Source organism: Nocardia callitridis (assembly GCF_039543305.1).
In the GTDB taxonomy this organism is placed as follows: domain Bacteria; phylum Actinomycetota; class Actinomycetes; order Mycobacteriales; family Mycobacteriaceae; genus Nocardia; species Nocardia callitridis.
The window spans coordinates 1-228,674 of sequence record NZ_BAABJM010000004.1; the positions used below are offsets into that span (position 1 = coordinate 1).

A 228,674-nucleotide genomic window follows, 5' to 3' on the forward strand; every position below is an offset into this window, starting at 1 on the left:
CGGTGGTTATAGCGGTGGGGAAACGCCCGGTCCCATTCCGAACCCGGAAGCTAAGCCTGCCAGCGCCGATGGTACTGCACTCGACAGGGTGTGGGAGAGTAGGACACCGCCGGAACAATTTTCACGATAGGGGACCCAGATTCTGGGTCCCCTATCGTCGTTTCTGCGTCTTTTCGGTACCGAAGCGATCGGGTGAATGCCCAGGTCCTCGTGCGGTTGCGCCTCTCGCAGCACAGGGGAACCGTGGATGTTGATCGCCATGGTTGAATTTGTGAGCCGACCACCTCGTGTGGCAGCACTCCTGCGAACTCAGAAAGGGATCACCCGTGTCGGAACAGAACGACGACGACCGGAAGTCCTTCCGGCGCGGCGATGGATCCGATCGCCCTTCGCGCACCAGCGGCGATTCCGGGACGGGGTCGGACCGAAGCGACAGTGGCCAAGCTCCACGCCGTGGATTTCGGCGCAGCGCTGGCCCCCGGGACAGCCCTGCCACTCGTGGTGGGAGCGGCCGCGGCGCGGACTCGAGCGATCGTGGCTTTTCTGGACGTGAATCGAACGGACGCAGCGACACCAGTCGTGACGGCGGACGCCCAGGTTTCGATCGTGGCAGCGCGGCGGACGGCCGCGCCGGTGCCGAGGATCGCCGAGGTGGGGCTGATCGCGGCCAACGCGGCGGATTCGAACGCCGTTCGGATAATGGTTCGCGCGGCGGCTTCCGGCGTGACGGTGAGTCCGATCGACGTGGTGGTTCCGGAGGACGCGATGGCGCTGATAGTCGCGCAAGCGCCGGTTTCCGGCGTGGCGGCGATGCGGGTGAGCGCGGTGGGTTCGACCGCCGCCCCTCGAACGATCGCGGTGAGCGAGGTTCTCGCGGCAATTCGGATCGTGAGCAGCCGGGTCGGCGCAATGACGGCCCGCAGGATCGGCGACGCGGTGGCGAAGGCGCGCGCAGTGGCGGGTCGGCCGACCGTAGGCCCCCGCGCCCCGAAGAGCCAGATCTGCCCGACGACGTACAGGCCACCGATCTCGAGATGGTGGTCCGGCGTGATCTGCTGAGCCTGGACAAGGGAAACGCGGAGACCGTCGCCAGGCATCTGGCGATGGCCGCCCGCTTGATCGACGACGATCCCGGTCTGGCCTTGGCACACGCGCGTGCGGCACGACAGCGTGCCGGACGGGTCGCCGTCGTGCGCGAGACCGCGGGCGTGACGGCCTACCACGCGGGTGAATGGGCCGAAGCCTTGTCCGAGTTGCGCACCGCGCGCCGCATGTCGGGTGGTGCGGGACTGCTCGCCGTGATGGCCGACTGCGAGCGTGGTCTCGGCAGGCCGGAACGGGCGATCGAACTGGGCCGCAGCGACGAAGCACGCGCGTTGCGGGGCGACGAGGCGACCGAACTACGCATCGTGGTGGCCGGCGCCCGAATGGACCTCGGCGAGTACGACCAGGCGGTCGTGACCTTGCAGACCTCGGATCTGGACCCGGCACGTACCGGTCCCTCCTCCGCCCGCCTCTTCTACGTGTACGCCGACGCCCTGGTGGCCGCCGGTCGCACAGACGAGGGCCTCACCTGGTTCCTCAATGCGGCATCGGCAGACTTGGACGGCGACACCGACGCCGAGGACCGCGCAGCGGAGCTGACGGGCGAGAACGACGAGCAATAGCGGCGCAGCGGTACAACCTGCGCGATCTGCGCGGCAAGGCCGCCGCAGCATGCGCAGGCTGGCCGCGCGGAGATCCGTGTTACGTGCATGGATTTGGCTGACCCCACCAGTGTGCGTACGGCAGCCGCGCAGATCAGGAACACCGTCGCACGGCTCGACCTTTTGATTGCCGTCGCCGGCGTGATGGCGAAGGCGCACGAGACGTCGGACCCGGCTGGGAGGATCAGCTCGCCGTCAACCATTTCGGACATTTCACCTTGGCTTGTGAGCTCTACCCGGTTTTGGCCGCGGCCGGTGGCGCGCGGGTCGTCGTCGATTCTTCGGCGGGACATCTGCTGAGCGGTTTCCGTTGGCAGAATCCGCGTTTTCGGACCGGGTACGACAAGTGGCTCGCCTACGGCCAGTCGAAGACCGCCAACGTGCTGTTTGCCAAGCAGTTCGACACGCTGGGGGCCGGCGACGGTGTCCGCGCGTTCGCATTGCATCCTGGCAAGGTCAGCACGGGATTGCGGCGGGAACTGTCGCGTGCCGGACAAGTCGAGCGCGGGTGGGTGGACGAGCACGGGAATGTGATCGGGGCGGATTTCAAGTCCGCGTCCCAAGGGGCAGCCACCGGATTGTGGGCCGCGACGTCCGCGCTCCTCGATGATCGTGGTGGTCGCTATCTCGAGAACTGTGACGTCGCCGAGGTCTGCTCGTCCGGTGCTGTCGATGACGATGGGGTCAGCGAGGAAGCCATCGATCCTGCTGCGGCCGCTCGATTGTGGGAGCTCTCGGTTGCGGCGACAGGATCGGGAATGTTCGGCTCGGGGGCGGGTGCCAGGAAGACGGTTTCTCGATGACGGCGGTGTGTTCACTGGCCCGCGTTGTTGTCTGTGGGCTCGCGTAAGGTTTGGGGTCCTCGGGCGTGCCGGGGGATGTGGGGGTGGCCCATGACGGCCGAAAAGGGGTACGAGAGTGAGTGCTGTGGGACGACTGCGAGATCGGTACGAGGCGTTGCTACTGGATCTGGATGGCACGCTGTACCGGGGAGACGCCGTAATCGACGGTGCGCCCGCTGCTTTGGGTGTGGCGTCCGCGCAGCGACTGCTGTATGTGACAAATAACGCCAGCCGCCGACCCGAGGTGGTGGTCGAACAGCTGACCGGGCTCGGATTCGTGGCGACGCCCGACGACGTGGTGACGAGCGCGCAGGCCGCGGCGCGGTTGTTGGCCGAGCGACTCGGACCCGGTGCGCAGGTGCTCGTCGTCGGCGCCGACGACCTGGCGGCGGAGATCGAAGCTGTGGGGCTGCGGACGGTCCGTCGTTTCGAGGGTGCGGTGCCTTCGGCTGTGGTGCAAGGACATTCGACGAACACCGGCTGGGCCGATCTCGCGGAGGCCACCTACGCGATCCGAGCGGGGGCGCTGTGGGTGGCCGCGAATACCGACAGGACCTTGCCGAACGAGCGTGGGCTCGCACCCGGCAACGGCGCCATGGTGGCCGCTGTGCGCGCCGCCTCGGATCAGGAGCCGCTGGTCGCGGGTAAGCCGTACGCTCCGCTGCTCGAAGACGCGCTGCGCCGGGTGGGTACGCGCAGCGCCCTGGTGGTGGGTGATCGCCTCGACACCGATATCGAGGGCGCCGATCGGGTCGGCCTCGACTCACTTCTGGTGCTGAGTGGTGTGAGCACCCTCGACAATCTGCGCGACGCGCCCCCCGAGCAGGTTCCGACCTATATCTCCGATTCGCTGTCGGCGCTGAATCATCCGCCGGTCGAGGACGAACCGGACGAATCGGCTGACCTGGCCGAGCGGCTGCGTCGCCATCCTGGCCGGGCGGTCCCGGTGCGTGGCACGGGGGTGGCGGCGACGGCCACCGAAATCCGATAGCGTTGACGCCACGATGAGTACTCCAACGCCGCGTCCGAACCACCCGCGCCCCGGTGTCCCACTGCCGGGGCAGCACCTGGCCGATCGCCCGGAGCCCGCCGACCCGGCGGTCATCCGTGCCGATGTCGACGATCTGCTCGCCGAACTCGGGGTGCGTACCGGTGTGGTCGGGGCGGGCACCGACACGACGGGAGCGCAGGACGCCGACTCCGGCACCGACCTCTCGCGGCGCGCGCACATCTTGGAGCAGGCCCACGACGTCCTGGTGCGGGCGTTGGCCACGGTGGACAAGATCTGAGGTGGCCAGGCGGGCTCGAGTGGATGCCGAACTGGTTCGTCGTGGATTGGCGCGTTCGCGCGAACACGCGGTGGAGCTGATCGGGGCGGGAAGGGTGCTGATCGCGGGCACGGTGGCGGTGAAACCGGCGACCGCGGTCGAGACCGGGACGCCGCTGCTGGTGCGTGAGCGTCCCGATGAGGTGTCGTGGGCTTCGCGCGGTGCGCACAAACTGCTTGGCGCGCTGGCGGCCTTCGAACCGGACGGGTTGACCGTCGAGGGTAAACGCTGTCTGGACGCGGGCGCCTCGACCGGCGGTTTCACCGATGTGCTGCTGTCGAAGCGGGCGCGGTCGGTGCTCGCTGTGGACGTCGGCTACGGCCAGCTGGTTTGGCGGCTGCGTAGCGACGATCGGGTCACGGTGTTCGACAGGACCAACGTGCGCAACCTCACCGAGGAATCTCTCGGCGGCACAGTCGAACTCGTGGTCGGCGACTTGTCCTTCATCTCCCTCGCACTGGTATTGCCCGCGCTGGCGGCCTGCGCGAGCGCGGGCGCCGACCTGGTGCCGATGGTGAAACCACAGTTCGAGGTGGGTAAACAACGCGTGGGTTCGGGCGGTGTGGTGCGCGACCCCGAGTTGCGCGCGGAGACGGTGCGGGAGGTCGCCGCCGCGGCGGCCCGTTTGGGTCTGCGCACCCTCGGTGTGGTGGCCAGCCCGCTACCGGGTCCCTCAGGCAATGTCGAATACTTCTTGTGGCTGCGCAAACTCGGTGCGTCCGACGAATGGCAGCCCACGAGCGATGACGAAGAACGGGTCGCCGCGCTGGTTACCCGAGCGGTCGAGGAGGGTCCACAGTGAGCACTGCGACCGAGTCCGGTGTGCGTGAGATTCTGCTGGTGTCGCATCCGGGGCGCGCGGAGATCATCGAGACCGCCCACCGGATGGCGAAGATCTTCGCCGACTCGGGGATCTGCCTGCGCGTGCTCGCCGACGAAGCCGACAGCACACGCTTCGAGCCGAGGCCGGGTGATTTCCCGGTGCGGGTGGTCGAGCACGGCCCCGACGCGGCCGTCGGCTGCGAGATGGTGTTGGTGCTCGGTGGTGACGGCACGTTCCTGCGCGCGGCCGAGCTGGCACGGCCCGCGGCGGTGCCGGTGTTGGGAATCAACCTGGGCCGCGTCGGTTTTCTCACCGAGGCCGAGGCCGAGAACCTGGATGAGGCGCTGGCGCAGGTGGTGCGCCGCGATTACCGGATCGAGAGTCGGATGACGATCGATGTGGCGGTCCGGGTGGACGAGCAGGTGGTGGCCAGCGGCTGGGCACTCAACGAGGCGAGTGTCGAGAACGCCTCGCGGGTGGGTGTGCTGGAGTTGGTGCTCGAGGTCGACGGGCGGCCGGTGTCGTCGTTCGGGTGTGACGGCATCCTGCTGGCCACCCCGACCGGCTCGACGGCGTACGCGTTCTCCGCGGGTGGGCCGGTGGTGTGGCCGGAACTCGAGGCACTGCTGGTGATTCCGAGCAACGCGCACGCGCTGTTCGCAAGGCCGTTGGTGACGAGTCCGCAGTCGAGGATCGCGGTCGAGTCCGTCGCCACGGGACACGATGCGATAGTTTTCCTTGATGGCAGGCGCACCCTCGCACTGCCGCGCGGGGGTCGGTTGGAGGCGGTGCACGGTGTGGAGCCGGTGCGCTGGGTGCGGTTGGATTCCGCGCCGTTCGCCGACCGGATGGTGCGCAAGTTCCAATTGCCCGTGACAGGCTGGCGTGGCCGACGGCGAACGGAGAGCACACGTGCTGACAGAGATCAGGATTGACGGACTCGGCGTCATTTCCACCGCGACCGCACAGTTCCACGAGGGCCTGACGGTTTTGACCGGTGAGACCGGCGCAGGCAAGACGATGGTTGTCACGAGTCTGCACCTGCTCAGCGGCGCGCGCGCCGACGCGGGCCGGGTTCGGCTCGGGGCCGCGCGCGCGGTAGTGGAAGGCCGGTTCACGGTCGAGGATGTGAACGAGGCGGCGGGCGCGCAGGTGGATCGGGTGCTGGAATCCGCTGCGGCCGAACGCGATGACGACGGCAGCATCATCGCGATTCGCACGGTGGGCAGCGACGGTCGCTCCAGGGCGCATCTGGGCGGACGCGGTGTACCCGCCTCGGTGCTCGCGGATTTCACGGCGTCGTTGTTGACGGTGCACGGCCAGAACGATCAGTTACGGTTGCAGCGCCCCGACCAGCAGCTCTCCGCACTCGATCAGTTCGCCCTCGAGACGGTCGGCCCACTGCTGCGCACCTACCAGCAGCGGCGGCGCACCTGGCTGGACGCGCGCGCACAGTTGATCGAACGTACCGAGCGCAGCAGGGAATTGGCGTTGGAGGCCGACCGGCTCACGCACGCGTTGGCGGAGATCGACGGTGTCGCGCCGGAGGCGGGGGAGGACACGCGCATCGTCGAAAACGTGCGCAGGCTCAGCGATCTGGATTCACTCCGTGGTGCGGCACAGACCGCGCACGACGCGTTGGCGGGGCCCGCCGACGCACCCGAAGACAATTCCGGCGCACTGGATTTGCTGGGCGCGGCCCGTGCGCGCATCGACACGGCCGAGGATCCCGCGCTGAGCGCGCTCGGCCCCCGGCTCGTCGACGCGATCGCGGTGGTGGTCGATCTGACCACCGAATTGAGCGCCTATCTGTCGGACCTACCGTCGGATCCCGGTGCGTTGGATTCGTTGCTGACCAGGCAGGCGGAGCTGAAGACGTTGACGCGCAAGTACGCCCCCGATATCGACGGCGTGCTGGCCTGGGCGCAGGATGCGCGCACCAAGCTCGGGTCGCTCGATGTGTCGGAGGAGGCGTTGGCGGCGTTGCGCGCCGAGGTGGACGCCGCGGCCGATCGGGTGCGCACGGCGGCGCGGAAGTTGACGGCGGCCAGGACGAAGGCGGCGGGCAAGCTGGCGACGGCGGTGAGCGCCGAGTTGGGTGGGCTCGCCATGGGCAAGGCGAAGCTGGAGGTCGCGGTCGGGCCGTTGCTCGCGGGCGGACAGGATTCGGCGCCACTGGAGGTCGAGGGAAAGTCGTTGCACGCGAGCGCATCCGGTGTGGACGAGGTGGAGTTCCGCCTGTCGGCACATTCGGGCGCGCAGTCGTTGCCGCTGAGTAAGAGCGCGTCCGGCGGTGAGTTGTCGCGGGTAATGCTGGCGCTGGAGGTGGTGCTCGCGAGTTCCGACCATGGCGCGACGATGGTGTTCGATGAGGTGGATGCCGGGGTGGGCGGCCGCGCCGCGGTCGAGATCGGGCGCAGGTTGGCGCGTTTGGCGCGGACCCATCAGGTGATCGTGGTGACGCACTTGCCGCAGGTCGCGGCATTCGCCGACACCCACCTGGTGGTCGACAAGGCCGATGATGGCGCGGGCAAGGTGAACAGTGGCGTGCACGCGTTGACCAACGAGGAGCGGGTGATCGAATTGGCGCGCATGCTGGCCGGACTCGACGACACCGAGACCGGCCGTGCGCACGCGGAGGAACTGTTGGCGACCGCGAGGTCGGACAAGGCCGACACCGCGGTGGCCTGATTCAGGAGCGAACGGCCTTCCGCACACCCTTGATGAACGGACTGATCAGGCCTTTCAGTACGGCTTCCATCACCTTGTCCGGCACGGGCAGCTTCGGCTCGGACTCCATGGTGTAGGAGACGAGGGTGCCGTTGTCGGCATCGGTGAAGGTCACGACGCCGACGTGCCGTTTCACCGGCGCACCCTTGACGACCTTGTATTCCATTCGTTCGCCGGGAACGAGTTTCGTGATCTCCTCGGTGATCCCCACCGGGCCGAGTCCGACGAGGTGCTGTGCGCCGACGCCCTCGCGTTCCGTCGTTCCCGGCCTGGTCAGCTTGATCTGGATCGGCAGGTAGGGGCCGACGCTCTCGCGCTCGGCGAAGTACCGGTAGACGACATCGCGCGGTGCGGCGATGACGGCTTCGACGGTGGTGCTTGGCATGGTGTCTCCTGTTCGCGGTATCCGTTACCGCAGCATACGGGCACGGGGATCGAAGGAGGTTGCGCGAGGGACGCGGCCGACGTCCACCGAATGATCAGTGCGGACCGGGCTTGACCAGTTGCAGGAACTTCGGCGGCTGTTGCGGGATCAGCTGCAACATCGGGATGGCCTTGTTCTGCGGGTTGCCAGCGAAATCGAAAGACAGGATGCCGGTGGCGCCGTGGAAAGCTTGCTTTTCTTGTAGCTGGCCCAGGACCGCGCGGATGTCTTCGGCCTGCACGGACTCGATGCCGGACCCCGACGCCTTATGGATCGCTTCCGTCGCCGTCAACACCGCGTCGTAGGAAACGATCGCGGAGTCGTCCTCTAATCCGTCCTTGGACAGTTGCTGGTAGCACACCTTTACCGGGCAGGAATTATCGAACTGGTCGATGGCGGTCTGGCTGAACTCACCATCCTCGTTACCGAGCCATGCGTCCGGGTGTGTCAGACCGGTGTAGACGACCGAGATCCCGGAGTCTCTCGCGTGTGCGATGAGATTGTCGTCGGGTTTCGCGAACAACGCCATGTCTACGCCGGTGAGGATGGTCATCTGCGGGCGGCCTTCGCATGGATTGTTGGACAACTCTCTGATGAAATCGATGGCGTCCCTTCCCCGTCCGGCGAAGAATACCGCGTCGGGTTTGGGGCCACAGACGTTCGGTCGCATGTAGCTGAAGGTATTGGCTACGCGACCGTTCATGGAGTTGTATTCCCGAGTGGTCACCGGGAAATTCGGGACTTCTTTGAGGGAATCTAGGAAGGCGTCGGCAAGGGTCGATGTGTAGTGGTCTGCCGGTTTGGTGTCGCGCACCAGTACGGCCCGCTGCATTTTCGAGGTGACATAGGTCGCCGCCGCGCGGCCGTCTTCGAAATTGGTCGGCGAGATCCGGAGGAATCCGTCCGAGCCGCCGACGTCGTCGGCTGTCAATATCGAGGCGATGATCGGCATCTGTATTTCTTGGAGCCGTTGAATCGCCTGCTCCGCGCCGTCGACGCTGAGGCCGATACCGGTCACAGCGACGATATGTTCTTTGTCTCTGAGCTGATCGATCTGGTCGACTGTCGTACTCCACTGCCGCAGAGCGCTTCCCGCGTTGGCGAGCAGCAGCCGCATGTGCGGTTTGCTCGTGCTGGCGTTGTGCGACAGCTGAGCGAGATGGGCGCCCTCGAGATGATGACGAATCCACGACGACGTGATGTCGTCGGTACCATCGCCACGCAGGGTCATCGGAATCATCAAGACCACGCTCACGTAGTCTCCGTCGGCGGCGACGGCGGCGTTCTCGTCGCGAATGGCGTGCTCGATTTCGGTGAGGTCCGGTGAGAACGGCGGCGCGCTTCCGTCGGTCACTCCGGTGCATTCCTTTGGTGAGCCGTGCCAGGAGACGCCCTGGCCGCAACTCATGGCGGTATGGACCAAGATGACCACGCCTACCGAGACGAGTATGACCACCACGACCGCCCCCGCAGCCCACGCGAACGGTCGCCATTTCGGTGGCGGGGGCACGATTGCGTCGCTCATTGGTACCTTTCCGCGCGGTCGTAGAGCAGTTGCGAGCCGCGTCCGTGGCCGTGGGCCACGCGCTGGAGTTCGTTCTTGATGATTCGTACGAGCGTCCGACCGGGGTCCCCGACGGAGTTGTTGGAGATCCACAGCGACGCGACGAGCCAGGCCAACGCGTCGTCCTCGTCCGCGCTACTGCGCTGCACCAGCGCGTGGACCTGATCGATCGGGTCCTCGTCCACGGCGAGTCTGCTCGGCGCCGACGTGATCAGGTCCAGGTCGGTCAACCACGCTTCCGCGGCGGGCAAGTCGAACCTGCCAGGTATGGCGAATGCCCGCCCGAGATATTCGAGCGCGGAGTCGAGGTTCCCCATCGCCACATCGTGGTATCGCGCGGCGGTCTCCTGGCCGTCGTTCTGATACGCGGCCCGACACAGGGCGTGCGTCATGGTCCAGTTTCGTGGGTCGCTGTCGGGGCGATCAGCCAACTCCTGCAAGAGGATATGGCGCAGCCATGGGTTGAGTTCCAGGTCAGGTGATACCGCGCCGCGCCGTTGTCTGACCCACAAATGGTGGCGCAGCCGCTCGAGCAGTTCCTCGCCGTTGGATGGCACCGCGTCGAGCAGGTCTTGCTGATAGAACAGGTCGACATTGCTCGCGGCGCTTGCCGTCACCAAGTCTCTGCGGTCGGCCGCCAACTCGAAATCCTGCATTACTTGTTCGAGCCAGTGTTCGTGCATGGACGTCGGCGTGAGTGTCGGCTCCGACGGCTGCGTTGCTTGTTGCGGGAACGGAAGGTCGAAGATCCTGCGGGCGACGCTGAGTCGTTGGTCGTCGGTGTCGATGTCCCTGAGTGCCGAGAGCGCCTGGAGGGTCGTGGCGGTGCCACCGGGGTGACCGCCGGTGAGCCCGCGGACGAATGCCGTGATCGCCGGGTTCGCGTGTCTGAAGCGGTGCACGGTGAGATCGGTGATGTCCTGTGCGGCAAGCTGGCTCAGATCAAGGAGATACCAGGGGCTCCACGGGCATTCTGGTTCCGTGCCGCGGGGCCAGTCCGTGTCGACGTCTGTGGGCTTGCGGGGTGCGGGCCAGGAGTGACCGTTGGTCAGATGTCCGCGTGGTCGGCGGTAGTCGTCATCGCTCGACCGGTGTCCGCCGGGGCGATGCCAGCTGTCGCTGAGGTGCGGCATCCAGGTCCTGCTGGTCGCGATCACGACCATCGGATCCCAGTCGTCCCTGGCTGTGCGCCGGGCCGCTTGTAACGCGATGAGGAATTTCTGGCCGGACACCGTGTGCACATTATCGAGCAGCACAACACAATTCAGGGTGCGTCGGGTGCGGTTGAACCCGGAATACGCGCGGCGCAGGTCGTTGAGGAACGCATCCATGAACAACTTGTTGACCGCGGCGAGATCGGCGTCGTTGTTGCTGTCCCACTTGGCGAGGTCTGCCAACATGTCCGGCCCGGTGCCAGGAATGCCGTCCATCCTCGGCAGGCGTTGTAACAGCCTGCGCCGATCGAACCAGCCGAGTCCGCGCAGGAGGCCGTCGGCGGCGGGCGCCAGCCACGCGGGCAGTCCCGGCACGATCGAGCCGGTCCAACGCACCAGTTGCACAATGGCTTCACGGTTCTGTTCGACGGGTTGATCGTCGGCCATGATCTCGCCCAGTTCGCGCAGAGCTCGTCTGCGGTTGGTGGGTGCGCCCTCCAGTGTGCTGCCGACGACCAGCAGGCACAACCACAGCTGTGGAAACGCGATCCTGCCGAATTGGTACCAGCGTTTACTCAGGCCGAACGCCAGTCCACCGAGTACTCCCTTCGGGTCCGAATCGTGATCGTCGAAATCGAAGTAGACGTGCGGAATCCGTTCGCAGCGGTCGGCGGCATTGCGTAAGAGAGCCGTTTTCCCCGAGCCGCGCGGACCGAGCGCGACGATCACGGGTAGTTTCCGGCTACGGCCTTCGCTGCGGGCCAGCAACTGTTCCAGCAGTCGACCGGTAATCGATTGCAAACCATACAGTTTCGGCTTGTCTTCGGGCATCGTCCCCTCGATCCCTGTTGTGTCACGCGGCGGAAGTTTACGTCGTGTCGGTACCTTCGCCGTCGGATCGCGCAGTGTTACACATGAATTCGCACGTTTCACATTTGCGCGGCATCGCGTGTGACATGAAGTCGGTTGTGCCCCATTGCGAGTCGGCTCAAACGTGATTTCCCGTATTCGGGAAGAATATGCGTCGGCGCCTGTAAGGCGGCCAGGATTGTCATCCGAACCGCTCGGGTGCCGAAAAATCCGAACCCGTTGAGGAAGTGGACGGTTCGCATCGCATGACGTGCGACCCGGTGGGGCTCGAAGGGCTCGATTCGCGGCATCCTCGCGGCTCTTCGTCGATGTGGCGGTTCATGGGGTTCGGTGGGTCGGTGTCGCGCACGGCAGTACGTGCGCCGATGTGGTAAGGGTTCGGCGCGCCTCCACCCATGGTTGAGGGTTTGCGGCAATCATCGAGCACATGAAAATGCTGGCGTTGTTGTCGAAGAACACCGAAACACTGCCTGGTCTGACCGGTATCGCTCGGGTCGATCGCAACACCCGGCGTTTGCTGAAGCGTGTCGGCCCCGGTGATGTCGCCGTCCTCGACGAGATGGATCTGGATCGTCACACCGCGGACCGCCTGATCGAGGCGGGCGTGGTCGCGGTGATCAACACCTCGCCGTCGATCTCCGGGCGCTATCCCAATCTCGGTCCCGATGTGTTGGTGGCGAATGGGATCCTGCTGCTGGACACGGTGAGCTCGGATGCCTTCAGCAAGATCAAGGACGGCGTCAAGGTGCGGATCGCCGAGGGCATCGTCTACGCGGACAAGTCGGTGAAAAAAGAGCAGGAAGTGCTGGTCGAGGGCATCGAGTTGTCCGAGTCCGCCGTCGCCGACCGGATGATCGAGGCGCGCAACGGCCTCGCCGACCATCTGGAGGCGTTCGCGGGCAACACGATCGAGTACATCCGATCGGAGAGTTCGTTGCTCATCGACGGCATCGGCGTCCCGGAACTCGATCTGACGATGAAGCAGCGCCACGTCGTGGTGGTGGCGGACGGCCCCGACCATGCCGACGATTTGAAGCGGATCAAGGCGTTCGTCAAGGAGTACGCGCCGGTGATGATCGGCGTCGGTCGCGGTGCCGAGACCCTGCGCAAGCAGGGCTATCGGCCGGATCTGATCGTCGGCGATCCCGACGAACTCACCACCAAGACGCTGACCTGTGGTGCCGAGGTGATCCTGCCCGCCGACCTCGACGGTCAGGCCAAGGGGTTGGATCGTATCCAGGACCTCGGCATCGGTGCCACCACCTTCCCGTCGTCGGGATCGCCCGCCGATCTGGCGTTGTTGCTCGCTCATCATCACGGCGCCGCGCTGGTCGTCACCGCGGGTGCCGCCGCCTCGCTCGACGACTTCTTCGATCGCAGCCGCAGGGAGAGCAACCCCGCGACCTTCCTGACCCGGCTCACGCTCGGCACCAAGCTGATGGACGCCAAAGCCATCGCGACGCTGTATCGCCAGCGCATCTCCGCGGTAGTGGTCGCGTTGATCGTGCTCGCGGCGTTGGTCGCGGTGATCGTGGTGCTGCTGGCTTCGAATCAGGGCGGGGAGGTGCTCGACCTCGTGGTGGACTACTGGGACCGATTCGTGCTCTGGACGCACGGCATGGTCGGCCGATGATCTCGCTTCGTCAGCACGCGGTCAGCATCGTCGCGATTTTCCTCGCTCTCGCGATCGGTGTCGTGCTCGGTTCGCAGACGCTGGCCGCCGACCTGCTGTCCGGCCTGCGTACCGACAAATCCGAGCTGAATCAGCGCCTCGACGCGGCGAACGAGCACAATCGCCACCTGACCGAGCAACTCGACAGCGCCGACGGTTTCCTCGCGGGCGCGGCGGATCGCGTGCTCGCGGGCAACCTGGCCGACCGTTCGGTCGCGGTGTTCACCACACCGGACGCGAAGGCCGAGGACGTCGAGGGGGTGCGTAAGAACCTCGGTGCCGCCGGGGCGGAGATCACGGCGACGATCGCGCTCACCGACGCCTTCCTCGACGCCTCCGAAGGCGATCGGATGCGCACCACCCTCACCAATGTGATTCCCGCGGGCGCCCAGTTACGTACCGGCGGTGTCGATCAGGGCAGCATGGCCGGCGACCTGCTCGGCCTGGTGTTGTTGGCCGACCCCGCGTCGAACCAGCCGCGCAGCACACCGCAGGAACTCGGCCTCGCGCTGGAGACCTTGCGTGGTGGCGGCTTCCTCGCCTACGGCGATACCCCCGACCATCCCGCACAGCTGGCCGTGCTGGTCACCGGTGACGGTGTGGATTCCGCCGAGGACAGTCGCGGGGCCAACGCCGCGCGTTTCGCCGGGGCCCTGCGTGGCCGAGGGGCGGGTCTTGTTCTGGCGGGCCGTTCCGGTGCGGCGGAGGCGTCGGGGCCGATCGCCGCCGTGCGTTCGGACCCCGCCATGGCCGCCGCGGTGACCACGGTGGACAACCTCGACCGTGAAATCGGCCGGGTCACCACGGTTCTCGCGCTGCGTGAGCAACTCGACGGTGGGACGGGACGGTACGGAACCGGCGCCGACTCGACCTCGCTCACCCTCGCCGCACGCACGGGGTAGATCTGTCCGAGCGCCAGGATCGGCAAGAACCGACAGGCGCGAGGTCGGCCACCAGCAGCAACCCGACCGTCGGCGTGACAGGCGCGCTCAGGCGGGCGTCGAGCGATCAGCGGGCAAACGCGCGTGGCGTGTGAACGAACCCTCGTCCACGTGTTACCGTGAAGACCCGTGGGTCAAACACGGATTCAGGCGCGAACGGCCACGAAGCACATCTTCGTCAGCGGTGGTGTCGCCTCCTCATTGGGTAAGGGTTTAACCGCCTCCAGCCTCGGTCAGCTGCTGACGGCGCGCGGGTTGCGCGTCACGATGCAGAAACTAGACCCCTATTTGAACGTCGATCCCGGCACGATGAACCCTTTCCAACATGGTGAGGTTTTCGTGACCGACGACGGCGCGGAGACCGACCTCGATGTCGGCCATTACGAGCGTTTCCTGGATCGAGAGCTCACCAGGGACGCGAATGTGACTACCGGGCAGATCTATTCGACCGTCATCGCGAAGGAACGTCGCGGCGAATACCTCGGTGACACCGTGCAGGTGATCCCGCATATCACCGATGAGATCAAGTCAAGGGTGCTCGCGATGAGCGCACCGGACGCGCAGGGGCAGACACCCGACGTGGTGATCACCGAGATCGGTGGCACCGTGGGCGATATCGAGTCGCAGCCGTTTCTCGAGGCGGCGCGCCAGATCCGCCACGATATCGGTCGCGACAATGTGTTCTTCCTGCACGTGTCGCTGGTGCCGTACCTGGCGCCGTCGGGGGAACTCAAGACCAAGCCGACACAGCACTCGGTCGCCGCGCTGCGCAATATCGGTATCCAACCCGACGCGTTGATCCTGCGCTGTGACCGCGAGGTGCCGCAGGGACTCAAGAGCAAGATCGCGCTGATGTGTGACGTCGAGGTCGACGCCTGCATCTCGACGCCGGACGCGCCCTCGATCTACGACATCCCGAAGGTGCTGCATCGCGAGGGCCTCGACGCCTACGTGGTGCGCAAGCTCGGTCTGCCGTTCCGGGACGTGGACTGGACCGTGTGGGGCGATCTGCTCGACCGGGTGCACAAGCCGCGCGAGACCGTGGAGGTCGCGCTGGTCGGTAAGTACGTCGACCTGCCCGACGCGTACCTGTCGGTGACCGAGGCGTTGCGTGCGGGCGGGTTCGCCGCGCGCGCCAGGGCGAGTATCCGGTGGGTGCCCTCGGACGAATGCGAGACCCCCGAGGGCGCGCAGCACGCGCTGCGTGACGTGGACGCGGTGCTGATTCCCGGCGGGTTCGGTATCCGTGGCATCGAGGGCAAGGTCGGCGCCATTCGTTACGCGCGGACCAGGGGCATCCCCTTGTTGGGGTTGTGTCTGGGTTTGCAGTGCGTGGTGATCGAGGCGGCCAGGTCGGTCGGCCTCGACGACGCGAATTCGGCGGAGTTCGAGCCGGACACCACCTATCCGGTGATCTCGACGATGGCCGATCAGGAGCAGGCGGTCGCGGGCGAAGCCGATCTGGGCGGCACCATGCGCCTCGGCGCCTATCCCGCCGTGTTGACGAAGGGTTCGGTGGTCGCGCGCGCCTATGGCACCGACGAGGTCTCCGAGCGGCACCGGCATCGGTACGAGGTGAACAACACCTACCGCGACAAGATCGCCGAGAGCGGCCTGTTGTTCAGCGGCACCTCACCGGACGGGCATCTGGTGGAGTTCGTGGAACTGCCCGCGCAGACCCACCCGTTCTTCGTCGCCACCCAGGCGCACCCGGAGCTCAAGAGTCGCCCGACTCGTCCGCACCCCTTGTTCACGGCATTGATCGCCGCGGCACTGAAGTACAAGGCGGCCGAACGACTTCCGGTGGACATTCCGGAAGAGGACTTCGTCGCGGCGGAACAGGGATAAGGGATCACGGCGATGAGCGAGGGAACGAACGCGCCGGGCAGCCACGACTTCGAGACGCTGAGCAGCGAAACGCTCTACAGCGGGGCGATTCTCGCCTTGCGCCGCGACCAGGTGCGGATGCCGGGCGGGCAGACCGCCGAGCGTGAGGTGATCGAGCATCACGGTGCCGTCGCGGTGGCCGCGATCGACGAGGACGATTCGGTGGTGTTGATCAACCAGTATCGCCATCCGATCGGTGCGCGGCTGCTCGAGTTGCCCGCCGGTTTGCTCGATCTACCGGGTGAGGACCCGCTGGCCGCGGCGAAGCGGGAGCTCGCCGAGGAGACCGGGTTGGCCGCGCGGGAATGGTCGGTGCTGGTGGATGTGGTGCTCTCACCGGGGTTCACCGACGAGGCGCTGCGGGTGTATCTGGCCCGAGGCCTGTACGAAACCGATCGTCCCGAACCGGAATTGGAAGAGGCCGACATCCAGGTGCTGCGGATGCCGGTGCGCGAGGCTGTGCGCGCCGCCCTCGCGGGCGAGATCGTCAATGCGACCGCGGTCGCCGGTGTGCTCGCCCTGGCCGCCGCGCGTGCCGGTGACGTGACGCCGCGTGCCGAGGACGCACCGTGGGCGGGCAGGCCGGAGGCCTTCGTGCGGCGCAAAGCCGCGCAGCGGTCGCAGGACTGACGGGATCCTCGGTCGTGCTCGCCCGTACGACGGACGCCTACCTCGACCACCTCGCGGTCGAGCGTGGCGCCACCGCCAACACTCTCGGGGCTTACCGGCGTGATCTGAGCCGGTATCTGGAATTCCTGAGTGGGCGTGCGATCACGTCGCTGGATCGCGTGACCGAGCACGATGTCGCGGAGTTCACCGTCGCGCTGCGCGCGGGTGGCGCGTTGTGCGCCGACGGTGTCGCGCATCCGCCGTTGGCCGCGAGTTCGGTCGCGCGCGCACTGATCGCGGTGCGCGGGCTGCATCGTTTCGCCGCTGCCGAGGGGATGACCACCGAGGACGTCGCGCACGCGGTGAAACCGCCGACCGCGGGTCGGCGGTTGCCGAAAGCCCTGCCCTACGACCAGGTGCTGTTGTTGCTCGACGCGGCGGGTGGCGCGCCGGTCGGCGAGGGCGCCGCGGCTGCGGGCACCCTCGGCGAGGGCGCCGCGGCTTCGGGCAGCCTCGGCGGGGGCGCCGCGGCTGCGGGCAGCGATGGTGGGCCGCGTGGTTTGCGTGATCGCGCACTGCTGGAACTGTTGTATTCCACCGGTGCCCGAATCTCCGAGGTGATCGCGCTCGATCTCGACGATCTGAGTGCGGCGTCGGAGGAACGCGCGGTGGTGTTGCACGGCAAGGGTGGCAAACAGCGCATGGTCCCGATCGGACGTCCCGCGCTCGCGGCGGTGGACGCCTACCTGGTGCGCGGTCGACCGGTCTTGACCGCGCGCGGAAAGGGCGATGCCGCAGCGTTGTTCGTGAACGTGCGTGGCGGCCGCCTCTCGCGCCAGAGCGCGTGGCAGGTGTTGCGTACCGCGGCCGAGCGCGCGGGTATCCGGGCGACGGTGTCGCCACATACGTTGCGGCACTCGTTCGCCACGCATCTGCTCGACGGTGGCGCCGATGTCCGGGTGGTGCAGGAACTCCTCGGCCACGCGTCGGTGACGACCACGCAGATCTACACCTTGGTCACGGTCAACACCCTGCGCGAAGTATGGGCAACGGCACATCCTCGGGCGCGCTGAGGCATTCGGTGACACGGGGTATCCGGCCCTGCGGATGCTGTGGCGCGCGGGCAGCGAGTATCGTCCGTTCGAGGTACTTCCCGCCGTCGGCGGGATCGTTCGAGGGGAGTGCGAGGTGGCGCCGTGATCGAGTCGGACGACCGGTTCGGTCGATGCCGGGTACCGTTTTTCTGGTCGCGACCCGGCGTGTGGCCGCGAACACGCCGTACGATGCGCGGCATCGGAGTGCCGCCACGCGGTAGCGTCTAGCGAGAGCTGGACCGTAGGAAAGCGAGGTCGAGCCTGATCGGTCTCGCTACGCTCGGCGAGGCAACGGGCAGGAACGTGAAGGAGTAGCGGATCGTGACGACAGCCGGAGCGGCGGAGCCGCCGATGGGTGCTGGGGCGCAACCGCTTACGGATCCGCAATCGGGACCGTACTCGGAGGGCGCGGCAGCAGCGCTGTGGGGTAGCGGTGCCGAACCCGTCCCCGACGGTGGGGAGGAACTCGGCCCCACCGGTCGTCCCTTGCGTCTTGTCCCTGATCCGCCCCCGCTCGGTGAGCACGGCAACGCGCTGATCGTCGCCATGTGCAACCAGAAGGGTGGCGTCGGAAAGACCACCTCCACCATCAATCTCGGTGCGGCACTCGCCGAATACGGGCGCAAGGTGCTGCTGGTCGACCTCGATCCGCAGGGTGCGCTTTCGGCGGGACTCGGTGTGGGCCACCATGAGCTGGACTTCACCGTGCACAACCTGTTGATCGGGTCGAAGGTGTCGATCGATGACGTGCTGACGCCGACCAGGGTCGAGAACATGGACCTGCTGCCGAGCAATATCGATCTCTCGGCCGCGGAGATCCAGCTGGTCAACGAGGTGGGTCGAGAGCAATCCCTCGGCAGGGCACTGGAACCGGTGCGCGGCAACTACGACTACATCCTGATCGACTGCCAGCCGTCGCTCGGCCTGCTGACGGTGAACGCGTTGGCCTGCTCCGATGGGGTGATCATTCCGATGGAATGCGAGTATTTCTCGCTGCGCGGTTTGGCGTTGCTCAACGACACCGTGGAGAAGGTCAGGGACCGGCTGAATCCGCGCTTGAGCCTGCACGGAATAGTGGTCACCATGTTCGACGCGCGACTGTTGCACTCGCGCCAGGTGATGGCGCGCCTGGTGGAGGTGTTCGGCGACCTGGTGTACGACACGGCGATCTCGCGCACCGTCCGTTTTCCGGACGCCAGCGTCGCGGGTGAGCCGATCACCACGTGGTCGCCGAAATCAGGTGGGGCCGAAGCGTATCGAGCGATGGCACGGGAAGTCATTCACCGGTCGGGCCGGTGATCGGCGCCGCCGACCCCGCGCCACCGACAAGCTCCGAACCGTTCGTCGATTCCGCGGTAGCCGAATTGTCGGAAGCCACGCAGATCGAAGCGGCTACGGAGCACACAGAAGACCCGGAGGACCAGAAAACCGCTGGTATTCCGGCCGTCGATGCCACGCAACCGGAGCCGAAGACCGGATTCCATCTGCGGCTGAGCAACTTCCAGGGCCCGTTCGACCTGTTGCTGACATTGATCAGCTCGCGCAAGCTCGACGTCACCGAGGTGGCGTTGCACCAGGTGACCGACGAGTTCATCGCCTACACCAAGGCGATGACCGCCGATCTCGCGAAGCAGAACACGTTGCGCGCGGACAAGATTCTGGATCAGACCACCGAATTCCTTGTCGTCGCCGCGACGTTGCTCGATCTGAAGGCGGCGCGGTTGCTGCCCGCGGGGGAGATGTCCGACGCGGAGGACCTCGAGCTGTTGGAGGCTCGTGACCTGCTGTTCGCCCGACTCTTGCAGTATCGCGCGTTCAAACAGGTCGCGGCGCTGTTCGCGGAACTGGAGGCGGTCGCGCTGCGTCGGTATCCGCGTGCGGTCGGGTTGGAGGAGCGGTTCGCCGAACTGCTGCCCGAGGTCACCTTGGGGGTCAGCCCGGAGCAGTTCGCCGATATCGCCGCGGCCGCTTTCCGTCCACGACCCGCGCCGACGGTGGGCCTGGACCACCTGCACGCGCATGCCATCTCCGTCGCCGAGCAGGCGGTGCTGGTGTTGGAACGGTTGAAGTTGCGCGGTGTCGGCCAGTGGACCAGCTTCACGGAACTGGTCGACGACTGCGAGGTGCCGATCCAGATCGTCGCGCGCTTCCTCGCACTGCTCGAGCTCTATCGCGGCAAGACGATCGAGTTCGAGCAGCCGGATCCGTTGGGGCCGCTCGCGGTGAGTTGGGTCGGCGACGGGGAGCACGCGGGCGCGGCCACGCAGCCGGTGACGATCGAGGAGGATTACGGGTGAGCCAGGCAGCGACACCGGACGAAGTGGGCGAACACACACCCGATCCGCTCGATGATCCTCGTCTCGACGACGACGAATTCCGGTCCGCGTTGGAGGCGCTGCTGCTGGTGGTCGACGCTCCCGCACCGGTGGAACAGCTGGCCAACGCCCTGGAGGACACCGAGCAGCGAGTGCAGGCCGCGCTGCACGCGATGTCGGCCGAGCTCTCGGCGCGTGGCAGCGGCATCGACCTGCGTTTCGTCGGAGACGGGTGGCGCTTCTATACTCGAACCGAGTACGCGCCGTATGTGGAACGGATGCTGCTCGACGGCTCCCGCTCGAAACTGACGCGGGCGGCCTTGGAAACATTGGCGGTGGTGGCATACCGTCAGCCGGTGACCCGGACCAGGGTCGGCGCGGTACGCGGCGTGAATGTCGACGGTGTCATGCGAACCCTGCTCGCCAGGGGGCTGATCGCCGAGGCAGGCGCCGATCAGGAAACCAACGGCACGCTGTATCGCACGACCGAACTGTTCCTGGAACGGATCGGGTTGGCGTCGTTGAATGATCTACCGCCGCTGGCGCCGTTGCTTCCCGGTGTCGATCTGATCGATGAGATCAACGACAGCCTGGATACCGACCCGCGCTATATCAAGTCGAGAAAACCGACCGAGGCCGATTTGGACCTCGGTACCGAGAACTGACAGGACAACATGAATACGCCCGCTCGCCGAGATGGCACACCGGATCGTAGAAAACGAAATACCGAGCCAGAACGTCAAGGCCGGTCCGATCGCAGTACTCCGCGCGAAGGCGCGCCCACCCGTGGTCGCGGGTCGAGTGCGCGCGGCGCGCAACGAGGTGCGAGCACCCGGGGGGGTGGCTACCGCGGCGCCGATGCGCAGCGCGGTGATTCTCCTCGTGGTGGTTACCGGGGCTCGGACGCGCCCCGTGGCGATTCTGCCCGCGGTGGTTACCGAGGCGCTGAGGCCCGACGCGGCCAGGCCCCTCGTGGCGATTACCGCGATGCCGATGCGCAGCGCGGTGATTCTCCTCGTGGTGGTTACCGGGGTTCCGACGCGCCGCGTGGCGAGTCCACCCGCGGGGCCGGCTATGGTGGCTCGGCTCGCGACAACACCGCACGACGCGGAACCGATCAGCGCCGAACTGCACAGGGCGAGAACAATTCTCGTGGCGCAACCGGCTACGGTGGGCCGCAGCGGCGACCCGCGGGTGCCGGAGCGGGAAAGCCGACCGGCAAGAAGAACAAGCCGAAGCGTCAGTCACCGCAGCCGACGATCCTGAGCAATGCCAAACCCGCGCGGCACCAGAACGTCGATCTCACCGAGGCCGACGGTCCGCGCAGGCTGCCTGCGGGTGAGGGCGAACGATTGCAGAAGGTGCTGGCCAAGGCCGGTGTCGCCTCGCGCCGCGCGGCGGAGGAGATGATCGCGCAGGGCCGAGTCGAGGTCGACGGCGCGATCGTGGTCGAGCAGGGCTTGCGGATCAATCCTGACCTCGCGGTCGTGCGGGTCGACGGCACCCGCGTCATGGTGCGCGACGAGTTGGTGCATGTCGCGATGAACAAGCCGAGGGGCTGGCAGTCGACCATGTCCGACGACCTCGGTCGGCCGTGCATCGGCGATATCGTCGCCGAACGGGTGGCCGCGGGCCAGCGACTGTTCCACGTCGGGCGCTTGGACGCCGACACCGAAGGTCTGCTGCTGCTCACCAACGACGGCGACCTCGCGCATCGCCTGATGCACCCGTCGTTCGAGGTGTCGAAGACCTACCTGGCGACGGTGACCGGTGAGGTCAACCGGTCGGTCGGCAAGCGGCTGAAAGAGGGCGTCGAGCTCGACGACGGCCCGGCCAGGGTCGACCGCTTTCAGGTGCTCGAACTGGGGGAGGGACGTTCCCTGGTGAAGTTGGTGTTGCACGAGGGACGCAAGCACATCGTGCGCAGGTTGCTCGACGCGGTCGGGTTTCCGGTGACGCGGCTCGTGCGCACGAATCTGGGTCCCGTTGTCCTCGGTGACCAGCGGCCGGGCACCCTGCGGGTGCTCGGGCGCGACGAAATCGGCAAACTCTACGAGGCGGTGTCATTGTGAGTGCACTTCGAGGTGGGGTCATGAACGGTGTGGAGACCGGCATGAACGAGCACGACCCCGAGTCGACGTCGGAGGCCACCCCGCTGGTCGTCGCGATGGACGGACCCTCGGGGACCGGCAAGTCCAGCGTCTCGCGGCGCCTGGCGACCCGGCTCGGCGCTCGGTACCTCGATACCGGCGCGATGTACCGGGTGGCGACGCTGTCGGTGTTGCGTGCCGGGGTGGACCTGTCGGATGCCGAGGCGATCGCCGCCGCCGTCGCCGACCTCCCGTTGTCGATCGGCACCGATCCGAGCCATGAGGTGATCGCGCTCGACGGTGCCGATGTCTCCGAGGAGATCCGTGGCGACGCGGTGACGAAGGCGGTGTCCGCGGTGTCGGCCGTCGCCGAGGTGCGGACACTGCTGGTGGCCACGCAGCGCACGATCGCCGCGCGCGCGGGTCGGATCGTGGTCGAGGGTCGCGATATCGGCACGGTGGTCCTCACGGATGCCGACGCCAAGATCTATCTGACCGCGTCCGCCGAGGCGCGTGCTTTCCGCCGTAACCAGCAGAACATCGATGAGGGGCGTGGCGACGACTACGCGGCGGTCCTGGCCGATGTGCAGCGCCGCGACACCCTCGATTCCACTCGTGCGGTGTCGCCGTTGCGTTCGGCCGAGGACGCGATCCTGGTCGACACCAGCGATCTCACCAAGGATCAGGTCATCGACGAGCTGTACCGCATTGTGGGACAGCAGGTTTCGGTGCGTCGTGGGGGAGGTGCTCGATGAGTCATCCGATCAACGAGGATGTGCTTGCCGGAGACGGCATCTGGACCGACGAGTCCGACTGGGACCTCGCCGAGCTCGACGGTGGGTTCGGCGAGGACACCTCGGTGGCGATGCCGACGCTCGCCGTCGTCGGTCGACCGAACGTGGGCAAATCGACCCTGGTGAACCGAATCCTCGGCCGTCGCGAGGCGGTCGTGGAGGACATCCCGGGTGTCACCCGTGACCGCGTCTCCTACGAGGCGAACTGGGCTGGTCGGCGTTTTCTGGTGCAGGACACCGGCGGATGGGAGCCCGACGCCAAGGGCTTGCAGCAGTCGATCGCTCGGCAGGCCGAAGAAGCGATGCGGACCGCCGACGCGATTCTGTTGGTGGTCGACGGTGTGGTCGGCGCCCAGGCCAGCGACGAGGCGGCGGTGCGGCGGCTGCGTCGCTCCAAGATTCCGGTGATTCTCGTCGCCAACAAGGTCGATGACGAACGCGTCGAATCCGAAGCCGCCGCGCTGTGGTCGCTCGGCCTCGGCGAACCACGCATGGTCAGTGCCGCGCACGGTCGTGGCACCGGCGATCTGCTCGATGATGTGCTCGCGGCGTTGCCCGAGACGCCGCGCGAGGGTGTCGCCGGGACGGGTCCGCGCAGGGTGTCGTTGGTCGGCAAGCCGAATGTGGGCAAGTCCAGCCTGCTCAACAAGTTGTCGGGCAATGAGCGCTCGGTGGTGCACGACGTCGCCGGTACCACGGTCGACCCGGTGGATTCGCTGGTCGAATTGGGCGGCAAGATCTGGAAGTTCGTGGATACCGCCGGTTTGCGGCGCAAGGTGTCCAATGCCAGTGGCACCGAGTTCTACGCGTCGTTGCGCACCAAGTCCGCATTGGAGGCCTCGGAGGTCGCGATCATGCTGATCGACGCCTCGCAGCCGATCACCGAGCAGGACCTGCGGGTGATCAGCATGGTGGCCGATTCCGGTCGCGCGCTGGTCTTGGCGTTCAACAAGTGGGATCTGGTCGACGAGGACCGTCGCCTGCAACTCGAGCGCGAGATCGATCGCGACTTGATCCGGGTGCCGTGGGCGGGCCGGGTGAACGTCTCCGCGCACACCGGTCGCGCCGTCGCGAAGTTGGTGCCCGCCATGGAGACCGCGCTCGAATCGTGGGACAAGCGCATTTCGACCGGGCGGCTCAACACCTGGTTGAAGGACGTGGTCGCCGCGACCCCGCCGCCGATGCGCGGCGGCCGGTTGCCCCGAGTGCTGTTCGCTACCCAGGCCACGACCCGACCGCCGACCTTCGTGCTGTTCACCTCGGGCTTCCTGGAGGCTGGTTATCGGCGTTTCCTGGAGCGGCGATTGCGGGAGGAGTTCGGCTTCGACGGCTCGCCGGTGCGCATTTCGGTGCGGGTGCGCGAGAAGCGCGAACGCAAGCGGTAGTCACCGATCGTGACATGACACTGCCCTTGGCTCGGGTCCGAGCCAAGGGCAGTGTCATGTCTCACGGTTGCGGTTGTAGCTGCTCCGGTTCTTCTTCGGGTCGATCGGGCGAAGCGGCTGCGGTCGTCACGGTTTCGGGGGTGAGGTCCCTGGCGATCAAGGAGTCGCCCGCGGTCTCGGCGGCAACCGCGTCGGGAAGCGCGGTTGCCGAGGTCGAGTCGGTCGCGGTTCGGCGTGGCACCAACAGCCAGACCGCCGCTGCCACCAGTGCGCCGATCGCCGCGAGGGTGTAGGAGTTACCGAGGAGGAATTGCTCAGGCGTCCAGGCGAATTCACGGTAGTTCGCCTGTGGCACCCACCAGATCAGACCCTGGGGTATCAGCGGTAGGTCCGATTCCCACGTACCGGTCGCGCTGATCTGCATGGGCCAGGCGAACATGAACAGGTAGATCACCAGCGGTACCGCGATGCGCACGCCGAGCGGGCGTTCGCGCAGCGCCTGGAACACCCACAGCACGGCCGGAATCACCCACACCCAGTAGTGCGTCCAGGAAATCGGCGAGACCAGCAGCATTACCGCGGCGGCGAGCAAGGCGCCGAGGAGTTGATCGCCGCGCAGGTAGGCCACGCGCGCCGCCGCCATGCCCGCGATCGCGAGGACGCCCGAGGCGAGGAAGGCGAGGGTGTTGTCGTCCCAGCTCGACCATTGCAGTCGCCCGAAAACCCCGTTGATCGACTGGTTCTGCACGAAGGCGAAGCCGATGCGGTTCTGCGAGCTCATGGTCGTTGTCCAGAACTGCCAGGCCTGCGCGGGGCGGTACCACAGGCCGATCGCCACCGTGGCGCCGAACGCGCCGCACGCGACGGCCGCGGCCTTGAACTGGCGAGTGATCAGGAGGTAGACGACGAAAACCGCCGGGGTGAGCTTGATTCCGGTGGCGATGCCGATCAGGATGCCGCGATACCAGCGTCCCTTGGGCAGGGCCAGGTCGATCAGCACCATCGCCATCAGGATCACGCTCAATTGCCCGAACCGAAAGGTCTGTTGGACGGGTTCCAGCCAGAGCGCGGCGGCCGCGACGGCGATGGTGAGCGCGAGTGTGGTGGCGGTGCGTTTTCGGTGCTGGAGCACGGCGGTGCTCCAGACGCTGAGCCACAGTGCGGCGAGGGTGAGTACCACGACGCCGGTGCCGATGTAGTCGATCGGTATGCGCGCCAGTTCGGCGCAGATCCAGGCGGCGAAAACGGGGTAGAGGAACGGCAAACCCATGGGGCTGCGTCCGTCGTAAAGGAGGGTGGGGTGCAAGGCCGCGGCGACGCCGCCCCACATATAGACCTGAAGGTCGATCTGATGCCAGAACACCGCCCAATTCGGGCGCAGGAAGGTCAGCCAAGTACCGACAGAAAGACAAGCGAACAGGATGGCAGAGCTGATAGCCGTGAACTTGTGCGGTGTAGGGGCTTTCGTACCCGCAACGGCAACGCGCTGCTCTCCTGTCCGCAGGATGACAGCCATTGAAATTGTGTTTCCTTCATCAGGTAAGACATGTCGCAAACACGCCGACAACTAGATAACCACGCTAACTAGTCGGACCCTATCACTCACCTTCGCGCATATCTCACCATGATCTCGCCGGGTAGATCGTGAGATCGCACGAGGAACGCGCCGCGGCCGAACTGTCCTGCGAGTCGACCGGCGCACACGCGCGATCGACCGGCTCGGCCGTGGCGTTCGACTACTTCGCCAGCGCGGCGACCGTGGCCGCGGCGCCGTGCTCGTAGAGCGAATCCAGCGCTGCCACGTAGGCTTCCACGAATCGCGGCTCGTCGAGGAGATCGCCGAACACGGCGCGATCGGTGAGGAAAGCGGTGCGGTCGGTGCGCTGGCTTTTGGCCAGTGGCGTGAGGCGGTCGCGGAGGCGGTCCACGATATCGATCGGGTTTCCCTGTTCATCGATACCCTCGGCATAGCGCGCCCAGCTGGCGACAATCGCTGCCGCACAGGTGATCTCACCTCCGTCGGCGAGTTGGCTGCGGACTACGGGAAGCAGCCATTTGGGAATGCGGTCGGAGGATTCGGCGCACAGGCGGGCGAGGGTGTCGCCGACGGCGGGATTACTGAAACGCTCGATGAGTGTCTGTTTATAGGCGTCGAGATCGACACCTGGCACCGGAAGTAAAGTCGGTGTCGCCTCGATATTCATGTATCGCAACAACATTCGGCGGAAGTCCGGATTCTGCGCCGCCTCGTGCACCGGACGATAACCACTCAGATAACCGAAGTAGGCCAATGCCTGATGGCTGGCATTGAGCAGGCGCAGCTTCATCAGTTCATACGGTGCGACGTCCTCGACCAGCTGCACGCCCACCTCGTCGAAGTCCGGTCTGCCCAGGCTGAAGGAGTCTTCCAGCACCCACTGGGCGAACGGCTCGGCGATCACCGGCCATTCGTCGAGGACGCCGTACCTGCGCGCGACTTCGTCGGTGGCCGTTGGCGGCGTCGCCGGGGTGATCCGGTCCACCATGGAATTCGGGAACCGCACTTCGGTTCGCACCCATTCGCCGAGTTCTGGATCGCGCAGCCGCGCGAACGCCGAGAAGGTGTCGCGGGCGACATGACCGTTGCCTTCGATGTTGTCGCACGACATCACCGTGAACGGGGGGATGCCACGGCCCCTTCGGCGTACCAGCGCCTCGATGACGAGCCCGAAGATGGTGGCGGGCACCGCGTCCGGTGCGAGATCGGCACGCACAGCCGGATCCTCGGCGTCGAATTCACCGGTGTGCGCGGAGAAGTTGTAGCCACCCTCGGTGACGGTGAGCGAGACGATGCGGGTGGTGGGGTCGGCGAGCTTCTCCAGCACAGCTTCGGGATCGTCGGGGGCATAGAGGTACTTGACGATCGAGCCGATCACGGTGGTGTTCCAGCTGCCGTCGGCCGCGACCGAGGACAGGGTGTAGAGCCCGTCCTGTGCGTCGAGTACGTCGCGCATGCGGCGATCGCCGGGCAGGACGCCGACGCCACAAATGCCCCATTCGCGTGCCTTGCCGTTGCGTAACAGCTGGTCGATGTACATGGCCTGGTGTGCGCGATGGAAACCGCCGACACCGAAATGCACGATGCCGGTCGAGATTTCGGAGCGGTCGTAGTCGGGTGCCGCGAGCGCGGGGCCGAGTTCGCGCAGCGTCGCCTCGCGCAGTGGCACATTCACGGTTCCGGTCATATCCACCCCTCGAGTGTTGTGTAGATCACAATCTCGATGGTAGCCTCCTTTGAGCAACGGGTCACCTGATGAGCAGATGATCACCGCAATGTGTTGTGCCGCCGATCCGCGCACAGTGCATGGATTGTGCAGCGGATCGATGAGAAACGGTTCGATGAGGAGCGCGTGTGGTGACCGAACCAGCCCGGCACGCCACCCCGGACGACGTCCGACTCGCCTTGCGTGCCGCGCAGCTCTACCACCTGGAGGGCGCGACGCAAGCCGAGATCGCCGGGAAACTCGGCGTTTCCCGCCCTACGGCGGGCAGGCTGATCGCGCGGGCGCGGGCGCAGGGCCTGGTGCGGATCGAGATCAGTGTTCCCGAGGAGCTGCGCTCGGCGGTGCATACCGACATCGAGGGTGAGCTGGAGTCGGTCTTCGGCATCACCGAGGCGGTGGTGCTCGGCGACGTGCCCGACGGCTCGCCCTACGGCATGGTGCCGCTGGCGCGGTCCGCGGTCGGCGCGCTCACCCGCAGGTTGCGCGCCGACGACACGCTCGGATTCACCTGGGGCCCCGAAACCAGTGCCGTCGCACGCGAATTGCGTACCAGGGCAGCACGCTGCGCACGGGTGGTGCAACTGGACGGCTCGATGACCTCCGGTGACTACGAAACCGGTGTCGATTACACCCTCGGTCGGTGCGCCAGACAGTTGCAGGCCACGCCGGTGCGACTGCATGCCCCGCTCTACGCCGATTCCGCGACTGTTACCGCGCTGGTGCAGGATTCGGTGCTCGGTCGAGCGATCGCGCTCGGTCGCGACGCGGACGTCATGATGTTCGGCGTCGGCACGGTATCCAAGGCCACCACGCTGTTCGAGGGAAGTTATCTGGACACCGCGATCCTGGACGAGCTGCGCGGCCTCGGCGCGGTCGGCGAGATCGGTGGCCGGTTCTTTCGCGCCGACGGCACCGATGTGCCGGGATCGCTTGCCGCACGGACGGTCTCGGTGGAGTTGGATGCGATCCGCGCCTGCGCGGCCTCGGTGCTGATCTCCGGCGGCCGGGAGAAACACGAAGCCGTGCTCGCGGTGCTGCGCGGTGGTTTGGCCAAGATCCTCGTCACCGATATCGACTGCGCCCGGTGGTTGTTGGAACAGAAAGAGGGTGCTGCCCTGTGAAGCCGCTGAAGTCCATCCCTGGCTCGCGCGGGAGGTTTGTGAAACCGATCCTCGCGCTGGCCGTCTCGGCAGTGCTCGGGCTCTCCGGCTGCGCGGGCGCCGGATCGTTCGGTGCCGGAGGCAAGACCGTGACCATCGCGATGGTCTCGAATTCGCAGATGCAGGACGCGATCGCGCTCTCGGGTGCGTTCGAACGCGAAAACCCCGGCACCAAACTGAAATTCGTGTCGCTGTCGGAGAACGAGGCCCGCGCCAAGATCACCGCGTCGGTCGCCACCGGCGGCGGCGAGTTCGACGTGGTGATGATCAGCAATTACGAGACGCCACAGTGGGCGCACAACGGGTGGCTGGTGAACCTCTCGGACTACGCACGGCGGACGCCGGGGTACGACGAGGCCGATTTCATTCCCACGCTGCGGGAATCGCTGTCCTATCAGGGCGATATGTACGCGGTGCCGTTCTACGGGGAGTCGTCGTTCCTGATGTACCGCAAGGACCTGTTCGAGCAGGCAGGTCTGCGCCTACCCGAGGAACCCACCTGGTCCCAGGTCGCCGACGCGGCGGCGAAACTCGATGATCCGGTCTCCGGGCGCTCGGGGATCTGCCTGCGTGGGAAGCCGGGCTGGGGTGAATCGCTCGCCCCGCTGAACACCGTGATCAACACCTTCGGCGGCCGCTGGTTCGATGAGGACTGGCACGCGCAGCTGACCAGCCCCGAGGTGGAGCGCGCCGTACAGTTCTATGTGGACCTGGTGCGCGCGCACGGCGAACCCGGCGCGGCGACAAGCGGTTTCGGGGAATGTGCGACGCAGCTTTCGCAGGGGAACACCGCGATGTGGTACGACGCGACGTCGGCGGTCTCGGTGCTGGAAGACCCGGAATCGAGCAAGGTGGTCGGCAAGATCGGGTACGCGCTCGCACCGATCGAGCAGAAGCCGAATTCCGGCTGGCTCTACACCTGGTCGCTCGGCATCCCCAAGGCCAGTCACAAGCAGGACCAGGCTTGGCAGTTCATCTCCTGGATGACCGGCAAGCCCTATCTGCGGATGGTGGGTGAACAACTCGGCTGGCCGCGCGTGCCACCGGGCAGCCGCCTTTCGACCTACCAGATCCCGGAATACCGGGCGGCGTCGAAGGCATACGGTCCATTGACGCTGTCCTCGATCGAGGGGGTCGACCCCGCGCACTCCACCACGAAACCGGTGCCCTACACCGGGGTTCAGTTCCTGACGATCCCGGAATTCCAGGATCTCGGCACCAGGGTGAGTCAGCAGATCAGCGCCGCCGTCGCGGGCCAGATCAGTGTGCGCGACGCGCTCGAACAGTCGCAGCAGTACGCCGAGGTCGTCGGCCGGTCGTATCGGGAGAGCCAGTAATCATGTCCGAAACACTCACCGCCGTAGCGGATTCCGAACCTGATACGCCGACCCCGAGCACGTCGGGCCGCGATCGGATCTCGCGCGCCGAAGGCTGGCGTCGCCGAGGTCCGCTGCTACCCGCATTGATCTTCCTGCTCGTCGTCACCCAGGTGCCGTTTCTGTTCACGCTGTACTACTCCACCCAGTCGTGGAACCTGGTGCGGCCGGGATCACGCCACTTCACCGGGCTACAGAATTACGCGGATGTATTCGGCGACAGCCAGTTTCGGCAAGTCGCGCTCAACACCGTGATCATGATCGTCGGCACGGTGCTGATCTCGGTGGTGCTCGGCCTGCTGCTCGCACTGCTGCTCGACCGTGCCTTCTTCGGGCGCGGCGTCGTGCGCACCCTGCTGATCACACCGTTCCTGGTAACCCCGGTGGCGGCGGCGCTGATCTGGAAGACCACCATGCTCGATCCGGTGTTCGGACTGGTGAACTTCGTGCTGAGCCCGTTCGGTGTGGGCCAGATCGACTGGGTGAGCAAGTTTCCGCTGCCCGCGGTCATGGCGGATCTGGTGTGGCAGTGGACGCCGTTCATGATGCTGTTGATCCTCGCGGGCTTGCAGTCGATGCCGCGCGACATCGTGGAAGCCGCGCGCGTCGACGGGGCGAGTTCGTTCTCGATCTTCCGCGAGCTGACGCTGCCGCATCTGCGTCGATTCATCGAACTCGGCGCGGTACTCGGCGCGATCTACCTGGTCAACACCTTCGACGCGGTGTACATGATGACCTCGGGTGGACCGGGGATCGCCAGCGCCAACCTGCCGTTCTACATCTACCAGCGCGCATTCCTCGGCTTCGATATCGGCCAGGCCGCCGCCATGGGCGTGGTGACCGTCGTCGCCACCACCATTGTGGCGACGCTGGCACTGCGGTTGCTGTTCAAGTCCTTCACCGGGAAAGAGGAGGCCGCGTGATGAGCGCTCCCGCACGCGAGAAAACCGTGACGGCGCAGGGCATTCCGATGCGTAAACGGCGCAGCGGCGCCGGGTGGCTGTGGAGTGTGCTGGCCTGGGTGATCGGCATCGGCTTCTTTTTCCCGGTGCTGTGGATGGTGATCACCGCCTTCAAACAGGAGGGTGACGCCTACACCGATCCGCCGAAACTGTTCTTCACCCCCACCCTGGACCAGTTCGCCGCCGTGCTCGACAGTGGGATCGGCACCAGCCTGCTGAACTCCACGTTCGCTACCGGAATGTCGACGATTCTGGTGCTGCTCTTGGGCATTCCCGCGGCCTTCGCGCTGTCGTTGCGCCCGGTGCGCCGCACGCAGGACGCGCTGTTCTTCTTCATCGGCACCAAGATGCTCCCGGTGGTCGCGGCGATCGTCCCGCTGTATGTGATCGTCGGTGACATCGGCCTGCTGGACAATATCTGGGCGTTGGTCGTGCTTTACACCGCGATGAACCTGCCGATCGCGGTATGGATGATGCGATCGTTCTTCCTCGAGGTCCCGGGTGAGCTGCTCGAGGCCGCGAGCATGGACGGTGCGAGCATGTGGACGGCGGTACGCGAGGTGATCCTGCCGCTGGTCTCGCCCGGCATCGCCGCGACCGCGCTGATCTGCGTCATCTTCTCCTGGAACGAATTCTTCTTCGCCGTCAATCTGACCGCCGTGCAGGCGCAGACGATGCCGGTGTTCCTGGTCGGCTTCATCACCGGCGAGGGGTTGTACTGGGCGCGGCTGTCGGCCGCGGCCGTGCTCGCCGCGCTGCCCGTTGTCCTTGCCGGTTGGCTCGCACAGAACAAGCTGGTGCGCGGCCTGTCCTTCGGCGCCATCAAGTAAGGAAATCGACATGGCCACCATTCGTTACGATTCGGCGTCCTGCGTGTACCCCGGTGCGCAGACCCTCGCCGTCGACTCACTCGACCTGGACATCGCCGACGGCGAATTCGTCGTGCTCGTCGGGCCTTCCGGTTCGGGGAAGTCGACCGCGCTGCGGATGCTCGCGGGGCTGGAGGAGATCGACGGCGGCACGATCCGCATCGACGATCAAGACATGCTCGGTGTCTCCTCCAAGGACCGCGACATCGCGATGGTCTTCCAGAACTACGCGCTGTATCCGAACAAGACCGTCGGCGAGAACATGGGTTTCGCGCTGAAGATGATGAAAGTGCCGGTGGCCGAGCGTAAACGCCGCGTCGCCGAGGCCGCCGAACTGCTCGGCCTCACCCCCTACCTCGATCGTAAACCCGCGAAACTGTCCGGCGGACAACGACAACGGGTGGCCATGGGCCGCGCGATCGTGCGCGAGCCGAGGGTGTTCTGCATGGATGAGCCGCTGAGCAACCTCGACGCCAAACTGCGCGTGCAGACCCGCACCCAGATCGCCGCGCTGCAACGGCGGCTCGGCACCACCACCGTCTATGTCACCCACGACCAGGTGGAGGCCATGACCATGGGCGACCGGGTCGCCGTGCTGCGTGACGGTAAATTGCAGCAGTTCAGCACCCCCGCCGAACTCTACGACCGGCCGGTGAACGCCTTCGTCGCCGGTTTCATCGGCTCACCGTCGATGAATCTGTGCACCGCGGTGCTGAACTCCGAAGGAGCCGAGATCGCCGGTGCGACAATACCGCTGGCCCGCACCGCCCTGGACGCGCTCGCGACGGCCGGTGTGCGCGAGGTGACCGTGGGTATCCGCCCCGAACAGCTCGAACTGAACAGGGAGGGAGCGGGTTTCGACGCCACGGTGGAACTCGTCGAAGAACTCGGCAACGAGGCCTACGTCTACGCGCGGCTGCCGGGTTCTCCGGTCACCGGGCTCGACGGCGAGCCGGTCACCTTCGTCGTCCGCTCGGCCACCCGCGCCCCCGCGAAGCTCGCGGAGGCGGTGTCGCTGCGGGTGCAAGACGGTGCGGCGGTGCACCTGTTCCATCCGGAGACCGGCGAGCGGATCAAGGACTGAGCGGGTTATTCCTTCGGCCATATCGTCACGTCGAGATCCACGTAGTAGTCGCTGTCGGATTCGCGGTCGACGATCGAGACCGTGGCGACGATCGAGCTACCGGTGACACAAAACGTCGAGCCCGGGGTAGCCGAGCGAGTCGGTGTACCGAGTTGTCTGCTCGCACGCCTCTTTGGTGACAGGGCCATCGGGTCGTGCGAGCGACAGCTCGCCCTGCGCGAGAAGACCCAGCGATTGGCTGTAGTACAGGCCGGGATTTGCTGTACTGGCCCCTTTTACGGGACGAGCGCACACCGGGTCTTTCGATAGGTTGGGCCGCCGAGTCGACGACTGCTCGATCCGCCGTCATCGGACTTTCGGTTCAGGTTTTGGTCGAACGGCTGATGGCGCTCAGGGAGTGCTGAGTCGTAGGGGAACGCCGAGTGCGTCAGCGAGGGCCTCGAGCAAGGCGTCCGGTCTGTCGAGCGGAATGATGTGGCCGCAGTCGGGGATGACGTGCTCGGTGAGATTGTTTGTGATGGGCCGTAATTGGCAGGCGAGAGACTCGCCGACCGGGTGCGCGCCGATGGCCGTGGTGGGCGTGGTGAGGCGGTGGGTGCTGACCGCGGCATCGATCTGGTGCGCGGTTGTCGGCATCGCACGGTAGTGGGAGAAGGCGCCGCGCAACGACTCTCGGCCGCTGTAGGCGTCGAGGAAGGCGGAGCGTTCGTTCGGTGGTACGCCGTGTCCTCGGGTGCCCGCGGTGAGAAACCAGTCGATGTATTCGGCTTCGTGTCCGATGAGCACGGTTTCGGCGAGATCGGGGACGGCGTGGAAGCCGAACCACCACGGTGGGCCGCCCGCGTGGAATGCCTCGGCGCCGGGCAGTGTGCCGAGCGTGGCTTCCATGAGCACCAGGCGGCGCACGCGTTCCGGGTGGTGCAGTGCCAGCAGAAACGCCGCGGGAACGCCCGCATCGATCGCGATCACGTCGGCGTTCGGTTCGCCGAGTGCGTCGAGGACGCCCGCCGCGTCGAGCGCCAGATTCGCGCTGTCGTAGCCGTCGGCGGCGCGGGTGGCGGCGCCGAGCCCGCGCAGGTCCGGCGCGAGCACCCGAAAGTGGTGGGCGAGTGGGCCGATCACCGTGTTCCAGACCTGCCAGGTGTGCGGAAATCCGTGCAGCAGCAGGATCGCGGGTCCCGCGCCCGCCGTCGCCACCGTGGTCTCGATTCCGTTGGTTCGGACGCGCCGGAGTGCGAGGGGAGTGGGTGCGGTGGGCATGGTTCCTCCGATGCGGTAACAATTGGTGACCAGATGACGGTAGGAAATCCACGGGATGCTGCCAAGAAGGCACTTTCGAGAAAGGTGGTGAGGTCGAGGTGACCACCCCCCGCGCCGAGCCGGCACGCGGCGACCTGTTCGACCCCGCGTGTCCGACCCGACGATTACTCGACCGGATCGGCACGAAATGGGTGTCGATGGTCGTCAAGGTGTTGGCCGAGGCAGCGCCGCAGGAGGTGCGCTTCGCCGAGCTACGGCGGCGGATACCCGGCGTCTCACAGAAGATGCTGTCGGTGACGCTGCACGGCCTGGTCGCGGACGGATTGGTCGCCCGAAGAGTGGAACCCACCGTGCCTCCGCGCGTGCACTACGGATTGACCGAACTCGGCGTCTCGCTGGAGGTTCCGCTAGCCGCGCTGCGAGAGTGGGCCGAGGTCCACATGCCGCGGATCGACCGCTGAGTCAGTGGCGCCCGGTCGGGTCGGCGGAGCCGCGAGTCTCGTCCGCCACCTCGTCGACACGGTTGCGCGAGTCGGTGCCGCGCGATCAGGTCTTGCGCAGGATGTGCAAGACGAGGACGAGTCCGATGAACAACAAGGCACTGGCCACACAGGTGATAACGATCGAGTGCGACAACACCGCGACACCGATGGCGAACGCGAGCCACGCGAGCAGCGCGAGCGCCGCGGTGCCCGGTTCGAAACCGGTGATTCGGGTCGGCTGGTGGTCGGGCATGTCGAACCTATCGGTGAGTGATCAATGGACTTGCCGGACGGCGGGGCCCGGCAGGGGCGGCGGCTGATCAGTGACCACCTGCCGCCCCGACTCGGTCAGGAATTCTTGGCCGACTCGTCGTTGCCAGCCGAGCGCAGCGCGTCCTTGGTCTTGTCGACCGCGTCGCCGACCGCGCCCTTGATCTTCTCGACCGCATCCGACGCGGCGGCGCCTGCCTGGTCGGTCTTGCCTTCCGTGCGCAGGTCGTCGTCGCCGGTCGCCTTGCCCGCCGCCTCCTTGGCCTTACCGCTGAAATCGTCGATCTTGTTACTGATCTTGTCGCCCGTGGACATCAATACCTCCCGTACTGTTTGCGACGCGTCCTGGTTCGGACGCGCACTGTGGGAAAGACACGGCGGGATCAAGAAATCGCACGCTCGAATCGATGCGATAACGATCACGCCACAATGGGCGGCCGTCGCCGTGAGCTTTCTCGATTCGGGGTGTCATGCGGTGAGTGGTGGAGGAGGTGCATAAGTAATGACCGGAGCGGCCACGACCGAATTACCCGGTTCCGTGCCGGACGACGACACCTTGGTCGGCCGCGCGCGCGACGGCGACATGCGTGCGTACGAGCAGTTGGTGGTCCGATATCAGGGCCAAATGTTTCGCCTGTCGGTCAAGATGCTCGCCGACCGCGCCGACGCCGAGGATGTGGTGCAGGACGTCTTCCTCAATGCCTGGCGCAGGCTGGCCCAACTCAATGACGACAGCGCGTTCGTCGGCTGGTTGTATCGCATGACGACCAACCGCTGTCTGAACGTCATCCGTGCGCGACGGCCGCGCACCGACGTCGACCCCGACACCACCGAATCTCAACGCACGGAAACAAGACCCGACCATGCCGTGCAGGTCAGTTCGCAGTTGCAGGCGCTCAACGACGCACTGCAACTACTCACGCCGGAGCAGCGAGCCTGCTGGCTGCTGCGTGAGGTGCACGGGCTGTCCTACGAGGAGATCGGCGACATAGTCGAGGCGAAAACAACGGCGGTGCGCGGCAGAATCGCGCGAGCGCGAGCCCATTTGTCCGAGGTGATGAAACCATGGCGGTGAACGGCACGACAGACACCGAACAGGATTACCGGTTGCCGTGCGGCCGGGAGATCGAACAGGTCTGGGACCGCCTCGACGCGGTCGAAGCCGGTCTCGGCGACGAGCACGAGAACACCTGCCCGCATTGCGCCGCGGCTCGCGACAGCCTGCGCGCGTTACGCGCGGCCACCGAGGAACTCATCGATGAACCCGAACCGACACCGCCGGATCTGGTCGGCAGGATCATGTCGGCGGTTCGCGCCGAATCACGGCGCGGTCGCAGTGTCGAGCTGCCGACCGACCAGCCCGGCACGGTCGATATCAGCGAACAGGCGGTCGCCGCGGTCGTGCGCTACGCCGCCGACACCGTGGCCGGTGTGCGGGCGCGGCGCTGCCGCGTGCATCCCGTCGGGAGCGATGACGACGGTTGCGCGCTGGTCGATGTCGAGCTCGCGCTGGCGATACGGTTCGGGACCACGGTGCTCGACGACATCTTGCCCGTGGTGCGTGAGCGAGTGCGTGCCGCGCTCGGTGCCAGGATCGGCCTGGTGCTGGTGCGTCTGGATCTGTTGATCGCCGATACCTATTCGGAGGAACCCCAGGAATGACGACCGCCGGTTCGATGTCCGAGATCGTGATCGGCCCCGCGGTGGTCGCCGCGGTGGCCGCACGCGCCGCGGCGACAACCCCGGGCGTACAGCGGCTGGAACCCGGTGTGCGCGGGCTGGTCTCGACCCTGATGCGGGCGGGCAAGCAGCGGGTCACCAATTCCGAGAGTGCGTCTTCGGACGGTGTGCGCGTGCGCAGCACACTGGCGGGTGTGTTGAGTGTGCAAGTAGACGTGGTCATTTCGGGTGAGCGCCGAGCCGCCGAGATCGGGGCGGCGGTGCAACGCGAGGTCGTTCGCGCGGTGCGGGAACAGACCGGCGAGGTCGTCGACGAGGTGTCGGTGTCGATCCTCGACATCGAGCCGGAGTCGCGATGAGTGCCGACGGTGTGGCGCTGCAGGCGCTCATCGAGGCGATCGAGGGCATCGATGGGGTGCGCCTCGCGGTGCCGCTCGGTGCCAAGGCTCCGGACTGGTGGCCATGGGACGCACGGGGTTTCGCCGTGGACCTGGCCCCGGAATCGGTAGAGGTACGGGTGGTGGCGCAAACGCTGCCGCTCGCGCCATTGCTGGAGAAGACCACCGCCCAATTACGGGCGGCGCTGCTGGACACGCGCTGGGCGGATGCCGTATTGCGTGTGGTGGTAGCCGATTTGGACGCCGTGGCCTTCGACCGAAAACACGGTTGTTAGCCACGTCACAGGGAACTGACCGTGACGACAGCCGCGGTTGGCGTGTCGAACCTGTGAAAGCTCGATATCCGCTGTACCCCAAGGGAATCAGGAGTGGTGATGACAGAATCAGCTACGACCGACAAGACGACCGTCGATAAGAAGCCGACCACGGAGAACAACGGCTCGGCCAACCAGCCGGCCAAGGTCAACAGCGCGCTGGTCAGCGAGCAGGGCACCACCAAGATCGCCGACATCGTTGTGCAGAAGGTGGCGGGTATCGCCGCGCGCGAGGTACGCGGCGTGCATGATCTCGGCGGGGGTGCGGCCCGCGCCTTCGGTGCGATCCGGGAACGCATCCCCGGCGCTTCGGCCAGCATCGGCCAGGGCGTCTCGGTCGAGGTCGGCGAGACTCAGGCCGCGGTCGACGTGGAGATCGTCGTCGAATACGGCGTGGCGATCGCCGAGGTGGCCAGGGCCGTGCGGCGCAATGTGATCACCGCGATCGAGCGGATGACCGCGCTGGAGGTGGTCGAGGTGAACATCAACGTCAACGACGTCTTCATTCCCGGCGACGACGACACCGAAGAGGACACGACGCCGAGCAGCCGGGTCCGGTAGTGAGCGCCACAGCGATCAGCCTGGTGGCGGGTCTCGCGCTCGGATTCGCCGCCGCGTTCGGTGGGTTCGGCGCGTTCACCATCGTGCTGCTCTTCGGCGCGGTCGGCCTCCTGGTCGGCCGGTGGCTCGACGGCGAACTCGACGTGGTCGGACTCGTGCGTTCGGCGCAGCGCAAGGGCAGACGATGACAGCGGTCGCGGCTGATCCCGGTGATCTCACCAGGCTCGGCGCCGCCGATGCCGAGGGCGCCGGCGCGGCCGGTCCCGGCAGCACCACCGTGGCGCCGAAGGCGGTGCGGCGGATCGCGGCGCAGGTGGTGCGCGAGGTGGCGGGTGTCGACCGGGACGTGCGGGTGCAGGCGCACGTCTCGGGTCAGCGCGCGGTGCTGGAGGTGCGGTTGCCGATCGAATATCCGAAACCGGTCGACCGAGTCACCGAGGCGTGTCGTGCTCATCTTGCCGACCGGCTGGCCGCGTTGACCGGCATGACCGTGGCACGGATCGACATCGAGGTGTCCGCGTTGACCACCGTCGGGCCGACGCGCGTCGTCGAGAGCAGGGTCCGATGATCCGCCGTCCGCGGCGGGTGGTGTTGGCGACCCTCGTCGCGGTGGTGCTGCTCGCGCTGAGCGTCGCGGTCGCGGTGTCGCTGATCCAGCGGCTCGTCGGCGCTGGTCAGTTCCTGTCCTACGACACCGTCGCTGGCTGGTTGCATGGTGCGACCTGGAATCAGACCGTCGTACTCGTGGTGGGCGCGATCGCGGCGGCGGTGGGGCTGGTGCTCTTGCTGGTGGCACTGTGGCCGGGCAAGCCGGTGGTGTTGGCGCTCGCACCGGAGGGTGAGGTGTCCGCTGGGGTGAGCCGTCAGGGTCTGCGCACCGCGTTGCGCAGCACCGCGCACCAGGTCGACGGGATCGAGTCGGCGCGAATTCGCTTGCGCCGCAAGTCGATCAAGGTGTTCGCGCGCTCCGACCGGACCGATTACGACGGCTTGGCCGACGTCGTGTGCGACACGCTCACCCAGCGGGTCCAGCAGATCGGCCCGCCCTCGATACGGCGGGTCCGCGCGAAGCTGAGCGGGCCGAAGACAGGAGAGCTGCGATGAGCAGGGCTGATCGTCCCGCCGGACTGAACCGCACACTGATCGGCCTGTTGGGAGTGGCGCTGCTCGTCGCGGGCGGTCTCGCTATCGCCGCGCATTACGGCCGGTTGTGGTGGGTCGATGAGCACTCGACGCTGGTGCCGGGCACCGAGGCGCCGCCGACCTGGGTGTTGTGGGCGGTCGTCGCGGGCGCGGTGGTGCTGGGGCTTTTGTGCCTGCGATGGCTGCTCGCCCAATTGTTCCGCATGCCGAAATCCGCGCGCTGGCGCAGCGAGGGCAGTGCGTGGCCGGGCTCGACGGTGTTGGAATCCTCGACCACCGCGGAGCCGGTGGCCGCCGATGTCGAGGGTTACGAGGGTGTGCGCTCGGCGTCGGCCTGGGTCTCGGGGCGACGGACGCAACCGCGGTTGCATCTGTTGGTGACCGCGGAGCCTGCCGTCGATGTCTCCGCCTTACGCGAGCGGATCATGAGTCACGCGGTCGCCCGATTGCGGGAGGCGCTCGAGGTCGAGACCGTTGCGGTGACCATGGAGTTGCGGTTCACCGAGGACAAGAAGGTCGCCCGAGTGAATTGAGCTCGACGGCCGCCAGCCGGCCGCGCCCGTGCCTTGATTCAACTCACCGGAGCTGGGTAGCCAGTCGTTGTCCAGCCCCGGCGGGAGAAAGGCACGAGCGATGAGCGAATCTGCCACGAGCACCCTCGACCCCGAACGACAACCCGTATGTCGCGCGGCGCGCACGCATTGGCGGCCGGTCCCATGACGGTGATCTCGGCGAACTTCGGCGCATCCACCGTCGCGACCGCGGCGACGGTCGGGGTTCGCCTGCCCGCCGTCGTCCCGCAACTGGCCATGGTGCGCGCGCTCACCGACACGGTGTGCCTGGTCGCGGATTTTCCGTTGGACGCCGCGGCCGACATTCGCTTGGCGGTCAACGAGATTGCCACGGTATTGATCCGTGAGGCGGTGGCAGGGGCGACATTGGAGTGCGAGTTCACCTACAGCGACGACCGAATGACAGTGCGTGCCAGCACGATCACCGAGACCGAGGTCGAATTCAGCAGGCATTCGCTGGGCTGGGAACTGGTCAGAATGCTGGCATCTTCGGCCAGATCCTCGACCGGTCCTTTTGAAACGTGGGCACATGGGTACCCAACTGTTATCGAATTCAGTTGGGAACGAGGAACATCCGCATGACACGTGAGTTCACGACCGACCGGAACGACACCATCGACTACACCGCACACGCGCGTACCGACCAGCAGGACAAGGCCGGTCGAGGCAGGCACACCGAGGGGTATGAGAACCTCGAGCCCGTCTTCGCCGAGCTCGCCGCGCTGGATCCGGGCGATCCGCGTCGCCCCCGGCTGCGTGCCGAGATCCTGCGCGAGTGCCTGCCGCTGGCCGAACACATCGCGCGCAGGTTCGCCGGTCGTGGGGAATCGTTCGACGACCTGCACCAGGTCGCCAGGGTCGGCCTGGTACTCGCGGTGGACCGGTACGAGGTGGCGCGGGGTAGCGCGTTCGTCGCGTTCGCGGTCCCCACGGTGATGGGTGAGGTGCGCAGGTACTTCCGCGACAGCACGTGGTCGCTACGGGTTCCACGGCGGCTCAAGGAGATTCAGCAACTGATCGGCCCCGCCACCGAACGGCTCTCGCACCGCACCGGTCGGATGCCGACCGCGAGGGAGATCGCCGAGGAACTCGGGCTGGAGGTCGGCGCGGTGACCCAGGCGCTGGTCGCGGCCAATGCCTACCGGACCAAATCGATCGATGCCGTCACGCGCGAGGACGATTCCTCCTTCGCCCCGATCGCCGAGACCGTCGGCGCGGATGAGCCCTGTTACGGCTTGGTCGAGCAGGCGATCACCGTTCGCCCGTTGCTTGCCGAGTTGCCGAAGCGGGACCGTCAGGTGCTGATCATGCGGTATTTCGAGACCAAGACGCAGACGCAGATCGCCGACCGCCTCGGCGTCTCGCAGATGCAGGTGTCGCGCATTCTGTCCAGGACGCTGCGCGATTTGCGTGCGCGCGCCGACGGGACGCGCCGCGCCGCTTCTCGCGCCGCCTGACCGGGCTTTTCCTCGATCCTCGGCCCGAGTCGGCGTCGCGGTCGCGGCCAACGGGGCGCTGCTTCGCGCTGCGAAGAACGGCGCTCCGAACAACACCGCGTTGATTGCGGCGAAACAGCCCGGCGCGCTGATGATTACGGCAATTGCGTGAATTGTCGGATTGTTGTCGCGGCTAGGGGAGGGGTGTAAATTCGTTCTTCGGCCTCGTCGCGCTCGCTGACCTCGGCTGGTTCACGTCGGTTTTCGTCGATCGTCTTCGTTGTCTGCCACGCGAGACGATCTTTTTCGCGTTGGTGTGCTGTAGACCACCGAAAAAGGATTTGGCACGCGGGCCGCGGCCAGTTGTATAGTTGGCGAAAGCAACTAGTTGTAGGTGTTAACTAAGTGTGCTGGGGCTCGGACCGCGATCGGCTGAGCCGTTTGTCGGACAAATCGAGGGTGAGATCATGACCGCTGCTGCCCGTGACCGAAGCGTCACCGCGGCTGACCTGACCGACGCCGACCGGATCGGCGTCGAATTGGTTCGGTTCATGCGGACGCTGAACCGGGCGAAGTCCCAGCTGACCAAATCGGGGCCGGACGGGATCGAACGGCTCGCCTACGCGGTGCTGTTCACCCTCGTCCACGAGGGCCCCCTGCGCACGGGCAAGGTGGCCGAGCTCTTGCACGCCGAGATCTCCACGATCAGTAGGCAGAGCAGATCGTTGGTCGCGCACGGGCTCATCGAGCGTCGCTCCGACCCCGTCGACGGTCGGGCGAGCTTGCTCGCACCCACCGAGGAGGGGGTGCGAGTCTTCGAAGAGAACCGCGCACAACGCAACAAGTGGCTGGCCGAAGTATTGGTCGACTGGCCGACGGCCGACCGGGAAACCCTGGCCGACCTGCTCGACCGACTCAACACAGGTATCGAAATCCACGTCAGCTAGCCGAATAAGAAACAGGGCTCATCACAATGACGAATTCCACCACCCAGGCACCGGCGTCGCCGCCGGGTTCGGGCGCCGATGCGGGCTCGCAGCAGCTGTCGCATCGGCAGATCCTGACCATCCTGTCGGGCTTGTTGCTCGGGATGTTCCTGGCCGCTCTCGACCAGAACATCGTGAGCGTGGCGATCGTGAAGATCGCCAACGACCTGGACGGCTTCAGTGAGCAAGCGTGGGCCACGACGGCCTACCTGATCACGGCCACCATCACCACGCCGCTGTACGGCAAGCTCGCCGACATCTACGGGCGTAAGCCGTTCTACCTGCTCGCGATCGGCCTGTTCGTGATCGGCTCGGTGGCATGTACCTTCGCCACCTCGATGTACGAACTCGCCGGGTTCCGCGCCTTCCAGGGCCTGGGCGCCGGTGGCCTGATGTCGTTGGCGATGACCATCATCGGTGACATCGTCCCGGCCAGGGAGCGTGTGCGCTACCAGGGTTACTTCATGATGGTCTTCGGCATCGCGACGGTGCTCGGGCCGGTGCTCGGTGGCTTCTTCTCCGACCTGAACTCGCTGCTCGGGATCGACGGCTGGCGCTGGGTGTTCCTCGTCAACGTGCCGATCGGGGTGCTCGCGCTCGGTGTGGTCGCCAAGGTGCTCAACACGCCACATCAGCGCCAAGAACACAAGGTCGACTGGTTCGGCGCGCTGGCGCTCGCGGTCGCGGTCGTACCACTGCTGATCGTCGCCGAGCAGGGCAGGGAGTGGGGTTGGGGTTCCACCAACGCGTTGATCTGTTACGGGATCGCCGTGGTTGGCACCGCGGTGTTCATCCTCATCGAACATCTGATGAAGGACGCGGCGCTGATTCCGCTGCGGCTGTTCAAGAGTTCGACGTTCAGCATCACCATCGCGGGCGGTTTCATCGTCGGTGTCGCGATGTTCGGCGCGATCTCGATGGTGCCGCAGTACTTCCAGGTCGTGCGCGGTTACACGCCGACCAAGGCGGGTCTGCTGATGCTGCCGCTGGTGCTCGGCATCATGGTCGGCTCGCAGATCGCCGGTCAGATCACCAAGGCCACCGGGCGCTACAAGGTGCTGCCGGTCGCGGGCACCGCCATCATCACGATCGGCGCGCTGATGTACGCGCAGGTGCACTACGACAGCCCGCTGTGGCAGCCGCTGGCCTACGCGCTGATCATCGGCCTCGGCCTCGGTAGCTGCATGCAGACGCTGATCATCGCGGCGCAGAACGCGGGCCCGCGCAAGGACATGGGTGTGTCCACCGCGTCGGCGACGTTCTTCCGGCAGATGGGTGGCACCCTCGGTGTCGCGGTGTTCCTGACGATTCTGTTCAACCTGCTGCCGAACAAGATCCTCGACGCGTTCGGCGGCGTGCTGCCTGCCGGGTTCGACGCGGGTCAACTCGGTAATCTGCAGAGCAACACCAGCGGCATCGCCGCGATGCCGGACGCGATTCGGATACCGATCCTGGTCGGGTTCACCGACTCGATGCACGGCGTCTTCTACGCCGCCGCCGGGGTCTCGTTGCTTGCCTGCATTGTCCTGATGTTCATGAAAGAGATTCCGTTGCAAGATGATCCGACCGCGGCGCAGAGCCCGGTCAAGCAGCCGACGGATGTCGATCAGCTCGCCACCGCGCAAGCCTCGTCCTGGGACGAACGCCAGGTGTGGGAGGGCGCCGAGGCGGCACTGTCGGAGCGTGCACCCGAACCCGAACCCGAACCCGTTCTCGTTGGTGCCGGACGGCATGCCTCGGCCGACACCAACGGCTACCACGGCGCCTACCAGGTCGGCGCGGCCTCGCACGAGAAGGTGCTCGCCTCCGCCGGACTGACCGGTCCCGAGACGACGCACGAACTCGGTGGTTCGCTGCACGGCCGGGTACATCGCGAAGACGGGCGGCCCGTGTCGGGAGCCGCGCTCACCCTGATCGACCAGCGCGGTCACCAGGTCGGGCGGGCCACCGGTGGCGACGACGGCGACTACGCCATCACCGCACCCGATGCCGGGGGATATGTCCTGATCGTCTCCGCGAACGGGCACCAGCCCGCCGCGGTGAACGTGACGGTCGGCAACCGCCCGCAGGAACTCGATGTCAGCTTGCTCGGCTCCGGCGAGTTGTCCGGTGTGGTGCGCAGCGCCGTGCGCGGCGAAGCGCTGCCCGGCGCGACCATCACGCTCACCGATCTGCGCGGAGAGGTGGTCGGGGCGGCCATCTCCGGCGGTGACGGCGCCTACGTGTGCAACGGTGTCGTCTCCGGCACCTACACGCTGGTCGCGGTCGCCGATCACATGCGCCCGAGCGCGGTCACCCTGACCGTGCCGGACACCGGACTGCTGCGCCACGACATCGAGCTGTCGTCGATGGCGGTGCTCGCCGGTTCCGCATGGGCCGAGGGTGACCGCGCGGTATCGGATGTGCAGATCTCGGTGCTCGACGCGGCCGGTGAACTGACCGCGACCGCGCGCACCGACGAGGAAGGCCACTACGTGGTGACCGATCTGCCCGAAGGCCAGTACACGGTGGTCGCGCGCGGTTACCCGCCCACGACCAGCCAGGTCGTCGTGTCCGGTGGCGAGGTCAGCCATGATGTGCGACTGGGCTACGGCCCGGATGATCGCTCATGACCGGCCTGACCGCCCGGATTCGGACCGCCGAGGGCTGGCCGGTACCCAACGCCGTACTCACCGTGGCCGACCTGACCGGACACCAGGTCGCCAGGGTGAACGCTGACGAGACCGGGGCGGTGGCCACCGAGCCGCTGCCCTCGGGGGTGCTCACCGCGGTGCTCACCGCCACCGGTTTCCAGCCGGTCGCCAGGACCGTGCAGGTCTCGGCCGCCGGTTCGGCGCGGCTCGGTGAGATCACCCTCGCGGCCTCGGCCGATGTGATCGCGTTGCCGCCCGCGGGACCGTGGACGATCGACCCGGTGCACTCGACGGTGATGGCCACCGCGCGCCATCTCGGAATCGCGAGCATCAAGGCGCGTTTCGGCGAGGTGAGTGGACAACTGCTGGTCGCCGAGCCGTTCGAACAGACCACGGGGCACGCCGAGATCAAGGCCGGCGGGATCGATACCGGCAACTCCATGCGCGACGAGCACCTGCGTTCCCCGGAGTTCTTGGATGTCGACATCTATCCGGTGATCGGGTTCTCCGCCAGCGGAGTTCGGCGCACCGGCTCGGATACCTGGGTGATGCCCGGCGAGCTCACCCTGCACGGCCAAAGTCGTGAGGTCGAACTCGATGTCACCTATGGCGGTTACGGTCCCGACCCGTGGGGTGGGGTGCGTGCCGCGTTCCATGCCGAGACCTTGTTGCACCGCAACGATTTCGCGATCGATTACAACGCGATCGTGCGTGCGGGCGTCGCCGCGATCGGCACCACGGTCAAGCTCGACCTCGACATCGAGGTCGTGCAGGGCGCACAGTTGCCGTCGATGTAACGAACACAGCGACAACACCGGCCGCGCACCAGCGCCGTCCGCACCGTGCGGGCGACGTTGGTGCGCGGCCGGTTTCGTCTGTGGCAGCGTGCGGGCGGTGCGAGGGTGATCAAACGCCTGCATCGGCGCATCGTGGTCGCGATCTACGCTGATTCCACCGGCGACGGCACGGTGACACACGCCGCCGACCCCATAGGGAAGCTCCCTACGACCCGGCCTTGGTGCCTTTCTTGCCGGAGCGCTCCTCGGCACCGTCCTGGCATGGTTGCCCCAGCACGCGCGCGGGTGGTCGGGAGATGTCACCGGGTAGTCGGCGGACCCGGGTTCTCCTCGGTAGTGCGCGGTGCTGAACGTTTTTCGGTCCGTGCGCCCAGGGCGCCGAACGGGTGTTCGGCGCGTCTCCCGTGACATCCCGTCGACCAGCAAGTGACATGCGGCTGACCCGGACGAGGTGCGCGGGGCCCGCAGGCTCTCGAATGTGTCGATCGGACACCGGTTGTGCTGGCAGACGCGAACAAGCACACCCGGCGACAATGCCCCGGGAAGGATGGTGACGAGCGGCTGCGGCGGGGCTACCCGGCTAGCGCTGCTGCGACGGACTCGGGGGTCCACTGCTCTTGCGCGCCGGGTCGGGTAGCGAGGTATTCGGCGATCGACGCGGTGGTCCAGCCGTGGGATTCGTAGAGGCCCGCGGCGAGGTGGCGCAGATAGCGTGCCGAAGGGGTGACGCCGGGCAGAGCGTCATAGGCCGACGCGGCGGTGCAGGTGAGTATCGGATGCCCCTCGAATTCCCCAGCACGGACCAGCGTTTCGTATCGCCCAGGACCGAGCTGTTGGCGGCCCTCGGTGGCCACGGTGGTGAGATCGAGGTCGGCGCCGGGGTCGCGATACATCTCCTGCGCCACGATGTCGGAGAACTGGCCGACGGTCAGCAGATACGCGCGGGCGGGTGTTTCGCCTGGCCCGTCCGGATCGTAGAAGGCGCGCCCGCCTGTCCACAGCACGGATTCGGTGGCGAAGAACAGCACGCCGGGCAGCATGATCGGCATCCAGCGGCGGGGAGGGGAGGGATCGCGGCAGCCGATCATCGCGCGCGACGAGCCCTCGGGTGTTCCGCCAGCCAGATACGAGCGCAGTCGGCTCCCGTGCATGTTGGAGCCGTAGGCGGCGTACCAGACCGCGTCGAAAGTCGTTGTCACCGCTTCATTGTCGTGCGTCGGCTCCGGTCGGTGCGCCTTCTCGGTTGCGTCATCCGGCGACGGCGACCGGTGCTTGTCGCGCCGCCCCCGTCGAAGCGCCTGGTGCGACCATGTTTTCGACGCGGTCGCGTTCGGATCTGGCGCCGCCGGGTGGTGAGGTGTGCGGCTCGTTGGCCCGGCGACGCCAGATAACGAACGGTGCGCCGAGAACGCTTGGGCTCGAACGCACCACAGGGAATTCGGCGCGCGAGCCTCGGCGGTTTGGTCTCAGTTGTGACGATGTCGCAATAGGTCTCGTGGCGGAGTCCGCTCGGTCGCCACAACGGCGGTGCGCGGCACGGGAGGGACCCGGTGTAGCGCACCGCCGTCGGGCTGGTTCCGCTGCGGCCGTGGCGTTCTCACCTCGACCGGAGGGGCGATCAGCTCGCGGCGCCGACCAGCTCGTTCGCACCGCGCAGCAGTGCGTCTGCGGTGCCAGGCGTCCAGTCGAGGGCGACGTCGAGCTTGTCGAGGGTCTCGGGCTGTGGGAGCGGAGTGCGCGAGCGCTCGATCTCGCTCACGGCTTTCGCCGAAGGCCCGCCCTTGCCGCTGATTTCGGCCTGGGTGAGCTTCAGTTCGCGGCGGCGCTCGCGCACGGCGGCGCCGAGCGCGTCCAGATCGCGGGTGTTCGTGTCAGCAGCGCCGTTCTCGGCGGTGGCTGGTGGTGACGTGCGCTCGGCCGCGGTGGCTGGCGGGGCCTTGGTGGTGGCTGCCTTCGTGGCGTCCGCCTGCTCGGCGCCCTTCTTCTCGGTGATCGCCGTTTCGGTGACTGTCTCGTTCGCGATCGTGTGCGGCTGGAACCCTCCGCTGGTCAGCCTTGACCGCTTGCGCCTACCCATCTTCGCCACGCGTTCTCCCATGCTCGGTCGACTATTTCCCGGCGCGACGGTGCCTCTGGCGCTGCGCCGTCGCGTCGATGAACGGTGACCATCTTGGCCGTAGCGGCGGGGTTTAGGTGGGTGCGACGCGCCGGAAGCGGCACACGGTCGACCGGTTCGGCGTCGGAGTGTGTGCCCGCTCTCGTGCGTACGGACATGCCGGGAGATTCGGCAGATCGGCCGCCCTCGACGTGGTTGATCTCGAAATCCCATGACGCATCACAAGATTCGAGGCTGCTCGGGGCGTTCTTCGCTACGGAACGGTTTGGGCACGGAAGATATCGAAAGATGTCATTCCGTGACCAAAATAGGCCGCTTGTTGGTTGATTTGCCCGAATATCGACCGGATTTTCGTCTGTACCGATGCACGTGCACCGAAACTTGCAGATGAATGTGATTCGGCTGGGCTATTGCCAGAAGGTATGACAGTCTCGTTTCCCGAGGCCGTGGTTCTGGAGAATTACCTCGGACACCGGTCGGCACGACAGCGGGGACCTCGGCGAAAGCTGAGGTCCCCGGTGCATTTTCGGCGATGGGTTCAGTGCGCCAAGAGTTCACGCATCGGCTTGTCCAGCTCGCGTTCGTAGAAGTCGATGAACCCGTCGGGGTCGGGGCCCGCGTTCTGCATGACGAGATGATCGAAGCCCGCATCGGCGTAAGGCCGCGCGGCGGCGAGGTAACGGGCGGGGTCGGGTCCGCAGGCGAACTGTTCGAGAATGTCCTCGCGTCGCACGGTGCCGGTCGCCGCCGCGAAATTGACCGGGTTCGGTAGTTCGCTCATCACCTTCCAGCCCGTCACCGCCCAACGGGAGGTGTCGAGTGCGGCGTCGGCGGCGGTCTGTTCGTCGGGTGCCCACGCCATGGCGACCTCCGCGTATCGGGGGCCGTCGCCGCCCGCCGTGCGGTATCCGGAGACGATCCGCTCGTTGGGTTCGGTGGCGAACAGGCCGTCGCCCAGTTCGGCGGCGAGGGCGGCCGCTTTCGCGCCGCCGGCGGCGACGGCGATTCGGGGCAGTGTCTCGGGCAGGTCGAACACGCGCGCGTCCGACAGCGACAGGTATTTGCCTTCGTAGGACTGATATCCGCCGCGCCAGAGCTGTCGAATGATTTCCAGTGCCTCGCCCAACATCGCCTGCCTGGTGCTCGCGGGTGGGACTTCCTGGGCAACCACGTGTTCGTTGAGCCGTTCGCCGGAGCCGACCCCGAGGGTGAAGCGTCCGTCGCAGACCAGGGCAAGCGTCGCGGCCGCCTGCGCGATGATCGCCGGGTGGTAGCGAATGGTCGGACAGGTGACACCGGTGGCCAACTCGATCCGCTCGGTCCGTGCCGCGATGGCGCCGAGCACGGTCCAGGCGAAGGGTGAGTGCCCTTGATTGTCGAGCCATGGGTGGTAGTGGTCGCTGATCTCCACGAAGTCGAACCCGGCGGCCTCCGCGCGGACGGCTTGACGAATGAGTTCCTTCGGTCCGAATGCTTCCGCCGCGAGCTTGTAACCGATCGGCATCGCTACCTCCTGCGTTGGTGGGTGAGCGTGCGTGCGCGCCGATGTCTCGATGCGCGAGCGCTCACCCCCGCGGTTCCACCGATGGGCGCGGGTAAACCGCCGCGGCGCGCCCGTGGCAGAGCTCAGGCGTAGCGGGAGTGGACCAGGCGCAGGCGGTGGGCCTGCGGGCCTTTCGTGCCGACGATGATCTCGAACTCCACGCGCTGCCCGCGCGGCAGGTGTCGTATTCCGCTGGCGAGGACGTCGGCGCAGCCGAGGTACAGGTCGGGGCCTCCGTCGTCCGGGGCGATGAACCCGAATCCGTGTTCGCGGTTGAACCACTTCGTTCGGCCCAGTTGCGGCATGATTTACCTCCGATCGACCCGGCGGATGTCGTACACCGGTGTCGAAGCGGAAGTTCGCGTTGTCGTCGGATTCGGATTGTTCGCGACTGGATATTGTGCGCTGAGCGGCCGGATTACCGCGAAAGAAATGGCAGGGGCGCACGGTTGGCCCAACCGGAATCCGCTGCGTCCCGGAGCCGGCCGCGCGGCGAGCGGGTCGCGCCGCCGCTGCTCTGGTTCGGTGGGTGTGTGCGGTGACGGCGGCGACGCGTCTCACCAGGACGGCAGATGTGGGCGCAGATCGTCCTCCGGTTGTATCTCGAACGACCGCAACGCCATCGCGAGCATCGAGTAGGTGCCGACGGTGAAGACGAGGTCCATCAACTGACGCTCGTTCAATTCCGCCGCGAGCAGCGCCCACGTTCGGTCGCCGACGCGGCCGTCGGCGAGCAGTTCGTCCACCGCCACCAACAGCGCCCGGTCGGCCGAATCCCATTCCGCCGCCTGCGGTCCCACGGTGACGCGGGCGATCTGGGCCTGCGTCAGTCCGGCATCCGCCGCGAGCAGTGCATGCTGGGCCCACTCGTAGGCGCAGCGCCGCACGAAAGCCACACGCAGCACCAGCAATTCGCGCTGCCGTGCCGACAACGCGGATTCGTAGAGCAGATGCCCGTTGAACGTGAGCATCGCCTTGGCCAGCGCGGGATATCGGGCGAGGGTGCCGAGGAGGTGCGCGCCGCCGGGGCGGGTGATTTCCGGCGGTCGGTCGCCACGCACCGAGGACTGGAACTCGGCGATGAACGTCGTCAACTCCGTGGACCATTCGTCCCGTGGCGAGGGCGGGATGCGGGCCGGGTCGGTCATGTGTTGCGCCCGCCGTTCACCCCGATGATCTGTCCGGTGATGTAGCCCGCCTCGTGTCGAACGAGGAAAGAGCATGTGGCCGCGACGTCTTCGGGCTGACCGATCCTGCCGACCGGTGTGCGCGCCTCCTGCTGCGCGACGTCGACGAAACCACGGTCCACGGTGTCGCGCAGCATCGGGGTGTCGATGAAGCCGGGCGGAATCGTATTGACGGTGATCCCGTGCTTGCCGAACTCCAGGGCCAGCGTCTTGGTGAGGCCGACGAGGCCGGATTTCGACGACACGTAGGCGGCCATTCCCGCCGAGCCGCTGTGCACGCTGGAGGAGGAGATATTGATGATCCGACCCCAGCCGCCCTCGACCATGCCCGGCAGCACCGCCTGACAACAATGGAACGCGCCCGTCAGATTCACCGCGAGTACCCGGTTCCAGGTGTCGGCCGTGAGTGCGAGGAACGGACCGTCTACGGACATGCCCGCGTTGTTGACCAGGATCGTCGGTCGACCCCATCGGGTGGCGGTTGCACCGACGGCGCCCTCGACGCCGCCTCGGTCGGTCACGTCCACGGCGATTCCGATCGCGGTGCCACCATTGCGCTCGATCTTCGCGGCGGTGGCGGTGGCTGCCGCACCGTCGCGATCGAAGATCGCCACCCGCGCACCGTCGGCGGCCAACCGTCTGCTGATGGCCGCGCCGATTCCGGAAGCGCCACCGGTGACAATCGCTGCGGGCGCGCTCATTTGATCGGCTCGTCACCGACGAGTGTGCTGCGGTGCATCCTGCGTGGCTGCCGCCGATCGAACGGGCACGCGCGGTGGACCAGGCCACGGTTGTCCCAGATGACCAGATCGCCCACCGACCAGTCGTGCCGAAGTACCCGGTCGGGTGCGGTGGCCCGCTGTTCGAGATCGGCGAGCAACGCCTTGCCTTCGGCCGGGTCCATGCCGACGATGCGCGCGGTGGTGGCACCGAAAACCAAAGAACGCCTACCGCTTTCGTGCTCCCACACGAGCGGATGTTCGCGCACGGCGCGTGTCGCCCACTCGGCGATCTGTTCCGGTGTCGGGTCAGGGTAGGTCAGGCGTTGGATCGCCTCGAAGGTGTGCACCACACGCAATTCGGCGAAGCGCCGCTTCTCCGCGTCGGACAGGGTGTCGTAGGCGGCGTAGGTGCTGGCGAATTCGGTTTCCCCGCCTTCGGTGCTCACGACGTGCGCGCTCATCAGCGACGCCTTGGCCGGGATCTCGTCCATCGCGCCGTCGATATGCCAGTAGTCGTTGCTGGCGAAGTACTCCGCGTTGGGGTTGTTCGGGTCGAAGCTGATCTCCATCACGTTCGGGTTCGCGTATTTCGGGAACTGCACCAGCTCGCCGAGTCGCGCGCCGAACGCGGCTTGGGTCTCGTCGTCGAGGTGCAGCGCGCGAAACAGCAGGACGCCGTAGCGCTCGAGCGCGTCCAACAGGGCCGTGGGGAGTTCGTCGTCGTGTAAGAGCCGATCGACGTCGACGTCGAGCACCTCGACGCCGACGTTCTCGCTCAGCTCGGCGGTGGTGATGGTGGGCATCGCTGGCTCCTGACTTCTCTCGTTCTCGCAAATCGTTGGTCTATCGGTGCCGCGCCGATGTCGCGGACGGGACGTGCGCTCGTGGTGGTTCGGCGCTCATGCCGGATCGGTGTCGGCGGTGGGGGCGTAGCCGAGCACGCCTTTCGTCTCGAGGTATTCGTCGAAACCGTCGGCGCCCCACTCGCGTCCGTTGCCGCTCTTCTTGTAGCCGCCGAAGGGACTGCCGAAGTCGAAGCCGTCGTTGATCGCTACCGAACCCGCCCGGATCCGCCGTGCGACCGCGCGCGCCTTGGTGAGGTCCGCGCCTGCGACGAAGGCGGCGAGACCGTACTCGGTGTCGTTGGCGATCTCGATCGCGTGATCGAGATCCTCGTAGCCGAGGATCGTGAGGACGGGTCCGAAGATCTCTTCGCGGGCGATCGCCATATCGTTGGTGACGTTCGCGAATACCGTCGGTTTGACGTAGTACCCCTTGTCGAGGCCATCCGGGCGGCCGGTGCCGCCCGCCGCGACCGTGGCGCCCGCCTCGATTCCCCGCTGGATGAGCGTTTGGATGTGCTCGAACTGGGCGTGGGAAACCACGGGGCCGATACTGAATTCGCCGGTCGGATCGCCGACGGTGACGTCGGCGGCGGCCCGCGCGGCGATCGCCGTCGCCTCGTCCATCCGCGCGTGTGGCACCAGCATGCGCGCGGGCGCGCTACAGGTCTGGCCGGAGTTGGTCATCATGCTCAGGACGCCTTTGGCGACATTGTCCGCGAAATCCGCGTCGTCGAGCAGGATGTTCGGTCCCTTGCCGCCGAGTTCCTGGGCGACGCGCTTCACGGTCGGCGCGGCATGGCGGGCGACCTCGATTCCGGCCCTGGTCGACCCGGTGAACGAGATCATATCGATGTCGGGATGCGCCGACAGCGGCGCGCCGACGCCGGGACCGTCGCCATGGACGAGATTGAATACTCCGGCCGGAGTGCCTGCGGCATCAAGGATTTCGGCGAAGATCTGCCCACTGAAGGGCGACTTCTCCGAGGGTTTGAGCACCGTCGTGCACCCGGTGGCGAGCGCGGGGAAGACCTTCACGGCGATCTGGTTGAGCGGCCAATTCCACGGGGTGATCAGTCCACACACGCCGATCGGCTCGCGCAGGATCAACGAGGCACCGCGCGGTTGTTCGAACGCGAAATGTTCGAGCACCTCGATCGCTGTCGCCAGGTGGCCGGCACCGAGGTCGGTCTGGAACCCGCTCGCCAGCGCGTGCGGTGCGCCCATCTCCTCGGTCAGCGCGCCAGCCAAATCATCGGCGCGCCTGTGGTATTGGTCCTGAATCGCGCGTAAGAGATCGAGCCGATCGGCGCGGGTCGAGCTCGACCAGCTGGCGAAGGCCGTGCGCGCGGCGGCGACAGCGGCGTCGACGTCGGCGCTGGACCCGGCCGCCACCGTGCCGGCGAGCTCCTCGGTCGCGGGGTTCACCACGTCGAAGGTCTCCGACTTCGCGGGGTCCACCCACCCGCCGCCGATGTAGAACTTCCGGTATTCCCGCATCAGGCACCAGCTTTCGTGTGTTGTGCTCGTCGAGTGGTCACTGCATGCCCTCCGCGTACCAGGTGCGGAACTCGTCGTAGCTCGGCATCTCCTCGGAATTGGCCTTCGGGTCGACCGCGACGTGGATGACGCCCGGCTTGCCGCTGCCGTAGGCGCGTTTGATGGCGGGCGCGATGTCCTCGTCGCGGTCGACGAATTCGCCGTAGCAGCCGAATCCCTCGGCGACCTTGTCCAAGCGGGTGTTCTTGCTCCAATGCACGCCGGTTTCCAGCGAATCGTGACCGTAGGTGCGCTTGTATACACCGACTTCCAGCCCCCAGGCGTAGTCGACGGCCACGACGACCACCAGTGGAAGATTCAACCGCGCGGCGGTCTCGAGTTCGGCGATGTGGAATTGCAGCGAGGAATCGCCGGTGATCAACATGAGCGGCCGTTTTCCGCCGTCGGCGACCCCGGCGCCCACCGCGTAGGGCAGGCCCGTGCCGAGGTGGCCGAAATTCTGATTCCAGATCACGTCGTGCGGCTTGGCCTGGGAATATGTCCAGCCGAAAATGGTGGTCGCGCCGCCGTCGCGCACCATGATGCCGTCCGCGGGAAACGCCTTGGTGGCCTCGACGATCAGCCGCGCGGGATGCACGGGTGACAGGCCCGAAGGCGCCTGTTCGGCCAGGCGAGCCAGTTGGGCGGCGTCCTGGTCGATCCAGGTGTCGAGCTGGGCAGGGCGGGCGCGTGGGGTGTCGCGCAAGGCGTCCACCAGTTGCGGCACCACGACGCGCAGATCGCCGACCAGCGGAACGTCGATCGGCCGGTTGACCCCGATGGCCGCCGGATCTTGTTCTACCAGAAGCCATTTCCTGTTCGACGCGTTTTCGATCCAGTGCCTGCCGCGTCCGTAGTGCACCGGCTCGCCGAGTTCGGTGCCGATCGCCAGGCACAGATCCGAGCCGACCACCGCTTCGATCGCCGCCGCCGAGAAGCCGTAGGGGAAGGTGCGATCCTCCAGGCCCGCGATATACGAGGTGCCGCCGGAGGTTTGGATGACAGGACACGCCATCGCCTCGGCCAGTGCGCGCACCGATTCGCCCGCGCGCGCGGTGTGCACGCCGTGCCCGACCAGCAGGATCGGGTGCTCGGCCGCGCGGATCAGTGCCGCAGCTTCCTCGATCTTGTCTTGTCCCGCGCTCTGGCCGACCAGGCGGTACGCGGCCGGCGCCAAGGCGGCCGGCACCTCGAGCTCTTCCTGGATCACCTGCGACGGATATTCGATATACACCGGGCCAGGAGTCCCGCTGAGCGCCTTGCGTATTCCCTCACGAATGATCTCGTCGGTCTGATCGGCGTATTCGATACTCGCGCTGTACTTCACCGACGGCTCGACCAGCCCGGACTGCTGCACGAACTGAATCCGGCCGCGCCGCACCCGCTGTTCGGTGATCCGCGCGCGCTGTCCGCCCAGGAAGATCACCGGCGAGTTCTCCACCTTGGCGCACATGATGGCGCCGACGAGATTGGCGATGCCAGGCCCGAGCGTGCCGATGGCGACGGCGGGCTTGCCGGTCATCCTGGACACCGCCTCGGCCATGAATCCGGCGGATTCCTCGTGATGCGGTGCGACCACGGTCCAGCCACGTTCCTCGGCGAGATGGAACAGGTGCACGAAATTCGGATCGGGAATGCCGAACAAGGTGTTGATGCCTTCGGCCTCGAACAGGTCGAGAATGCGTTCGTAGACTTTGACGGTGGTGGTTTCAACGGACACTGTTGCCCTCCAAGGCTTTCGCGAAACTCTTGCGGATGTGGTCGTGGTGGCCCGAGGGGACGACCGGAAGCGTCCATGCCTCGGTGGGGTCCCGGATGGCCTCGAGCTGCGCGCCGACGTCCTCGATCGACCAGGACGGTTGATAGCGACCTCGGGTCTCCGCGACGTAGGCGCGTGCCACCCTGCCCGCGATCGACACGAGCATTTCGCCGGTGAGCGAACAGGATTCGTGCGCGAGCCAGCCGACGACGGGTGCGGCCAACTCCGGCTGCATCGGCGGATACGCCGAGATATCGATGCCCTCGGCCATCCTGGTGACGGCGCTGGGCACGATGACATTGCAGCGCACGTCGCTGGCCGCACCCTCGAGTGCCACCACATTGGCCAGCCCGATCACGCCCGCCTTCGCCGCCGCGTAATTGGCCACTCGGTGGTTGCCGTAGAGCCCGCCGATCGAGGAGGTGAGCACGATCCTGCCGTATCCGGCCGCGCACATCGGCCCGAAAGCGGGTCGCACGACGTGGAACGCGCCACGCAGATGCACGTCGAGCACGGCATCGAAATCCGCGTAGGTCATCTCGGTCAACGGTGCGGAGCGGACGGTGCCCGCGTTGTGGATCAGGATGTCGAGGCGGCCGAAATGCGCCATGGCCGATTCGACGATCGCTGTGCCGCCTTCCGGGGTGGCCACCGAGTCCGTGCAGGCGATGGCCGTGCCACCGGCCGCAGTGATCTCCCGCACCACCTGCTCGGCCACCGCGGGCTCGGCGGCGTCGCCGCGGATGCTCGTGCCGGGGTCGTTCACCACGATCCTCGCGCCTCGCTGGGCCAGCAGCAGGGCGTAGGCGCGGCCCAATCCCCTTCCGGCGCCGGTAATCACGGCGACGCGATCGTCGAATCTGAGTGGGGGCAACGAATACTCCTCTCGCCGGTGTGATTCGGTGTTCAGGCGCGCAGCGAGAGGCCAGCGAGCTCGCCGGTCGCACGCCAGGCCCGCAGCAGGTCCTCCAGCACGTAGAAGCCGCCCCAGAACGGGTCACCGAGGAAGGAGCGGCCGTTCGGCTCGCCCTCGCTGTTGTAGTAGCCGGGGGTGCACTCGGTGACGAAGGTGCTGTTGTCGACGGTGTTCGCGCGGATGGTGCGCACCCACTCGTCCTCGGCCTGCGCGGTGGGTTCGACCACCGTGGCCCCGCGCGCGTGTGCCTGCGTGATGATGTAGGCGATGTGGTCGGCCTGCTGTTCGAACATCAGGGTGGTCGCCGCGGTCACGCCGCCCTGGATGAACCCGGTGAAGTAGATGTTCGGGAAGCCGTGCGCGGTGATGCCGTGCAGGGTGCGAAAACCCTTGCCCCAGTGCTCGTAGAGCGAGCGGCCGTCGCGGCCGGTGAACGGCGCGATGTCGTACTGCCGGTCCAGCGAGGTGGTGATCTCGAAACCACTGGCCAGGATGATGCAGTCGACCTCGTACTCGGTGCCGCCCGCGACCACACCGTGCTCGCTGATGCGTTCCACGCCTTTGGATTCCGAGACGTCGACCAGGGTGACATTGGGGCGATTGAACGTCGGCAGGTAGTCGTCGTTGAAGACCGGTCGCTTACACAGGTTGCGGTAGTACGGCTTGAGCTTCTCCGCGGTCGCCTGGTCCTCGACGGTCGCTTCGACGCGGCGGCGCAGCCGTTCCATCGCCCGGTAGTCCTCGATCTCCTTGAGTTCGAGGAACTTCGCCGGATCGGCCAGTGCGGCCCAGCCGTCGGTGCGGTCGAGTTTCGCGGCCAGATTGCGAGCGACCTCGGTCCAGCCGTCGCAGATCAGATCGGGTTCGCCGGGGGAGTAGAAGGCGTAGGCCGCGTTGTGGAAATTGCGCTGGCGTGCCGAACGCCAGCCGGGTTCCAGAGTTTTCACCCATTCCGGATCGGTGGGGTGGTTGTCGCGTTCGAAGATGTAGGACGGGGTGCGTTGGAAGACGGTGAGATGTTCGGCTCCCCGTGCCAGATGCGGAATCGCCTGCACACCACTGGATCCCGTGCCGATGACGGCGATTCGCTTGTCGGCGATCTTGTCCAGGCCGCCGTGCAGGTTGCCGCCGGTGTACGCATAGTCCCAGCGCGCGGTATGGAAGATCTGCCCGTCGAAGTCCGTGATTCCCGGAATGCCGGGAAGTTTCGGCCGGTTGTAGGGGCCCTGGCACATCACCACGAAGCGGGCACGAATGTCGTCGCCGCGATTGGTGCCGACGCGCCAGCGCTGGATCTGCTCGTCCCATTCCAGCGACCGGATGAGGGTGTGGAACAACGCGCTGTCGTAGAGGCCGAAATGTCGGCCGATGCGCTGGGCGTGTTCGTAGCATTCGTCGCCGTGGGAGAATTTCTCCTTCGGCATGTAACCGGTCTCCTCCAGTAGCGGAAGATAACAGTAGGAATCCGAGTCGATCTGAATGCCGGGGTAGCGATTCCAATACCAGACCCCGCCGAAATCGCCGCCCAATTCGATGATCCGGAAATCGGTGATCCCGGCCTGCCGCAGTCGATGCGCGGTGATCAGACCGGCGAAACCACCGCCGAGGACCGCGACATCGATATCGGTGGTGAGCGCCTCGCGCGGTGTGACGGGTAGGTGCGGGTCTTCCTCGTAGAAGTCCGCGAATTCGTTCTCGGCCGCCAGATATTGTTGCTGGCCTTCGGGTCGAAGTCGCTTGTCGCGCTCGGTCAGATACTTCTGCCGGAGGGCGGCGATGTCGACCTCGGGGGTCTGCGTGGATTCGCAGTGCTGCATTCGAATTCCTCGTTCCTGGCGTCAGGTCAGATCGCGCGGCTCGCCGGTGCCCATGTACGAGGCGAGATTGTGATGCAGGTTCACGATGGTGCGCTCGCGGTACGGATTGGGTTTGGGGCCGGGGAAACCGCGCGATTTCATGCCCTGCTGCACCGCGGCCATATTGTCGAAATCCTGGGGGAGCACTGTTCGCCAGCCCTCGTCACCCACCGGGGTGTAGATCCACTCCGTGTCGGGTTCCTCGCCGGGCGGGAACAGTTCGAAGACCGCCGCCTCGAAAATGCATTGATCGGGGTCGTAGCCGTAGGGTCGGAATCGGTAGCAGAGCATGTTGTTGAGTGCGTGGCCGATCTGGAAATTGGGGAATATCTGCCAGGACGTGCCGCTCGCGGCGACGGTTTCGGGGTCGACGGTCGGCCAGATCACGCCGCGCTCGGCGTCCTCACGTCGACAGGTGTCGAGCCAATACCGCAGCACCTGTCCCGGCGGGGTGCTCTCGGGCAATTCGTCGGCAAGCCGGTTGGCGACCGCGACCATCGACTCGGTGGTGTTGGTATTGGCGTTCTCCCAGGTGAAGTTCTGCAACTGCGCGGTCGACAGGCGCGCGTCCGCACCGCTGCCGATGCGCAGCTTGCCCTGGTTCTCCTCCATTCCCTTGGGCGCGTCATAGCCGATATTGCTGTGCTTGCCTTGGGCGCGACCCCAGCCGAGGAAATCACCGAAATTCATGAATTCCGGGTGGGTGTAGGGCACGTGGTAGGTCTCCATGAACGCCTCGAAGGCGACCTTCCAGTTGCAGTCGAAGGTCAACCATCGCCGCCACCGGTAGCGCATGTTCTCCAGGTGGAACGGGTCGAGCAGGGAGGCGGCCGGTTCGAGATACTCGCGCAGGGACTCGGCGTCGGGGTCCATCGTCAGCCATACCCAGCCGCCCCAGGTGTCGATGCGTGCCTGGCGCAGGCCGTCGTTGCTCTCGGTCAGCCCGCAGGTCCAGTCGCCGCGTTCGGGCACGAAGGTGTTGCAGCCCTGCAAGTCGTAGCGCCAGCCGTGGAAGCCGCAGACGAATTGCTTGCGCCTGCCGCGGGCATCGTGCGCGCCCGGTGGCGTGTCGACCAGTCGACGACCACGGTGTGCGCAGACATTGTGATACGCGCGCAGGGTGTCGGGCGCGGTGCGCACGACGATGAAGGAGTCGTCGAGGATGTCGTAGGTGAGGAAGTCGCCGACGCGCGGGAGCTCCTCGACGCGGCACACCTGCTGCCATACCTTGGCCCACAACCGATCGCCCTCGGCGCGGGCGTATTCCGCGGAGATGTAGGCGGCGACGTCGATCGTCTTCGGGGTGGACAGGTCTGTGGTGGTGTTGTTTTCGACCGTGTGGGTCATGGCGTTCTCCTGGTGGGACTGCGGTGTCACTGGGTGATGGCCGCGCGGAACGACTCGTCCTCGAGGAACAGGGAGGTGTTGTCGGCGCCGAGGTGGGTCCATTTGAGGTTCAGGCCGCCGTCGACGAGCAGGGTTTGTCCGGTGACGTAGCTCGACAGTTCCGAGAGCAGGAACAGGATCGCCCCCGCCTGCTCGTGCGGGCGGCCGCGCCGACCCATCGGAATGGCCCTGCGGTCGCGCTCGGCGTCCTCGCCGACATAGGTTCCCGAGGACGGTGTTTCGGTGACGCCGGGTGCGACGGCATTGACCCGAACCCCGTCGAGGGCGAGCTCGACAGCCATCGTGCGGGTCGCCGCCACCAAGGCGGCCTTGGCGGTGCCGTAGCCGATGTGGAAGGGCGCGGTGTTCAGGCCGCTGATCGAGGACACCGAAACGATCGAGCCCGGTCGCGCTTGCGCGACCAATTCGGCGGCGACGGCCTGGCTGAAGAAGAACATCGTCTCGAGGTTCTGGGTGAACAGCGCCTGCCAGTCCGAGCGGGTGACACGGGTCGAGGGCATCCAGGTTTCGGGTGCGGCGCCGCCCGCGACATTCACCAGCCCGTACAGTTCGCCTTCCAGTTCCTCAGCGCGTGCGAGGGTGGTCGCGATGCCCGCGTCGGTGGCGGCGTCGGCGGCGCAGGGAAACACGGGAAGGCCCTGTGCGGCAAGGGGTTCTACATGTCGGGCGAGATTCTCCGTGGATCGACTCACCGCGAGGACGGTCGCCCCGGCGCGTGCGAGGGTGCGCGTCACCGCCGTGCCGATTCCGCCGCCGCCCGCACCGGACACGATGACGATGCGACCGTTCAGGCCGAAGAATTCGTTGGCGGGCGCGTCTGGATGCCCGTCGTCGGTCGTTTCGGAGCTCATTGCGCAAGACCTTCCGTGTATCGCAGCGCGAGCACGCTGCCCTCGGCGTCGGCGGAGAGATAGACGGTGCCGTCCGGTCCCGCGGCGATGCCCGCGAACGGGCCCATCGGACCGGAGAACGGGGGAGTCCCGCGCAGCGGTTTGGGGTTCACCCCTGGTGGGGCGCCGACGGGGAGATCGGTGGCCACTGTGCGGCGCGTGCCGGTCTCGAGGTCGACACTGAGCAATGCCGTGAGGCCGACGTCGACGATGAGTAATTGCGTGCCGCGCACCAGGATTCCGTGTGGTGTCCGGAGCCCGTCCACCACGGTGGTGACCCCGGCGTCGCCGATCGAGACGACCCGTCCTGCCCCGGACTCGGCGACGAACGCGGTGCCGTCCCGGCCGAGGGCGACCCCGCGCGGAGCGTCGAGTCCGGCGGCGAGGACCTCGGCCCCGCCGGACCGAATGGACAGAACTCTCCCGGTGCCGAGTTCGGCGACGATCGTGCGGTGCGCGTTCGCGGCCACGCCGTAGAGCTGGTCGAAACCTTCGGCGAGGAGTTCGGTGTGTGGTTCGGGACCCGTGCGGTAGTGGCAGACTTGGCCGCTCGAGGTGGTGCACAGGAACTCGTCGGGGCCGACGGCCGTCACACCACGCACATATCCGGGGGTGCCGGTGCTGAAAAGTGAGGCGAGCGTGTGGAGTTCGCCGCCGCGCAGGCCGTAGAAGAAGGTGCCGTCGGCGACATAGAGATCGCCCGCGTGGTCGACGGTCAAGTCCAGCGGCCACATCAGGCCGCCCGCCAGGACGGTCCGGGTTCGGCCGGCATCGAGGATCTCGGTGATCTCGCCGGAGAAGTTCGAGACGAAGAGCCGGTTGCCGACGAACGTGCAATTATCCAGTCCTGGAGCGAGTTTCGCCAAGACGCTGCGCTCACCGTTGCGCGGGTCGATCCGTAATACCTCGCCGGTCCGCACCTGGGTGGACACGATCCGGCCCTGCGGATCGAACTTGACCGAGTCGGGTGTGCCGAGGTCGCCGACGACCCGTTCGGGTACACCACCGTCGGGATCGATGCGCCAGATGTCGTTGGTGCCCATCACCGGGTAATAGAGCAGGCCGTCGGGGCCGACCTCCATGGCATTGGGCATCGGCAGGTTGTCGTGCAGCACGCGCGGCGCACCCCCGTCGAGCGGTAACTCCATGAGCCGGCCGCCGATCCGGCATTCGTTGACGAACAACCGGCCGTTGTGCACGGTGATCCCGTTGGCGCCTGGCAGGTCGTCGCGCAGCACCCTGGTGCTGCCGTCGCTGGCGCGCACGCTGACCCGCGCGTCCATGTATTCGGTGGCGATCAGGTTGCCGTCGGCATCGAACGCCAGGTCGTCGGGGGCGATGATGTCGCCGCCCTTGGCGCTGACGGTTTCCAGTGCGCCGGTGCCGATGTCGAGCGCGCTGATCTGGCTGCCCGCTACCTGGGCTACGTAGACGCGGTCGTCGGGTCCGGTGCGCAGCCCATTCGCGCCGAACAGTCGGCTCGGCGGGGTGAGTCGTCGTACCTCCCACCCGTCGGCAAGGCCGATCGGTGCTGTGCCGGAATAGCGAGCCCCTTGCGTCACCGTGAACCTTCCGTCGCGACGGGAATCGTGGATGTGATGCGCTGCGGGGCCGAGCATTCGGGCGGTCACACGCAGGCTGTCGTGGCATCCTTGAAGCGAATTCTAATTCTTGTTCCGCTGATAATTCAAGGATTGCTATCCTTGTGAGGATTGCCGTATGGTGCGCGGGCGCGGCTCGGATGACGAAGTCGGATGGGGGAGTGCCTGGCAACGTGGGAGTTCGCTGAAGGAAGTTGTCGGTGCCATGAAAAGCGTTGTGGGCGAAAGAGTTCAGCAGTATTCGTCCGAGGTCGACAACTGTGTGCCGTAGCCGTAGGTCGCGCTGAGCTGTCGAGGAATACACGGCACAGGGGCTGCGGGTCGCGGTGTCGGATACCGAACTGGCACACGTGGCCCAGCGCTCATCGCTATGAGAGCGCGAATCCTGGGTGAGCGTGTGTGTAGGAGACGTCGACCGGGGTGTACGTCGCGCAGTGTCCGCTGGTGCGCCGTCGACGCTGTGCGAAGCCCGTTCGGCTCTCGGGTTCGAGGGCCGGTTGGCTCGAGCGAGTTGCCAATGGCACGAGCGCGTGCACGGGTATTTCGACCACCGACGGACGAGTCGATCCGGGACGGCATCGGCGCGGTTGCCGCTAGCGATAGTGATCGTCGACCACCGAGAGCAGCGGCTGCCGCCTACTGTTCGAAGCTCCACGGTAGGGCGCGGTGGTAGTTTTCCTCGGCCAACTGTCGTCGTCGGTCGCACTTGCGGTGTGCCGAGGGAAAGGAATCTTTATGCCCGGCTTCTCCCGAGCCTTGTGCGCCGCGGTGGCCGCGGTGGTGGCGGCGAGCGGTATCGCGTTCGCGGTCCCGGACGCGACCGCGAAGTCCGGGACCCAACCCGGTTCCCTCGTTTCGGCGGCGCCGTTGGCCGACGGGCTGCGGTTGCCGGGAGCCGATGACGCCGAGCGCGTGACCTATTGGTCGGTGGGGTCCGACGGCGCACCCGCGTTGGCCAGCGGCGCCTATTTCCTGCCCGAGGGGGCGCCGCCGCCCGGCGGTTGGCCGGTCATCGCGTGGGCACACGGCACCTCGGGACTCGCCGATCATTGCGCGCCGTCACTGGTGGGTCCCGCGCTCCCCGAGCGAGACAACCCGTACCTGACAGCGTGGCTCGCGCACGGATACGCCGTCGTCGCCAGCGACTATGTCGGGCTCGGTACCCCGGGTCCGCATCCCTACCTCGATGTCGAAGTGGAGGCGCACAGCATCGTCGACATGGTGCGCGCCAGCCGTGCCGCCGCACCGGCGATATCGAACCGCTGGGCCGTAGTCGGGCAATCCCAGGGCGGCGGCGCGGCGATCGCGACGGCGCGCTACGCCACCGAATTCGGCCGTCCCGACCTCGATTACCGCGGCGCGGTCGGGACCGGGGTGCCCGCGTATCTGGAGAATGTTCTCCTGCCGCTCGGGCCGGGTGTTCCTCCCGCCGCACTCCCCGCTGGCCTGACGTCGTATGTGTTCTACATTCTCGCCGGTCTGCGCGGCGCACACCCCGAACTCGACATCGACTCCTACCTCACCCCGCTCGGGCGAACCCTGGTCGACGACGCCGAGAATCAGTGCACCGACCAAGCGCATCGAACCGCCGAAGGTGTTGTGCTGGGAGATGTCTTCAGCAGGCCGCTCGGCGCGATACCGCACGCCCACGACGTGTTGGCCGACTACATGGGATTGGCCGAAAACGGGTACGACCGACCGTTGTTCATCGGTCAGGGGCTCACCGACATCGATGTCCCCGCGCCGGGAGCACTCGGCCTTGCCGCGGCGATGACGGCGAACGGTCAACCGGTGACGCTTCGGGTCTACAACGCCGATCACAGCGCGACGTTCACTGCCTCGCAGCAGGACGCGATCCCCTTCGTGGACGGCCTCTTCCAGGGCGTGTGACGAACTGCGCTGGCGGTGCGCGGCGGGAGGTCAACGGTGCGTTCGGCGGAAAAGGTTGCCCGCGTAGGCGGATGGGTGAGGTAGTTCGAACATCCGAGGATGCGGTGCCTCGCGGTCGGCGCAGCAGTGGGCGGGGTGGAGGTCACCGGCGTCCGGTGGGTTCGGTCTTTGCTGCCGCTGCCGCGAAGAAGCTGGGAGCCCGCCGACGTGGACGAAGCGTCGGCGCGTCGAAGTGTCCTGCGGCAGGTGCGGTTCGCCGTGGCGGGTGCCTCGCAGCACGCCGGCGAGTCGGGTCGAACGGCCGCCGGATTCGCGTGCTAGATCCGTGAACTCTGGCTGGACCGAATCGCATGCCGGGCCGTGGCGGACGAGGCATCGACGACGCCGTCGTCGAAGCGATCCAAAACCAGTGCCTGGGTGGCGGTCAGGTGCGCGCGGGCCAGGTCCTGTGCCTGGTCGGCGCGACCGGCGGCAATCTCCGCGATGAGCTTGCGGTGGGTGCGCACCGCCGCCTTCGCCTCCTTTTCGGAGGGGTATTCACCGCGCTTGGTGAGGCGTTCGGCCCACGCCTGCTCCTGGGACGACCACAGTGCGACAAGGCTGCTCACGACGTAGCGCAGGGTGACGTTCGGGGTGAACGACACCACGAGATCGTGGAATTGCCGTGCGGTTCGGGTGAAGGCGACGCCGTCGCCGACGAGTTCTTCGGAGGCCTCGACGCAGGCTTCCAGTGCGGGGACGACCACTTCGGCGCGGTCGGTACGCTTGGCGCATTCGGCCGCGCACGTCGGCTCGAGCAGCTGTAGCCCGGCCGCCAGGTCGCCGAGGGTGACGCGTGCGCCTTGCAGGGCGAGGCCGAGGTGATAGGCCGCCGACAACTCGTCGGGCCGGTGCACCTCGGCGCCGCCGACATTGCCGCGGCGGACGGTCACGAGTCCTTCGGTCTCCAGGATGCGCAGTGACTCCCGGATCGAGGGGTAGCTGACGCCGAACTCGTTCACCAGCTGATCCTGGGTGGGCAAGCGATAGTCGTCGTCGCTGTCCAGGATGCGGGTACGCAGTTCGGCGGCAACGGTTTCCGCGATGCGGCGCTGCGGAATCCTGCCCCGCCCCGCCGTCGTCACGCCGGGCGCTTTTCGTCCATTCTCGAAATTCTAGCCGAACCTACAAGGCTCACTATGTTTGCCAGGATAGTCGGTAGATCAAGCATTGCTATCCTTACAAGGATTGACGTACCTTCGAGTCATGGACTTCACGATGGGTGAGGCCGCCACGGACCTGCGACACGAGTTGCGCGCACTGGTGCGCGCGCACGTCCCCGCGGACTTTCTCGGCGCGTTCACCGACGACGAGGCCGATCTCGCGACCACCCAACGGTTTTCCCGGCTGCTCGCCGAACGAGGACTGCTGTGCCTGGCCTGGCCCGAGGAATTCGGCGGCCGCGACGCCTCGGTGTGGGAGCAGACCGTGGTGCGCGAGGAAATGTGGGCCCACCACGAACCCAGGGGTGCGCAGTACATGGGCGTGAACTGGGTGGGGCCGACCATTATGCGGCATGGGACCGAACAACAACGCGCACAACATCTTCCGCCGATCGCGCGCGGCGAAGTGATCTGGTGCCAGGGGTTCAGCGAACCCGACTCCGGCTCCGACCTCGCGTCGCTGCGCACGGCGGCCACCCGCGACGGCACGGGCTGGCGGATCAACGGCCAGAAGATCTGGACCTCCTACGCCACGATGGCGCAGTGGTGCTTCCTGCTCGCACGCACCGCGAAAGGCGAACGCAAGCAACAGGGTCTGACGATTTTCCTGGTGCCGATGTCCGATCCCGCCATCGAGGTCCGGCCTATTCGCAGCATGCTCGGGCCGCACCACCTCAACGAGGTCTTCTTCGACGACCTGCGGGTGAGCGAAGCCGATGTGCTCGGGACCGTGGACGAAGGATGGCAGGTGGTGCGGGAGGTCTTGGCGTTCGAGCGGGTCGGGATCGCCAGGTACGCGCGCTGCGAATATCTGTTGCAGGCCGCACCCTCGGTGCTCGGCGCACGGTGGGACCTCGTTCCCGCCGACCTGCGCGGACGCTGGGCACGCATGCTCACGCACTGCCGCAGGGCGCGGCTGCTCGCCTACCGGGTGCTGGCATTGCAGGACTCCGGCACCGTGCGACCGGGCGATGTCGCCGCCTACCGGATCGCGGTGACCACCTTGGACCAGGACAGCGCCGAAGTGCTGAGCGAACTCGCCGCCTGTGCGGCATACCCGGAAACCACGGTGGTGCAACGCTTTCGCGCCGAAGTGGACGATCACTGGCGTTATGCGCGAGCGGCCACCGTCGCCTCGGGAAGTATCGAAATGCAGCGCATCCTGCTGGCGCGCGAATTGCTGGCCGCGTCATGAATATCGAACTGAGCGCGGAAGCCACCGAATACGGTCGTCAGGCTCGCCGAGCGTTCGAGGCGGCGGGTGGCGCCGCACTGCTCGAAAGCGCCGAGCGCGAACCGGATCGGCGCGCGGAGCTGCTCGCGCCGGTGTTCGGCGCGCTCGCGGCATGGGATCTGCGGCCCCGAAAGGACCCCGACGAGCTGGAGGCCGCGGCGGCGCTGTGTCGCGCGGCGGGGTATTGGGGGGTGCCCTACCCGGTGGCCGAACGACTTTCGCGGCCAACGGATTCGGAGTTCGACGGGTTGGTGATCGTCGACGACACCACGCCGAGTGCGGCGGTCGCCGGGCTCGACCTGCGGTGGGCGGCGATGACGTTGGACGGTCGCCGCAGCAGCGCCGAGCGGGCCGAGCCCTCCCTCGCGCCGCGGCTGGGCGCCTTCGTCACCCCGCTGAAGCTGCGCCCGATCGATGCCGGCGATGTCACCGATATCGCTCTGGCACTGGTCCTTCCGTGCTGGACGCTACTCGGCATGCTCGATCGCGCGATCGCGTTGGCCACGGCGCACGTGTCGGTGCGCGAACAATTCGGTCAGCCGCTGGCCCGCTTGCAAGGCGTGCAATTCCAGCTCACCGACGCCGAGGTCGAGCGCGGCGGAGTGGATGTGTTGGCGAGTTACGCGCTGTGGAGCGTGCAGACCGAGCGGGCCGAGGCGATCGATGACGCATTGGCGCTGCGGCTCGCGGCGGTGGAGGCCGCCGAAGTGGTGTTCCGGGTGGCCCATCAACTGCACGGCGCGCTCGGATTCTGCGACGAGTCGCCGCTGTCGTGGCTGTCGCGCTACAGCCTCCCGTTGCGTCGGTTGCCGTTCGGGATATCCGGTAGCAGAGCCGAATTGACCAAACGTGTGGGTCGACACGGCTTGACCGGCTTGTTCGGGCCGGTCGGAGAGTCGGTGACGCCGTGAAATACGACCTGCTCGGGCAGCCGCGTGCCGGGGGCGACGGGTCCGTGTACCCCGTGTACCCCGTGGCGCTCGATCGCGTTGAATCTGATCGTGTTGCCGCGTTGTCGACTCACGCGCTGACGCAGCTATCGAGTCGGCGGGCTGCGGACCGCGCGGCGCGGGCAGCGGTCCTCCGGTCGGCGCGAGGGATGGCGGCGGGGCGAACGGACCTCACCCACATGTTCTGTCCCACGGAGGTGGTGTCGTGAAGTACGACCTACCGAAAGAATTGCGCGTCGAAGGTGACGGTCCGGTGCGCATCGTGGTGTTCGACCGCGCCGAGGAACGCAATGCCGTCAACGCGTCGCTGCACCGGGCGCTCGCGCAGGTGTGGCGCCAGTTGGCCGCCGACCGCACGGCACGCGCCGTGGTCCTCACCGGCGCGGGTCGGGCATTCTGCGCCGGTGGCGATCTGGACTGGATCACCAGCTTTCTGGACGATCCGGTCGCGCGCGAGGAGAGCTTGCGCGAGGGCGCGGAGATCATCGACGAGGTGTTGCGGTTCCCGTTGCCGGTGATCGCCGCGGTGAACGGGCCCGCAGTGGGACTCGGCGCCAGCGTCGCGGTACTGTCCGACATCGTCTTGATCTCGGACACCGCCTATTTGGCCGACCCGCACGTCTCGGTCGGTCTCGTCGCGGGCGATGGTGGCGCCGCGTTCTGGCCGCTGCTCACCCCCATCCTGCGCTCCCGCGAATACCTCTACACCGGCGATCGGATCGACGCCGCCACCGCGGTCGAGATCGGCTTGGCCTCGCGCACCATCGAACCCGATGAGCTGTTGCCCGAGGCAATCCGCTTGGCGCACCGGCTCGCCGAACAACCGCAAGCGGCGATCCGCGGCACCAAGAGCGTCCTCGCCATGCACCTCGCCCAAGCGCTCGGTGCCGCGGTGCGCGCGGGGTTCGCCGCGGAAGCGGTCACGATGCGGTCGGAGGAACACCGTGAACGGCTACTTGCCCTACGTTCGAAGGAGACTCGAATTCGATGAGTTCGCCGACTGTTTCGCGGTGTCCTGGATGTCGGTCCTGGTCGGTGCCGCCAGTTCATCGAGTGGGCGCGGCATGCACGCCGGGCCGTAAGGAGGCGCGAGAGTCGTTGTCTCGGAGCTATTTTCCGATGGTTGCGCTGGGTGCGGCAGGTTCGGCGCAACCGTCGGTGACAAGGTATGCGACGGCCACGGCGCACTCGGGGGTATCAGTATTGTGCTCATCGAGTCCAGTGGTGCGGTGGGATCCGTCGTACTCGGACGACTCACCGCGCACAATCTGCCCAGCGTGCCGTGCAGACCGGCACCGGCAACATCAGGGCGGCGGCCTGACTCGACGGGTGCGGTGGGCGCGGTGACGCTGGGAGAGCTGTCGGCGCGTTCCGCGTCGCCGCAGGATGGTTCGGACGATTTCCGTGTCACGGTGCGCGAGTGGTGTCGTGCCGAGATCCCGCCGGATTGGCGGCGAGCACAGACCGGCGTGGAAGACGCGGAGTTCGTTCGCTTTCAACGGGATTGGTTCCAACGCCTGCGGCGCGCGGGGTTCGCGGTGCCGCATTGGCCGAAGGAATGGGGTGGTGGGCTTTCGGTGGCCGAGCAGGTGGTGCTGTATCAGGAGTTGGCCGCGCACGATGCCCCTCGGCTGGTGCTGGCTTTCGTCGGGATTCACCATGCGGCGGCGACGCTGCTCGCGGCGGGCACCGTCGAGCAGCGCGAGCGGCATCTACCCGCGATACTCGACGGCGAAATCTGGTGTCAGGGGTTCTCCGAACCGGAGGCGGGGTCCGACCTCGCCGCGCTGCGCACGACCGCACGCAGGGCGGGCGACGGCTACGTCGTCAACGGGCAGAAGGTCTGGGCCAGTGGCGCTCGGTACGCGGACTGGTGTCTGTTGCTGGCCCGCACCGACCCGAATGCGCCGAAACGGCACGGTATTTCGTATTTCCTTCTCGACATGCGTGCGCCCGGCGTCGAGGTCAGGCCGATCAAGCAGGCGACGGGGGAGTCACACTTCTGTGAGATCTTCCTCGATGACGTGGTGATCCCGGTCCACCAGCGGGTCGGACCGGAGAACGAAGGGTGGCGTATCGCGGGACAGACCCTCGGTGCCGAGCGCGGCATGACCATGCTGGAACTCTCGGAACGGCTGGGTCACGCGGGATTTCGGTGGTTGCTCGAATTGTGCGCTCGCCCCACGGCCGACGGCGCTCGTCCGCTCGACGACCCGGTGGTGTCCGACCGGCTGGCGACGCTGGAGATCGAACTCACCGGATTGCGCATGCTGTGTGCCGATTTCGTCGCCGCCGAGCGACCCGGCGCGGCCGACGCGTCGATCGTCAAGCTCTACTACAGCGAATTATTGCAGCGCATCACCGATTTCGGCACCGAGGTCGCGGGCCTCGCGGCGCACACAGAGCTGAGTAAACCCTTGTCGAGCGGGTGGGAATCGGGCGCGTGGATGCTGGATTTCCTCGGCTCGTGGGAGTGGACGATCCCCGGCGGCAGCAGCGAGATTCAGCGCACCCTCATCGGCGAGCGGGGTCTCGGACTGCCGCGCGAACCCAGGCAGGCGTGATGGCGGGCGGTTTCGACGAATTTCACCCGCAGTTGCGTGCGGTGGCGCGATCGATGCTGGCGGCGTCGGCGGGGAGCGAGGTGGATCCGCGGTCGATCGTAGATTCGGGATGGCTCGGACTGGAGGCCCCGGAGTCGCTCGGCGGTGCGGGGGCTACTTTCGCGGAGACCGCCGTGGTCTTGCGCGAGGTGGGTCGTGCGGCGGCCGACACGCGGTATCCATCGATCGCCGTGTCGGCGTTGGGTGCGTTGGGCGTGCTCGAACCGAGTACCGAGCGCGACAGGTTGCTGCGTGACACCGTATCGGGGGAAACAACGACCTGCCTGGTGGTGGACGGTGAAGCCATGGCGGACAGCGGGTTTCGAGTCAAGTCGGACACAACCGGGCTGGTCGTCGACGGCGCGGCGGACTTCGTGGCCGACGCCGTCTGCGCGGATCGACTGCTCGTCGTAGCGGTCGACGCCGACGGCTCCCCGGTCATCGCTGAATTCGACCGAGACACACCAGGACTCGTGGTAGCTCCCACCACCGTCTTGGACTCCACCCGCCGTTTCGGCCGGGTAGTCGCCGATAGTGCGCGCCCGCGCTCGGTGTCGCGTTTTCACGGAGATCCGTGGCGCCGCGTACGCACACTGCACGACCGCGCCGCCGTCGCCGTCGCCTGCGACAGCCTCGGCCTGAGCGAGGCAATGCTGGAAGCCACCGTCACCTACGCGCGAACCCGACAGCAATTCGGCCGCCCGATCGGCTCGTTTCAGGCAGTCAAACACGCCTGCGCCGACATGCTCGTACGGGTGCGGGTCGCGGAGAAGTTGGTGGCCGCGGCAGTGCGCGAGCTGGCCGAGGAGCAGCGGCCGTACGCCGACGTCACCGTCGCCATGGCCAAGTCGTACGCCTGCGCGAGCGCGGTAGAGGTGGTCGGCAAAGCCATGCAGCTACACGGCGGCATCGGCTACACCTGGGACGCCGACCTGCACGTATACCTCAAGCGCGCCACCCTCAACCGAGCCCTGTTCGGGACGCCACGCGGGTACCGCGCCCGATTGGCGGCGCGGTACCGGTAGTCGCTCGCGGGTTCGCCCCCGCTCCGTCTTCGGTGGCACCACCACATTCCTTGACCGCGAGTCGAAAAGTGCAGGGGCACAGGGGAAAGGGATGGCATCGCATCGGCAAGGCGGCCGTGGGTGGACGCGTGGCGGCCCCCTCGGATGCCGGTGGGCTTGCCCGGTACGCCCCCATCCGAGTGGCGGGTCGTGCGGGGACGAACACTCACCCCCACGCCCCGAATTCCGCAGCGGGCGTCGAACCCGGCAGTTGCTGCCAACCACGCTGGTTGGGTCGGTGACGCGGGTGGCGAGCGAATCCGAACGCCTACACCGGCAGCGGTTCGGTAGCGTAGCCGTGCGCGGCCGCTACCTTCTCCGACAGCAGGCGCCCGTCGTGCGTGCTGAGGCCCTCGGCAAGACCAGGATCGGCGGTCACCGCGCTCTGCCAGCCGTTTTCGGCGAGGGCCAGGACATACGGCATGGTCGCGTTCGTCAGCGCGAAGGTGGAAGTTCGGGGTACCGCCCCCGGCATGTTGGCGACACAGTAGAAGACCGAGTCGTGCACTCGATAGATCGGGTCGGCATGTGTGGTGGGTTTCGAGTCCGCGAAGCAACCACCCTGGTCGATGGCGATGTCGACCAACACCGAGCCCGGTTTCATCCGCTGGACCAGATGATTGGGCACCAGCGTGGGCGCCTTGGCGCCAGGAACGAGCACGGCGCCGACCACCAGATCCGCGTCGAGCACTGCCTGTTCGAGTTCGTAGCCGTTCGATACGACGGTCTTGACCTGGCCCCGGTACTGCGCGTCCACCTCGCGCAGCCGTGCTACGGCGAGGTCGAGAACGGTGACATCGGCCCGCATGCCGTGCGCCACCGCGATGGCGTTCTTCCCCGAGACACCGGCGCCGATGACGACGACCTTCGCGGGGCGAACTCCGGGCACCCCGCCCATCAGCACGCCTCTGCCGCCCACCGAGCGCATAAGGTGGTAGGCACCCGCCTGGGCGGCCAGTCGCCCGGCGACCTCACTCATCGGCGCGAGCAGCGGCAACGAACCGTCCTCGCCGACCACCGTTTCGTAGGCGATCGCCGTGGTTCCCGATGCCAACAGGGCGTCGGTGCACTCTTTCGACGCAGCCAGGTGTAGGTAGGTGAACAGCATTTGCCCGCGGCGCAGGCGTGCGTACTCCTGCGCGATCGGCTCCTTCACCTTCAGCAGCAGCTCTGCCGAATCCCAGACCGCGTCCGCGGATGAGACCGTCTGTGCGCCTGCTGCTTCGAAGTCCTCGTCGGCGAACGACGAGCCGACCCCCGCGCCGGACTCGATGACGACGCTGTGGCCACGAGCGACGAGTTCGTGCACACCCGGCGGCGTGAGCGCGACGCGGTACTCGTGGTTTTTGATCTCGCGTGGTATCCCGATCTTCATCTGTAGCGGTGCTCCTTATTTGTAGGAAACTCTGCGCCGAGCTCAGTCGAGGGCTTTTCCCTTGGTCTCCGGCATGGTGAAGTAGACGCACGCGCCGATCGCGGCGGCCACAGCGCAATAGACCCAGATGAACCCACTGAACTCATGGGAGTTCAACCAGGTCAAGATATAAGGCGCCGTGCCGCCGAACAGTGTGACCGAAAGCGCGTACGGAACTCCGATTCCGCTGGCGCGCACGGCTGCCGGGAACTGCTCGGACATAATGGTGGCGGCGTTCGCGCAGTAGCCGAGCAAAAGGACTGCGCCGATACACTCGATCAGCAGGAAATTGAAGAACTCGCCGTTCAAGAAATGAAAAGCGGGCCAGGAGTAGAGGACGAACCCCACGGCGAACGTCAGCATTGTGGGCTTGCGGCCGAACCTGTCGGAAAGCAGCCCCGCGATCGGCAGGAGCGCGATGAACACCGCGATCGTGATCACGTTCGCGCGCAGCGCCTCGCTGAGCGGCATGTCTGTGGTGACATTGATATAGACCGGCAAGTAGGTCAACCAGATGTAGTACAGCAGGGTGCCGCCGATATTGATCGCGAATACCCGCATTGCCGCGCGGGGGTGTTCGCGGAACATGCTGAGTACGGGGTGGCGCCGCGCGGAACGATCCACCTTGTCGGCAGTCTGTATGGCGCTCTCGAAGGACTCGGACTCTTGGGCAGCCGAGCGCACCCACAGGGCCGCGAACCCGCACAGTGCGGCGACGATGAATGCCAGTCGCCACCCCCATGCGGACACCGCCGCTTCAGGCAGGAGTGATGTGACGGTCGCGCCCATTCCGGCGGCCAACAGCAGCCCCGCGCCGACCGAAACCTGTTGCCACGAACCCGCGAAGGCACGCCGCCTCGGCGCGGCCGATTCGACGAGGTACGCCGCGGAGGACCCGAATTCGCCGCCCGCCGCCAAACCCTGGAGTAGCCGGCAGCACACCAGGACAATGGGTGCGAGTACACCGATGTTCTCGTACGTCGGAGTCAATCCGATGACCAACGAGGATGTCGCCATCAGAACGATGGTGAGGACGAGCCCCCTCTTGCGTCCGTGCCGGTCGGCATAGGCGCCGAACAAGATCGCACCGACCGGCCGCATCACGAAGCCCACCGCGAAAACCGCGAGCGAGAAGAGCAGCGCCGGACCGGATTCGCCGGGTGGGAAGAACAGCGGGGAGAATACCACGGCGAAGGTGGTGTATATGGCCCAGTCCAGCCAGTCCACGGCATTTCCTACGGCGCCGGCGAAGATCGCACGTTTCCCGCGCGACGTCATTTTGGTTTCTGCCGGAATTTCGTGGTGTGTTGTCTTGCTGTCCATGGGCGTGCGGCCGTTCTCGAGAGTGCGGTGATATTCCGTGCCTGGTCGAAATCGCGGATGAATACTATTGGTAGGTGGCGGCGTAATCGCTCTCGAAATCCCGTGCGAGCAGCCGTTTCCGGATCGTTTCGGACAGCGCGACATCCGCGATCGTGAGTGCCATCGCGAGCCCGCCGTCCCGAATGAACTTGTCTCCCTGCGCGCCCGCGGCTGCGGCAGCGAAGGCCGAGGTGTGATTTCCTGCCTCCGGCGGCAGGTCGAAGGAGAGCATCGGATGGAGTGCGGGGATGAATTGCGAGACGTTCCCCATGTCGGTCGACCCGAAGAGCTTGTCCGGATAGTCGGGGAAGGTTCGGCCGTGCGCTTCCGCGTTGTCGCGAAACAGCGTCGCGAGGTCGTTGTCATGGACGAACTCGCGGTACAGCGAGGGCAGCGTGTCGAATTCGACGACGGTGCCGGTGGCAAGGGCACCTGCCTCGAAGCACGGTCGTATCCGGTCCCACACGTCGTTGACCTCGGACAACGTGTTGCATCGGATCATGCATTCGACGACGGCGTCCTCGGCGATGACGTTGACGGCCGAACCGGCTTCTTTCACGACATGATGGACGAGGATCCCATCACGCAACTGCTGGCGCAGCAAGCCGATGGCGGTCTGTGCGAGGACGGTCGCATCGGCGGCGTTGCGGGCGCTCCACGGTCGCGACGCATGACCACCGCGTCCGGTGTAGGTGATTTGCCACGACCGGGCGGCCCGAAAGAACGGAGTTACCACGTCTTTCAGCGAGGGATGCACCATGATGGCGGCGTGAGCGCCGTCGAAGACTCCGCTGTTGAGCAGGATCTCTTTGCCCGTTCCGCTTTCCTCGGCGGGCGTGCCGAACACTTTCAGCGTGATGCCCAGCTCGTCGACGAAGGGGGCGAGCGCGAGCGCGGCGCCGACGGCTGATGCGGCGATGGCATTGTGTCCACAGCCGTGCCCGATATCCGGCAGCGCGTCCATCTCCGCGCAGATCCCGAGAACCAGCGCGCCGGTCCCCGCGGTGGCGACGAAAGCCGTCGGTAACCCAGCTACGGCGGGCGTCACCTGAAAATTCGCGTTCGTGCGGAGCGCCTCGATGATCGCGGCCGATGTCGCGTGCTCCTCGAATGCCAGCTCCGGATTGGCGTTGATGGTGTGTGACAGCGCGGTCACCAATTCGAGCCGCGTCGCGAATTCTTGTTCGATCTTCTTCTTCGTCTCGGTCATCGCCAGACCTCTTTCAGCAGCCGAAGTATGTTGCCGCCCAAGACCGCGGCTATCTCGCTGTCGCTGTACCCGTGCGTGACCAGCCAGCTCGTGATGTTGCGAAAGTTCTCAGCCGGGTTCTCCAAGCCGTCTACGTGGGAAACCCGCTGGTATTCGAGATCCCCGGGATCGAGCATCGCGGAAAGACTCAAGTTGCCGCTGATGGCGTGGTGGAAGCCCACGTGATCACCGAACAGCGAATCCGGACCGAACGCGACGTGCTCGATGCCCATCAGATCCACCGCGTAGGTGAAGTGGTCCATCACCGAATCGATCGTGTGTGTTCGATGTTCGTGCGACACCGTCGTATGGGGTGCGGCCTCGAGGCCGAGCACCCCACCGCGCTCGGCGCAGGCTTTCAGTGCCGCGTCGGTTTTCATGCGGGGGATCGGCCACACACCGCGCGCGCCCGCATGCGTGATGGCTACCGGTTTCTCGGATACTCGAATGGCGTCGAGGGTCGTCTGATCGCTCGCGTGCGACACGTCGATCAGAATCCCGAGCGCGTTCATGCGCTGCACGGCTCGGTGTCCGAACATTGTCAGACCGCCGTCACCGGGCTCCGCCTGTCCACTGCCGAGCGAGTTCGAATCGGCGTAGACGAGCCCCATTTGCCGAACGCCGAAGCCGTAGAGCACATCGATGCGGTCGAGTTCGTTCTCGATGGCCCCGGAGGATTCGGTGCCCATGACGAACGCGACCTGACCGCGGCTCTTCGCGTCGAGGATGTCCTGCACGCCGCGGGCCAGTACGGGACCGTCCTGGTGCGCGAGATCCGCCAGGCGCATGCCCAACGCGGTGACCAGGTCGTCCCACTTCCACCCCGACCGGCTGGTGCCGCCGAGGATCCCGAACCAGTTGTCGAAGACGGCGGTCATTCCTGATCGCCGCAGTTCGGTGTACGCCGTCGAGAGTTGTTGGTCGCGAAGGTAGTCCGGCACATCCGACATGTCCGAGGGCAACAGTTGCGGGTGATCGTGGAAGCTGATGATCACGTTGTTCTCCAGCAGGCGCTGTACGCGTGCGGAGCGGGTTTCGTCCAGCGCGGGCTCGTAGGCGCTTCGGCGGAACCCGGGGTCGGCCAGGTCCACGGTGGTGTAGTCGACTCCGCGCCGCAGGTAGGGGAACGACTCGTAGTCCGAGGGGTTTGCGGGTGGGTAGGGCATGAACTCGTGTCTCTTTCATTCATTCGGCGTGCGGTCTTGCGGCGTTGGGCCGTCGTCGCGTCGTTGTGGTCATGGAGACGCCGTGGTCATGGATGTGGTTGTCGCCGAACCGTTCCGTCGGAATCGACGTGCACGCAGGGGTCGAGTTGCCGCGACGACCGCTCGAAGGCCGCGAGGATCGACGCGGACGCCGCGGGACTGGGCATGATCGGCTGACTGTCGGCATCGAGTTCGATCGGCGCTACTCGAAGCGTCGGTCCGTGCTGCTTGTCGAGCGTGACGCGAAAGACCGCGCTCTCGAACCACGGGCCTTCCAGCAACGCGGGCTGGTAGGGAGCGGCCGGGTGCGCATCGTTCTGCGCGACCATCGATTCGGTGTCCCAGCCATCGCTCCAGTCGAAGACGAAGTTTCCCGTCGAGTAGAGGATCAGCCCGTTGTCGTAGAATTCCGCCGGGTGCAGGCAGTGCGGGTGATGGCCGATGATGAGGTCCGCGCCCGCGTCGATCAGCCGCCGCGCCAGCGGTTGTTGATACTGCGCCAACGGTCCCTGCGCGCTCGGTAGGTAGCAGAACGGAACACCCCAGTGCAGCGCGATGGCAACGAATGTGTTGTCCGCCTTTGCTTTTCGGACAATCTGCTCGGCGGCGCCGACGTCCGACTCGTGCGCGGTGGAGTGGACGAACGGTGGCGTGCCGGGCGTCTCGTCCAGGAAACCGCTGTCGAACTCGAAACTTTGGCGCACGCGAATCGCGGCGATGCCCGCGCGGTCGGTGGTGGCGTTGTATCCGAGGGGTAGCGCCGAGCAGAAGCTGAGGAACGCCAGTGTGTCGTCCCCGACCACGACGGTGCGCGGCCGGGACGCCTCGGCGATGGATTCGCCGAATCCCGCGTGCGCGACTCCGGCCGCGTCCAGGGCGGCGACGGTGTCGCGCATTCCGACGGCGCCGTAGTCCATCGCGTGATTGGTCGCGAGGGACATCAGATCGAAGCCCATCGCCGCCAATTCCGCCGCACCCGACCGGGGTGTTCGGATGGCAACGAGCTTTTCGGCGCGTTGACCGGATTCGGTCAACGCGGCCTCGAGGTTGCCGATGGTCAGATCGCCGCCGCGCAGCAGGGGGAACGCCGAGCTTCCCGGGCGGCCGTCCGCGTTCGGCGCGTTGCGCGGTCGTCCCGATACGACAACGTCTCCCACGATTGTCAGGTCCATACGGCCGACTCCCAACTGTTCCACATTGCGATACGATATGCCGCACTGTAGTACGAATGCGAGCCACGACACAAGAGGTATGGCACGGTTGTGCCGCAGAGTGGAACGCGGGAGTCTTTCGGTGGTACGCTGCTGGGCCTCGTAGCCGACAGAAAAATGACGGGCCAGTGACCGGATCAGTCAAACCACCAAGCAGCAGCATCCGTTCGATGAACAGCGTGCTGAGTACCCTGCGCATTCTCGAAGAAGTCGCGGTGCGGCAGCCGATCGGTGTATCGGAATTGGCGCGCGCGACTCAGATTCCGAAGAGCACTGTCCAGCGCTGCCTGGTGACGTTGCAGGAGGCCGGGTGGCTGCGGGTCGTCGACGCCGAACACGCGCGCTGGGGTGTGACGATGAAGGCGCTGGCCATCGGTCTGCGCGGCGCGGGGGAACACGATCTGCGCCAACTCGCGGCTCCGGTGATCCAGCGCCTCGCCGCGCAGACCGACGAGACTGTGCATCTCGGTTTGCGGGACGGCACGGACTCGGTCATCGTCGCGCGTGCGGATTCCACACAGATCGTTCGGGTATTCCTCGAAATCGGTACGCGCCTACCGCTCGCGGTGACATCGATCGGCGTCGCCATCTTGGCGCACCTCGACCCGCGCGAGGTGGACGAACTCTTGCGTGCCGATGTCGAGAACCTGGAGCTCGACAAGCTCGGTGGCGGCGCCCCGCCGAGCGATGCCGAGTTGCGCGCGGAGATCGCTGCGGCGGCCGAACGGAGGTACTCGATGAATATGTCCTCGTGGTTCCGTCCGCATGTCACCTCGATCGGTGCGGCGATACTGGATGGCGCGCGGCGCCCGGTCGCGGGGCTGGCGCTTTCGATACCGCAGATGCGCTTCGACCCGTCCACGGAATCCGCGCTGGCGCGGATGGCGATCGATGCCGCCGACGAGATCACCCGGCTGATTCGTTCCTCCTGAACCTGTTTCGCGACTTCAGGACGGATGCTCGGGTGGGTGCGGCCATGGTCGGCTCAGTAGGTCGGTGAGCAGCCCCGCGGTCGCGCCTGGAGATTCGACAGGGAAATGATGGCTGCCCAAGTCGATCGGGGTGATGCGCATGCGATCCCCGTATCGGTCGATCGCTTCCTGTGTCAGCATCGCGCGCACGGCGAACACGGTGACGGGTTGGGTGACCTCCCGCAATGCCGCCTCCATATCCCAGTGGACGAGCGCTTCGAGCGACAGCACGCCACCTGGTTGGCGGACGGTCACCATCTTGTCGAAATACCCGTCCTGCAAGGCCGGGTCGGTGTCGGGTGGCGAGCCTGCCGCCACCATGGCGCGCACCGCCGCGGGGAAATCCTCGTGAAACGGTGCTATCACCGCGGCGGCGGCGACGTCATCGAGCGCGGGGAAGAGGAATAGGTAGTGCAGCGCATCGAGGGCGACCACCCGTGACACGGTGTCCGGGTGCAGGCGGGCGAGCTCGACGGCGACCGCGCCGCCCATGGAATGTCCCACCGCGACGACATCGTGCGCCGACTCGGACGTCAGCGCCGCGGCCACATCCATGGCGAATTCCCTTATCGTCCACTCGGTTCGTGGTGACCGTGATTCGCCGTGTTCTGCCAGATCAACGGCGATAACGCGGTAGTCCGGCGACAGCAGGTCGGTCACCGCGTCGAAGTAGGTGCGGTCGCAGGCCCAGCCGTGGATCAGGACCAGGGTGGTCGCGCCGTTCGGTGGGCCGCTGACCGTGTACCGGATTGCGGTGCCGTCCGCGCGTTGAACCTCGCGAAAAGTATTGCTCGGCCGAGTAATTGCCATGGGTCTCCGTGCTAGAACTGACGTGCCGCAATGTGGTACGCCGTATTGACTGATAGCATGAATGTAAAGCCGTAGCGGATTCTGTGTCAATGTCGCGAGTCGATCGGCGCCCCCGTGTCGCTGAACGAAAGGAATGCATGTCGTGAATCGTGCGCTCACCGGAAGCAACGGATCAGCGATAGCGCGACGAGTTGCTGCGGCGCGGACCCTGCTTTTCGTGCCTGGGTCTCGACCCGATCGGTTCGACAAGGCGGTCGCTTCGGGTGCCGACGCGGTGATTCTCGACCTGGAAGACGCAGTCGCCACCGCGGACAAAGTGACGGCGCGGCATGCGGTTGCCGACTGGCTGGGCGACGGCAACGCCGCGGTAGTGCGCGTGAATGCCCCTGATTCGGCGTATTGGGCCGAGGACGTCGAGGCGATCTGCGGCGCCGACGCCGTGATCATGGTGCCCAAGGCCGAGGATGTCGACCAGGTAAGGGCGCTCGCCGCGGAGGTTGCGGTGATCGCGCTGATCGAGACTTCGCGGGGCGTTCTCGGCGCCGAGCGTGTGTGCGCCGTCCCCGGTGTCATCCGTGCGGCACTCGGGCACATCGATCTTGCCGCGGAACTCGGCGTCGACCCCGACGACCGGACGGCGTTCGCCATGGCTCGGTCCACGCTCGTACTCGCATCCGCCGCGGCCGGGCTGGCGCCGCCCCTCGATGGGGTGACGACGGATTTGAGTGCCGAGGATGTGCTGAGTTCGGATGTGCGGCACGCGAAGTCGTTGGGCTTCGGTGGAAAGCTGTGTATTCACCCATCGCAGGTGGCTGTCGCCGCCGCGACCCTGCGCCCGAGCGCCGTGGAGGTCGCGTGGGCGGAATCCGTTGTCGCCGCGCTCCCTTCGGGGGGTGGTGCGGCGCAGGTGAACGGTCGGATGGTCGATCCACCCGTGTTGGCGCGTGCGCGGCGGATTCTCGCCGTGGGCTAGCTGTCGGTCCTGTGTGGCGGGCAATGGTCTGGATTTGGTAGCAGCGGGGATGAGCCAGGTATTCGGACGGGGTGCGGCTTTGTTGACAAGCGCGCCGCGTATGGCAAAAATGGCCGTACATTTACTCGGTCGGACGTCGGCCCGGGTCTCCTAGCGGAAGTTGTGTCCATGAGTTCGAGATTGAGCGAAGAGGAAACCTATCTCGTCGAGACGGTTCGTGAGTTCATCGACCGCGAGGTCAAGCCGACGGTTCGAGAAGTCGAGCACGCGAACCAGTACCCCGAGAAGTGGATCGAGCAGATGAAGCAGATCGGGATATACGGTCTGGCGATTCCCGAAGCGTATGGGGGCTCGCCGGTCACGATGCCCTGTTATGTCCACGTCACCGAGGAACTCGCGCGCGGGTGGATGAGCCTCGCGGGCGCGATGGGCGGCCACACCGTTGTCGCGAAGCTGATCAGCACATTCGGTACCGAGGCGCAGAAGCGGCGGTATCTACCGAAAATGGCCACGGGGGAGATTCGGGCGACCATGGCGCTGACCGAGCCCGGTGGCGGATCCGATCTGCAGGCCATCAGCACGATCGCCAGGCCCGACGGCGACGACCTCGTCATCAATGGGTCGAAAACCTGGATCAGCAACGCGAGAAGGTCGGAGGTGATCGCCTTGCTGTGCAAGACCGATCCGTCCGCGTCGCCTCGGCACAGGGGGATCTCGATCGTGCTCGTCGAACACGGACCGGGACTGACCGTGTCGCGCGACCTCCCCAAGCTCGGCTACAAGGGCGTCGAGACCTGCGAGCTGTCCTTCGACGACTACCGCACGTGCGCCGACGCGATTCTCGGAGGAGTACCGGGCGTGGGCTTTTCGCAGATGATGACGGGCCTCGAGACCGGGCGTATTCAAGTCGCCTGCCGCGCACTGGGTGTCGCGGCCGCGGCGCTGGAAGACTCGCTGGCGTACGCGCAGCAGCGCGAGAGTTTCGGGAAGCCGATCTGGAAGCATCAGTCGATCGGCAATCACCTCGCCGACATGGCGACCAAACTCACCGCGGCGCGGCAGCTGACCCTGCACGCGGCCGAGCGGTTCGAAAGCGGAGCGCGGTGCGATATGGAAGCGGGAATGGCGAAGCTGTACGCGTCCGAAGTCGCGATGGAGATCGCCCTCGACGCGGTGCGGATTCACGGCGGCTACGGCTACTCCACCGAATACGACGTCGAACGTTATTTCCGGGACGCGCCATTGATGATCGTGGGTGAGGGCACCAATGAGATTCAGCGAAATGTCATCGCGGGCCAGTTGGTGGCACGGGGGCGGCTCTGACGGTGCGCGGCCGCGGACGTGGCGGACCCGAGCATCGTGCGAAGGGTAAAGTCGGCTGGCCATGACTGAGACCGAACCCGCGCCCGAGCCGGTGTACCGCAAGGTCGCGAATGCCCTGCGCAAGCAGATCGCGAGCGGTACCTACCGGGACGGCGCTCGGTTGCCGACCGAGGCGGAGTTGGCCGCACAATACGGGGCGAGCCGCCAGACCATTCGTCGGGCATTCCACGATCTCGTCGCCGAGGGAATCGTGCACCGCGTCCCCGGTCGCGGCACCTTCGCCGCCGAGCAGCGAGGCGGGCGCTATCTGCGTCACCTCGGCTCGATCGAAGACCTGATGAACCTGTCCTCGGATACCAGCATGGACATCGTCACCCCGCTGCGGCGGCAGGCGAATATCGAGGCGGCCAGCAGGCTCCGCCTCGAGACGGATCTGGTGTACTCCGTCGCCTTTCGGCGGCTCCATCATGATGTTCCGTTCGTGTACACCACGGTGTACCTGCCGGAACGGATCGCCAGGCACGTACTCGAGGCGCCCGAGTTGGCGGCGGGTGCCTCGAGCACGTACACGCTGATCGGGCTGTTGGAGCCGCACCTCGACGCGCCGATCGCCCGCGCCGATCAATCCATCACGGTCGCACCCGCCACCTCGGCCGTAGCGACCGCTCTCGGCTGTGCGCCGGGGCACGGGATGCTCAGGGTCGACCGGCTGTACTCCGACAAGCAAGACCAACTGTGCGAGCTCGCGATGAGTTATTTCTTGCCGGAGCAGTACACGTATCGAATTACCCTGGAGCGCTGAAGTTCTCGGTCTCGACCGGTTTCGGTGACGCGCGCGGTGACACCGGCCGCGCTGAGGTGCGCCACGGGCGTCACGGCGAGATCCCGGTGCACGACCTCACCCGCCCAACGCTCGAGGAAGGTCTGCGCGACCTGGCGCGAGACCGATGCCGCGTTGAGCGAGGAAGACCCGAGGTGCGGCAAAGTCCGACATTCTGTGGTCTGCGCCAGCGTCGTCGGGTTGCGCACCGCTCGATCGCGTATGGCCGTGCGCTTATCTGTACGGCCAATTATCTTCCTCTGTCTGCCATCGCCGTGGTAGGGAAACGGAGAATTCCGAGCGCTCCTGTAGTGGTACCTGCCTGAGCTCACCATCTTTCGGGACAATCTGCCAGGTTTCGCTTAGGCGCAGTCCCCTCTGTGACGCTTCGGGTTGCTGACTGTGCGACCACCGTGACAGTATGGCCGTACATTTCAGGGAAGGTGGACGACAGATGGGTCCGCAGAGTCGGCTGCCGCTGGCAGACATCACCGTGGTCAGCATCGAGCAGGCGGTCGCGGCTCCGTTCGCGACTCGTCAGCTCGCGGATCTCGGTGCCCGAGTGATCAAGATCGAGCGGCCAGCGGGGGGTGACTTCGCGCGCCGGTACGACGAGACGGTGCGGGGGGAGTCGAGCTACTTCGTCTGGCTGAACCGTTCGAAAGAATCGCTGACCCTCGACCTCAAGTCCGAGCAGGGTCAAGCGATCCTCGAGAAGCTACTGGCCACCGCGGACGTGTTCGTCCAGAACCTCGCACCGGGCGCGGCCGCGCGCATGGGCCTCGACGCGGTCTCTCTGCAGCAGCGCTATCGCGACATCATCCCCTGCGACGTTTCCGGGTACGGGAATACCGGGCCGTGGTCCGAGCGCAAAGCCTACGACATGCTGATCCAGGGCGAGTCCGGGCTCATGTCGCTGACCGGGCCGCACGACAGTCCCTCCCGGGTCGGCGTTTCGATCGTCGACATCGCGGCGGGCATGTACGCCTACAGCGGCGTACTCACCGCGCTCTACACCAGGGCGACCACCGGCGTGGCGCGTGCCGTCGAGGTCGCGTTGTTCGAGGCGATAGGCGAGTGGCTCGGATCGCCCGCCTACTTCACGGAATACGGTGGGCGGCAACCGAAGCGCGCGGGCGCCGAACACGCGACGATCGCGCCGTACGGGCCGTTTCCCACCGCCGACGGCGCGGTGTTGCTTTCGGTACAGAACGAACGGGAATGGCTCGCCTTCTGCGGCGATGTGCTCGGCGATCCGGCGCTGGCTTCCGATGATCGTTTCGCCACGAACTCCGCGCGGGTCGCGCACCGCGCGGAATGCAATGCCGTGATCGCCGAGCGGACGAGTGGGCTCAGCACCGAGGTGGTGCTCGGTTTGCTGGACAAGGCGGCAATCGCCAGCGGCAGACTGGGTGAGGTGCGCGACTTCCTCGAGCACCCCTCGCTACGCGGACGCCACCGTTGGCGATCGGTGCAGACTCCGGGCGGGCCGATTCGCGCACTCCTGCCCCCCGCGAACCTGAGCGGCATCGAACCACGGTTCGACCCGGTCCCACGATTGGGTGCACACACCGTCTCGATCCTCTCGGAAGTCGGGCTGGGCGACGAGGAGATCTCGGCGCTGAGATCCGATGCGGTGATCTGACGGTTCGGCCGAGAATGCCGCTGACCGAGGCGACATCGACGCTCGCGGCCCTTCTCACGCATACGCGCCGACCACTTCGCGACAACTCGGCCAGCTCAGGCTTGCGTGGTGCGTTGCGCGCAATACTGCGGGTACAAGCTCGGTAAGGATTAGTCAGCGCGCGGTCCAACCGCCGTCCACCACGATGGTTTGGCCGGTGACGTAGCTGCCCGTGTCGGCGGCGAGCCAGAGGACCGCGCCGACGATGTCGTGGGCGGAGCCTTCTTTCGGCAGTGGGGTGTTGCGGCGGAGGTAGCGGGCGCCGCGTTCGCTGTCGTAGAGGTCGTCGGTGATTTCGCTGCGGAAGAAGCCGGGGGCGACGGTGTTTACGCGGATGGAGTGGCGTGCCCATTGGACCGCGAGTTCGGCGGTGAGGCCGGAAAGGCCCGCTTTGCTTGCCGCATAGGAGGCTTGGGGGATTCCGGGTACCCCGACCCGGCCGCTGATCGAGGAGATATTGACGATCGCGCCGCCGCCCGTGTCGCGCATGTGCGGGAAGACCGCGCGGGCGAGTTGGAAGGGGGCCAGCAGGTTGAGGTCGAGGGTGCGCCGGATCGCGTCGAGTGGTTCGGATTCGGCCTGCTGCTCGGTGAACCTGTTGCCCGCGGCATTGACGAGAATGGTTGGGGAACCGAGCGTTTCGACTACGGGTGGGACGATCGACGACTCGATATGTTCGAGGTCGGACAGATCGCAGGTGACGGCGAGTCCGTCGATCTCGTGTGCCAGTGCGGCCAGCCGATCGGCGCGTCTGGCCACGACCGCCACCCGTGCGCCGAAACCTGCCAACGTGCGCGCTATCTCGGCGCCGAGTCCGGACGACGCACCGGTCACGATCGCCACTGCGTCGTGCAGATCGAACAGGTGGGCTGCGGCGTGAGGTGTCATGGGGCCTCCTTCGGATCGACCTGGGAATCAGCGGCTTTCGTGCGCGGCGGCCCGCCTCGTGTGTCATATCGGCCCCAGCCGTACGGCCCGTGTACGCGGTTGTGCTCGATGCCGTAGCTCACCACGCATACGTTCGGTATGTCGAAACCTACCGGCCAGCCGGAGTTCGCGGCGCTCGGTGAGGTGCGGCGCTCGCCCGCACGGATATCCGCATGCCGATCCTCGACGGTCCCGTCGCGAGGGCGCGAGTTCGCGCAACGACCATGCGCGGGCCGAGGGACGCTGTGTGGCGGGTGCGAGCTGCCTCGTTCCGACGACCTCTCCTGGAGCGCTCGGTGTCGGAGATGCGCTGGCCTTCGGCGTATCGCCGCGCGCACGGAATCTCGTGGTGGCGTCGTCATCTCTGCCCGTGGCGTCACGGTGTTCGTCTCGGACGCGCGACACGGTGACCTTCGGTGAGCGCGAGCAAGTCTGTGCGGACCACCTTGCCCATGGCGTTCAGGGGGAGATGGTCGAGTCGTGCCCAGAGCTCCGGAACCTTGTACGGTGCCAATTCGCGCGCGCACACGTCGGCGAGGGCGGCGAAATCTACGGTGGTGTCGGTTGTTTCGACGACGGCGGCAACGCGTTGGCCGAGTCGGTCGTCCGGAACCGGGAACACCGCCACGCGGGTGAGCGCCGGCCGGGTGGCGAGGACGCGTTCCACCTCGAGGGGGTACACGTTGGCGCCGCCGCGGATGATCACCAGCTTCTTGCGGTCGATGACCGTGAGCCAGCCGTCGCGATCGACGGTGCCGATGTCGCCGGTGCGCAGCGGGCCGGGGCCGACGGGTACCACGCGGCCCCCGTCCCAGTGGCCCAGCATCGGCCGCCATCCTCCGGAACCTGCACCGGCAAGCCTTAATTCGCCGACTTCGCCGGGCGGAAGGCGGCGGTCGTTGTCGTCGTAGGCGGCGACGTCGTAGTGCGCGAGTAGTCGTCCGCTGGTCCCGGCACGGCATGCGCTGCCCGGCGGGTCGATGGAGACGACAGCGGGTGCCTCGGTGAGGCCGTAGGTGACGCGGGGGACCAGTCCGTGTGTGTCGGCGAACATCTGCCGCAGTGTTTCCGAGGTGTCGGCGCCGCCGCTCCACACTTCGCGCAGCGAAGGCAAGGTCAGGTCGGGGCGGCGGGCGAGGTCGTAGAGCTGGGCGGGGGCGCCGTTCCACACCGTCACCTGGTGGTCGCGGATCCACTGGGCGACGCCTTCCACGTCACGGCGATCCATCAGCACCGCGCACCCGCCGGTCTGCGCGGTGAGCAGGGTGGAAAGCACGATCAGATTGAGGATGGTCAGCGGGAAGCTGTCGCCCTTGCGCAGATCCGCGCCCCATCCCCGCTGCGCGGCCAGTGCCGCGCCGGGCATGAGCAGATTGCGTTGACTGTGCACGACCGCCTTTGGTTGGCCGGACGTGCCGCTGGTGAAGGCGATCGCGGCGGGGGCGTCGATGTCGTGGGTGACCGAAGGCGCCTGGTCGGCATCGGCCACGAGTTCGGTCCATCGATCGAGGTCGATGCGGTGCGGTGTGCGTACGGTGCAGCGGGTTCCGGCGAGCACGACCGTGGGCGCGCAGAGGTCGGTGAGTCGTTGCTGTTCGCCCTCGGTCATGGCTTCGCCGATTCCGGCCCACAGGGCGCCGATGCGTTGGGTGCCGTGGAAGGCGGCGACGATGTCCAGGTCGTTGGGCAGGCAGGCGGCTACGCGATCACCGGGGCGTACGCCGAGCCCCCACAGTGCGCCCGCGGCGTGGTCGGCTCGGTCGTCGAGTTCGGCGTAAGACCATGTGCCCGAGGCCGCCTCGATGGCTGGCGCGTCGGGGTGTGTGGCGAGTGTGCGGCGCAGCATGTCGGCGACGGGCCGGGGGACGGTGATCGGCGAGGCCGGGGCGTTTTTCGCGGACGGAACGAAGTCCGGTGTGCCCCGGTTGTTCTCGTGATCACCGTCGTTGCCGCTACTTCTGTGCACCTCCCCTTGATACCACCCTTCGCTCTATCCTTGTAAGGATTCATCAGATAGGCTTTGTGCTGTCGCCTCGGAGCTGACGAGGTGGCGTGTGCTACCCGGCGCGGCGACTGGTCGGCCATGGCGGCAGGTGTTCGTCTGCCGATGTCGCGCGATCTCGCCGGGGTTGGAGAGGGAGGAATGGCCGAGCGATGAAGACGCATTCCGGGTCCGGCCCGTTGTCCGGCGTTCGCGTGGTCGATCTGACGGCCATGGTGATGGGTCCCTACTGCACCCAGATCATGGCCGACATGGGGGCCGACGTGATCAAGGTCGAACCGCCGCGGGGCGACAACACCCGATATATCTCGGCGGGGCCTCGGCCGGGAATGGCGGGCGTTTTCGTCAATGTGAATCGCGGAAAGCGCAGCGCCGTCATCGATTTGCGCAGCGAGGCGGGACAGGAGGCGTTGCGCGGACTGATCGTCGGCGCCGATGTGTTCATTCATTCGATGCGTGGCAAGGCGATCGCCGATCTCGGATTCGACTACGCGCGGGTGGCACAGGTGAATCCTTCGATCGTCTACACCAACTGTTACGGCTACGGACGTGGCGGCCGCGAGGCCGATCGCACCGCCTACGACGACACCATCCAGGCCGAATGTGGGCTGGTCGCCGCGCAGGAACTACTGACCGGCGAACCGGGGTATGTCGGCACCATCATGGCCGACAAGGTCGCGGGACTCACCGCGCTCTACGCCACCACGATGGCGCTGTATCACCGGGAACGAACCGGCGAAGGGCAGGAGATCGAGGTGCCGATGTTCGAGACCATGGCCTCGTTCATGCTGGTCGAGCACGCGAACGGCGCGATGTTCAGCCCCGCGCTCGGGTCGGCGGCGTACCAGCGCGCGGTCGCGCCGAATCGAAAGCCCTATCGCACCAAGGATGGTCATCTCGCCGCGCTGGTCTACAACGACAAACAATGGTCGGCCTTCGTCGCGGCCGTGCGCCCGCCGTGGAACAGCGAACGCTATGACACCCTCGAACAACGCGCCCGCGACATCGATACCGTCTACGCCCTGCTCGGCACGACTTTTCGGGAACGCACCACGGCCGAATGGCTGGAGCTGCTCGAATCACTCGATATTCCGGTGGCACCCGTGCGCACCATGGACGAACTGTTCGACAACCCGCACCTCGAGGATGTCGGTTTCTTCGAGACCGTGGAGTCGGTGGACGGGCCTGTGCGCTTTCCCGGCACGCCGACGACGTTCTCGCGCACGCCGGGACGTGTGGCGGGTCCCGCGCCTGAGCTGGGCGCGCACACCGCCGAGGTCCTGGCTGAGATCCACACGCGGGCAACTGATTCGGAACCCGCATGAGTTCAGCGACGAAACCTCGTTACCTCGAGGCGGACCGGCTCGATCTCACGGAATTCCTGCGCGCGGGCGACCGCATCGTGGTCGGCCAGGCGTGCGGCGAGCCGACCACCTTGCTGGCGGCGCTGCTCGCGCACGGCCGAGACATCGGCGACCTCGGGCTGTTCGTCGCTACCAGCTTCTCCGATCTGCTGACTCCTGCTGCGGTCGAAGGCATTTCGGTGTCGAGCATGGGTGCGATCGGCACATTGCGCACGCTGGCCGCCGAACATCTGTTGGGTGTGATCCCATGTCACGTAGGGCGGGTCGGTCCGTTGATCGAGTCGGGCGTGATCGGCTGCGACGTCGCTTTCGTTCAGGTGAGCCCGCCGGATGTGCACGGCGACCACAGCTTCGGGCTGATCAGTGATTATGTGCGCGCCGCTGTCGCGAAGGCGCGGGTTGTGGTGGCGGAGGTGAACGAGCGGGTGCCGTTCACCTACGGTGAGCGGTTGGCGGCCTCGGAAATCGACTACGCGGTGCGGGTCTCGCGTCCGCCTGTCGCCGTGGCCCCCGCGCGGATCGGGCCGACCGACGCGGCCATCGCCGATCACGCGGCGGCCTATGTCGAGGACGGTTCGGTGCTGCAGGTCGGGGTGGGCGCGGTGCCCGAGGCGATACTGCGTCGTCTGCGTGACCGCACTGATCTGGGTGTGCATTCCGGGATGGTGGGTGACGGCCTCGTGGACCTGATCGAGGCGGGTGTGGTGACCAACGCGCGCAAGGCGATCGATCGGGGCGTGTCGGTGACGGGTGCGCTGATCGGCACCGAACGCCTGTACGCCTTCGCCGACCGAGAACCGCGAATCCGCATGTGCCCCACCGGTTACACCCACGATGCCAGCGTGCTGGCCCAGCTCGACAAGTTGGTGACCGTGAATTCGGCGGTGCAGGTGGATCTCACCGGGCAGGTGAATGCCGAGCAGAGCGGCACCGCGTACTTCGGTGGCACCGGCGGGCAGGTGGATTTCGTGCGCGCGGGTGCGCGCTCGCCTGGTGGGCATTCCGTCATCGCCCTGCCCGCGACCGCGAAGGGTGGCACGGTCAGCCGGATCACGGCTGCGCTCTCGGGCCCGGTCACCACCGCACGCAGCGACGTGGACGTGATCGTCACCGAATTCGGTGCGGTCGAACTGGCCGGTCGCACGCTCGCCGAACGGGCCGAGCGGCTGATCGGCATCGCACACCCGGACTTTCGCGAAGACCTCGCCGCGACCGCATACGACATCCGACGCAGGGGGTATTGATGGCAGACGCTGACCGGTCGCGTGAGTCCGTGTCCCCGAGCGGAGCGGAGGATTCGAGTAACGCCGTGGGATCAACCGAGGCTGCGCGCACCGATGGGCCCGTGTACTCGGCCGCTGCCGAGTACACGTCCGGGACCGCGCCGTCGAGCGGCGCTGCGGATTCGAATGCGGCAGTGGTTTCGAGTCGGTCTTCGGCCGCTGACGATGCGGTGGGTCCCACCGAGACCGCGCTCGCGAGGGACGCCGTGCGTCCGAGGGACGCTGTGGCGCCCAGCCGAACTCGCGGCTGCTCCGGTACGGCGCTCTCGGACCGGGCCGGATCGTCGGCCGATATCGCTGCGCCCTCCGACGCCGCAGCCGCGAACGCGGCCGTTCTCTTCGAGGCGCGCGCCGATGGCATCGCTGTCATCACCTTGAACCGTCCCGCCACCCGTAACTGCCTGGACCGGGACATCCGCGCGGGGTTGTTCGCCGCGTGGGAGCGTTTCGAACACGACCCTGCGCTGCGGGTCGCGGTGCTCACCGGCGCGGGGGACAAGGCGTTCTGTGCGGGCGGTGATCTGAAGGAGATGGTGGACACCGGGATGCGGGTGCCGCCGAGGGCGATGTTTCCCGTCCCGCACGACACCGTCGAGTTGTCGAAGCCGACGATTGCCGCAGTGAACGGGGTCGCCTATGCGGGCGGGTGGATGATCGCCCAGGCGTGCGATCTGTGTGTGGCCGCGACGAACGCACGGTTCGCGGTGACCGAGGTGAAGGTGGGTCGCGCCGCGCCGTGGGCGGCACCGCTGATCCATATGATTCCGCAGCGGATCATGATGGAAATCCTGCTCACCGGCAAGCCGATCACCGCGCGGCGAGCCTACGAAATCGGCATGGTGAATCGGCTCGCGGAGCCGGAAGCATTGCTGGACACCGCCTTCGAGCTTGCCGCCGAAATCTTGGACGGTGCGCCGCTTTCGGTGCGGGCGGCGCGGGAGACGGTGCTGCTCTCGACCGAGATGGGCCGCTCGGCGGCGCTGCGGTCCGCGCGCGCGGCCGCCGAACACTGCTACAACAGCGCGGACGCCCAGGAGGGACCGGCGGCATTCGCCGAAAAGCGTCGTCCCCGCTGGCAGGGCTGCTGATCGAGTAGCCGCCGGTAGCTCAGCCCAACGCCTTGCCGATCTCGTCGATGACCTCGCTCGCCTGGTCGACACCGGCTCGATAGGTGGGCTCCCACGCCGTGCGGGACAGGAGGTCGGTGCCGTAGGCGGCACGCGCGGGACCGTTCGGGCCGATCGTCACCACCTGTGCGGCGCCGACCGCGGCGATTTCGCGGTGCAGGGGTTCACGCGGGACCGCGTGGGCCAGCGGTTCGATGACTATCAAGCGTTCGAAGCCGACGGCGAGGTCGGCATTGGTGGGGGAGGACATGCCGCCGTCCATGTACCGGCGTCCGTTGACGACGACCGGCGCAAACACCGTCGGCACAGCGCAACTGGCGGCAACGGCCGCGAGCAGCGGGGCGTCCGACGCGTCGTCCCAGGTCACCAGCTCACCGGATTCGATGTCGAGCCCGGTGATCCACAGCCGTTGCGGCCATACCGAGGTGCGGACATACCAGCGGATCTGCTCGAGATGTTCGGCGCCGCCGTCGGCGAGGGCGGCCGCGAGTGTGCCGATGCGCCTGCGTGCCTCGAGCGGATCGAGCTCGGGATCCGCACGCAGCCTGCCCATTTCGGCCATGGCGCGCAGATCGCGTTGTGCGAGGTCGGGGGCGGCGTGCTCGCCCGAAGGTCCGGTGGCGAATGCGTCGAGGTCGGCGCCGGAGCGGATGATCGTGCCCGCGATCGAACCGGCGGAGGTGCCGATGATCAGGTCCGCGCTGTCGAGGTCGACGCCCGCCCGGCGTAATCCGGCGGCCAGACCCACCAGCCAGGCCGTGCCGACCACCCCGCCGCCCCCGAGTACTACCGCCGAACCACTCGAAGCCACGTTGCCGCCCTTTCGTTGCCGCGCGCTGCCGTGTTCGACACTACGACACCGACCCGCGGCAGCGGAATACCCGCGTTCGACGGCCACGGGCAACGAGTGTCGTCGTCAGTCCTGCGCAGGGGCAACGGTATTCGCGTAGGCGGTGCTCTCGGCCAGTTCCGCCGCCGCGCGCATCAACTCCGGCACGATCGCCCCGAAGGACTGGAGTTTGATGTCCGCGCCCGCGCGTTGGAAGCCGCGTTCCAGCACGATCGCCAGCTTCCATTTCGCCAGGATCAGGTAGTAGTCCAGATCGTCCACCTGCCGCCCGGACACCTCGGCGTAGTGCTCGACGAGTCGCTGCCGCGTGGGCATGCCGCGCAGGTCGACGTAGCTGGCGGTCGCGGCCTCGGGGGCATCCATGTCCTCGGGCCAGCCCTGGACCATCCACGCCAGGTCCAGCTTCGGATCGCCGACGGTGCCCATCTCCCAGTCGACGATCGCCGCCAACCGCGCCGGTGTGCCGTGTTCGAACATCACGTTCGCGAACTGGTAGTCACCGTGCATCAGGCCCGGCACGAAATCCAGCGGACGGTGCGTGCGCAACCAGTGCGTCGCCACCGCCATGCCGTCCAGGTCACGGCCGCGATGGCGTTCGAAAAAGCGGGTCCAGCGTGTTACCTGACGTTCGTGGAAGCCGTCGGGGCGGCCGAGGTCGTGTAGCCCGCGCTCGCGCCAATCCACCTTCGACAGCAACGCGATGCCCTCGGCCAGCTGGTAAGCCAGCCCGTCGCGTCCGGCGCCGTCGGTGTCGAAGGGGTCGGGCCAGCCTGTGCGTCCCATCGGGGACCAGCCGTCGATGTAACCCATCAGGTAGAAGGTGCGCCCGAGTACCGCGTGATCGGTGCACACCGCGTGTGCGGGCGTGTGCGGGACGTCGGTGCCGTCCAATGCCGCGGTGATCCGCCATTCGCGCAGGATGCCGTCGTCGCGTTCGGCGGGTGCGTCCGCCGGTGGGATCCGGATGACGCTGCGGTGTTCACCCCTGGTGAGCAGGTAGATCTCGTTCTGCGTTCCGCCGGAGAGGAATTCGGCCGTCAGCGGTTCACCGGCACCGGGTAGGCGCTCGGTGTCCATCCACGCCGACAGTCGCGCGGTGTCGATCATAGGTTGCCCATTTCGTGTTCGAGGTAGTCGGCGTACTTGGCCTCGGCGGCGGCGAGCTTCTTCGGCACCCATTCGGTGGGCCACTCGTCGTCGCTGGCCCGGTGCCCGCGCAGCACCTGCTTGGCGACGGTGGTCTTGTGCACCTCGGTGGGTCCGTCGGCCAGTCCCATCACGCCCGCGCCGTGGATCATGGTGAACAACGGCAGCTCGTTCGTCGTGCCGAGGGCGCCGTGTATCTGCATGGCTCGCCAGGCGATGTCGTGCAGGACCGTCGGCATCACGACCTTCACCGCCGCGATGTCCTTGCGGACCTTCTTGTAGTCGTTGTAGGCGTCGATCTCCCATGCCGTGTAGAGCACCATGAGTCGGAACTGGAGCAACTGGGCGTAGGAGTCGGCGATGTAGCCCTGCACGAACTGCTTGTCCGAGAGCAACGATCCGGCGGTAGTTCGGCTCAGCGCGCGTTCGCACATCATGTCCAGCGCCTTGTTCGCCAGACCGATGGTGCGCATGGCGTGGTGGATCCGTCCGCCGCCGAGCCGGGTCTGCGCGATGGCGAAGGCCTGACCCTCGCCGCCCAGTAGCGCCGAATCGGGCACGCGCACCTGGTCGTAGTGGATGAGCGCATGCATCCCGTCATTGAGCGGCTCGCCGAACAGCCCGACATTGCGTTCGATGTGGACTCCGGGGGTGTCGGTGGGGATGAGGAACATCGACATCCCCTGGTACGGGCTGACATCCGGGTTCGTCACGACCATGACGATCAGGAATGCCGCCGTTCTGGCGTTGGAGGAGAAGAACTTTCGGCCGGTGATGATCCAGGCGTCGCCGTCGCGCACCGCGGCGGTGCTGAACTGCGTCGGGTCCGCGCCGGCGTGCGGTTCGGTCATGGAGTAGCTGGAAAACAGTTCACCGTTCAGCAGCGGGCGGAGATAGCGCTCCTTCTGCTCGGGAGTGCCGTAGTGCGCGATGATCTCGGCGTTGCCGGTATCGGGAGCCTGGCAGCCGAAGACGATCGGCGCCCACGAACTGCGGCCCAGAATCTCGTTCAGCAGCGCCAGTTTCAGCTGCCCATACCCTTGGCCACCCAGGTCGGGTCCGAGATGGGTGGCCCACAGTCCGTGCTCTCGGACCTGTCGCTTGAGCGGGTCGATGACCTTGCGTCGTGTCTCGTTCAGCGGCACGAATTGTCGATGCGGCCAGATCAGATCGAGTGGCTCGACCTCCTCGCGTACGAACGCATCCGCCCAGTCGAGCTTCGCCTTGAACTCGGGGTCGGTCGTGAAATCCCACGCCATGGCGCCCCTTCCCTCATACTAGAAATATGTTTCTTAAAAACAAGAATAGCATTCTCCAAAGGCTGAACGAGGTTTCTGGCGGTGGTGGGCGATGAAGGCCGCCGACCAGTTCCACCTCGGCATCGTGGCCGACGACCTGGAAGCGACGAAGGCGTCGCTGGCGGCCGTACTCGGCTACGAATGGGGCGCGGAGGTCGGCGGTCCCGTCGCGGTCACGCTGCCGACCGGCGACACGACGCTCGACATCCGCTGCGTGTACTCGCTGACCGTCCCTCGGCTCGAGATCGTGCGCAGCATCCCCGACACGATGTGGTCTCCGGCCACTTCGCCCGGTTTCGGCATCCATCACGTGGGCTTCTGGTCCGACGACGTGGCCGCCGACATCGCGCACCTGTCGGCGGAGTCCTACGTCGTCGAGGTCGTCCGCACGATCTCCGGTCGTCCGTTCTTCGCCTTCCTGGTGGGGGAGCGCGGGTTCCGCATCGAAGTGGTCGACCGCGCCGCGCGGGAAGGCTTGCGTCGATGCTGGACGGCACCGGAAAGTCGTGAGCAGCAGGAGATCCACGGATGATCGAGGTGCGAGCATGACAACGACGGAGGTCGTGACCGATGTCGGTCCGGGAATGGCGCTGCCGGGTACTGCTCGGACAGGTCGACACCGTGGTGCTGTTCGGCGGCGACAACGGGGTGGATCTGCGTGCCGACCGCGGCGTGTGTGCGGGCACGCGCGCCGGACGCCGAGGCGACACGCGGGTGGATGACCGCAGGAACGATCTCGTGCGCGAGACCGACGTCGCCGCACGAATCGCCAAGCGCGCGTTGGCGAAACGGGAGACCGACTACATCGGCGAGGTGCGAGCGCTGCTGGACGCGGCGCTGACGGTAATGCGCGAGCGCGCCACCACCGCCAAGCCGCGCGTCGCGGATATCGTGGCCGTCGCCGGACTGTCCAACGACGCGTTCTACCGGCATTTCCGCTCCAAGGACGCGCTGGTGGCCGCGCTGCTCGAAGACGGAACACAACGCCTGACGAGTTACGTGACCCACCGGATGGGCAAGGCGGACACCCCGCGCGCCAAGGTACGTCGCTGGGTGGAGAGCATCCTGTCGCAGGCTGCCGAAGACACCGCGGCGACCACAAGGGCTGTGCTGTGGAACGGCAGCAGCCTGGCCGAGGAGCTGAGTCGCGATACCGAGTCGGTCGATCGCCGCCTGGCCGCGCTCCTGCTCGCACCGTTGCGCGAATTGGGCAGCCCGCGACCGGAATCCGATGCTCAGCTGCTGGCCCACATGCTCGTGGGTGTGCTCAGGGATCACCTCTGGCGCGGCGTCGCGCCCACGGATGCCGATGTCGAACGGATCACCGAATTCTGCGTGAATGCGGTGCGATGACGACGTTTCCGCTGTCGGTGGGCCCAGTCGGTATGCCGCCGGTGACCACGACGACTCACGAATTGCCCATCGAGTGGTGGCCTCCGCGCGGAGGCGGTGGACCGAAAACAGCTCAGATTCGTGCGGGCATGCTGTCCCAACCCCGGACGGCCGAGGACGAGGAGAAGACGGCATCGTCGAGGTCGACCTCCCAATCCGGGAAACGGATCAGTATCTCCTCCAATGCGATTCGGCCTTCGACGCGTGCCAGCGCGTTGCCGAGGCAGTAGTGCGCACCGACTCCGAACGTCAGATGTTGGCGGCGTGCTCGGCCGATGTCGAAGGTCTCGGCCTCGGGGCCGAACCGCTCGGCGTCGCGGTTGGCCGCGCCGATCAAGGTCAGAATCGCGCTGCCCTTGGGAACCGTGTGCCCGTAGTACTCGACATCGCGGGTGACATACCGTGCGGCCTGGAGCGCTGGCGGTTCGTAGCGCAGAATCTCTTCGATCGCCGCGGGAATCAGGGCGTGGTCCTCGACCAGTCGGCGGCGTTGCTCCGGGTGCTCGGACAGCAGTTTGCCGGACCAACCGATGAGGCGAGTCGTCGTCTCGGCGCCGGCGACGGCCACGACGTTCATGAACATCAGTAGCTCTTCTCGGCGCAGCCGTCGACGTTCGCCGGTCTCGTCCTCGAACTCGGTCTCGAGGAGTTCCGTGGTGAGGTCCTCGGCGGGATGGTCGGCGCGCCAATCGATGAACTCGGCGAATATCTGACCGTCGGTCAAGGCACCGTCGGGGTTGTCGGTCATCCGCTGGCCGCGTTCGGTGCGGACGAACCGGTCGCCGTCTTGTTGGACTCGGTGCTGAAAGTGCTCCGGGATACCGAAGAGCATACTGACCACCCGTAGCGGCATGATCGCACCGAGTTGCTTGACGAAGTCGAAGCGTGTCGACCCGACGAGGGGGTCCAGGCACCGCACGGTGAACTCGCGAACCTTGGGTTCGAGCCCGTTGATCATGCGTGGTGTGAAGGCTCGAGACAGCAGATTGCGGTGGATGTCGTGGATCGGGGGATCCTCGAAAATCAGGACGCCCGGCGGAATCTCCATGCCGGACTTCAAGATCTCGAGCACCACCCCCTTCGCGGAGCTGAAGGTTTCGTGATCGATCAGCGCGCGATTGACGTCGTCGAATCGGCTGAGCGCGTAGAAGTCGTGCGGCTCGTTGTAGTACAGCGGTGCGTCGTCGCGCAGGCGCTGGAACATCGGGTAGGGATCGGCGTTGAGCTCGACGTCCCACGGATCGTAGTAGATGTCGCTGACTTCGCCGACTGGCATGACGGGTTCCTCTCGGTGCTCGACCCACACGGTCGGGTGGTGTTCGCGCGCCACTACCTGCCGTGTTTCACCTGGTCGAACGGCACATCTCGATCCTCGGCCGCCTCGCGGGGCATGCCGAGCACCCGCTCGCTGATGATATTGCGCGCCATCTCGGTGCTGCCGCCCGCGAGGCTCCAGCCTTGGCGCATGAGGTAGTCCTGACCCGCCTGGCCCGATCCGGTGACCTTGTCGGGTTCGCCGGTGGCGGCGGACGCTCCGGCGATGCGCACGGCCGTATCCGCCTGTAGCCAGGAATTCTGGGCGCTGGACAGGCGGACGATCGACCCGGCCGCTGGTGGCAGGCTGCCCGCGGTGATGGCTCGGGTGATCAGTGTGGTGAGTTGATCGTGGACCAGGTTGAGTGCGCTGGCTTCGCCGATGTCCTCGCGGACGCGCGGGTCGTCGATCTGGCCGGTGCGCCGGGCCAGCTCGAGCAGTCCGGTGGTGACGTCGCGACCGCGGTGGGACTGGATTCCGCTGGCATACGGTGACGCGCCGCTCACCGCGCTGCGTTCGTGGAACAGTTGGCGGGTCGCGGTCTTCCAGCCGTCATTGACCTCGCCGACCACGGAGTCCGCGGGCAGTACCACGTCGTCGAAGAATTCCTGGCAGAACTCCGTTGAGCCGTCTACCTGGGTAATCCGTTGCAGGGTAAGCCCTTCGGACTGCACGGGCACCAGGAACATGGTCAGGCCCGAGTGCTTCGGCACGGTCCAGTCGGTGCGGGCAAGACAAAGACCGTAGTCGGCCGCGTACGCGCCGGAACTCCAGATCTTGGCGCCGTTGAGAATCCAGTTGTCGCCCTTGCGGTCGGCACGCGTGGTCAGTCCGGCCAGATCCGAACCGCCTCTCGGTTCGGAGAGGAATTGCGCGAGCAGTTCGTCGCCGCGCAGCACCGCCGAAATATGGGTGCGCTTCTGTTCCTCGCTGCCCATGTCCAGAATCGTGGCCGCGCAGATCGTGAGCGTGGGGATATTGAAGGCCAGCGGCATCTCGTAGTCGTGCGATTCCGTGCTGAAGGCGTCCTGATGCGCGAGGGTCAGGCCGAGCCCACCGTATTCCTTCGGAAAGCAGATCCCCGCGAATCCGCCGTCGTAGAGCAGGCGCTGTAATTCCCGTGCGCGCGACCAGGATTTACCCTTCTCGCTGAAGTGGATCGGTGGCGCGGGCGGCAGGTTGTCGGCCAACCAGCGGCGCGCGCGGTCGCGGAAACTCTCGACGGATTCGATGTCCTCGGCTGCGGTAGTCATGCGACCTTCTTATCCAGCAGATCGGTCAGGCGGCGCCGGTGTTCTTCCGGCGTTCCATAGAGTGCGCGCCCGAGTGTGACGCGGCGCAGATAGAGGTGCAGATCGTGTTCCCAGGTGACGCCGATGCCACCGTTCAGTTGGACGCATTCCTGCACGATTCCCGGGGCGGTGGCCCCCACATAGGATTTCGCGACGCTCACCGCTTCGGCATGGGCCCTCGAGCTGTCCGTTTCCCGCGCCGAGTTGTCGACGGGGAACGAATCGGCCGCCGCCCACGCGGTCGCGCGGCACGCCTCCACCCAGGTCTTGTTGTCCGCCATCCGATGCTTGAGCGCCTGGTAGGAGGCGAGTTGTCGGCCGAAGGTGTAGCGGTCGAACATCCACTGCACGGTCGTCGCGAACGCGTGCTCGGCCGCGCCCGCCATCTCCGCGGCGGTCAACGCGGCGGCGACGCGCAATTGGGCCGCGCTCGCGGCGGCGGCCTCGGCGGGATCGCGCTGGATCACCGAGTCGGGACCGACGGCCACGTTGGAGAACGTGACCTGCGCGGCGCGCCGGACCAGATCCAGCGTCCACGTCGGCGTCACTGTGACGCCAGCCGCCTCGGCGGAAATGAGGACCTGCACCTGGCCGTCGGGGCCTGCGGCGTCCACCACGAAAACGTCGGCCTGATCGCCGGATTCGACGCGATCCTTGATACCGGACACGCGGAAGCCGTCGTCGTCCGGTTCGGCGACGGTCGCCTTGGCCGCGGCGTCGAGCCCACGACCAGGCTCGTAGTGTGCCCAGGCAACGATGGCTTCGCCGGTGAGGATGCCGCCGAGCAGGTCAGCGAACTTGTCCTGGGCGCGCACCAAACCGGTGATCGCGGCGCTACCGGTGATAAGCGGTCCCGGCGCGACGGCGCGGCCGAACTCCATGGCGACCAGCGCGAGATCGACCATGGGCGCACCCGACACCGAACCGCCGCCGAGCCGTTCGGGTATCAGCGGCGCGGTCCAGCCGAGTTCGGTGCCGCCGCGCCACCAGTGGCGATCGAATCCGGCATCCGATTCGGCGAGTCCGCGCAGGGAGTCGAGCGGAACGGACTTCTCCAGGAATTCGCGCGTGGTGCTGTGAAAGAGCCGCTGGTCGGCGGTGAGATCGAAGTTCACTATGAGACCGGTCCTCGAGGAACGCACGAAGGGGACGTCGGCTTCGAAGTGAAGTCGAACCCGACGTGCTGAACAATGCTGGAACCGGCTCCCGCGCAGCGGCTTTCGCGACTGCCGGGCGGCCGGATTCCGGTGTGTGCTGTGCGAACGGTCAGCTGGCGCGCGCCGCGTACCGCTCGGCCCATTCCTTGCGTGGGCGAATGGTCAGGTCGACATCCTTGGCCTGTTCCCGCAGCGCGGCGACGTTGGCCTGCTCGCGGGGGATGTGCGCGAACGGGTCCCAATTCAGGAACCGGCTCGCGTTCTGCCAGGTGATCTTGTGGATGTCGGCGTCGTCGGCACCGGCGGCCTGCAACTCGCCGAGGACGAACTCGGGTGCGTCGGGGAACAGCGAATCCGAGTGCGGGTAGTCGCATTCCCAGGCGATGATGTCGATGCCGATCTCGTGGCGCAGCAGCAACGAGGTCTTGTCGGTCACGTAGCAGGCCATCACGTGCTCACGGAACACATCGCTGGGCAGCTTGCCGCCGAAGTCGCGCCGCAGCCACTTCTGGTTGGTGTAGTGGCGATCCGAGCGATCGAGGTAGAACGGGATCCAGCCGAACCCGCCCTCGGACAGGGCGACCTTGAGTCCGGGGTGGTTACGCATCGCGGGACCCCACAGCAGATCCTGCACCGCGATCTGGGACACCGTGGGCGCCAGGCACATCAGGTTGTCGATCGGTGCGTTCGGTGCCAGTCGCAGCGAGCCGAAACCCTGGCCGATGTGCAGGTTCATCACCAGTCCGGTGTCGGCCAGCGCCGCCCACACGGGTGTCCAGTAGTCACCGTCGTGGTAGGACGGCAGACCGTCGATGTGCGGCAGTTCGGGCATGGTGACACCGCGGAAGCCCTTGGCGGCGACGCGGTTGATCTCCGCGACGGCGAGGTCGGTATCCCACAGCGGCAGAATGGCATTCGGGATGAATCGGCCGGGATAGGTGGCGCACCACTCATCGACGTGCCAGTTGTTGTACGCCTCGATCATCGCGACGGTGATCTCGTCTTTGAACTGACTCAGGTGTCCCGCGCTGAAACCCGCGAACGTGGGGAAGCACATCGAGGCGAGCACACCGTTGGCGTTCATGTCCGCGACGCGGTCGTGGATGTCGTAGACGCCGGGACGCATCTCCGCGTACTGCGCGGGGTTCTTGTCCCATTCCTCCTTGGGCCAGCCCACCACCGCGTTGAGGCCGGTGACGCCGACCGGCTTGCCCCGGTAGACCCACTGGTCGACGCCCTTGTCGTTGGTGATCAGTTGCGGGACGTACTCGGCGTACTTCGTCGGCGTGTGCCGGTCGAACATGTCGGCCGGTTCGACCACGTGGTCGTCGATGCTGACCAGGATCAAGTCGTTGAAGTTCATGACATTCCTCGGTGTGGTGGGGGCGATCCCTCAACTGTATGAGATTTAAAATCTCTTTTGTGGAGAATAATACTCTCGCAACCTGTCGTCGCGATACCGCAATCGCGTGTCCGACGAATGGTGCTGTCGCCGAGTTGGTTTCGGCTCAGACTCGGAGCAGGCGGGCGAGGTTGCCACCCATGATCTTCTGCTGATCCGCCAGCGTCATGTCCTCGAGTTCGTGGATGTAGCGGGTCGGCTCCGCGAGGCCCTCCGGATGCGGGTAGTCCGATCCGAACAGCACGTTGTCCACGCCGATCAGATCCGCGATGGCGGGCAGATCCTCTTCCCAGAACGGGCTGATGTGCATGCTGCGGCGCAGTGCCTCGATCGGATCCTGATGACCGAAGCCCTCGGGCGCCTTCTTCGCGACGTCCACGAGCGTTTCCATCAGCGGTTCGAGCCATACCGCACCGTTCTCGATGACGGCGATCTTCAGTTCCGGATGCCGGAACAGGGCGCCGTGGCAAACCCACGAGGCCACCGCGTCCTGGATCGGGCGCCAGGTATTGCTCATGCGGAAGGTGTTCGTGGTGAACGGCAGCATCTCCAGGTTGCTGCCCTCCCAGTCGGCGTTGTATCGCGCGTAGCCGCTGTCGGAGGAATGCATCGTGACCAGCACATCGTGCTCGACGACGCGCTTCCAGAACGGGTCGAACTCCGGCAGCGCGAACGATCGAGGCCCGCGCAGTCCCGGCACCGGCGCCGGCCGCACCAGGATCGCCTTGGCGCCGTTTTCGACCACCCAGTCGAGTTCCGCGATCGCCTTCTCGACGATCGGCAGGCTGATTACCGGGACGGTGTAGATGCGGTCGCTGTGGTTGAACGACCAAGTGTCCAAAAGCCATTCGTTCAACGAGTGGACGACCGCGTGGATCAGCTCGGGATCGTCGCGCATGCGCTCCTCGAGCAGGCTGGCCAGGGTCGGGAACATCAGCGTCCGGTCCAATTGGAGCTCGTCCATGAGCTTCAGTCGGGGTTCGGGCTCGCGGAAGGCGGGGATCGACTGCATCGGCTTGCCGAAGATCTCGCGCTTGCTCTTGCCCTCGGGGTTGCCGTTCTTGAAGTAGTCCTCCATGGCGCCGGGGCGGGCCACCACCTCGAAGGTGGGGTTGGGGATGTACTCGCTGATCTGGCCACGGATCGCGATCTTGGTGCGACCGTCGACCTGCACGTATTTGATCGCGCTGCGGTAGCGCTCGGGGAGGAACTTGGTCAGCGCCTCCTCGGGTTCGTACAGGTGGTTGTCGGCATCGAACAGCTGATACGGCAACTCGTTAGCGCTCATAAGAGTGTCCTTTCTGATTTTGGAGAATTATATTCTCAATATACGTGGCGCGGTGGCGATGTCTTCGATGTTGCGGTGATCTTGTGTGCGACTCCGGGTTTCAGCGACGCACGAAGTCGAGGATCGCGGGCGCGACCATCGGCCAGACATCGAAGGGATGTCCGTCGCCGCGCGCGCCCGCCTCGAAGCCGCGCTCCCACGCGTCCTCCGGCCACGGCGGTTCGATCAGCGTGGAGTTCTCGATCAGGCAGCTCATCTCGAGGGAGATCCGCTTGGGATGGTCGATATCGTCCTTGCCCCCGCGCACGAGCAGGGTGGGGGCGACGAGACCGGCGAACATGTCGTCGGTGATGCCGGGAATCGTCTGGCCCGGCTTCGGCACGTAGGCGTCGAGCCAGCGCAGCATCACCCGGATGAACTCGTCGCGGCCGACAGCGAGCAGGCGATCCTTGTTCCGCGGATTCTGCTCGATCCGCTCCTGCCATTCCGGCAGTTCGAGCAACCCCTCGATGCCCTTCATTCGGACGGCGGTCAGGTTCGGAATGATGTAATGCGAAGCGAGAGCGAGTAACCCGTAGTTACCACCGACGATGTTCCAGAGCACCAGCTCGGTCGCCGTCTCGGGGTAGCGGATCTGGGTCAGCACCGTATCCCGCGCGCCGCCCGAGCCGCCCGCCAAGATCACCGGCCCGGTGTCGAGCGCGGTGAGCAGTCCGTGCAGGGTGTCGGCGCGCATGTGCGACTCGCTCTGGCCGGTGAACTGCACCTCGCTTCTGCCGCAGTTGGGTCGATCCCACAGCAGCACCCGATGCCCGCCTGCGACAAGGGCCGCGGCCAAGGGGCGCACGCCGGGGATATCGGTGCTGTAGCGGCCACCGGGGGTTACCACGATCAATGGTCCGGCGTCGCCGAGTATTTCGTAGTAGACGTCGCCACCATTGATCTCTTGGAATGGCATCGGGTGAACTCCTGTGTTCGATCGTCACCGACAAGGCGTCGAGTGTTCGGAAACCGCGAGATGGCGCCGGTCAGAACACCTTCACCTGGCCGGGCAGCACCGGGACCGTGTCCGGCAGGCCGTAGGTTTTGATGCCGTTGCCGAACATGATGGCCTCCCTCGCGGATTCGGGCAGGTGCTTCACCAGCCAGCGCGGATCATCGAAGGTCCAGTGCGGGTAGTCGGAGGAGAACAGCAGGATCTTGTCGGCCTCCATCCACTCCAGCGCGCGGGTCAGCTCGGTCTTGTCCTCCGGGTAGTCCAGCGGCTGCGTGGTGAATTTGATGTGGTCTTTGACGTATTCCGACGGCTTGCGCTTGATCTCCAGCCACGGCTTGCGGGCGGCGTAGATCGCGTCCATCCGCCACATGAGCGGCAGGATCCAGCTGAACGCGTGCTCCACCAAGACGATTCGTAACGTGGGGAAACGGTCGAAGACACCGTCGAAGATCATGCTCATCACCTGATTGGCCGCGAGCAGCGAATAGGTGACCATGAAGTCGTGGTTGTAGCTGGGGTAGCCCACCGGCGGCATCGGAAGTGTTTCGTAGTTTCCCCTGCTCAGGTGGCAGGCGACCGGCAGGTTGTGGCGCACCGCCGCCGCCCAGACCTTGTCGTACATCGGATCGCCCCAGGCGGGACGCGGCTCCGCCCTGATCAGGATCTGCGCCATGTACGGGTGTCCCGCCCATTTCTCGATCTCCCTGACCGCGCCGTCGGGGTCCTCGGCGGCGGCGGAAATCGAACCGCGCCAGCGTTCGTGCCAGTTGTTGTGGCCGTCGAGCCAGTCCTGCGCCAACCAGGTGTTGGTCGCCGACGCCGCCGCCTGCGTGATCTCGGGTAGCCGCGCCATCCGCAGGCCGGGTTCGAGGATCGCGATATCCGATCCGGCGCCGATGATGAGCTGGCGGAACGCCAAATCCGGGTCGCTACCGGCGAATTCGCCGTCGGTGGGGAACGAGTCGATGCGCATGGCGTAGGAGTGCGCGTAGTCGGGGGCGTCGTAGACGATGGTGTCGCCGACGTGGTGGGACAGGAAGTACTTGCTGCGGTGCGGTTCCGGAATGAGATCGGTGAGCCGTCCCTGCCGTGGCATGGGGTGCACGTCGGAGTCGACGACGCGGACCGCGACCCGCTCGGTACTCGGGACGCGGTGTTCGACCTCGGTCTGTGCCTGAGTCATGGGTGCCTCCAGGGTTCTGGCGGGGGCCACCACCGCCGATGCGGTGGGACGATTCCCGTCGGACGTGCGCGCTCGCGGCGGATGGGTCGCATTCGGATGGCCTCGTAACCCGAATGGGCACACACGCTTTCGCCCGCCGGGCCAACCCGCGGTCGGTGATCGACCGCAAGCGCATGGCAAGGCGCCGCCTGCGCACACTGGAACCAAATCTTTGTTCCGCAATGAACTGTACGTCGCGGCGATGACCGCGCGCAAGGGGGCGACGTGCGGTGGATCGCGCTTGGGCGACCCGGTTTTCGAGTCAGGATCCGTGCGATGACCAGTTCGGATACTGCTGTGGAGCTGCCTGCGCTCGGCGAAGAACGGCCGAGCTCATACTGCCGCGCCGCGCAGCAAAGTGGCGCGCGCGTGCGTGAGCGCCGCCTGCTTACCGACGCGGGCGACCAGGCTCGGCGGCATCCAGATCAGGTCACGTACACAGGCCGACAACCGGCTGATCGGGACGCCGTCGACTCGGATATCGCCGGTGCGCTGACCATCCTCGACCAGTGTACGAACCTGGCGCGCACGCTCTCTCAGCACGGTGAACAGGTCCGAGTCCGGTGGTGAAGTGCGAAACCACGCGCGCTGGATTTCGAATTCCTCGTTGAACCGATCGAGCGCGCTGAGATTGATCCAGGTCAACGCGTCCAGCTTCGTGATCGGTGTCGAATCGGTGGCGAGTACGGCGCGGTAGGCGCGCGAGAGTTCGGCGTAGAAGGTGCCCATGATCGAATCCAGCAGCGCCTTCTTCGACGGCACGGCCCGATACACGCTGCCTGCGCCCAGTTGCGCCGCCGAGGCGATGTCGCGCATGGTCGTCGCCTCGTAGCCGCGCCGCGCGAATTCGGCGCGGGCCACCGACTTCACCAGCGTCGATTTCGCCGAGTCGCCGCGCTGTTCGTCACCGTCCTGCTGCGACCAGGTGTCGATGGTCTTGCGTGCCGCGCGCATGGCGGCCGACTCGTCGAGTGCGGTGTCCCCGGGTGGCTCGCTCGCGAGGCCCTCGAACAACAAGCGGCACAACACCGGTGCCACGCGTTCGGCCGAGGTCTCGCGGTGTAGCACCGAAAGGCCGCAGTGCAGCATGGTCTCGCACAGCTGTTCCGACAGGTCAGCGAGCTCGACTTCGGCGCAGAACCAGCCGACCTCGCGCGCGGCGATCAGGAGGGCGAGCATCGCGTCATCGATGAGTCGGGGTCGTTGCTTGGCCAGGCGCACCAGATGTGCACTCGCACCGGCGTGTGGCTCGTAGATCGACAGTTGCAGTGCCGCGCGGTGTGCGAGCGCGCAGGTCGCGATCCGGGTGGCGAACTCCGTGATTCGTTCGGCGGCCACGTCTTTCGAGGTGATCTCGAGGGGGACGGGTGCGAGCTCGGCGATCTCGGCCAGGTCGCGGTGGTAGCTCTCCAGCAGTTCGACCGCGATCGACTCCTTGGAATCGAAGTGGTGATACAGGCTGCCGGGCAGGATCCCGCTGGCGTCGGCGACATCCTTGAGCAATGCCGCCGCGTAGCCGGAGGACTCGAACAGCTCGGCGGCCGCACGCAGGATCTGTTCGCGACGCTTGCTGTCGGTGCGCGCCGTATCGGTGTCCGTGCTCGCCGTATCGGCACTCGTGTGCGGGTGTTCGGTCCTCGGCATCGCCTCGCGCATAGTCAGAGCATAACGGCGCGAACCAAAATTCCGTTCCGCGTGTCGGGGGTCGTTGTGCCCGGTGACCTCGAAGAACGCGATTTGCCGTGGGGTGAGCGCGATTTCGCGGCCTTGCGGTGACGTTGACCACAGCCGATAATCCATGCTAAGCATGTGCACAGCGTCTTGTGCTGTGCGAGTGCACAGCATGTGGCTGGTGGCTGGCATTCGCCTCGGCTGCCTGCGGTTCGCTGGATTCCCAGCCTCATCCAGTTGTCCCACCAGTTCACGCGGGCGTCGAAATGTTCGGTAGTGAGGAGCCTGCTGTGAGCACGATCGACCACGTTGATTTCTTCACCGACCCGTCGGTGGTCGCCAATCCGTGTCCCTACTACGCATCGCTGCGCGCGGGTGGACCCGTGCAGCGCGAACCGCACCACAATGTGATGGTGGTGACCGGATACGAGGAGGCCTCGGAGTTCTACCGCGCCAACGACAACTTCTCCAACTGTGTCACCGTCACCGGTCCGTTCCCGCCGCTGCCGTTCGAGCCGGTCGGCGATATCGGCGCGCTGATCGACGAGTACCGCGAGCATTTCCCGATGTTCGAGCACCTGGTCACCTTCGACGCGCCGAAGCACACCGCGCACCGGCACCTGTTGAAATCGTTGTTCACCCCGAGGCGACTGCGCGAAAACGAGGAATTCGTCTGGCGGCTGGCCGACCGGCAGATCGACGAATTCCTCGCACAGGGCAAGTGCGAGTTCATGACCGAGTACGCGCAGCCGTTCGCGGTGCTGGTCATCGCCGACCTGCTCGGCGTCCCGGAAGCGGACCGCGATGCCTTCCGCGTGCACCTCGGCGCGCAACGGCCCGGCGCGACCGACACCGAGCAGGCACTCACCGGCAACCCGCTGGAATTCCTGGAGCAGAAGTTCAGTGCCTACCTGGAGCAACGGCGTCGGGAGCCGGGCGATGACGTACTGAGCGCACTGGCGGGTGCGAAATTCCCCGATGGTTCGACACCGGAGATCATGGATCTGGTCCGGCTCGCCTGCTTCTTGTTCGCCGCGGGACAGGACACCACCGCGCGCCTGCTCACCTCGGGAATGCGCATTCTCGCCGAAAACCAGGAACTGCAAAAGCAATTGCGGGCGGACGAGACCAGGATTCCCGATTTCGTCGAGGAGACCTTGCGTTTGGAAGGACCCGTGAAGAGCGACTTCCGGCTCACTCGCCAGGCCACGACGCTCGGCGGCGTCGACATTCCGGCGGGAACCATGTTGATGGTGTTGCCCGGCGCGGCGAATCGCGACCCCTCGCGATTCGAGAATCCGGACGAGTTCGATATCGACCGACCGAATGTGCGCGAGCACGTCTCGTTCGCGCGCGGCATCCACACCTGCCCGGGCGGGCCGTTGGCGCGGATGGAGTCGCGAGCGAGCCTCCAGCGAATCCTGGCGCGGATGGCGAACATTCGGATCTCGGAGACCGAGCACGGACCCGCCGACAACCGTGACTTCGAATACGAGCCGACCTATATCCTGCGTGGCCTCAAACGCCTGCACCTGGAATACGAGCCGGTGGAGTAACAGCGGTGGACACGAAGTCGAGCGTCGGCAAGGAGTGCGGATGAAGGTATCGATCGATCCGACCAAATGCGAGGGCCACGCGGTCTGCGCCGGGCTGGTGGCCTCGATCTTCGAGGTGGGCGACGACGATCTCGCCGTGGTCGACAATGCCGCGCTGGACGCCGCCGACGATGCGGTGCGCGTGCGGGTGCGTTCGGCAGCCTCCGCCTGCCCGACGATGGCGATCGAGGTCGCGGAATAAGCGCCGAGCGGGACGGGGCGCAGGTGCGCCCCCGTCCGTGGACGCAGGCCGAGTTGTCGCGTCTGATGGACGTGCGACCGTGCGGGCAAGGTCGCTACCTCGCGCCAGCACACGGCAGCTCCGAGCGCAATGTGGTCGAGGCGGGGCAGTTGCTCGCGGACGCCGTGGTGGCCGCGGCGAAGGAGGTGCCAACCCAGCGCGTGGTGTCGGCGTCGATGATCTTTTCCCGGGTCGTCGCGCACGACGCGCCGCTGCTGGTGCAGCTCGAGGTGCTGCGGACCGGACGCACCTTCAGCACCGTGCAGGCGCACATCCACCAGCGCGGGGTGCTGTGTTGCGCCGGGGTTGTGCTGTTGGACGCGGGCGCACCGGATCTGATCAGTGCCACGGCACCCATGCCAGCGGTGGATCCCCCCGATCGGCTGCGGTCGCTGGCGATACCGGGAGCGGTCGTCGCGGGCAGGGACATGCGCGTCGTCGATGACGCGGGAAACCTGGACGCGGATACGGTCGGTCCGCCGGAGATCAACGTGTGGACGCGTTTCCAGGACGCGCCCGATGCCGACTACCTGCATGCGGCCCTGCTCACGCACTCCGTCGCGCATTGGACGGTGGACGCCGCGCTGCGCCCGCACGCGGGGTTCGGCGTCGGGATGGCCCATTCGCGGATCTCGACCGGAATCACGATGGTCACCGTGACGTTCCACGAAGAGGCCGATGTGACCGACTGGCTGCTCTACGCCACCCGCGCCACCTACGCGGGGCGCGGACATGCTCAGAGCGAAGGACAGGTCTTCACGATCGACGGCCGCATGGTCGCCTCCTACGGCGTGCACGCGATGGTGCGCGAATTCCGCGCACCCGATGCGGCGGGCCGGATCGCGGGCGACACCTTGCTCTGACCGAAGGAAGGAACGCCATGCCGGAATCCGGCTACACACAACGCCCCGACTATCGGGTGGATGTCCACCGCGTCCGCAACCTGATCCGCGTCACCCACGGCGACCGCACCCTCGCGGAGACCACCGCCGGGCTCGTGGTGGCCGAACAGGACCACGGGATCGTGTTCTACCTGCCCGCCGCCGATGTGCGCCTCGACCTGCTGAAGCCGGACGAGACGACCTCGCGTTGCCCGTTCAAAGGCACCGCCAAGTACTGGCGTCTGCCCGACGAGGACGGCCCGGTGGCGTGGACCTATCCCGAGCCGTACCAGGAGGTCGCGGTGCTGCGCGACCACATCGCCTTCTATCAGGACCGGATTTCGGTGGAAGTAGGAGTCGCGGTGCCAGCGGTGAGCGGTCGGTAAGTAGCACACCTCGCCGACCCGCCCGGCGCCTATCGCGCAGGGCGAGAGAGTAATACACGCACGACGGTGTGTATGCGGCCGACTCGCGATTGGGCAGGACCGACGCAGCCCGGTAGCTGGGTGTACGCCGCGGTGGACCGATGGTCGGGCACGACTGACGGGCCTTGGGTCGGCGAGTTGTGCGGTCGTGGGTGACCGGGTGGTTCGATCACCCACGGATACCGAACCTGCTACCGGCGCCAGCCCGAGCAGTCATCCGTGGCGGGCTGGTCGACACTGCGGCTGACGCTGTGCGCGTGGCAGGCGTCGTCACGGTCCGCTCTTGGACGAGGCGCCCGATCAGCGGTGGTGTGCTCCCCGGAATCGGGTTATCACTCCTGGTGTGTCTCGGAGTTCTCTGTGCCAGCGAGGAATTCACGCAACAACGCGGTCACAGCCTCGGGTTGTTCGACCGTACTGGAGTGGCCGCAGTCGGGGATTCGGTGCAGGTGCGCGCCGGGGATAGTGGCGGCGAGGTGGTCCGAGCGTGCGGGGGGCGTGGCTATGTCGTCGGTGCCGACGATGACCTGCGTCGGTACCGTGATCGAGGCGATCTCGTCGTCGACCGAGAGGCGGTCGGCGACGCCGAGGACGGCTTTGCGGGTGGCGGCGCGGTCGAGGCGGCGTAGCCGAGTGGCCCATTCGTCGAGCAGGGGAGCGTTGGCCGGGTCGTCGAGGAAGCGCGGGCCGAACATGTGCGGGCGGACCTTGCCGAGGATCGGGGTGGGGCCGATGATCCGCATGGCCAGGGCGAGGCGCTTGTATTCGCTGATCTTGTCGGCCTCCTCGGCGCCGGAACTGGTGTCCAGCAACGTCAGTGAACGCAGCAGCTCGCCGTGGCGTGCGGCGATCCGTTGACCGACGAAGCCGCCCATCGACAGTCCCACCCAGTGCACCGGGGGCAGGTCGAGCGCGCGCAGCACCGCGATCGCGTCGGCGGTGAGGGTGTCCATGTCGTAGCCCCGTGCGGCGGGCGGGGTGTCGCCCTGGCCGCGCCAGTCGATCGTGACGCAGCGATACCGTGCGCGCAAAGTCGCGATCTGCTCGCGAAACATCCAGCCGCCGAACAACAGTCCGTGGCCGAACACGACGGTCTCGGCGTCCGCGCGGTCCGGAGGTGCACCGGTGTCGGTGTAGGCGATGTCGGCATCGTCGACCTTGATGATCGGCATCGTTACGCTCCCGGGATTTTCACATTGCGCATGGTGACCAGTGCTGTGGCACACAGGATTTCGTCGTCGTTCTCGCTCTCGATGGAGAATACCTCGGCGGCGGCGATGGTGATCAGCGCCCCTGGCTTGATCACCCGGCCTCGGGCGACCACCTTCGAGCCCTTGGCCGGGGCGAGGATCTTCACCGTGTAGTCGATGGTCATATTGACCCAGCCGGGTTGCAGCAGCGTTCCCGCCGCCGAACCGGCCGCGAAGTCGGCCAACGAGCCGAGCACGCCCCCCTGGAAGTACCCGTCGTGTTGGGTGAGTTCCTGTCGATGCGGTTGCACGATCTCCGCCGCGCCCGGCGCCAGGGCGCCGAAGCCGAACCCGAGATGTTGTGCGGCGGGCATGCTGAGCACGGCGGCGGTGACCGCTTGCTCGAAATGCGGGTTCGACGCTTGCCAGGTCGGCATCGGTGCTGCTCCTCTATCGCTGGCGTGCTGGTTGGTCGACAGGCGTAGGTTCGGACCCTGATCCGGTGGTCGAATAACGGTCTCTGGCGTCGGCACGCATGATCTTGCCGCTGCTGGTCTTGTGCAGGGTACCGGCCGGTGCGAGCACCACCTCCGCAATCGACAAACCGTGCTCGCGCAGCACCGCCGCCTTGATCGCGCCGGTGATCTCCGTGCGATCGATATCGACGGCGTCGCGGCGAGTCTCTTGGACGAGGACTACCCGATCGGCCTCCCGTCCCGGCACCGTGAATGCCGCGCCGCCTCCGGCTCGGAGGTCGGAATGCGCTGCGGCGGCGGTGTATTCGATATCGTGCGGGTAGTAGTTGCGCCCACGCACGATCAGCACATCCTTCAACCGGCTCACCACATACAGTTCGTCGTCGACGAGCAGGCCCAGATCGCCGGTGCGCAGATAGGTGCGGTCGGGCTCGTCGGCGCAGCGGGCCAGGAAGGTTCGCTCGGTGGCCTCGGGATTGTCCCAGTAGCCTTGCGCCACATGATCGCCGGAGACCCAGATCTCACCGACACGGTCCGCGTCGCAGGGTAGTCGGGTGTAGGGATCAACGAGGCGCAGCGACTGACCGGGAAGCACGCGTCCCGAGCCGAGGAGGGTATTCGTCCCTGCCTCGGTGTGGACGTAGCGCCGCAGACGCAGCGCGTCGGCGTCCGCGTCGACGGTGCGAGGGCCTCGGCCCGGCCAGGAACCCGTTACCAGCAGGGTGGCCTCGGCCAAGCCGTAGCACGGGTACCAGGAATTATTGCTGAATCCGTGTGGTGCGAAGGTTTCGGTGAAGCGAGCGAGTGTCGCGGCACGGATCGGCTCGGCACCGTTGAACGCCACCCGCCAGCTGCTCAGCTCGAGATCGGGCATCGTGCCAGCCGCCGCACGTGCCACGCAGGCGTCGAAGGCGAAGTTCGGGCCGCCACTGGTATGCGCGCGGTAGCGGGAGATCGACGTCAACCAGAGCAGGGGTCGGCGAATGAAGGTGCTCGGCGCCAGCAAGATGCTCGGCGCGCCGACATACAACGGCTGCAACACATTCCCGATCAATCCTTGGTCATGGAACAGCGGTGCCCAGCCGACCACGGTCGAGTCCCGGTCGTGGCCGAAGCCGAGGCGGATCATTTCCTGATTGGCGACCAGGTTGCGGTGGGTGACCCGCACGCCTTTGGGAGTCGACGTGGAGCCGGAGGTGTATTGCAGGAACGCGAGAGTGTCGAGCGCGGTCGGCTCCGGCTCGAAAGCGTCTGGTATGGCGGGAATCTCATCGACGGCAAGCCAGCGCCGCACCGGGTGAATCTCCGAAAGCGCCGGGACCAGTGCCGCGCGCATCGAGGAGGTGGTCAGTACCGCCGAAGGACGGCAGTCGACGACAATCGCACGGGTGGCCTCCTGAACTCGGTCGCGGCGTGGCGGATTCACCGGAACCGGGATGACGCGTGCGTAGAGGCATCCGAAGAACGCGACGAGGAACTCCTGGCCGTGCCCGAACACCAGCAGTGCGCGGTCGCCGGACGCACACGCCTCATTCAGCTGTTCCGCTGTCGCGAGTGCTTGATCGTACAGGGCGCGATAGGTCAATATCGTTGTCTCGTCGCCGTTCTCGTCCAGGAACCGGTAGGCGATGCGTTCCGGTTCCTCGATCGCGCGGCGTCGGAGTACGTCCGGCAGTGCGACTGTCATCGCACACCGCGCAGACGCACAGGCAGCGCACGCAGTCCTCGGACGAGAACGGTGTGGTCCTGCCACTCCAGCCGCTCGTCGCACAACACGAGATCGGCCGAGCGGTGATACAGGTATTCGAAGGCCACGCGCGCCTGGAGTTCGGCGAGCATGCCGCCGAGGCACCCGTGCATACCGTGGCCGAAGGCCAGATGGTCGCCGGTGTTCCTGGTGAGATCGAACTCGTCGGGACGAGCGAAGGCGGCGGGGTCGCGATTGGCCGCACCCAGGCACAGCAGCACCTGATCGCCCGCCTCGATCCGATGGCCGTCGACAGCTATCGCGCGGGTGGCGACTCGTTTGGTGAGCTGTAATGGGCTGTCGTAGCGCAGGGATTCGGTGACGGCGGCGGGGACGAGTTCGGGTTCGTCGCGCAGGAGCGCGGCTTGCTCCTCGTTGCGCAGCAAGGCGAGCACACCATTGCCGATGAGTGCCTTGGTCGTCTCATTGCCCGCGACGAAACACATCACGCAGACGAAGATCAGTTCCTCGTCGGTGAGGCGATCGCCACCGACGGTGCGTGCGGCCGATAATCGGCTGATCAGGTCCGTGCCAGGTGCGCTGCGGCGTTGCGCGAGCACGGCGGCCAAGGCGTCGACGAATGCGTCCACCACCTCGCGCACGCGCGCGAAATCACCGGCCCGCATCAGGCCGGGCTCCAGGAGGAACCGGATGTCGTGGGTCCACGGCCCGACCTTGTCGTGCAGGTCGGCGGGCAGGCCCATCCATTCGCACAACACTGCCACCGGTAGCGGCGCGGCCAGGTCGCCGATCACGTCCAGTTCGCCGGTGCGCCACGCCGGTTCCAGTAATGCGCGCGTCGCGCGCTCGACGATCGGTCGCAATTCGGCGACGGCGCTCGCGGTGAACACCCGGTTGACCAGACCGCGCAACCGCGCATGATCGGGATTGTCGGTGAACACCAACGATTTTCGGCCCAGTGCCGAGATCCTGGTTACGTCGTGGCCGCCGGTGCGTTCGGCGTGCGCGTCGACCAATCGGGGGATCAGCCCCGCGCTGAAGGAGCGGTCGCGCAGCACGGCGCGCACGTCGGCATGCCGGGTGAGTACCCAGGTGCCGAGCGTCTTGTGCACCGGTTCGGCGGTGCGCAAGCGTTGGTAGAGCGGATAGGGGTCGCGACGGAAGTCCGCGCTGAACGGATTGAACCGAACACGTGGCTCGGCACTGGTTTTCGTCGTCATCGGGGGCGCGAGTTCCCGTCGGTGAAATAGCCGCCGTAGGGGCGCAGAACCAGGCGCAGTAGGCCGATCTTGCCCATACGGAAACCGAGCGCCGACAGCTTGAGGTAGCGCTCGTAGCGTGCCACCACCTCCGCGCCCACCAGTGCGGCTGCCTCGCCGCGGTTCTCGCGCAGCCGTGTGGCCCATTGCTGGCAGGTCCACGCGTAGTCCAGGCGCCCGTTCTCCAGTGTGGTGATCTCGAAGAGGCCCTCCGCCGCGGCGGTGATCTGGGTGAGTGTGGGCAGGTCGGCGTCCGGGAAGATCTCTTGCTGCATGAATGTGCTCGCCTGTGCCGCGGACATATTCGCGTAGACGATGGTCTGCAACGACAGTGCGCCGTCATCGTGCAACCAGTCGCGGCAGCGGGTGAAGAACTCCCGATACACCGCGACCTTGGTGTTCGGGTCGTCATCGGGACGAGCGAAATGCTCGAAGGCGCCGATCGAGATGATGCCGTCGAACTTGCTGTCGGGTCGGTAGTTGGTCCAGCTCTCGGTACGCACCTCGACACCGGGATATGCTTGGGCACCGATGTATTCGGCCTGCTGCCCGCTGAGCGTGAGCCCCACCGAGTGGCGCACGGACCGGTTCGACAGTTCGTGCAGGATCGCGCCCCACCCGCATCCGATGTCCAACACCGTCGAGGCGTCGTTCGCGCCGATCGCGTCCAGGTGGAATCGCAGCTTGTGCTGTTGAGCGACTGCCAAGGTGTCCTCGGCGGTCTCGCGTCGCGCACACGAGTAGGTGAGCGAGGGGTCGAGCCACAGCCGGTAGAAATCGTTGCCCGCGTCGTAGTGGTGCCGGATCGCGGCCGCCGCAGCGGTGTCGCGCGCTGAGTTGTCGGTATGGGGCGTTGGGCGGGCGATGGATGCGGTGTCGGTGGCGAGCCCTGTCACGGAAGCGGCCGCTACGTCGGCGGGAGCAGGTGCTGCGCTGGCCGTTGGCACAGTGTTCGCGCGGATCACAGCGTCGACGGTTTCGTTCACGACTCGGCGACGCTGGGGGTGAGATGCGCGTGGAGGTAGTCCGCGACCGCATCGAGATTCGGGTTGTCGAACAGGTCCTCCGGCGCGAGGTCGACGCCGTAGCGTTCCTCGACCTCCATCAACAAGGCGACCGCGACCGCGGAATCCACGCCGAGCCGGTCGAAATCGGCGGCGGGGTCGATCGTGCTCGCCGCAACCTCCAACAGCGTGCCCAGGTACTGCTGGCACCAGGCGACGATGGCTTCTCTGCTCGTATCCACGGGAATTCCTTTACGTTGCGGGACGGGTGGAGCCGGGAGTGATGCGTTTGGCGGCGATGCGCGTGCGCGAGGGCACCTTCAGGTCCCAGGCGAGGCCCAGTACGGCCAACGATTTGATCAGCCAGAAACCGGGGTCGAGTCGATACCAGTCCAGGCCGAACGACGGCGAGTCCGGGAAGGCGTGATGGTTGTTGTGCCAGGACTCGCCCAGGGTCGCCAGCGCGAAAACCCCACCGTTATGGCTGTTTTCGCGCGATTCGTACGGTCGGGTGCCGAACATGTGCAGGAAGGAATTGATCGCCCACACGATGTGCTCCAGTACGAAGATGCGGACCAGACCACCCCAGAGCAGTCCGCTCACCGCTGCGGTCCAGCTCATCGTCAGCACGCCGCCGAGTACGGCGGGAAGGGCGAGCCCGAGCAAGACCCAGTAGTAGTACAGGCGGGAAATACGTACCAGCGCACGGTCTTTGATCAGATCGGGGGCATAGTGCACGACGTTCGGGTACTCATGGCGGCGCATCCAGAGGAAATGTGAGTGCGCGAGCCCACGCAGCCTGCCGCGCCACCCCTGGCCGGACAGATTCGGCGAATGGGGGTCGCCCTCGCGGTCGCTGTACTCGTGATGGCGCCGATGCAACGCCACCCAGGACACGACGGGCCCTTGCCCCGCCATCGAACCCGTCACGGCGAGCACCCACGTCACCCACGGCCGTGCCTTGAACGTGCGATGGGTGAACAGCCGGTGATAACCCACGGTCACCCCGAGCCCCGTGATCAACCACATCCCGAACAGCAACGCGAAATCGGTGACCCCGAATGGCCGCACCGCGAGAAACGCGACCGCGGCGACCGTCCCGAGGATCGGCAGAATATCGAACAGCAGAAAGTGCCGACGTTGCAGCCGATGGATATACGGACTGTCGATCGTCTTCCTGCGCGCGCCGGGCCCATGCCCTGTCTGTCCGCTCGCCGTCGACGACACTTCGCCTTCGGTCATCTCCTACACCCTCATCAGCGTCAGCCCCCGAACCAGCAGGTCCACCCGAACCTAACGCCGGAGCGGGGCGCACCTGCTCGGCTCGGCACCGGTACCGATCGGCAGATCGGAATCAGCTATCGCCGGGCGCTGGTTGCGCGGCCCACGCTCGCGGTGGGCCAGCGACCGTGCAGGCAACCGGAACCGTCGCGACCGCACCGGCACGGCGGGCAGCTACGGGTGTCGCGCGCTTCTGAGCGCGTCACCGCGGCAGAGCAGCTGTGGCGAAAGCGGTTTCGGACGAATGTGGGTGGCGTGCGTCGTCAGCCTGTGGCGTGTCGCAGCATGAACACGGTGGCCGCGATCGCCAGAAGCAGGTACAGCCCAGGAAAGGCGATGTTGTAGTACACGCTCGCACGAAGGTGCGCGATCACGGCCCCGATGAAGAATAGGACCAGGCCGATGGCGGCGGCGACGCCCAGCCAGGCAAACGCTGTCAGCCCGACGACGAGACCGATGGCACCGGCCAGTTTCACCGTGGCGAGGTACGGCACTGCCCACGCGGGAACGTGCACCTGCGCGGAGTTCGTCACCACGAACTCCGCCCTGGTGTAGTCGACGACGGCGATGGACGCGTTCGCCACGACGCACGCGATCGTGGCGATCAGCAGCGCGCTCACGCGTCGAACCCGCCGGTTACCCCGGCGCCGCGAACGGTTTCCCGTCGTGCGTCGATGTGCGTGTGGACCGTGGCTGTGTGTGGTCGGCCTGATCGGAACCGGAACGTCTGTACGCTCATGGTCAGTGCCTCCTTCGGTGTCGGGTGACGTGCGAGATCTGGTCGTTCAACCATCTCGACGCCCAGCACCCAGGAAAGGTGACACCGGTGGCTTTTTCCCTCGACTCGACGTTCGACTCGGAACGTCGGCATCTGACGGCCGTGGCCTTTCGTCTGCTCGGCTCATTGCACGACGCCGAGGACGCCGTGCAGGACACCTGGATCAAGGCCGCCACCGCCGATGCCGGCGACGTTCGCAACCCCGCCGCCTGGCTGACCACCATCCTCACCCGCGTGTGCCTGGATCGCCTGCGAACCCGCCAGCGCAGAGGTGAGCACCCGTTGCGGGCGGATCCGACCGTCACCGAGGCGATCGCCGCCGACGAACACTACATAGGCCGCGAACGTGTCTCCCGTGCGCTGATGGTGGTCCTCGACCAACTCACCCCGCCGCAACGCGTCGCCTACATCCTGCACGACCTGTTCGACTTTCCGTTCCGGCAGGTCGCGGATGCTCTCGGCATCAGCTCGGATGCCGCGAAGCAGCATGCCAGCCGAGCCCGGCGAAGAATCGAAACGTCCCGCCCGGATACCACGCCCAACTCCGCGAGGGATGACGCTCTCGTTGAGGCGTTTCTCGCAGCCGCCGCCGGTGGCGACCTCAACCGCATGCTTTCGCTGATGGCCCCCGACTGCGTGCGCCACGCCGACCCCGCGCTCCTTCCGGACGGCGCACAACGCGTCGTCGCGGGCGCCGCCTCGGTCGCCGAGGAGACACGTCTGTTCGCTGGTCGAATTCGTTCCAGCACAGCGATTGTCATCGACGGTCGCCCAGCACACGGCATAGCACCGGGCGGCCACCTACTGGCCATCATCGATATCACCGCGAAGCACGGCTTGATTACCCGAATCGATATCACCCGTCCCACGGCGCGCCCGGTGCTTACGATGGCGCCGACAACTACCTGCCCCGCATGAACTAGTCGATACTCCAGCCGTGCTACGAGGGCGGACGACGCTGCGATCGGCACGCGAAATGTGACGCGGAAGGCCCGTCCACTCTCGTGTCCTGCTGTGCCACCGACGAATTAGTCGCCATCGTGCGCTGGAGCGGGTGTCCGGTGCCGAGGATCGGCCGCGGCGTCCGGTGCGGCTATTCCAGCGACGAGCGATGGTGACGCCGAGAATTCCTGACCCAGCGGCCGATATCGCTGCCACCACCCGCCCCCTGCGGCGCCCGTGGTGAGCAGCTCCCCGCAGGGCGCGTCCAGCGTCATCAACAGTGCGGGGTGTGCGGTCGCGCGACGTGAATCAGACCGAGCGTGCGAGCAACAGGGTGACAACGAATCTAGCTCCACCGGTGGGGGATTCGGTGACGGTGATGGTGCCGCCGTGCTGTTCGACCACGTCGCGGACGATGGCGAGGCCGAGGCCCGCGCCGCCTTCGTCGCGGCTGCGGGCGTCGTCGAGGCGGACGAAGCGTTGGAAGATGTGGTCGCGGTCGGATTCCGGGACGCCGGGGCCGTCGTCGGTGACGGTCAGTACGGCGGTGTCGTCGATTCGGTTCAGGTCGACTCGCACCGTACTGGTGGCGTGCCGTTGGGCGTTGTCGACCAGGTTGCACAGGACGCGGGAGAGCTGAGGTCGGCTGCCGGACACTGTGATCGGTGTGCCGGGTAGGGCGGTCTCGGCGGGGAAGCGGTCGTGGGCTCTGCGGGACAGTTCGGTGCGGATCAGCGCGTCGAGGTCGATGCTGTCGGCGCGGGGCCGTTCGCCCGCGTCGAGTCTGGCCAGCAGCAGCAGGTCAGCGGCGAGGTTTTCCAGGCGCACCGTGTCTTCGATGACGCCGTCCAGCTCCAACAGATGCGGATGCGCCTGCGCGACCTCGAGTTGGGTGCGCAGGCTGGCGATCGGGCTGCGTAGTTCGTGCGCGGCGTCGCCGATGAAGCGGCGTTGGCGTTCGGCTGAGGCTTCCAGTGCGGCGAGGGTGTCGTTGGTGGTGACGGCGAGGCGGGCGATCTCGTCGCGCGAATTCGGTTCGGGCACACGGCGAGACAGGTCGCCGCCCATGATCTCCACGAGTTCGGTGCGGATGGATTCGACCGGGCGCAGGGCGCGGCGGGTCACCAACCACGTCACGGCGGCCACGATTGCCAGCAGTGGGCCGAGGCCAAGCAGCATGACGCGGCGGACGTCGGCGACGGCGCTGTCGGCCGCTTCGAGTGAGGCGCCCGCGTAGAGGGTGACGGGTTGTCCGTTCGCGGTGGCGGCGAGGGTCGCGACGCGGTAATCGTTCGCGGTGTCGTCGTCGATGGTGAGATGCGCTTGCGTGAAGGTGATTTCGGCAGCATCCGAAGTCGGCGCCTGGGCTGATGCGGCCTGGGGTTCGGTGTTGTTTTCGGTCAGGCCGTGGTGGTCCTTGTTCTCGGTGGCGCCGTCGCCCTTCTCGTGGGCCTCGTGGTCGCTCTTGTGCTCGGATTCGCCAAAGGTTCCGGTCGAGTGTTTGTCCGAGTCGGGGCTGGCATGCTCGTCGTCAGCGTCGTCAGCGTCGTCAGCGTCGTCAGCGTCGTCAGCGTCGTCAGCGTCGTCAGCGTCGTCAGCGTCGTCAGCGTCGTCGTCTGAGTCGTCGTCGTTCGCGTGATCGCGGGTCGTGCTCGTCGCGTAAGGGTCGACGTCGAGCAGGGGAGTGCGCAGGTGCAGTCCGTCGTCGGTGGCCAGAACCCGACGATCCGCCGAAACCACCTGCACCGGTTGATCTTCGGGATCCGGAAGCCGTAAGCCCGCGAGTCCCGTGCCCGCCGACAACTGGGTGGCGACATTGCGCGCAGTCGTCTCCGCCTGCATGTCCGCGCTCTCCACCAGATTGTGGCGTAGCGCCGCCAGGACGATGAGGCCCGCGGCGGTCATCGCCACCGCCACCACGACGGTGGCACCCGCAGTGGTGCGTGCGCGAACCGAACTCCACCACGCCCCACGACGATTCGCGCGCTCAGGCACGCTCGACCACCAGACGATATCCCGCCCCGCGCACGGTGGCGATGGACCGGCAACCGAACGGGGTGTCGATCTTGCGGCGCAGGGTACTGATGTAAACCTCGACGATGTTCGGGTCGCCGTCATAGGCGAAGTCCCACACGTGCTCGATGATGTCGGATTTGGACACCACCTCACCGGCGCGGACCGCGAGATATTCGAGCACCGCGAATTCCTTCGCCGTGAGTGACACCTCGTTTCCGCCGCGGCGGCAGGTGTGGGTGTTCGGGTCGAGGACGAGATCGCCGACCTTGAATTCCTTTGCGCCGCCGCGGGTCCTGCGCCGCAGCAGGGCACGGATGCGGGCGAGTAGCACCACATAGGAGAAGGGTTTGGTGAGATAGTCGTCGGCGCCGGTGTCCAACCCCTCTGCCTCGTCGTACTCGCCGTCCTTGGCGGTGAGCATCAGCACGGGCGTCTCCTGCCCCGCGGCGCGCAGTTCGGCGCACACCTTGTAACCGTTCATCCCCGGCAGCATGAGGTCGAGAATCACCAGGTCGTAATCGGTGGTGGTGGCCATGTGTAGCCCGTCGATACCGTCGTGCGCGAGGTCGACGGCGAAACCCTCGGCCGACAGACCATTCGACAAAGCGTTGGCGAGACGCTTCTCATCCTCCACGATCAGCAGGCGCATGCACACAGGGTGGCAGACCGAACCTGAAATCGGCTTCAGGCGGCTTCAGTTTCGGTTCAGCCGAGACCTGCCACAGTGCTCACCACAGTCGAGAAAGTCACTCTCCCCGGAGGTTTCATCATGAGCATCATTCGCCGCGCGTTCACCGGTTTGCGTTGGATCCTGGTCGGCGCCGTGGTCGCCGCCGTCGTCGTCGGCACGAGCGCCGCGACGGCGTTCATCGCCGCCGACCCGTCCGGGTACCAGGGCCACACCGTCGCCTTCGAACGGCCGACCCCGGAGTGGTCGCTGACCGCCGCGCCCGGTGTCGATCGCCAGCAAGCGATCGACGAGGCACTGCGCGCCGTACCGGGCGCCACCGTGGTCGAGGCGGAACTGGACACCGACAATGGCGTGCCGGTGTGGGACATCGAGCTGCGCACACCCGAGGGCATCGAATCCGAGGTCCATGTCGATGCCGGCACCGGCAAGATCATCGACACCCACCGCTGATCGGGTTGTTGCCGGGTGTGGCGCTTCCCGCGGATCGAGTCGGGCTGGACGGATTCGGTGTGCGGGAAGCGCCACACCCGGTTCGGTGGTGTCGACCTGCCGTCGTGTGTCGACAGCATGCGCGGCCGGCGCGGCGTCGTCACGGGATGCCATGCGGCGCAGGAGTTGTGATGTCGAACCGGCGGCGAGTCGAGTGCGGAAGGTTGACGTGCTGTCGGGTGGGCAGCTGAGCGAGTCGTCAGCGAATCAGCTTCGATCGCTCGGCGAGCGACACGCACGGCCCGAGAGCGTGCGCGGAGACATCCGAGGGGGACTCGGCCGGGTGTTGTGGCAGCGACCGTCGAACACGACGGAAGCCGCCCGGTCCGGGGACGCGGGAGGCTTCCGCCGCCGGCTCGATCCGGTCAGCCCAGTTCGGCGAGTTGCCCGACGGCCGGAGCCACGCCGTCGATCCATGCGGCAGGCGAGCCGGTGGGCGGGATGACGATGACCTGTTGCACACCGATTTTCGCGTAATCGGCCATCTGCTTGACGAATTCGTCGCGGTTGTCCAGTTCGGGGCCTAAACCGTGCGAGGTGATCGTCGTGCGGATCGCGCTGAAGTCGCGCCCGAGGTCGTCGCAATGGCGCCGCAGCACGTCGAGCTTGTGGGCGACCTCGTCGGGTGTGGTGTCGAACAGGTTGCACGCATTGCCGTACTGGGCCACCAGGCGCAGCGTCTTGCGCTCGCCGCCACCGCCGATCAGGATCTCGGGACGGTGAATCGGCTGTGGGTTGCACAGCGTCTCGGCAAGTTGGTAGTGCGTGCCTTCGAAGGGACCGTTGTTGTTCGGGTCCCACATCTGCAACGCGATGCGCAGCGCTTCTTCCAGTCGCTCGAACCGCTCTTTGGTCGACGGGTACGGCACGCCGAGTCCTGCGTGTTCGCGATCGAACCACGCCGCGCCGATGCCGAGTGCGGCCCTACCCTGCGACAGCACGTCGAGCGTGGTGACGATCTTCGCGAGCAGTCCTGGGTGGCGGTAGGTGACGCCGGTGACCAGCAGGCCGAGCTTGATGTTCGAGGTGTGCGCGGCGAGGAAGCCGAGCGTGGTGTAGCCCTCGAGCATGTTCGCTTCGGCGGGCAACCCCGTCGGTTCGATCTGGAAGTAGTGGTCCATGAACGACAGCCAGGTGGCGCCCGCGGCTTCGGCCGAGGCGCCGACCCTGGCGAGTTCGCCGGCGATGGCGGTGGTGCCGCCGTCGATGTCGAAGATCGGTACGTGAATTCCGAGTTCCATCGCGTGCTCTCCTTGTGGTGTGAACGAGCTGTGCTCACGCTATGACTTGGAGTGCGCTCCAAGTCAAGGCGTCGAGTCGACCTGGCGCCCGCGGAGGTAGTTGCCCGCCAGGTTCACGTCGGGATCCGAACTTTCACCGATCGTCCCCGGAGAATTCCCGGGGTGTACCTGGTCGTCGAGGCTCGGCGAGACGACAATGCTGGTGGATGTTGCCCGACACCCGCCGGGTGCGGCCGAGGCGAGTCGTCGGTCCCGATGTTGACATGGAGCGCGCTCCAGGTCGTAGCGTCGGACATCGCTAATGCTTGTCGGCCACAGTTCGCGAAACGAGCACCGACGTGCGTGAGAACAGGAGACCCGCATGATCCCCACCAGGAACCTCGGCGAGCTGACCGTCGGCGCGCAGGGACTCGGCTGCATGGGTATGAGCCAGGCCTATGGCGTGCGCGACAACGACGACGAATCCATCGCCACCATTCACCGCGCGCTCGACCTGGGTGTGACGCTGCTCGATACCTCCGACGTGTATGGACCGGAGACCAACGAGCGGCTGGTCGGCCGCGCTATCGCGGGTCGAAGGGACGAGGTGGTGCTCGCCACCAAGTTCGGCATCGTCTGGGGCGAGGGCGGTTCGATGGGGGCGCGCGGCGACGCCGACTATGTAGCGGCCAGCTGCGACCGGTCGTTGGAGCGCCTGGGCGTCGACCACATTGATCTCTACTACCAGCACCGGGTCGACCCGGACGTTCCGGTGGAGGAGACGTGGGGTGCGTTGTCGGAGTTGGTCACCGCGGGCAAGGTCCGCTACCTCGGCATCTCCGAGGCGTCGGCCGAGACCATTCGCCGCGCGCACGCCGTGCATCCGGTGACGGCGTTGCAGAGCGAGTGGTCGTTGTGGACCAGGGAGATCGAGGCCGAGATCGTGCCGACCTGCCGTGAGTTGAATATCGGCATCGTGCCGTTCTCCCCGCTCGGCCGCGGCTTCCTCACCGGCGCGATCACCTCTACCGCCGAGTTGCCCGCCGACGACATGCGCCGCGGCTTGCCGCGGTTCGACGGCGACAACTTCGACAAGAATCTGGCGATCGTTGCCGCGCTGCGTGCGCTGGCCGCCGAGAAAGGCATCACCGCAGGGCAATTGGCGCTCGCCTGGGTGCACAGCCGCGGCGACGACGTGGTTCCGATTCCCGGCACCAAGCGCAGGACCTACCTCGAGGAGAACGCGGCCGCGGCGCAGATCGTGCTCTCCGAGGACGATCTCGCCCGTATCGACGCCGCCGCACCGGCCTCGGCTTTCGCCGGAGCGCGCTACCCGGAGCGCTTGGCGCGGGCGGTGAATCGCTGAACCGCTCAGGGTCGCGCACGGCCGGCAGGTTTACGCCGAGGGGTGGGGGTCGGCCACCGACGAGGTACTGACGATCGGCGACGACTCGTGGGCATAAATGCTGGGGGTGGGCGCCGCACCATTTCGGCGTGAGCAACACGTGCTCCGGCTGCTGCGCCGTCCGTGGAGGCGCCCGCGGCGGCACTGGCGCGGATTCCCGGAACCCTGTTACCGGTCGGTGCATTCACTCGAGTGGCCGCCGCGCCATCTCGGCTTGGGCGCGCACCGTGCCTTCGGCCGGGGCGTCGCCTGCCGAGATGGTCGCGGTGGTACGTGGTGGATGAAGGTCGCCGAATACCTTTTCCCGCAGCGATTTCAGGCGTCGACGCGACGTCGACCGGCATCCGGCGGCGGCGCGGGCCGAGTGACTTCGAGCGGGCTGCCCTCGGCGATCGCGCCGCGCGCACGCCTCCGGTACCGGCTGCTTCAGCGCTATGGACAACCGTTGTGCCGAGCTTGTCCACGGTGTGTTCCGCGCGCCCGTTGCCGGCTCGGCGCCGGGCGCGTTCGAATCAGCGGCGTGCGGCGGTATCGCGTTCGGGCAGGTGCACGAGGATCAGCCCGACCCCGGCGATCAGGAAGTTCTGGAGGGCCGCCGATGACGCGTCGACATCGTCGTTCGCCCACATGCGGAACCATTCACCGCCGACGGTCAGGAATCCGCCCGCGAACAACAGCACGGCCATCGTCCATCCCAGGCTCGAAAGTCCTACGGCCACGGCGGCACCCGCGGTGGCGTCGCGACCCCGTCGCAGTAGCACCCTTCCCCATTGCAGCGCGCCGGCGAGTAGTGCGAAGGCGATGAGGAATTCCCAGATCACGATGAGGATGTAGGCGACAAGCGCGACGTTGCCGTTGGTGATCGCGCGCCAGTCCGTTCCGCCCTTGTGGATGGTCGATTTCATCGACAGCACGGCGGCGACGGCATTGCGGTTGGTGTCGGTGTCGGTGCAGTTGGTGATCGCGACGAACAGGTAGTAGAACCCGGTGATCGTGGCCAGCGCCGCGACCGCGGCATTTCTACTGCCCGCGACATCGAGAAATCTTGTGCCGTTCACCTTCATGTCACTACCTCCACGATGTGCGCGTTCGTCCGACGCCCCGGTGCCTGTCGGGCACGCCCGCTTCGAGATGGTGCCGCCAATACCACCTTCCCGCAAGACCATTCGATGCTCCCGCTGGTGGGAGCGCGTGGTCGTGTTCGCGCGCACCGGTGCGACCGCGCGTGGCTGGCGTGAACGACCGTTTTGCTGAGAGGATGCCCTCATGTCTCCCGAGTGTTGTTCGTGCACGGTCGAATACCCGGTCGAGACCACCGAACCGGCTGGTAGGCACGGCCATCGAGGCTGGGTGCCGCTGTGGCTACGCGACTTTGCGACCGACCGGAAATAGAGAGATTGGAAGTCGATACATGCAGGTCACTTACCAGATGTTCTTCACTGGGCGCGCCAAGGAACTCACCGATGCCGAGTTCTACCGCAGGGAGCTGGCGCTGGCCGAACTGGCCGAGCCGCTGGGGTTCGCGGGGATCTGGTGTGTAGAGCACCATTTCGACGGCGACTATTCGATGTGTCCGGACAATTTCGCTGTGCTCAGCTATCTCGCGGCCAAGACCGAGCGGGTCACGCTGACCACCGGCGGCGCCATTCTGCCGTGGAACGATCCGCTGCGTATCGCGGAGAAGGTCACGCTGCTCGATCATCTATCCGGCGGGCGTGCCCGACTAGGTGTCGGTCGTGGGCTCTCGCAGAAGGAGTACGACGTCTTCGGGATTCCGATGTCGCAGGCGCGCGGGCGTTTCGACGAATCATTGAAGATGATCCTGGAAGGTCTGGAGACCGGCACCGTGCAGGGGGACGGCCCGTTCTACCCGCAGGCACCCGCGCCGATTCGGCCCGCGCCGCTGGCCTCGTTCCGTGACCGCGTCATCAGCATCGCGATGTCGGGGGACTCGCGGGTCGCGGCCGCGCAGGTCGGCGCCGCGATCGCCTCGTTCTCGCAGTTCCCGATCGAACAGCACGCCGCCGACTTCGCCGAGTACCGCGAGCTCTACCGCGCCAACCACGGCGTCGACGCGCCGCGTGTGGTCCTTTCGGACTCGGTGTACTGCTCCGAAGACCCCGAAGAGTCGCGTCGGACCTCGAAAGAGGCGATCGACGTTCACTTCGCGCTCACCATGAGTCACTACGGCTTGGACAAGTCCGGCCATTTCGACGACATCAGCGGCTACCAGTCCTACGCCGCCATGGCCGACGCGATGATCGCGGCGGGCAAAGAGGCGGCGGCCGAGGGGTATTGGGCCGCGCAGCTCACCGGGACCCCCGAGCAGATCGTTGCGCGGATCGTCGAACGCTACGAGGCGTTCGGCGACTACGACCAGAACTGTGGATTCTCCTGCGGCGGCATGGATCACGACAAGGCGGAGGCGAGTATGCGCCTGTTCTCCCGCGCGGTGCTGCCGCGATTGCGCAAGCTCGGCATCGTCACCTCGGACTGAGCGGGCCCACCGCCGACGGCACCGCTCCCGCGTAATTCAGCGCGGTCGAGCGGTGTCGTTGTTCATTTCGCGGAGGTGGTTTCGTCAGCGGGTGGTGTATCCGCCGTTGGCGAAGATCGTCTGACCGGTGACCCAGCCGCCGTCGGTGACCAGGAAATCGACCAGGGGCGCGATGTCTTCGATGCGGGTGAGCCGTCCGCCGAGGCCCTGCGATTTGTGGAACTCGACTCGCTCGGGGGTTTCCTGCGGGTAGAAGAACGGCGTATCCATCGGGCCGGGCGCGATGGAGTTGACCGTGATCAAGCGTTCGCCGAATTCCTTGGCCGCCGCGCGGGTGAAGTGTTCGACCGGGCTCTTGGACCCCGCGTAGGTGGAGTAACCGTCGGTGAAAGCCGCGAGTAGCGCGGTCACGATGGTGACGACGCGTCCCCCGTCTTCGAGCCGTTTACCCGCTTCTTGGAGGAAGAAGTACGCGGCCTTGGCATTGATCGCGAACATCGAGTCGTAGTCGGCTTCGGTAGTTTCGGTGATCGGCTTGCGCAGCACCTTGCCCACGGTGTTGACGGCGATGTCCACGGAACCGAATGCCGCGACGGCCGCATCGAACAGCTCGACGATGTTCGCGGGCACGGTCAGATCGGCCTGGAACTTGGCCGCTTTCGACCCCGCGGCCTCGACCGCGGCCACGGTCTTGTCCGCGTCGGGTTCGCTGGCGTCGCTGTTGTAGTGCACCAGCACGTTGGCGCCGCGTGCGGCCAGGTGTGTGCTGATCAGTCCGCCGAGGTTCTTCGCGCCCGCCGCTACCACCGCGGACTTGCCTGCCAGCTCTTGCGTCATGGTCGAGCCCCTTTCGTCAATCGGGAACGAAATCTTGCGTCCTCGACGGTAGGGCGATCAACTACAAATGAAAAACAGAACTTTGCGGTCTACCAACAAATATTGGTTGTTACTGGGGTTGCGCCGTGGCGCCCGTCGTCATGAGATCGCGGATCGGTGAGTGGGTGTGCGGCAGCCACACTGCCTGCACCGGGGTCAACGGCGGATCTTCCAGATCGATCACCACGACCTCGCCGCCGAGTGCGGGCCCTGCGGGCGCGGTCACGAAGGCCACGGCGGTGGGGTAGTCGAGTGCGGCCGTCACCGGTGCCGTTCCCTGAACGCGATTGATGACCAGCGTCGGCTCGAATCCGGCGCGACGGCAAGTGCTGGAGATGAAATCGGTGTAGAACGACGACCCCGGCGGCGCCCACACCACGATCTGCTCGTCGCGCAATCGCTGCACCGCGAGCCGATCTACCGCCGCCAGCGGATGTGAGCGCGCGACCGCGATACGCAGCGGGTGGTAGGCGATCACCGCCGCGGCCAGATTGCTCGACACCGCGATGCCACGGCGCAACGCCACGTCGACCGTGCCGTCGAGAATCGAGGGCTCCAGTTGGTGCGGGAACATCTGGGCGGCCGTCACCGACACCTCGGTCGCGGCGCGGATCGGCGCCAATAATCCGTGCACCTCTTCGGTCGTGATCGCGGGCGTGTGCGCGACCACGAACGGGCGATGCGCCGCCGCCGCGGCATCGCGAACCTGTTGGCCCAGTACGTGTCCCGCGGCGAGTAAGGCGCTCGCGCGTTCGTAGAGCGCGCGACCCGCCGCCGTCATCCTGACCTGTCGCCCGGTGCGGTCGAACAGCGTCACGCCCAGCTGGGATTCCAGTCGCGCGACCGAGCTGCTGAGCGCCTGCTGGCTCAGATGTAATCGTTCGGCTGCCCTACTGAACCCGGAAAGTTCCGCGACACAGACGAATTGCTGGAGCCGCCGGAGATCCGGCGGCTCGTCCTGTCGCGGGAACGGTGGGGGCACTACCTGGACTTTACCGGCGGTCACAACCGTTGCTTGTGGAAAGCTCCGCTTCTGCTGTTTCCCCTCGGCCGACCGGGCACATATCTTCGATGGGCGATGTGGTGGGGGTCGCGCAATGAGCCGCCCGGCCTCACCACATCGCGGTGGGTTCGGTCGTCCGCGTTCCTCGATCGCGTCGATGTGCTGTCGCGGTCGGTATTGGATACGGTCAACCAGGACACTGACCGTCACGCGAATACAGGGACCGCTCAATGATATTCAAGACCCGTCCGGCGGAACCGTCGCATGCTCCCGCTCCCGCGAGCGAAGACCGAGTCATGCTGGGGGCCGTGCTGGACGGTCTGCTCGCGCTGCTGATCGGTCTCGGCCTCACCCAACGAGTCTTCCCCGATGCTGACGGCGCGCTCGCAGTCTTCGCTGGTTTGGTCGGGTGTGCGCTGCCGTTGTCGTTCCTCAACCACGTTGTCGGCGCCGTGCTGTTCCGCACGACTGCCGCGAAGTTCTTGCTCGGCATGCGCGTCGTGCGGTGGCGGGACGGCAAACGGCCTCGGTTCGGGCAAGCCATGCGGCGTTGGTTGCTCGGTTTCGTGCTCGTCGTGTTCCAGCCCATGCTGGAGGGGACACTGCCGGAGGCGTGCGGCTTGCGCACGGTGCTGCGTCGGGACTTGGCGCGCGGTATCACCGTCTGACTTCGTGCTGCCGTGGCGTCGATCGGCGGATTACTCGTACCTGTCGTAGGTCGAGTGACTAGCGTGGCTTCGAGCCGACCGACCTGGCAGCGAGGAGCAGCCGAATGAGCCAGCCTGTACTCACCGAGTTCGCCGACGGGATCGCGGTGATCACGATCAACCGTCCCGAGGCACGCAATGCCATCGACCGTGCGACCGCCGAGGGCATCGCCGAGGCGGTCGACGAGCTGGAGTCCCGCTCGGACCTCTCGATCGGCATTCTCACCGGTGCGGGCGGAACCTTCTGTGCGGGAATGGATCTGAAGGCGTTCGTGCGCGGCGAGGCGCCGATGGTCGCGGGTAGGGGCTTCGGTGGGCTCACCGAGCGTCCGCCGACGAAACCGTTGGTCGCCGCGGTCGAGGGGTGGGCGCTGGCTGGCGGGTTCGAACTCGCGTTGAGCGCGGATCTGATCGTTGCCTCGCGGGCGGCGAAGTTCGGTATCCCCGAGGTCAAGCGCGGGTTGGTCGCGGCGGGCGGTGGTTTGCTCCGGCTGCCGAAGACGTTGCCGTATCAGGTCGCGATGCAGATCGCGCTCACCGGTGACCCGCTGACCGCCGAGCAAGCGCACGGATACGGGCTGGTCAACGCCCTCACCGAGGAGGGCGGCGCGCTGGCGGGGGCGCGGGAACTCGCCGCGCGGATCGCGGTGAACGCGCCGCTGGCGGTGCGGGCGACCAAGCAGATCGTCGCCGGTGCGATCGATTGGACCGCGGCCGAAGGGTTCGCCGCGCAAACCGACTACGTTCGCGAGGTCATGACTTCGCAGGACGCGCAGGAAGGTTCGCGCGCCTTCGCCGAGAAGCGCCCGCCGCGGTGGCAGGGGCGCTGACGATGCCTACCGCCCGCCCCGCGACGATGTACGAGGGGCGGGCGCGGGGTGCGCTACATGATGTGTACCGGCGCGGACGCGGAGAACACCACCGGGAACGACGCCATCGCGCGGTGGAACGGACCCGGCCGCCACAGCAGCGTGTCGGTGGGGACGGCCAGCTGAATATCGGGCAGCACATCGAAGAGTTGGTCGATGGCGTACTGCACGGTCAGATAGGCGACGTCCTTGGCGGGACAGGTGTGCGGGCCCGCACTCCACGCCAGATGTGACCGGTTGCCGATGCTGCTGTCCTGATTGCCGCGAATCTCGGGGTCGTTGTTGCAGGCGGCGAGGCTAACCACCACCGGCTGATCAGCGGGCAGCCAGACACCGTCGACCGAGATCGGTTGCCGCGGATAGGTTGTGCAGAAGTTCGCCATCGGCGGGTCGTTGAACAACACCTCGTCGATCGCGTTGGCGGTCGAGAGGTTCCTGCCCATCACGTCGCCGAATTTGAACCGGTCGTCGGTGATCATCAGCAGCAGCGCGTTGGTGATCAGATTGCGCTGCGCCTCGAATCCCGCGCCGTAGAAGCTCATCAGCTGGGCGAAGACCTCGATGTCATCGAGGCCGCCGTGGTGCTGGGCCAGCCGCGAGGTGACATCGTTACCCGGCTGTTCACGCTTGAGCGTGATCAGCTCCATCAGCGCCGATTTCAGCATTTGCATGCCGAGCGCGGGGTTGACCGAGTCGAATCGCGCCGCCATCCCGTCGGCGACCCGTCGGCCGATCTCGTCCGGGCAGCCGACCATCTGGTTGAGCACCTCGAGCACGAGCGGAAACGCGTACTGCGCCACCAGGTCCGCCGACCCGTTACGGCAGAAAGCGTTGATCAGCGGAAGCGCGACCCGCTCGACAGTCGAGTTCACCGAATGCAGATCGATGCCGTCGATGCCGGAGACCGAGGCGTCGCGGTAGCGGGCGTGCGTGGCACCGTCGCTGTTGCGTGCGGCCGGTAGCCAGCCCATCATCGGGCGCACCGGGCAGTCCTCGGGCACGGACTTCTGCCATGTCCTCGGGTCGGCGGGAAAGTGTGTGGGGTCGTTGAGGATTCGCACCGCGACGGCATGGCCGACCACGAGCGTGGCCGGGACGCCTGGCGCCAGTTCCACCGGAACCAGCGAGCCGAACTGCGCACGCATCGCGTGGTAGGCCCGGTGCGGGTCGGCGACGAATTCCGGGGTGTACAGCGCGAACCGCTGGCCGTCGGTGTCGGCGGGCGTCGCGTGCTGAACGGGACACCCACCGGTGGTGGTGGTCAGGATGTCCGGTGTGGTGATCGGGGACTGTGGGGTGGCCAAAAGACGTGACTCCAGACGAGAGAACAGGACTCGACAAAACCGAACCGGCGACCGTGGACCCGTGTTTCGAGCGGGGTCACGAACGTAGGTCGGCGACGTGTCGGGTCGTTGCGGGTTCGCTACGACAGCTTTTCATGACCTGCCCGGCGCCCGACGACCCGCCCACGCTAGCAACATAACGACGTGGAGGGGTCCGCACCGCCGAAATCGGTGGCGGCCGTGTGGATCGTGACGGCCGAGGCGATCGCGGGTCGCACCCCGCGAGGGCGGCCCGGCGCGCACGGGTGGCGGGTCGGTCGGGTCCGGTCGGTGCGACGGGGTCGCGGAAATAACCCGCCGACCACAGGTCGGTGCGTCTTGACCGGATTCGATAGGCATGATCGATGCATGGATATTACTGCGTGACACGGGGTTCCGCGAGTGCGTCGCGCTTTTCACCCGTGGTGAGCGCGCGTGGCGCAGAGCCGGGGGCGGACAACCCCCGCCGCGGGCAGCACGGACCGCGTGCGAGTGGTCGACCAGACCTGTCCCGGCTCAGGGCGTTCGTGCTTCGGTGAGCGCGAGAAGCACACACCGCAACACTTGACCCGGTGTGAGTGCGTCGGATAGACGCAGACCACCGACGACGGTGTCGGTCGCTCGGCAGGCGCGGAAGAACGCCGTGGTCGCGGTACCGATGGCGGCGAGGTCACCGGTGTCGAATTCGGCGGTCGCCGTGTCGGCGGCGGCTCGAAACTCGGGGGGCAGCGGGTCGTAGAGCCAACACACCGGGGTGCTTCCCGCGGCGGCGAACAGCTCGGGCAGCCGCTCGGCGTCGGTGGCCGCGACTCGGGCCACCAGGGTGAGTTTGCCGGGTGGGGTGTCGGCACCGAACGCACGGCACAGGGTCTCGACCTCGGCCGCGGTGGTCGCCGGGTCGAGCAGTACGCCGACGGGCCGGTCGGTGGATGTCGCGCGGCGCAGATGTTGCGGCGTCAGCGGCGCGTAGTCGAACCAGAGTTGGTCGGCGCGCGCATCGGGAGGCGGTATCGTCGCTCGGTGCGTGGCCGACGGTACGGTCCGCGACCACCACAGCGCGGGGATCGAGGTGTGCAGTTCCCGTGCGGTCGGTGCGAGTGTGGCGGCGAGCGGCATGAGCCCGGCTACCTCACGAAGCAAATCGGGTGGCACCGGAAGCCCTGGAAGCTGCGCGGTGCGACGAAGGAGTTCGGCGCTGGTCGCGATCAGTGTTGGTGCTCGGTGGGCGCCGGTGGATTCGGTGTGCGGACCGCCGCGCGACCCTGCGTCCACTATCCCTCGGTCTACGAAAAGCTCTGGTGTGTCGTGTGTTTCAATAATGGCGTGGCTCGGTGTGGCGGGGCTGTGTTGTCGGCGGGTGGTCACCGGATCGTCGTGGCGCGCACGGTCGCCGGCCGCGATCTCGCGCGCGAACCGGTTCTCGGAAGACAGTGCTGGGTCGGCTGTTTCGGCGGCTCGGTGGGTGAGTACCGGAACGGTCGCGCGGCCGAGGGCGTGGGTCACGACTGCCGAGGCGGCATACAGCAGTGCCGGCGCGCCGCCGTGGTCGGTGCGCTGGCCGAGGTGCAGGACGAAAGCGTCTCCGTGGGTGGCGTCGGCCAATTCGGTTCGCAGCGAAGAGGGGCCGCGTGAATCGGGTGCCGCGCCGGGCCTCGACGACGGCGCGGGCATGGTCGACCCATCGTGTGACGGCGTGCGGACCCCTGCCGCGGCGTATTCCTCGGAAGACCCGGCCTCCCCTTCCGGCTCGTCGTCCCAACGATCGGCATCGGTCGCCCGCGAGTGATCCGGCGCGATGAGGCCGGGATTGAACGACTCACGGATATAGCACAGTGGCTGCTCGCCACGCACGATCACGTAAGCCTTTGCCGCGCAGAGCCGTCCGTCCGGCCAACGGGTGTGGCCGACCCGCACGACGTGACGGCTTTGTCGCACGCCGTGCGAGAGCAAGCTGTAGCCGATCGGCACCCGCACATCCTCGACCCCGGTTCCCACCGCGGGTTCGGGGACGGTGACGACGTAATTGACCGAGGCGGTCACGAGATCGGAGTCCAGCAGACACGAACGACGCACGATCACCCGATCGTCGTCGCCGACCCGCAGCAGCTCGCGAATCGCCTCGGGGAGTCGTCGTGCCGCGAGTTCATCCTGGCGCAGTACTCGCACCTGGAGTTCGGTGTCGAGGATCGCTTCCAGGATCGGCATGGTGAAACCATCGCTGGCCAGCAATATCCTGGTCCGCGGACGCGTGAAACGCCCGGTCTCTTCGAGATGTTCTCCCCGGACCGCTGCGTCGGACGATGAATCGCCCGGCGCAGCGGCGGGCCGCATGCTTGTCAACGGCCATCACTCCGTGTGCGTGCTGTCCGGAACTACCGCGCGGGAGTCTCGGCGTCTTTCGGCGCCAAGACCGGCCGCGCCACCGCCGCGACCTCCTGCTCGGTGCGCGCTCGCCTGGTGAGCCCGAGCACCGGCTCGGTGGCCACCCGCAAGCCCTCGATCTCGATGTCGGCCAGCGGATCACGCCAGTGGTCCCACACCACCGACATGTCGAGGTGGCCCATGTACTCCAGGTTCGCCGACTCCGAATGCAGGTTCTCGACCTCCGAGACGAGCGCGCCGGTATCGGTGCGTTGCTGCTGGCCCTCCGATTCGTTGACGTCGGTGAGCCCGGCCATGATCCTGGTGAACGAGGCCTCGGGTGTATCGCCCGCGTGCTCGGCGGTGAGGTCCTTCGCGTGCGCGAAGTACTCGTCGGACCCGATGTACTGCTCGTACATCCGCGAGACCAGGACCAGGAAGCGGGTGTAGGCGCGGCGCGCGGTGTCCTGATAGAAGGCCAGAGCCTCCTCTTCCGGCATCTCGCCACGCAGTGTCGTCGCGATCGCCGCAGCCGCGACCAGCCCGCCGTAGGTGGCCAGGTGAACACCGGTGGACAGCAACGGATCGAGGAATGCCGCGGAGTCGCCGACCAGCGCGTAGCCGGGGCCGCAGAACCGGTCGGACACGTACGAGTAATCCTGCTCGGCCTTGACCTCGGCGACCTGGGTCGCACCAGCCAGCATCTCGCTCAACGGCTTGCTGTCGCCGAGGGTTTCGAGGTAGTAGCTCTGGAGTTCGCCGGTGCGCAGCTTCTCGGCGGCCTTCCGTGCCGACACCACGTAGCCGACGCTGTTCCTGCCGCCGGCCAGGGGAATATTCCAGAACCAGCCACCCTCCTCGGTGGAGGTCACGTTGATCGCGCCCTCCGGGCTGTCCGGATGCAGTTGTGCGCCTTCCCAATACGACCACACCGCGACATTGCGGAAGGCGGGGTGCTGGCGCCGCATACCGAAATGGCGTTTGGCCAGCAGCCCGTCGCGCCCGCTCGCGTCGACGAGGAAGTCGAACTCGGTGGTGCGGACCGTGTCGTCGCCGAGCAGGGTCCATTCCACCGAGGTGGGCCGTTCGCCGTCGAAGATGATCTCGCGCACCGTGGCCTGCTCGATCACCTCCGCGCCCTGTTCGGTGGCATTGCGCAACAGGATCTCGTCGAACTCCGCACGGTCGACCTGCCACGACCACGCCTCGGCGTCGACAAGTTGCGACCAGTCCAGCCGCCATGTGTCGTTCTGCCACTGGAAGTAGCCGCCCCGCTTGATCTGGAATCCGTGCGCGGCGACGGCGTCGTAGGCGCCCGACAGGCGCAGGGTCGAGAGCACCGAGGCCAATAACGACTCGCCGATGTGATAACGCGGGAACTTGTCCCGCTCCAAGAGGGTGACCCGCACCCCCGATCGTGCGAGCAAGGCTGCGACGGTCGACCCACCCGGGCCGCCACCGATGACTAGGACGTGCGGATTGTTCCCCATAACGAACTCCCTGGAACTGCCGACAACCGAGAACTTGTGCGCCGCGGCGGCGGATGAGGTCGGGCCCCACAACGATGGAGAGCCGAGACCGAATGTGTCGCCACTGATTAGCTCTTGCACTGACGCACGCCCAGAAGTGTAGCGATCGCGTTTCAAATATTAAGGGGAACAGCACATTTGATATGTCTTGGAATTTTGCCACGATATAGCGGGGACGTCGAAGAGAGCGCACGTCGCATCGTGGTCGACGTGGCATGCCAGGTTCGCGCACCCCGGTGGGTGTCGCGGAATCTGGAAACCGGTGGGGCAGTGCCTAGTTCACCGCGAGGTGCAGTGGCGCGGACAAGGTAGTGGTGTGCTGCGGTGGTCGGATCGGCGCGCTGTCGCGGCTCGTGCCCCTGTCCGTTCAGGGTAAGGCGACGCCCGGTCCGCGCATCACGAAATGCGCGGACCCGGTGTGGCCGTACGGATTCGGCTCGCTCGGCAGACGCCGTCAGGCCGGGGCGGCCTCGGTGAGCTCGACCATCGTCGCCGCGGCCTGTTTGGCGGCCTCCACCGTGCCGCGCCCGAGGCCGCACGCGGTGGCGACACCGTAGGAGGTGCGGTGGGCGGCGCGCTCGAACAGTGTCAGCGCGCGGGCACTGTCGTCGGCCGACTCCGGTGAGACGACACCGGCGATCAGCTGCCAGTCGGGGTCGAGCTTGCCCAGCGGCGTGTAGAACTCGGGGCGCAGCGGCGCCGACTCGGGACCGTAGGCGCAGGGGATGTGAACCGGAGGTAGCGGGACTTTCGACTGCCGTAGTAGTCGGGCCGCGCGATCGAGCAGATTCACCGCGGGGGCCAAAGTGCTTGGCGTCAAAAGGCTTTCGTGCGCCAGGTCGCCGTAGCACAGATGCACGACGGTCTCGGCGCCGGTCTCGTGCATCCTGGTGAGTAGCCCGGCGAACTGCTGTGCGACCAGCGGGCCGAGCGCCCACCGTGACCGCAGCTGGGTCGCCTTGACCATGGCCAACAGCGCGAAGGGTGACTCGAGTTGCCACACCACCAGATCGCCGTAACGCCGCTGGATCTCGGTGACCTCCGTGATCGCCGCCTCGACGAACACCGGCAGATGACGCAGCGCGCGCACGACGAGATTCGCGTGCGCGAACGCTCTGCCGACGGGTAAGCCGCCGGACACCGCGCGCCCGGCGAAGACGAACATCGAGACGTCGAGCGGATTGGGCAGGCCGACCTGGAGTTTCGTGTCCGCCAACTCCGGGTGTTCGGCGCGCAGCTTCGTGAAGTTCTCGACTACTCGGCCGATGCGCTCGACCCTGTTCATCGAAACGTGCTGCGGCCGCAACGTTTGTCCCCGCCGGACTCGGTTGTCGGGAAAATCGCCGTAACCGGTGTAGTCGCCCGGCTTGTGCGCCTCGAAGACGTCGGCGTGCTGCGCGCGTTCGCGCAGATACACGACGAGCCAATCGGGATCGAGGTCGCACGGTATGGCGGTGATCGGTTTTCCCGCACTGTTTTCGACGAACCAGCGCATCACGGCGAGGTCGCCTCCGCTGATGATTTCCCCTGGCAGGCTGCCGACATAATGAGCGTGTCTGGTCATGGTGGCTCTTCTTCCCCTGGATCGGACAGAAAGTCAGTCCAAGTGTCCCAGCTGAGCCACGTCCGCGTGCCCGGTTCACTCCCCTTTTGCTCATTTGCGCCATTAGTCACATGTCATGAAACGCATTGCGCGCCAGCGATGCTCATGCGTGTGCCTGCGGTTCATGTCCCTGCGCGGTCGTGCGACCTCATTCGTAGTGGTAACGACATGCGATGATCGTTGCGCTGTCGTCCTCGACCGCGTACACGATCCGGTGTGCGCTGGTGATCCGGCGGGACCAATACCCGGAGAGGTTCCGGCTCAACGGTTCCGGCTTGCCGATACCCGCGTAGCCATTGCGGCGGATGTCCTCGATGAGTGTGTCGATTCGCTTCACGGGCTGGCTGTCATGGCCCTGCCACCACAGGTAGTCGTTCCAGGCCGAGGGTGTGAAAGTGACCTTCACTCCGCATGCTCCGGGCCGGACGGTTCCTCGGCCGGTATGAGTTCGTGCGGCGTCGCGTCGCCTCCGCGATGCTCAGCGATCGACTTCGCCAGATGTCGTGCGTTCGCTGGGCTACCGAGCAGGTAGTTGGTCTCCTTCAATGCTTGGTATTCGCTCAACGCGATCACGACAGCGGGTGCGTGACCCGCACGGGTGATGACAACCTCCTCGAGGTCCTCGGTCGCGCTGTCCAGTACGGACGCTAGGTTTGCGCGTGCTTCGCTGATGCTCATCGGTCGCATGGTTCGCTGTACGTGATTACGTACAATTATCGCGTGCGCTGGGCGCTATTCATCACCTCGGACGTGACGACGAGTTCGATGCCGCTGCCTCGGCGGACGGTGTTGTAGATCGGGCATGTTTCGGTGAAGCGGGTGGTGAGGGATTCGGCGGTCGGTTGGTCGACGCCGGTGAGGTGGACGTAAACGGTGGTGTAGTCGTAGCGGGTGACGTCGGTGCTGCCTCGACGGTGTTCGGCGCGGACGTCGATGTCGGTGAGGGGGAGATCCTCGGCGGCGGCGTTGGACTGGATGTTGGCCATGGCGCACGAGGTGAGCGCGGCGAGCAACAGTTCACCGGCCTGGATGGATTCGCCGGGGCCGAAACGCGAGTCCGTCACCAGATGATTGGTGCGCGCGCTGAGGAGGAATCGCCCGGGGACGTGCGCGAGGGTGTGTCCGGATACTCGCGCTTCGCCCGGTTCCGGCGCGGCGTCGGTGTCGGTCGGCGCACTCGGCGGGGTGTCGTTCATGCTCGGACCGCCGAATCGCGGCGCACCCGGTGGCGCCATTCGCCGGGCTGTACACGCGCGAGGCCGAGATTCTCGCGCAGGGTTTTGCCCGCGTATTCGGTGCGGAACAGGCCGCGCTTCTGCAACTCGGGGACCACCTGTCTGGCGAAATCCTCGAATCCGCCCGGCTGGTACGGCGCCTGCAGCATGAAGCCGTCGCACGCTTCCGAGGTGAACCATCGCTCCAGTCCGTCGGCGATCTCGGTCGGTGTGCCGATGAATCCGCCCTCGACCCTGCCGCCGTAGCGTTTGCCGAGTTCGCGCAGGGTGAGCCCTTCGCGCTCGGTCATCTCCCGCACCTCGTGATAGTGCCCTTCTACGCCGGGCACCTCGACATCGGGCAGGCGCCCGTCGAGCGGGAAGGTCGACAGGTCGACGTCCAAATGATAAGCGAGAGTGGACAATCCGCCCAGGGGTGGGACGAGGTCGAAGAGCTTCTCGTACTTCTGCCGCGCGATCTCGGACGTCGCGCCGACCACCGGCGCGATCGAGGGGAGAATCTTCACCGATTCCGGGTCGCGCCCGTGCGCGGCGGCGCGCTCCTTGATCTCGCGGTAGAAGTCCTGCGCCGACTCCAGGGAGGCGTGGCTACAGAAAATCACATCCGACCAGCGCGCGGCGAAGTCCTTGCCCTTGGCCGACGCACCCGCCTGGATTACCACCGGGTACCCCTGCGGCGGGCGCGGAACATTCAACGGCCCACGCACGGTGAAGAACTCGCCCTTGTGGTCGATCGGATGCACCAGGTCGGGGTCGGCGAACAACGGGGTCTCGGTGTCGAGCACCAGTGCGCCGTCTTCCCAACTGTCCCACAGCTTTCCGGTTACCTCCAGGAACTCGTCGGCGCGTTCGTAGCGTAGCTCGCGCGGAAACTGCTCGTCGCGGTTGAAGTTTCGCGCCTCCGCCTCCTGGAAGGAGGTGACCACATTCCACGCGGCCCGCCCGTCGGTGAGGTGATCGAGGCTGGCGAACGACCTGGCGACGGTGAACGGTTGCGCGTAGGTGGTCGACACCGTCGCGGCCAGGCCCAGATGCGAGGTCACCGCCCCCATGGACGACAGCACGTGTAGCGGGTCCAGGCGCATCGAGCCGAGCGCGCCGTTGCGCAGCTGGGAGTCGAGGCTGCCACCGAAACGGTCGGGCACCGAGAGGATGTCGGCGAAGAAGGCGAGGTCGAACCGCGCGTCCTCCAAGGTTCTCGCGATGTTCTGGTAGTACTTCGCCGACAGCCAGCCGGGTACGGAATCGGGGTAACGCCAACCGCCGGGACGGCCGGGGCCAGCGGTCACGAACGCGGCGAGATGCAGGTGGGGGGAGGGCATGTCGAAGTCCTAGCGGGCGAGAGCTTGGGTGAGGGTGGACTTGATCGCGTCGAAGCGTTCGTCACGCAGCCAGCCGGTGACCTCGACGCGCTCGGGGTAGACGCCGAGCGCGTGGAAGTTGTCGGCGAGGTCCTGGGTGCCCGCGATGGCGGCGTCGTCGACGACGGTGAAATCGCCCGCACCCGAATACGACAGCCGTCGCGATTTCACCAGGTCCAGGTACACCTGTTCCTCGAGGTCGCTGTCGCCGAAGCCGCCGAGATCGGCGAACGCGGAGACCGCCGTATCGGGATTGCCGTCGATCCAGCGTTGGGCGTCGCGCACAGCGCGTACGAGGGTGGCGGCCTTGTCGGGGTTGTCGAAGGCCAGTCGCTCGCTGGCGACGAAGAAGGCGTAGTCGTAGGTTTTCACCTCGGGCAGTGCGAGCGCGTCGTGCTTGCGTTTGGCCAGCTCGATGGTGGGTTGCCAGTTGATCCAGGCGTCGACCTTGCCTTGTGCGAATGCCGCCTCCGCGTCGGCGGCGGGCAGGTTGACGTACTCGATGTCGTCGAGGCCGAGCCCGTAGGTCTCGAGATACTTCACCAGGCTGTAGGTGCCGGTGGTGCCCCGCTGATCGGCGACCTTGCGTCCGCGCAGGTCAGCCCCGGTTTTGATGGTCGATCCGCGCGGCACGAGAATATCGACCTCGTTGCGCGGTAGCGGGTAGGCCACCAGCGGGACGATCGGCACCTCACCACCGATGGCGTAGATGACCGCGGTCGCGGTGGCGAAGGAGAAGTCGATGCTGCCGGATTTGATCGCCTCCATCACCGGAAGCGACGCCGTGAATCCGGTCTGCCATTGCACCGGCAACCCCAACTGTCCCGGCAGGTCGAAGCCGCCGAGATTATTGCGCAGGATGGTGCCGGGCTCGGCCTTGCCGTCGCCGATCAGGGCGTAGCGGACCTGGTCGAGCGGGCCGTCGGGGTCGTCGCCGCAACCGGCGAGTGCGAAGGCCGAGAGCCCGAGCGCGCCGACCCCCGCTGCTTGCAGGAAGCCGCGGCGGCCGAGCGTTGTGCGGACCGGTCTGACACGGGAAGTCATGTCGGGGAGAGCCTTTCGGAATGAATCAGGGGGTGGTGAGCGCGGAGTCGGCGTCGAGCAGCCCGTCGAGCAGCTCCTCTTTCCACGCGGCGAGTTGGGCATCACCGCGATGGCGCGGGCGCGTCTGCGGGATGCGCAGGTCGCGGGTGATTCCGGCCTGCGTGAGCAGCAGGACCCGGTCGGACAGCACGAGTGCTTCCTCGATGTCGTGGGTGACCAGCAGCACCGTGCGCGGCCGCTCGGCGAGCACGCGTTCGAGCAACTGCTGCATGGTGACGCGGGTGATCGCGTCCAGCGCGCCGAAGGGTTCGTCGAGCAGCAGGATGTCAGGCTGATGCAGCAGCGCCCGTGCCAGCGCTACCCGCTGCCGTTGCCCGCCGGAAAGCTCGGCGGGCCAGTCCCTTTCGCGTTCGGACAAGCCGACCGCGTGCAGCAGCTCGCGGGCGCGTTGACCCCGGCCCCTGGTGCCGAGCGTGACGTTGTCCAGTACCGATCGCCATGGCAGCAGCCGATCTTCTTGGAACATCATGCGCGAGACCACGTTCTGCGACGTGGCGTGCTCGGCGGCGTCCAGCGGGCGCACCGAACCGGTGCTCGGCGTCTCCAGCCCGGCCAGAATGCGCAGCAGGGTGGACTTCCCGACGCCGCTGGGGCCGAGGAAGGTGACGAATTCGCCCGGCGCGATGCGCAGCGCGAGATCGCGCAGCACCACCTTGTCGCGGTAGCGGTGACCGAGGTCGAGTAGCTCGAGTCCGACGGGTGCGGTCATCGACGGGTTTCCTTGCGGTAGTGCGGGTTCCAGCGCAGTACTCGTGCCTCGAGCACGCGGGTGAGCTGGTCGGCGAGCAGACCGGCTACCGCGTAGAGCAGGATGGCCAGCACGATTCGGTCGTTGCGCAGCATGTCGCGCCCGTTCTGTGCGAGGTAGCCGATGCCCTCGCTGGTGGCGATGGTCTCGGCGACGACGAGGGTCAGCCAGGCGACGCCGAGCGCGTAGCGAATACCGGTGAGGATCATCGGCATCGCGCCGGGCACGATGATGTCGCGAATGCGCGCGCCCCGTCCGAGACCGTAGGACTCGCCCAGCTGCACCAGCTTGGGGTCGACGGTGCGGATGCCCGCGACGGTATTGAGGTAGACCGGGAAGATCACCCCCAGTGTGACGAGCACGACCTTGGGTACCTCGCCGATGCCGAGCATCGCGATCAGCAGCGGCACGAGCGCCAGATGGGGCAGCGCACGCAGCATCTGGAGGGTGCGGTCGATCAACCCTTCGGCGATTCTGGAGAGTCCGACGACGAAGCCGAGTATCAGCCCGATTGTCGCGCCGAGGGTGAAGCCGAGCACGATGCGCCGCAAGCTGGTCAGCAGATGATGTTGTAGCTCACCGGCTTTCCACAGCTGTTCGGCTGTGGCGAGCACCTTGCTCGGTGGCGGAAGGATCGTGGCCGAGATGGCGCCGGTCGAGGCCGCCCATTGCCAGGCGAGGATCAAGAGTACCGGGACCACCCAGGGCAACAGCGCCGACGCGGGGAAGGTGCGCCGTGCCTTCGGCGCGCGGTCGATCGGTCCCGGTGTGCTGGCGGGCCGCGTGGCGACCTGGACTTCAGGCATGGCGCGAAGCCGGGTATCTGGCGGGGATGCTCATGACTCTCTCCTTGTGTGAACGCCCCGGAGCCTAAGAGCTTCTGTACACGAGAGTCTTCATCTGTATACACATGGATTCAAACTCTTTACTCCGGCGGGTGTTGTTTGGTAATGGTGATGCCCGGCATGCCCTGTGCCGAAGAGAGGACAGCCGTGGAACGAGAGTCATCCGCGTACAAGCAACTGCGCGAACGCATTACGAGCGGCGTCTATCTGCCGGGCACCATGCTGGTCCCCGCCGCGATCGGTGCGGAGCTCGGCTTGTCGCGCACTCCCGTCCGCGAGGCGATGCAGCGCCTGGACTACGAGGGGTTGGTGGTGCAGGCGCCGCGCGGCTATCGGGTGCGCGAACGCACCGCGGAGGAAGTATTGGAGATCTGTGAGGCGCGGATCGCCCTGGAATCCGCGATCGCCTACTCGGCGGCGAGCAGGCACACCGAGCTCGACCTCGCCCGGCTCACCCGACTGTTCGAGCAGGCCGTCGAATCCCCGGATCCGGGAACCAGTTTGGCACTGCACAACGAATGGCACGGCGCACTGCGCAGCGCGGCACACAACCAGACCATCACCGAGCTGATGGACCGGCTCGACGCCCAGCTGCGGGTCTACGACGCGAAAGAGGCACGGGCGGAGTCGAATCTGCAACAGATCGAGACCGAACACCGCGACATCCTGACGGCGGTGCGCGCGGGCGACGCCGAACAGGCCCGCCTGCTGATGATCGCCCACCAGTCGCGCACCCGCGATCTTCGGATCGCGGCCATGGCGCGGCGCTAGCGAACGACGAAAGCCCGGACACTGTCCGGGCTTTCGGGGCGGTGTGGGCGGTGATGCGCAGCGTCAGCCTGCGGGTACGAAACAGCGGTCGTTCGGCCGTTCCTCCACCGTTGCGGCGGGGAGGCTCACCATGGCGCAGGCCACGGTCGGGTAGGACGCGGGGGTGTCGGAGCCCTCGGGGTAGTCGGCGCAGTAGTTGATGACCAGGTGGTCGCCGTCGGTGACCTCGCCGGTGAGGGTGAAGTTCGCAGGGGCTACAACGCGCTCCGACGTCGGACTCTGTTCGTTGCCGTCGATGATCAGCGTGCACTGCACGGTGCCGCCCGGCTGGTCGGTGCTGATCTCGCTCGCCGTCGCGGTGACGGTCGTGCCTGCGAGGGTGATGGTCGACGTACTCGGCGGAATAATCGCCGCTGTAGCCAAACCAGGTGCGGCGAGAACGGCGGCGGTCGACGACGCGACGATTAATCCTCGTATTCCTTTGCGTGCGATCATGTCGCACAATTTACCGAATTCTCCGAATGTGTATACACGGGTAATTGGGGACTTGACAGTTCGCGCGAAGGCGTACCCGACTGGTCGTGCCATGCCCCTATTATTGGGGAGTTGCCGAGCGTCGTTCGCCATGCCATTATGCACCAGAATAGCAGCTACGCTGCGTATTTCGGAGATGAACCCCGGGTTGGCAAGCCGGTGCTCGTTCTCGAGTGCGCGGTTGTCCGAATTCTTGTACACGATGACCTGCGCCTGTTTTCATTCGCCGTTCCGGGTCTATTTCTGTACCGCGTCCTCGGCAGCGGCACGAGCGCGAGGCAGCGCCTCGGGCACCGGAAGTCTTCCCGCGTACATTTCCCCGAAGATCGGGTCGATGGCGCGCAGGGCGGAGTTCAGGCCGGGGGCGGTGCCGGAGGAGATTTTCGGGCCGTGCAGGACATCGAAGAAAGGGGTGACATCGATGCCATGGTCTGACCAGTAGTCCCGGTACTCGGCTTGCTGGCCGACGTTCGCGGAGATGGTGGCGCCGTTCGCGACGAGGTCGTGGGTGCCCTCGGCGCTGCCCAACCAGCGCAGCACGCGCCGCGTGGCCTCCGGGTGCTCGGTGTCGGTGTTGCCCGCGACGCCGATCGCGCTATTGGTACTCACGCGTCCCGCCGGACCCTCGGGCAACATGGCGACGCCCCAGCCGAACTCGGCCTGCTCGGCGATCTGCGCGAGATTGAAGGTTCCGGATTGGAACATGGCCAACTTGCCTTGCAAGAAAGCGTTTTTCGCGAAGTCGGAGTCGGTATTGGTATCGGCGGGCGAAGGGGCGAGGCCGTCGCGGATCAGTCCGACCAGATATTCGAAGGCCGAGATCGCCTCCGTACTGTCGAAGACGAAGTCCCCCTGGCCGTCGCGAAACCGCGCACCCGCCGAACCGAGATACGGCAATTCGACGGATTGGAAGTCGTGCCCCGCGTTGTAGGCCGACGGCGCGACAGCGGCGAGGCGCCGCAGCAGCGGGGTGAGGCTGTCGTCGGCGCCGGGCCCCCAGCGCAACGAATTCAACGACGCGGGGTCGATTCCCGCGGCGGCCAGTAGGTCGCGGTTGTAGTACACGGCGGTGCCGCCGTCGACGAATTGCGGTACCGCCCAGAGTTTCCCCGCGCGAGTGTACTGCGCGACCGAGGCCGGATCCCACGCTCGGCGCGGCCCGAGCGACTCGTCGATCTCCAGCAACCGTCCCGCGTCGGCGTACTCGGCATAGGAGCTACTCCAGAACAGATCGTCGGCGGTGCCACCGGCGAGATCCAGGCGCAGTTTCTGCTCGTAAGACGACCACGGCACCACCGTGATCCGTACTCGCACATCTGGATTAGCGCGCTCGAACTCGTCCAAGGACGCGCGATAACGCGGCACGAAACTCTCGTCCCATACCCGCAGGCCGACCACTGTGCGCCCCGACGCCGTCGAGTCCGGGTCGCGTCCCGACCACAGCGCCGCCGCGACCAACACCACCGCGGCGACGACGATCGCCAACACCACCCGCGTGGACTGCCTCATCTGATTCCCGTCCACGCGATCGAGCGCAGCACCTGCCGTTGGAATACCACGAACAGCACAACCAGCGGCGCGATGGCCACGGTCGTCGCCGCCATCACCAGCGTCCACTGCGCGTTGTACTGGGTCTGGAAGTTCGCGGTCGCCACCGTGAGCACCTGCCAGCGCTGGCCGCTGCTGGCCACCAACGGCCACATGAAGGTGTTCCACTGCGAGACAACGGTGATCAGCGTGAGCGTCGCCAGAATCGGTCGGCTCATCGGCACCATCACGTGTACCAGGATGTCCAGGGTGTTCGCGCCGTCGAGTCGTGCCGCGCCGATCAGCTCGCCGGGGATCGCGCGAAAGTACTGACGCAGCAGGAAGATCGCGTACGGCGAGCCGAACATGAACGGCAGCACCAATGCCCAGAAGGTATTGAGCCAGCCGAGTTTCGCGAACATCAGATACAGCGGGATGAGCGTGACCATCGGCGGCACCATCATGGTGGCCAGGTACACCCAGAACAAGGTGTCGCGACCGGGAAACTGGGTGCGCGCGAACGCGTACGCCGCGAGGATCGAGGTGAGCAGCTGACCGCCGGTGATGAAGGCCGTCATCAGTGCCGTCACCAGCACCGCACGTCCGAGACCGTGCTCGAAGGCGGTGTGGAAGTTCTCCATGGTCACCGGATGCGGTGGCGTGAGCGCGGATTCGCGCGCGAACTGCTGGGGCGTCTTCAGTGCGGTGAGTGCGCTGAGCACCAGCGGCGCCACCGTCAGCAACGCGCCGAGCAGCACCAGTGCGTAGACCGCCGCGCCGCGCACGTGCTCAGATCTCATAGGTGGTCCGATCCCGGAAGTAGCGGTGTTGCACCGCGGTGATCGTGAGGAGCACCAGGAACACCACGATCGCCATTACCGCCGCCCGGCCTGGCCGTGCGGCGGTGAATGCCTCGCTGAAGATCCGCATGGCCACCACGTCGGTCGTCGCGTCCGGCCCGCCCTTGGTGAGCGTGTACACGGTGTCGAAGGTCTGAAACGTGGTGAGTACGCCGGTCACCAGAACGAAGAACGTGGTGGGCCGCAGCAGGGGAAGCACAAGCAAACGGACCCGCAGCCACCCGGTCGCGCCGTCGAGCGCGCCCGCGTCCAGGATGTCGCGGGGGATGGCGCGTAACCCGGCAACGAAAAACAGTGCCACATAGCCGAAGTTCGCCCACACGCCCACCGCGGCCACCGAGGGCAACGCCAGGGCCGGATTCGACAACCACTCGACCCGATGTCCGAGTAGCGCGTTCAACGCGCCGTCGGTGGGCGCGAAGATCCACTGCCACACCACACCCACCGCGACCGGCGCGCACATCCATGGCAGTGCGTACACCATCCGTAGCCCCGTGCCACCACCTCGACGCACCAACGCCGCCGCGACCAGGAATCCGAGCACGGTCTGCGCGGGAACCACGATGGCCGTCAATGCCAGCGTCACCAGCAGGCTGTGGCCGAACTCCGCGTCGCCGAGCACCGAACGCCAATTACGCAGGCCAACGAATTCCATGGGGCCCAACAGATTCCAACTGTGCAGGCTCAGCCACGCCACGACGACGATCGGGACGAGCAGAAACGCGCCGACCCCGATCATGCTCGGCAGCAACAGCAGACCGCTCGTCATGGTCCGTCGCGTCCTGCGATGGTCGCGCATCCGCTGATTCACGAGCAGCGACGCTACCGCCCGCGCGCGTCGTCAGTCGCGCGGACCGCCCGCCACGTAGATCACCTGACCGGAGACGAACCCCGCGCCCTCGCTCACCAGAAAGGAAGCGGTGTGCGCGATGTCCTCGGGACGCCCGACTCGTTGCACGGGAATCTGTGCGGCATTGGCCTTCTGGAAGTCGTCGAACGGCATGCCGACCCGCTCGGCGGTGGCCGCGGTCATGTCGGTGACGATGAATCCTGGTGCGATCGCATTGGCGGTCACGCCGAACTTGCCGAGCTCGAATGCGAGGGTCTTGGTGAATCCCTGCATGCCTGCCTTCGCCGCGGCGTAGTTGGCCTGGCCGCGATTGCCGAGCGCGGAGGTGCTCGACATGTTGACGATGCGGCCGAATTTCTGTTCGACCATGTACTTCTGGACCGCGCGGGTGAGCAGGAACGCGCCGCGCAGGTGCACGCCGAGCACCGAATCCCAGTCCTCGACGCTCATCTTGAACAGCAGGTTGTCGCGCAGGATGCCGGCGTTGTTGACCACGATGGTCGGGGCGCCGAGTTCGGCTTCCAGTTGGGTCACCGCGGCGGCGACCGATTCCTCGTTCGCCACGTCCGCGCCGAGCGCGACCGCGTTACCGCCCGCGTCGGTGATCGCGCTGACGGTGTCGGCGCAGCTGGCGGCGTCCAGGTCCAGCACGCCGACGGCCAACCCGTCGCTCGCCAATCGTTTCGCCACCGCGGCGCCGATTCCGCGTGCGGCACCGGAAACTACTGCAACTCGCTCGGCCATGAGCACATCCCTTCGTCGGTCGGACGTCGAACAAGTCTTACCGCACGGTGCGGCGGGGCGCCCCGCGCCGGTCCGATTTCGCCGCATTATCGACCAAGCGCTTGCTACGCTGGCGAGGATGATCTCCACGGTGGTCTGGGGCACCGGCAATGTGGGCCGGGCCGCCATCCGGGCCGTCGAGGCCCATCCCGCGCTAGCCCTCAGCGGGGTGCTCGTGCACGATCCAAAAAAGGTCGGAAGGGACGCGGGGGAGCTGAGTGGTCTCGATCGTGTGCTGGGAATCGCGGCCAGCGACGATATCGCCGCGACACTGGCCGCCGGCCCGCGCGCGGTGGTGTACGCGGCCTCCGGCGATATCCGCCCGGACGAGGCGCTGGCCGACATCGTCCTGGCGATCCGCGCGGGCGCGATCGTCGTCAGTCCCGCGCTGTATGCCCTCTACGACCCGCGCAGCGCACCCGCCGAGGTGCGTGACCCGGTGCTCGCGGCGATAGCGGACGGTGGCGGGTCGCTGTTCGTCTCGGGCGTCGATCCCGGCTGGGGTAACGATGTACTTCCGCTGCTGATGAGTGGGCTCGGCGGGACGATCGAGTCGATCAGATGCCAGGAGATCTTCGACTACTCCACCTATGACCAACCCGATTCGGTCCGCTATCTGGTCGGCATGGGTCAGCCGCTGGATTATCAGCCGCCGATGCTCGCGGCGGGCGTGCCGACCATGGTGTGGGGCGGGCAGATTCGGCTGATGGCGCGCGCGCTCGGTGTGCGGATCGACGAGATTCGCGAGACCTGTGATCGGCGGCGATTGGACAACACCGTCGCTACCGCGTCGATGGGGGAGTTCGTCGAGGGCACCCAGGGTGCGGTGCGGTTCGAGGTGCACGGCGTGGTCGACGGCGAGTCGCTGCTGGTGATCGAACACGTCACCCGTATCCATCCGAGCTGCGCGCCGGACTGGCCGACACCACCGAACGGCGACGGCGCGCATCGGGTGATCATCGAGGGCAGTCCACGCGTCGAGGTCACCGTCGAGGCCACCGACGAAGGCGGCAATCGGGCCGCGGGTGGGAACGCCACCGCGGTAGGACGACTCGTCTCGGCCATCGACTGGCTCGCCGCGGCCGAGCCCGGACTCTACGACGCGGTGGACGTCCCGCTGCGCCCCGCGTTCGGCAAGCTGGGAAGGAGACCACGATGATCATCGATGTGCCGGAGGGCAAAGACCCGATCGGCTATGTGTGGGGCGAGATGGTGCCGGGAATCGGTGTCGCCGCCGGGAAGTTCTCGATGTCGGTGTACGCGCACTCGACGCTGGGGCTGCGCGAATTCGAGGCGGCCAGGCTGCGTATCGCGCAGATCAACGGCTGCCTGTTCTGCCAGGACTGGCGCACCGACCGCGAGGGAGTCGAGGTCGAACCGGAATTCGCCGATGCGGTGACCGCGTGGCGCACCACGGACGCCTTCGACGAACGCACCAGGCTCGCCGCCGAATACGCCGAGCGTTACGCCATCGACCATCACCACCTCGATGACGAGTTCTGGACCCGCATGCTCGCCGCGTATACCCAGGCCGAGGTGGTGGAACTGAGCATGAGCATCGGTTCCTGGCTGGCCTTCGGACGACTCAATCGCGTCCTCGGTCTCGACACGGCGTGTGTTCTGCCGGGACACGCGACCGGCAGCCATTCGTGAATCACGGTCGGTAGCAGGCGATCTCCCTGCCGCTACCGACCGATCCGCACTACCGCGATGATGTGCGAGGCCGCTCCCAGTTCGTCAGCCAGCGCAGTGCCCACTCGGCGGGCCCGTAGCGGTGCGTACGCGTCCACCAGACGCTGGCCAGCAACTGTCCGACGAAGATCACGAACGTGAGCACCAGCAGTCCTGGGGGCGATACCTTGCCCGCGAGGCTGAATCCGACACTGGTGAACAGCACCAGCCCGATCAGTGCTTGGAGTAGGTAGTTCGTCAACGCGATACGGCCCGCTGGTGCGAGTGCGCTTCGTAGCCAGGCGAATCGGGTGCTGTGCATAGCACGCAGCAGGGTCGCCGCATAGGCGGCGGTGAGCAGTGGGGCAGTGGCCACGCTGATGAGGGCGGCGGTGCCGTTACCGTCGCCGCCGAGTAGTGCGAACGTCACCGCGCCGAGTAGACCGATCGGGAACCCGATTACCTGGAGGCGCCGCAGAATTGGTTCGGCGCCGGTGAGATTCGCCAGGAGCTGGCGTCGTCCGGCCACCATGCCGAGCAGGAACATCGCCAGTGCCGTCGGGCCCTGCATGGTCAGCGCCTGCAGGACCAGTAGTGAGAGGCCGTCGAGGTGTTGGCCGACGATGTCGCCGAAGGAACCGAGCATGGCTTGGTTCTGCGCGAGGGAATTCGCCAGCGCCTCCGCGTGATCGGGCAGCAGGGTCGTCGGGTCGAACATGAGCACGCTGAGGATCATCAGGCCCAGTACCACGGCGTAGAGGATGCCCGCGACGCGCAGCGCGACTCGGTCACGGACGCGGAACATCGCCAACAGTGCCAGACAGGCCACGGCGTAGGTGGTGAGCACATCACCGCCGTAGAGCAGCACGATCTGTCCGGCGCCGAGCAGGAACAACCCGAGTATGCGCCGCAGCATTCGCGGCACGAACTCGGCACCGGCGCGCTGGGCCGCATCCATCTGCAAGGTGAAGCTGTAGCCGAAGAGGAACGAGAACAGTAGGTAGAACTTCATCGAGAACAGGACCGACACCACGAAGCGCGCCGCCTCGTCGAGCCAGGATCCGTAGGCGGGATCGTTGATCAGATTGCTGGGAAAAGCCGAGGCCATGAACGTGATGTTCACGGCGAAGATGCCCAGGAGCGCGAATCCGCGCAGCGCGTCGACGTCGTGGACGCGGGCGGTTCTTCCAGCCCGAACAGTAGGTGCGGTATCGGTCACGACTAAAACTATAAGCCATATACTTTCTCACGTATAGTTTTAGATTCGTACCGCCTACGCCCGCACCGGTCGACGACAGCGAGAATCGAGCCATGCAGAGCGACGAGATCCCCGCCCCGTTGCGCAGACTGTGGCGACTGCCCGACCCGCCCGTCCGGGTGGGGCGACCGTCGAACCTCGACGTCGATACCGTTATCGCTGCCGCCGTCCGGCTGGCCGACGAGTACGGACTCGACGCGGTGACCCTGCCTCGGGTAGCCAAGGAGATCGGCGTCACCGCCATGTCGCTCTACCGTTACGTCGGCTCGAAAAGTGAACTGCTGCAACTGATGCTGGATGCCGCCACCACGCCGCGCGCGCCAGAGTCGGAGCCGGACGGTGCCTGGCGCACCGGGTTGCGAGACTGCGCGCTGGCCCTCTGGGAGCTCTATCGCTCGCGTCCATGGCTGCCTCGGGTGCCGATCGAGACCGCACCCTCGGGTCCGCATCAGCTCGCGTGGCTCGAACGAGTGCTGGCGACGCTGTCCTCCAGCGGACTGGGCTGGGGCGAGAAGATGATCGCGGTCATGTTGGTCGGGGCGCACGTCCGTCAATCGGTCCTGCTGACCCAGGACCTCACGACCGGAAGGCAGCCGGACGAGCAGCAGTCCGAAAGCGAATACCGCTACGCCCTCGCGATGCGCGAACTCGTTGACCCGCAACAGTTTCCGGAAGTATCGGCGATGTTCGCCTCCGACGTGTTCGCCGAATCCGCCGTTCCCACCGAAACCACCGAGCGTGCCGATTTCGAGGCGGGGCTCGAACTCGTCCTCGACGGTATCGCGGCACGGATCGCCGCGAACAAGTCGCGAGATTCCTGACCGACCGCACCCCGGGTCGAGCGACGCCGAGTCGCACGAAGGTCACCGCGTTCGCGCGGCGTGGCGGGATTCCGCCTGCCCCGAGCTGTTTTCGATCCCGACAAAACCAGCCCTTGACAGTTTGTGAGCGCTGCCACAGAATTGGCCGAACCAATTTGGTTAAACCAATCTGAGGAGGCGAGAGCGTGGCCGACCCACTGGAGAGTCTGGTTGTGCGACTCATCGAGCTGAGTGCACACACCGAGGGCGGCGCGCGCCGACTGCCCCCCGAGCGGCAACTGGTCGAGAAGCTCGAGATCAGCAGGGGAGCGCTGCGCGAACAGCTCGCCATGCTCGAGTACCTGGGCGTGCTGCGTCGTCGCCAGGGGCACGGCACCTATCTCGACGTGCCCGACGCCTCGCTGTTTCGCACGTCGTTCACGCTCATGCACCGACTCGGCTACCTCAGCACCGCGCAATTCGTCCAGGCCAGGGAGATGGTCGAAGAAGCGATCGCCGCACAGGCCGCGCTGGAGATCACCGACGACGACCTCATCGAACTGCGTGCGATCGTGGACAAGATGGTCGCGCGCACGGCCGCCGGTGACCAGGAAGGCGCGTTGAACGCCGACCTGGAGTTCCACAACTACCTGTACGAGACCGTCGACAATCCGGTGTTCAACATGATGAACGAAGGGCTGGGCACCGTACTGCGGGAAAGCATTCGCGCCCGGCGCTGCCTCGCGGTCGACATCGAGCACACCGACGCCGATGGCGCGATCAACACCGACACGGTGCACTTCGGCATCGTCGACGCGCTGGCCACGCGCGACCCCGAACTGGCACGCGCGGCCATGCACAAGCACTTCATCGACTTCTCCGCGCTCAGCCTGCAGGCGCGCACCGAGACAGGAACACAGTCATGAGCACGCTGGCCTTCGTCGGGCTCGGCGCGATCGGCCTGCCCATGGCCTCGGTCCTCGCCGCGTCCGGCCACACCGTCATCGGTGTCGATCCGATGCCCGCTGCGCGCGAGCGGGCCGCCGATGCCGGAATCACCGCCGTGGACAGTATCCGCGCCGTCGCGGCGACGGCGGATGGCGCCGAGGTGGCCACCGTGCTGGTCATGGTGGCCACCGGCGATCAGCTCGACACCCTGGTCACCGAGGCGGGCGCCGCCGTGCGCGGACAGACCTGGATCGTGATGTCGACCGTCGGCCCGGAATCGGTGACGGCGGCGGCGCGACGACTGACCGCCGCCGGTGCGACCGTGCTCGACGCGCCCGTGACCGGCGGTGTCGCACGCGCGAAGACCGGCGATCTCGTGCTCTTCGCCGCCGGGTCCGCCGCCGACCTCGCACACAACGATGCGCTCCTGCGCACCCTCGGCACCCCTCGGACAGTCGGGGACACCGTCGGTGCGGGGCAGTCGATCAAGGTCATCAACCAACACCTGTGCTCGGTGCACATCGTCGCCGCGGCCGAGGCCCTCGACCTGGCGCGCCGCCTCGGTCTGGACCCCGAGGGTGTGCTCGACCTGGTTCAAGACGGTGCCGCGGGTTCGTGGATGCTGTCCGATCGCGGTCCGCGCATGCTGCTCGGCACCGACGCCCCGGTGACGAGCGCTATCAGCATCTTCGTGAAGGACAGCGGCCTGGTCGCCGAGGTCGCGGCCGAGGCGGCGGCGTCGGTTCCGTTGCTGGACGTCGCGCGCGGGAAATACCTCGACGCGGTCGAGCGGGGCCTGGCCGCCCGCGACGACAGCCGCGTCATCGAAACCTACCGGTAGGCCGTTCCGTGCCGCCGCTGTCTCCGTAAGAAACGACGAATCATGTCTGCTCACAAACTCATCCAGCCCGACGACGCGGTCGAACGCGACGCGGAAGCGACGCGGGACAACCCCGCCGCCGTGTCGCTGGCCTCCATGATCGGCTCGGCCGTCGAGGCCTACGACTTCTTCATCTACGGCACCGCCGCCGCCGCGTATTTCGGCAGTGTCTTCTTCCACGCGGACGAGCCGATCGTCGGTGTCCTCGCCTCCTTCGCCACCTTGGCCGTCGGCTTCCTGATGCGACCGGTCGGCGGATACCTCGCCGGTCATTTCGGTGACCGAGTGGGCCGCAAGGCGGTGCTGTTCTGGTCGTTGCTGATCATGGGGGTCGGGACGGTGACGATCGGCGTCCTGCCCACCTACGGTCAGGTCGGCATCATCGCGCCGATTCTGCTGATCCTGTTGCGCATGGTGCAGGGTGTCGGATTCGGTGCCGAATGGGGCGGTGCGGTCTTGATGGCCGTCGAACACGCACCCCAGCGGCGTCGAGGATTGTTCGGTGCGATACCGCAGATCGGCATCCCGCTCGGACTGCTCCTGGCCAACGGCACCTTCCTGGTGTCGAACGCGCTCTTCGACGGCGACTGGGTATGGCGAGCGCCCTTTCTCGCCTCGGCGGTGATGGTGGCCATCGGCATCTACATTCGACTGGGCATCCAGGAATCGCCAGCCTTCGAGGCCGTCAAGTCCAACAATGCGATCGTCGAACGTCCTGCGCTGCAGGTGATTCGCACCGACTGGCGAGTGATCCTGAAGATCATCGGGTTGCGCCTGGCCGAAACCGGCGGCTACTACATCGCCACCAGCTTCGTGCTGTCGTATATCGGGCTCGCGGCGTTGTCGTCCGAAACCGACGTACTCATCGGCACCCTGGTCGGTTCGGCACTCGGTGTCGCGAGCCTGCCCCTGTTCGGGGCGCTCAGCGATCGGATCGGACGGAAACCGGTGTTCCTGATCGGGTCGGTGTTCACCATCGTATTCGGGTTCCCGATGTTCCTGCTGATCAACACCGGTGCGGTGATCATGGTGGTCGTCGCGGTGGCGCTGGCGCTCGTCCTGAGCCACGACCCGATCTTCGCGGTCGAATCCAGTTGGTTCTCCGAGCAATTCCCGGCCAATGTGCGCTCGTCGGGCATCTCGCTCGGCTACAACGGCGCCTCCGTCGTCGTCGGCCTCATTCCCTTCCTCGCCACCCTGATCTACGGCGCGTTCGGATGGGGCGGTCCCGCACTGCTTTTCGTCGTCCTCGGCGTGATCTCCACCGCCTGCGCGTTCTTCACGCCGGAGACCGCGCCGGTCGTCCTCGCACGCAACACTTCCGACTGACCTCGACCGCTAGGAAATTCATCATGACAACCCGCACCGTGTCCGACAACGGGCCTCGTCTCGATCCGGTCGACCCGGTTCGTGTACGGCGGTTGCGCGAAGCCGCGCTACGCATTCGACACAACGCACTCACCCAGGCCGAGGTTCAAGGCCAGGGGTATATCGGTCAGGCCCTCGACCTCGCCGACGTGCTCGCCGTGCTTTATCTCGATCAAATGAAACTGCGTGCGGCAGAACCGGAATGGGAGGAGCGGGATCGGTGCCTGCTGTCCGTCGGTCACTACGCGATCGCGCTGTACGCGGTGCTTGCGGAAGCGGGTTTCCTGCCGCTGGAGGAACTCGACACCTACGCCACCGACGAATCCCGGCTGCCGATGTCGGGAATGGCGGGCTACACCCCCGGCATGGAGATTTCCGGCGGTTCGCTCGGACACGGACTCGGGATCGCCGTCGGCAAGGCATTGGGGTTGCGGCGCAAGGACAATCCCGCGCACGTCTACACCATTCTTTCCGACGGCGAACTCGACGAGGGGTCCACCTGGGAGGCGGTGCAGGCCTGCGTGCACCTGGAACTCGACAATGTGATCGCCGTGGTCGACATGAACAACCAGCAGGCCGACGGTCCCGCGCAGTCGGTGCTCGGCACCGAACCGGTGCACGAGAAGTTCGCGGTCAACGGGTGGTACGTGCGTCGCGTGGACGGCCACGACATTCCCGCGTTGATCGAGGCGTTGGCGGATCTGAAATCTCATCGCGGCCACCCCAAGGCGCTGATCTGCGACACCGTCCTCGGCAAAGGTGTCCCGATGCTGGAGACCCGCGAAAAACTGCACTTCATGGCCGTCGCCCCCGAGGAATGGGCGCTGACCCACCGGCAACTCGATGAAGGGTTTCAGGCATGAGCGCCACCACGAACACCCGCAAGCGGCTCACCTCCGACGCGATGATCGCCTCGATCGCCGACTCCGACCGGGTGGCCCGCGCGCCGTTCGGGCACGCGCTGCTCGCCGCGGCGCGGCGTGATCCACGGATCGTCGGCCTGTCGGCGGATCTCGCGAAATACACCGATATGCACATCTTTCGGGACGCGATGCCGGACCGCTTCTATCAGATGGGCATGGCCGAGCAGGTGATGATGGGCGCCGCAGCCGGACTCGCCGAAGAAGGCTTCGTGCCGTTCGCCTCGACGTATTCCGTCTTCGCCACGCGCCGCGCCTACGACTTCCTCTGCCTCGACATCGCCGAACGCATGCTCAATGTCAATATCGTGGCCGCGCTTCCCGGACTCACCACGGGATACGGTCCAAGCCATCAGGCCACCGAAGACATCGCGATCCTGCGCGGCATGCCCAACCTCACCATCGTCGACCCCTGCGATTCGGTGGACATCGAACAGGCTGTGCCACAACTCGTGGCCAGCGCGGGGCCTACCTACTTGCGGGTGCTGCGTGGTGCGGTGCCGACCATCCTCGACGAATACGACTACCGCTTCGAGCTCGGCAAAGCGGCCGCGCTGCGCACGGGTCGGGATGTGCTGCTGATCTCGTCCGGGCTGATGACAGGACGCGCACTGGAGGCGGCCGAGGCGCTGGCCGCCGACCGCGTCGATGTCGGTGTGCTGCATGTCCCGACGATCAAACCGCTGGACGAAGCGGCGATCCTCGCCGCGGTCGCCGAGGACCGGCTGATCCTGACATTGGAGAACCACTCCGTTGTCGGCGGGCTGTTCGAGTCGGTCGCCGCGCTGCTGGTGCGTTCGGGGGTGGGTCGCAGGGTGACGCCGGTCGGCTTGCCCGATGAATTCCTCATCGCGGGAGCACTTCCCACGCTCTATGACCGCTACGGTGTTTCGACGACCAAGATCATCGAGCGGGTGCGCGCGTTGCTGTGATCGCCGCGACGTCTGGTCGGGGCATGCGGGATCGACGGGACGCTAGGGTGCGGTGGTGATTTCCGGCAGCACTACGGCAAGCCAGGTGGCAGTGGGAGAAGGTGGCGGTGCGATGAGTGGGATCGGTATCGATGTCGAGCGTGCTCGGTACTGGATCGAGCGGTGGGATCGGCAGCAGGAGCACTACATGCCCGATCGGGAGCAGCGCTTCGAGGTGATCGGTGATGTGCTGATCGAGGTGCTCGAGCGTGCCGATCCGCTGATCGTCGATCTCGGTGTCGGCCCAGGAACGCTGTCGGACCGATTGTTGTCCCGGTTGCCCGAGGCCACCGTGGTCGGGGTCGACGCGGACCCGCTGCTGCTCGCGCTGGCACAGGCCGACCTGGGTTCCCCGCGCTTCCGCACGGTGCATACCGATCTGCGCGAGCGTGATTGGCTCGACCGGCTCGAACTCGACCGTAAGCCCGATGCTTTCGTGAGTACGACGGCCTTGCACTGGATGAACCGTGACCCGCTGCGTGCGCTGTTCACGGCGTGCGCGGGCGCGCTCGCGCCGGGTGGGGTCTTCGTGGACGGCGACCACCTCTACGAGGGCGACGCGGCACCTCGACTCGACGCGCTCGGCCGGGCCATGACCAGTCGGCGCGGACAACGCGCGGGCACCGCTGACGCCGAGGACTGGCGCCAGTGGTGGGAGGCGGTGGAGAACGCGCCCGAACTCGCCGAACTGGTGCGGCTACGCGGCGGCGGCTTCGACCACACCGTCGATGATCGCCCCACGGCCGAGGACTACCTCACCTTCGCGCGCGGCGCGGGTTTCGCCGAAGCCGGTTTCGTCTGGCAATACGGTGACGACCGGCTGATGGTCGCGATCCGATAGGTCCGTCGACCAGACATGACGAAACCCCTCGGGCGAACGGCTGCTCGAGGGGTTTTCGTCGCTTGCGGGGAGTCATTGTGCGGTAGCGATACCCGCCACACGGGCTCAGCGGCTAGTAGCGACCGAACGCCAGCGCCACATTGTGGCCACCGAATCCGAACGAGTTGTTGATCGCATACTCGATCTGCTGACGGCGCGCCTCGCCGTGCACGATATCCAGGTCGATGTCGGGATCTTGATTGTCCAGGTTCAGCGTGGGCGGAACGATCCCGTCGCGGATGCTGAGCACGGTGAGGATCGACTCCAACGCGCCGACCGCGCCGATCGAGTGGCCGAGTGCGGATTTCGGCGCGTACACCGATGCGTGGTTGCCGACGGCCTTGGCGATCGCGTTCGCCTCGGCGGAGTCGCCGATCGGGGTCGCGGTCGCGTGCGCGTTGATATGCGTGATGTCCTGCTTGGTCAGCCCGCCGGTTTGCAGCGAACGTGTCATCGCGCGGGCCGCGCCATCGCCCGTGGGATCGGGGGCGACGAGATGGTAGCCGTCGGAGGTGATGCCCGCGCCGAGCAACCGGGCGTGAATGGTGGCACCACGAGCCTTGGCGTGCTCTTCGGTCTCGATGACCATCAGGGCACCCGCTTCACCGAAGACGAATCCGTCGCGGTCTTTGTCGAACGGCCGCGACGCCGCCTTCGGATCGTCGTTGCGGGTGCTCATCGCGCGCATCATCGTGAACGCCGCGATCGGCACCGCCTCGATGTAGCCCTCGACGCCACCGGTGACGACCATGTCGGCGTCACCCATCGCGATCATTCGCCATGCGTTGGCGATCGCCTCCGAACCCGACGAGCATGCCGAGACCGGAGTGACCACTCCCGCCTTGGCTTGCAATTCGAGACCGACAACGGCCGAAGGGCCGTTGGGCATCATCATCTGGACGGCAAGCGGCGAGATCTTGCGATACCCACCGTTTTTCAACTTGTTGTCGGAGTCGGTGAGCGCGTCACCGCCACCCTGGCCGGTACCGATGGCCACGCCGAGGCGTTCCTTGTCGACCTCGGGACTTCCGGCATTGCGCCAGACTTCCCGGCCGAGCACGGTGGCCAGGCGCTCGACGTAAGCCATTCGTCGAATCTCGACTCGGCTCAACAGCGAATCGGGCTTGACCTTGAGATGCCCGCCGATACGGACGGGAAGTTCGTAGTCCGTCACGAACGGGTCGTCGAGCACGTCGATCCCGCTCTCGCCGTTGAGCAGGCCCTTCCACGTCGCGTCGACGTCACCCGCGATCGACGTGGTCGCCGCCAGACTTGTCACTACGACGTCGGGAAACCGACCGTCGGCAGCAAACACATTCCCCACTTGGCCTCACTCCTACTCGGCATCGCTCCGGAACTGGTCAAATGCGTAGACCGTCACCCGCACGCCGGAGGCGTCCGCGCGGGCGGATGGTCGATCCGCCCGAATGTCGTGACTCGGGTGGATGCTGTGACTCGGACCAGTGCGTTCCAGATCCAGTGCGTTCCAGATCTTGTTCGGAGCAAAGCATACCGGCGCGTAACAAAGCCACGATGTCAGCCGCTACGAACCTGCGGACCGCTCTTTGTCAGAACCCTCCAGTTGTGCTCGTGCGCTGCGCCGATAGGCGCGCCGACCGGTCTCGGCGGTCAATTCTTGTGTGCGACGGCGAACAGGCGTCGGAACGGAAACCAGGTGCTGGTGTCCTGATTCGGGGGATAGGCGGCGCGCAGCCGGGGTGCGAGTTCACCGCGGAAGCGCTGCCAGTCGGTGTCGTCGAGGACCGCGCGAATCGGTCGCAGCGCGGTACCGCTCACCCATTCCAGGACCGGGTCGGGGCCGGACAGGCGTTGCAGGTAGGTGGTTTCCCACACGTCGACGGTGACGTCGCCGGTGGCGAGGATCGTGGCGTAGTCGGCGGGGTCGGGGACGGCGTCGCCGCCGCGCAATTCGACGTCGTCGAGGCGGTCGCGCCAGCGTGGTTCGGCGGCGAGCGCGCGGAGCTCGCGGTGCGAGGGCGCCTCGAAGTTGCCCGGCACCTGCATCGCGAACCATGCGCCGTGCGGTAGCGCGTCGAGCCAGATGCGCAGCAGGTCGCTGTGCTCGGGGACCCACTGTAGGACGGCGTTGGACACCACGACGTCGGTGTCGGGTTCGGGCACCCATTCGCGCACATCGAGCACGCGTGCGTCGATACCGCGACCTCGGGCGGCCTCGACCATCTCGGGTGCGGAGTCGACGGCGTCGAGGTGCGCGTGCGGCCATCGCTCGGCGAGTGTCTCGGTGAGATTGCCCGGCCCGCATCCGAGGTCGACGACCCTGCGTGGTGTGTCGGTGTCTATGCGGGCGATCAGGTCGAAGAAGGGACGGGCGCGGTGATCGGTGAAGGCGAGGTACTTCTTCGGATCCCACATGTGGTCGCACTCCTCACCGTACGGGCGTAATCGGTACGAATGTACTGTATTCCTGGCGATGCGGTAAAAATGTTGTGCGGCAAGCTATTTGGAGCGTCTCCGCCGGTTCCGGCGGGAGCGCGGTACTCGTATAGTATTTGCCTCGACTGTCCGCCTTGTCGGACGCCTCGACAGCTGTTCCCGGTGTGAAGGTGAGGAAACCCGCATGTCCGTGCTCGACAAGTTTCGACTCGACGGTCGCGTCGCCATCGTCACCGGTGCCTCCTCCGGCCTCGGTGTCGCCTTCGCGGCAGCCTTGGCCGAGGCTGGAGCCGATGTGGTGCTGGCAGCGCGCAGGATCGACCGTTTACAGGAGACCGCCGAACTGGTGCGCGGCGCGGGGAGGCGTGCGCTCACGGTCGCGACCGATATCGCCGAACCCGAGCAGTGCGCGGCGCTCGTCGATGCCGCCGTCGCGGAATTCGGGCGGGTCGACATCCTCGTCAACAACGCGGGCGTCGGCACCGCGGTCCCGGCGACCAGGGAGACTCCCGAACAGTTCCGTTCGGTCATCGACATCAATCTCAACGGCTCCTACTGGGCCGCTCAGGCGTGCGGCCGGGTGATGGGCTCGGGCAGCAGCATCATCAATATCGCCAGCGTCCTCGGGCTCACCACGGCGGGGTTGCCGCAGGCGGCCTACGCCGCGAGCAAGGCGGGCATCGTCGGGCTGACGCGCGACCTGGCGCAGCAGTGGGGTTCGCGCAAGGGAATTCGCGTGAACGCCATCGCGCCGGGATTCTTTCGCTCGGAGATGACCGACCAATACGATCCCGCCTACCTCGAGAGCCTCGCTCCGCGCATCGTCGCGGGCCGGATGGGTGATCCCGAAGAGCTCGCCGCCGCCGTGGTGTGGCTGGCTTCCCCTGCTGCCGGGTATGTCACCGGGCAAACCATCGCGGTGGATGGCGGGTTCACCATTACGTGATGTCGGCTGGCTGCTCGAGTGGTTGCCGATAGCGAAAAGCGTACCGACGATTCATGATTCACGACTCATAGCGATATGGCATCGTTGAGGGATGCTGATCGGATACGGGGTGTGGATTTCGCGGCTGGTACTCGGTGCGGTCTTCGGTCTTTCGGCGGTGGGTAAGCTGACGGATCTGCCCGCGACACGGAAGTCGGTGGCGGACTTCGGCGTTCCGATCCGCTGGGGACCGTCGATGGCGATCGGATTGCCGGTCGTCGAAGCGGTGGTCGCGGTGGCGGTCCTGTTTCCGTGGACGGCGGCGTTTGCCGCGTTACTCGCGGTGTTTCTGCTCGCGGTGTTCACCGCGGCGATCGCCCGGCTGCTGGCGCGCGGGAAGCGGCCCAGCTGTTCGTGTTTCGGGTCGGTGAGCGAGAAGCCGATCGGCGTGCGGACCGTCGTGCGCAATGCCATGCTCGCGGCGTTGGCCCTGGTGGTGGGCGTCGGCGCGGTGGTTCACCCCGAGGTACCCGGCGTACTCGCGACCGACGCGGTGGGTGGATTGCTCGCGCTCGCGGTGCTGAGCACCGTCGTGGTGTGGTTGTTCGGTCAGGTGCACGCATTGCGTCGACGGGTGGACGCGCACGCCGTGTCGGCACTCGGCGCCGAGGGATTGCCGGTGGGCGCGGTCGCGCCCGAGGTCGAGTTGTTCGATACCCGGGATGTGCGCACAACGCTGGAATCGCTACTGGTGCAGGGGCGTCAGGTGTTGCTGGTGTTCGTGCATCCCGGGTGTGAGTTGTGTGCGGCGCTGGCTCGTGAGCTGCCCGCCTGGCGTGCACGCACCGTCGACGTGCTGACGATCGTTGTCGTGGGCAACGGTGATGCGGCTGAACAGGATCGGTGGGGTCGTGAGCAAGGGATCGGTGAGATGCCCGCGCTGGTGCAACGCGGGAACGAGGCGGCGTTGCGGTATCGCGTGCGCGGCACGCCGTCGGGGGTTCTGATAGCCGCCGACGGACACGTCCTCGCGCCGGTGGCACGCGGAGCAATGGCGGTTCGGGATCTGATTCTCTTGGCCAAGAAGGGTGTTCGGCAGTAAACCGACGCGCGACGCGCCATGGTGTCGGACAACGTCTCTCGAGTTTCGGCGCGTCTGGGTTCTCCGGGTCGGTTTTTTGCCTGTCAAACGGACCGACTATTCAAAGCGATTGTCGCATAATGATTTTCGCTCGGAAGGGCTAGCGGGCGAACCGACGGGGCCGTTATGATCGAGGCGCTCGGTTTCGTTTCCACCAATCAGTGTCGCTAGACCTCACTCGATCAAGGGGATTCATCATGGCTGACTTCGCTTTCACCGACTACAGCGGCAAAGAGTTCGTCATCAGACTCACCAATGAGCAACGGATCGAAGAAGCTCGTCGAATCCTCTCCGGGGAAGAGCAGATGTCCATCCATGTGATGGGTCGGATCAAGAAGAAGCGTGTGGAGTACAACCCGCAGTGGAGTTTCCATCTCGACCCCGACACGATCACCTTCTTCACCATGGCGATTGAGGTCTGCGACTCGAGCATTCAGTACACCGAGGATTATCTGGACGAGGCGTGCGGCGCGTTTCTGCCCGGTTGCTTCTGGTGTCCCTGGTCCTCGAAGCTGACCAGGGAACTAGTCGCCGCGACCAGCTAGGACGGTGAGGCCGAAGCCGGTGTATCACGGATAGTGTTGTGACACATCGGTTTCGGTCGAGCATCGGCTCAGGCGATAAGCGCGTGCATACTGGCATACCCCAGCAGTGCCGCACCGAGCCCGGCGACTACGCTGACGCCGATATACGTGCCCGCATAGAAGTACGCTCGCTGCTCGGCCAGCCGCAGGGCCTCGTAGCTGAAGGTGCTGTAGGTGGTGAGTGCGCCGCAGAAGCCGGTGCCCACCAGTGCCGACACCGGGTGGGCGACCGCCGCGCCGGTCAAGCCGCCGAGAATCAAGCAGCCGATCAGATTCACACAGAAGGTGCCCCACGGGAAGAGGCTGTCGTGACGGGCCTGTACCGCGCGGTCGGTGAGGTAGCGGGCCGGTGCGCCGACGGCGGCGCCGACGAAAACGAGAACGACGGTCACGACCTACCTCGATATCGAATGACGCGGACCTCGTCGATGACGACGGTGCCATCGGCGATGACGTCATCGAGGCGGGGCAGGAAGTTCTGGATGCGCTCCTCGATGTCGACGATGGTCACGACCACCGGCAGATCCTCGGTCAGATCGAGCAGGCGGTTGGTATGAATGACCGAATGATCGCCGAAGCCCTCGCAGCCGCGCACCACCGTCGCACCCGCCAACCCCGATTCTCGTGCGCGGCGCACGATTTCGTGGTGCACGGGTTTGTGGTGCCAGAGATCGTCTTCGCCGACGAAGATCTGTATTCGGACCGCCGATTCCGTGGTTCTCATCGCTGTACCCTCCTGATCTTTTTGCGCAGGAACGTGATTCGCGCGCAGGTGACGCCGAGGAAGACGGCGACCAGCGCGCCGAGCAGGGTGGCGAACAGATACACCAGGCCGGTGATCGCGGCGCCGGGTCGGAGCAGATCGTGGATCTCGACGGTGTAGGTGGAAAACGTGGTGAACCCACCGAGCAGGCCGGTGCCGAGGAAAGGGCGGATGAGGCGATGTGCCGACCAGACCTCGGTGACCAGGACCATGAGGATGCCGATCGCGAAGCAGCCGCTGAGGTTGGTGCAGAAGGTCGCCCACGGGAAGTGGCCGGGTGCGGTGGGCATGGCCTGGGTGATTCCGTAGCGGCCCAGTGCGCCGAGGCCACCGCCGAGTGCCACGACCGCCAGTACCGCGCGATGTTCGCGGAACAATTCGCGGCGTTGGTCGGGGATGCGCAGGTCCACATCGGGATCGGTGGGGTCGGTGGCGGAGAGTTCGGTCAACGGACGTGCTCCTACTCGAACGGCGAATAGCTGGTCAAGTAGGGACTGTTGGCGAACTCGGTCGCGGTTGTCCGAAAACGGAATGGCGAGCCCCACCGCCATGTGCACTCAGCCTAGTCGCACGCCGCGGCGCTCGCGACCGGTGGTGGTACTCGTCGTGAGCGCCGCGGGGGCGATTGCCGCGCGGGGCGGGAAAGTGGTGTCAGTACGCGGAGTCGACGTTGTCCATCGAGCCGTAGCGGTTGGCGGCGTAGTTGCAGGCCGCGGTGATGTTGGCGACCGGGTCCCAGATGTCGAAGGGGGTGCCGTCGACGTGGTAGGCCTCGAAGGTCGGGTCGATCACCTGGAGCAGGCCCTTGGAGGGGATGCCGGCGGCGGCGTTGGAGTCGCTGAGGTTGATGGCGCCGGGGTTGCCGCCGGACTCGCGCATGATGTTGCGGTGGATGCCCTCGTAGCTGCCGGGAATGTTGCGCGCGTGCATGACGTCGAGGGCTTCGTGGATCCAGCCGTCGAGGTTGTTCTCGTAGGCGGGCGCCGGCGCGGGCGGGAACGGCAGCGACGACAGCGGCGGCAGGCCGGGGATGTCGGGCAGGGGCGGCAGACCCGGGATGGTCGGGGCGTCGATCGCGGCGGGCTGATCGGCCGCGGCGACCCCGGTGGAGCCGACGATGATGGCGCTCGCGGCGGCAAGTGCGAAGGGGATGCCACGACGCAGCGAAGGACGGCGGCTGGGAAGACGGTGTGCGGGCATGCGAAATTCGATTCCTTGATCGTGCGTGGCGGCCAGGACGGGGCAGCACGGATTCACGGCGGGCGACCCCGAGGGGACTCGCCGCGAACGGCGATGTGCTGTTTTCCGGTGCGGTTGTGGGGTGCCGAGGGGTCTGGATGCCCCTGGCGCACGACGTTGTCTCGGGCTACCGGCGTGGCGTGGCGGGTAGCTGTCGCGCTGGCGGGTGAACAGGTCCGCCGCGGTCAGTTCCGAATATGCGTGGACTGTTTCTCGGGTTTTCCGAACTTCTGGTCTGTTCTTGGACCGATCGCAGTTTGATCACGGAAGATGAACTGCGGGTTAATCAAGTCTGAACGAAGAGTGCGTCCGATCTTGAAAACACCAGGTGGAATCGATGGATGACGGTCGTATGCGGGGGTTCTGCCGCTAAACCTTATGTGATGCAGCGCACATAATTTCTGCGGTGCGCGACTACCACGTGAGATCCGAAGGAACGCGTGACCGAGGGTCGCGCAAGGTGGCAGTGTCGAGGGCGAAGGGCGTCGAGGGCGAAGGGCGTCGAGGGCGAAGAGCCCAGCGCCACGCACCAGACAGCGGAGAGCGGAGGAATAGACGTGTCGAATCGCCGGGACGCTCGCGGCGACGACCCCTTCGGCGGTCGCCGTCCGACCAGTCACGAACGGGCGGCGGGGCGGCCATGGAACGCGTCGTACGCCGACGGTCCCGCGCCATGGGATACCGGTGCCCCGCAGCCCGCAGTGGTGCGGCTCGTGGCCGACGGGGTGTTCTCCGGGACGGTCCTCGACGCCGGCTGCGGCACGGGCGAGAACGCTCTGTGCGTGGCGGCACTCGGAATCCCGGTGCTCGGCGTCGACGTGGCCGAGACGGCATTGGCGATGGCGCGGGCGAAATCCGAGCAACGCGCGCTCGCGGCCGAGTTCGCCTGGGCCGACGCGCTACGGCTCGACCGCCTCGATCGCACGTTCGACACGGTGCTCGACTGCGGCTTGTTCCACACCTTCGACCGCACCGAACGCGCCGAGTATTTGACGAGCCTGGCGGCCGTCAGCGCTGCGCGGACAATGCTCTACCTGCTGTGCCTCAGTGACCAAGGTTCGGCGACCGGCCCGCATCCGGTGGCACGGGAAGAACTGTCGGCCGCCTTCGACCTCGCCGAAGGGTGGCGTGTCGTCGGGATCGAGCCCGACCGGATTCGCACCAGATTTCACGACGAGAACGGCGCACCGGCTTGGCTGGCTACCGTCGAGCGGGCGACGTGATCGGCTGCGTGCCGAGGATTTTCGTTCGTGTCGGCCGATGCGCCGCCGAGACCAGTAGCGGTCCGCACATCCGGGGGCGGTAAACGGGCGGCACGCATCCGCGCTTCGTGTTCGGAATCGAGTGGGCCCACCCCTCAGCACGGCACAGCGGAGAACGGGAGTCGCGCGCGATTGCTGCTGCGCCGGGGTCGCGCGACGGATCAGCTGACCCAGGGGGTGCGGGAGCAAGTGCGGGAAGCGTTGTGCGCCGGTGCTATTGCTTGCGGGCGGCCTTTCGGTCGTGTGCGGCAACGGCGCGGACATACGCGCGGTGCAGCAGTTCGCCCACCGCGTACTCGGTCGCTGGTCCTGGATTGACCACGGCCACCCAACCCGCCGAGGCGTAGGTGGGGTGTGCGATGACGGTGTCGTCGCGCACCGGCTGTGGCGTCGGGTTCGACTCGCGCGGGCCGTATCCCAGGCACGCACGGAATTCCTCGGTACCGACGGCGACGTTCAGTCGGAACGCGTCGGGCCGGTCCAGTCGGCAGTCGGTGTCGCCGGGATAGTCCTTGGTCACGATCGTCGCGAACGGTTGCGTCGCCTCGGGCATCGATCCGTTGGGCGCGTAATAGAAGAAGGTGTCTCCCCAGGCTATCTCCGGTGTGCCGTCACCCTCGGTCGGTTGGACGGCCAGCGTGGCTTCGCGGCTCGCTACCAGGGCGAGGATGTCATCAATGCGCATGTGTTCAAGCGTGTCATTGAAGTGCTTGTGGCGACTTCGGTGGCCGAATGGTCGAATAAGGGCGTGGAAAGTCGCCACTCGGGCTCGCAGCGGGCCGAACCCTCCATGCGCACCGCGCAGGTCGCCGGTCGGGTCGGGTATTCGGTGCAGCAGGTGCGCAATCTCGCGCGCGACGGCGTGCTGCCACCGGTGCGGCGTACCGATTCGGGCTATCGCCGCTACGGCGAGGTCCATGTGCGCGCGGCGTTGGCCTACCGCGCGCTCGCTACGGCCGTGGGGCCCGTCGACGCGAAATCCTTCGTGCGCGCGATGCACGAGCAACCGGTGCCACGGGTGCTCGCGCTCTTCGATCACGCACATGCCGCGCTGGACCGCGAACGCGATGACCTGCGCCGCACGCTGGCCGCCGTCACGACGATCTCGGCCGAACCGATCGCGCCGGCGCAGGCCCGCGATTCGATGAGCGTCGCCGAACTCGCGACCGCGCTCGGTGTGCGGACTTCCACGTTGCGGCACTGGGATACGGAAGGTCTCGTAGTTCCCGATCGGGTTGCCGCCCAGGGGATTCGACGCTATTGGCCGACCGATGTGCGGGACGCGCGCATCGTGCACCAACTGCGCGCCGCCGGTTACCGCATCGACGCACTGCGCACGCTGATGCCGCAGGTGCGCGCGGCCGGTCGTCTCGACCAACTCGCCGCCGCACTCGCCACCCGCGACACAGCCCTGACGGTGCGTTCGCGCGCACTCCTCGAGGCCGCCGCCGAATTCGTCGCCCTCCTCGCGCTCGTCGAGGACGACGATCGCGACGGCGAAAGCCCGGTCAATGCAGCAGCTTCAACCCGATGACACAGCCGACGATGCCCAGCAACAACAGGATCTTGGGCAGTGAACTCGACTCCGCTCCGGTCACCATGGCGTAGACGACCGTCAGTACCGCACCGATGCCGACCCACACCGCGTACGACGTGCCGACCGGCAGCGTGCGCATGGCGTAGGCCAGCCCGGCCATGCTCGCGAGCAGTGCGATCGCGAAGGTCACCGACGGCCACAAGCGAGTGAATTGTTCGGACTTGCCCAATGCGGTCGCCCACACGGCCTCGAGCACACCGGAGAAAACGAGCACGATCCACGACATGATCACACCTCCCAGAAGCGCCGTCTTGTCGCACACCGGGTACGGCACCGCTCGTCCGGGAGATCCCGATCAGGACCTCAGTGCCCGAGTATGGCACCGCCCGGCGGGTCGCGCATCCGTGCTCGATGGTGGGATCGGTCTCCAGATCGACTGGTCCGGAATTGGGTGTGCACCCGTTGTCGCGAGTAGTGCGCGAGTGTGCTCGCGGTACTTCGGTATCGGTTGTCGAAAGTGGTTGAAGCGGCATCGACTGCGCTGTAGGGAGGCATGCGAGCGCTGGCGGCGACTCGCGCCGCGACTGTCGAGTCGGCCGAGCCACGCTCGACTCGACAGCGTCGACGCGTCGCAGCGGCTACCGATTGCGACCAGCCGGGAACGCGGCGTTACCGGCGAGGTCGCGAGCGTGCGGCCACCGGTCGATACCGCGGTTATCCGATCGTTCCCGCTGCGCGAAGGACCGCCAGGTCGTCGTCGGCGTAGCCGAGTTCCCCGAGCACCTCGTCGGTGTGCGTGCCTGGTCGACTCGCACCACCCCACCGGACGCCGCCTCGCGTCGCACTGAGCCGGGGAACGACGCCGACGCCTTGGGGCGGGATCGGATCGAATCCCTCCTCGCCTTCGTCGATCGAGGGATCAACGTGCTCGACGAACAAGCCGCGCGCGAGGAAGTGCGGGTCCGTCATCACCTCGGCGACCGTGTTCACCGGGCCGGTGACGACGCCGTGGCGGTTCAGTAGTTCGGTCAGTTCGGCGGCGCGGAGACCGGCGGCCCACTCGCCGATCATCGCGTCGAGTTCGTCCTGATGGGTGCCGCGTGCGGTGTGTGTCGCGTAACGGGGGTCGTCGGCGAGTTCCGCGCGACCCATCGCCGCCGCGAGGCGTCGGAACACGGTGTCCTGATTGGCGGCGATGATCACCCACAGCTGGTCTCGGGATCGGTACAGATTCGACGGCGCGATCCCGTCGAGTCGGGTACCCGAGGGCTGGCGCACGTGGCCGGTCTTGTGGAAGTCGGGAATTGTCGACTCCTGGACCGCCAGGGCGGCCTCGGTGAGCGCGGTGTCGACGACCTGGCCGCATCCGGTGCGTTCGCGCGCCAGCAATGCCGCGAGCACACCCTGGTAGGCGAACAGGCCGGCCAGGCTGTCACCGATCGACAACGCCATGCGCGGCGGTGCCTGTCCGGGAAAGCCGTTGAGGTGACGCAGGCCGCTGATGCCCTCGGCGACCGACGCGTAGCCGGGGCGTTCGGCGTACGGCCCGGTCTGCCCGTAGCCGGATACCCGTGCGAGCACCAGTCGCGGGTTGAGGTCGGCGAGCACGTCGTAGCCGATGCGCCACCGCTCCAGGGTGCCGGGACGGAAGCTTTCCACCACCACGTCGGCGGTGGCGACGAGTTCGAGAAACAGCGCGCGCCCCGCCTCGACGCGCAGGTCGATGCTCACGCACCGCTTGTTGCGCGCGTGCACGGACCAGAAGTACTGGTTGCCACCCTCGGCCTGTCCCCAATCCCGCAGCGGGTCGGGACGATTCGGTGCTTCGATCTTGATGACATCGGCACCCATGTCACCGAGGAGTCGACCGCAGTAGGGTCCCGCGATGAGTGTTCCGAGTTCCAGCACACGGAAACCGTCGAGTGCTCCGGGTGTGGTCATGCTGCCTCCTGCGCCCGTCGGCCGGGCGGTGTCCGCGAATCACACTGTGGTTGACCACGAGATGGCTGTCAAGCCAACTTCCACAAGGTGGGACACCCTGGTGTGCAGGGGGATTCGCGGATCCGCCGCGACGAGGCAGGGGCGGCCGAGGGGCACGCGAGGTGGGCAGACGTGGCGGCGGTTCGACGGTCAGCCGCGCGAACTCGGCACGCGACGGCAGATCGTAGGCCGACGCCGCGACGTGTTCGAGGCCGTCGAACAGCCCGCGCGCGGCGCCGTGCGCGCGGGCCCGCGTGAGCTCACCGTGAAGGCTCGCGCATATCCACCTTCGCGGGGCTGATCGTCTGGGCTTCGAAGCGAGCGATGGTTTCTCGGAGCAGTTCGGTCGCGCGCTCGGGTGTCGCGGCTCCCGCGTAGACGCGAGCGTCGATGTCGGCGGCATCGGGGTAGACGGCGACGCTGGTCTGCTCGTCGGGTTCGGTGCGGTCGGAGAAGATCGCCGCGGGCGGTTGGATCTCCCAGGTGTGCGTCGTCGCCGACCGCAGCGCCTGGGTCATATGGATCGGCCGCCCCTGTGCGCCGTTGGTCAGCGCCCCGGCGGATTCGTCGACGGTGACCCACGGGCTCACGGCCCGACGAAACAGGCGCCCACCCTGCGAGTGGTACTGCGCCGCGCGTTTGCGCGCCCACCGCTCGGCCTCCGGCGCGTCCTCGGTGGACTTGAACCCGTACGGTATCGCGCGCTCGTCCTCGGAATAGCCCCACTCGGTGAAAACGGGTTCGTCGCTCATCGGATCGATCCTCCCTCGTCGAACGCTCGGGTGCCGTGCAACGAACTTAGCCCCCGCGACACCGTTTGGGGGCGTAGACGCAGGTCGAAGCTGTGATATCGAGTCGCCCGCGCGGGTGGAACGCGAGGTCCGAACGCAGCCTGCGCAGGGATTCGCGGATCACCGCGGTTTCGACGGTCTCGGTGTACGCGGAGGTCGACCTCGTCGTCGACCAGCCCATCCCACCGAGCACGCCGGACAGCGCCGAGACCGATCCCACCGACCGCACCGCCTCGGAAGAACAGGGCCGGACCGCACCGATCCGGCCGCATCCCATTCCGCCCCTCCGACGGACCGCTTCCCGAAGCACTGTCTGCGCGGCCCGTCCCGCGCTCCCGCGCGGCAGCTCATGGAATGGAGATCGACTCGGGGGAACCGACCTGTCGCGGTGTCGCCCTCGTCCTGGGAACCCGCGGCGGCGGGACGGGGAAGATCGGGTCGTCGCTGTGCTGCGGTGGTGCGCGATCACCAGAAGGTGGCCGAAAGCCCGTACCTGGCAAGCACCCGCGACACGACGTCGGCGAGTTGGTCGGTATCGGTCAACGCAGGGGCTTGAAAGCCGTTGATACGCAGCGTGATCGAACCGACAGACGCGTTGAACAGGGCATACAGTGTGCCGCCGCGTTCGGCGAGGACGCGCCGAGAATCGAGGCTCTGATCGACGAGGCCCAGCATGATCGCCGTCGCGGGCGCGCCGTCGATGCGCAGCACCTGAGGATCGAGTTCGCCGAGATACGAGCACACCGTGCGAACCGGATCGGCCGCCACCTGGCGCGCGAGCATGCCGTGCAGGGAGCGCGGCAGCGCCACGGCGACGGGGATGAGCGGGGGCACCGCGTTCGCGCCGGCTCCGGCAGCGGTCAGCTTTGCCTTGATCGCCGCGCGGAGTGCGCTCAGATCCGTTGACAGCTCGTCGGTGCGGGCGATCTCGAAGTCGATCGAGGTCAAGGCATTGGCGCGCGCGTCGTCGGCGGCGCGGGTAGCGACCGGCATCATCATCTCGACGCGGTCGTGCTCGTTCACGCGCCCGATCTCGGTGGCGATCGAGGCCAGAACGGCGACGGCCAAGGTAGCGGCCGTGCCGTTGCGTGTCTGTGCGGCTTCGTGCCACTGCGGTGCGGGAATCGTCGCGGCGATCGTCGGGACGCCCGCCCCGCGGTCCGGCTCGACGTCGTGGCGTGCGGTGCGTCGTCGTGGCGCGTGCAGCAGGAGCCGCACCGCCAAGATCGCGGCCAGCCACAGCCGGGTCCCGCGCCGGGCCGTGGCACGAATATCGCTGCACACCAATCGAAATGGTCCGTACTCGTCCGAGGGGAAGCGCAGCTGCACCCGCTCGTCGGCCACCGCCGCCGCGATCGCGGCGCACAACGCGCCACCGTCGGTGACGGTGTGCGAGACGAGCAGTGAAACCGCGGACCGGCCGTCGTCGAAGTTGGCGCTCGACAGCCGCCATGTCGGCCCGCCGAAGGTCTGCAACGGGGCGCGCGCCTGCTCGAGGATCCACGCCTCCAGGTCCGCGGCGGGCAATGGCGTAGTGGTCGTCCGCAACGGCGCGAACCGCGTGCGCGCACTCCACCTGTCGCCCGCCGCGGGAATGATCGAATGCGCGACGGTGCGCGCGAGCTTGCCCGCACACAGCGCCGCATGAAACCGCGTGAGCGTCGCCGTGTCCACCGCGCGGTCGTAATGCCAGACCGCCTGGATCGCTAATGTCCCGCCCAACGCGGCGTGCCCGCGCGCGCTGACGCAGTCGATGTCATCCAGTCGATCGGTCAACGGGGGCTCCTGCCGAGACGGGCGGCACCGAACCGGGTAGGGCCGAGGCCACGACGACAACATGTGATCCACGCCACTGGTGGTGGATTATCGACTTAGTCGCTGGCGGGACCGAGCGCGTTACGCGATGCCGAAATCCTTGATCTTTCGGTAGATGGTGGCGCGGGACATGCCGAGGGCGGCGGCCGCCTCGGCCTTGTTGCCGCCGTTGTCTCGCAGGTTACGGACGATGGCGTCGCGTTCGAGGGCCTCGATCTGGCTGAGGCGGCGGCGGGTCAGCGAGCGGCATTGGGGTGGGAGTTGGTCGAGTTGGATCGTGCCGGAGCGTTGCCGGGCGGTCGCCTCGGCCAAGACCTGACGTAGTTGGGCGACGTTCCCCGGCCACGGCAGCTTACCGAGTTGGCGCATCGCATCGGGGGCGAGGCGAATGTCGGCGCCCCTGGTGAGTTCGTGCAGCAGAAAGGGGACGAGGTCTTCGAGGTCCTCGATCCGGTGGCGCAGGGCGGGCAGGCCAACGGTATGGGTGAACAGCGGCAGGAGCAGCGCTTCGATCGCGGGTGCGGGGATGGTCGAGTTCATGGTGGCCGCGATCCAGCCGCGGCCCGCGCACGCCTGCAAGACATCGGCCAGCGCGGGCAGGACGCTGGGCGGGAAACGGTCGAGATCGGCGAGAACGACGGTGAAGTCGTTGTCCGCGGTTTCGGCGCGCAACGCGGCGGGCAGGTCGTCGGCGACGGCGCGATCGCTGGCGCGCAGCACCCGAACCATGCGGTCGGGTCGCAGGTGCGCGGCCACTGACTTCGCGAGTTTGCTTCGGCCGGAACCGGTTTCGCCGTCGAGTACGACCCACTCGCGGTCGCGGCAGCAGCGCTGCACCTGCTGACAGCTGCGCTGCCACGAACTGCTTCGCCCGACCACGCCCGGCAGGGTGGCGATCGCGGGTCGACTCGGGCGGTGTCCGGTACGGTCGGCGTCCAGCTGGACGTGCAGTACCACGCTGCGCCCGCCGGAGCGGACCGTAAGATGCTCGACCGCAGACACTTTCGCGTTTCCGCCGCTGGGGAGCAGCCCGACCATGGTGTCGACGGTGCGCTGCTGGGCCAGATCCATGGAGTGTTCGAGCAATGCGACCTGATCGTGGGCGTCCAACGCCTGGCGCAGGTACTGGTTCATCAGCACCACGTCGCCGCCGACGGCGATCACCCCGAACGGGTAGCGACGGCATTGGCGCAGATACGCGGCGAGCAGCGCGGTTTCGGCCTGGCTGGCCATCGTGCCGAGGCGGTCCTCGATCTGACTGCTCGCGCTCTTGGCGAGGCTGAGCAGCAACGGGTCGGATCGACTCGCCCAGCAGGTGAGGTCGATGACGCCGAGCACCGAACGCGTCATCGGGTGGCGGATGGGCGAACCCGCACACGACAGCCGCCCGAGGGCGCCGAGATAGTGCTCGCCGCCGTCGATGTAGGTGGGACTCGCCGTCTCCAATGTGGTGCCGATGCCGTTGGTGCCGACGAAGTCCTCGGCGTAGCTGTATCCGGGTGCGAGCTGAACGCGGTCGAGCAGGCGGCGCATCGTGGGGTCGGAGGAGAAGCGTTGCAGCACAAGCCCGTCCGATGAGGTGAGGACCACGCTCACGGACTCGGCGGCGAGATCGTCGGCGAGGCGGCGCAGTACCGGCGCAGCGGCGTTGGTCAGCGGTGAGTCGAGGTTCGGATCGCGCACGTAGGGCAACTCGACCTGATCGGGGTGGATGCGCAACGCGTGTGCGCGGCGCCAGGATTCGCGCACGGTCGGGCGGATCGGAAACTCGTCGAAAGACGCTGTGCTCAGAAATGTTTCGCGTGCTCGGCGCAGGCGCACGACGGCATCGGCGTGCGGATCGGTCATGGGTATCACCTCGATACTGACTGGCTCCGGTCCACGGTAGACCCGTCTCAGTATGAGACGCGTCTCACATTGAGACCGGCGAACTATTGCCCCCGTTGTGTCATGGATCACAGGAAATCTGCACAGTCCTACCGCATCAGGAGGAAGACGTTGAGCAGACAGAGTCTCAGCAAGGCCCATCAGAAGATCACCGAACTGTCCTGGGAGCCGACCTTCGCGACCCCGGCGACCCGGTTCGGCACCGACTACACCTTCGACAAGGCGCCGAAGAAGGATCCGCTCAAGCAGATCCTGCGCTCCTACTTCCCGATGGAGGAGGAGAAGGACAACCGGGTGTTCGGCGCGATGGACGGCGCCATCCGCGGCAACATGTTCCGGCAGGTACAGCAGCGCTGGATGGAGTGGCAGAAGCTGTTCTTGTCGATCATCCCCTTCCCGGAGATCTCGGCGGCGCGAGCGATGCCGATGGCCATCGACGCGGTCCCGAATCCGGAGATCCACAACGGACTCGCGGTTCAGATGATCGACGAGGTGCGGCACTCGACGATTCAGATGAACCTCAAGCGCCTCTACATGAATCACTACATCGACCCCGCGGGGTTCGATGTGAGTGAGAAGGCGTTCGCCAACAATTACGCGGGCACCATCGGCCGCCAGTTCGGCGAGGGGTTCATCACCGGCGACGCGATCACCGCGGCGAATATCTATCTCACCGTGGTCGCCGAAACCGCGTTCACCAACACGCTTTTCGTGGCGATGCCCTCCGAGGCGGCGGCCAATGGCGATTACCTGCTGCCCACGGTGTTCCATTCGGTGCAGTCCGATGAGTCCCGCCACATCTCCAACGGCTATTCGATTCTGCTGATGGCGCTGGCCGACGAGAACAACCGGCAGTTGCTCGAACGCGACCTGCGCTACGCGTGGTGGAACAACCATTGCGTGGTGGACGCCGCGATCGGCACGTTCATCGAATACGGCACCAAGGACCGGCGCAAGGATCGCGACAGCTACGCCGAGATGTGGCGGCGCTGGATCTACGACGACTACTACCGCAGCTACCTGATTCCGCTGGAGAAGTACGGGCTGAAGATCCCGCACGACCTGGTCGAGGAATCGTGGAATCGCATCGTGAACAAGGGGTATGTGCACGAGGTCGCGCAGTTCTTCGCGACCGGCTGGCCGGTGAACTATTGGCGGATCGACCCGATGACCGACCAGGACTTCGAGTGGTTCGAGCACAAGTACCCCGGTTGGTACAACAAGTACGGCAAGTGGTGGGAGAACTACAACCGGCTGCGGTATCCGGGACGCAATAAGCCGATCGCCTTCGAGGACGTCGACTACGTGTACCCGCATCGTTGCTGGACCTGCATGGTGCCGTGCCTGATTCGTGAGGACATGGTCACCGAGAAGGTCGACGGCCAGTGGCGCACCTATTGCTCGGAAACCTGCGCGTGGACCGACATCAAGGCGTTCCGTCCGGAGTACGAGGGTAGGCCGACGCCGAACATGGGCCGGCTCACCGGGGACAGGGAATGGGAGACGTTGCACCACAACCAGGATCTCGCCGAAGTGGTGCGGGGTCTCGGGTACGTGCGTGACGACGGGAAAACGCTGATCCCACAACCACATCTGGATCTCGACGACCCGAAGAAGCTGTGGACGCTCGACGATCTACGCGGCATCAATTTCCAGAGTCCGAACGTGTTGCTGAACGAGATGTCCGACGCCGAGCGCGCCGCGCACCTCGCCGAATACACCGCGGGCGGGCCGGGCGGCAGGCCGGCGTCATCGGCGCGATGACCGATCGGCCGGGTCGCTGGCGGCCCGGCCGAGGCAGGCACGCGGGAAAGGGGCACTGCCATGGGTGAAAACCACCGCATCAGATTCGAACCGGTGGATCTCGAGATCGAGGTGCAGGAGCAGGAAACCATTCTGGACGCGGCCTTCCGGCAGGGGGTTTCGCTCATGCACGGGTGCCGCGAGGGCCAGTGCTCGGCGTGCAAGTCGTTTCTGCTCGACGGGGATATCCAGATGGATCGTTACTCCACGTTCGCGCTGGCGGACTACGAGAGCGAGGAAGGGTATGTCCTGCTGTGTAAGTCGCATGCCTACAGCGACTGCGAGATCGAGCTGATCAATTTCGACGAGGACGAACTGCGCAACGCGGTGCCGTTGCAGAACCTGCGCACGCGCATCCATCGATTGACGAACCTGACCGGGGATATCGTCGCATTGGAACTGGAACTGCTCGAGCCGACTCGTTACGAGTTCCGGCCCGGTCAGTACTCGGATCTGCTGATTCCCGGCACCGAGGAGCACCGATCGTTCTCGATGGCGACGACGCCGACCGAGCAGGGCCGCGTGCAGTTCCTCATCAAATGTTATCCGGGCGGCCGATTTTCGGGGTTGTTGACCAACGAGCTGCGCGTCGGCGACGAGTTGTCGTTGCGCGGGCCCTACGGCGCCTTCACCCTCAAGAAGGATTCCGAACGCGACATCGTCTGCGTCGGTGGTGGTGCGGGGATGGCGCCGATCCTCGCGCTGCTGCGCCACCTCACCGAGATCGGTAGTACCAGGCGGGTCCATTTCTACTACGGCGCCCGCACCGCCGCCGACCTGTTCTTGTTGCCCGAGATCGCGGAATTGGGTCGGCGACTGGTCGACTTCGTCTTCGTTCCCGTGCTGTCGGAGCAGACGGACCCGGACTGGGCGGCGCTGGGTGTCGTCGAGGGGGACACCGGCTTGGTCACCGAGGTGGTGGACCGGCGCGAATCCGACCTCGCCGCGGCCGAGGTCTACGTGTGCGGACCGCCACCGATGGTCGAGGCGGCGATGGCGACGGTGGAGGCCAAAGGCGCTGCCCGCGAACGGATCTACTTCGACAAATTCACCACGACGGTTCCGCCGAACTGAATTCGAGAAAAGAGAGTATCGAGATGAGCGCATCTACCGCAGAGCCGGGGACGGCCGCGGAACGTAGTTTTCCGAAGCCGCAGTTCACCGACGCCGAGGCGGGCGCACTGGAGTTTCCCAGTTCGCGCAGCCGCAGCTACAACTATTTCGAGCCGGCGAAATTGCGGGCGACCACCTACGAGGACGTCACCTTCGATGTCCAACCCGATCCCGAGCGGCACCTGAGCCAGGGGTGGCTCTATGGCTTCGCCGACGGTCCCGGCGGTTACCCGCAGGACTGGACCGCACTGAAATCCGTTGACTGGCATCGGTTCCGCGATCCCAACGAGGAGTGGGAGCAGACGATCTTCCGCAACAACGCGAACGCGGTGCGTCAGGTCCAACGCAATCTCGCCAATGCCGCGCTCGCCGACGCCTACGATTCGTGGACCCCGGCGTGGTCGAAATTCGTCGAGCGCAATCTCGGCGCTTGGATGCACGCCGAGAACGGACTCGGCCTGCACGTATTCACCGCGGTGCAGCGGTCGGGGCCGACCAATATGATCAATACCGCGGTCGCGGTGAACAGCGCGCACAAGCTGCGTTTCGCCCAGGACCTCGCGCTCTACAATCTGGAACTCGGCGACGTGCTCGACGGCTTCCAGGGATCCGCGCATCGCGAAGTGTGGCAAGACGATCCGGTGTGGCAAGGGGTTCGGCGCAATGTCGAATTGCTCACCGCCGCCAGCGATTGGGCCGAGGCGTTGTTCGCGACGAATATCGTGTTCGAACAACTGGTCGGCGTGCTGTTCCGCAGTCACCTGTTGATGCAGATCGCCGCCCGCAACGGCGACTACGTCACCCCGAGCATCGTCGGCTCCGGCGAACACGACTACAACCGCGACCTCGCCTACACCCGCGCGTTGTTCGTGTTGCTCACCCGCGACGACGAACACCGCGACCACAACAGGGAAGTACTGAACGGGTGGTTGCGCACCTGGGTGCCATTGAGCATCGACGCGGCGCGTGCGCTGCAACCGATCTGGTCGCAGCCGCAGGAACGCACCGTGGAATTCGCGGAGTCGTTCGATGTGGCCTTACACGGCCTGCGCAGCGTGCTCGCCGACCTGGATCTGGAACTGCCCGAGGAGTTGAACCGATGAGTACTGCCATGGAATTCGGCGCCGGTGTCGGATCGTCCAACAAATGTGGGGTCACCCTGATGAACAATCAGAACGGCTACGTCGTCGCCGAGGTGATGGGCGCCAAGGAAGGGGTCTCGATCACCGAGTATCCGTCGATGATCCGCGTGGACGGACACCGCGTACTGACCTTCGATTTCGACGAGATCACCGATGCGCTCGGCGCGGATTTCGCGCTGTCGGACTTCGAGGAGATCATGTCCACCCATTATGGGCGGATGGTCCACTTCGACGACCGCACCATGCTTTTCGCCAATCCGGAGGACGCCGCCGAGTACATCGATTTCGACCTGAAACCGGTGTAAGGCAGCGAAGCGAACGAAACCTCGTGGACGGAGTACCTCATGTATGAGAAAGACGGCGAGAAGTATTTCATCGTCGACGCGCACGTCGCCCTCTGGGACGCGCGCGAGCAGAATCAACGCAACATTCACGGCAAGCAGTTCATCGACTGCTTCTACGACTATCACCGCAATCTGAGCCCCGAGTCGCAGGTGTGGTCCTACGAGGAGTACCTGTATCAGGGCGGCGACCGGTTGATGAAGGACCTGTTCGAGGACGGCTACGTCGACCACGCGATCTTCCAACCCGCGCGCCTCGGCGAGTTCTACCGCAACGGGTTCGGGCAGACCGAGGAAGCGTTCGCGCTCACCCGGCGCCACCCCGACAAGCTGACCTACAACCATTACTTCGACCCGCGTGCGGGGCAAGAAGGACTCGATCAGCTGCACCGCGACGCCGAACGCTTCGGTCTCAAGGGGATCAAGCTGTATACCGCCGAATGGCGCGGTGATTCGCGCGGATACAAGCTCGACGACCCGTGGTGCTACCGATATCTCGAGGCGTGCCGGACGCTCGGTATCACCAATATTCATATCCACAAGGGTCCGACGATTCGTCCACTCGATCGCGATGCCTTCGATGTGGCTGACGTGGACAAGGTCGCCACCGACTTCACGGACCTCAACTTCGTCGTCGAACACTGTGGCCTGCCTCGGCTGGAGGACTTCTGCTGGATCGCCACCCAGGAGCCCAATGTGCACGCGGGGTTGGCCGTGGCGATCCCGTTCATCCATTCGCGGCCACGGTATTTCGCGCAGATCATGGGGGAGTTGCTGTACTGGCTCGACGAGGATCGCATCCAGTTCTCCAGCGATTACGCACTGTGGACGCCCCGGTGGTTGATCGAGAAGTTCGTCGATTTCCAGATCCCGGCGGACATGACCGAATACACGCCGATCACGGTCGCGCAGAAGAAGAAGATCCTCGGATTGAACGCCGCCGCCATGTACGACATCGACGTACCGGCCGAGTTGGCGCTGGCGCAACCGGCGGTGATCTGAGATGGCCACCGAGCATGCGTACGCGACGGTGACGACCATCGAGCGGAAAGTGTGGGCCGCACTGGATGCGGTGCAAGACCCCGAGTTGGCCGAGTCGATCACGGCGTTGCGGTTCGTGACCGAGGTGCGGGTGGTCGAGGGCGATGTCACCATCCGGCTGCGGTTACCCGCGTACTTCTGCGCACCCAATTTCGCCTATCTGATGGTGGCGGACGCACACGATGTCGCCGCGGCCGTTCCCGAAACCGGCACGGTCCGCGTGATATTGGAGGATCATTTCGCCGCGGATCAGATCAATGCCGGTGTCGAACGGGCGACGGGATTCACCGGAAGTTTTCCCGGTGAGGCGGCCGAGGAACTCGACGAGCTGCGAAAAACCTTCCAGCGCAAGGCGTATATCGCGGCGCTGGAACGGGTCGTGCGGCGATTGTCGGCGGCGGGGCGGATGGAGCCCGCGCCGCTGCTGCTGACCCTCGGCGATGTTCCCGAAGGCGTCGAGCGCACCTCGTTGGAGCGTCGACGCGCGGCGATCGGACTCGATACCGCGCCGGAGTCGTCGCTGCTGGTCGGCGACGACGGCATTCCGGTGAAATCCGGCGATCTCGCCCTGCGCCTCAGTTACGCCCGTGCGGTGCGGGTCAGCATCGAGGGCAATGCCCACCTGTGTCGTGGCCTGCTCGCCACGCGCTATGGCGACGACAGCGCGTCCGCGCGGAACGGAGCGGCGTGATGAAAGCCGTGCGGCTGGCCGCATACGACACGAAACCCGAACTGGTCGAGGTCCCCGACCCGAAGATCGAGTCGCCGCTGGATGTGATCGTGCGGGTCGGCGGTGCCGGGGTGTGTCGCACCGATCTGCACATCATCGAGGGGCAATGGGAGGCCAAAAGCGGTGTGGCCCTGCCGTACACGATCGGTCACGAGAACGCGGGGTGGGTGCAGGAGGTGGGATCGGCGGTCACCGGGCTCCGTGTCGGCGACCCCGTTATCCTGCACCCGCTGGTGACCTGTGGGCTGTGCCGCGCGTGTCGATCCGGTGACGACGTGCACTGCGACACTTCGCGATTCCCCGGCATCGACGCCGACGGCGGCTACGCCGAATATCTGCGCACCAATGCTCGCGCGGTGGTGGGACTCGATCCCACGCTGGCTCCCGCCGATGTCGCGGCGCTCGCCGATGCGGGACTGACCGCCTATCACGCGGTCGCCAAGGCGGCGCGGCACCTGAGGCCGGGTGACACGGCTGTCCTGATCGGCGCCGGCGGGCTCGGGCACATCGGCATTCAGGTGTTCGCCGCGTTGTCGGCCGCGCGGATGATCGTGGTCGACCGTTCATCCGACGCACTCGCCTTGGCCGCCGACCTCGGCGCGCACCATACGGTGCTCGCCGACGGCGACGAGGCCGCGGCCGTGCGCGACCTCACGGCGGGCAACGGTGCGGAGGCCGTGATCGACTTCGTCGGCGAAGGTGGCGCCCTCGAAGCCGGAGTCGCCATGCTGCGTCGCGCTGGCAGCTACTACGTCGTCGGCTACGGCGGCGCGCTCACGGTCCCCACCATCGACATCATCTCGGCCGAGATCAACTTCGTCGGCAACCTGGTGGGTTCCTACACCGACCTGGTGGAACTGATGGTGCTCGCCGCGCAGGACCGGGTGCGCCTGCACACCGCGAAATATCCGATGCACGAGTTCGCCACCGCACTGGACGATCTCGCCGCAGGGCGCGTCCGAGGTAGAGCGGTTCTCGTTCCGTAACAGAATGATTCAGCACAGAACGGTGGAGATGCGAGATGGCGAAGGAACTGCGCTTCGGCGCGAATGCCAGGGAACTGCTCGAATACGGGGTCAACGCGGTCGCGGACGCGGTGAAGGTGACACTCGGGCCGAAGGGGCGCAACGCGGTGCTGGAGAAGCTCACCGGCGCACCGACGATCACCAATGACGGGGTCACCATCGCCAAGGAGATCCAGCTGCGCGATCCGTTCGCCAATATGGGCGCGCAGCTGGTCAAGGAGGTGGCCACCAAGACAAACGGTGTCGCGGGTGACGGCACCACCACGGCTACCGTCCTGGCCCAGGCGATGATTCGGGAGGGCTTGCGCGCCGTCGCCGACGGCGCGAACCCGATTCAACTCAAACGCGGGATCGAACGCGCCACGACCGCGGTGATCGAATTGCTCGGCGAACGCAGCCGTCGCGTCGACGACGAGACCGGTCTGCGTCATGTCGCGATGCTCTCGGCCAACAACGACACCGAGATCGGTGACGTGATCGCGGAGGCGCTGTGGAAGGTCGGGGTCAACGGCGTGGTCAGCGTGGAGGAGACCCCACGGATCGGCCTCGGCCTCGACTACATCGACGGCATCGAGTTCGACCACGGCTACCTCTCGCCGTACTTCGTCACCGACAAGGATCGGATGGAGGCGGTGCTCGACGACGCCTTCGTGCTGCTCACCAATCAGAAGATCTCGACGGTGCAGACCCTCATGCCGGTACTGGAACAGGTCCAGCGCGCGCAGCGGCCGCTGGTGATCCTGTGCGAGAACATGGACGGTCCAGCGCTGAGCATGTTGGTGACCAATACCGTCCACGACACTTTCCGCTCGGTGGTGGTGCGCGCGCCCGGCTTCGGCCATCGGCGGGTGGCCGAGTTGGAGGACCTCGCCGCGCTGCTCGGCGCGACCGTGGTGAGTGCGGATTCCGGGGTGGCGTTGGAGAACGTGCGCGTCGAACATCTCGGCCGGGCACGCAGGGTGACCGTCACCGAACGCGCCACCACGATGGTCGACGGTGCCGGATCTCCCGAGGAAGCCCTGGCGCGGATCGCGCAACTCGAGCGCGAGCTCGAACGCACCGACAACGAACACGACCAGGACAATCTGCGGTTGCGGATCGCACGGCTTTCCGGCTCGGTCGCGGTGATCCATGTCGGCGCCGCCACCGATGTGGAGCTGCGGGAGAAGTTGCACCGGGTCGAGGACTCGTTGTCGGCCACCCGCGCGGCCATGGCCGACGGTGTGGTGGCCGGTGGCGGCACCGCGCTGCTGCAATCGCAATCGGTGCTCGATCTGCTCGAGCTCACCGGCGACGCCGCGGAGGGGAGAGAGATCGTGCGCCGTGCCGTCGAGGAGCCGCTGCGGTGGATCGCCGTCAACGCGGGATACGACGGTGACGAGGCGGTCGAGAAGGTGGCGAATCTTCCTGTCGGACACGGGTTCAACGCGCTCACCGACAGCTACGTCGACATGTTCGAAGCCGGGGTGATCGACCCGGTCGAGGTCACCAGGTCGGCGCTGCGCAGTGCCGCCTCGATCGCGGCGCTGCTGTTGACCACCGAAACGCTGATCGTCGAGGAAATCATGGTCAACCCCGGTGCGATCATGGCACCGGGATTCGGTGACCTCGCCGAGGGGCTGGTTCGGCCCTCCAACATCTACTGATCGTCGACAATGGGATGTTCGTCGCGCGCACCGCCCGCGCACCAGGTGGTCGGGCTGTGTCGCGGCGGCCCGACGCACCGCAGGAGGAAAAGATGATCTTCATCGTCGTGAAGTTCAAGACCAAGCCCGAATGGGCCGAACGCTGGCTCGAGCACGTCGACGCCTTCACCACCGCGACCCGCGCCGAGCAGGGAAACCTGTGGTACGAGTGGTCGCGTAGCGTCGATGACCCGACCGAATATGTTCTGGTGGAAGGTTTCCGGGACGAACAAGCGGGCGCCGACCACGTCGGTAGCGAACACTTCGCCACGGCCATGCGGCATCTGCCGCAGGCGCTGGCCGCCACCCCGAAGATCATCAGCCAGAACATCGACGCCACCGGGTGGTCGGACATGGCGGAGCTGGCCGTGCCGTAGCCGGAGTCAGGCCGGTGTCTGCCAGGTGAATCCGGCGGTATCGACGAAGGCGCCCGCGTTGGCATCGATGCTGAGTCGAGGCGATCCCGAGCCTTCGGGGTGCTCGATCGACGGCGGAATAATCATGGTCGCGACGGCGGTGTACTGCGCATGAGTCTTCGGCAATACGAGTACGCCTTGGCCGTCGCCGAGGAGGGGTCGGTGACCGCGGCGGCGCAGCGGCTGCGTGTCGCGCAACCCTCGATGTCCCAGCAGATTCGCAGCTTGGAGCGGGAGCTGGGCGTGCAACTGTTCGCGCGCACGCCGACCGGGCTGGTGGCGACCGTGGTCGGCCGTGCGTTTCTGCGGGAAGCGGAGGTCGCGGTGCGCGCGTCGCGGCGGGCGCGGGCCACGGCGCGGGCCGGTGCCGACGAGTTGGTCGGTGAGCTGGTGGTTGCGGTCCAATTGGGTTTCGGGACGCGGCAGTTGCCCGGCGCGCTCGGCGCGCTGCATCGGCGGTTTCCTCGACTGGAGGTCACCGTCTTCGAGGAGCCCGGTTCGGCCGAACTCGAACAACTGGGCCGTCGGGGTGTGCTGGATCTGGCGCTGATGGCGGCGTGTGCGCGCACACCCGAGGACGCCTACCGACTCGGCGAGGAGGAGTTCGTCGTGGTGCTCGGTACCGGGCACCGTTTGTTGGCGGCGGAGCGGGTGGAATTGCGGGAGTTGGCTCAGGAGCCGTGGGTGCGGTTCGGGCGCGACAGCGCGCTCGACGCCGTCTTGCTTGCGGTGCTGCGAGGGCATGATCTGACCCCGACGCCGGTCGCTCGGGTTTCGCAGACCGCGACGGCGGTGCGGTGGGCCGCGCACGGGCTCGGTGTGACGCTCGTGCCCGCCTCCGCGGTTCCCGCCGGTCACGAGCACCTGATGCGTCCGGTGTTTCCCGCGGTATCCCAGCCGGTGGTGGCCGTGACGCGGCACGAAGCGGGTCCCGCGGAGACGGTACTGCTCGAACTGCTGCGTCAGGAGGACTGGTCGGATTCCGTGCCGGGTGCGGCGGTGGTGTCGACGGTCGATGGTCAGGCGGAGGTTGCCTGAATCAGGTTCTGCCCCCGCGTCATTCGCCGGACCTCCGCGATGCGGGCCGGATCTCGACCTGTTCTTTGATGCCTCGGGTATCGGGGAGCGGGGTGTCGCGGCGGCCGATGAGGACGACCGTTCATCGGGGCGCGGTGGTGGCGAGCTCGCCTCTGCGTTGCAGACCCAATTTGCGCAGCAGGTGTTCGACGTGGCCCTCGACCGTCCTGGTTGACAGCACCAGTCGTTCGGCGATCTGCCGGTTCGTCATCCCCGCGACCACGTAGTCGGCGACTTCCCGTTCGCGCGCGGTCAGACCCGCTCGATGATAGGGGCCCGCCGACGCCATCGCGGTGGGTACGACCGCGGTCTCGCCGTGGCGATCGAAGATGAAATCGAGGATATCCGAGGTCGACATGGACCTGCCCTCGTCCCAGTACTTCTGGAACGCCGCGTCCCCCACCCGATGCCTGGTGGTGTCGACGGCCTTGGCGCGCAAGGCGATCCACCGCTTCGAGCCGTAGAGCTGCTGGCCGATCGAGTCCCACATCGACGACGCCGCACCGAGCATGACCGCCGCGCGGCCGTCGGCGCCCAGCTCGGCCGATGCCCAGCCGAGCAGGTCGGTCATGAGCGTGGTGCCGAGGACGTCACCGAAGGACTGTTGGATGCGTAGCCCGTGGATCGCGAGATCGCGGGCGCGGGTGTGGTCGCCGCGCAGCAGCGCGGTGAGGCCGAGGCCGTAGGCCGCGTAGGAGTGAAACCAACGCTCACCCAGTGCGGCCGTCTCGACGTATACCTGCTCGAAAAGCGCGCCGGCGGAATCGATCTCATCGGCCGCGCTGAGCAGCATGCCCTGGTGGATGCGCAGCATGGCGACCAGGTCGGCGGGTGCGCGGTGTTCGTCGTAGCGACGCTCGGCGTCGGTCATGCTCGCCCGTGCCGCGACGAGGTCGCCGGCGAACATGTCGCGTAAACCACCGATGTGCGTCGCGGTGGCGGCGAGGTCGGTGGCGCCGATCTCCTCGGCGATCCCGCGCGCCCGATACAGCGAGTATTCGGCCGATTCCCGATCGCCCTGCAATGTCTGGACCAGCGCGAGCACGAGCAGTACCCGACCGCGTGCGCTCGCATCGATATCGGGAAGGGCGAGGGCGCGGGTCAACCACATCCGGTGCTCGCGCACCGAGATTCCACACGCCCACAGGAACATCGACGAAGTCAGCGCCTCGACGCAGGTGCGAACGGCGCAGCGGTCGTCGGGTGCGGACATGGCCGCGCCGAAGGCGGCGCGGATATTGCCACGATTGTGTTTGATGATGTCGACGTGCCGGATCTGATCGGGTCCGTGCCAGTGTCGCGCGGTCGCGGCGATGGTCTCGCCACACCACGCGAGCAGCCTGGTGTGCAGCTGACCGCGTTCGCTCGGTGAGAGGTGGTTGTGGCCGTACTCGCGAATCGACTCCAACATCCGAAATCGCACGTGCTCTTCGTATTTCTCCCGGACCACCACCGATTTCGTCACCAAGGCCGCGAGCGTGTCCATGATGGTGTCCTTGGCGGGATAGATGTCGGCGCAGACCTTTTCGGCCATCGACAGGGTGAACCCGGCGGGAAATATCGATAGTCGCGCCCACAACGCGCGTTCGGTGGGGGAGCACAGGTCATAACTCCAGCCGATCGCCGAGGGCAGGCTGCGGTGTCGCGGCGGGCCCGTTCGTGCGCTCGCGGTGAGCGCGGCGGGCCGGTGCACGATGAGGTCGGACAGGTCGTCGAGCGACAGCACGGTGAGCCGGGCGCAGGCGAGTTCGATGGCCAAGGGCAGGCCGTCGAGTTGCTCGCAGATTCGTTCCACCGCGTCGACATTGCGGTCGGTCAGCTCGAATCCGGAGAGCACCGCCGCGGCGCGGGCGGTGAACAGTTCCACTGCGCCGGAGCCGTTCTCGTCATGTGTCGGCAGCGGTGGCAGGTGGAAGGCGTACTCGCTGGGGATGGCGAGGTGTTCGCGGGTGGTGGTGAGGATGCGCAGGGTGGAGGTGGCCGACAACAGGCGGTCGGCCAAGGCGGCGGCGCCGTCGATGACGTGCTCGCAGTTATCGAGGATCAGCAGCATGCGGCGGTCGCGCAGGTACTCGGTCAATACCTGTTCGGGTGAACGGTTGTGCGCCTCGCGGTTTTCCAAAGCGAGGGCGTCGCAGGCGACCTGTGCGAGCAGCGAAGCCGTACGGACGGCGGCGAATTCGATGAACCGCACGCCGTCGGGGAAGGCGCGCCGGAACTCGTGTGCGGCCTCGATGGACAGGCGGGTCTTGCCCGCGCCACCCGGTCCGATAATGCTGACCAGCCGGTTGTCCCCGAGTAAGCGCCGAAGTTCCCGCAACTCGGTGCGTCGTCCGACGAATTTGGTTGCGGGGGTGGGCAATACCCCCGCCGCGATCCGGCTGGATGTGGTGTTGGAGTGCGCCAGTTCGGCGCGGACCTCGCTGACTTTCCTGGCCAGGGCGGTCCTGGAGCGGCTCCAATGCACGCGTCGGCCGATTTCGGCGATCGTGATGCCCTGGTCCTGGATCAACAGCTCGCGCACCTGCGCGTCGACGGTGTCGGCGCACTTTCCCACCCGGCTGCGATGATCGTCGGGTGCGGCGTTCAGCGCGAGTGCGCGACGAACGGTGTTGCGCGACATCCGCATCCGCGCTGCGATGCCCTTGATCGACTCACCGGCCTCGTGGCACCGGCGAATCTCGGACCATTCGTCGGCGTTCATCGTCCTCCACCATCGCACTAGCTGAGATCTGGATCACTGTCCTCCGGAGGGTGTCGAGATCGCAACCAGGGGGGTCAGGATGTGTCACCGATGGCTGGGTGCGGCGATCGTGCTGCGGGCACCGAGTGGCTTTCACGTGCCTGTTCTTGATTCGGGGGTCGCGCGGCGGGTGCCGCGGCCTGGTACGTAGTGATTCTGCGGTCGGTGTCAGGAGTGCGATGACAACCCGCTGATAATAGCGAATGTCTATGACTGTTTCGGCCGTGTCTCTCCGCCGCCGACCGCGTGGAGACCGGCACGAGTGCGGACCGAATGTCTACTTTCGCGGACTGTCCCGCCGCTGTCGCCCGCTCATAAGGTGACATTCCGTTGTAACCCCGATCACAGAGGGAGCGCGTTGTGAGCCGCTTGAAGTTCGGCATTTTCTTGGCACCTATCCACCGGCCGGGGCAGAATCCCACCCTGCTGCTGCGCCGGGACATCGAGTTGGTGCGATACCTGGAGGACCTCGGCTATGACGAGGCGTGGTTCGGTGAGCACCACTCGGCGGGTGCGGAGATCTACGCGTCCCCGGAGATCATGATCGCCGCCGCGGGTGAACAAACCAGCCGCATCAAGCTGGGGACCGGCGTGACCTCGGTGTCGTATCACAACCCGCTGTGGGCGGCCGAGCGGATGGTGATGCTGGATCACCTCACCCGAGGCAGGGCGCTGTTCGGTCTCGGGCCCGGTTCATTGCCGACCGATGCCGCGATGCTCGGGCTCTCACAGATCGACACCCGAGAATTGTTGGCGGAGAACGCCGACATCATCATGCGGCTGCTGCGCGGCGAGACGGTGACGGCGAAGACCCGCACCCACGAACTCATCGACGCCAAGATCCAGATGGCGCCCTACTCCGACCCGCTGTTCGACGTGGTGGTCGCCGCGATCGCCTCGCCGACCGGTGCGCGTCTGGCCGGTAAGCACGGCATCGGGCTGCTGTCCATCGCCGCCACGCTCACCGCCGACGGATTCAGTGCGCTGCAACATCATTGGGGTCTGCTGGAGGAATTCGCGGAGCAGGCCGGACGGCGCGACGAGGTGGATCGGTCCACCTGGCGGCTGGTCGGTCCGTTCCACCTCGCCGAGACCGAGGAGCAGGCCTACCGCGACGTCGAGCACGGCATCGAGTACTGGTTCAACTACCTCCAGCATGTCGCCGCGTTCCCGCAGATGGACGTCCGAGGCAATACCAAACGCGAGATGATCGACTTCATCAATTCCTCCGGCATCGGTGTCATCGGCACCGCCGAGCAGGCGCGCGGTCAGGTACAGCGCCTCATCGACCAGTCCGGCGGTTTCGGCACGCTGCTGGTGCAGGGGCACGACTGGGCGAATCCCCAGGCCACACGACGTTCCTTCGAGCTGTTTGCCCAGGACGTCATGCCGCATTTCCAGGGTCAGGCGCAGCCGATGCTGGATGCCGCGGCCAGGGCCGAGGCGGTGCGCGAAGGACAGGCGGCCGAGCATCGCAAGGCCGTCGAGCACATGACACAGAAGTACACCGCAGAGTTGGGCAGGGGCTGAGCACCATGGCGAAGGTTCATGTCGAGCGAGAATTTCCGCAGTCCGCCGCGACCGTGTGGGCGTGGGTGGGTGACACCGCGACGGTGGCGAACTGGATCCCCGCGATCGGGGAGTCGCACATGGTCGAAGACATTCGGCACGTCACCTTTACCGACGGCAATCCCGCACGGGAGCGCATCGTCGAGCACGACGACGCGAAGCGCCGCTACACCTACGAATACCTCGACGGCCCACTGCCTTTGCGCGTCTACCGTTCCACGATCGGTGTGGCGGACACCGCACACGGATCGAAGGTCGTGTGGTCCGCGGAATTCTCCGCCGAATCCGAGGCCGACGAACCCGGTCTCGGCACGGCCATCGACGGAATCTATTCGGACGCGCTGACGGAGTTGGCGACAAAGCTCGCCGGGGCGTAGTTCCCGCTCAACGATCGGCCTTTCGGCGGCTCGCGGGTCGCTCGGTGACATCGGTGCGGAATCGGCGAAGGTGGCGGGGTTGTCGGAATATTCGCTGATGCAAACATCAGCGAATAGCAGCTCCCGCAGCGGCGGCAATGCGCGCGCTCATAGGAATTATCGAAGGAAAAGCAGAGCGATGACGGAAAATTCCACGGATTCAGCGGCTGGATTCACCGACCTCGTCGAGCGAATCACCGTGCTGCATAATATCGCCGAATGGTCGGAGCGCACGCGGGACATCGAAGCTGTCGCCGGATTGCCGAGGTTTACCGATGAAAAATCCTGGGCGGCCTTCGATCAGCTCTCCGTCGGAGACGAGACCCGGCTGCCCGCATGGTGTCTGCTCGCGCGGGCACCGGATCTCGGCCGCGTGATCGTGCGCGCCGCGGAGCTGGGGTGGGCGGCTGGCGCCCCGGTGCTCGGCGCGCACGAGACGAGGGTCGTGCTCACCGCACCGTCCGGGCTGGTGGTCGTCGCCTACTCGCCGCTGCGGCGATGATCGCGGCGGGGAATGTGGTGGCGTCGCAGTACCGCCGCGGCGAGTTCGGCGCGGTTGCGGTACCCGGTGGCCTCGAAGATGCGGCTGACGTACTTCTTGATCGAGAGCTCCGAAAGGTTCAGTGCCTCGGCGATTTCGTGATTGTTGAGCCCATCGCTGACCAGCTCGGCGACCTCGATCTGGCGTACGGACAGGCGCGTGAGCGGGTCGTCGACGGGCGCGCTTTCGGCGTGGACCGTGCTCGCGGCCACGCGCAATTGGCGCGCGAGCAGCCGGACGGCGACGAGATCCTCGCTGTCCCAGGGGCGGATGTGATCGAACATCCCGACCAGTGCTTCCCCGTCGGCGAGGGTGAGGTGGATCGCGGCCGCGGAGTTGATGTCGTTCGGATTGAGGTAGTCCACGACGTAGGAACGCTGCGGGGTCGGCAGCCTGGCGAGTTCGTCGAGCGTGGCGAATCCGTTGCGGGTGAGCAATCGCCGTGCCGTGGGCATGGCGAAAACGTCTTTGTCGCTCCAGGTTTCCTGATAAACGGGCAGCAATCGCTCGGTGGCGCCCGTGAGTACCGGCGCGGGGTCGGCGAAGATGGCGGGATAGTTGACGCCGTGGAAAAAGGTGACGTCGCGGACGCCGAAGTGGATCGCGATCAGCTCCGCGAGCGAATGCTTGAATTTCTCCCCACCGCGCGATTCGGCGCAGAACTCCAGGACGGACATGACGCCGAGGAGTTTCTTTCGGGAAAGTTCGTGCCACGTACGCACGGTCATGATCACCACCTCGTCGGGGGACCAGGGAAACATCGCTCGCCGACGATCCTGCCACCACTTCGGAGTATATCCCCTGTGGATTCGGTCGAGGCCGAAAAGGTGCGCACGCATTATTTCCAGGCAGCTGCGCGGCGCAATGTGCGAAGAACGGATTCGGCGACGAGCGAGCGGCTTTCGATATTTCCGTACCGTCGTCGGAGGGTGCGCGTCCGGTGGGCGCGCTACGTGTGCGGTACCCGGATCACCGACCACGTAGCGGACCACGTAGTCGTCCCGATGTCCGCGCGACCTCCTCTCCGTCACTGTGACTCGTGTCATAGCCCGCAATGCCGCGGGCGCGATCGGAAGGACACGAACATGACCCTTACCGCTGAACCGCACAACGCCCGTACCGGGCGCGGTGCCGAATATATTGCCCGCGCCGCGCAGGCGGCGACGGTGATCGAGACAGAGGCGAACGCTATCGAGCAGGCGGCGACGATCACCGACACCGCCTTCAAGGCCATCGCGGACGCCGGACTGTTCTGGATCCTGGTCCCCGAGGAGTACGGCGGCGCGGGACTCGACATCGTCAGCGCGTTCAAGATCGTGCAGGAGATCTCGCGCGCCGACGGTTCCACCGGGTGGGCCTTCATGGCCAACGCGTGCAGCATGGGTGTCGCCGTCGGCTTCATGAACCAGGACGGGGCGCGGGAGATCTTCGCGCCACCGGAGCGGGGGATCACCGCGGGCATGATCGTGCCCACCGGCTCGGCCGTACGAGTGGACGGTGGTTACCGGGTCACCGGCCGGTTCCAGTTCGCGAGCGGCTCGGCGCACGCCTCCTGGATCGGTGCCGGGTTCGTGGTGCACGACGACGCGGGGAATCCGATCGTCGACGCCGAGGGAACGCCCGATTGCCGGATCGGCTTCCTCCCGCGCGCGGAGGTCGAGTTCCTCGGCAACTGGGATGTGATGGGCATGGTCGGCACCGGCTCCTACGACTACCGGGTCGAGGACCGCTTCATCCCGGACCGTTTCACCATGGAGACCTTCTCCACCGTGCCGACGCGTCCCGAATCGGTGTATGAACTCGGGCTGCTCGGCATCGGTGTCGGCGGCCACGCGCCGGTCGCGCTCGGGCTGGCGCAGCGGGCCTTACAGGAGATCGCCGGAATCGTGGAAAACAAAGTGCGGCCCGGCTATTCGACCGTTGTCGGCGATTCGGAACTGTTCCGGCTCGACTTCGCGCGGCACGAGGCGCTCTACCGTGCGGCGCGCGCCTACGTCTACGAGGCCTTCGGTGACGCGGAGGCCACGGCGGCGGCCGGTGGCGAGATCAGCGCCGAACAGCGTGCGCGGTTGCGTCAAACCGCCACGTGGGCACAGGAGGTCGCGGGTGAGGTGGTCACCTTCGCCCATCGCTGGGCGGGCAGTGCGACGGTGCGTAATCCCAGCGCGCTCGGCCGGTGCCTGCGCGACGCCGCGGTGGCGACGCAGCACGCGCTCATCGACAGGATGACCCTCGTCGAGGCCGCCGCCGACATCGTGCCCGCCTACCGCCGCTGAACTTCTCTTTCGAGCACGACCTGCCTCGCGCCGAGCGCGGGACCGGAAAGGACATCATCATGGGTCAGTTGACGGGCAAAGTCGCCCTGGTCACGGGAGCCGCACGCGGACAAGGACGCTCGCACGCGGTCCGGCTTGCCGAGGAAGGCGCGAACATCATCGCGCTCGACCTCTGTGCCGACGCCGCGACGACCGAATACAAGGGAAGCACGGTCGAGGATCTCGACGAGACCGCACGCGCGGTCGAAAAGGCCGGTGGGCGGATCCATACCGCCGTCGGTGACGTGCGTGATCTGAAGTCGCTCGAAGGTATTGTCGCCGACGGTATTTCGGCGTTCGGTCGGCTCGACACCGTGGTCGCCAATGCCGGGGTGTTCTCCTCGGCACCGCTGCACGAGCTCACCGAGGCGCAGTGGGACGAGATGATCGACATCAATCTCTCCGGCGTATGGAAGACGTTGCGCGCCACGGTGGGGCACCTGATCGCACAGGGTGAGGGTGGCTCGCTGATCTTGGTCAGCTCCACCGGCGGATTGCAGGGTTTCCCGAATTTCGCGCATTACGTCGCCGCCAAGCACGGCGTCACCGGCCTGGCCCGTACCGCGTCGAATGAGCTGGGGCAGCACCGAATCCGGTGTAACTCGGTGCATCCCACCTCGGTGCTCACCGACATGATCGACCACGAAGCCATGTACCGGCTGTTTCGGCCCGACCTGGATAAGCCGACACACGAGGACTTCCGCGAGGCATGCCAGGCGGGCATGAACGTGCTGCCGATCCCGTGGCTGGAGCCGGTCGACGTCTCCAACGCCGTGGTGTGGCTGGCCTCGGACGCCTCCCGCTACGTCACCGGGATCGCGCTCCCTGTCGACGCGGGCGCGCTGTCGAAGGTATAGCACGAACCGAGGCACCGATAAGATCGAAAAACATAGGAGCAGAACATGACTCAGAAAAACGCGGAAGCCTTGCGCGCCGCCTTCGCGGCCGCCGACACCGGTGACGCCGGACCGCTGGTCGCCCTCTACCACGACGACATGACGTGGGCCGGGTTCACCTTGACCGGCACCCAGCGCCTCTACAGCAAGTCCGAATTCCTCGAGGCGTTCGGTGTGCTCGCCAAGCTCGACGAATCCAAGAACGAGGTCACCGACGTGCAGATCGTCAGCGATGAGATCGTCGTCGCGAATGTGCGCGTCTACCGGCGCCTCGGCGACAAGGAGCTGGACATCACGATGGTGATGACCCACCGCTTCATCGACGGCAAGGTCACCCACGGCACCGACATCGTGCCGTCGTCGTTCGAACGGTTCTGGGCCACCACCGGCCTGACCGTCTGAGCGAACCCATCGGAGAATCGAGGTTGAAGCAGATGACTACCCGGACCACCACCCGCCGGGATCCCCTGGCGACGACACTGCCGGAGGCGATCACGGCATTGCGGCTCGGACAGGTCGCGCTCGTGCTGGACGACGTGCTCGACACCGGCTGCGACCTGGTCACCCTCGCGGGGGTCGGGTCGGCTTCGGCGATCGCGACCATGGTCCGGTACGGGTCCGGGTTCCTCTGCGCCACCGTCGATTCCGAGACCTGTCGGCGACTGGATCTCCCACCGGTCACCTGGTGTGCGGATGCCGACGACCGATATGTGGGGTCGATGCGGGTGGCGGTGGACGCCGTGGCGGGCACCACCACCGGCATCTCCGCACACGATCGCACGCGGACCTTGGCCGTGCTCGCCGATCCCGACACCACGGCGCGACACCTGAATCGGCCGGGACATGTCATTCCGGTACTGGCCGAACCATTGGGGGTGGCGGTGACGCGGCCGAACCTGCACGGCGCGCTCGCCACCCTGTGCGAACATCGCTCGCTCGCGTTCTGCGCGAGCCTCGACCGAGGCGGCTCCGGCCTGCTGGATCGGGTCGAGGGCCCCGCTCTCGCGGTCATCCGCTGCTCCGAAATCCTTGCCGCCGTGGGCGATATCTCCCCACGCCGCACCGCTACCGGGCTGCTGGTGCCGCCCCCGTTCTGCTAGAAGGTTCCCCGCTCATGACCGAAACCACCAGGACACCACTCGAAACCGGCTTCCGCGAAGCGATGGCGCATCTGTGCGCGCCGGTCGCCGTGGTCACCGCGATGGACGGGGCACGCCCGCACGGCACCACCGTGAGCGCGGTCATGTCGCTGTCGCTGGAACCGCTGTTGGTGGCGGTAGCGCTGGCCGACACCTCGGACTGCCTCGGATTGATCAACGCCAACCGAACATTCGGGGTCAACGTGCTCGCGGCCGACCAACACGCTGTGGCGTCGCGTTTGGCGAAGAAGGGGCGGGAGAAATTCGCCGACCTGCCGTGGGAGGTCGCCGGTGGCGTGCCGAGGCTGTCGGGTGCCGCCGTCTGGTTGCGCTGCACCCTCGCCGACACGGCGCCCGGCGGCGACCACCGGATCCTGATCGGTGAGGTCCGCGATGTCGCGACCGTCACCGAGGCCGCCCCCTTGACCTACCACCGCCGCCAGTTCGGCACCCACCTCCCACACCTCGACTGAGCAGGAAACACGATGAACGAAGTTGTCGGCGCGGCGCGATCGCACGCACTCGGCGATATCCCTCGGCGCAGCGCGGCCAGGTTTCCCGACCGCACCGCGCTGATCCACCGCGCGACCGTGCTCACCTTCGCCGAGCTCGATCGCAAGATCGACGCGGCCGCGAACTGGCTGTGGCAGGCGGGACTGCGCCCCGGCGATCGCCTGGCGATCCTGTCGCACAATTGCTGGCAGTACCCCGTGGTGATCTTCGGCGCCGCCAGGATCGGCGTGGTCGCGGTGCCGATCAACTTCATGCTCACCTCCGGTGAGATCGCCTACCTGCTCGACGACTGCCGCCCGAGCGCCTTCATCGCGGAGGACGCGTTGTGTTCGACAGCGCAGCAGGCCATTTCGGCGGCATCGGCGAAAGTGTCGGTACGGCTCGCGATTTCGTTGGCCGAGTCAGCCGTGGCGACACCGAGGGGCTGGACCGATTTCGAGCGAGCCATGGTCGAGACCGGCACCGCCGCCGCACCGGAAATCGCGGTCGACGACGACGCGCCGATCAGAATCATGTACACCTCGGGGACCGAATCCCGTCCCAAAGGTGTGTTGCACTCGAGCCGAACCTTGATGTGGCAGTACCTGAGTTGCGTCGTCTCCGGCGGGATGGCGGCCGACGATATCGAGGTGCACGCGCTGCCGCTCTACCACTGCGCGCAGCTGGACAACTTTCTCATCACCGATATCTACCTCGGTGCGACCAGTATTGTGCTCGACCGGCCCGACCCCTCGGCGATCCTCGACGCCGTCGAACGGCACGGCGCCACCAACCTGTTCTGCCCGCCCACGGTCTGGATCGCGCTACTTGACCGACTGTCGGAGCAGAACCGGGCGCTGCCGAGCTTGCGCAAAGGTTATTACGGCGCGGCGGCCCTACCCATCGAGGTACTGCACGATCTGCGCGAGAAGTTCCCGAATCTGCGACTGTGGAATTTCTACGGCCAAACCGAAATGGGCTCGCTGGCCACGGCTTTGCCGCCGTCGGAACAGGATCGCAGGCCCGGTTCGGCCGGTCGTCCCGCGTTGAACGTGCAGACCGCGATCATGGACGACGACAATCGCGTGGTGGCGACCGGATCGGTCGGCGAGATCGTGCACCGCAGCCCGCAGGTGACCCTGGGGTACCTGAACCAGCCCGAAAAGACCGAGGAAGCGTTCGCGGGCGGCTGGTTTCACTCCGGTGACCTCGGCTACTTCGACGAGGACGGCTATCTCTGGGTGGTCGACCGCAAGAAGGACATGGTGAAGTCCGGTGGCGAGAACGTCGCGACCCGCGAGGTCGAGGAGGTGCTCTACGAGATCGACGCGGTGGTCGAGGCCGCCGTGTACGGGATCGCGGACAGTCGTTGGATCGAGGCGGTCGCGGCCACGGTGGTGGTGCGTGACGCGTCGGTGAGCGTGGAGGATATCGTCGCGCACTGCCGGAAGAAGCTGGCGCCGTACAAGATTCCGAAATCCATCGTCTTCGCGGAGGAATTACCCAAGAACCCGAGCGGCAAGGTGCTCAAGCGGACGCTGCGGGAAAACCATGTGCGCCTCGGGGATTCGGCATAACGAATCCCCGAGGCCGCCGATCACGTCAGGGCAGCGGTGATTCGCGGCGCAGTTCGGCCTTGGCGATCGCCTCGATGTGCACCTCGTCGGGCCCGTCGAACAACCGCATCGCGCGGTGCCAGCCATACATCGCCGCAAGCGGTGTGGCATCGGAGATCCCCGCGCCGCCGTGCACCTGAATGGCCCGATCGATGATCGTGGCCGCGGTGCGCGGCACGACGACCTTCGCCATGGCGACCAGATCCTTCGCCGCCTTGTTGCCACGCACGTCGATCACGTGGCTGGTGTGGTGGCACAGCAGCCTGGCCTGTTCAAGCTCCACCCGTGATTCCGCGATCTGTTGGCGCACAACGCCTTTGTCGGACAACGGGGAACCGAAGGCCGTGCGGCTCTTCGCGCGCGCCACCAGCATGGCCAGTGCGCGTTCGGCCGCGCCGATGGCGCGCATGCAGTGGTGGATTCGGCCGGGGCCGAGCCTGGCCTGCGCCGCGGCGAACCCGCCACCCTCCTCGCCGATCACGTTCTGCACCGGGACGCGCACGTCGGTGAACTGGACTTCGGCATGGCCGTGCTGATCGTGGTGGCCGAAGACCGGATAGTCGCGCACGACGGTGACGCCGGGGGTGTCGCGGGGGACGAGCACCATCGTCTGCTGGCGGTGGGTCGCCGCGGTGGGGTCGGTCTTGCCCATCACGATGAAGAACGCGCAGCGCGGGTCCATCGCACCGCTGGTCCACCACTTGCGGCCGTTGATCACGTAGTCGCCGCCGTCCTTGGTGATCCTGGTGGCGATATTCGTCGCGTCGCTGCTGGCGACCTCCGGTTCGGTCATCGCGAAGCCCGAGCGGATCTCCCCGGCGAGCAAGGGCCGCAACCACTCTCGGGTCTGCTGCTCGGTGCCCAGCAGATGCAGCAGCTCCATATTGCCGCTGTCGGGTGCCTGACAGTTGATGGCTTCGGGGGCGAGATCGAGGCTCCAGCCGGACAATTCGGCGATCGGCGCGTACTCGAGCTGGGTGAGGCCGGACTCGGCGGGCAGGAACAGATTCCAGAGGCCCTCGGAGCGCGCCTGCTTCTTGAGTTCCTCGACGACCGGCGGCAGGACGTGGTCGTCGGGACCCGCTTCGCGGCGATACCGCTCGTATTCCGCCTCGGCGGGGAGCACGTCCTCGCGCAGGAAACGGGCCATACGCTCACGCAGGTCGCGTGCGCGCTTGCTGGGGGGTGGCAGCTCGTAATCGGACATGAACCTCTCCTGAACTTGGCCGAGCGTTTGATCGGTATGAGTCTAGACTATGTGCTGTTGACGGCGCTTATAGTGGCATATTAGGTTGCTGTTCTGTTCAATGTAACCATTCGAGCGTTCGGGTTTTGGAGAATACGATGACGCGGAACGGCCCACCTGGAATCGAGATCGACGCGCTGGAAACTTTCCTGCGCGCGCACCGACCCGGAATGTTCGACGGTCGATTGGCGGTCACGCTGATCTCCGGTGGACGCTCCAATCTCACCTACCTCGTCACCGACGGGCGCCGGAAATGGGTGCTGCGCCGCCCGCCGCTGGGCCACGTGCTGGAAACCGCGCACGACATGTCGCGCGAATACCGTGTGCTCGAGGCATTGGCCGACACCGACGTTCCGGTGCCGCGCCCCCGGGTGATCGCCGGTCCGGAACCCCTGGGCGCCCCGTTCTACGTCATGGACTTCACCGAGGGCACGGTCCTGCGCGAGCGCGGCGACCTCGACGATTTCGGTACCTCGCCACGCGACCTCGCGCACAACCTCGCAGACACCCTCGCGCGGCTGCACCTGCTCGACCCCGCCGCGGTCGGCCTCGGCGAGCTGGGCAGGCCGCAGGGTTTCCTGGAACGACAGGTGCGCAGGTGGCAGCGCCAACTGCTGGCCTCGCACAGTCGTGACCTGCCCGAACTCAGCGCGCTCGGGGAACGGCTCGCGCGTGAGCTGCCGATCCAGCAGCCACCGGCGATCGTGCACGGCGACTACCGGCTGGACAATGTGATGGTCGACCCGGCCAGCGGTCGCATCGTCGGCGTACTCGACTGGGAGATGGCGACCCTGGGTGATCCGCTCACCGATGTCGCGTCGATGGCGTTGTGGTGGGACGGGATTCGCGGCCTGAACAGTCCCGTCGCGGCGGTACCCGGCGACGTACCCGGCTTTCCCGACAGCGACGTGCTGATCGAGCGGTACTTCGAACGCGTCGGTCGAGAACCGGCCGACCTGTCCTGGTATCTCGGGTTCGCCTACTACAAGATCGCGGCCATCTTCGAGGGAATCCACTACCGCTCCCAACAGGGACTGACTGTCGGTGCGGGCTTCGAAGGGCTCGGCGTCATGGTGCCCGCGCTGGTCGAGCGTGGGCATGCGGCACTCGTCGCCTAGTAAAGATGCTGTGCGACAGGCGATTTCCCGACCAGTGTGGTCGGCCGGTGCGGGAAATCGTCTGTCGATGATCACGTCGAGGGCGCTCCGACGATAGCGAGCGCGAAATCGGTGTACTGATCAGCGGTCGCCTCGGGGGACAGGCCGCCCGTCGGTGACCACCACTGCGGCAACGCGGTACAGAGTGTGACCACCGCGCGGGCAGCCTCCCGTGGAATCGGCGTCGCCAGCAGTCCGCGCCGACAACCCTCGACGACCTCGTCGTCCACCATGTGCTGAATCTCCCGGCGCGCCGTCGCGATCCTGGTGCGGTGCGGCTCGTCCAAGCTGCGCATCTCGCTCGCACCGATGAATCCGAGCGCGCGCCGATGCGTGTGGAACAGGGCGAGGCATTCGACCAGCAGTTCCAGGCGCGCCACCGGACCATCGCCTTCGGCACGCGCGGCACGGCAGCGCCAGTGCAGGTCGTCCATCGTCACATCGAGCAACGCGACCAGCAGATGCTGTTTGGTCGGCCAGTGGTGATACACCCCGGCGACCGAAAGACCCGCGCGTTCGGCCACGTCGCGGATGGTGGCGCCGTGATAGCCGAGTTCGACGAACGCCTCCAACGCGCCCGCCAGCGGTGGCGCCAGCCGCAATGGCGCGAAGTGACGCCAGTCTTCCTCGGCGGCTCGCCCGGTGCCGGTCCGCAGCTGCGCGACCTCGACCCCGAAGACCTTGGCGGCGGCCTCGAGCCGCTCCTCGGTGACCCGCGCCCGCCCGTTCTCGATGCCGCTCCACGTCCCGACACTGACCCCCACCGTCGGTGCGACATCGCGAATCGTCAGCCCGCGCCGCACTCGCGCCTCGCGCAAGCGCTGCCCCAGCAGCGCACGATCGTCGTCTTCGGTATCCAGTCGCCGCCCAACCACCCCGTGCTCCTTCCTCGGTCCGACGACCACCACCGGCATCGCTTCGGTGCCACTCTACCGAGCGGTTCACTGGAACCGTGCAAACGCTCGGGTCTTGTTCAGAACTCGCCGCTGCGCGCCAAGGCGTTGTCGACGTAGTCGTCCGCATGCTCACGCAGGTAGGGACAGCAGCTGATCGGTTCATCGTCCGGGCAGGTCAGCAGGTGAGCAAGGATGCGGTCGGTGTCGCCGCCGCATTGCAGGAACTCGGTCGTGACGCGCTGGTTGGAGAAGGCCGAGATCGGTCAGGCCGTCGCGCGGTGAATTCAGGTGGTGCGGTTCGACGGGGTGGGTCGACGGGGTGGGTCGACCCGCACCACCCGAAGGCGGTCTGCGGGATCAGTGGCCGCCGAAGCGGCCGAACGGGCTCGGCTTGATGGTTGTTTGTTGTGTGTCAGGCGCGGAACCCAGTGTCACAGTGACGGTGTGGGTGGTGCCGTTGGGTTGTGCGACCGTCAGGTCGACCTTGTCGCCAGGGACATGGGTGAGGGTCTGCGCCATGAGGTCGGCATAGGAATTCACCGGTACTTGGCCGATATGCGTGACGGTGTCGCCTGCCCTGAGTCCACCTTTATCCGCGGGACCGTCGGGTTGGACGTCGGCGACCGCCGCGCCTGCGGTCGGCTGATGCGGGTCGGTGAGGGTGCCGCTGACTCCGAGCACCGGTTTGGTGGCGGTGTGGTCGTGCAGGAGCTGATCGGCGACGCGCTTGGCAGTGTCGATGGGAATCGAGAAACCCAATCCGAAGGATTGGACCCCGCCCTCGGCGCTCTGTCCGGTCTCGGCGGCCGAATTCACCGCCACCACTTGACCGTTCAGATTCACCAGTGGACCACCGGAGTTGCCCGGATTGATCGGCGCATCGGTTTGCAGGCCGTTGTAAACGAGGGCCTGCCCGCCCGATTCGTCGGCGGCCGTGACGGTTCGGCTGAGCGCGCTCACGATTCCCGCGGTCACGGTATTGGACAACTCTTCAGGACTGCCGACCGCGGCGACCTGCTGGCCCACCTTCAAGCTAGAGGACTCGCCGAGTACGGCCGGGGTGAGATCGGTGACGCCGTCGACCTTGATCACCGCGAGGTCATAGGAAGGCGACGTTCCGGTGATCGTCGCGGATTCGGTATCACCGCCCGGTAGTTCGACACTGATCTTTCCTCCGCCGAGCGCACTGGACACAACGTGATGGTTGGTCAGCACGTAACCGTCCTGGGACAACACAATTCCGCTGCCCGCCATCACGCCTTGCTGATCGGCGACTTTGATGTCGACGGTCGATTTCATCGCCGTCTGCGCGGCGTAGGTGACCGAACCTGGCTTCTCGTCCACTTCGTTCGGTGAGGTTTGCGTCGTGAGCGCCGGGGGCGACGAATGCTGGTTCAGCAGAAGAGCACTGCCGCCGACCCCGACACCACCACCGATCAACCCGGCGATCACCGCCGTGACGACAATCGGCGCGGACACTCGCCCACGTCGCGGCGCGGATGGTGGCGCTTCCACCAGCGGCGGCGGACCCTGCGGCGGTAATCCCTGCTGCGGAGGGAGATTCGTTGCACCCCAAGCGTTCCCGTGCGGCGGTGGCGGCTGGGTGGGCTGCCACGAGGGAAGAGGCTGTCCGACCCCTGACCAATCTTCACTCATCGCGCCAGCATCGCCCCCGATCCTGAGATTCCGCGCAGAACACGCATGCCGCAACCTGAGGATGCGGCATGCGCAACCGCTTCGGGTGCCGGGAGTTCGCCTCATCGAGCTGGGTCTTCGGTGTCGTCCACCTCCGGCGCTCGGGCGTCTCTGATCGATTCGCCGCGGAACGCGTCCTCATCGGATTCCCGCATCATGTCGTGCAAGAACTCGATGTCGTAGACGAAACCGTCTTGCGCGACAACGAACCACTGGCCGTCGACATGGCTTTTTAGGTAGCCCAACACTTCGTCATCGAGCGTGGTCATCGCATCAACTTGCGGCGGGTGAATGAACCCTCCGCGCATCCACGATCGCCGGGGTGGTTCGGAGCCGAGGACACGGAGTCCGTCGGCGACCCGTTGCAACATCGCGATATCAGTGGGTGCCGCCCCGAAAAGCGTTGCTTCGACCTCGGATTCGGCATTGGTGCTGACTGTCCGCGCGTCCGGGGCGGTCACCGCTGCCGCCCCGCATCCGGGACAATGCGGCCTGCCTCGACCAGCACATCCCACGCGACCTGCTTGCGTGCGCAGTCGCCACGTTGACATGCGATGTACTGACGCATCACCCGATGCGCCTGCTCCACCGTGTACGGGTTCGCGGGTGCGCTGTGGTGCACGCACCGCTCCCACGACGGCGCCGTGTCGAGTCGATCGGTGATGGTGATCTCTGTCATCGGAGACCTCGAAGGTGTTGTGTGAGCGGTGGTTTGGATTAACGCCACGTTCCGGGTTCGTGGCATGCCCTAGAACCTGCGGAGAGCTTCGGCGTCTCCAATGCATCGAGCAAACCGTCGCCACTCCTGGACATGGAAGGTGGCAAGTCACGGTCAACGGCACTTGCCACAGCCGCGCATCGGGTAACAATTGACGTATGACCAGGGGGCATCGATGACCAATCCGACGACCGAACCAAACGGGCAAGCTGTCGACATCGCCGATGAGTTGGCGCGTGAGATCAGGCGGCTCAGACTCGCTGCTGGACTGAGTCAACGTCGGCTCGCGGCGAAGATCGGCTACTCCCGCCAGTACGTATCCATGACCGAATGGCAAGACGCGGCCCTTCCCTCGCAGGAAGTGACGGCCGCGCTTGATACCGCGCTCCATGCTCAGGGTGCGCTCTTGGCGATCCGTGCTCGCGCGAAAGGCATTCGACAGGCGAAACACGAGCCCCCGAGGGAGCAGGGTTCATCGTTCGTGCCGCCCGTCGCGGAACATGCTCACTTCGTCACGGAGCCCACAGAATCGCGTGAGAACGGTAATGCGCCGGAGGGATTGGCGGATGTCCTCGGTCGCATCCACAAGTGGAGTAGATCGGTCCACCCCGGCGTAGTCGAACATCTGCGGGTCAACACGCTTCGGACCATCGAGCAGTACGAGACGCTCGATAGCGCAAGCCTGGTCGATGGGCTTGTGCGGCAGCGCATGTGGATCGACGATCTGTTGCAAGAATCGGCGCCTGAGCGCCAGCGGAGGCAGTTGTTCGACGTAGCCGCGCAGACCTCCGGATTGCTCGGGTTCATCACCGTCGGAATCGGTGATTTCCCGTTGGGGCGGGCCTATTGCGCAGAGTCATTCCAGCTGAGTGGCGTGATTGACGATGCCAATCTGCAAGCGTGGGCTCGTGGGCTGCAGAGCTTCTGTGAATACTACTCGGGAAGGTATGACGAGGCACTGAATTATGCTCTGGACGGGCTTTCATACGCTGGGGATGGTTCACAACGTGTCAGACTCTTGGTGAATGGTGTAGCACGCGCATATGGAAAGCTGGGTGATTCGAATGGAGTGCGTCTCGCAGTGGACGATGCGTACGAGGCATTGAGTAAAGGTGCTGTCCCCCAAGGGGTCCCATCGAGTATTTCACTCGATTGCTACAGTGTCGCCCAAGTTGCCGGAAATGCCGCCACCGCTTATGTGTCGCTGTCGATGCCGGACAAGGCGGAAGAGTACGCACGGTCTGCGTTGTTGGAAATGAATAGTTCCAACTCACCGTGGGGTCGGTCGCTCGTCACCGTTGATCTCGCGCGTTCCCACATTCAGTCCAAGCAGCCGGATGTGGAGTACGCGTCCAGTCTGATGATCGATGCGCTAGGCAGTTCGTCGGGCAAAGCAATGATCCCGCTGCGGCATCGAGCCGCCGAGTTCGTGCAGGATGCCACGGACCGATGGGGGAAGTTGCCGCGGCTGCGCGAGGTTCGGGAAGCGCTTGATTGCCTCGAGTAGTCTCGTCCACTACTACGGCGCAACCACACGAGTAAGGATGTCGGAGTATGTTGCGGCTCAAAGATCACTGGACGCGACCAGAAGGCCCCTTGGGCTACTACTGGTTTCTGACGTTCGAAACCTCACCAGAACTGAACACGTTGGTCAGCGGTTCCCAGGAAGCGATCGACTACCCCTATTATGACGCGGCGCCTCTGGCGAGCCTGCACCTCACGTTGGACCGAATAAGCAATGACCCGACAAGTGTTGGCGCTGATCTCGAATCCATCGAACGATCCGCCACCGAGGTGTGTCGAGAGTTCGAACCGTTTCAGATCACGGTCGATCACCTGAACTGCTTTCGCAGCGCAGTCGCGTTCGATGTGACACCGGCCCAGCGGGTTCGGCAGCTCCGTGATGCCCTACGAGGAGCCACCCTTCACGCGTTCCCCGCTGCTTCGGTCAAACGCGGCGATACGAACCCGCACATTTCGATCGCCTACGCGAACGTCGACGATATCGCGGGGGACCGGGTAGTGGAGAAGATGGGCCAGGTCAACGGAAAGGTTGGTGCGGCCAGGGTAACCGTCCGGGAGGCAACGATGGTCCTGCTCGAACGGCGGCAGCGCTCGTATGCGTGGGAGGTGATCGCGAGGGTTCCGCTGGCTGGCTGATACCTCGTTTGTACCTACGACAACACCCGTTAGGTGCGGTGCGCAGTCACGCCCCGTGCTCGCGGGCGATCGCGCCGCGTACTTCCTGGCCCCGATCGCTGTAGGTGATGCCGAGGTGTGGGCAAAACGCCTTACCGCGGACCGTTCCTGGCGCGGAGGAGGACTTCGTCCTCGGTGAGTGCGCTGGCGGGGTGATGGCTCAAACACATGGGGACGACGAGCTTGCCGAAAGACATTCCTTCCGTCGCGCCGTAGAACCTTCCGGCACGCAGTCGCGAGATATCGTCGACCGCACCGCCTTTGGCGCGTGCGAGTTCCTTGGCGGCCTGAATCTGCACCGAAGCGTTCAACAGGCCGAAGAACTGGGTCGCCGAATTGCCGGTGACCGCGTTGTGCAACGCTTTCGGGGCCTGTGTGGCATAGACCAGGCCCAGGCCGTACTTGCGTGCCTGCGCGGCGAGTTTGAGCGTGCTTTCAGTGGAAGCTGTCGTGCCGCGAGTCGGAACGAAGGTCTGCGCCTCGTCGAGGACCAGTAGTCCGCCGAGCGGTCGGTCGCCAGCCGGGTGGCGTTTGATCCACGCGAACAATGCCAGTTGCAGCTGATTGACGAATGTCTGCCGCTGTTCGTCGGTCGGCAAGCCGATGCAGCTGATAACCGAAACACGTGCCCGTTTCCCGACAGCGGGTGTGAGCAGCATGCCTGGGTCGAGGTGGTGGCCCGCTCCGCCGAAGATCGGATCGTTGATCATCGCCGCCTTGAGTTCCTCCGCCATGCTCGCGGCGGAGCGTGCGGCATCGTTCATCGTGCTCACGCCCTCGGGCAGGTTGCTGAGCATGGCGATGAACGCACTGAGGTCGGCGCCGCCGCGTTCGGCGAAATGCCGCATCGCCTCGGTCAGCACGGCTTTGCCGGTGGGCAGCCGTCGCGGGGTCAGCCCGGCTCGCGCCACCAGGCCCGCGACCGATGCGTCGATGGCCGTACGGAATTCGTCGATGTCCTCGCGTACGCCACTGAAGTCAGGGAGCGGGTTCAGTGCGAGTGGGCGGCCCGCTTCTCGCCGCGGTGTCCAAACGACCACGTCTGTGTCCCTGCGATAGCGCTCGGCCAACGTGGGATCGTCTCTTCCCCATCCCGCGGGCGGCTCGGGCCATCGATCGCCGAGGCGGGCGAGGTCGTTGTTGGTGTCGATCAGGATGGAGGAAACCCCGTGAAGTGCCGCCTCCTCGACCAAACGGCGCAGCAGCACCGTCTTGCCAGACCCGCTACCGGCGAAAACCGCGGTGTGTTTGCGCAAGAGCAGCAACGGAACTCGGAATTCGCGACCGGTTTCGACGTAGCGGCCGAGGAAGACCGATGGTTCGCTGTCCGGTGCCGGATCCGTTGGCAGGCTCGGCGGCTCTGCGGTGCCTTCGGTGGCTCGAGCGGCCCGCTCGTCGTCGCGTCCGTCCACCACCGGCCGGGCGCCCTCGGTGTCGTTGCCAAGCGCCTCGGGTGTCGAATCAGCCACGGGAGCGACAGGCGTGGAGGCTGCACCGCTGGTAGCGGTTTCTTCGTGCGCGTCCTCGATACCGTCGAAGATCTTGCTGAACAGTTGCGAGGTGCTCGCCGGGCGCCGCGCGACCAGCCACGGGATGAGTGCCGAATTCGGTGTCGCGAACATGGCTTTCAACGCAGTGAACGTGCGCAGGTCGTCATCGGAGATCGGAAGTGCGAGCCCGTTGGCCGCCTCGAATTCGGCCAGTTTGGTGGTGGTGACCCGGCCGGGGGAGAACGGAGTGTTGCGCAACACCACCAGATGTCGCTTCGATGTCCCCGCTTGCAGCCCGGCTTCGAGTGTCGCTGACTTCAGTCGGTTCAGTACCGCGTTCGGGTGCGGGTGGGCGATCGCGCGGAAACTCCAGTGCTCCTCGTCTTCGGTGGCCTCCACGATCGTCCTGCGCAGTCGCGCGTGCAGTGCCGTGTTGATGACCGAGGCGGGATCGATCTGCCACTTCGGGCGGTCCTCGGTGCGTTCCAGGATGAAACCGTGCAGCGCGGCGTCCAACAGCGCCGACATCTGGCTGTCCTCCTGTTTCGGATCGAGTGGGCCGATCACGTCGGCGTCCGCTCGTAGGCGAGCGAACCTCGCGTCGACGGCGGTGAGATCGACCGAGGCGACTGTCTGATTGACGGACGAAAGCGATTCGGGGACAACGCCGAAGCGCTCGAGCTCGGCGACGACGTCGCTGTCGAGGCAGCGCCGCACATGCCCCTCCACCTGCTGGAGCAGCCGACGAGGGGTATAGGCCGAGACCTCGGCACCGTCGAATGCGCCGGGAAGGACCGGCCATGTCGGGTACGGCGGAGTGAATCCGATCTCACCGAACAATTCCCCGAGGTGTCGTTCGATGATCGCCGACGCCACTGCCGCGCCGGGCATTTCGGTGGACAGTTCGAGCACGGTGAAACGATCCGCGGTGGAATTCACGGCTCTGGTCGCGATGAGTTCCCACGATTTCGGAATGCACGCGGCGACGATAATGGTTCGGACGGTGTCCTCACGCATCCGAATCAGGCCGTCCGCCAGTCGATTCGCGAGCAGGTCGGGGTTGTTCGACTGCCCGGACTGCGCGATCACGGTGTCGATTTGGTCGACCGCGAGGACAACGGGGCCGACGAGCGCGAACAGGCGCGTCAGGTCGTTGAAGACCAATTGTGGTGCGCGGTCGCGGTCCCGGAAGCCCCACTTCTGTGCGGACTCGGCGTCGATACCGTCGTCCAACATCAGGAAGCTGTGTCCGGTCTCCCGAAATTTCTTGGACTGGAAGAGTACGAGTGCCCGCAATGTGTCCTGGCACTGCATGCCGACCTGCACGTCCAGATCCTGTATGCGGTCGAGGAATTCGTCGAGATCGTGCCGGCTCACCTCGATGGTGCCGCGCAGTCGCATCCGCGACTCTGGGCCGGACCCGGTGAGTTCGGCCAGCTTGCCGAGCATCCGCCCCAGCGGCCCGCCATCCTGACCGAGCAACCGGTTGACGATGCCGTGCACCGCGCCCGCCCAGAAGGACTCGCCGTCGATGAGCTTGGGCATGAAGAACGCCCCGCCCGCCTCCTCGACGTGTTGACGCAACCAGCCGAGCATGTGCGTCTTGCCTACGCCGTGCTCGCCGCTGAGGACCAAGCCGACCGGAGTGCTTTCGGGCCTATTCGTGGCACCGCGTACGGCGCGGGTGATCGCTTCCGTTGCGCGCGGATGCAGGCCGTCGACGTGGTAGCCCAGTGGGCTCCAGATCTGATTGGCGGCCAGCGCGCTACTGAACTGGATCGAGGTCAGTGCGTAGTGTTGCTCTTCGTCGATCCGGCTCACCGCGGCGCCTCTATCGTCAGCAGGTGTCTCGGTGTCCCGCCCAGCACGATCGCGGCGTCCCGATCCTGTTCGGTCAAAGTCTTCTGGTCCGCTTCGGCGCGCACATGGACATCCGTGCGACGCGCCAAAAGTTCTATGCCCCTGTCGAATTCGCTTTTCGGCAGGTCGTCGAGGTGCTCGCGGAGCACGGCCAAGCGGATCGGTACGGCCTTCTTCCGTGACAGTCGCGCATATGCGTTTTCCACCTCTCGGGCCACATCGGGTTGGAAGACATCGGCGAGCGCGTTACCCGAATCCGCGAGGTGGCGGTGTAAGCCGCCGAGGACCGCGTACAACGCGCCGCCCGCTCCGCCGGAGCGCAGTGGTCGCTCGTGCACGAGTTCCCGCGCACACCACACGGTTCCGCGATCGGTGAGTTCGTGCACGAATGCTCGGCCGACCTTCGTGCTGGCGACCAGATCGAGCTCGTTGAGGCGGCGGCGGTGTTCGCCGTCGAGTGTGATGCCCGCGAGCGCGTGTAACTCGGCATTGGTGAGTTCGCGTGCCTCGGCCATCAGTACGAGAAGCACATAGCGCTCGGTCGCGGACAGGTGAACGTCGGGTGTCCGTGCTTCGGACATGCATGTCCCCATTTCTTTGCGGTCAGGTCGCTGGTCGATCGATGACGGTGAAGCCGGTGGGTGCGGCGGTGATGCCGCGTGCTCGTCCGAAGCGAGTCACCGGCCCTTCCACCCGCACGGTGTGACCGTCCCGATGTGCGGCCAATGCGTCCTGGTAGTCGTCGCGGTTTCGGAGTAGCACCGGCACCTGACGTCGCGTGCCCGAGGCGACGTCGTCGGCGGTGAGTGTGCCTCGCACCTTGATCTGCCATCTGACGCCCGTTTCGTCATCGGCGAGGCTGGTGACCGGGCCTTCGATTACCCCGAATTCCTGCTGGTCGGCTCGCGATCGGGATTCTTGGCGTTTCGGTGCGGCGTTACGTGTCGCCGCGCTGATTCGCTCGGCTGCCCGGAGCGGGAATGTCAGTGCTTCGCGAGCTCGCGGCGCGTGTCGAGACCAGCGGAAGTCGAGCACGAACGGGGTGGGGTGTTCCGGCCCGGCGAGGTCGGCCATGGCCGACCACACCGCGTCGGGGAACTCCTCGTCCGGGAGTTCGGTGAACGTGGTTGTCTGCGTTGCTGCCCGCAGGATCCTCGTCGAATGGTCGAGTACGCGAATCACGACCTTGCGTCCCAGCGGATTCAGTTCGCCCGCTTCGAAAGGGAAAGCGAATTCCAGCCCGAACGTGTCGTCGAGCAGAGCCATTCGCGTGTCCGCCATGAGGTGCCGAATTGTTTCCTGTTTGTGGTGCGCGGCGTAGACATCGTCGTCGGCCACGACTTCACGTGCCGCGACGTTGAGCAACGCCCATGCCGCTTGGACGGTGCTGACACCGGTCGGTAGCGATACGGACTCGTGCTGCTGTGCGCGGTAGGAGATGACATCGGCTGTGGCCGTGGTCATGTCGCGCAATACCGCGGTCGGCGAACGCCCCTCCGCGTCCGCGACGCAGCGCGCCAGTTCCCGCAAACGGGTCATTTTGTCGGGGACCTGGTCGGTGGGTGGCACGAGGACGTCGAATTCGTGCCAGCTCCACACCTCCGCCGAGCGCCACCGGTCGGTGACCTCCCACCCGTTGGCTCGTAGATAGCCGATGACGTCGTCCACCGCGGGCGTCATGGGTGCTACCGGGTGTACGTCGGGGCGGCGCTGTCCGCGACGAGCGCATGCAGGCTGGTCGCGGTGAGGACGTTGCTGATCGGAATCTTCACGCGGATCTGTTGGCGAGTGTCGTCGGGCGACAACGGCACCCGGTCGGACAGCGACAAGTAGTACCCGAGGTGGCGCAGCAGCAGCCCCTCCGTACGCAGGTCGGCGTAGCGTTTGGCGACCGGCGGAACGTGAACGACGAACAGGTAGCGCGGGACGACGTAGTCGGTTCCCGCGAGCTTGTCGAACTGCTTATGGCTGAGGCCGTCGAAATTGAGCACGCCGTGTCGGAAGTCCAGTCGGGAAACAGTTTTCACCTGGACATCGATTCGCGGCGAGAAGCCGGAGGGTGTGCGCCCCGGTAGTTTGAGGCACAGGTCGACCCCGTCCAGGTCCACATCGTCGTTGCCCCACATCAGCCCTGCGGCCGAGGCGAGTACCCGGACGTAGTCGGCGCCGAACTTGCCCTGGTGGTTTCGCGCGTCGAGCACCGATCCCCCTTCGAACGGGTGTCATCGCTCAGGGATGACCAGAACACTCTATCCGCCGTGTGGGTGGCATTCGGTGTTTCTCCGTGAATCGGTTCTCCGCGCGTGCTTCTGCCCCGCCTATGAGAGTTGCTGAGCGGCAGTTTGTTTCGGAGTGTCTTGAAATGCGAGCCCCGATGTGAGCGCCCCGGTGAGTGCGGCTCGACCGATCGCCCTCGCGCCGATCACTCCGTCGCGGCGAGTTTCCCTCCGCCGGTCGAGTCGTGCTCGTGGTCGCAATCGCGGCGGGGTTCCTCGGCGAACAGCAGCAGGGCGAGGGAGCCGACGAGGCAGAGGGTGGCCATGACCAGGAAACCGCCGTCGTAGGTGCCGGTGCGGGCGACGATGAAGCCCATGACCGAGGGGGCGATGATTCCGGCGAGGGCGAAGCAGGCGTCGGCGAAACCGGCTGCCGTGCCGGGTTGGGTGGGTGCCGCGTCGATGGAGGCGACCCACCAGATGCCGCCGGTGACGAAGCCGAAGCCGACGCCCGCCGAGATGCAGATCAGTGCGGTCGTGAGATTGGCTGGGAGGAAGAGGATCGGGGTGATGGAGGCGCCCGCGAGCAATAACGCGATACCGATGATGACGAAGCGGGAGCGGATGCTTTGGGTGCGTTTGTATACCCGGTCGACGATGATGCCGCCCGCGAGCGCACCGACCACGCCCGCGGCCCACGGTGCCACCGAGAAACCGCCGACCGCCTTGATCGACAGGTCGAATTCGTGTTCCAGGTACTGCGGCAACCAATACATGAAGGCCCAGAACATGAATCCCCAGGAGAAGTAGCCGAGGCCGACCAGCCAGAGATTGCGATTGCGCAGGATCGCACCCCAGTCGACCGCCGACTCGTGGCCGCTGTCCTCGCCGTCGGTTTGTCCCGCCCTGATCTCCCGCAACTCCGCCGCCGAGACGAACGACGCCTCGGCCGGGGAATTCTTCAGGAAGGGCAGCGCGATGAGTAGCCAGACGACCCCGGCGAGCGAAAGCACCCAGAACATGCCCTGCCAGCTGGTCAGCGCGATCAATTGGGTGAGGATGGGGCCGCCGATGAGCAGGCTGCCCGATACCGCGACCCCGCCGATGAGCGCGAGCGCCTTGCCTCGTTCGTGCGCGGGTAACCAGCGGCTGGCGATCCTGGTCGCGGCGGGGAAGCATGGCGCCTCACCGGCGCCGAGCAGAATGCGCAACAGGATCAAGCCGATGAATCCGCCCGCGAAGGGCGTCAACGCGGTGGCCGCTGCCCAGATGACCATGCCAACCATGAGCACGCGCCTGGCGCCGTAACGGTCGACCAGCGGGCCCGAGAGCAGGGCGAACAGCATGTAGCCGATCGAGAACGCGGAACTGATGACGCCGTATCGGCCGGGGGAGATGTCGAACTGCTCGCGCAGATCACCGGCGGCGAACGAGATGGCGCTGCGGTCGATGTAATTCACCACCACCAGCCCCAGAATGAGGGCGATGGTCAACCAACGCGATTTCATGGCGAGCTCCTCGAATAACCGTGCGGGTCAGATGACGCCGCGCACGCGCAGGCTGTCGATGTCCTCGGGACTGTGTCCGAGGCGGGTGAGAATGGTGTCGGTGTCGGCGCCGGGTGGACGTCCGGTGTGCCGGATCGAGCCCGGCGTATTCGGCATGCGCCACAACACGTTCTGCATACGGATCGGGCCGAGGTCGTCGTCCTCGACGGTGGTGATCATGTCGGTCTCCACCACTTGGGGGTCGGTGAGTAGATCACTCGGCCGATAGACCGGGGCGACGGCGGCACCCGCGGCTTGGAAGATCTCGGTGACCTCGGCGCGAGTTCGTTCGGCGATCCAGTCACCGACGTAGCGGTCGAGCAGGTCGGCGTGCTGTGCGCGTTGGCGGCCGGTGGCGAACCACGGCTCGTCGAGCACTTCCGGGTGCCCGACGAGCCGCATGACACGTTCGGCGATCGCGTGTGCGCTCGTCGAAATGGCTACCCACTGATCGTCCTTGGTGCGGTAGAGGTTTCGCGGCGCGTTGCTCTGTGAGCGGTTGCCTGTCCGTTCCTGGTCGATGCCGAGTTGGTCGGCGTAGAGCACGCCTGGACCGACCGCCGTCATGATCGGGGTGAGCAGGTCGAGGTCGATCGATTGTCCTGTGCCGCCGTGGCGTTCGCGGTCGAGCAGTGCCATGGAGATCGCGGACGAGCCAGCGATACCCGCGATGGAGTCGGCGAGCCCGAAGGCGGGCAGCGTGGGCGGTCCGTCGGGTTGCCCGGTGAGATAGGCGAATCCGCTCATCGATTCGACCAGGGTGCCGAAGGCGGGTCGTTCGGCGTAGGGGCCGTGTTGTCCGAATCCGGTGACGCGCAGCATGATCAGTCCGGGATTGGGGGCGGCGAGTTCGTCGTAACTCAGGCCCCAGCGCTCGAAGGTCCCCGGTCGAAAGTTTTCGATCACCACGTCCGCTTCGGCGGCGAGGTCGCGGAAAATGGCCTGCCCGTCCTCGGTGCTCAGGTTGAGCGTGATCGTCTGCTTGTTGCGGGCCACCATCTTCCACCACAGCGGCACGCCCGCCTTGTCGAGTCCGTGTCCGCGCATCCCGTCCAGGGTGACCGGGTGTTCGATCTTGATGACCTCGGCGCCGAAATCCCCGAGAATCTGTGCGGTGAGTGGTCCGGCGAGAATGGTGGAGGCGTCGACCACCTTGATGCCGCGCAGCGGACCGGTCGGGAGAGATTCGTTCGGTTCACTCACTGCGCGTCTCCCCGGTACGGCCTGGCCAGGTAGCGTCCGGTCGGTTCGCCGAGGATCGCGCCATCGGACCAGACGCGCTGGCCACGCACGAAGGTGTCGGTGACCGCGGCGGTCAATTCGAATCCTTCGAAAGGTGTGTATTCCTGGGTGGATTCGGAGTCCTGCGCGCGAACGGTCCAGGTGCGGTCCGGGTCGACGATCGCGAGGTCGGCGTCGAGGCCGACGGCGATCCTGCCCTTGCCGGGCAGCCCGTAGCGGTCGGCGGGGTTGGTGGCCGTCAGCTCCGCGATGCGGCGCAGCGACAATCCGCGCTTGCGACCTTCGGTGATCAGGCCGGGCAACAGGTATTCGGTGCCGCCGAAACCGGACTTCGCGGCGAAGACGTCGGTGCGGTCCTCGCCGAACTTCACCTCGTCCTTGCAGCACGCGTGATCGGAGACCACCCAGTCGATATTGCCAGCGAGCAGGTGCTCCCACAGTGCTTCGACGTCCTCGCGCGGACGGATCGGCGGATTCACCTTGGCGCCGAGGCCGCCTGCGGTGTCGATATCGGCGAGCAGATGTCCGATGGTCACCTCGCGGCGGAAGTTCACGGCGGGGAAGGCCTCGGCCATGGTCATCGCGGCCCGCAGTGCCTTCGCCGAACTCAGGTGCAGCAGATTGATATTCGGTAATCCCGTTTCGTCGGCGAGGTAGGAGGCGATGGTGACCGCGAGTCCCTCCGAGTGCTGCGGGCGCGACGCGCTGTAGGCGGCGAGACCGCTCAGCTTGCCCTCTTGTTCGACGAGTGCGGTGTAGGCGCTCATGATCTCGGCGGTTTCGCAGTGCAGCGACAGGGAGATGTAGGGCGCGAGATCGGGGTGCTCTTCGCGCGCCCGCTGGATACCGCGCATCACGAATTCGAAGTGCGCGATGTCGTAGCGCTCGTCTTCGGGGATCATCAGGAAGTCGCTCTGCGAGGTGGAGCGGCCGTGCAGACCGTGGCTGCCGTAGAACATGAAGATCTTGAACGAGGTCACGCCCTGCCGCGCCGCGAGGTCGCCGATCTCGCCGATGTGTTGCCTGGACATCGGCGCGAGGTGAAAGGCGTAGTCCACGTAGCTGTTCGACTCGGCGGCGGCGAGCACCTCGGGGAAGAAATCGGCGTAGGGGCCACCCTTGTTGAGGTAGTACTGCCCGGTGCGCATGTAGGTGAGCGCGGTGGTGACGCCGCCCTGGGCGCTTGCCCTGGACTCGGTGCGGGAGTCCTGCGCGAGCGGGTTGTAGATGCCCCAGTGCTGGTGGGCGTCCACCACGCCGGGGAAGACGAGTTTTCCTGTGCCGTCGATGATTTCGGTGTTGTCGGTGTTCTCGACGCTGAGTTGCGCACCCAGTGCCGCGATCTTGCCGTCGACGATCAGGATGTCCTCGACCACGCCCGCCGCGTCGGCATCGGTGTCTGTGCGCACCACGGTGGCGTTCTTGATCAGGTACGTAGTCATTACTCTCTCCTGGCGGATATCCGGATCTGTGTTGTCGTTGGGGTCAGGCCGAGTGCGTGCGGCCGACGTGTTCTGCCGCGAGGTAAGCGAGCCCGAGTGCGGCGATCAGTCCGTTTCCCGCGAGGTAGCCGCTCGCTCCGTGACCGGAAACGCCGGTGGCCGCGCCGCCTGAGGCGTACAGGCCGGGGATCGGTGCGCCCTCGGCGAGAACGCGTGCGTGTTCGTCCACGGCGAGGCCGCCCTGGGTGTGGAACAGCGCGGGGGTGATCGCGATGGCGACATAGGGTGCGGCGAGCGGGTGCCGTTCGTCGGTGCGGCCCTGCCGGTCCGGCTCCTGGCCCAGTGCGGAGCGGCGAGCGGCGTCGAGTTCGTTCTCGAGGGCGTTCGCGGGAAGATCGAGACGCGCGGCGAGGTCCTCGGCGGTGTCGGCGCGGACAAGAGAGCCGTCGTCGGAGACCGCGCGGAAGTCGTCGAAGGCCATGCACAAGTTTTCGATGTGCTGGTCGACGACGATCCAGCCCTTCGCTTCCGGTTGCGCGGCCAGGATCGCCGCGAATTCGGAGTAACCGCCGGATTCGGCGGCGAAGCGGGTGCCTTCGACATTGACGATGATTCCGCCGTGCAGGACGGTGGCCCACCCGACGAGCGTGCGACTGCGCGCCGACAGTGCGGCGTGGCCTTGATAGGCGTCGAGGTATCCGACATCGGCACCGAGTTCGGCGCCGATGCGCAGCGCGTCGCCCCTGCTGAATCGACCGCCGTGATATTCCGCCTCCGCGATCTCGGGAATCCAGCGTCGCACCAGGTTCGGGTCGGCACCGAAACCGTTGGTGGCCAACAGCACCGACGAGGTCGACACCTTTTCGCGGTTTCCGTCCGGGGTGGCGATGTCGACCCCGGAGACCGCGCCGTCGGTGGTGTGTACCGACTCGAGACTCATCGGTGCGATGACCTCGATCGCCGGGTGGTCGTGTGCGCGCCGCACGAGGTGGCGCAGCAGACGCGAGCCGTGGCGTCCCGTGATGGTGTGGCAGCGGTCGGCGCTGTGGCCCGGGTAGCGGAAGTCCGTGACGAGTTCGAGGTCCAAGGCTTGTTCGTCGGCCAACCAGGTGACCAGGGGAGCGCTCGCCCGCGCGAGTGCGCGGGCAAGCGTTCGGTCCGCCGTGCCCTCGGTCTTGTGCTCGATATCGGCCACGAAGCGTTCCACGCTGTCGTCGACGCCCGCGTCGTGCTGCCATCGTGTCCCGGCCGCGGGGATCATCGCCGTGCACATCGAGGTGTTGTTGCCGCGCGTGAAGTGCTCGTCGGCGTCGACGACCAGCACGGTCGCGCCGAGTTCAGCGGCACGCAGTGCGGCAACGAGGCCGCCGCCGGCACCCGCGACGACGAGGTCGAAGTCAGCGCCGTCCATGATTCCTCCTAATTGTTCCGCTGAACGGAACGCCACAGTGTGGTTCTAAGCACTATGCACTTCTTGCCATCTGTGCACAAGTGCTCCTAGGGGATTTTATGCCGAGCGGGCCAGCTGGAACGCGAACACTCGGGGCTGGACATTCGTTTCTCTCAGCGGTACAACTTGTCGAGAGGGTTTGCGGCGCACCGAGCCCGCGAGCCGAAGAAAAGCACCGAACCCGAGAAACGGAGCCATCGATGGAGTCCTCCGGCGCAGGCACGACCTCGGCCGCGCGGGCGGCGGAAGTGCTGCTCGAATTCGGCCGACGCTCGAGCGCGCTCGGCGTCTCGGAGATCGCCCGCACCACCGGCATGTCCAAGGCGGTGGTGCACCGCATCCTCACCACGTTCGTCGAATGCGGTCTGCTGCTCTACGAACCCGCGACCCGGCGCTACCTGCTCGGCCCCGCCGCCGCGACCCTCGGTGCCCGCGCCCTCGACGTCTCGCCCTTGCGCAGGGTGGCCCGCGAAGCACTGATCGAATTGCAGCGCGCCACCGGTGAGACGGCGACGGTGTCGGGTCGATTGCCCGGCGGGCGCGTCTATCTCGACCAGGTCGAGAGCACCAAGGAAATCAAGATGACCGTCGAACTGGGCCGACGCTTCGAGCTGCACAGTGGCTCGTCGGGTCGCGTCATCCTGGCGCACCTGTCCGACGACGAGCAGGAGGACCTGCTGTCGCGGCCGCTGGCTCGCCTCACCGAGAACACCATGGTCGACCCGGAATCGCTGCGAACGGCCCTGCGCGACGCTCGCGAACGCGGAGTGTGCCGGTCGACCGGCGAGCGCCAAGAGGGCGCGGGATCGATCGCCGCACCGGTTTTCGGCGCCGACGGTGCGGTGATCGGTGCGGTGTCGGTCTGCGGTCCCGGCTACCGGATGACCGAGGACGCCTGCGAACGGCACGAAGAAGCACTCGTGGCGGCGGCGCGTCGAGTCTCGCGTGCCCTCGGCTACCGTGGCCAGGACGCGGCGGCCGTGAATATCGTTGCCGCGGAGCGCGTATGACCCCGCGCAGCTGGCTCTATGTGCCGGGCCACCGCGTCGACCGCATCGGTAGGGCGCTCGAGAGTTCCGCCGACGCCGTCGTGATCGATCTAGAAGACGCGGTGCCGGTCGGCGCGAAAGAACTCGCCTTGACCAATGCGTTGGCGGCATTGGATCTGGCATCCGAGGATCGCGCGATCTGGTTGCGACTCAACGCCATCGGCTCACCGTGGTTGGACGAGGAGCTCGGCGAACTGGCCTCGGCCGTGCGCAAGCCCTCGGGTGTGCGGTTGCCGAAAGCCGAAAGTCCTCGATCGGTGTCGGCCAGTGTCGACCGGATCGATTGTCCGGTCCATGTCATGGTCGAATCCGCGACGGCGCTGTTGGATGCGCGTGAGATCGTGCGCTGTCATCCGCGTGTCACCGGAATCGCCCTCGGTGAAGCGGATCTCGCCGCCGATCTGCGCACGGAATCCGACGGACTGGAGTGGGCGCGCGGGTGGATTGTGGCCGTCGCGCGTGCCGAGGGGCTGGCCTCGCCGGTGCAGAGCGTGTGGACCGACGTCGAAGATATCGCGGGCCTGGCGCATTCGTCGCGGGCCGCTCGTGCGCGGGGTTTCTTCGGCCGGTCGGTCATCCATCCGAAGCAGATCGAGATCGTCAACGAGGCGTATACGCCTTCGCCCTCGGAGTTACGCACGGCCCAGCGGGTCGTGGAGCGCGCGGCGGCGGCAGCGGCGGCGGGCGAATCCGCTGTCCTCGACGAGGACGGGCGCTTCATCGACCCCGCCGTCGTGGCGAATGCCCGCATCGTGCTCGAACGTTCAAGTGTCACAGCAGAACCAGGAGTGCAAGCATGACCGACGACGCCCTTGCCACCGGACAGGACGCACTGTTGCGCGCCGTGGTGGCGACCGACACCGAGACCATCGAACTCGGACACCCGCACACGACCGGGATGCCGTGCTCGCCCAACCACCCCGGCTTCCGGATGACCCTGATTCGCCGCCACGGTGACATGGTGCGCCCCGACGGCGGATCGGCGTCCAACGAGATCATCGTGACCGGTGGTCACGTTGGCACACATGTGGACGCGCTCTCCCACGTCAGTCACGAGGGCAAGCTGCACGGCGGAATCGACGCCCAGCAGGCACAACTCGGCGGACGGTTCACCCAGTTGGGGGCGGAGACGATTCCGTTTCTGCTACGTCGCGGCATTCTGCTGGATGTGGCGCGGGTGCACGGCGTCGAGGCGCTCGACGCCGGTCGCGGGGTCACCGAGGCGGATCTACGCGCGGCCGCCGACGCCGCCGGGGTCACGCCGCGGCGCGGCGACGTCGTGCTCATTCGGACCGGCTGGGCCCGGCATTTCGGCGATCCACAGCACTACCTCGGTCAGAGCGACGGTGTTCCCGGCGCCGATGTCGGCGCGGCCCGATGGTTGGCCGAGGCGGGCATCGTCGCGGCGGGCGCCGACACCACGGCGTTCGAACAGATTCCGGCGGGCCAGGGCCACAGTGTGCTGCCCGTGCACCGGGTTCTGCTCGTGGAGAACGGGATTCATATCATCGAACACCTGAACCTGGAAACGGCGAGCGAACGTGGCCTCACCGAGTTCACGTTCGTGATGGCCCCGTTGCGGATCACCGGCGGGACCGGTTCGCCGGTGCGTCCGGTCGCGGTGGTCGCCGCATGAGCCCGGCCCGACACGACACCGACGGCACCGTCGTCGGTCGTCTCGCCGCGCTGGCCGATCACACCCGTGGGGTCGGTCTGGCCGACGAGTTACGCAAGGATGTCGCCCGTCGTGTCCTCGATCTGCTCGGCAATAGCGTTGCCGCACAAGGACAACCGTCCGCGCACGCGGTGACCGCGGTGGCCCGTGACTGGGCGGGTGCGCCAAGGGCAACCGGTATCGGCGCCGGTGCGCGCTTCCCCGCGGCGACCGCCGCGCTGGTGAACGGCACCCTCGCGCACTCGATGGACTCCGACGACACGCACCTGCCGTCGGTGCTGCACCCGTCGGCGTCGGTGCTACCCGCCGCGCTCGCGGTCGGGGAGGCGACCGGCGCGTCGGGGGCCGCGGTGCTGGACGCCGCGGGCGTCGGGATCGAAATCACGGTGCGCCTCGGCATGGGTGGCTACGACGAGGAACTCGGCAACTCCGAGTTCTTCGAGCGTGGTCTGCACGCCACCTCGATCTGCGGCGCGGTCGGGTCCGCCGCCGCGGCCGCGATGCTCTATGGCCTCGATGTCGACGGCATCGCCGACGCCATGGGCATCGCGGCGAGTTTCGGCGCGGGATTGTTGGAGGCCAACCGAACCGGCGGCACCGTGAAGCGCGCGCACTGCGGCTGGGCGGCGCACTCGGGCGTGACCTCGGCGGAGTTCGCCAAGCACGGGCTGACCGGGCCGCCGACGGTGATCGAGGGCAGATTCGGTTTCCTGCACGCGTTCTGCGGTGATCGCGGCGATGTGGACCAGGTTCTCGACCGGCTCGGCGAGCACTGGGAACTGCCGGGAATCTTCTTCAAGCCCTACCCGTGCAACCACTTCACGCACGCGGGGATCGACGCCGCGCGCGCATTGGTGAGCGAGGGGCTGGACCCCGCCGAGATCGTGGCGATCGAGTTGGGCGTGCCGAAGCCGGTGTTACGCACCATCGCCGAGCCTTCGGCCGCCAAGGCGGCCCCGGAGTCCGGGTATCACGCCGCGTTCTCCGGCCCGTTCACCGTCGCACGCGCGCTGCTTGGCGGTTCGGGACTCGGTGTCGGCCACGCCGACTTCACCGACGCCGCCGCCCGCGATCCCCGCACGCTCGCCCTGGCGTCGCTGGTCACCAGCCACGGTGACGACCGCTGTGATCAGCTGTACCCGCACCAGTTCCCCGCGGTGCTGCGAGTGCGCACGCGCGACGGACGCGCACACGAAGCGCGAGTCGACCACAATCGCGGCGGCCCGGCGAATCCCCTGTCCGACAAGGAACTCATCCAGAAGTTCGATCTCAATATCGCCGGACGACTCGCCCCGGAGGTGGCGCGCGCCGTCGCCGACTCGGCGCTCGCGTTGCCTTCCGCCCCGACACTCGATGACCTGATGTCGCGCGTGCGGGGCTGAGCGTTCATCACGGCTGCGTTGGCGTGGCGTTCATGACAGGGGCCGCATTTCTCGGGTGATGGCGGTCGATCAGGATGTGTCCGACGGTGTCGAGGTGCGCGATGCTGCCGCGGCGGGCCTCACCCGCGCGTGTTGTTTCAAGTCCTCGAGCGCGGGTAGCACGCCTCGAACGCAATCCTGTTGTTCGGGAGCTGATCGAAAGGACCTTCATGGAGTCCGTCGCGCAAAAGCTGATTCGGTCACACCTGGTGTCGGGGGAGATGACGCCGGGGGCGGAAATCGGGCTGCGCATCGACCAGACCTTGACCCAGGACGCGACCGGAACCCTGGTCATGCAGGAATTGGAGGCGTTGGGCCTTGACCGGGTGCGCACCGAACTGAGCGCGCAGTACGTCGACCACAATCTGTTGCAGACCGACGAGAAGAACGCCGAGGACCACGAGTTCCTGCTGTCGGGTAGCCGCAGATACGGGCTGTGGTTCTCCAAGCCGGGCAACGGGGTGTCGCACCCGACGCACATGCAGCGCTTCGGCAGGCCCGGTGCGAGCATGGTCGGCTCGGATTCGCACACGCCAGCGGCGGGGTCGCTGGGCATGCTCGCGATCGGGGTCGGTGGGCTGGAGGTCGCGCTCGCGATCGCCGGTGAACCGTTGTATTTGCGCATGCCGCAGATCTGGGGCGTGGAACTGGTCGGTGAGCTACCCGCGTGGTGTTCGGCCAAGGATGTGATCCTCGAACTGCTGCGTCGGCACGGGGTGAAGGGTGGCCTGAACCGAATCCTCGAATTCCACGGGCCGGGGCTGGACACATTGACCGCGATGGATCGGCACGTGATCGCGAACATGGGTGCCGAGCTCGGCGCCACCACCACCGTGTTTCCCGCCGACAACGCGGTGCGCGAATTCCTGCGCTCGGAAGACCGCCCGTACGACTACATCGAACTGCTCGCCGACCCCGGCGCGACCTACGACATCGACGAACAGATCGACCTCGCGACGATCGAACCGTTGATCGCGAAACCATCCTCACCGGGAGACGTGGTGACCGTGCGGGAAGTGGCGGGCGAACCGGTGGCGCAGGTGGTGGTCGGCTCGTCGGCCAACCCCGGTCTGCGTGACTTCGCGATCGTCGCGGCCATGCTCACCGGTCGCCAGACCTCGCCCGAGGTGAGCGTCGACATCAATCCGACCTCGCGCGAGATCCTGGAGGACCTCACCAGGATGGGTGCCACCTTCGAACTGATCCGCTCGGGCGCGCGCATCCATCAGTCCGGGTGCATGGGCTGCATCGGCATGGGGCAGGCGCCCGCGGTGGGTCGCAACTCGCTGCGCACCATGCCGCGCAACTTCCCCGGGCGCTCCGGCACCGACGAGGATTCGGTCTGGTTGTGTTCCCCGGAGACCGCGGCGGCCGCGGCGCTGACCGGCACGATCATCGATCCCCGCGATCTCGCCGAACAGCTCGGGCTCGACCTTCCGGTCCTCGACCTGCCCGCGCACGCGTCGGTGAACACGGCCATGCTGGTGGCGCCGCTGCCGAAAGACGAAGCGGCGCAGGTGGCATTGGTGAAGGGGCCCAATGTTTCCGGGCTGCCGGACTTCGCGCCGTTGGCGGACACGCTCGAGGCACCGGTGTTGCTGGTGGTCGGCGATAATATCTCCACCGACGACATCTCACCCGCGGGTGCGCGGGCGTTGCCGTTCCGGTCGAACATCCCGAAATTGGCCGAATTCACCTTCACCCGCGTCGACGAGACCTACCCTGCGCGCGCCGCCGAACACCGCGCCGACACCGGCCACCTGATCGTCGGCGGCGAGAACTACGGACAGGGCTCCTCCCGCGAACACGCGGCGATCGCGCCACGGTATTTGGGCCTTCGCGCGGTCATCGCCAAGTCGTTCGCGCGAATCCATTGGCAGAACCTCGCCAATTTCGGCATCCTCGCCCTCGAATTCGTCGACCCCGAGGACTACAACGGGATCGAGCGTGACGACGTGCTGCGGATGGACGGACTGCGGGCGGCGGTGGCCAGCGGCTCGGAACTCGCTGTGCGCAACGTGACCAAGGAGACGAAAATCGCTGTGCGCCATACTCTTTCCGATCGGCAGGTGCGCGCTGTATTGGCAGGTGGCGTGATCCCCATGCTGGCCGCGCAACGCTGAGCGGCAGCGGCAGCGGCGCGGCCATGGCGCGCGAGCGTAGCCGCGTGCGTACATCGCGCACGGTCGGGTAGTACGCGCGCATGACGAACAAGGACACGGCAACGCGATTACTGGACAAGGCGGGGAAAACCTTCGCGCTGGACGCGGGGATCACGCTCGCCGACAAACCCGCACCGCTGTATCGGCTGCTGGTGCTCTCGACACTGTTGTCGACGCGCGTGCGCGCGGAGATCGCCGTCGACGCCGCACGTGAGTTGTCGCGTGCGGGGATGCGGACGCCCAAGGCGATGGCCGAGGCGAGTTGGCAAGCCCGTGTCGACGCCCTTGGTCGAGCGCACTACCGCCGCTACGACGAGCAGACCGCGACCGCGCTCGGCAAGGGCGCCGAGCAGCTGCTCGAACGCTACGGCGGCGACCTGCGCCGATTGCGCGACGAGTCGAGCTCGCGCGAGCAACTGCGTCGAGCGCTGGCCGAGTTTCCTCGACTCGGTCCGGTCGGCGCCGACATCTTCCTGCGCGAGGTGCAGCAGGTGTGGCCGGAGTATCGACCGGCATTGGACAAGAAGGTGCTGCAGGGCGCCGAGAAACTCGGTCTCCCGCAGAACGCCAACCGCCTCGCGCGCTTGGTCGATGACGACGAATTGGCCAGGCTGGCTGCGGCCTTGGTGCGCGTCGCGCTGCGCCCGAGTCTCGCCGCGGGCGTCGCGTCCTGACTCGAACGTCCGCTCACGCCAGGAGCGTGAGACCGCGGCGCGCGGCGCCCGTGACACCGTGGCTCGCGGCGCCGAAGCGCAGCAGCGTGTGCTGAAACTCGTCGAGAAACCCGGCGATGACCGAATGCGCTTCGGCGGTATCGGGATAACGGCTGCGCAACGCGAGACCGTCGGCGGTGCGCGACAACCAGAACTGCGCGTCGTCGGCCGCGCTCACATTCGAAATATGTTGTGCGCGCACGGCGTGGTGATGTGTGGCGCCGGGCAGTCGCCGGTAGTCGATGTAGGACATCATGAAGATGTCGTCGCGCACCAGGTCCAGCCCGCCGAGCGCGGCCACGACGTGTTCCAACGGTAGGGTGCCGAGTTCGATTCCGGCACGCACGCCGCGTCCGGTGCGCCGGATGGCCGTGGCCGGGTCGGCGTCGGTATCGACCTCGATGGGCGCGTCGCTGGTGAACCAGCCGACCGCATGGCGCCACGCGTCGTGATGACGGGTGTGCATGGGGAACAACACCCGCGTCCGGTCGCCACCGCCGAGCGACCGGACACTTTCGGCCATGGCGGCCAGGCATCCCGCGAAGACCCCGGAACCCTGACCACGGCAGAGTGTTTCGAATCGCTCGACCGCGGCGGCGTCCAGCACCTGGCGTAGATCGCTGGCCTGTGGCGCTTTCGTACCCGGCGCGAGGCCGAGATCGAGCGGGAACGTCGGCGGCGACGCCCTCGTGCCGAAGAATCGGTGCCATTCGTGCAGCCGTTGGTCGTCGAGCGTGGGCGCCACGGCGGCCTGCTCGGCGCAGAAGTCGACGAAATCGCCGGTCTTCGGCAAGGTTTCGCTACGGAAGCCCTGATAGAGCCTGCGCATGTCCTCGATGACGATCGCGATCGAGTAACTGTCGACGTGCGCGTGATCGAATCCGCAGATGATCGTCGAGCGTTCGGGGCGGTCGATCGCGCCGAGGAGGTATGCGGGAAACCCGAAGGGCCGACAACGCTCGGTGAACGCCTGCCGGAGCAGATCCCGCAGCTGCGTGGCGGTGTCGGCGCGCACGCCGTCCTGTCGGCGCAATCGTGGCGTCGGATACCGCCGCCGGGACGGCCCGCGCACGGTGGAGACGAAGGAACTGCGCAAGCTGCCGTGCCGGTCGATCAGGCCGCGGTAAGCCAGCTCCAGCGCCGCGTGATCGATGGCGCCCTCGACTTCGAAAGACCCTGCGAGCCAAGTGCTTCCACGCTCGGCCGAGGCGAGATGCACCCGTTGATTGAACGAGGGTGCTACCGGGGACGGTACCGACTCGGTGGCGGCGGACTCCGGTGCCCACCACACGAACGTGCCCGGCTCGGGCAGATAGTGGTCAATGGTGGTGACTCGCACCGGCCACCTCCTTGTCGGCACCGGCGCGGATGCGGTAATCACCGTCGCGGGCAATGCTGTCGAAGACCGCACGCAGGTGCGCGTGGTAGGTCGCGAGGTTTCGCCGCGCGAGCGGGGTGTCCGGACTCTGACACCCCACATAGAGGTGGCGTTCGTCGCGGTTGAACCACATCGACGCGTTCGCGGTCGAGCCCTCGCCGGTGCACAGCACGGCGCGCTCGTAGGCCGGTGTGCCCGCGCCGGGGAAGCGACGGAAATCGATGTAGGACAGCATATTCGGGCTCGCGGTCACCGCATCGATGTGCGCGCCGGAGGCGAGCAGCGCGGCGATCACCGATTGCACCGGCACGGCACCCAACCGCATGGCGCGTTGGTAACCCGCGTGCGCGTGCGCGAGCAGTTCGGTGAAAGACGCCGAGGTGTGTACCGGGAAGCTCACCGGAGCGAACTGGCAGAACCAGCCCTGCGACACCAGGAAATCGCCGAGGTCGCGGGTGCTCAGGACGGTCATCCCGTAGTACTCGTCGCGACCGCCGACCTCGTAATCGGTGATCGCCACCGCCGCGAGAACGCCCGCCACGTAGCGTGCGCCGTTGCTCTTGCATACCGCGTCGAACGCGCGGGTGCCCACGTGGTCGAGCAGATCGAATTCGATGGCGCGCATCGGCGCGGTGGCACCCGGTGCGAGTCCGAGGTCCATCGGGAACGACGGCATGGCACTCCCGTGTCGACCGAACAGGTCGAGCCATTCGCCGATCTCGGGACTGTCCTGGCGCACACTCGCGGCCAACGCGTGTTCGATCTCGGTGTAATCGGTGAAGCTGCCGCACTCCATGGCGGTGTACGGGCCGATCGGCGTGCCGAAGGCTTCCTCGGCGTAGAACTCCAGGATCTCCGAGAGCACCAGCGCTTGCGAAGCACCGTCGCTCAGCGCGTGATCACAGCCGTAGTAGAGGGTGAAGCCACCGGGACGGGTTACGGCGCCGAACGCGAACCCCGGCCACGAGGTGGCGATCGCCTCGCGGGCGAAGCGTGCGAGCACATACTCGAGAAAATGGGTGTGACCGGCGCTTTCGCCGACGAACCTTGCTTCGAACTCGACCGATTCCTGTGCGATCAGCTTCCTGGACACCGCCGGGGTCGCGGTGTCGAACCAGCTGCGCAGTCCGCCGTGGCGACATACGAAGCGGCGCAGTGCGCGTGTCATGGCCGGGACGTCCAGCTCTCCGTCCACCTCGGTGCCGACCGCGAGATACGCGTGATGTGGTTGGCCAGCAGCCGCTTTCGCGGCGACACCACGAATGTGGTTGTCCTGGAGGAACGATGCCTTACCGCCGGTGGCCGGTGCTGCGGCGGCAGCGGCCGTGGATTTCGCGGTGGCGTGCCATTCCAACAAGGTCCCCGCCGCCGTCTGCCATTCGGCCAACGCGGTGATGATCATCGCCGCTCACCTGCTTTCCAAGACGGAGCTCGATCGGCTCGGTGTCGGCTCGGTGGTCGCCGCCGAGGACAGTTGTGCGCTAAAGGTATTGATGAAGCGGTGCACATTCGCGGCGGCGACCTCGTTGCTCGGAAACCGCGCGGAGATCGCCATCCCGGCGGGGGAGCGGGCGATCCAGAAGTACACCTCGTCGTCGGAGCGTTCGCCACTGCGCAGCGGGCGCACATTCCATCCCTGCCATTCGGCCGCGTCCGGCACATGTCGCACGTCCAGGTAGGACACGACGAACTTCGGTGTGGACGCGTTGGCGAGCAAACGTGCGACCCGGGGATACGGGTAGCGGGCCAGCGATTTGGCCGCGCGGACCGCGGTGGCGGTGTGCGTCAGCCGGTCGTGCAGGTCTTCGTCGGCGCTGAGGTCGATCTCGATCGGCACGATGCCGACATACCAGCCCATCGCGTGCACGTGTGCCGCGTCGTGGCGGGTGTGCATGGGCATGGCGAAGCGCAGCGGTTCGGCCTCGTCGGTGAGTATCGCGTTGGTCGCGGCGAGGGTGGCGAGTGCCGCGGTGTGGATGCTGTGGCCGAGGTCGCGGCAGCGGCGCTCGAGCACGTCGGTCTCCTCGGCGCTCAACACCCAGCTCGACAGTCCACTCTGGTGCAGATCGGTGTGGTCTCGGGCCTCGGGTCGCGGGTTTCGTGGCGTGACGCTCAGGGGGAACAGGGGAAAGCCGCCTCCGCAGCGGTTCAGATAGTGCCGCCAGGTGGACACCACCGGGTGGTCGAGATGTAATTGCTCGCCGAGTCCTCGGTCGACGACGGCGTAATCGAGGTAGCTACCCACCGTCGGCAGTTCGGGTGCGTCACCGAGCGTGACACTGCGATAGATGCGCTGAATCTCACTGACCGCCAACAGCATCGAGTACGCGTCGAGCACGGAGTGGTCGGCGCCGAAGATCAACAGAAACGCCTCGTCCGCCCGCGTGAGATCGGTATCGCTGACAGTGGCGACCAAGCAGTGCGGCCAGTGCATCGGGGTGAGGTTCGTGCCGAAAAAGTCGCAGATGTGTTGGTGCACCCGCATTTTGCTGTGGATCGGGCCGATCGTTGTGCTCTCGATCGTGATGTCCTCGGCGGGGCAGGTGTAGCGGGTGATCACGAGGTCGCCGTGGTCGTCCACGGCGGCACCGGCGGTAGTGCGAAAGGACTCGTGGCGTGCCGTCCATCGCGTGAGCGTGGTGCGCAGTGCCTGCTCGTCGAAGCGCAGCGGAACCTCGAAGACGGCGCCGATCCAGGAGTTCTCGGTGTCGGGTGTGGTCGGGTCCGTGCGCTCGCAATGATCTTGATGGTTATAACTCAGCGGACGATCGTCGAATTGCCATGCGGCGCTGTGGGCGACGGGCACCCATTCGGTGACGGTTCCCGCGGGAAGCGGGTAGTCGGCGAGTTCTGTGAATTCCATTGACACGGCCCCAAGCATGTTGCTGAACGTAAGCTGACATCGGAGTTAATCCGGAAAAAGTGGGTGGTTTTGCCGCACGCAACGCTGCGCCCCGAGAGTTTGTGCCCGCCGAACGGGACAAAATTCAGCGTAAGGCCAGCGTGTGTATTCTTCGCGGCGGGAAGGGGTGTCATTGATCACTTGTCATGTGCATAACAAATAACAGCAGATGGGACGCTATTTATTGAAATGGGTTCCTGGTAGTACGTCTCCGCGGCATTAGGGTTCCGTAAACGGCATGTTGCGTGAGTATTCGGTGGTGTAAGAATGACTTTCGGTTGTTCTGTAGCGGTTGCAGGTCGACGTTGCGAAACATATGCTGCGCACTACATCAGCTACGCAATCGAATTGTTTGCCGTGGCCTTCGCGAGAAACTTGCCACACCTACCGATGAGGAGGTGTCGATGGCCGAGAACGATTTTCCGGCGATCGAAACCGAGGGTCTGACCAAATCTTTCGGCGCGTTTCGTGCCGTCGACGGCGTAGACCTCACCGTCCCCTCGGGGACGGTGTGCGCGGTGCTCGGGCCCAACGGCGCGGGCAAGACCACCACCGTGCGCATGATCGCGACCCTGCTGCGGCCGGACCGAGGTGCCGCGCGGGTCTTCGGCTACGACGTCGTGCGCGAGGCGACCGCCGTGCGTTCCCTGATCGGACTCACCGGCCAATACGCGTCGGTGGACGAAGGGCTCACCGCGCGCGAGAACCTGACCATCTTCGGTAGGCTGCTCGACCTTTCCGGGCGCGTGGCCGCCGCGCGGGCCGAGGAACTCCTCGCGGAATTCGGGTTGGCGGAGGCCGCGGGTCGTTCGGTGCGGCACTTCTCCGGTGGTATGCGCCGCAGGCTCGACCTCGCGGCCAGCCTCATCGCCCGCCCGCCCCTGCTGTTTCTCGATGAGCCCACCACCGGCCTCGACCCGCGCACGCGCGCGCAAATGTGGGGCACCGTCCGGGAATTGGTGCGCGCGGGCACCACGGTGCTGCTGACGACGCAGTACCTGGACGAGGCCGACGAACTCGCCGACCGCATCGTCGTCATCGATCACGGGCGGCTCGTCGCCGACGGTACCGCCGACGACCTCAAGGCCACCATCGGCGCCACCGCGCTGACGCTGCGGGTTCTCGACGCCGATATCGCGGTCGCCATCGAGATCGTCCGCGACTACCTGCCCCCTGGGTCGGCGGTGACGGCCGAGAACGGCAAGATCGCCGCGGCGTCGGTACCGATGACGGTGCTGCCGGAATTGTTGGCCGCGTTGCGCACAGCGGCCGTGGAGGTGCGCGAGGTCAATGTGGCGCAACCGAGCTTGGACGAGGTGTTCTTCGCGATTACCGGGCGCCCGGAATCGGTAGCGGCAGCGGGGGCGGCATGACAAGCACAGTGGGTGTGGCGAGCACGGTAGGTGTGGCGAGCACGGGAGCGCGCACGCCGCCGGTGGCCAGTACGCGCGTCACGCTACGACGGTCGCTGTCTCACGCCACCACGATGGCGCTGCGCGGGTTGCTCGAGATCAAGCACAATCCGCAGGAACTGTTCGACGTGATCGCGCTGCCCGTGGTGTTCGCCGTGATGTTCTCCAGCATCTTCGGCGGCGCGATCGCGGGCAGCGTCGGCGACTATCTGCCGACGCTGATTCCCGGTGTGCTCGTACAGGTCGCGGTCGCGGCGTCGGTGCGCACCGGGGTGAAACTCCGCGAGGACATGAACAAGGGCGTGTTCGACCGGTTCCGCTCGTTACCCATCGCCAGGATCGCGCCGCTGGCGGGATCGCTGCTGGCGGATATGGTCCGCTACGCGGTGGCCACGACCATGACGGTGCTGGTCGGGCTGGTGCTGGGGTATCGGCCCGAGAGTGTGGTCGGCGTCGCGGCGGCGTGTCTGTTGGTGATCGTCGTCGCGTTCGCGTTGAGTTGGATCTTCGCGCTGATGGGCGTGTTGATGGACAAACCCTCGACGGTGCAGGGCATTTCGATGTTGGTGCTGATGCCGTTGACGTTCGTGTCCAACGCGCTGGTCCCGGTCGCGACGATGCCCGGCTGGATGCAGGCCTTCGCCCGGGTGAACCCGGTCTCACACCTGGTCTCGGCCGTGCGGGAGATGGCCAACGATGGCCACTTCGGTGCCCAGATCGCGACGGCACTGCTCGGTGCGCTCATCGTCATCGCGGTGATGGCGCCCTTGACGGTGCGGGTGTACATGCGTCGCGCTTGATTGGGGCGGCTGGTGGTGCCCGCAGCGGCCGACACCGCGACGGCGAGGGTTTCGACTGTGTGGCAACCGTGCGGTGACGGCGCTCTTCGGGCAGTTCGATCGTTGCGACGGCGGTTCTCGGAGTCTGCCGCGGCGCAACGTAATCCGTGCCGCCGACCGCGTGCTCGGTGACGCGCGCTACGCGGCGGGCATTCTCGCGGCGGTGGCGGCAACCGCTGTTTCGACGGGTAGTCGTGGAGGTAGCTCACGGCCGCGGTGACGTCGATCTGTGGCGAGTACGCGCACCGGTGTGCGGAGTGTCCGCGTCGAGAGTGGTGTGTCGTCGGGTGTCAGCGTGGGGGGTAGCCGGGTGTCGTTCTACGGTGCGACCCGATCGGTGGTGGGGCGCAGGATGTTTCGTGCCGCGAAAGTTCCGGTTTCGGTGTCGTAGGAGCGCAGCAGCGCCAGTCTGGCTGCGTGCAGGGTCGACACCGATGGCACGTACAACAGGGCCGCGGCGGCCGCGAGAGCGTAGCGGCGGTGCAGCAGCAGGGTGCGTGGCAGACAGCTCATGTAGCGCACGAATCCTGGCATGCCGGTTTCCATCCGCCGGGCGGCGACGCCGACGGTGATTTCGGGCAGGAAAGCGTTGCGCCCGCCGGTCTCGGTGACGCACAGGCCGCAGTCCACGTCCTCGAAGATGTCGCGGCGCATGCCGACCCTGTCCCGAATCGCCGCCCAGACCTGTGTGCGCACAATCATATTCGACCCGTAGAGCACGGGAACCGCACGCACCTCGGCACGCTTGCGTTCGCGCATCCGTTGCTTGAGTTTGCCGAGTCGATCGCCGTAGGGGAGGCCGTATGCCTCGCCGCGCCCACAGGCCGCCGCCCAGTATTCCTCGGTGTCGCGCTCGAAGAAATCGACGATGGTGCGCGCCCAGTCCGGTCCCACCAGCGTGTCGGCGTCGATTCTGGCGATCAGGTCGGAGGTCGCCGCGTTCATGCCGGTATTGCGCGCGTAGACCAGACCCTGGCGCGCCTCGTCGATGAGCGTGATGCTCGGGTGGTGCTGCCCGAAGCCGCGTACCGCATCGGCGGTGCGGTCGGTGGAGTTGTTGTCGACGACGATGATCTCGGCGATGTGGTCGAGTTGCGCGGTCAACCGCGCCAGGCAGTCGCCGATCACCTGCTCCTCGTTATAGGCGGGGATCACCACGGACAAGGTCTTCGCGTTCATCGGGCTCCTCGCCGCGGCGGGTCGGCGTAACGGCCGGTGGGTACTCGCCGCGTCCTCGGCGAGGACCGCGGCGGATCGCACCGCGACATCGGGGGCGATCAGGTCGGCGGAGAGG

Annotated in this window: 214 protein-coding genes, 1 rRNA gene, 1 pseudogene and 1 riboswitch (1 of these 217 running past the window's edge); of the genes and pseudogenes, 110 read left to right on the plus strand and 106 right to left on the minus strand. The window is 66.4% G+C overall.

The features are described from left to right. The 8 genes and pseudogenes from rrf to recN form a co-directional block, all read left to right on the plus strand. Window positions 1–115: ribosomal RNA gene (gene rrf, locus ABEA50_RS20300) — 5S ribosomal RNA — on the plus strand; the annotation flags it as partial. Between the two features lie 211 nt (window positions 116–326). Continuing rightward, entirely contained in the window at window positions 327–1,667 is a 1,341-nt protein-coding gene (locus tag ABEA50_RS20305; RefSeq protein WP_345497164.1) for a hypothetical protein, read from the plus strand. A gap of 227 nt (window positions 1,668–1,894) precedes the next feature. After that, window positions 1,895–2,509: pseudogene (locus ABEA50_RS20310) on the plus strand (SDR family NAD(P)-dependent oxidoreductase); the annotation flags it as partial. 124 nt (window positions 2,510–2,633) lie between these two features. Beyond that, window positions 2,634–3,539 (plus strand): HAD-IIA family hydrolase, encoded by a 906-nt coding sequence (locus ABEA50_RS20315; RefSeq protein ID WP_345497166.1) that lies wholly within the window; start codon window positions 2,634–2,636, stop codon window positions 3,537–3,539. 13 nt (window positions 3,540–3,552) lie between these two features. Then, complete coding sequence (locus ABEA50_RS20320; protein WP_345497167.1) at window positions 3,553–3,837, plus strand: hypothetical protein; 285 nt, start codon at window positions 3,553–3,555, stop codon at window positions 3,835–3,837. A gap of 1 nt (window position 3,838) precedes the next feature. Next, a complete protein-coding gene (locus ABEA50_RS20325) occupies window positions 3,839–4,678 on the plus strand; it encodes a TlyA family RNA methyltransferase (protein WP_345497168.1) in 840 nt (279 codons plus the stop codon). After that, entirely contained in the window at window positions 4,675–5,634 is a 960-nt protein-coding gene (locus ABEA50_RS20330) for an NAD kinase (RefSeq protein ID WP_345497169.1), read from the plus strand. The genes ABEA50_RS20325 and ABEA50_RS20330 overlap by 4 nt, the downstream gene beginning before the upstream one ends. After that, a complete protein-coding gene (gene recN / locus ABEA50_RS20335) occupies window positions 5,612–7,390 on the plus strand; it encodes a DNA repair protein RecN (protein WP_345497170.1) in 1,779 nt (592 codons plus the stop codon). Before ABEA50_RS20330 ends, recN begins: the two co-directional genes overlap by 23 nt. Before the next feature lies 1 nt (window position 7,391). Here the strand turns inward: recN and ABEA50_RS20340 are convergent, their stop codons facing one another. The 3 genes from ABEA50_RS20340 to ABEA50_RS20350 all read right to left on the minus strand — a co-directional run bounded on the left by ABEA50_RS20340 (window position 7,392) and on the right by ABEA50_RS20350 (window position 11,402). Further along, window positions 7,392–7,814 (minus strand): SRPBCC family protein, encoded by a 423-nt coding sequence (locus ABEA50_RS20340; protein ID WP_345497171.1) that lies wholly within the window; start codon window positions 7,812–7,814, stop codon window positions 7,392–7,394. A 94-nt stretch (window positions 7,815–7,908) separates the two neighbouring features. Then, window positions 7,909–9,378 (minus strand): type 1 periplasmic-binding domain-containing protein, encoded by a 1,470-nt coding sequence (locus ABEA50_RS20345; protein ID WP_345497172.1) that lies wholly within the window; start codon window positions 9,376–9,378, stop codon window positions 7,909–7,911. Continuing rightward, window positions 9,375–11,402 (minus strand): hypothetical protein, encoded by a 2,028-nt coding sequence (locus ABEA50_RS20350; RefSeq protein WP_345497173.1) that lies wholly within the window; start codon window positions 11,400–11,402, stop codon window positions 9,375–9,377. Before ABEA50_RS20350 ends, ABEA50_RS20345 begins: the two co-directional genes overlap by 4 nt. 466 nt (window positions 11,403–11,868) lie before the next feature. Between ABEA50_RS20350 and steA the strand changes: the two genes are divergently transcribed. From steA to der, 11 genes are all read left to right on the plus strand, one after another. Further along, window positions 11,869–13,074, plus strand: a complete 1,206-nt coding sequence (gene steA / locus ABEA50_RS20355; protein WP_345497174.1) for a putative cytokinetic ring protein SteA — start codon at window positions 11,869–11,871, stop codon at window positions 13,072–13,074. Then, complete coding sequence (locus tag ABEA50_RS20360; protein WP_345497175.1) at window positions 13,071–14,015, plus strand: copper transporter; 945 nt, start codon at window positions 13,071–13,073, stop codon at window positions 14,013–14,015. The genes steA and ABEA50_RS20360 overlap by 4 nt, the downstream gene beginning before the upstream one ends. Before the next feature lie 168 nt (window positions 14,016–14,183). Continuing rightward, window positions 14,184–15,902 (plus strand): CTP synthase, encoded by a 1,719-nt coding sequence (locus ABEA50_RS20365; protein WP_345497176.1) that lies wholly within the window; start codon window positions 14,184–14,186, stop codon window positions 15,900–15,902. 12 nt (window positions 15,903–15,914) lie between these two features. Beyond that, the gene (locus ABEA50_RS20370; RefSeq protein WP_345497177.1) at window positions 15,915–16,571 is read left to right on the plus strand and encodes an NUDIX hydrolase; all 657 of its coding nucleotides are present in this window, start codon (window positions 15,915–15,917) and stop codon (window positions 16,569–16,571) included. A 14-nt stretch (window positions 16,572–16,585) separates the two neighbouring features. After that, window positions 16,586–17,623, plus strand: a complete 1,038-nt coding sequence (locus tag ABEA50_RS20375; RefSeq protein ID WP_345497178.1) for a site-specific tyrosine recombinase XerD — start codon at window positions 16,586–16,588, stop codon at window positions 17,621–17,623. Window positions 17,624–17,995: 372 nt separating this feature from the next. After that, a complete protein-coding gene (locus ABEA50_RS20380; RefSeq protein ID WP_425577688.1) occupies window positions 17,996–18,943 on the plus strand; it encodes a ParA family protein in 948 nt (315 codons plus the stop codon). A gap of 137 nt (window positions 18,944–19,080) precedes the next feature. After that, window positions 19,081–19,941: a segregation and condensation protein A gene (locus ABEA50_RS20385; RefSeq protein ID WP_345497693.1), complete on the plus strand. Its 861-nt coding sequence runs from the start codon at window positions 19,081–19,083 to the stop codon at window positions 19,939–19,941. Window positions 19,942–19,964: 23 nt separating this feature from the next. Further along, a complete protein-coding gene (scpB, locus tag ABEA50_RS20390; protein ID WP_345497694.1) occupies window positions 19,965–20,624 on the plus strand; it encodes an SMC-Scp complex subunit ScpB in 660 nt (219 codons plus the stop codon). Between the two features lie 9 nt (window positions 20,625–20,633). Beyond that, complete coding sequence (locus ABEA50_RS20395; protein ID WP_345497180.1) at window positions 20,634–22,031, plus strand: pseudouridine synthase; 1,398 nt, start codon at window positions 20,634–20,636, stop codon at window positions 22,029–22,031. A 41-nt stretch (window positions 22,032–22,072) separates the two neighbouring features. Further along, window positions 22,073–22,804 (plus strand): (d)CMP kinase, encoded by a 732-nt coding sequence (cmk, locus tag ABEA50_RS20400; RefSeq protein ID WP_345497697.1) that lies wholly within the window; start codon window positions 22,073–22,075, stop codon window positions 22,802–22,804. Next, window positions 22,801–24,228: a ribosome biogenesis GTPase Der gene (gene der, locus ABEA50_RS20405; RefSeq protein WP_345497181.1), complete on the plus strand. Its 1,428-nt coding sequence runs from the start codon at window positions 22,801–22,803 to the stop codon at window positions 24,226–24,228. The genes cmk and der overlap by 4 nt, the downstream gene beginning before the upstream one ends. Before the next feature lie 61 nt (window positions 24,229–24,289). On the opposite strand, the gene ABEA50_RS20410 is transcribed toward der, so the two are convergent. Both ABEA50_RS20410 and ABEA50_RS20415 read right to left on the minus strand, forming a co-directional pair. Beyond that, the gene (locus ABEA50_RS20410; protein WP_345497182.1) at window positions 24,290–25,744 is read right to left on the minus strand and encodes a glycosyltransferase 87 family protein; all 1,455 of its coding nucleotides are present in this window, start codon (window positions 25,742–25,744) and stop codon (window positions 24,290–24,292) included. A 220-nt stretch (window positions 25,745–25,964) separates the two neighbouring features. Beyond that, window positions 25,965–27,452 (minus strand): mannitol dehydrogenase family protein, encoded by a 1,488-nt coding sequence (locus ABEA50_RS20415; protein ID WP_345497183.1) that lies wholly within the window; start codon window positions 27,450–27,452, stop codon window positions 25,965–25,967. A 170-nt stretch (window positions 27,453–27,622) separates the two neighbouring features. On the opposite strand from ABEA50_RS20415, the gene ABEA50_RS20420 reads away from it, so the two are divergent. From ABEA50_RS20420 to ABEA50_RS20440, 5 genes are read left to right on the plus strand one after another with little or no spacing between them, the layout of a single operon-like run. Next, window positions 27,623–28,612, plus strand: a complete 990-nt coding sequence (locus ABEA50_RS20420; RefSeq protein WP_425577679.1) for a sugar-binding transcriptional regulator — start codon at window positions 27,623–27,625, stop codon at window positions 28,610–28,612. A 38-nt stretch (window positions 28,613–28,650) separates the two neighbouring features. Then, a complete protein-coding gene (locus ABEA50_RS20425) occupies window positions 28,651–29,988 on the plus strand; it encodes an ABC transporter substrate-binding protein (RefSeq protein ID WP_345497185.1) in 1,338 nt (445 codons plus the stop codon). Window positions 29,989–29,990: 2 nt separating this feature from the next. Next, window positions 29,991–30,950 carry a carbohydrate ABC transporter permease gene (locus ABEA50_RS20430; RefSeq protein ID WP_345497186.1) on the plus strand — a complete coding sequence of 320 codons (960 nt, stop codon included), beginning with the start codon at window positions 29,991–29,993 and terminating at the stop codon, window positions 30,948–30,950. Window positions 30,951–30,997: 47 nt separating this feature from the next. Then, the gene (locus ABEA50_RS20435) at window positions 30,998–31,819 is read left to right on the plus strand and encodes a carbohydrate ABC transporter permease (protein WP_345497699.1); all 822 of its coding nucleotides are present in this window, start codon (window positions 30,998–31,000) and stop codon (window positions 31,817–31,819) included. A 10-nt stretch (window positions 31,820–31,829) separates the two neighbouring features. After that, window positions 31,830–32,942: an ABC transporter ATP-binding protein gene (locus ABEA50_RS20440; protein ID WP_345497187.1), complete on the plus strand. Its 1,113-nt coding sequence runs from the start codon at window positions 31,830–31,832 to the stop codon at window positions 32,940–32,942. Between the two features lie 390 nt (window positions 32,943–33,332). Here ABEA50_RS20440 and ABEA50_RS20445 read toward each other — a convergent pair whose 3' ends face one another. Beyond that, a complete protein-coding gene (locus tag ABEA50_RS20445) occupies window positions 33,333–34,202 on the minus strand; it encodes an alpha/beta hydrolase (RefSeq protein ID WP_345497188.1) in 870 nt (289 codons plus the stop codon). A gap of 98 nt (window positions 34,203–34,300) precedes the next feature. Between ABEA50_RS20445 and ABEA50_RS20450 the strand changes: the two genes are divergently transcribed. Then, a complete protein-coding gene (locus ABEA50_RS20450; RefSeq protein ID WP_345497189.1) occupies window positions 34,301–34,663 on the plus strand; it encodes a winged helix-turn-helix transcriptional regulator in 363 nt (120 codons plus the stop codon). Between the two features lie 85 nt (window positions 34,664–34,748). Here the strand turns inward: ABEA50_RS20450 and ABEA50_RS20455 are convergent, their stop codons facing one another. Together ABEA50_RS20455 and ABEA50_RS20460 are read right to left on the minus strand one after the other, a co-directional pair. Continuing rightward, entirely contained in the window at window positions 34,749–34,937 is a 189-nt protein-coding gene (locus tag ABEA50_RS20455; RefSeq protein ID WP_345497190.1) for a hypothetical protein, read from the minus strand. Window positions 34,938–35,032: 95 nt separating this feature from the next. Then, window positions 35,033–35,269: a CsbD family protein gene (locus ABEA50_RS20460; protein ID WP_345497191.1), complete on the minus strand. Its 237-nt coding sequence runs from the start codon at window positions 35,267–35,269 to the stop codon at window positions 35,033–35,035. Between the two features lie 187 nt (window positions 35,270–35,456). On the opposite strand from ABEA50_RS20460, the gene ABEA50_RS20465 reads away from it, so the two are divergent. From ABEA50_RS20465 to ABEA50_RS20530, 14 genes are all read left to right on the plus strand, one after another. Next, window positions 35,457–36,029 (plus strand): RNA polymerase sigma factor, encoded by a 573-nt coding sequence (locus tag ABEA50_RS20465; RefSeq protein ID WP_345497192.1) that lies wholly within the window; start codon window positions 35,457–35,459, stop codon window positions 36,027–36,029. After that, entirely contained in the window at window positions 36,020–36,616 is a 597-nt protein-coding gene (locus ABEA50_RS20470) for an anti-sigma factor family protein (RefSeq protein WP_345497193.1), read from the plus strand. The genes ABEA50_RS20465 and ABEA50_RS20470 overlap by 10 nt, the downstream gene beginning before the upstream one ends. Continuing rightward, a complete protein-coding gene (locus ABEA50_RS20475) occupies window positions 36,613–36,993 on the plus strand; it encodes an Asp23/Gls24 family envelope stress response protein (protein ID WP_345497194.1) in 381 nt (126 codons plus the stop codon). Before ABEA50_RS20470 ends, ABEA50_RS20475 begins: the two co-directional genes overlap by 4 nt. After that, on the plus strand, window positions 36,990–37,307 hold the full coding sequence (locus ABEA50_RS20480) for a hypothetical protein (protein WP_345497195.1): 318 nt from the start codon (window positions 36,990–36,992) through the stop codon (window positions 37,305–37,307). Before ABEA50_RS20475 ends, ABEA50_RS20480 begins: the two co-directional genes overlap by 4 nt. A gap of 99 nt (window positions 37,308–37,406) precedes the next feature. After that, a complete protein-coding gene (locus ABEA50_RS20485) occupies window positions 37,407–37,907 on the plus strand; it encodes an Asp23/Gls24 family envelope stress response protein (protein WP_345497196.1) in 501 nt (166 codons plus the stop codon). Continuing rightward, window positions 37,907–38,095 (plus strand): hypothetical protein, encoded by a 189-nt coding sequence (locus tag ABEA50_RS20490; RefSeq protein ID WP_345497197.1) that lies wholly within the window; start codon window positions 37,907–37,909, stop codon window positions 38,093–38,095. Before ABEA50_RS20485 ends, ABEA50_RS20490 begins: the two co-directional genes overlap by 1 nt. Next, window positions 38,092–38,475, plus strand: coding sequence for an Asp23/Gls24 family envelope stress response protein (locus ABEA50_RS20495; protein WP_345497198.1), 384 nt, complete (start codon window positions 38,092–38,094; stop codon window positions 38,473–38,475). Before ABEA50_RS20490 ends, ABEA50_RS20495 begins: the two co-directional genes overlap by 4 nt. Next, window positions 38,472–39,011, plus strand: a complete 540-nt coding sequence (locus tag ABEA50_RS20500) for a DUF6286 domain-containing protein (protein WP_345497199.1) — start codon at window positions 38,472–38,474, stop codon at window positions 39,009–39,011. Before ABEA50_RS20495 ends, ABEA50_RS20500 begins: the two co-directional genes overlap by 4 nt. Further along, complete coding sequence (gene amaP, locus ABEA50_RS20505; protein ID WP_345497200.1) at window positions 39,008–39,583, plus strand: alkaline shock response membrane anchor protein AmaP; 576 nt, start codon at window positions 39,008–39,010, stop codon at window positions 39,581–39,583. The genes ABEA50_RS20500 and amaP overlap by 4 nt, the downstream gene beginning before the upstream one ends. Window positions 39,584–39,730: 147 nt before the next feature. Beyond that, window positions 39,731–40,204, plus strand: coding sequence for an ATP-binding protein (locus ABEA50_RS20510; protein ID WP_345497201.1), 474 nt, complete (start codon window positions 39,731–39,733; stop codon window positions 40,202–40,204). Next, window positions 40,201–41,079, plus strand: a complete 879-nt coding sequence (locus ABEA50_RS20515; protein WP_345497202.1) for a SigB/SigF/SigG family RNA polymerase sigma factor — start codon at window positions 40,201–40,203, stop codon at window positions 41,077–41,079. Before ABEA50_RS20510 ends, ABEA50_RS20515 begins: the two co-directional genes overlap by 4 nt. 446 nt (window positions 41,080–41,525) lie before the next feature. Beyond that, entirely contained in the window at window positions 41,526–42,005 is a 480-nt protein-coding gene (locus ABEA50_RS20520; RefSeq protein WP_345497203.1) for a MarR family winged helix-turn-helix transcriptional regulator, read from the plus strand. Window positions 42,006–42,031: 26 nt separating this feature from the next. Continuing rightward, the gene (locus ABEA50_RS20525) at window positions 42,032–44,656 is read left to right on the plus strand and encodes an MFS transporter (protein ID WP_345497204.1); all 2,625 of its coding nucleotides are present in this window, start codon (window positions 42,032–42,034) and stop codon (window positions 44,654–44,656) included. Then, window positions 44,653–45,474: a YceI family protein gene (locus ABEA50_RS20530; protein ID WP_345497205.1), complete on the plus strand. Its 822-nt coding sequence runs from the start codon at window positions 44,653–44,655 to the stop codon at window positions 45,472–45,474. The genes ABEA50_RS20525 and ABEA50_RS20530 overlap by 4 nt, the downstream gene beginning before the upstream one ends. Window positions 45,475–46,046: 572 nt before the next feature. On the opposite strand, the gene ABEA50_RS20535 is transcribed toward ABEA50_RS20530, so the two are convergent. From ABEA50_RS20535 to ABEA50_RS20600, 14 genes are all read right to left on the minus strand, one after another. Next, window positions 46,047–46,673: a histone deacetylase gene (locus ABEA50_RS20535; RefSeq protein ID WP_345497206.1), complete on the minus strand. Its 627-nt coding sequence runs from the start codon at window positions 46,671–46,673 to the stop codon at window positions 46,047–46,049. Between the two features lie 419 nt (window positions 46,674–47,092). Next, complete coding sequence (locus ABEA50_RS20540; protein WP_345497207.1) at window positions 47,093–47,572, minus strand: helix-turn-helix domain-containing protein; 480 nt, start codon at window positions 47,570–47,572, stop codon at window positions 47,093–47,095. A gap of 556 nt (window positions 47,573–48,128) precedes the next feature. Continuing rightward, window positions 48,129–49,094 carry a TIGR03557 family F420-dependent LLM class oxidoreductase gene (locus ABEA50_RS20545; RefSeq protein ID WP_345497208.1) on the minus strand — a complete coding sequence of 322 codons (966 nt, stop codon included), beginning with the start codon at window positions 49,092–49,094 and terminating at the stop codon, window positions 48,129–48,131. Window positions 49,095–49,216: 122 nt separating this feature from the next. Then, the gene (locus ABEA50_RS20550; protein WP_345497209.1) at window positions 49,217–49,438 is read right to left on the minus strand and encodes a cold-shock protein; all 222 of its coding nucleotides are present in this window, start codon (window positions 49,436–49,438) and stop codon (window positions 49,217–49,219) included. A 252-nt stretch (window positions 49,439–49,690) separates the two neighbouring features. Further along, window positions 49,691–50,281: a carboxymuconolactone decarboxylase family protein gene (locus ABEA50_RS20555; RefSeq protein ID WP_345497210.1), complete on the minus strand. Its 591-nt coding sequence runs from the start codon at window positions 50,279–50,281 to the stop codon at window positions 49,691–49,693. Then, on the minus strand, window positions 50,278–51,021 hold the full coding sequence (locus ABEA50_RS20560; RefSeq protein WP_345497211.1) for an SDR family NAD(P)-dependent oxidoreductase: 744 nt from the start codon (window positions 51,019–51,021) through the stop codon (window positions 50,278–50,280). Before ABEA50_RS20560 ends, ABEA50_RS20555 begins: the two co-directional genes overlap by 4 nt. Beyond that, complete coding sequence (locus ABEA50_RS20565; RefSeq protein ID WP_345497212.1) at window positions 51,018–51,845, minus strand: TauD/TfdA dioxygenase family protein; 828 nt, start codon at window positions 51,843–51,845, stop codon at window positions 51,018–51,020. Before ABEA50_RS20565 ends, ABEA50_RS20560 begins: the two co-directional genes overlap by 4 nt. A gap of 96 nt (window positions 51,846–51,941) precedes the next feature. Next, window positions 51,942–53,384, minus strand: a complete 1,443-nt coding sequence (locus tag ABEA50_RS20570) for an aldehyde dehydrogenase family protein (RefSeq protein WP_345497213.1) — start codon at window positions 53,382–53,384, stop codon at window positions 51,942–51,944. 37 nt (window positions 53,385–53,421) lie between these two features. Beyond that, window positions 53,422–55,143: a thiamine pyrophosphate-binding protein gene (locus ABEA50_RS20575; protein ID WP_345497214.1), complete on the minus strand. Its 1,722-nt coding sequence runs from the start codon at window positions 55,141–55,143 to the stop codon at window positions 53,422–53,424. After that, entirely contained in the window at window positions 55,133–56,056 is a 924-nt protein-coding gene (locus tag ABEA50_RS20580) for an SDR family NAD(P)-dependent oxidoreductase (RefSeq protein ID WP_345497215.1), read from the minus strand. Before ABEA50_RS20580 ends, ABEA50_RS20575 begins: the two co-directional genes overlap by 11 nt. 32 nt (window positions 56,057–56,088) lie before the next feature. After that, a complete protein-coding gene (locus tag ABEA50_RS20585) occupies window positions 56,089–57,915 on the minus strand; it encodes a flavin-containing monooxygenase (protein ID WP_345497216.1) in 1,827 nt (608 codons plus the stop codon). 21 nt (window positions 57,916–57,936) lie between these two features. Further along, complete coding sequence (locus tag ABEA50_RS20590; protein WP_345497217.1) at window positions 57,937–59,301, minus strand: aromatic ring-hydroxylating oxygenase subunit alpha; 1,365 nt, start codon at window positions 59,299–59,301, stop codon at window positions 57,937–57,939. A gap of 26 nt (window positions 59,302–59,327) precedes the next feature. After that, window positions 59,328–60,212: an SDR family NAD(P)-dependent oxidoreductase gene (locus ABEA50_RS20595; protein WP_345497218.1), complete on the minus strand. Its 885-nt coding sequence runs from the start codon at window positions 60,210–60,212 to the stop codon at window positions 59,328–59,330. Then, on the minus strand, window positions 60,209–61,870 hold the full coding sequence (locus ABEA50_RS20600) for an SMP-30/gluconolactonase/LRE family protein (protein ID WP_425577689.1): 1,662 nt from the start codon (window positions 61,868–61,870) through the stop codon (window positions 60,209–60,211). Before ABEA50_RS20600 ends, ABEA50_RS20595 begins: the two co-directional genes overlap by 4 nt. 717 nt (window positions 61,871–62,587) lie before the next feature. Between ABEA50_RS20600 and ABEA50_RS20605 the strand changes: the two genes are divergently transcribed. Beyond that, the gene (locus ABEA50_RS20605) at window positions 62,588–63,742 is read left to right on the plus strand and encodes a lipase family protein (RefSeq protein WP_345497220.1); all 1,155 of its coding nucleotides are present in this window, start codon (window positions 62,588–62,590) and stop codon (window positions 63,740–63,742) included. A gap of 317 nt (window positions 63,743–64,059) precedes the next feature. Here the strand turns inward: ABEA50_RS20605 and ABEA50_RS20610 are convergent, their stop codons facing one another. After that, on the minus strand, window positions 64,060–64,866 hold the full coding sequence (locus tag ABEA50_RS20610) for a FadR/GntR family transcriptional regulator (RefSeq protein WP_345497221.1): 807 nt from the start codon (window positions 64,864–64,866) through the stop codon (window positions 64,060–64,062). A gap of 121 nt (window positions 64,867–64,987) precedes the next feature. On the opposite strand from ABEA50_RS20610, the gene ABEA50_RS20615 reads away from it, so the two are divergent. The 5 genes from ABEA50_RS20615 to ABEA50_RS20635 all read left to right on the plus strand — a co-directional run bounded on the left by ABEA50_RS20615 (window position 64,988) and on the right by ABEA50_RS20635 (window position 70,756). Continuing rightward, on the plus strand, window positions 64,988–66,139 hold the full coding sequence (locus tag ABEA50_RS20615; RefSeq protein ID WP_345497222.1) for an acyl-CoA dehydrogenase family protein: 1,152 nt from the start codon (window positions 64,988–64,990) through the stop codon (window positions 66,137–66,139). After that, the gene (locus ABEA50_RS20620; protein WP_345497223.1) at window positions 66,136–67,089 is read left to right on the plus strand and encodes an acyl-CoA dehydrogenase family protein; all 954 of its coding nucleotides are present in this window, start codon (window positions 66,136–66,138) and stop codon (window positions 67,087–67,089) included. Before ABEA50_RS20615 ends, ABEA50_RS20620 begins: the two co-directional genes overlap by 4 nt. Window positions 67,090–67,333: 244 nt before the next feature. Continuing rightward, the gene (locus ABEA50_RS20625; protein ID WP_345497224.1) at window positions 67,334–68,119 is read left to right on the plus strand and encodes an enoyl-CoA hydratase/isomerase family protein; all 786 of its coding nucleotides are present in this window, start codon (window positions 67,334–67,336) and stop codon (window positions 68,117–68,119) included. A 352-nt stretch (window positions 68,120–68,471) separates the two neighbouring features. Further along, complete coding sequence (locus ABEA50_RS20630; RefSeq protein WP_345497225.1) at window positions 68,472–69,692, plus strand: acyl-CoA dehydrogenase family protein; 1,221 nt, start codon at window positions 68,472–68,474, stop codon at window positions 69,690–69,692. After that, window positions 69,692–70,756 (plus strand): acyl-CoA dehydrogenase family protein, encoded by a 1,065-nt coding sequence (locus ABEA50_RS20635; RefSeq protein WP_345497226.1) that lies wholly within the window; start codon window positions 69,692–69,694, stop codon window positions 70,754–70,756. The genes ABEA50_RS20630 and ABEA50_RS20635 overlap by 1 nt, the downstream gene beginning before the upstream one ends. Window positions 70,757–71,063: 307 nt before the next feature. Here the strand turns inward: ABEA50_RS20635 and ald are convergent, their stop codons facing one another. From ald to ABEA50_RS20660, 5 genes are all read right to left on the minus strand, one after another. Continuing rightward, the gene (ald, locus tag ABEA50_RS20640; RefSeq protein ID WP_345497227.1) at window positions 71,064–72,170 is read right to left on the minus strand and encodes an alanine dehydrogenase; all 1,107 of its coding nucleotides are present in this window, start codon (window positions 72,168–72,170) and stop codon (window positions 71,064–71,066) included. Between the two features lie 42 nt (window positions 72,171–72,212). Beyond that, window positions 72,213–73,487 (minus strand): MFS transporter, encoded by a 1,275-nt coding sequence (locus ABEA50_RS20645; RefSeq protein WP_345497228.1) that lies wholly within the window; start codon window positions 73,485–73,487, stop codon window positions 72,213–72,215. A gap of 109 nt (window positions 73,488–73,596) precedes the next feature. Next, on the minus strand, window positions 73,597–74,781 hold the full coding sequence (locus ABEA50_RS20650) for an amidohydrolase (protein ID WP_345497229.1): 1,185 nt from the start codon (window positions 74,779–74,781) through the stop codon (window positions 73,597–73,599). Continuing rightward, entirely contained in the window at window positions 74,778–75,986 is a 1,209-nt protein-coding gene (locus ABEA50_RS20655; protein WP_345497230.1) for a dipeptidase, read from the minus strand. The genes ABEA50_RS20650 and ABEA50_RS20655 overlap by 4 nt, the downstream gene beginning before the upstream one ends. An 86-nt stretch (window positions 75,987–76,072) precedes the next feature. Beyond that, entirely contained in the window at window positions 76,073–77,197 is a 1,125-nt protein-coding gene (locus ABEA50_RS20660; protein ID WP_345497231.1) for a CapA family protein, read from the minus strand. Window positions 77,198–77,406: 209 nt separating this feature from the next. Here ABEA50_RS20660 and ABEA50_RS20665 point away from each other — a divergent pair, with 209 nt between their 5' ends. After that, entirely contained in the window at window positions 77,407–78,168 is a 762-nt protein-coding gene (locus ABEA50_RS20665) for an IclR family transcriptional regulator (protein WP_345497232.1), read from the plus strand. Between the two features lie 15 nt (window positions 78,169–78,183). Here the strand turns inward: ABEA50_RS20665 and ABEA50_RS20670 are convergent, their stop codons facing one another. Beyond that, window positions 78,184–79,017 carry an alpha/beta fold hydrolase gene (locus ABEA50_RS20670; RefSeq protein ID WP_345497233.1) on the minus strand — a complete coding sequence of 278 codons (834 nt, stop codon included), beginning with the start codon at window positions 79,015–79,017 and terminating at the stop codon, window positions 78,184–78,186. 133 nt (window positions 79,018–79,150) lie between these two features. Here ABEA50_RS20670 and ABEA50_RS20675 point away from each other — a divergent pair, with 133 nt between their 5' ends. The 4 genes from ABEA50_RS20675 to ABEA50_RS20690 all read left to right on the plus strand — a co-directional run bounded on the left by ABEA50_RS20675 (window position 79,151) and on the right by ABEA50_RS20690 (window position 83,778). Continuing rightward, on the plus strand, window positions 79,151–79,990 hold the full coding sequence (locus tag ABEA50_RS20675; protein WP_345497234.1) for an HpcH/HpaI aldolase/citrate lyase family protein: 840 nt from the start codon (window positions 79,151–79,153) through the stop codon (window positions 79,988–79,990). Window positions 79,991–80,158: 168 nt separating this feature from the next. After that, entirely contained in the window at window positions 80,159–81,313 is a 1,155-nt protein-coding gene (locus tag ABEA50_RS20680) for an acyl-CoA dehydrogenase family protein (RefSeq protein WP_345497235.1), read from the plus strand. 61 nt (window positions 81,314–81,374) lie between these two features. Then, window positions 81,375–82,115, plus strand: coding sequence for a GntR family transcriptional regulator (locus tag ABEA50_RS20685; RefSeq protein WP_345497236.1), 741 nt, complete (start codon window positions 81,375–81,377; stop codon window positions 82,113–82,115). A 472-nt stretch (window positions 82,116–82,587) separates the two neighbouring features. Then, window positions 82,588–83,778 (plus strand): CaiB/BaiF CoA transferase family protein, encoded by a 1,191-nt coding sequence (locus ABEA50_RS20690; protein ID WP_345497237.1) that lies wholly within the window; start codon window positions 82,588–82,590, stop codon window positions 83,776–83,778. 153 nt (window positions 83,779–83,931) lie between these two features. On the opposite strand, the gene ABEA50_RS20695 is transcribed toward ABEA50_RS20690, so the two are convergent. Beyond that, window positions 83,932–84,705 (minus strand): SDR family NAD(P)-dependent oxidoreductase, encoded by a 774-nt coding sequence (locus ABEA50_RS20695; RefSeq protein WP_345497238.1) that lies wholly within the window; start codon window positions 84,703–84,705, stop codon window positions 83,932–83,934. Window positions 84,706–85,120: 415 nt separating this feature from the next. Continuing rightward, complete coding sequence (locus ABEA50_RS20700; protein WP_345497239.1) at window positions 85,121–86,710, minus strand: class I adenylate-forming enzyme family protein; 1,590 nt, start codon at window positions 86,708–86,710, stop codon at window positions 85,121–85,123. A gap of 188 nt (window positions 86,711–86,898) precedes the next feature. Here ABEA50_RS20700 and ABEA50_RS20705 point away from each other — a divergent pair, with 188 nt between their 5' ends. The 3 genes from ABEA50_RS20705 to ABEA50_RS20715 all read left to right on the plus strand — a co-directional run bounded on the left by ABEA50_RS20705 (window position 86,899) and on the right by ABEA50_RS20715 (window position 90,481). Further along, entirely contained in the window at window positions 86,899–88,071 is a 1,173-nt protein-coding gene (locus tag ABEA50_RS20705; protein ID WP_345497240.1) for a CaiB/BaiF CoA transferase family protein, read from the plus strand. After that, complete coding sequence (locus tag ABEA50_RS20710) at window positions 88,068–89,354, plus strand: acetyl-CoA hydrolase/transferase family protein (RefSeq protein WP_345497241.1); 1,287 nt, start codon at window positions 88,068–88,070, stop codon at window positions 89,352–89,354. The genes ABEA50_RS20705 and ABEA50_RS20710 overlap by 4 nt, the downstream gene beginning before the upstream one ends. 332 nt (window positions 89,355–89,686) lie before the next feature. Beyond that, on the plus strand, window positions 89,687–90,481 hold the full coding sequence (locus ABEA50_RS20715) for an enoyl-CoA hydratase/isomerase family protein (RefSeq protein WP_345497701.1): 795 nt from the start codon (window positions 89,687–89,689) through the stop codon (window positions 90,479–90,481). 19 nt (window positions 90,482–90,500) lie between these two features. Here the strand turns inward: ABEA50_RS20715 and ABEA50_RS20720 are convergent, their stop codons facing one another. From ABEA50_RS20720 to ABEA50_RS20730, 3 genes are all read right to left on the minus strand, one after another. Further along, a complete protein-coding gene (locus ABEA50_RS20720) occupies window positions 90,501–91,331 on the minus strand; it encodes a patatin-like phospholipase family protein (RefSeq protein WP_345497242.1) in 831 nt (276 codons plus the stop codon). Window positions 91,332–91,436: 105 nt separating this feature from the next. Then, window positions 91,437–92,477, minus strand: coding sequence for a phosphotransferase family protein (locus ABEA50_RS20725; protein WP_345497243.1), 1,041 nt, complete (start codon window positions 92,475–92,477; stop codon window positions 91,437–91,439). Further along, window positions 92,474–93,775 carry an acyl-CoA dehydrogenase family protein gene (locus tag ABEA50_RS20730; protein ID WP_345497244.1) on the minus strand — a complete coding sequence of 434 codons (1,302 nt, stop codon included), beginning with the start codon at window positions 93,773–93,775 and terminating at the stop codon, window positions 92,474–92,476. Before ABEA50_RS20730 ends, ABEA50_RS20725 begins: the two co-directional genes overlap by 4 nt. A gap of 91 nt (window positions 93,776–93,866) precedes the next feature. On the opposite strand from ABEA50_RS20730, the gene ABEA50_RS20735 reads away from it, so the two are divergent. Together ABEA50_RS20735 and ABEA50_RS20740 are read left to right on the plus strand one after the other, a co-directional pair. Further along, window positions 93,867–94,346: a VOC family protein gene (locus tag ABEA50_RS20735; RefSeq protein WP_345497245.1), complete on the plus strand. Its 480-nt coding sequence runs from the start codon at window positions 93,867–93,869 to the stop codon at window positions 94,344–94,346. 38 nt (window positions 94,347–94,384) lie between these two features. After that, complete coding sequence (locus ABEA50_RS20740) at window positions 94,385–95,167, plus strand: TetR/AcrR family transcriptional regulator (protein WP_345497246.1); 783 nt, start codon at window positions 94,385–94,387, stop codon at window positions 95,165–95,167. Between the two features lie 112 nt (window positions 95,168–95,279). Here the strand turns inward: ABEA50_RS20740 and ABEA50_RS20745 are convergent, their stop codons facing one another. The 8 genes from ABEA50_RS20745 to ABEA50_RS20780 form a co-directional block, all read right to left on the minus strand. Next, the gene (locus tag ABEA50_RS20745) at window positions 95,280–96,482 is read right to left on the minus strand and encodes a cytochrome P450 (protein WP_345497247.1); all 1,203 of its coding nucleotides are present in this window, start codon (window positions 96,480–96,482) and stop codon (window positions 95,280–95,282) included. A gap of 53 nt (window positions 96,483–96,535) precedes the next feature. Then, on the minus strand, window positions 96,536–97,774 hold the full coding sequence (locus tag ABEA50_RS20750) for an acyl-CoA dehydrogenase family protein (RefSeq protein ID WP_345497248.1): 1,239 nt from the start codon (window positions 97,772–97,774) through the stop codon (window positions 96,536–96,538). After that, complete coding sequence (locus tag ABEA50_RS20755; RefSeq protein WP_345497249.1) at window positions 97,771–98,928, minus strand: acyl-CoA dehydrogenase family protein; 1,158 nt, start codon at window positions 98,926–98,928, stop codon at window positions 97,771–97,773. The genes ABEA50_RS20750 and ABEA50_RS20755 overlap by 4 nt, the downstream gene beginning before the upstream one ends. Window positions 98,929–99,079: 151 nt before the next feature. After that, complete coding sequence (locus ABEA50_RS20760; RefSeq protein WP_345497250.1) at window positions 99,080–100,333, minus strand: amidohydrolase family protein; 1,254 nt, start codon at window positions 100,331–100,333, stop codon at window positions 99,080–99,082. A 145-nt stretch (window positions 100,334–100,478) separates the two neighbouring features. Next, entirely contained in the window at window positions 100,479–101,660 is a 1,182-nt protein-coding gene (locus ABEA50_RS20765; RefSeq protein ID WP_345497251.1) for an amidohydrolase family protein, read from the minus strand. Between the two features lie 100 nt (window positions 101,661–101,760). After that, window positions 101,761–102,618 (minus strand): alpha/beta fold hydrolase, encoded by an 858-nt coding sequence (locus ABEA50_RS20770; protein WP_345497252.1) that lies wholly within the window; start codon window positions 102,616–102,618, stop codon window positions 101,761–101,763. 70 nt (window positions 102,619–102,688) lie between these two features. Next, on the minus strand, window positions 102,689–103,840 hold the full coding sequence (locus ABEA50_RS20775) for an amidohydrolase family protein (protein ID WP_345497253.1): 1,152 nt from the start codon (window positions 103,838–103,840) through the stop codon (window positions 102,689–102,691). A gap of 372 nt (window positions 103,841–104,212) precedes the next feature. Next, window positions 104,213–105,535 carry a TetR/AcrR family transcriptional regulator gene (locus tag ABEA50_RS20780; RefSeq protein WP_345497254.1) on the minus strand — a complete coding sequence of 441 codons (1,323 nt, stop codon included), beginning with the start codon at window positions 105,533–105,535 and terminating at the stop codon, window positions 104,213–104,215. A gap of 305 nt (window positions 105,536–105,840) precedes the next feature. Here ABEA50_RS20780 and ABEA50_RS20785 point away from each other — a divergent pair, with 305 nt between their 5' ends. Genes ABEA50_RS20785 through ABEA50_RS20800 form a run of 4 tightly spaced genes read left to right on the plus strand, consistent with a single transcriptional unit; the run spans window position 105,841 to window position 108,653 of the window. Continuing rightward, entirely contained in the window at window positions 105,841–107,106 is a 1,266-nt protein-coding gene (locus tag ABEA50_RS20785; protein ID WP_345497255.1) for a cytochrome P450, read from the plus strand. Between the two features lie 40 nt (window positions 107,107–107,146). Next, window positions 107,147–107,347 carry a ferredoxin gene (locus ABEA50_RS20790; protein WP_345497256.1) on the plus strand — a complete coding sequence of 67 codons (201 nt, stop codon included), beginning with the start codon at window positions 107,147–107,149 and terminating at the stop codon, window positions 107,345–107,347. 23 nt (window positions 107,348–107,370) lie between these two features. Next, window positions 107,371–108,249, plus strand: coding sequence for an acyl-CoA thioesterase (locus ABEA50_RS20795; protein WP_345497257.1), 879 nt, complete (start codon window positions 107,371–107,373; stop codon window positions 108,247–108,249). Between the two features lie 17 nt (window positions 108,250–108,266). Then, on the plus strand, window positions 108,267–108,653 hold the full coding sequence (locus ABEA50_RS20800) for a DUF427 domain-containing protein (protein WP_345497258.1): 387 nt from the start codon (window positions 108,267–108,269) through the stop codon (window positions 108,651–108,653). A gap of 371 nt (window positions 108,654–109,024) precedes the next feature. Here the strand turns inward: ABEA50_RS20800 and ABEA50_RS20805 are convergent, their stop codons facing one another. The 8 genes from ABEA50_RS20805 to ABEA50_RS20840 form a co-directional block, all read right to left on the minus strand. Continuing rightward, window positions 109,025–109,864, minus strand: a complete 840-nt coding sequence (locus tag ABEA50_RS20805; protein ID WP_345497259.1) for an alpha/beta fold hydrolase — start codon at window positions 109,862–109,864, stop codon at window positions 109,025–109,027. A 2-nt stretch (window positions 109,865–109,866) separates the two neighbouring features. Further along, window positions 109,867–110,319 carry a PaaI family thioesterase gene (locus ABEA50_RS20810; protein ID WP_345497260.1) on the minus strand — a complete coding sequence of 151 codons (453 nt, stop codon included), beginning with the start codon at window positions 110,317–110,319 and terminating at the stop codon, window positions 109,867–109,869. Window positions 110,320–110,332: 13 nt separating this feature from the next. Next, the gene (locus ABEA50_RS20815; RefSeq protein ID WP_345497261.1) at window positions 110,333–112,045 is read right to left on the minus strand and encodes a fatty acyl-AMP ligase; all 1,713 of its coding nucleotides are present in this window, start codon (window positions 112,043–112,045) and stop codon (window positions 110,333–110,335) included. Then, window positions 112,042–113,286, minus strand: coding sequence for a cytochrome P450 (locus ABEA50_RS20820; protein ID WP_345497262.1), 1,245 nt, complete (start codon window positions 113,284–113,286; stop codon window positions 112,042–112,044). The genes ABEA50_RS20815 and ABEA50_RS20820 overlap by 4 nt, the downstream gene beginning before the upstream one ends. Beyond that, window positions 113,283–114,311, minus strand: coding sequence for a class I SAM-dependent methyltransferase (locus ABEA50_RS20825; RefSeq protein WP_345497263.1), 1,029 nt, complete (start codon window positions 114,309–114,311; stop codon window positions 113,283–113,285). Before ABEA50_RS20825 ends, ABEA50_RS20820 begins: the two co-directional genes overlap by 4 nt. Then, complete coding sequence (locus ABEA50_RS20830; RefSeq protein ID WP_345497264.1) at window positions 114,308–114,571, minus strand: acyl carrier protein; 264 nt, start codon at window positions 114,569–114,571, stop codon at window positions 114,308–114,310. Before ABEA50_RS20830 ends, ABEA50_RS20825 begins: the two co-directional genes overlap by 4 nt. Before the next feature lie 10 nt (window positions 114,572–114,581). Continuing rightward, window positions 114,582–115,571: an acyl-CoA desaturase gene (locus ABEA50_RS20835; protein WP_345497265.1), complete on the minus strand. Its 990-nt coding sequence runs from the start codon at window positions 115,569–115,571 to the stop codon at window positions 114,582–114,584. Between the two features lie 302 nt (window positions 115,572–115,873). Beyond that, complete coding sequence (locus tag ABEA50_RS20840; protein ID WP_345497266.1) at window positions 115,874–116,230, minus strand: DoxX family protein; 357 nt, start codon at window positions 116,228–116,230, stop codon at window positions 115,874–115,876. Window positions 116,231–116,436: 206 nt separating this feature from the next. On the opposite strand from ABEA50_RS20840, the gene ABEA50_RS20845 reads away from it, so the two are divergent. After that, the gene (locus tag ABEA50_RS20845) at window positions 116,437–117,306 is read left to right on the plus strand and encodes a sigma-70 family RNA polymerase sigma factor (protein ID WP_345497267.1); all 870 of its coding nucleotides are present in this window, start codon (window positions 116,437–116,439) and stop codon (window positions 117,304–117,306) included. Window positions 117,307–117,639: 333 nt separating this feature from the next. Here the strand turns inward: ABEA50_RS20845 and ABEA50_RS20850 are convergent, their stop codons facing one another. Beyond that, on the minus strand, window positions 117,640–119,325 hold the full coding sequence (locus ABEA50_RS20850; protein ID WP_345497268.1) for a sensor histidine kinase: 1,686 nt from the start codon (window positions 119,323–119,325) through the stop codon (window positions 117,640–117,642). Then, window positions 119,318–119,995, minus strand: coding sequence for a response regulator transcription factor (locus tag ABEA50_RS20855; protein ID WP_345497269.1), 678 nt, complete (start codon window positions 119,993–119,995; stop codon window positions 119,318–119,320). The genes ABEA50_RS20850 and ABEA50_RS20855 overlap by 8 nt, the downstream gene beginning before the upstream one ends. 120 nt (window positions 119,996–120,115) lie before the next feature. Between ABEA50_RS20855 and ABEA50_RS20860 the strand changes: the two genes are divergently transcribed. Continuing rightward, window positions 120,116–120,487, plus strand: coding sequence for a PepSY domain-containing protein (locus tag ABEA50_RS20860; protein ID WP_345497270.1), 372 nt, complete (start codon window positions 120,116–120,118; stop codon window positions 120,485–120,487). Between the two features lie 404 nt (window positions 120,488–120,891). On the opposite strand, the gene ABEA50_RS20865 is transcribed toward ABEA50_RS20860, so the two are convergent. After that, window positions 120,892–121,767, minus strand: a complete 876-nt coding sequence (locus ABEA50_RS20865; protein WP_345497271.1) for an LLM class F420-dependent oxidoreductase — start codon at window positions 121,765–121,767, stop codon at window positions 120,892–120,894. Between the two features lie 361 nt (window positions 121,768–122,128). Here ABEA50_RS20865 and ABEA50_RS20870 point away from each other — a divergent pair, with 361 nt between their 5' ends. After that, on the plus strand, window positions 122,129–123,112 hold the full coding sequence (locus tag ABEA50_RS20870) for an aldo/keto reductase (protein ID WP_345497272.1): 984 nt from the start codon (window positions 122,129–122,131) through the stop codon (window positions 123,110–123,112). 551 nt (window positions 123,113–123,663) lie between these two features. Here ABEA50_RS20870 and ABEA50_RS20875 read toward each other — a convergent pair. Beyond that, window positions 123,664–124,215 (minus strand): DUF2165 domain-containing protein, encoded by a 552-nt coding sequence (locus ABEA50_RS20875; RefSeq protein WP_345497273.1) that lies wholly within the window; start codon window positions 124,213–124,215, stop codon window positions 123,664–123,666. Window positions 124,216–124,562: 347 nt separating this feature from the next. Between ABEA50_RS20875 and ABEA50_RS20880 the strand changes: the two genes are divergently transcribed. Next, complete coding sequence (locus ABEA50_RS20880) at window positions 124,563–125,648, plus strand: LLM class flavin-dependent oxidoreductase (protein WP_345497274.1); 1,086 nt, start codon at window positions 124,563–124,565, stop codon at window positions 125,646–125,648. An 84-nt stretch (window positions 125,649–125,732) separates the two neighbouring features. Here ABEA50_RS20880 and ABEA50_RS20885 read toward each other — a convergent pair whose 3' ends face one another. Both ABEA50_RS20885 and ABEA50_RS20890 read right to left on the minus strand, forming a co-directional pair. After that, window positions 125,733–126,485, minus strand: a complete 753-nt coding sequence (locus tag ABEA50_RS20885; protein ID WP_345497275.1) for an SDR family oxidoreductase — start codon at window positions 126,483–126,485, stop codon at window positions 125,733–125,735. Window positions 126,486–126,594: 109 nt separating this feature from the next. Beyond that, window positions 126,595–127,506, minus strand: a complete 912-nt coding sequence (locus ABEA50_RS20890; RefSeq protein WP_345497276.1) for a LysR family transcriptional regulator — start codon at window positions 127,504–127,506, stop codon at window positions 126,595–126,597. Window positions 127,507–127,823: 317 nt separating this feature from the next. Between ABEA50_RS20890 and ABEA50_RS20895 the strand changes: the two genes are divergently transcribed. Next, the gene (locus ABEA50_RS20895) at window positions 127,824–128,195 is read left to right on the plus strand and encodes an RDD family protein (protein WP_345497277.1); all 372 of its coding nucleotides are present in this window, start codon (window positions 127,824–127,826) and stop codon (window positions 128,193–128,195) included. Window positions 128,196–128,299: 104 nt separating this feature from the next. Next, a complete protein-coding gene (locus tag ABEA50_RS20900; RefSeq protein WP_345497278.1) occupies window positions 128,300–129,064 on the plus strand; it encodes a crotonase/enoyl-CoA hydratase family protein in 765 nt (254 codons plus the stop codon). A 53-nt stretch (window positions 129,065–129,117) separates the two neighbouring features. Here the strand turns inward: ABEA50_RS20900 and ABEA50_RS20905 are convergent, their stop codons facing one another. The 11 genes from ABEA50_RS20905 to ABEA50_RS20955 form a co-directional block, all read right to left on the minus strand. Next, window positions 129,118–130,407: a cytochrome P450 family protein gene (locus tag ABEA50_RS20905; protein ID WP_345497279.1), complete on the minus strand. Its 1,290-nt coding sequence runs from the start codon at window positions 130,405–130,407 to the stop codon at window positions 129,118–129,120. A 534-nt stretch (window positions 130,408–130,941) separates the two neighbouring features. After that, window positions 130,942–132,630 carry a 3-deoxy-7-phosphoheptulonate synthase gene (locus tag ABEA50_RS20910; RefSeq protein ID WP_345497280.1) on the minus strand — a complete coding sequence of 563 codons (1,689 nt, stop codon included), beginning with the start codon at window positions 132,628–132,630 and terminating at the stop codon, window positions 130,942–130,944. Window positions 132,631–132,797: 167 nt separating this feature from the next. Continuing rightward, the gene (locus ABEA50_RS20915; RefSeq protein WP_345497281.1) at window positions 132,798–134,276 is read right to left on the minus strand and encodes an NAD(P)/FAD-dependent oxidoreductase; all 1,479 of its coding nucleotides are present in this window, start codon (window positions 134,274–134,276) and stop codon (window positions 132,798–132,800) included. 493 nt (window positions 134,277–134,769) lie between these two features. Further along, complete coding sequence (locus tag ABEA50_RS20920; RefSeq protein ID WP_345497282.1) at window positions 134,770–135,879, minus strand: hypothetical protein; 1,110 nt, start codon at window positions 135,877–135,879, stop codon at window positions 134,770–134,772. 187 nt (window positions 135,880–136,066) lie between these two features. Continuing rightward, window positions 136,067–136,324: a Txe/YoeB family addiction module toxin gene (locus tag ABEA50_RS20925; RefSeq protein ID WP_345497283.1), complete on the minus strand. Its 258-nt coding sequence runs from the start codon at window positions 136,322–136,324 to the stop codon at window positions 136,067–136,069. After that, window positions 136,321–136,596, minus strand: a complete 276-nt coding sequence (locus tag ABEA50_RS20930) for a type II toxin-antitoxin system Phd/YefM family antitoxin (RefSeq protein ID WP_425577680.1) — start codon at window positions 136,594–136,596, stop codon at window positions 136,321–136,323. The genes ABEA50_RS20925 and ABEA50_RS20930 overlap by 4 nt, the downstream gene beginning before the upstream one ends. Window positions 136,597–136,631: 35 nt before the next feature. Further along, a complete protein-coding gene (locus ABEA50_RS20935) occupies window positions 136,632–137,114 on the minus strand; it encodes an OsmC family protein (RefSeq protein WP_345497285.1) in 483 nt (160 codons plus the stop codon). Continuing rightward, window positions 137,111–138,475 (minus strand): LLM class flavin-dependent oxidoreductase, encoded by a 1,365-nt coding sequence (locus ABEA50_RS20940; RefSeq protein ID WP_345497286.1) that lies wholly within the window; start codon window positions 138,473–138,475, stop codon window positions 137,111–137,113. The genes ABEA50_RS20935 and ABEA50_RS20940 overlap by 4 nt, the downstream gene beginning before the upstream one ends. Window positions 138,476–138,484: 9 nt before the next feature. Further along, a complete protein-coding gene (locus tag ABEA50_RS20945) occupies window positions 138,485–139,558 on the minus strand; it encodes an NrtA/SsuA/CpmA family ABC transporter substrate-binding protein (protein ID WP_345497287.1) in 1,074 nt (357 codons plus the stop codon). A gap of 25 nt (window positions 139,559–139,583) precedes the next feature. Beyond that, the gene (locus ABEA50_RS20950) at window positions 139,584–140,327 is read right to left on the minus strand and encodes an ABC transporter ATP-binding protein (protein WP_345497288.1); all 744 of its coding nucleotides are present in this window, start codon (window positions 140,325–140,327) and stop codon (window positions 139,584–139,586) included. Continuing rightward, entirely contained in the window at window positions 140,324–141,172 is an 849-nt protein-coding gene (locus ABEA50_RS20955; RefSeq protein WP_345497289.1) for an ABC transporter permease, read from the minus strand. Before ABEA50_RS20955 ends, ABEA50_RS20950 begins: the two co-directional genes overlap by 4 nt. Window positions 141,173–141,358: 186 nt before the next feature. Here ABEA50_RS20955 and ABEA50_RS20960 point away from each other — a divergent pair, with 186 nt between their 5' ends. Continuing rightward, the gene (locus tag ABEA50_RS20960) at window positions 141,359–141,982 is read left to right on the plus strand and encodes a GntR family transcriptional regulator (protein ID WP_345497290.1); all 624 of its coding nucleotides are present in this window, start codon (window positions 141,359–141,361) and stop codon (window positions 141,980–141,982) included. A gap of 63 nt (window positions 141,983–142,045) precedes the next feature. On the opposite strand, the gene ABEA50_RS20965 is transcribed toward ABEA50_RS20960, so the two are convergent. From ABEA50_RS20965 to fabG, 5 genes are all read right to left on the minus strand, one after another. Beyond that, entirely contained in the window at window positions 142,046–142,477 is a 432-nt protein-coding gene (locus tag ABEA50_RS20965) for a hypothetical protein (protein ID WP_345497291.1), read from the minus strand. A 276-nt stretch (window positions 142,478–142,753) separates the two neighbouring features. Beyond that, a complete protein-coding gene (locus ABEA50_RS20970) occupies window positions 142,754–144,025 on the minus strand; it encodes an ABC transporter substrate-binding protein (protein WP_345497292.1) in 1,272 nt (423 codons plus the stop codon). After that, window positions 144,022–144,843: a carbohydrate ABC transporter permease gene (locus ABEA50_RS20975; protein ID WP_345497293.1), complete on the minus strand. Its 822-nt coding sequence runs from the start codon at window positions 144,841–144,843 to the stop codon at window positions 144,022–144,024. Before ABEA50_RS20975 ends, ABEA50_RS20970 begins: the two co-directional genes overlap by 4 nt. After that, a complete protein-coding gene (locus ABEA50_RS20980; RefSeq protein WP_345497702.1) occupies window positions 144,833–145,702 on the minus strand; it encodes a carbohydrate ABC transporter permease in 870 nt (289 codons plus the stop codon). The genes ABEA50_RS20975 and ABEA50_RS20980 overlap by 11 nt, the downstream gene beginning before the upstream one ends. A gap of 42 nt (window positions 145,703–145,744) precedes the next feature. Next, window positions 145,745–146,497 (minus strand): 3-oxoacyl-ACP reductase FabG, encoded by a 753-nt coding sequence (gene fabG / locus ABEA50_RS20985; protein WP_345497294.1) that lies wholly within the window; start codon window positions 146,495–146,497, stop codon window positions 145,745–145,747. A 118-nt stretch (window positions 146,498–146,615) separates the two neighbouring features. On the opposite strand from fabG, the gene ABEA50_RS20990 reads away from it, so the two are divergent. Then, window positions 146,616–147,695 carry an NAD(P)H-dependent amine dehydrogenase family protein gene (locus ABEA50_RS20990; RefSeq protein WP_345497295.1) on the plus strand — a complete coding sequence of 360 codons (1,080 nt, stop codon included), beginning with the start codon at window positions 146,616–146,618 and terminating at the stop codon, window positions 147,693–147,695. Continuing rightward, window positions 147,692–148,189, plus strand: coding sequence for a carboxymuconolactone decarboxylase family protein (locus ABEA50_RS20995; RefSeq protein WP_345497296.1), 498 nt, complete (start codon window positions 147,692–147,694; stop codon window positions 148,187–148,189). Before ABEA50_RS20990 ends, ABEA50_RS20995 begins: the two co-directional genes overlap by 4 nt. Before the next feature lie 49 nt (window positions 148,190–148,238). Here ABEA50_RS20995 and ABEA50_RS21000 read toward each other — a convergent pair whose 3' ends face one another. Continuing rightward, a complete protein-coding gene (locus ABEA50_RS21000; RefSeq protein ID WP_345497297.1) occupies window positions 148,239–149,426 on the minus strand; it encodes a DUF418 domain-containing protein in 1,188 nt (395 codons plus the stop codon). Window positions 149,427–149,518: 92 nt separating this feature from the next. Here ABEA50_RS21000 and ABEA50_RS21005 point away from each other — a divergent pair, with 92 nt between their 5' ends. The 7 genes from ABEA50_RS21005 to ABEA50_RS21035 all read left to right on the plus strand — a co-directional run bounded on the left by ABEA50_RS21005 (window position 149,519) and on the right by ABEA50_RS21035 (window position 156,193). After that, window positions 149,519–150,286: a TetR/AcrR family transcriptional regulator gene (locus ABEA50_RS21005; RefSeq protein WP_345497298.1), complete on the plus strand. Its 768-nt coding sequence runs from the start codon at window positions 149,519–149,521 to the stop codon at window positions 150,284–150,286. 185 nt (window positions 150,287–150,471) lie between these two features. After that, complete coding sequence (locus ABEA50_RS21010) at window positions 150,472–151,191, plus strand: FadR/GntR family transcriptional regulator (RefSeq protein ID WP_345497299.1); 720 nt, start codon at window positions 150,472–150,474, stop codon at window positions 151,189–151,191. Then, window positions 151,188–152,054 carry an NAD(P)-dependent oxidoreductase gene (locus ABEA50_RS21015; RefSeq protein WP_345497300.1) on the plus strand — a complete coding sequence of 289 codons (867 nt, stop codon included), beginning with the start codon at window positions 151,188–151,190 and terminating at the stop codon, window positions 152,052–152,054. Before ABEA50_RS21010 ends, ABEA50_RS21015 begins: the two co-directional genes overlap by 4 nt. 42 nt (window positions 152,055–152,096) lie before the next feature. Then, window positions 152,097–153,422 carry an MFS transporter gene (locus ABEA50_RS21020; RefSeq protein ID WP_345497301.1) on the plus strand — a complete coding sequence of 442 codons (1,326 nt, stop codon included), beginning with the start codon at window positions 152,097–152,099 and terminating at the stop codon, window positions 153,420–153,422. A gap of 23 nt (window positions 153,423–153,445) precedes the next feature. Next, entirely contained in the window at window positions 153,446–154,324 is an 879-nt protein-coding gene (locus ABEA50_RS21025; RefSeq protein ID WP_345497302.1) for a transketolase, read from the plus strand. Next, a complete protein-coding gene (locus ABEA50_RS21030) occupies window positions 154,321–155,313 on the plus strand; it encodes a transketolase family protein (RefSeq protein ID WP_345497303.1) in 993 nt (330 codons plus the stop codon). The genes ABEA50_RS21025 and ABEA50_RS21030 overlap by 4 nt, the downstream gene beginning before the upstream one ends. 112 nt (window positions 155,314–155,425) lie before the next feature. Next, window positions 155,426–156,193, plus strand: coding sequence for a class I SAM-dependent methyltransferase (locus tag ABEA50_RS21035; RefSeq protein WP_345497304.1), 768 nt, complete (start codon window positions 155,426–155,428; stop codon window positions 156,191–156,193). 112 nt (window positions 156,194–156,305) lie between these two features. On the opposite strand, the gene ABEA50_RS21040 is transcribed toward ABEA50_RS21035, so the two are convergent. Together ABEA50_RS21040 and ABEA50_RS21045 are read right to left on the minus strand one after the other, a co-directional pair. Further along, window positions 156,306–157,556, minus strand: coding sequence for a KasA/KasB family beta-ketoacyl-ACP synthase (locus ABEA50_RS21040; protein ID WP_425577681.1), 1,251 nt, complete (start codon window positions 157,554–157,556; stop codon window positions 156,306–156,308). A 305-nt stretch (window positions 157,557–157,861) separates the two neighbouring features. Further along, the gene (locus ABEA50_RS21045; protein ID WP_345497305.1) at window positions 157,862–158,626 is read right to left on the minus strand and encodes a trans-aconitate 2-methyltransferase; all 765 of its coding nucleotides are present in this window, start codon (window positions 158,624–158,626) and stop codon (window positions 157,862–157,864) included. A gap of 205 nt (window positions 158,627–158,831) precedes the next feature. Here ABEA50_RS21045 and ABEA50_RS21050 point away from each other — a divergent pair, with 205 nt between their 5' ends. The 3 genes from ABEA50_RS21050 to ABEA50_RS21060 all read left to right on the plus strand — a co-directional run bounded on the left by ABEA50_RS21050 (window position 158,832) and on the right by ABEA50_RS21060 (window position 161,258). Continuing rightward, the gene (locus ABEA50_RS21050) at window positions 158,832–159,593 is read left to right on the plus strand and encodes an SDR family NAD(P)-dependent oxidoreductase (RefSeq protein WP_345497306.1); all 762 of its coding nucleotides are present in this window, start codon (window positions 158,832–158,834) and stop codon (window positions 159,591–159,593) included. A gap of 91 nt (window positions 159,594–159,684) precedes the next feature. Then, complete coding sequence (locus ABEA50_RS21055; RefSeq protein ID WP_345497307.1) at window positions 159,685–160,674, plus strand: TlpA family protein disulfide reductase; 990 nt, start codon at window positions 159,685–159,687, stop codon at window positions 160,672–160,674. A 236-nt stretch (window positions 160,675–160,910) separates the two neighbouring features. Beyond that, complete coding sequence (locus tag ABEA50_RS21060; RefSeq protein ID WP_345497308.1) at window positions 160,911–161,258, plus strand: BP74-related protein; 348 nt, start codon at window positions 160,911–160,913, stop codon at window positions 161,256–161,258. 68 nt (window positions 161,259–161,326) lie between these two features. Here ABEA50_RS21060 and crcB (ABEA50_RS21065) read toward each other — a convergent pair whose 3' ends face one another. From crcB (ABEA50_RS21065) to ABEA50_RS21080, 4 genes are all read right to left on the minus strand, one after another. Beyond that, entirely contained in the window at window positions 161,327–161,689 is a 363-nt protein-coding gene (gene crcB / locus ABEA50_RS21065) for a fluoride efflux transporter CrcB (RefSeq protein ID WP_345497309.1), read from the minus strand. Beyond that, window positions 161,686–162,021 carry a DUF190 domain-containing protein gene (locus ABEA50_RS21070; protein ID WP_345497310.1) on the minus strand — a complete coding sequence of 112 codons (336 nt, stop codon included), beginning with the start codon at window positions 162,019–162,021 and terminating at the stop codon, window positions 161,686–161,688. Before ABEA50_RS21070 ends, crcB (ABEA50_RS21065) begins: the two co-directional genes overlap by 4 nt. Beyond that, window positions 162,018–162,509: a fluoride efflux transporter CrcB gene (gene crcB, locus ABEA50_RS21075; protein ID WP_345497311.1), complete on the minus strand. Its 492-nt coding sequence runs from the start codon at window positions 162,507–162,509 to the stop codon at window positions 162,018–162,020. The genes ABEA50_RS21070 and crcB (ABEA50_RS21075) overlap by 4 nt, the downstream gene beginning before the upstream one ends. 202 nt (window positions 162,510–162,711) lie before the next feature. After that, window positions 162,712–163,260: a transglycosylase SLT domain-containing protein gene (locus ABEA50_RS21080; RefSeq protein ID WP_345497312.1), complete on the minus strand. Its 549-nt coding sequence runs from the start codon at window positions 163,258–163,260 to the stop codon at window positions 162,712–162,714. Between the two features lie 596 nt (window positions 163,261–163,856). On the opposite strand from ABEA50_RS21080, the gene ABEA50_RS21085 reads away from it, so the two are divergent. Next, window positions 163,857–164,522 (plus strand): class I SAM-dependent methyltransferase, encoded by a 666-nt coding sequence (locus ABEA50_RS21085; protein WP_345497313.1) that lies wholly within the window; start codon window positions 163,857–163,859, stop codon window positions 164,520–164,522. Window positions 164,523–164,775: 253 nt separating this feature from the next. Here the strand turns inward: ABEA50_RS21085 and ABEA50_RS21090 are convergent, their stop codons facing one another. Then, entirely contained in the window at window positions 164,776–165,246 is a 471-nt protein-coding gene (locus ABEA50_RS21090) for a DUF6194 family protein (RefSeq protein WP_345497314.1), read from the minus strand. 105 nt (window positions 165,247–165,351) lie between these two features. Here ABEA50_RS21090 and ABEA50_RS21095 point away from each other — a divergent pair, with 105 nt between their 5' ends. Then, complete coding sequence (locus tag ABEA50_RS21095) at window positions 165,352–166,095, plus strand: MerR family transcriptional regulator (protein WP_425577690.1); 744 nt, start codon at window positions 165,352–165,354, stop codon at window positions 166,093–166,095. Here ABEA50_RS21095 and ABEA50_RS21100 read toward each other — a convergent pair. The 6 genes from ABEA50_RS21100 to ABEA50_RS21125 form a co-directional block, all read right to left on the minus strand. Continuing rightward, on the minus strand, window positions 166,070–166,384 hold the full coding sequence (locus ABEA50_RS21100; RefSeq protein ID WP_345497316.1) for a DMT family transporter: 315 nt from the start codon (window positions 166,382–166,384) through the stop codon (window positions 166,070–166,072). The two genes, ABEA50_RS21095 and ABEA50_RS21100, sit on opposite strands and share 26 nt — an antisense overlap. Window positions 166,385–166,398: 14 nt before the next feature. Further along, window positions 166,399–166,466: riboswitch (guanidine-III (ykkC-III) riboswitch) on the minus strand. 346 nt (window positions 166,467–166,812) lie between these two features. Continuing rightward, a complete protein-coding gene (locus ABEA50_RS21105; RefSeq protein WP_345497317.1) occupies window positions 166,813–168,039 on the minus strand; it encodes a CaiB/BaiF CoA transferase family protein in 1,227 nt (408 codons plus the stop codon). 299 nt (window positions 168,040–168,338) lie between these two features. Then, on the minus strand, window positions 168,339–168,830 hold the full coding sequence (locus ABEA50_RS21110; protein WP_345497318.1) for a hypothetical protein: 492 nt from the start codon (window positions 168,828–168,830) through the stop codon (window positions 168,339–168,341). A 46-nt stretch (window positions 168,831–168,876) separates the two neighbouring features. Then, window positions 168,877–169,089 carry a hypothetical protein gene (locus ABEA50_RS21115; protein WP_345497319.1) on the minus strand — a complete coding sequence of 71 codons (213 nt, stop codon included), beginning with the start codon at window positions 169,087–169,089 and terminating at the stop codon, window positions 168,877–168,879. A gap of 245 nt (window positions 169,090–169,334) precedes the next feature. Further along, on the minus strand, window positions 169,335–170,645 hold the full coding sequence (locus ABEA50_RS21120) for a hypothetical protein (protein WP_345497320.1): 1,311 nt from the start codon (window positions 170,643–170,645) through the stop codon (window positions 169,335–169,337). 120 nt (window positions 170,646–170,765) lie between these two features. Then, the gene (locus tag ABEA50_RS21125) at window positions 170,766–172,532 is read right to left on the minus strand and encodes a sigma-54-dependent Fis family transcriptional regulator (RefSeq protein WP_345497321.1); all 1,767 of its coding nucleotides are present in this window, start codon (window positions 172,530–172,532) and stop codon (window positions 170,766–170,768) included. Between the two features lie 150 nt (window positions 172,533–172,682). Between ABEA50_RS21125 and ABEA50_RS21130 the strand changes: the two genes are divergently transcribed. From ABEA50_RS21130 to ABEA50_RS21170, 9 genes are all read left to right on the plus strand, one after another. Then, window positions 172,683–174,335, plus strand: a complete 1,653-nt coding sequence (locus ABEA50_RS21130) for a ferritin family protein (RefSeq protein ID WP_345497322.1) — start codon at window positions 172,683–172,685, stop codon at window positions 174,333–174,335. A gap of 60 nt (window positions 174,336–174,395) precedes the next feature. After that, window positions 174,396–175,448 carry an FAD-binding oxidoreductase gene (locus ABEA50_RS21135; protein ID WP_345497323.1) on the plus strand — a complete coding sequence of 351 codons (1,053 nt, stop codon included), beginning with the start codon at window positions 174,396–174,398 and terminating at the stop codon, window positions 175,446–175,448. Between the two features lie 23 nt (window positions 175,449–175,471). Beyond that, complete coding sequence (locus ABEA50_RS21140) at window positions 175,472–176,590, plus strand: aromatic/alkene monooxygenase hydroxylase subunit beta (RefSeq protein ID WP_345497324.1); 1,119 nt, start codon at window positions 175,472–175,474, stop codon at window positions 176,588–176,590. After that, on the plus strand, window positions 176,587–176,934 hold the full coding sequence (gene mimD, locus ABEA50_RS21145; protein WP_345497325.1) for a propane 2-monooxygenase effector subunit MimD: 348 nt from the start codon (window positions 176,587–176,589) through the stop codon (window positions 176,932–176,934). The genes ABEA50_RS21140 and mimD overlap by 4 nt, the downstream gene beginning before the upstream one ends. Before the next feature lie 39 nt (window positions 176,935–176,973). Beyond that, the gene (locus ABEA50_RS21150) at window positions 176,974–177,972 is read left to right on the plus strand and encodes an amidohydrolase family protein (protein ID WP_345497326.1); all 999 of its coding nucleotides are present in this window, start codon (window positions 176,974–176,976) and stop codon (window positions 177,970–177,972) included. A 1-nt stretch (window position 177,973) separates the two neighbouring features. Beyond that, on the plus strand, window positions 177,974–178,702 hold the full coding sequence (locus ABEA50_RS21155) for an iron-sulfur cluster assembly protein (RefSeq protein WP_345497327.1): 729 nt from the start codon (window positions 177,974–177,976) through the stop codon (window positions 178,700–178,702). Then, on the plus strand, window positions 178,702–179,727 hold the full coding sequence (locus ABEA50_RS21160) for an NAD(P)-dependent alcohol dehydrogenase (RefSeq protein WP_345497328.1): 1,026 nt from the start codon (window positions 178,702–178,704) through the stop codon (window positions 179,725–179,727). The genes ABEA50_RS21155 and ABEA50_RS21160 overlap by 1 nt, the downstream gene beginning before the upstream one ends. A 35-nt stretch (window positions 179,728–179,762) precedes the next feature. Continuing rightward, window positions 179,763–181,412 carry a chaperonin GroEL gene (gene groL / locus ABEA50_RS21165; protein WP_345497329.1) on the plus strand — a complete coding sequence of 550 codons (1,650 nt, stop codon included), beginning with the start codon at window positions 179,763–179,765 and terminating at the stop codon, window positions 181,410–181,412. Window positions 181,413–181,504: 92 nt separating this feature from the next. Further along, on the plus strand, window positions 181,505–181,828 hold the full coding sequence (locus tag ABEA50_RS21170) for a putative quinol monooxygenase (protein ID WP_345497330.1): 324 nt from the start codon (window positions 181,505–181,507) through the stop codon (window positions 181,826–181,828). 6 nt (window positions 181,829–181,834) lie between these two features. Here the strand turns inward: ABEA50_RS21170 and ABEA50_RS21175 are convergent, their stop codons facing one another. Continuing rightward, window positions 181,835–181,993 (minus strand): hypothetical protein, encoded by a 159-nt coding sequence (locus ABEA50_RS21175; protein WP_345497331.1) that lies wholly within the window; start codon window positions 181,991–181,993, stop codon window positions 181,835–181,837. Here ABEA50_RS21175 and ABEA50_RS21180 point away from each other — a divergent pair. Then, window positions 181,979–182,905 carry a LysR family transcriptional regulator gene (locus tag ABEA50_RS21180; protein ID WP_345497332.1) on the plus strand — a complete coding sequence of 309 codons (927 nt, stop codon included), beginning with the start codon at window positions 181,979–181,981 and terminating at the stop codon, window positions 182,903–182,905. The two genes, ABEA50_RS21175 and ABEA50_RS21180, sit on opposite strands and share 15 nt — an antisense overlap. Window positions 182,906–183,026: 121 nt before the next feature. Here the strand turns inward: ABEA50_RS21180 and ABEA50_RS21185 are convergent, their stop codons facing one another. Continuing rightward, window positions 183,027–185,648, minus strand: a complete 2,622-nt coding sequence (locus tag ABEA50_RS21185) for a LuxR C-terminal-related transcriptional regulator (protein ID WP_345497333.1) — start codon at window positions 185,646–185,648, stop codon at window positions 183,027–183,029. Between the two features lie 399 nt (window positions 185,649–186,047). On the opposite strand from ABEA50_RS21185, the gene ABEA50_RS21190 reads away from it, so the two are divergent. The 3 genes from ABEA50_RS21190 to ABEA50_RS21200 all read left to right on the plus strand — a co-directional run bounded on the left by ABEA50_RS21190 (window position 186,048) and on the right by ABEA50_RS21200 (window position 188,174). Then, on the plus strand, window positions 186,048–187,217 hold the full coding sequence (locus ABEA50_RS21190) for an LLM class flavin-dependent oxidoreductase (protein WP_345497334.1): 1,170 nt from the start codon (window positions 186,048–186,050) through the stop codon (window positions 187,215–187,217). A 5-nt stretch (window positions 187,218–187,222) separates the two neighbouring features. Then, a complete protein-coding gene (locus ABEA50_RS21195; protein WP_345497335.1) occupies window positions 187,223–187,633 on the plus strand; it encodes an SRPBCC family protein in 411 nt (136 codons plus the stop codon). Between the two features lie 178 nt (window positions 187,634–187,811). Continuing rightward, entirely contained in the window at window positions 187,812–188,174 is a 363-nt protein-coding gene (locus ABEA50_RS21200) for a hypothetical protein (protein WP_345497336.1), read from the plus strand. Here ABEA50_RS21200 and ABEA50_RS21205 read toward each other — a convergent pair. After that, a complete protein-coding gene (locus ABEA50_RS21205) occupies window positions 188,153–188,941 on the minus strand; it encodes a response regulator transcription factor (protein ID WP_345497337.1) in 789 nt (262 codons plus the stop codon). The genes ABEA50_RS21200 and ABEA50_RS21205 overlap by 22 nt on opposite strands. Before the next feature lie 357 nt (window positions 188,942–189,298). Here ABEA50_RS21205 and ABEA50_RS21210 point away from each other — a divergent pair, with 357 nt between their 5' ends. The 6 genes from ABEA50_RS21210 to ABEA50_RS21235 are packed head-to-tail and all read left to right on the plus strand — an operon-like array spanning window position 189,299 to window position 194,632. Next, the gene (locus ABEA50_RS21210) at window positions 189,299–190,489 is read left to right on the plus strand and encodes an acyl-CoA dehydrogenase family protein (protein WP_345497338.1); all 1,191 of its coding nucleotides are present in this window, start codon (window positions 189,299–189,301) and stop codon (window positions 190,487–190,489) included. 59 nt (window positions 190,490–190,548) lie between these two features. Then, window positions 190,549–191,385, plus strand: a complete 837-nt coding sequence (locus ABEA50_RS21215) for a mycofactocin-coupled SDR family oxidoreductase (RefSeq protein WP_345497339.1) — start codon at window positions 190,549–190,551, stop codon at window positions 191,383–191,385. Between the two features lie 45 nt (window positions 191,386–191,430). Then, window positions 191,431–191,826 carry a nuclear transport factor 2 family protein gene (locus ABEA50_RS21220; protein ID WP_345497340.1) on the plus strand — a complete coding sequence of 132 codons (396 nt, stop codon included), beginning with the start codon at window positions 191,431–191,433 and terminating at the stop codon, window positions 191,824–191,826. Window positions 191,827–191,858: 32 nt separating this feature from the next. Beyond that, on the plus strand, window positions 191,859–192,524 hold the full coding sequence (locus ABEA50_RS21225) for a 3,4-dihydroxy-2-butanone-4-phosphate synthase (RefSeq protein ID WP_345497341.1): 666 nt from the start codon (window positions 191,859–191,861) through the stop codon (window positions 192,522–192,524). A gap of 14 nt (window positions 192,525–192,538) precedes the next feature. Continuing rightward, window positions 192,539–193,036, plus strand: a complete 498-nt coding sequence (locus ABEA50_RS21230; RefSeq protein WP_345497342.1) for a flavin reductase family protein — start codon at window positions 192,539–192,541, stop codon at window positions 193,034–193,036. A 12-nt stretch (window positions 193,037–193,048) separates the two neighbouring features. Further along, window positions 193,049–194,632 (plus strand): fatty acyl-CoA synthetase, encoded by a 1,584-nt coding sequence (locus ABEA50_RS21235; protein WP_345497343.1) that lies wholly within the window; start codon window positions 193,049–193,051, stop codon window positions 194,630–194,632. Between the two features lie 25 nt (window positions 194,633–194,657). Here ABEA50_RS21235 and ABEA50_RS21240 read toward each other — a convergent pair whose 3' ends face one another. Beyond that, window positions 194,658–195,878, minus strand: a complete 1,221-nt coding sequence (locus ABEA50_RS21240; protein WP_345497344.1) for an acyl-CoA dehydrogenase family protein — start codon at window positions 195,876–195,878, stop codon at window positions 194,658–194,660. Window positions 195,879–196,015: 137 nt separating this feature from the next. On the opposite strand from ABEA50_RS21240, the gene ABEA50_RS21245 reads away from it, so the two are divergent. Then, complete coding sequence (locus ABEA50_RS21245; RefSeq protein WP_345497345.1) at window positions 196,016–197,035, plus strand: phosphotransferase family protein; 1,020 nt, start codon at window positions 196,016–196,018, stop codon at window positions 197,033–197,035. Between the two features lie 71 nt (window positions 197,036–197,106). On the opposite strand, the gene ABEA50_RS21250 is transcribed toward ABEA50_RS21245, so the two are convergent. The 4 genes from ABEA50_RS21250 to ABEA50_RS21265 form a co-directional block, all read right to left on the minus strand. After that, the gene (locus tag ABEA50_RS21250) at window positions 197,107–197,949 is read right to left on the minus strand and encodes a helix-turn-helix domain-containing protein (RefSeq protein WP_345497346.1); all 843 of its coding nucleotides are present in this window, start codon (window positions 197,947–197,949) and stop codon (window positions 197,107–197,109) included. A gap of 378 nt (window positions 197,950–198,327) precedes the next feature. Further along, window positions 198,328–199,449: a S1C family serine protease gene (locus ABEA50_RS21255; protein ID WP_345497347.1), complete on the minus strand. Its 1,122-nt coding sequence runs from the start codon at window positions 199,447–199,449 to the stop codon at window positions 198,328–198,330. 278 nt (window positions 199,450–199,727) lie between these two features. Continuing rightward, window positions 199,728–199,934, minus strand: a complete 207-nt coding sequence (locus ABEA50_RS21260; protein ID WP_345497348.1) for a hypothetical protein — start codon at window positions 199,932–199,934, stop codon at window positions 199,728–199,730. 188 nt (window positions 199,935–200,122) lie between these two features. Next, window positions 200,123–200,344: a hypothetical protein gene (locus tag ABEA50_RS21265; RefSeq protein WP_345497349.1), complete on the minus strand. Its 222-nt coding sequence runs from the start codon at window positions 200,342–200,344 to the stop codon at window positions 200,123–200,125. A gap of 214 nt (window positions 200,345–200,558) precedes the next feature. Here ABEA50_RS21265 and ABEA50_RS21270 point away from each other — a divergent pair, with 214 nt between their 5' ends. Together ABEA50_RS21270 and ABEA50_RS21275 are read left to right on the plus strand one after the other, a co-directional pair. Then, window positions 200,559–201,890 carry a helix-turn-helix domain-containing protein gene (locus ABEA50_RS21270; RefSeq protein ID WP_345497350.1) on the plus strand — a complete coding sequence of 444 codons (1,332 nt, stop codon included), beginning with the start codon at window positions 200,559–200,561 and terminating at the stop codon, window positions 201,888–201,890. A gap of 47 nt (window positions 201,891–201,937) precedes the next feature. Next, window positions 201,938–202,543 carry a 2'-5' RNA ligase family protein gene (locus ABEA50_RS21275; RefSeq protein ID WP_345497351.1) on the plus strand — a complete coding sequence of 202 codons (606 nt, stop codon included), beginning with the start codon at window positions 201,938–201,940 and terminating at the stop codon, window positions 202,541–202,543. A 131-nt stretch (window positions 202,544–202,674) separates the two neighbouring features. Here ABEA50_RS21275 and ABEA50_RS21280 read toward each other — a convergent pair whose 3' ends face one another. The 8 genes from ABEA50_RS21280 to ABEA50_RS21315 form a co-directional block, all read right to left on the minus strand. Next, window positions 202,675–205,893 (minus strand): ATP-binding protein, encoded by a 3,219-nt coding sequence (locus ABEA50_RS21280; RefSeq protein ID WP_345497352.1) that lies wholly within the window; start codon window positions 205,891–205,893, stop codon window positions 202,675–202,677. Beyond that, on the minus strand, window positions 205,890–206,513 hold the full coding sequence (locus tag ABEA50_RS21285; RefSeq protein WP_345497353.1) for a hypothetical protein: 624 nt from the start codon (window positions 206,511–206,513) through the stop codon (window positions 205,890–205,892). The genes ABEA50_RS21280 and ABEA50_RS21285 overlap by 4 nt, the downstream gene beginning before the upstream one ends. A gap of 22 nt (window positions 206,514–206,535) precedes the next feature. Beyond that, window positions 206,536–207,612 carry a hypothetical protein gene (locus ABEA50_RS21290; RefSeq protein WP_345497354.1) on the minus strand — a complete coding sequence of 359 codons (1,077 nt, stop codon included), beginning with the start codon at window positions 207,610–207,612 and terminating at the stop codon, window positions 206,536–206,538. Window positions 207,613–207,617: 5 nt separating this feature from the next. After that, the gene (locus ABEA50_RS21295) at window positions 207,618–208,133 is read right to left on the minus strand and encodes a DUF4365 domain-containing protein (RefSeq protein WP_345497355.1); all 516 of its coding nucleotides are present in this window, start codon (window positions 208,131–208,133) and stop codon (window positions 207,618–207,620) included. 221 nt (window positions 208,134–208,354) lie between these two features. Then, a complete protein-coding gene (locus tag ABEA50_RS21300) occupies window positions 208,355–209,656 on the minus strand; it encodes an MFS transporter (protein WP_345497356.1) in 1,302 nt (433 codons plus the stop codon). 27 nt (window positions 209,657–209,683) lie between these two features. Beyond that, a complete protein-coding gene (locus tag ABEA50_RS21305; protein WP_345497357.1) occupies window positions 209,684–210,898 on the minus strand; it encodes a CaiB/BaiF CoA transferase family protein in 1,215 nt (404 codons plus the stop codon). Continuing rightward, window positions 210,895–212,379 (minus strand): dihydroorotase, encoded by a 1,485-nt coding sequence (locus ABEA50_RS21310; RefSeq protein ID WP_345497358.1) that lies wholly within the window; start codon window positions 212,377–212,379, stop codon window positions 210,895–210,897. Before ABEA50_RS21310 ends, ABEA50_RS21305 begins: the two co-directional genes overlap by 4 nt. A gap of 43 nt (window positions 212,380–212,422) precedes the next feature. Continuing rightward, window positions 212,423–213,790 (minus strand): FAD-dependent oxidoreductase, encoded by a 1,368-nt coding sequence (locus ABEA50_RS21315; RefSeq protein WP_345497359.1) that lies wholly within the window; start codon window positions 213,788–213,790, stop codon window positions 212,423–212,425. A 239-nt stretch (window positions 213,791–214,029) separates the two neighbouring features. Between ABEA50_RS21315 and ABEA50_RS21320 the strand changes: the two genes are divergently transcribed. The 6 genes from ABEA50_RS21320 (at window position 214,030) to ABEA50_RS21345 (ending at window position 220,810) form a co-directional block, all read left to right on the plus strand. Then, window positions 214,030–214,839 carry an IclR family transcriptional regulator gene (locus ABEA50_RS21320; RefSeq protein ID WP_345497360.1) on the plus strand — a complete coding sequence of 270 codons (810 nt, stop codon included), beginning with the start codon at window positions 214,030–214,032 and terminating at the stop codon, window positions 214,837–214,839. Then, window positions 214,836–215,678, plus strand: coding sequence for an HpcH/HpaI aldolase/citrate lyase family protein (locus ABEA50_RS21325; RefSeq protein ID WP_345497361.1), 843 nt, complete (start codon window positions 214,836–214,838; stop codon window positions 215,676–215,678). The genes ABEA50_RS21320 and ABEA50_RS21325 overlap by 4 nt, the downstream gene beginning before the upstream one ends. Continuing rightward, window positions 215,675–216,514 (plus strand): cyclase family protein, encoded by an 840-nt coding sequence (locus ABEA50_RS21330; RefSeq protein WP_345497362.1) that lies wholly within the window; start codon window positions 215,675–215,677, stop codon window positions 216,512–216,514. Before ABEA50_RS21325 ends, ABEA50_RS21330 begins: the two co-directional genes overlap by 4 nt. Further along, the gene (locus tag ABEA50_RS21335) at window positions 216,511–217,935 is read left to right on the plus strand and encodes an MmgE/PrpD family protein (RefSeq protein ID WP_345497363.1); all 1,425 of its coding nucleotides are present in this window, start codon (window positions 216,511–216,513) and stop codon (window positions 217,933–217,935) included. Before ABEA50_RS21330 ends, ABEA50_RS21335 begins: the two co-directional genes overlap by 4 nt. Window positions 217,936–218,144: 209 nt before the next feature. Next, window positions 218,145–220,097: an aconitate hydratase gene (locus ABEA50_RS21340; RefSeq protein WP_345497364.1), complete on the plus strand. Its 1,953-nt coding sequence runs from the start codon at window positions 218,145–218,147 to the stop codon at window positions 220,095–220,097. Between the two features lie 80 nt (window positions 220,098–220,177). Next, window positions 220,178–220,810 (plus strand): endonuclease, encoded by a 633-nt coding sequence (locus ABEA50_RS21345; protein ID WP_345497365.1) that lies wholly within the window; start codon window positions 220,178–220,180, stop codon window positions 220,808–220,810. 13 nt (window positions 220,811–220,823) lie between these two features. Here the strand turns inward: ABEA50_RS21345 and ABEA50_RS21350 are convergent, their stop codons facing one another. Genes ABEA50_RS21350 through ABEA50_RS21360 form a run of 3 tightly spaced genes read right to left on the minus strand, consistent with a single transcriptional unit; the run spans window position 220,824 to window position 225,090 of the window. Continuing rightward, the gene (locus ABEA50_RS21350; protein WP_345497366.1) at window positions 220,824–222,188 is read right to left on the minus strand and encodes a condensation domain-containing protein; all 1,365 of its coding nucleotides are present in this window, start codon (window positions 222,186–222,188) and stop codon (window positions 220,824–220,826) included. Beyond that, on the minus strand, window positions 222,169–223,629 hold the full coding sequence (locus tag ABEA50_RS21355) for a condensation domain-containing protein (RefSeq protein WP_345497367.1): 1,461 nt from the start codon (window positions 223,627–223,629) through the stop codon (window positions 222,169–222,171). The genes ABEA50_RS21350 and ABEA50_RS21355 overlap by 20 nt, the downstream gene beginning before the upstream one ends. 6 nt (window positions 223,630–223,635) lie before the next feature. Next, window positions 223,636–225,090, minus strand: a complete 1,455-nt coding sequence (locus tag ABEA50_RS21360) for a condensation domain-containing protein (RefSeq protein WP_345497705.1) — start codon at window positions 225,088–225,090, stop codon at window positions 223,636–223,638. A 443-nt stretch (window positions 225,091–225,533) separates the two neighbouring features. Between ABEA50_RS21360 and ABEA50_RS21365 the strand changes: the two genes are divergently transcribed. Together ABEA50_RS21365 and ABEA50_RS21370 are read left to right on the plus strand one after the other, a co-directional pair. Continuing rightward, a complete protein-coding gene (locus tag ABEA50_RS21365; protein ID WP_345497368.1) occupies window positions 225,534–226,502 on the plus strand; it encodes an ATP-binding cassette domain-containing protein in 969 nt (322 codons plus the stop codon). Beyond that, window positions 226,499–227,341 (plus strand): ABC transporter permease, encoded by an 843-nt coding sequence (locus tag ABEA50_RS21370; protein ID WP_345497369.1) that lies wholly within the window; start codon window positions 226,499–226,501, stop codon window positions 227,339–227,341. Before ABEA50_RS21365 ends, ABEA50_RS21370 begins: the two co-directional genes overlap by 4 nt. 357 nt (window positions 227,342–227,698) lie before the next feature. Here ABEA50_RS21370 and ABEA50_RS21375 read toward each other — a convergent pair whose 3' ends face one another. Then, window positions 227,699–228,674, minus strand: the 3' end of a protein-coding gene (locus ABEA50_RS21375) for a glycosyltransferase (RefSeq protein WP_345497370.1). 1,178 nt of this gene lie beyond the right edge of the window; the window shows 976 of its 2,154 coding nt (coding positions 1,179–2,154); the start codon falls outside the window, past its right edge; it ends in the stop codon at window positions 227,699–227,701.

Coding starts and splice junctions, on each gene's coding strand:
- ABEA50_RS20500 (WP_345497199.1), top strand. CDS start 38,472: ATGATCCGCCGTCCGCGGCGGGTGGTGTTGGCGACCCTCGTCGCGGTG.
- ABEA50_RS21215 (WP_345497339.1), top strand. CDS start 190,549: ATGGGTCAGTTGACGGGCAAAGTCGCCCTGGTCACGGGAGCCGCACGC.
- ABEA50_RS20620 (WP_345497223.1), top strand. CDS start 66,136: ATGAATATCGAACTGAGCGCGGAAGCCACCGAATACGGTCGTCAGGCT.
- ABEA50_RS20955 (WP_345497289.1), bottom strand. CDS start 141,172: ATGCCTGAAGTCCAGGTCGCCACGCGGCCCGCCAGCACACCGGGACCG.
- mimD (WP_345497325.1), top strand. CDS start 176,587: ATGAGTACTGCCATGGAATTCGGCGCCGGTGTCGGATCGTCCAACAAA.
- ABEA50_RS21210 (WP_345497338.1), top strand. CDS start 189,299: ATGACCCTTACCGCTGAACCGCACAACGCCCGTACCGGGCGCGGTGCC.
- ABEA50_RS20710 (WP_345497241.1), top strand. CDS start 88,068: ATGAGTTCAGCGACGAAACCTCGTTACCTCGAGGCGGACCGGCTCGAT.
- ABEA50_RS20600 (WP_425577689.1), bottom strand. CDS start 61,870: ATGCTCGGCCCCGCAGCGCATCACATCCACGATTCCCGTCGCGACGGA.
- ABEA50_RS20790 (WP_345497256.1), top strand. CDS start 107,147: ATGAAGGTATCGATCGATCCGACCAAATGCGAGGGCCACGCGGTCTGC.
- ABEA50_RS20665 (WP_345497232.1), top strand. CDS start 77,407: ATGAACAGCGTGCTGAGTACCCTGCGCATTCTCGAAGAAGTCGCGGTG.
- ABEA50_RS20340 (WP_345497171.1), bottom strand. CDS start 7,814: ATGCCAAGCACCACCGTCGAAGCCGTCATCGCCGCACCGCGCGATGTC.
- ABEA50_RS20520 (WP_345497203.1), top strand. CDS start 41,526: ATGACCGCTGCTGCCCGTGACCGAAGCGTCACCGCGGCTGACCTGACC.
- ABEA50_RS20495 (WP_345497198.1), top strand. CDS start 38,092: ATGACAGCGGTCGCGGCTGATCCCGGTGATCTCACCAGGCTCGGCGCC.
- amaP (WP_345497200.1), top strand. CDS start 39,008: ATGAGCAGGGCTGATCGTCCCGCCGGACTGAACCGCACACTGATCGGC.
- ABEA50_RS20990 (WP_345497295.1), top strand. CDS start 146,616: ATGATCTCCACGGTGGTCTGGGGCACCGGCAATGTGGGCCGGGCCGCC.
- ABEA50_RS21045 (WP_345497305.1), bottom strand. CDS start 158,626: ATGTGGGATCCGAAGAAGTACCTCGCCTTCACCGATCACCGCGCCCGT.
- ABEA50_RS21070 (WP_345497310.1), bottom strand. CDS start 162,021: ATGAGAACCACGGAATCGGCGGTCCGAATACAGATCTTCGTCGGCGAA.
- ABEA50_RS21335 (WP_345497363.1), top strand. CDS start 216,511: ATGAGCCCGGCCCGACACGACACCGACGGCACCGTCGTCGGTCGTCTC.
- ABEA50_RS20455 (WP_345497190.1), bottom strand. CDS start 34,937: ATGCCCGACCACCAGCCGACCCGAATCACCGGTTTCGAACCGGGCACC.
- ABEA50_RS21180 (WP_345497332.1), top strand. CDS start 181,979: ATGAGTCTTCGGCAATACGAGTACGCCTTGGCCGTCGCCGAGGAGGGG.
- ABEA50_RS20885 (WP_345497275.1), bottom strand. CDS start 126,485: ATGACGCAAGAGCTGGCAGGCAAGTCCGCGGTGGTAGCGGCGGGCGCG.
- ABEA50_RS20605 (WP_345497220.1), top strand. CDS start 62,588: ATGCCCGGCTTCTCCCGAGCCTTGTGCGCCGCGGTGGCCGCGGTGGTG.
- ABEA50_RS20380 (WP_425577688.1), top strand. CDS start 17,996: ATGGGTGCTGGGGCGCAACCGCTTACGGATCCGCAATCGGGACCGTAC.
- ABEA50_RS20935 (WP_345497285.1), bottom strand. CDS start 137,114: ATGAACGACACCCCGCCGAGTGCGCCGACCGACACCGACGCCGCGCCG.
- ABEA50_RS20660 (WP_345497231.1), bottom strand. CDS start 77,197: ATGGACCTGACAATCGTGGGAGACGTTGTCGTATCGGGACGACCGCGC.
- ABEA50_RS20585 (WP_345497216.1), bottom strand. CDS start 57,915: ATGCAGCACTGCGAATCCACGCAGACCCCCGAGGTCGACATCGCCGCC.
- ABEA50_RS20445 (WP_345497188.1), bottom strand. CDS start 34,202: ATGCCCACCGCACCCACTCCCCTCGCACTCCGGCGCGTCCGAACCAAC.
- ABEA50_RS21340 (WP_345497364.1), top strand. CDS start 218,145: ATGGAGTCCGTCGCGCAAAAGCTGATTCGGTCACACCTGGTGTCGGGG.
- ABEA50_RS20800 (WP_345497258.1), top strand. CDS start 108,267: ATGCCGGAATCCGGCTACACACAACGCCCCGACTATCGGGTGGATGTC.
- ABEA50_RS21345 (WP_345497365.1), top strand. CDS start 220,178: ATGACGAACAAGGACACGGCAACGCGATTACTGGACAAGGCGGGGAAA.
- ABEA50_RS21080 (WP_345497312.1), bottom strand. CDS start 163,260: ATGCCCGCACACCGTCTTCCCAGCCGCCGTCCTTCGCTGCGTCGTGGC.
- ABEA50_RS20345 (WP_345497172.1), bottom strand. CDS start 9,378: ATGAGCGACGCAATCGTGCCCCCGCCACCGAAATGGCGACCGTTCGCG.
- ABEA50_RS21320 (WP_345497360.1), top strand. CDS start 214,030: ATGGAGTCCTCCGGCGCAGGCACGACCTCGGCCGCGCGGGCGGCGGAA.
- ABEA50_RS21050 (WP_345497306.1), top strand. CDS start 158,832: ATGTCCGTGCTCGACAAGTTTCGACTCGACGGTCGCGTCGCCATCGTC.
- ABEA50_RS20770 (WP_345497252.1), bottom strand. CDS start 102,618: ATGCCATTCCAAGAGATCAATGGTGGCGACGTCTACTACGAAATACTC.
- ABEA50_RS21125 (WP_345497321.1), bottom strand. CDS start 172,532: ATGACCGATCCGCACGCCGATGCCGTCGTGCGCCTGCGCCGAGCACGC.
- ABEA50_RS20635 (WP_345497226.1), top strand. CDS start 69,692: ATGGCGGGCGGTTTCGACGAATTTCACCCGCAGTTGCGTGCGGTGGCG.
- ABEA50_RS20690 (WP_345497237.1), top strand. CDS start 82,588: ATGGGTCCGCAGAGTCGGCTGCCGCTGGCAGACATCACCGTGGTCAGC.
- ABEA50_RS20560 (WP_345497211.1), bottom strand. CDS start 51,021: ATGAGCGCGCCCGCAGCGATTGTCACCGGTGGCGCTTCCGGAATCGGC.
- ABEA50_RS21020 (WP_345497301.1), top strand. CDS start 152,097: ATGTCTGCTCACAAACTCATCCAGCCCGACGACGCGGTCGAACGCGAC.
- ABEA50_RS20805 (WP_345497259.1), bottom strand. CDS start 109,864: ATGCCGATCATCAAGGTCGACGATGCCGACATCGCCTACACCGACACC.
- ABEA50_RS21245 (WP_345497345.1), top strand. CDS start 196,016: ATGACGCGGAACGGCCCACCTGGAATCGAGATCGACGCGCTGGAAACT.
- ABEA50_RS20820 (WP_345497262.1), bottom strand. CDS start 113,286: ATGACGACGAAAACCAGTGCCGAGCCACGTGTTCGGTTCAATCCGTTC.
- ABEA50_RS20650 (WP_345497229.1), bottom strand. CDS start 74,781: ATGACCGAGACGAAGAAGAAGATCGAACAAGAATTCGCGACGCGGCTC.
- ABEA50_RS20480 (WP_345497195.1), top strand. CDS start 36,990: ATGAGTGCCGACGGTGTGGCGCTGCAGGCGCTCATCGAGGCGATCGAG.
- ABEA50_RS20675 (WP_345497234.1), top strand. CDS start 79,151: ATGCATGTCGTGAATCGTGCGCTCACCGGAAGCAACGGATCAGCGATA.
- ABEA50_RS20880 (WP_345497274.1), top strand. CDS start 124,563: ATGCAGGTCACTTACCAGATGTTCTTCACTGGGCGCGCCAAGGAACTC.
- ABEA50_RS20550 (WP_345497209.1), bottom strand. CDS start 49,438: ATGCCGCAACTGGGCCGAACGAAGTGGTTCAACCGCGAACACGGATTC.
- ABEA50_RS21195 (WP_345497335.1), top strand. CDS start 187,223: ATGGCGAAGGTTCATGTCGAGCGAGAATTTCCGCAGTCCGCCGCGACC.
- ABEA50_RS20815 (WP_345497261.1), bottom strand. CDS start 112,045: ATGACAGTCGCACTGCCGGACGTACTCCGACGCCGCGCGATCGAGGAA.
- ABEA50_RS21265 (WP_345497349.1), bottom strand. CDS start 200,344: ATGACAGAGATCACCATCACCGATCGACTCGACACGGCGCCGTCGTGG.
- ABEA50_RS20485 (WP_345497196.1), top strand. CDS start 37,407: ATGACAGAATCAGCTACGACCGACAAGACGACCGTCGATAAGAAGCCG.
- ABEA50_RS20655 (WP_345497230.1), bottom strand. CDS start 75,986: ATGCCCTACCCACCCGCAAACCCCTCGGACTACGAGTCGTTCCCCTAC.
- ABEA50_RS21285 (WP_345497353.1), bottom strand. CDS start 206,513: ATGTCCGAAGCACGGACACCCGACGTTCACCTGTCCGCGACCGAGCGC.
- ABEA50_RS21005 (WP_345497298.1), top strand. CDS start 149,519: ATGCAGAGCGACGAGATCCCCGCCCCGTTGCGCAGACTGTGGCGACTG.
- ABEA50_RS20915 (WP_345497281.1), bottom strand. CDS start 134,276: ATGGGGAACAATCCGCACGTCCTAGTCATCGGTGGCGGCCCGGGTGGG.
- ABEA50_RS21315 (WP_345497359.1), bottom strand. CDS start 213,790: ATGGACGGCGCTGACTTCGACCTCGTCGTCGCGGGTGCCGGCGGCGGC.
- ABEA50_RS20680 (WP_345497235.1), top strand. CDS start 80,159: ATGAGTTCGAGATTGAGCGAAGAGGAAACCTATCTCGTCGAGACGGTT.
- fabG (WP_345497294.1), bottom strand. CDS start 146,497: ATGGCCGAGCGAGTTGCAGTAGTTTCCGGTGCCGCACGCGGAATCGGC.
- ABEA50_RS20440 (WP_345497187.1), top strand. CDS start 31,830: ATGGCCACCATTCGTTACGATTCGGCGTCCTGCGTGTACCCCGGTGCG.
- ABEA50_RS20765 (WP_345497251.1), bottom strand. CDS start 101,660: ATGAGCGCTAACGAGTTGCCGTATCAGCTGTTCGATGCCGACAACCAC.
- ABEA50_RS20745 (WP_345497247.1), bottom strand. CDS start 96,482: ATGCCAGTCGGCGAAGTCAGCGACATCTACTACGATCCGTGGGACGTC.
- ABEA50_RS20545 (WP_345497208.1), bottom strand. CDS start 49,094: ATGCCGATCGGTTACAAGCTCGCGGCGGAAGCATTCGGACCGAAGGAA.
- ABEA50_RS20590 (WP_345497217.1), bottom strand. CDS start 59,301: ATGACCCACACGGTCGAAAACAACACCACCACAGACCTGTCCACCCCG.
- ABEA50_RS20435 (WP_345497699.1), top strand. CDS start 30,998: ATGCGTAAACGGCGCAGCGGCGCCGGGTGGCTGTGGAGTGTGCTGGCC.
- groL (WP_345497329.1), top strand. CDS start 179,763: ATGGCGAAGGAACTGCGCTTCGGCGCGAATGCCAGGGAACTGCTCGAA.
- steA (WP_345497174.1), top strand. CDS start 11,869: ATGAAAATGCTGGCGTTGTTGTCGAAGAACACCGAAACACTGCCTGGT.
- ABEA50_RS21095 (WP_425577690.1), top strand. CDS start 165,352: ATGCGCACCGCGCAGGTCGCCGGTCGGGTCGGGTATTCGGTGCAGCAG.
- ABEA50_RS20415 (WP_345497183.1), bottom strand. CDS start 27,452: ATGACCGGAACCGTGAATGTGCCACTGCGCGAGGCGACGCTGCGCGAA.
- ABEA50_RS21110 (WP_345497318.1), bottom strand. CDS start 168,830: ATGAGCGACGAACCCGTTTTCACCGAGTGGGGCTATTCCGAGGACGAG.
- ABEA50_RS20750 (WP_345497248.1), bottom strand. CDS start 97,774: ATGACTACCGCAGCCGAGGACATCGAATCCGTCGAGAGTTTCCGCGAC.
- ABEA50_RS20645 (WP_345497228.1), bottom strand. CDS start 73,487: ATGACGTCGCGCGGGAAACGTGCGATCTTCGCCGGCGCCGTAGGAAAT.
- ABEA50_RS20685 (WP_345497236.1), top strand. CDS start 81,375: ATGACTGAGACCGAACCCGCGCCCGAGCCGGTGTACCGCAAGGTCGCG.
- ABEA50_RS21225 (WP_345497341.1), top strand. CDS start 191,859: ATGACTACCCGGACCACCACCCGCCGGGATCCCCTGGCGACGACACTG.
- ABEA50_RS20945 (WP_345497287.1), bottom strand. CDS start 139,558: ATGACTTCCCGTGTCAGACCGGTCCGCACAACGCTCGGCCGCCGCGGC.
- ABEA50_RS21025 (WP_345497302.1), top strand. CDS start 153,446: ATGACAACCCGCACCGTGTCCGACAACGGGCCTCGTCTCGATCCGGTC.
- ABEA50_RS20670 (WP_345497233.1), bottom strand. CDS start 79,017: ATGGCAATTACTCGGCCGAGCAATACTTTTCGCGAGGTTCAACGCGCG.
- cmk (WP_345497697.1), top strand. CDS start 22,073: ATGAACGAGCACGACCCCGAGTCGACGTCGGAGGCCACCCCGCTGGTC.
- ABEA50_RS21235 (WP_345497343.1), top strand. CDS start 193,049: ATGAACGAAGTTGTCGGCGCGGCGCGATCGCACGCACTCGGCGATATC.
- ABEA50_RS20900 (WP_345497278.1), top strand. CDS start 128,300: ATGAGCCAGCCTGTACTCACCGAGTTCGCCGACGGGATCGCGGTGATC.
- ABEA50_RS21275 (WP_345497351.1), top strand. CDS start 201,938: ATGTTGCGGCTCAAAGATCACTGGACGCGACCAGAAGGCCCCTTGGGC.
- ABEA50_RS20430 (WP_345497186.1), top strand. CDS start 29,991: ATGTCCGAAACACTCACCGCCGTAGCGGATTCCGAACCTGATACGCCG.
- ABEA50_RS20980 (WP_345497702.1), bottom strand. CDS start 145,702: ATGCGCGACCATCGCAGGACGCGACGGACCATGACGAGCGGTCTGCTG.
- ABEA50_RS20875 (WP_345497273.1), bottom strand. CDS start 124,215: ATGAAGGTGAACGGCACAAGATTTCTCGATGTCGCGGGCAGTAGAAAT.
- der (WP_345497181.1), top strand. CDS start 22,801: ATGAGTCATCCGATCAACGAGGATGTGCTTGCCGGAGACGGCATCTGG.
- ABEA50_RS20760 (WP_345497250.1), bottom strand. CDS start 100,333: ATGAACTTCAACGACTTGATCCTGGTCAGCATCGACGACCACGTGGTC.
- ABEA50_RS21365 (WP_345497368.1), top strand. CDS start 225,534: ATGGCCGAGAACGATTTTCCGGCGATCGAAACCGAGGGTCTGACCAAA.
- ABEA50_RS20555 (WP_345497210.1), bottom strand. CDS start 50,281: ATGACCGACCCGGCCCGCATCCCGCCCTCGCCACGGGACGAATGGTCC.
- ABEA50_RS20995 (WP_345497296.1), top strand. CDS start 147,692: ATGATCATCGATGTGCCGGAGGGCAAAGACCCGATCGGCTATGTGTGG.
- ABEA50_RS20895 (WP_345497277.1), top strand. CDS start 127,824: ATGCTGGGGGCCGTGCTGGACGGTCTGCTCGCGCTGCTGATCGGTCTC.
- ABEA50_RS21355 (WP_345497367.1), bottom strand. CDS start 223,629: ATGATCATCACCGCGTTGGCCGAATGGCAGACGGCGGCGGGGACCTTG.
- ABEA50_RS20470 (WP_345497193.1), top strand. CDS start 36,020: ATGGCGGTGAACGGCACGACAGACACCGAACAGGATTACCGGTTGCCG.
- ABEA50_RS21220 (WP_345497340.1), top strand. CDS start 191,431: ATGACTCAGAAAAACGCGGAAGCCTTGCGCGCCGCCTTCGCGGCCGCC.
- ABEA50_RS20730 (WP_345497244.1), bottom strand. CDS start 93,775: ATGGCGTGGGATTTCACGACCGACCCCGAGTTCAAGGCGAAGCTCGAC.
- ABEA50_RS21135 (WP_345497323.1), top strand. CDS start 174,396: ATGGGTGAAAACCACCGCATCAGATTCGAACCGGTGGATCTCGAGATC.
- ABEA50_RS20320 (WP_345497167.1), top strand. CDS start 3,553: ATGAGTACTCCAACGCCGCGTCCGAACCACCCGCGCCCCGGTGTCCCA.
- ABEA50_RS21030 (WP_345497303.1), top strand. CDS start 154,321: ATGAGCGCCACCACGAACACCCGCAAGCGGCTCACCTCCGACGCGATG.
- ABEA50_RS21150 (WP_345497326.1), top strand. CDS start 176,974: ATGTATGAGAAAGACGGCGAGAAGTATTTCATCGTCGACGCGCACGTC.
- ABEA50_RS21370 (WP_345497369.1), top strand. CDS start 226,499: ATGACAAGCACAGTGGGTGTGGCGAGCACGGTAGGTGTGGCGAGCACG.
- ABEA50_RS21155 (WP_345497327.1), top strand. CDS start 177,974: ATGGCCACCGAGCATGCGTACGCGACGGTGACGACCATCGAGCGGAAA.
- ABEA50_RS20780 (WP_345497254.1), bottom strand. CDS start 105,535: ATGCGCGAGGCGATGCCGAGGACCGAACACCCGCACACGAGTGCCGAT.
- ABEA50_RS20465 (WP_345497192.1), top strand. CDS start 35,457: ATGACCGGAGCGGCCACGACCGAATTACCCGGTTCCGTGCCGGACGAC.
- ABEA50_RS20540 (WP_345497207.1), bottom strand. CDS start 47,572: ATGGGAGAACGCGTGGCGAAGATGGGTAGGCGCAAGCGGTCAAGGCTG.
- ABEA50_RS21270 (WP_345497350.1), top strand. CDS start 200,559: ATGACCAATCCGACGACCGAACCAAACGGGCAAGCTGTCGACATCGCC.
- ABEA50_RS20920 (WP_345497282.1), bottom strand. CDS start 135,879: ATGACCAGACACGCTCATTATGTCGGCAGCCTGCCAGGGGAAATCATC.
- ABEA50_RS21105 (WP_345497317.1), bottom strand. CDS start 168,039: ATGACCACACCCGGAGCACTCGACGGTTTCCGTGTGCTGGAACTCGGA.
- ABEA50_RS21160 (WP_345497328.1), top strand. CDS start 178,702: ATGAAAGCCGTGCGGCTGGCCGCATACGACACGAAACCCGAACTGGTC.
- ABEA50_RS21325 (WP_345497361.1), top strand. CDS start 214,836: ATGACCCCGCGCAGCTGGCTCTATGTGCCGGGCCACCGCGTCGACCGC.
- ABEA50_RS20370 (WP_345497177.1), top strand. CDS start 15,915: ATGAGCGAGGGAACGAACGCGCCGGGCAGCCACGACTTCGAGACGCTG.
- ABEA50_RS20740 (WP_345497246.1), top strand. CDS start 94,385: ATGTCGGTCCGGGAATGGCGCTGCCGGGTACTGCTCGGACAGGTCGAC.
- ABEA50_RS20475 (WP_345497194.1), top strand. CDS start 36,613: ATGACGACCGCCGGTTCGATGTCCGAGATCGTGATCGGCCCCGCGGTG.
- ABEA50_RS20860 (WP_345497270.1), top strand. CDS start 120,116: ATGAGCATCATTCGCCGCGCGTTCACCGGTTTGCGTTGGATCCTGGTC.
- ABEA50_RS21015 (WP_345497300.1), top strand. CDS start 151,188: ATGAGCACGCTGGCCTTCGTCGGGCTCGGCGCGATCGGCCTGCCCATG.
- ABEA50_RS20525 (WP_345497204.1), top strand. CDS start 42,032: ATGACGAATTCCACCACCCAGGCACCGGCGTCGCCGCCGGGTTCGGGC.
- ABEA50_RS20360 (WP_345497175.1), top strand. CDS start 13,071: ATGATCTCGCTTCGTCAGCACGCGGTCAGCATCGTCGCGATTTTCCTC.
- ABEA50_RS20835 (WP_345497265.1), bottom strand. CDS start 115,571: ATGACCGAAGGCGAAGTGTCGTCGACGGCGAGCGGACAGACAGGGCAT.
- ABEA50_RS21035 (WP_345497304.1), top strand. CDS start 155,426: ATGAGTGGGATCGGTATCGATGTCGAGCGTGCTCGGTACTGGATCGAG.
- ABEA50_RS21330 (WP_345497362.1), top strand. CDS start 215,675: ATGACCGACGACGCCCTTGCCACCGGACAGGACGCACTGTTGCGCGCC.
- ABEA50_RS21260 (WP_345497348.1), bottom strand. CDS start 199,934: ATGACCACGCTCGATGACGAAGTGTTGGGCTACCTAAAAAGCCATGTC.
- ABEA50_RS20410 (WP_345497182.1), bottom strand. CDS start 25,744: ATGGCTGTCATCCTGCGGACAGGAGAGCAGCGCGTTGCCGTTGCGGGT.
- ABEA50_RS20615 (WP_345497222.1), top strand. CDS start 64,988: ATGGACTTCACGATGGGTGAGGCCGCCACGGACCTGCGACACGAGTTG.
- ABEA50_RS20910 (WP_345497280.1), bottom strand. CDS start 132,630: ATGCCGATCCTGGAAGCGATCCTCGACACCGAACTCCAGGTGCGAGTA.
- ABEA50_RS21090 (WP_345497314.1), bottom strand. CDS start 165,246: ATGCGCATTGATGACATCCTCGCCCTGGTAGCGAGCCGCGAAGCCACG.
- ABEA50_RS20930 (WP_425577680.1), bottom strand. CDS start 136,596: ATGAGCATCAGCGAAGCACGCGCAAACCTAGCGTCCGTACTGGACAGC.
- ABEA50_RS21170 (WP_345497330.1), top strand. CDS start 181,505: ATGATCTTCATCGTCGTGAAGTTCAAGACCAAGCCCGAATGGGCCGAA.
- ABEA50_RS21100 (WP_345497316.1), bottom strand. CDS start 166,384: ATGTCGTGGATCGTGCTCGTTTTCTCCGGTGTGCTCGAGGCCGTGTGG.
- ABEA50_RS20965 (WP_345497291.1), bottom strand. CDS start 142,477: ATGATCGCACGCAAAGGAATACGAGGATTAATCGTCGCGTCGTCGACC.
- ABEA50_RS20970 (WP_345497292.1), bottom strand. CDS start 144,025: ATGAGGCAGTCCACGCGGGTGGTGTTGGCGATCGTCGTCGCCGCGGTG.
- ABEA50_RS21230 (WP_345497342.1), top strand. CDS start 192,539: ATGACCGAAACCACCAGGACACCACTCGAAACCGGCTTCCGCGAAGCG.
- ald (WP_345497227.1), bottom strand. CDS start 72,170: ATGAAGATCGGGATACCACGCGAGATCAAAAACCACGAGTACCGCGTC.
- ABEA50_RS20975 (WP_345497293.1), bottom strand. CDS start 144,843: ATGAGATCTGAGCACGTGCGCGGCGCGGCGGTCTACGCACTGGTGCTG.
- ABEA50_RS20460 (WP_345497191.1), bottom strand. CDS start 35,269: ATGTCCACGGGCGACAAGATCAGTAACAAGATCGACGATTTCAGCGGT.
- ABEA50_RS21300 (WP_345497356.1), bottom strand. CDS start 209,656: ATGAAATCGCGTTGGTTGACCATCGCCCTCATTCTGGGGCTGGTGGTG.
- ABEA50_RS20565 (WP_345497212.1), bottom strand. CDS start 51,845: ATGCCCACCATCACCACCGCCGAGCTGAGCGAGAACGTCGGCGTCGAG.
- ABEA50_RS20395 (WP_345497180.1), top strand. CDS start 20,634: ATGAATACGCCCGCTCGCCGAGATGGCACACCGGATCGTAGAAAACGA.
- ABEA50_RS21360 (WP_345497705.1), bottom strand. CDS start 225,090: ATGGAATTCACAGAACTCGCCGACTACCCGCTTCCCGCGGGAACCGTC.
- ABEA50_RS20865 (WP_345497271.1), bottom strand. CDS start 121,767: ATGGAACTCGGAATTCACGTACCGATCTTCGACATCGACGGCGGCACC.
- ABEA50_RS21240 (WP_345497344.1), bottom strand. CDS start 195,878: ATGTCCGATTACGAGCTGCCACCCCCCAGCAAGCGCGCACGCGACCTG.
- ABEA50_RS20595 (WP_345497218.1), bottom strand. CDS start 60,212: ATGAGCTCCGAAACGACCGACGACGGGCATCCAGACGCGCCCGCCAAC.
- ABEA50_RS20735 (WP_345497245.1), top strand. CDS start 93,867: ATGAAGGCCGCCGACCAGTTCCACCTCGGCATCGTGGCCGACGACCTG.
- ABEA50_RS21205 (WP_345497337.1), bottom strand. CDS start 188,941: ATGACCGTGCGTACGTGGCACGAACTTTCCCGAAAGAAACTCCTCGGC.
- ABEA50_RS21310 (WP_345497358.1), bottom strand. CDS start 212,379: ATGACTACGTACCTGATCAAGAACGCCACCGTGGTGCGCACAGACACC.
- ABEA50_RS21060 (WP_345497308.1), top strand. CDS start 160,911: ATGGCTGACTTCGCTTTCACCGACTACAGCGGCAAAGAGTTCGTCATC.
- ABEA50_RS20940 (WP_345497286.1), bottom strand. CDS start 138,475: ATGCCCTCCCCCCACCTGCATCTCGCCGCGTTCGTGACCGCTGGCCCC.
- ABEA50_RS21140 (WP_345497324.1), top strand. CDS start 175,472: ATGAGCGCATCTACCGCAGAGCCGGGGACGGCCGCGGAACGTAGTTTT.
- ABEA50_RS20350 (WP_345497173.1), bottom strand. CDS start 11,402: ATGCCCGAAGACAAGCCGAAACTGTATGGTTTGCAATCGATTACCGGT.
- ABEA50_RS20870 (WP_345497272.1), top strand. CDS start 122,129: ATGATCCCCACCAGGAACCTCGGCGAGCTGACCGTCGGCGCGCAGGGA.
- ABEA50_RS20725 (WP_345497243.1), bottom strand. CDS start 92,477: ATGATCGACACCGCGCGACTGTCGGCGTGGATGGACACCGAGCGCCTA.
- ABEA50_RS21290 (WP_345497354.1), bottom strand. CDS start 207,612: ATGACGCCCGCGGTGGACGACGTCATCGGCTATCTACGAGCCAACGGG.
- ABEA50_RS20810 (WP_345497260.1), bottom strand. CDS start 110,319: ATGCCGACCTGGCAAGCGTCGAACCCGCATTTCGAGCAAGCGGTCACC.
- ABEA50_RS20510 (WP_345497201.1), top strand. CDS start 39,731: ATGTCGCGCGGCGCGCACGCATTGGCGGCCGGTCCCATGACGGTGATC.
- ABEA50_RS21055 (WP_345497307.1), top strand. CDS start 159,685: ATGCTGATCGGATACGGGGTGTGGATTTCGCGGCTGGTACTCGGTGCG.
- ABEA50_RS20855 (WP_345497269.1), bottom strand. CDS start 119,995: ATGCGCCTGCTGATCGTGGAGGATGAGAAGCGTCTCGCCAACGCTTTG.
- ABEA50_RS20570 (WP_345497213.1), bottom strand. CDS start 53,384: ATGCGGGAATACCGGAAGTTCTACATCGGCGGCGGGTGGGTGGACCCC.
- ABEA50_RS20695 (WP_345497238.1), bottom strand. CDS start 84,705: ATGACACCTCACGCCGCAGCCCACCTGTTCGATCTGCACGACGCAGTG.
- ABEA50_RS20705 (WP_345497240.1), top strand. CDS start 86,899: ATGAAGACGCATTCCGGGTCCGGCCCGTTGTCCGGCGTTCGCGTGGTC.
- ABEA50_RS20515 (WP_345497202.1), top strand. CDS start 40,201: ATGACACGTGAGTTCACGACCGACCGGAACGACACCATCGACTACACC.
- ABEA50_RS21185 (WP_345497333.1), bottom strand. CDS start 185,648: ATGAACGCCGACGAATGGTCCGAGATTCGCCGGTGCCACGAGGCCGGT.
- ABEA50_RS20950 (WP_345497288.1), bottom strand. CDS start 140,327: ATGACCGCACCCGTCGGACTCGAGCTACTCGACCTCGGTCACCGCTAC.
- ABEA50_RS21200 (WP_345497336.1), top strand. CDS start 187,812: ATGACGGAAAATTCCACGGATTCAGCGGCTGGATTCACCGACCTCGTC.
- ABEA50_RS20530 (WP_345497205.1), top strand. CDS start 44,653: ATGACCGGCCTGACCGCCCGGATTCGGACCGCCGAGGGCTGGCCGGTA.
- ABEA50_RS20775 (WP_345497253.1), bottom strand. CDS start 103,840: ATGACTCAGGCACAGACCGAGGTCGAACACCGCGTCCCGAGTACCGAG.